Consider the following 230,686-nt stretch of genomic DNA (forward strand, 5'->3'; position numbering starts at 1 on the left):
TATTAAAAATAGATCAGCAGTAAAATTTCATAGTATTATGCCTGATAATGAACTTTTAGCTGATACAAAAAAATATAATAGCTTAATTCAAGCCATACACTATCTGCAAAAAAGTGGTGGAGTATTGATTTTTATGGATAATGGAACACAAGATATGTCTAAAATTCGTGAATACGGTATAGGTGCGCAAATAATTAAACATCTAGGTATAGAAAATATAGAACTTTTAAGTGATAGTAAGAATAAAGAGTTTGTTGGCATTAGTGGGTTTGGCCTTAGCGTCATTAAAAGTACGAATGTTAATGAAACTGTTGCTTAAAATAACAAGTATTTATTGTCAATGAAAATAAAGAGTAAAAAAGGTATCAGTGTAATGGGTTTCTATCTTGTAGCGTATGGTTTAAGTTGTGTTGTGTTGGGAATGATGATTGGCACATGCATTCAATTCTCTAAAATTAATAAATGAGTCTGCAATGGATTATATCAGTATATCCATTTTGTTAAAATGTATGATATGAAGGATAATAATGAATATTGTAGAAGGTAAATTGTCCCTAAATGGTGACGAAAAAGTTGCTATTATTAATGCACGCTTTAACCATATCATCACAGATCGTTTGGTAGAAGGAGCGCGGGATGCCTATTTGAGACATGGTGGCAAAGATGAAAATTTAGATCTTGTTTTGGTACCGGGTGCATTTGAAATTCCAATGGCACTTAATCGTCTTTTGGCTTGTAGTAAATACGATGCAGTATGTTGTTTAGGTGCAGTAATACGTGGTTCAACGCCACATTTTGACTATGTGTCTGCAGAAGTGACCAAAGGTGTGGCCAATGTAGCACTTCAATTTGCTAAACCAGTCGCTTTTGGTGTCCTGACAGTGGATAGCATTGAACAAGCAATTGAACGAGCAGGTAGTAAAGCAGGTAATAAAGGTTTTGAAGCAATGGTTACTGTCATTGAACTATTAAGTCTATACTCTGCATTAAAGAATTAAGAAAAAGTTATAGATGTAGATATTGATAGAATTGATGGTGTTTTTTTGAGCATCGAGATAGATAGAAATACTACTGAATATTATTTAATGATTAAAGAATTAGTAGAAAAATTATTATTATCTACAAACAACCTATAATTATTTTCTATACTTACATTTATAATAATTAAATATTTTAAAAATAAGGATAGAATATGGCACACATAGCACTTTGCGTCTATGAAAATATGAGTGATTCTGTTAAAAAACATGCGGATAAGAAATTGGAAAAAACGGGTAGCTTGGGTGAGATATTTCAGCTACTTGCATTAAATGAAGACGTTTATTTTGCTACAGATACTATGGTTTCCAAGTTTCTCTTGAAAGAAACATTACTCCCTTATGTCACCAAACAAAGAATTGCAATATTAGTATCATTGGATAATGGGTGTAAAATGTGTGCAGGTGTACACAAGCAACTTGCACGGGCTTTAGGTGTGAGTGAGGTTGAAATTGAAGAAATAGCATTAGGTATTGATGCCCTAAGTTGTAGTGAAGCTGAAAAAAGGTTACTTCATTTTTGTATTCGTGCCTCAAAAAAAGATAACTATAAAATCATGAAAGAAGATATAGAAGTTATCAAGGCGTTTGGATACAGTGAAAAAGAGATCTTTGAAGCGGTTTGTATTGTTGGATATTTTAATTATATCAATACCTTATCTAATACATTTGGTCTTGGAAGCGAATAAAACATAAAATATTAGGGACGACTTTTTATCTTACTTTTTTTTTAAAAGCGTTCCTTTAACACAAATTATTGTCTGATATATTGACAAAATCTTTATAAAATCTCCAAAAATATAAAAAAAGAAAAGTATTTACTTATTACTTCGTAAATATTATTAACTTTCATTATTTTAAAATTAAAATCTATATCTTTCCTATAACAAAGCTATAACTTTTGTATATCATTCTTAAAATGTGAAATTAATTCATAAACACATTAAAAAATAAATAACTGTACTTGGGGTTATTTATAAAAGGTTACAAGAAGGTTTGAATACCACTGTGTAAGTTGTTACTCTTGGTATTTTTTAAGGAGGAAGTATGGAAAAGAAAAAAAAGCCTGAACTCTCAAGAAGAGATTTTGGTAAGTTGATTATCGGAGGTGGAGCTGCAGTAACGATAGCTCCATTTGGTGTACCAGGTGCAAATGCAGCTGAAAAAGAGAAAAATGCAGCTGAAATTCGTCAACAATTTGCAATGACTGCAGGTTCTCCCATCATAGTTAACGACAAATTGGAAAGATATGCTGAAGTACGAACAGCGTTTACTCATCCAACCTCATTTTTTAAACCAAACTACAAAGGTGAAGTGAAACCTTGGTTTTTATCAGCATATGATGAGAAAGTACGTCAGATTGAAAATGGTGAAAATGGTCCTAAGATGAAAGCTAAAAATGTAGGAGAAGCTAGAGCAGGTCGTGCACTTGAAGCTGCTGGATGGACCTTAGATATTAACTATGGAAACATTTATCCAAATAGATTTTTTATGTTATGGTCTGGTGAGACTATGACTAACACCCAATTGTGGGCACCAGTAGGGTTAGATAGAAGACCTCCAGATACAACTGATCCTGTGGAACTTACAAATTATGTAAAATTTGCTGCACGTATGGCAGGTGCTGATTTGGTAGGTGTTGCAAGATTAAATCGTAACTGGGTTTATTCTGAGGCAGTAACTATACCAGCTGACGTACCTTATGAACAATCTTTGCATAAAGAGATTGAAAAGCCAATCGTTTTCAAAGATGTTCCACTACCAATAGAAACTGATGATGAATTAATTATCCCTAATACTTGTGAAAATGTTATCGTTGCAGGTATCGCTATGAACCGCGAAATGATGCAAACAGCTCCTAACAGTATGGCATGTGCAACAACAGCATTTTGTTATTCACGTATGTGTATGTTCGATATGTGGTTATGCCAGTTTATTCGTTATATGGGTTACTATGCAATACCAAGCTGTAATGGTGTTGGACAATCAGTTGCCTTTGCTGTTGAAGCAGGTTTAGGACAAGCTAGTCGTATGGGTGCTTGTATTACTCCTGAATTTGGACCAAACGTAAGACTTACAAAAGTCTTTACAAATATGCCTTTAGTTCCAGATAAGCCTATCGACTTTGGAGTAACAGAATTTTGTGAAACATGTAAAAAATGTGCACGTGAGTGTCCTTCAAAAGCAATTACTGAAGGTCCAAGAACTTTTGAAGGACGAAGTATTCATAATCAATCAGGTAAATTACAGTGGCAAAATGACTATAATAAATGCTTAGGTTATTGGCCGGAATCTGGTGGATATTGTGGCGTATGTGTAGCTGTTTGCCCCTTTACAAAAGGCAATATTTGGATTCATGATGGCGTTGAATGGCTTATTGATAACACAAGATTCTTAGACCCATTAATGCTTGGTATGGATGATGCATTGGGCTATGGTGCAAAACGAAATATTACAGAAGTTTGGGATGGAAAGATTAATACATATGGTCTAGACGCAGACCATTTTAGAGACACTGTAAGCTTTAGAAAGGATAGGGTTAAAAAATCATGAAATTATTAAATATTTTAAATTATAAAGCGCTTGGTTTGAGTTTACTTTATTTGGCATTGATTTTGGTTACTTTCCAAATTTCAATGGGAAGTTATGGAGAGGATGAGCCACAAGCTGGTAGTATATTAATGGTTGCTGGATTGATTTTTTCGATCATCGGCGTTTTTCTTTTAATGAAGTTCAAGCCAACATATATTTTATGGGAAAAGCTTAAGCGTTAATTTCTAAATCTATGCATAAAGTAGGGTTTACATCATTACATGTAAACCCTACTTTTCTCTTTTTCTAAGTCATAAATATGCTTAAATATACAGCACGTTTAGCTTGACATTCCCATTATTTTGGAGTGACTCCAAAGCGCTGATGAAGTGGCTGACTTGATTATGACATTTATGCAGGGATTACGAGTTCAATCACGAAATCAATACTCTGGTGATGCAATCAAGCGAGCCATAAAAACATTTTTGGCTTTGATAAAGTCAATGGAAAAGAAAAAAAGTATATTTTTAGGTTTGTAATTGCTATAAGAAAACGTTATAACTTTTTTTTCAGTTTTAAGAGAGATGACTTGGTAAATAACTCTCTTTTGAGCTAGATCGCCAATTATCTCTCTTGTTTTAAAAAGTTAGAGTCGTAATGCGCTCTTCTTTCTCTTTTTCATAATAAGCTTCTACGCACTCTTTATACGCTGTTAAAAATAACATGCTGCATCGTGATTCTTTAGAATCGTCATCTTTGATTTGTTTCAAAATATTACCAGCTAAAATGTAAGTCTCTGAAAGCGTAGCATTAAAAGCAGAATCTAAATAAAGCGAAGCTTGTGCAAGCAGTGATGGGCAACCTTTGATTTCAAAACCACATCTGACAGTCTTATCATCTTCAATTTGCATAGTAAGGACAACTTTACCTTTTCCATCGGGGTGAAGGCATGTCGCTTTGGCATTGTAATTATCTAATAGTCCATAAAAACGAGGGTTTTTCATATGGTCTTCTAATTGGCTTATGAGCCCTGTGTAGTCAAAATCATCACGCATAGTGTTTATTCCTTTAGTTATAATTTTAATTATGGCAAAAAAGTATAGGACGTTTATAGGTAAAATATAAGTTAATTAGACGAAAAAACCTATTATCTCATACTGCGCATTCCTAATGTCTAGAAGTATTTTCATACAAATATAGCATATTAATTAACATGGCTAAGATCAATGATAAATTTTGCGCCTTTTTTAGAATTCTTTACATGTAAAGAACCACCGATGTTTTTTTCTATGATAATTTTTGCCATATAAAGCCCCAAACCAGTGCCATTTTTTTCTTTTTTAGTGCTAAAGTATGGGTCAAATATCTTCTCAATGATCTCAAGATCAATTCCTTCTGCATTATCTTCTATGAATATTTCTTTGTTTTTGATAGTAATCCATATCTGTTTGTCTTCTTTGGTTTTCAAGGCATCTTTGGCGTTGCTCATGAGAATGGTTAAGACTTGAATGAGTTCATTTTTACATCCAATGATAGTACTTTCATCGCTCTTTACATGTAAAGAAATTTGTTCTTGTTTAAAAGGTGTTCGGAGTAATACCATGGCACTCTCAACGGCGCTTTTAAGGAGAAAAACACGCTCCTCTTTTTTTGTAGAAAAGAAATTTAAAAAATCATTGATAGTATTTGACATGTATTTTATCTGTGTATTGGCTTCATGGACCTTTGTTTTCAATTTTTCATGTGAAAGCATTTGAAGTTCACTGGTCATTTCAATGTTGGCCAAAGTTGTTGAGACATTGTTAAGAGGTTGTCGCCATTGGTGAGCGATACTTGCAATCATCTCGCCCATTGCAGCAAGGCGTGATTTGGCTAAAAGCTCTTTTTGAAAAGAGAGTTTTTCATAAAAGAGTTTACTCAACCTGATATAAATAGAAAAGCACAGTAAAATTGCAGCAATAGTATTGGTGACCTGCATATTGTTGATGTAGGTGCCCTTGTTTAAGTAGGTATCAAAGAATTTGATATCAAATGAAGAAAAATAGAAGATAAATGGGTAGTAGATAAAGGCTGAGCTGATGATGTATAAAACGGAGACTGTGAAATCTTTTTTGAGGTTGACAATACCAACCATGAAAAAAAAGGGTAGAATTAATGCTGCTATAATGTAGCTGTAGTGGTCAAAGATAAAATTGTAGATATTTAATATTAAAGAGAAGAGAAGGCTTATATTGATAAATTTATCAACCCAAAGATAATTATTTTCTGTTTCAAAAAAGTATTTAGTAAAGAGTAGAAAAGTGATAATGTGAAGGGCAGGGAAGAAGATATTAAAAAGGACAATGATATTTTTATTGGAAAAGTTTAACCACTCTAATAAGACGACAATATCAGGAGAACAGTAGAGTGTTGGGGGTAAAAGTACCAAGCAATAGTATCCCAAACTTTTTTCTTTGATAGAAAAAAATACGATTAAGTTAAAGAAAAATATACTAATTAAAATTCCGAAAAAGAATCCATTGTCAAAATAAGACTTATCTGTTGAAATAACACTAAAGGTTTTTTCTTGATTAACTATTTTTATGGATTTAAAGACATCATACCCTTTTTTTTCATTAGATTTTACATATAGGGTTAAAGTTTCATTGGGGCTAATGATAAAATTATCAAATACAAACCCAGTGCGATCTTGGTCATAAAGTGAAGAATGTTTTAGTATTTGATTATGTTTAACATAATAAAGATCCAATTTGGCGTTGTACCAAAAGAAGATAATGCTTTTTTCAAGTTGTTGAACATTATTATTGGACATAGGTATTTTTATCCAAAAATTTCTGTTATCTAAATTTCGCATATCAGAGTATTGTAGATTTACTTTCGAAAAACTAGGATTATTAATAGCTTCATCAATAGATATATCTTTTTTAAGGAGATACGTTGATGGATTTTCTAAATTAATATAAGGCAAAGCACAAGCAGGAGAAAGTATTAATAAATAAACAATCAAAAAAGAGCGTAGTAGTTTCATTTATAGAGTTTCAATTTATAACCAAGTCTTGCTACATTAATAATAGTCTCTGGAGGCAAATGTTTTCGGATATCTCGTACTAACGAACGAATAGCGGCACTACTCATACCTTCTTCCCAGATATTATTTTCAAACTCTTGATAACTAACAATTTCATTAACACGTTTTAGTAAATATTCTAAAAAAGTGATTTCACTTCTTCTCAAAATTACATCTTTCTCATTGACAAAAAGAGCACGTTTAATAGTGTCATAATAAACTATATCAGAAAAATAAATTTTTTCATTTTTATTGTTTTTAAGATTAGCAACACATTTTTTAAGAGCATTTTTGAGATCAATCGCGGTGACAGGTTTTAGGATATAAGCTGCTAGATTAAGTTCAACGGCTTTTAAAAAATACTCAGTGTCTGTATAAGCAGTAGCAATGACAAGAGGTATTTTTTGGTTAAATTCACGAATTTGTTCACACACTTCAAGTCCATTAAAGTAGGGCATTTCGATGTCAAAAATAGCAATATCAATAGTATTGTTTTGAAAGATTTGAAGAGCTTCTTTCCCATCTTTGGCTAAATATACTTTTTTGCAAAAAAGAGAAAGTATTTCTCCTATGTTTTCACGAGTTTGTTCTTCATCATCTGCATAGAGTATTGTATAAGAAGCGAGCATGTTAAATCCCTGAAATTTTATGAATAATGTACGTATCATAAAAAAAAGAAATATAGAACTTGTAGATAAAAAATATTTTCCTTCTATTTTAGTTATACAACGGTTGCATAAGTTTTAAATACAATTTTCATAATAAGTCAGATGTTAAATGGTTGTACTTGGGATCATTTAATTAAAGGTTACAAGAAGGTTTAAAATCATTATCATGATTGTATGGTAGATGATTTTTTAAGGAGTAAATATGGAAAAGAAAAAACCTGAACTTTCACGTAGAGATTTTGGAAAGATAGTTGCTGGCGTTGGTGTTGCGGTTACTATTGCACCATTTGGGGGCACAGATGCTCATGCAAAAGAAAAAGCATCGCAAGAGATTCGTCATCAATTCGCGATGCCAGATGGGGTATCTCCTATCAAAATCAATGAAAAGTATGAAAGATTTAATGAGGGGCATGTGGCATTTTATCATCCCTCTTCAGTGATGATTCCAAACTTCAAAGGAGAAACTAAGTTTTGGGTGTTTTCTATGATGGACCAAAAGCAAAATTTGATTAATACAGCACAACATGCACCTGGCGTTAAAGCTCCAAGTGTTGCTGAGGCAAGATCTGCTAGAGCATGGGAATCAGCTGCGTGGACACTGAATGAAATGCTAGGATATGGAAAGCCAAATAGAAAGATGCATTTATGGGATAATTTTAAAGCAGCAAAGGATTGGCCACATATCTATAACAAAGCACCAGATGAAAAAGATCCTGCCATATTAACAAATCAGATTAAATACGTTACAAGATTAGCAGGGGCTGACTTAGTGGGTATTGCAAGATTGAACCGAAATTGGATCTTTAAAGAGGCTTTTACTACAGTATCAGATAAGCCTGAGGATGATAATAACTTTATCACAAAGCCAATTAACTTTAAAGATATTGAAAAACCAACGGAAACAGAAGATGAATACATTATTCCAAATAGCTTTGCCAATGTTATCGTTTCTGCTTTTGCGATGAACCGTGATATGATGCAGTGTTTGGCTACTTCTATGGCACATGCAGCTGCGGCACTTTGTTACTCTCGTATGGTGGCGCATGATATGTGGATTTGTCAGTTTATTCGTAACCAAGGCTACTATGCAATACCAAGCTGTAATGGTGTTGGACAATCAGTTGCCTTTGCTGTTGAAGCAGGTTTAGGACAAGCTAGTCGTATGGGAACTATCATCACCCCTGAGTATGGACCAATGGTTCGTCTTTCTAAGATCTTTACCAATATGCCTCTTATTCCCGATAAACCAATTGATTTTGGTGTTACAGAGTTTTGTGAAACATGTAAAAAATGTGCAAGAGACTGTCCTTCCAAGGCAATCTCAGAAGGGCCACAATCCTATGAAGCACGAGATATTCATAATGCAAATGGCCGCTACCAATGGCACAATGACCATAAAAAATGTTTACAGTATTGGGTTGAATCGGGCGGAGACTGTGGCATATGTGTAGCTGTTTGCCCCTTTACAAAAGGCAATATTTGGATTCATGATGGCGTTGAATGGTTGATTGATAAAACAAGATTCCTTGATCCTGTAATGCTAGGTATGGATGATGCACTGGGTTATGGTAAAACACGAAATGTAGAAGAAGTATGGAAAGGTAAAATCAATACCTATGGTTTAGATACATCTCACTTTAAAGATACGGAGACAACAGGAAAGGATAGGGTAAAAAAATCATGAAATTATTAAATATTTTAAATTATAAAGCAATTGGTTTGAGTTTACTTTATTTGGCATTGATTTTGGTTACTTTCCAAATTTCAATGGGAAGTTATGGAGAAGATGAGCCACAAGCTGGTAGTATATTAATGGTTGCTGGATTGATTTTTTCGATCATCGGTGTTTTTCTTGCAATGAAGTTTAAGCCAAACTATATTTTATGGGATAAACTTGAGCGTTAATCTTTGAATTGATTATTAAATAAAAGGTACAAAGTCTACCATTTTTTGGAAGTAATGTACCTTTTTTGTTTTGTATTTCTGTTAAAGCGATATTTTTGGGAGTAATGGCGATAGTACTATTTTAAAAAACAAGAGACTATGGAAGTTTTAAGATAAACTCGGCTCCTCTTTTATTGTTTGCAACTTGAATACTCCCTTTTATATTATTTTCCATAATGATTTTTGCTGTGTAGAGTCCAAGTCCTGTTCCATTCTTTTCAAGTTTTGTTGAAAAATAAGGCTCAAAAATTCGATGAATAATTTTGCTATCAATTCCCCCTGCATTATCGCTAATGGATATCTCATTTTTACTTGTTTTAAAATAAATCTTTCGATCTTCTTCAGGATTATCTTTGAGTGCATCTTTTGCATTCGTTAAGATGGTGATAATGACTTGTATAAGTTCATTTTTATATGTATTGATTTCAAACATTGCATCGCACTGTGTGTAAATTTGAATATGATTGCTTTCAAAGGATGTGCGCATAAAAGAGAGTGAATCATCAATGATTTCTTTACATGAAAAAGTAGATTTTTGCTTTTTCTGAGAAAAAAAGTTCATGAAATCTTCTATGGTATTGGTCATATGACGAATCTGCAAATGCATCTCATTGAGTTTGTCTTGTAAGGTTTTTGGTGAGAGTTTATCAAGCTGGCTGTGCATGTCTATATTGACAACGATAGAGGAAAGATGACTCAGTGGTTGCCTCCATTGATGGGCAATATTGGCAATCATTTCTCCCATCGCACTAAAGCGTGAGCGTGCAAGTATCTCTTTTTCAAATTGCCTTTTTTCTTCTAAGATCGAGAGTAGCTTTATATAGGTTACAATGCTTAGGCATAAAGAGCATAGTGTGCTGGTGACTTGAAGGTAATTGTTCATATTTTGTACACCATCAAAATTGAATATTCTAATAAAGGACTCCATAAATAGAGGGTAGATTAATAAAATCATCGCGATAGAATAAAGGGAAGCTTGCAGTTTGTCTTGTTTTAACATAATGAGACCAATTAAAATAAAACCTGGTAATAATATACCTGGATAAAAAATAATCAAAGATCCATTTGAAAAGATGAACTGTATAATTACCATTAGTATACAAGAGAGCATGTAAAAATTTAAAATGCTATTAATCGTGGCATGCTTATATTTGAGATCAAAAAACTCTTTGGTGAAAAGGGTAAGTGTCATCAAAATACTAAAAGGATTAGCCACTTTCATAATGTTATAGAGTATTGACTTTTCAAGGTATGGACTCAGTGCTGAGTAAAAGCTCCAGTGTAAGTTTGAGGTAATGAAGATAATGGACATTACAAACAAGACATAATAAAAGTAGCTTTTTAAGGATGTCATAAAGTACATAAATAAACTTGCAAAAAGAATGGTAAGTAAAATACCAAATAAAAGACCATGTTTATAAACGCTCCCATAGTTACTAATTTCTGATATAAGTTGTTCAGTATTGATGATATAAGCAGCAGAAAAATCATCCACTAATGGGTGATCATTGACTTTGATATAGATGGTACTTTCTTCATTAGGTCCTATAATGAAAGAGTAGTAAGAAATACCATTGTTTATGCCATCACTTACAGACTTAGTTTCGATGATTTTATTGTCTTTGCTATAGTAAACTTGGAGGTTGATATTCTTCCAGTAAAAAAGAAGTGTTTTATCTAGCTCTTTATTGAGTGTGTTTTTGAGAGGTATTTTTAACCAATAGTTCTTTGTAAATTGCTTTCTTAAAAAAACGGAAAGGTTATTGTTTTTGATGAAATCGCTATGCTTGAGAGCATCTTCTATAAAGATATTTTCATTTAAAAGATACGTATTTCGATGTAATAAGAGTTTCTCTTCATTTAAAGTAATTACGCCACTAAATAAAGAGAGTGTCAAAAGAAAAAAAAGAAAGAAGAACTTCATTTTTGAAGAACCAGCTTGTATCCAATTTTTGGAATATTTTGAATGCTCTCTTTGGTTAGGTGCTTTCTTAGATCTTTGACAAGGGTTCGAATAGCTGGACCACTCATCCCTTCTTCCCAAATATTATACTCAAATTCACTATAGTTGATAACTCTATTAGGATTTTTCAACATATATTCAAGAAATTGCATTTCAATATTCGTTAATCTGACTTCACTATTATTGATATACAGTGTTCGTTCACCTACATTATAATATGCGCTCTGATTGATGTGAATTTCGCTATTTTTAGAATAACTTAATTGCTCTTCACATTTTTTAAGTGCTTTTTTCAAATCAGAAGTTTCTATTGGTTTTAAAATATAAGAGGTTAGATTTAATTCAACTGCTTTTAAAAAATATGCCGTGTCTGTATAAGCTGTAGCCATGACAATCGGGATATTTTTATTGCTTTTTCTGATTTTTTCGGCCACTTCTAAGCCATTAAGATAGGGCATCTCAATATCGAGTACCATGATATCTGGAGACTCATTTTGATACAATTCATATGCCTTTTCCCCATCTTGTGCTAGAAGTACATCATCAAAAAGAAGAGAAAGAATTTCTCCAATATTTTTACGAATTCCTGCATCATCTTCTGCATAAAGTACTTTATAGTTTTTAAACATGTGTGAACCTATCCTATAGTTTATAACTATGATTCTATCAGATATTTTGTTAAAAATTAACTTAAAAGAGTAAAAATTATCTATTTAATAGTTACCCTATATTTCACCTATAAGTTACCTATAAATATTCATAAAATTCAAGGTTCTCTCTTTATTGCACACAAAGTTACTACAAGTTTTATGTACTATGGAGTTTTAGTGTTGAATGTTGATTGTATTAATACAAAAATAAAGGAACGACATGTTTAGACAAGTAGTATCGTTGACGTTATTGGTTTCATTGCTGGCAGTTGGGAGCTCTGGTATTTTGATGATTATACTGAATAGTTTTGAGTTTCAGTTTCAGATGCATCCTGTTCATAAGATTTTTGGAGTCTTGATGGTTTTATCCGGTAGTCTACACCTGTATCTTAACTTCGGTTCAGTAAAAAAATACTTGAATATAAAAAAGATGGCACTTTTTACAGGAGTATTGAGCATAATAATGGTTTTACTTTATGGTGTAGGTATTAATAAACCATTAAACATAGAAAAAATAAAGCAGATGGAAAATATTGCAAAAACATTAGAAGAGTAAACAAAATTTCCTCAGAACTGGGTTAAAACTTCTCTGAATATCTACACATAATGAAGGACTTTATGATAAAAGTCCTTCTTCTATCTTATTTGATTTTATGACTACAAAGAGATAAAACTTTATGTTGTATTAAAAAAAAGGTAAAATTTTTTATTCATCTATTTTCTCCGCACAACTTATCTATTTTTTTTTCTTATCATTACATAGCAATAAAAATAAGTAATGATAAGAGAGTCTTAGTGCTAGGACAATCTTTAAGAGAGAAAAAGATGAATTTTAATCGAAGAAAATTTTTAATTTACAGCGCAGAAGCAGGAGCGATGTTCGGTCTTGTTGGAGCTGTTCCGTTAATGTCAGGAGAACATCACTACTTACGACCTCCAGGCGCCATTAAAGACGATACTTTTTATAAAGCATGTATTAAATGTGGTGCTTGTGTTTCAGCATGCCCCACTAAAGCGGTGACACTTATTGATCTTTGTTGGGATGTTAAAAATATCGGCACACCTATAATTGATATCAAAAATGGTGGCTGTATTGCTTGGGGAAAAGAGTGTCTTTTATGTGTTAAAGCTTGTCCAACAGATGTTTTGAGTGTAGTTAAAGATTTAAAAGAAGAAAAGCTTGGTCTTGCCATTATAAAAGAAGAAGAGTGTGTGAATTGTATGGTTTGTTTTTTACATTGCCCCATTGAGGGAGTAGTACTCTTTCCAAATCCAGAAGTTCCTGATAAACCTTATACTAAAGAACGTGATATACCTACAAAAATAAAACTCAAAGATTCCCCGTTAAAGCCTTATATTGTTAAAGATAAATGCATTGGGTGTGGATTGTGTGCTCATTATTGTCCTCCACGGTGCATTGATATGATTCCTATAGCAGACGTAAAAAAGGTAGCAAAAAATGAATCAAATTAATAAAGTTATTAATGTAAAAAAATTACAAATCATTAGAAAAAGTGTACATAACTTTTCTATGCTAAGCATTATACTAGGTGCATTTGGCATCATAACTGTTGCCGGAACATGTTATGTAAGTATTGGTTATTTTAGGCTTATTTGTCCAGTTGGTTTTATAGAGCTCTCTCTAGCAACACACACTATTAATACAAAACTTATCGTACCTTTTTTAACAATTTCAGTTCTTCTTTTTTTAGCGGGAAGATCGTTTTGTTCTTGGGGTTGTCCTACGTCTTATATGGGCGGAATTATACGTAAAATGACATCTAATGAGACCTATAAAAAATACACTAAAGTAAAAAATAAAGTGCAAAAGTATGTACCGCAACCTGGTATGGATGATATCTTTGTCATGATGATAGGTACATTAATAGGAATATTTGTATTTCAGTATCCACTACCTTGCACAATTTGTCCATTAGGAATCATTTCACGGGCTCTTATTGAAACAGTCAATCATTCTACAATTACGCATTTTCACATTGCACTACGTTATGACACTTTATTGTTAATAATTCCTATCGTATCTATGTTTTTATTTGTAAGAGGTTGGTCACAAGTTTGCCCTGTCGGTTCATTGAAAGGGCTTATGTCAACGTATAACAAGACAATCGTTCCTTCAACAACAGAAGCATGTGTCAACTGTAAGTTATGTGAACAAGTATGTCCTGTTAATATTGGACATCATAGAGGGCTTCCTGATATGAGTATTTGTATCAAATGTATGCTATGTGCAGAATATTGTCCGCAACATGCCATAGACATTGTTGCTTTATACGAGCATAAAAAAACAAAATTTAAAGAAGTAAAAGATGTGAATGTACTGAATACATCCATTGAAACAATGAATAAAACAGCTTAATTAACTTTACAAAAGGGATTATAAAATGGGCGTAACCAATGGTTACAAGAAAAAGTATATAAGTTTGGCGGCTATTCTCACTTGTGCCGTTAGAACAATATTTTTTTCTGAACACGTTGCATTAATACAATGTCTTAAATTGTTTAACTAAAGAGGTTATCTCTTTGATTAAACTCAAGAAAAAAGGATAAAGAATGAATACCGCATTAATAGCTTTTTTTGCGTATATCGTCGATAAATTTGTTGGTGAATTTACAGTTATAACGCATCCAGTCATTTTTATTGGGCGTTATATAAGTTGGTTTGAAAAAAAATTTTATAAAAATACTTTTCAACGAGGCTTAGTGCTTGCTGTGAGTACATTAGGACTTACATACGTAGCTATTTGGCTGTTAGAAACTCTTTTATCTTCTCTTCCACATGGTATTTCAATATTTATTTCAATCGTGATTGCTTCGATGTTTTTGGCGCATCATATGCTCTATCATTCTGTTTTGGACGTCATCAATTCTTCTGTTCCAAAAGAAAAAATAAAGTATTTAGTCAGTCGTGACACTGAAGATATGGATGACCACGAAATCTACAAGGCATGTATAGAAACGTATACTGAAAATATTAATGATGGGGTTATAGCACCTTTATTTTATCTTCTTCTTTTTGGACTAAAGGGGCTTATTATTTTTAAAGCGATTAGCACATTAGACTCCATGGTGGGTTATAAAAATGAACGTTACTCTCATTTTGGAACTGCAGGAGCAAGGTTGGATGATATTGTAGGATGGATTCCTGCTCGTATTAGTGCATTACTTATTTATTTAGCTGCTAAAGGATCGTACAGCTTTAATACGTTAAAAAAGTATGCTTCAGGGCATGAAAGTCCTAATTCAGGCTGGCCCATTGCAGCAGCTGGATTGGCATTTCATTTAAAACTTGGTGGTCCTACACGCTATTTTGGTGCAATCAAAAATAAGCCTTATCTTGGGGATGGTTCCCTTCCCTTAACACAGCAAGACGTATGTAATGTACTCACGCTGCATTCAAAGATTGACTATATTGTATTGGGAAGTATGGCAGCAATGATTACATTTCTATGGTTGATACAATGAATGCACGTAACACTCAATTTACGAAAGCGTTTCATGCGTTAAAACAGAATGCGGGAAGTCATAGTCCAAGTATGGAAGACTTGAAAAAAATGTTCCCAACATTGGAAATCAAGATCGATGCATGCTATTTGTCAAATCCTTATGCTTCTGAGCTAGTACTTGATTATATTGACCGTGAATTAATTCAAACCAATGCCTATAAAAAGGTACTGACACACTACCCATCACAGCAACGTTCTTTGCAAAAAGTTATGGCGGAGTCTTTACATGTAAAGCCTGAAAATATATTTATCGGGAATGGTGCCACTGAAATTATTCAGATGCTTCTACAACAAGAAGAGGTTCAAAAAGTTGCCTTAATGATTCCTACTTTTTCATCGTATTATGAGTTTGTGGGCAAAGGGTGTGAAGTTGTTTATTTTCCATTGAATGAACGTGATGATTATAGCTTTGATGCGGATAAATACTGCCAATTTATTGAAAATGAACAACCCGATACCGTTGTGTTGATTAATCCAAATAATCCAAATGGTGCCTATCTTTCTTTAGAAAAGATGCACATTTTATTGAAACGCTTAGCCTTTGTGCCGCGCATTATTATTGATGAAAGTTTTATTCATTTTGCCTATGAAGACGAGGCATTGACATGTCTTAGCTCAACTGTTTTATTTGATATGTATCCTAATGTCATCATTGTTAAAAGTCTCTCTAAAGATTTTGGCATAGCAGGGGTTCGCCTTGGGTATGCCTTGATGGATTCACGTAAGATTGATGCACTTTTAGAGCATGGATTTTTATGGAATATCAATGGTATTGGTGAGTATTGTCTTCGACTTTTTGTAAGGGAAGATTTTTTAAAGCGCTATGAAGAAGCTAGAAAGCAGTATATCAAAGAGATGTGCAGATTTAAAGAAGCGCTTTTAGGGATAGAAAATGTGTATGTCTATCCTTCGATGGCTAACTTTGTGATGCTCAAACTTCCGTCTAGAATAAAAGCAAGTTTTGTGATTAGTGCACTCCTTGTTGAGTATGGAATTTATGTTCGCACCATGGCAGATAAAATTGGTGTTGAGGGCGAATGTATTCGTATTGCAGGAAGAACGCGTGAAGAGAATAACTGCATCGTTATGGCGCTCAAAAGCATACTAAAGGATAGTAAGTGATTACATTTATCACCGGTGGTGGACGTAGCGGGAAAAGTCTGTTTGCAGAAGATAGGGCTAAACGCTATAAAAATAAATGCTACGTAGCAACCGCCATTGCTTTTGATGACGAAATGAAATACCGCGTTAAAAAACATTTAGAGCAGCGTGGAAGTGATTGGGTTACTATTGAACAATACGAAGGTATCGCAAAAGCTTTACATGTAAAGGCAAAAGATGCACAGGTTGTCTTGGTAGATTGTTTAACAAATTTGGTCAGCAATATGATGATTATGAACCGCGATGTGGATTGGGAAACGCTCAGTGATGAAGCAGTTTATGAAATTGAACAAGAGATATTAGAAGAAGTGAATGCATTGGTGCTGTTTGGGCATGAGTTTGCTGGTGAAATGATTATCGTGTCCAATGAAGTAGGTATGGGACTCATTCCTGAATATCCCTTAGGACGTCGCTTTAGAGATATTGCAGGACGAATGAATCAGCACGTAGCACGTGCAAGTGATGAAGCATACTTGGTAGTCGCAGGATTACCGATGAAATTAAAATAGAGACACTAATGAAACATAAAAATTTAATGGTTTACGGTACAGGTTCGGATGTTGGTAAGAGCGTTATTGTGGCAGGATTATGCCGTATTCTTAAGCAAGATGGTGTGCGAGTTTGCCCTTTTAAATCTCAAAATATGGCCTTAAATTCTTATATCACCAAAGATGGAAAAGAGATGGGACGTGCCCAAGTGGTGCAAGCAGAAGCCGCAGGGCTGGAGCCTGATGTGATGATGAATCCTATATTGCTGAAACCTTCAACAGACCGCAAGGCACAAGTCATCTTGCATGGAAAAGCTTTACGCAATATGGATGCTCGAGAGTATTTCACCAATCGTGGTGCTATGAAAATAGAGGTTATGAAGGCTTATAACAAGATACGCGAAAACTATGATGTATCTATTATCGAAGGAGCTGGAAGTCCTGCTGAGATTAATTTGAAAGTAGATGACTTGGTCAATACCGGTATGGCAGAAATGGCTGATGCGCCAGCTGTTTTGGTTGCAGACATTGATAAAGGAGGCGTTTTTGCCTCAATATATGGAACGATAAAACTTTTGGAAAAACATGAAAGTGCTCGTATCAAAGGGGTTATTATCAATAAGTTTCGTGGTGATGTAACCTTACTTGAACCAGGGCTTCGTATGATTGAAGAAAAAATCAATATTCCTGTTCTTGGCGTTATCCCTTATATACAACTGGGTATTGAAGAAGAAGATGGTTTTGGTGATAGGCATTTAGAAAAAAAAGCACGTGGGGCAATTGATATCGCCGTTATTGTACCTAAGCGCATTTCAAATTTTACCGACATGGATGCCCTTTTGAGACACAGTGATGTAACCGTGCGTTATGTTCGAAAAGTACATGAGATTGAAAATCCAGATGTTATTATCTTGCCAGGGTCAAAAAACACTATCGAGGATATGCTGGATCTTCAACAAAGAGGCATGGCCGAAGCGGTGATTAAACATGCAAAAAATGGGGTGATTATCTTTGGTATTTGTGGTGGATTTCAGATGTTAGGTCAAAAAATTCAAGATGAATTTGGAATTGAATCTTCCATTCAAGAAATAACCGGACTGGGTCTTTTAGATATCGAAACAACGATGTTAAAAGAAAAGACAACGACGCAATTTGAAGGCTTACTCAGTTGTAATACAGGTTTTCTTCAAGGAATGACTAAATGCCGTATCAAAGGATATGAAATCCATCAAGGCATCACGTATGGCAATGAAGCCAATTTATTTGAAGGTACTGAGGCATTACTCGGGGCAATACGGGACAATGTTATAGGAACCTATATCCATGGGGTGTTTGATAATTCTGACTTTACCACTGAATTTTTAAATCGTATTCGTGAGAAAAAAGGCATTACAAAAGTCGATGAAGTCTTTGACTATGACGCTTATAAACAAGGTGAGTACGACAAGTTGGCTTTATTGTTACGTGAAAATCTAGATATGAGAGCTATTTACAACATTATAGGAGTTGAATGATGCATCTATTAGAAGAGACTTTACTTGCTATAACCGGAGTAAATGAAGAAAACCAAAAAAACCAAAAAGAATATATTGCGACATTATTGAAGACGCCTGATGGGCTTGGTAAATTAGAAAAGATGAATATTCAACTGAGTGGAATAGAAAAAGAGTACCGCGTTAAGAAAAAAGCAGTCGTCGTGATGGCTGCAGATAATGGTGTTGAAGAAGAGGGCGTGAGTGCTTCTAAGCGTGTGATAACACAATATGTCGTTGAAGCGATGGTTGCGGGGGAAGCGTCTATTAGTTCACTGTGCAAATCATTGGGCAGTGAACTTTTTGTGATTGATCTTGGCATTGATTCGACACGTGTTTTCAAAGGGGCAATTACGCATAAAATTATGCCTACAGGGACATATAACATTCGAAAAGGCCCAGCAATGAGCCGTGAACAGGCCATTGAAGCTATTGAAGTTGGTATTGATATCGTTCGTGAACTCGTAGAAAAAGATTACAACCTTTTTGCTGTGGGTGAAATGGGTATTGGCAATACAACAACTAGTAGTGCCTGCTTAAAAGCCTTAACGAATCTTCCGTTAGTTGAACTTGTGGGATATGGCAGTGGTATTGATGAGCGAATATTAGGATTGAAAATAGCCGTTGTAGAGGATGCCGTTCGTATCAATAAGCCTGATGTGAATGACCCTATCGACATCATCCAAAAATTGGGTGGTCTTGATATCGCCGCCATGACGGGGGTCTATTTGGGTGCGGCTAGGTATAAAGTACCTATTGTTTTAGATGGCCTTATCTCAGGCGTTTCTGCCTTGCTTGCATACCGCATGAACGCGCATGCAAGAGATTACATGATTCCTTCTCACATCAGTGAAGAGCCTGGTGCAAAGTGGATAATGGAAGCACTTTGCTTTAATCCGATGCTTCATATGAACATGAAACTTGGTGAAGGTAGTGGTGCGGTACTCGTGTTTCCTTTGGTTGAAGCGGCTAGTAATCTAACACGCGATATTCGTGTCTACCCAGAGGTATAAGATGAGCTATAAATTTGTACAAAATAAAGCGTGTGAGTATTTTCCTTGTCATAAGATAGAAGAGGACACTACCTTTAATTGTCTTTTTTGCTATTGCCCTTTGTATGCTTTGGGTGAGCAGTGTGGCGGAAAATTTACCTATACAAAAAATGGAATCAAAAGTTGTGTGGAATGTGATGTTGTTCATCATAAAGATACGGGCTATGAATACGTCCAAGCGAAAATGCATTACATCATAAAACTGGCAGTACAGAAATGAACGGGATACTGTTATTAATTCAATTTATGACACGCCTTCCTGTATTTAGTAAAACAACCTATGACCCTATTGCGATTGGGCGTGCTATAAAGTTTTTTCCCTTCGTTGGTTTGCTTATCGGTTTAATTTTATGTGCGGTGTTTATGGTCATCAATCCTTTGATTGACAATAAATTAATTGTTGCCTTAATCATTGTTGTAGTTGAGATTTTACTCACGGGAGGGCTTCATCTTGATGGTTTATCGGACAGTTTTGATGGCTTGTTTAGTTACAGAGATAAAGAGCGCATCTTAGAGATTATGAAAGACTCTTGTATCGGGGTCAATGGGGCGTTAGCGCTTATTGTCTATGTGGTTGCCAAAATTTTATTTCTGAGTGAACTTGGCTGGGAATATATCGTTTTTATACCTGTCGTGGCACGTTTAAATACTGTTCTTCATGCAGGCTTAGGAAGGTATGCAAGAGAAGAAGGCATGGGAAAAAGTATTGTGGATGAAACGAGTATCCAAGGCGTATTTTTTGCCATTTTGAGTGTCTTAGTCATAGGCTTTATCCTCCTAGGTTTAGATGCGCTTTGGCTTGTTGTGGGTGCTTTGAGTTTTGGTTTTATGAGCCTTTATTATATTCAAAAGCGCATTGATGGCATCACAGGTGACACGATGGGAGCAGTATTAGAATTAACATCTTTAGTTGTGTTATTTATAGGAGTACTTTTATGAAAACAGAAATTTACCTTCTTCGCCATGGAGAGACAGGATTAAATAGGCAAAAAGTTTATTTTGGCCATTTAGATGCTGCTATGAATGAGTTAGGCAAAGAATGTATTGCGCATGTGGCAAATAACTTTTTTGGGCCATTAGATGTGATTATTTCTAGTGATTTGGAGCGTTGTGCCGAGTCAGCAAGAATATTTAGTCGCTCAAAAAAGATTAAGGTCACCTATGATCAGCGTTTACGTGAATTGGACTTTGGTGTCTTTGAAGGACGAACCTATGCGTCATTAATGGAAGAGTTTCCCAAAGAAGCTGAGCAGTTTTTTAGTGGCGATTATGATTTTGTGATACCCAAAGGTGAAAGTGTCAAAATGCTTTTTGAACGCACATATGAAGCGTTTGAAGAAATCATAGCAAACCATGCTGGTAAGCATATTCTTATCTCAACACATGGTGGCGCGATAAGGGCAATTCTTTCTCGCTACCTTGCAGGCAATAAAAAAGCTTACTGGAAGTTTGCCGTTGAACATGCTTCTTTGACAAAGCTCGTCCATGAAGATGGCTTTGTGTACCTGGAATACCTAGGAAGAGGAGAGAAAATTCAACAATTAGCCGTGAGTACAAAGATGAAAAAAGGAGCATGAAATGAAAAAAACTATAATGCTGATCTCTATGATGATGATAGTGTTTATATTTAATGGGTTTACGCTGTTTCAAAACAAAGACAAAAAAGCGATTCTTTTTGTTAATTTTGGAACGACATATAATGATACAAGAGTCGCTACAATTGATACGTTGCAGAAAAAAATAGCAGATACCTATAAAGACTATGATGTTAGATTGGCGTATACATCAAGACAAATCATTCGAAAACTCAGTGAGCGTGATGGTATTCGAATCGATACGCCCGAAGAGGCTCTTAAAAAGTTAAAAGCTGATGGATACGGTACGGTTATCGTTCAAGCAACGCATATCATTAATGGTGAGGAAGCGGATTATCTTAAACGCGAAGTTGCCTCCCTAAAAGATGATTTCTATGTCATTAAATTAGGTCATCCACTTTTGACGCATATTAAAGATTATGAGTTGACAATGAAGGCGCTTCAGTTGCAATATTCTGAATTAAAGGCAGATGAGGCTGTTGTGCTTATTGGACATGGTACACATCATCCTTCTACCTCTGCGTATGCCATGATTGATTATTTCTTCCAAGACGCATCTCAAAATGTCTATTTTGGAACCGTGGAAGGGTTTCCCTCTTATGACAATGTTCTCACAAGACTTAAGAAAAATGGTATTAGAACAGTAACTTTGATGCCGTTTCTATTTGTAGCAGGCGATCATGCAAACAATGATATTGCCGGTGACGAAGAAGATTCTTGGAAAAGTATGCTTTTAAAAGAGGGTTTTAACGTCAATGTTTATCTTCATGGCTTAGGTGAAAACGAAGCGATTCAACAGATTTTTATTGAGCATATTGAACATGCAATTACGAATAAAGAAATAGATATGAAACGAAAGAAAGCAGGTTATGCACTTGGCAAGTAAAACACATTTTCTATCATCCGACACCAAATTTTTAGTTTGGACGCTTGGTGGAATTTTATTAACGCTTAGTGGCGTGATTGCATTTGCCGGAATGGGATATATCGATATCCCCTTCTTTGATGTCTGTAAAATCATGATAGGCAGTAAAGAAAATGTAATAGGTTCTACGGAGTGGTTTGTCGTGCATGATATACGATTGCCACGTATTTTAACAGCGATTTTAACCGGCGTTGCATTAAGTTTAAGTGGGCTTGTCTTTCAAGGGGTTCTCCTTAACCCTTTGGCAGACCCTTATACTTTAGGTATCTCCTCAGGTGCATCATTTGGTGCCGCATTAGCGTTGTTATTAGGATTGAGTGGCGTGATGATTCAAGGAAGTGCTTTTTTCTTTGCGATAATCAGCCTTGGAATTGTGTTGCGTTTGGCAACGTTTGAAGGGCGCATCATTCCTGTATCGTTGATTCTATCCGGTGTTATCATTGGAGCTTTTTTCTCCGCAGGGCTTAGTTTTTCAAAATACCTAGCAGGGGATGAAATAGCGTCTATTTTCTTTTGGTTATTAGGTAGTTTTCAAGGTAAAACATGGATGGAAGTGATGATTCTTTTGGCTGTTGTTTCCTTTGGCTCTATGGTGATTTACTTTTATGCCGAGGAAATCAATATTTTGTCATTGGGAGAGAAAAATGCTAGCTCAATGGGCGTAGATACACACCGTGTACGTCTTATTTTACTCGTTGTTGCCTCATTGATGTCCTCAGTGACCGTATCTATTTGTGGGATTATCGGTTTTGTGGGATTGATAATCCCTCATATGATGCGATTTTTAGTGGGAACGGACAACAAAAAACTCATCATTGTTTGTTCTTTGTGGGGCGGAATTCTTCTCTCAATGGCTGATAATGTTTCTCGTGCGTTACTTCCACATGAAGTCCCTATTGGGATACTCACAGCGCTTTTAGGTGCACCATTCTTTGCCATAGTTTTTAGAAATAAGATGCGAGGGAAAAAGAGATGAGTGCTTTACATGTAAAGAATCTTGGCTATAAAAGTGGGTCTACTTCTATCTTAGAAAACATCAACTTGAGCCTTGAGGTGGGAAAATTCTATGGAATTTTGGGGCCTAATGGCAGTGGTAAAACAACACTATTGGATTGTTTGGCTGGTTTAGTACCAAAATCACATGGTGAGATTGAAATATTTAATGTGCCTTGTCATACCTATTCTCGTAAAGAGTTCGCCCAACAAATAGCACTTGTTCCTCAAAATTTTGATATTTCCTTTCCCTATAAGGTTCAGGAAATCTTAGAAATGGGACGTTATCCCTTTAAAAAAAGAATGCATGGGCTTTCAGCAAAAGAGTATGCCTTAATTGATCAGATTAAGGATGTTTTTGAATTGAACTTTTTGGTAGATAAAGAGGTTACAAACCTCAGTGGTGGAGAAAAGCAACGCGTGGCTTTCGCTAAAGCATTAATTCAAGATACGCCTATTTTATTTCTGGATGAATCAACATCAAACATGGATCCTTATTTTGCACATTTTGTTTTAAAAGAGGTGCAAAAACGAACGAAGAATGAACAAAAAACAGTTCTTGCGGTCTTTCACGATATGAATCTTGCCTCACGTTATTGTGACGAGATCATCATGCTTAAAGATGGAGGACTTTTAGAAATGGGTACTACAAAAAAAGTATTAACACCGATCAATATCAAAAGACTTTTTGGTATCGAAAGTATTGCCGTTCATGATAACGACAAGAGCTATATTATTCCAGTTTAAGGAGCGAAAATGAAAATATTATGGTTAGTGGCTTTGCTGATATCAAGCCATCTTTATGCGCTAGAAATTGAAGATCAGAATGGAAACAAAATTATTTTTGACAAACCTTTTAAACGTGTTATCTCTTTATATCCTGCACATACAGATCTTATCGATGATTTAGGAGCAGGAGCATTATTAATAGGTGTTTCTATTGATTTAGATAATCCTGATAAATTCAAAGATATACCTACGTACTCCTATTATGATAATGCAGAAAAGTTCATTAGTGCAAAGCCTGATCTTATCTTGATTCGACCAATGATTGCCAATAAATTCAAAGGTATGATAGACCTTTTAAAATCACGAGGAATTGAAGTTGTTTCACTCCAACCTTCAACCTACCAAGAGTTACCAACGTATTGGAATAAGATTGGAAAATTAGTAGGAAAAGAAGAAGCTTCCACTCGATATGTAGAATCTTTTGAGAATGAAGTTGCAAAGATTAAAGCTAAGGTAGCTTCCATTCCTAGTGAAAATAAAAAAGGACTTTTCTTTGAAACGCGTCATAAAGATTTTTTGACAACCAGTCCTGGAAGTATGCCTTATACAATCATTGAGATTTTAGGTGTAAAAAATATTGCGAAAGATGCTAAATCAATCAGAAATGGTTCCACTGTTGCGCCCTATGAGATTGAAAAAATTCTTTCTCATGCGCAGGATATTGATGTTTATATCGCACAGAATGGAGCGATGAACCGTGTTAGTGAAGAAGATATTTATAATACACCTGGTTTTAAAGCAATTAATGCCATCAAAAATAAACACGTCTATTTAATTCCTGAAGAGATCGTTTCAAGGCCCACAAAAAAATTGCTTGACGGAATGTGGGCACTCGGTCAGATTATCTATCCCAATTATTTTAAAGAAAGGATTTAACCATGTCGTATGAAAGACGGCCAATGAGTATTGAACAAAAGAGTTTTGAGATTATTACCCAAGAGATGGGAAGTGCTATTGATGCCTTTGATGCTACGTTGCAACCTGTTGTTAAACGTGTCATTCATACCACGGCTGATTTTGAGTATACCGATCTTTTAGATTTTTCTGATGATGCAGTCCAGAGTACGTTTGATGCCCTCAAAAGTGGATGTAAAATCTATTGTGATACCAATATGATTGTTAATGGCCTCAGTAAAGTTGCCTTAGGGAAATTTTCTTGCAAACCGTACTGCCTTGTGAGTGATGAAGATGTCAGTAAAGAAGCTAAAGAACGTGGTGTTACAAGATCAATTGTAGGCATGGAACATGCGGCAAAAGATCCAGAAACTAAAATATTTTTAATCGGCAATGCCCCAACAGCACTTTATACTCTATTGGAGATGATTAAATCAGGTGATTGTGCAAAACCTTCCCTTATCGTCGCTGTACCTGTTGGATTTGTGGGAGCGGCTGAATCTAAAGAAGAAGTTCTAAAATATGATGTTCCTTATATTCGAGTAAGAGGTAGAAAAGGTGGAAGTACGGTTGCCGTTGCTATTTTACACGGTCTTATCTACCAAATTTTTCAAAGAGAAGGCATCTAAAAAATGCAAAAGTATGTGATTCATGAGGGAAAGAAGCTTCGATACGGTTTTACGACTGGCTCATCCGCTGCAGCTGCTACAAAAGCGGCATGTATGTTATTAATGAATGCGCCTTTAAAAAAAACCGTTGCAATCACTTTACCAACAAATGAAATATTACACATACCTATTTATACGGCAAAGAAAGAAAAAGAGTTGGCAATTGTTACTGTTATTAAAGATGGTGGTGATGATGCAGATGTGACGAGTGGACTAGAAATAGGAGCACGCGTCTCTTTTTCTGAGGAGAGAGGCATTCATATCAAAGGAGGCGAGGGTGTTGGTGTGGCAACTAAAAAAGGCTTACCTATTGGTGTAGGCGAACCCGCTATCAATCCAGTCCCTCAAGTGATGATTAAACAAAGCGTGATTGAGGTGATAGATATTTTAAAGCAAGGGATTGAAGTAGAAATTTTTGTTCCAAAAGGTGAAGAGATTGCCAAGCGAACGCTTAATTATAAATTAGGAATTCACGGGGGTATTTCCATATTGGGATCAACTGGTATCGTTAAACCTATGTCTGAAGAAGCATATAAAGACTCTTTGTCTATTGAGTTAAAAGCAATGTACCAACAGCAAGATACCGATACCTTTGTCTTTACCTTTGGTAATTATGGACGCAAATTTGCCACAAACAATCTTGGATTAGTGGATGAAAATATCATCATTATCAGTAATTTTGTAGGATTTATGTTGGAGAAGGCCTGTGAGTTTGGTATCAAAAAAATACTGTTTGTTGGCAATATCGGAAAGATTGTCAAAGTAGCTGGAGGTATATTTCATACCCATAGTCGCGTATCGGATGCAAGGCTTGAAATTATGGCGGCAAATGCAATAAAAGCAGGAGAAAAACTTGATGTTATTCAAAAAATACTCAAAGCCAATACCACAGAAGAAGCAGTGGAAATGTTAAACAGAAAAGATACGTTTGACATAATGGCACAAGAAATACGAGAAAAGTGCGAAACTCATGTGAGACGTAGTGGATATGAGTTAGAGGTGGCTGCATTGATTTATTCAAGTGAACAGGGAGAATTAGCGCGAACGGATAATTTTTATGTTGGAAATCATACCAATGCTTAAGATTCATATACTTGGAATGGGTCCTGGAAGTATAGATTTTATTGCACCTTATGTGCTGACATGTATAAAGGACGCAGACATACTTATTGGTGGAAAAAGACATTTTCAAGAGATAGAAGTGGAAGCATCAGGAAAAGTCTGTCAATACATAAGTAGTGATTTATTAGGACTTGTGGATTACATCAAAACAAACAGAAATAAAAAAATTGCGGTATTGGTCTCTGGTGACCCAGGATTTTATAGTTTTTTAGTGTATTTAAAAAAGCATTTTAGCAATGAGGAGTTAGTGGTAATACCAGGACTTTCTTCTATGCAGTATATGTTTTGCAAGATTGGGTTACCTTGGCAAGACGCTGTGATTAAAAGTCTTCATGGTAAAACGTTTGATTTTATTGAAGCTTTAAATGATTCTGGACTTGTAGGGGTGCTAACGGATAGTGCTTTTACACCTCAATTGATCGCAAAAGAGTTAGTAACTCACGGACTAGGAAACGTATTAGTATATGTAGGAGAAGAACTTTCTTATGCGGAAGAAAAAATAACAACGATGATAGCAACGCAAATGGCTAATAATGAACGAAATTTTGGCATGAATGTTGTGGTTATTGAAAGGACTGAAAATGTTTCATATAAAAGATAGTGAATTTATTAGGGGCAATGTGCCTATGACAAAAGATGAAGCACGTGTTGTTTGTATATCAAAACTTGAACTTGATAGCAATAGTGTCTTGATTGATGTGGGTGCAGGAACAGGTAGTGTCGGTATAGAGGCTAGTAGGTATTTAAGCTCTGGTAAAGTCATTGGTATAGAAGTTAATGAAGAAGCCAATGCTTTGATAGAAGCAAATCTAAAAAAATTTGACATAACGAATTACGAGTTATACAAAGGTTATGCTCCACAAGAACTACCAACTATTGCCTTCGATGCCATGTTTATTGGTGGCTCTAAAGGGAAACTTGGTGATATATTTCAGTATTTTGATGATCATGCCAAAGTAGGCGCTAGGTTGGTTATTAATGCCATTGTCCTTGAAACTTTTACTAAAACACTTAGTTTGATGAAAGAGTATGGCTTTCATGACATTGAGGTTGTTTCATTAAATATCTCAAAAAATAGATTACTTGGTCAATATAACATGATGATGGCTGAGAATCCTATATTTATTTTAAGTGCGAAAAAAGGAGAAAAAAATGTCTAAATTAATAGGAATTGGTGTAGGAGTTGGCGATCCTGAAATGTTAACCATCAAAGCAGTGAATGCTTTAAGAGAAGCAGATGCGGTCATCTTACCAAGGGCTAATACGAAAACGTATAGTACGGCTTTTGAAATTGCAAAGCAGTATATGAAAGATGATATTGAAAAAATCTATGCAGATTTTACAACGGTTGATGATGATAAGCTTAGAGAAGAAGATAGATTACTGTATGCCAAGGTAGTCAATGATTGTATTAAAGCTGGAAAAACAGTAGCGTTTATCACCATTGGTGATCCTATGACGTTTAGTACTTTTGTTTATGTCATGGAACTTTTAGAAAAAGATGTAGAAGTCCAAACTATACCAGGGATAACATCATTTGCTTCCATTGCTGCACGTCTGAATACTCCACTTGTTATGGGTGATGAAACACTCAAAATAGTACCTATTTCAAAAGATACAGATATTGTAAAAGAGATTAATAGCTCTGATAACGTTGTTTTTATGAAAGTTACACGTAACCTTGAACGACTCAAAGATGCTTTTAAAAAAACAGGCAACATGGATAATGTCGTACTTGTTTCTAATTGTGGAAAAGCGGATGAAAAAGTAATTTATGATCTTGAAAATATAACGCGTGAGGATATCTCTTACTTCTCAACCATTCTCCTTAAAAAAGGAGGGCTGAGTTATGTCTAAAGTTTATTTTATAGGAGCAGGGCCGGGTGATCCTGAACTTATTACTATCAAAGGTCAGCGCCTTGTAAGGGAAGCAGATATCATCATATATGCGGGCTCGCTTGTTCCTATAGAAGTTATTGCATGTCATAAGGAGGGAGCAGAAATTTATAACAGTGCCAGTATGGATTTGGATGAAGTGATGGATATTACTATTGCAGGTGTTAAAGAAGGAAAAAGTGTTGCAAGAGTTCATACAGGAGATCCTTCTATCTATGGGGCTCATCGTGAACAAATGGACATTTTGGAGAGTCATGGTATAGATTTTGATGTCATACCAGGTGTTAGCTCATTTTTAGCATCAGCAGCAGCCCTTAAAAAAGAGTTCACGCTTCCAGATGTATCGCAAACGGTTATTTGCACACGATTAGAAGGTCGCACTCCCGTTCCAGAAGCAGAATCCTTAGATAAATTAGCCTCTCATCAAGCTTCTATGGCTATCTTTTTATCCGTTCAAATGATTGATAAAGTAGTGGAAAAACTTGTGCTTCATTACCCGCCTAATACTCCAGTAGCAATTATTCAGCGTGCTAGTTGGCCGGATCAAAAAATTGTTGAGGGAACGCTTGAGACTATTGAAGAAAAAGTCAAAGAAGCCAATATCACTAAAACAGCGCAAATTCTTGTGGGATGGTTTATGGGAAATGAGTACTCTAAATCTAGGCTATATGACAAGTATTTTACCCATGAATACCGAGAAGGTATGGCACGCTCATGAAAAAAGAACTTGCCATTATTAGCGTAAGTAAGCAAGGATTAGAGAAAGCAAATTCTTTACATGTAAAGAACGCAGACATTTATGCCTTGCCAAAATACAGTGATGGCAAGTGCATAGAGATGATAGAGGGTTTTACACTTACAGTAGAGCGAATTTTTTCTCAATACAAAACGCTTTTGTTTATCATGGCTAGCGGGATTGTGGTTCGTACCATTGCGCCACTTCTTAAAGGTAAAGATATAGACCCCGCTATTTTGGTGATGGACGAACAAGGTATCTTTGTAAACTCTTTGCTTAGTGGCCATTTAGGTGGAGCAAACGAGATGGCAGAAATCATTGCCAAAGCATGTGATGCAATTCCTGTGATATCAACAGCCTCTGATGTCAGTCATAAAATAGCCGTTGATACGATTGCTATGAAATTAAATGCAAAAATAGATTCTTTGAAAAAAGCAAAGAATGTGACTGCTTTGATACTTAATGGGCAGAGAGTAGCGCTATGTTTACCTGAGAATATAGTCGTTGAGAATAAAAATATATCAGGGGTTATTGTGGTGTCAAATAAGTTACATGTAGAGATGAGTCAAATTATTCCACAAAATATCATAGTGGGTATTGGGTGCAAAAAAGATATCCCAAAAGAGGCGATTATTGAAGCTGTCAAAAAAGAGTTTAAAAAATTAAACCTTAGAGAAGATTCGATTAAACATTTTGCGACAGGATGGGTAAAAGCAGAAGAAAAAGGTCTGCTTGAAGCCGTTAACTATTTTGAGCGAGAGCTAAAAATAATAGAAAAAGAAGAAATAAGAGCAGTACAAGATAAATTTTGTGGATCAGATTTTGTAGAAAAAACCATTGGTGTACGCTCCATCTCAGCACCTAGTGCCTATGTAAGTTCTAGTAAAAAAGGAGTGTTTTTGTTAGAAAAAAATAAAAATTGCGGAATTACCATTTCGATTTATGAAGAGGAAGTTGGAAATGAAAAATAATATTTATGTTGTAGGTATCGGGCCAGGCTCATTGGAACATTTGAGTTTTAGAGCATATCATGTTTTAAAAGAGGTAAATGTCATCATTGGGCATAAAACCTATGTCAATTTAGTAAAAGAGTATTTTCCTGAGAAAGTGTTCATTAAATCAGGAATGAAAAGAGAAGTGGAGCGTTGCCTCGAGACTTTGGAAATAGCCAAGAGTGGTAAAAGTGTCGCCCTTATCTCTAGTGGTGATGCCGGAGTTTACGGCATGGCGGGCATTATGCTAGAAATTGCTCTTGATAATGGCTTTAATGTAGAAATTATCCCAGGGATTACCTCTGCCAATGCCTCCGCTTCAGTCGTAGGTGCACCCATTATGCATGATCATGCGACGATTAGTTTGAGTGATTTATTGACGGATTGGGAGCTCATCAAAAAGCGTGTTGATTTGGCATCACAAGGAGATTTTGTGATCTCTTTTTACAATCCTAAAAGTAAAAGTCGTCTAACTCAAATTGCTGAAGCAAGAGAAATTATGCTGAAGCATAAAAATAAAGATACGGTTGTTGCCATTGTGCGAAACACGGGACGAGAGGGCGAAAATCACGTTCTTACATCATTGGAAAATATGTTAGAGCATGAAATTGACATGTTTACGACGGTAATCGTTGGAAACTCAAAGACGTTTATCAAAGAAAACAAAATGATCACTCCTCGTGGGTATCACTACTAAAACAGGAAAAAAGATGAAAACAGGAAAAGTATATATCGCAGGTGCAGGTTGTGGAGATTTTGAATTGATGACATTAAAACTCAAGATGTTGATTGAAGAAGCAGAGTGTATTATTTATGATCGTCTTGTTAATAAGGAAATTCTTGCGTTAGCACCCAAAAGTGCCGAACTTATTTATTATGGTAAAGATAATTGCGAAGGCGGCCTTATCCAAGAAAAAATTAATGCAACATTAATCGAAAAAGCCAAAGAGGGCAAGAATGTTTTACGCCTTAAAGGAGGACACCCTTTTGTCTTTGGACGAGGTGGGGAAGAGGCCTTGGACTTAGTAGATGCAGGCATAGAATTTGAAATTATTCCAGGTGTTACTTCTGCTATTTCAGTACCCGCTTATGCAGGCATTCCTATAAGCCATAGAGGTATCAATACATCATTTCATGTTTTTACAGGACATAGTAAAGATGATGGAGAAAAAATTGACTTTGAAACAGTATCCAAGCTGAGTGGCACTTTAGTTTTTTTAATGGGTATTAAAAATATAGAGATGATCACTTCAAATCTTGTAAATTTTGGAAAAATATCATCCACACCTGTTGCAGTAATTGAAAATGGATCGACATGTCATCAACGAACGGTTGTCGGAAACCTAGAAACTATTTCAAAGATTGTTGAAGAAAATCATATTCAGTCACCTTCTATCATTATTATAGGTGATGTAGTAAATTTACGCGAAAAACTTGCTTGGTTTGAGCATAAAGCATTGCACGGGCATAAGGTTCTGGTAACATCAGAAAAAACCCAAGCAAAAGTGACTTCACGGTTGGTCCGAAGTTTAGGTGGAGAGAGTGTAGAATGTCCTTTTTTTACATTAGATAAAAAATCGTTTACTATTCCAAGACTTATTAATTTTGATACTGTGCTCTTTACAAGCCCTCAAAGTTTACATGCTTTTTTTGAAAAAATAGAAGATATACGCCAGTTACTTCATTTGCGTATTGGTGTGGCCGGCGAAAAAACTAAAGAAGCATTAAACACGTATAAATTACAAGCCAATATTTATTCGAACAGCTATCGCACACAAGAGTTGCTTAATCTCTTAACTGAAAAAGAAGAGAAAGTACTTTTAGTCAGATCTACCTCAATTTCAGCAGAACTTGCTGTATATTCTCAATCTATTACTGAACTTGAGACCTATTATGTTGATAAAGTTTTGCGAAGTGATGAAGAAGTAATTGCTTATATCAATGATGTCGATATTATCGCTTTTCCTAATGCATGTACGGTTAAAACATTAATAGATAGTGTAGGGCGTGAAATATTAGCCACCAAATTAATTATTGCTTCAAATGAAAATACAGCATTAAAAATCAAGTCTTATGGTTTACATGTAAACGCTTTTGGCAATGGTGAAATCACAGAAGAAACATTTAAAACATGCATGGAAACAGAGCATTGTATCAAAGGGAAAAAAGATGGTGTGGTTAATCGGAGGAACAAAGGATTCACGCATTCTGCTCGAGCAGCTAGTTGAATATCACGACCAGTTTATCGTGAGCATTACTACGAGTTATGGAAAAAAACTTTTAGAAAATTATAACGTTAAAATTATTGATAAACGTCTCAGTAAAGAAGAAAAAAAAGTATTGATAGAAAATGAATGTATAACTTTAATTCTTGATACGAGCCATCCTTATGCGGAAGGAATTTCGCATAGTGCTATGGAAATAGCAAAAGAGTGTGGTGTTGAGTATTTACGCTTTGAGCGCAAAAATCTTGAATATGAGGGTGCTAAACATTTTGAGGATATTACGTCATTGGTAGACTATATTAATCTTACATGTAAAGGTGAAAAAGTGCTGAGTACGTTAGGCATAAAAAACTTGGAAGACCTTCAAAAAATCAAGGATCAAGAAAACCTTTTTATTCGTCTTTTACCCGTCGTTATATCAATACAAAAAGCAGAAACTTTGGGTTTTTTAGCCAAAAATATTATCGCGATACAAGGACCTTTTAGTAAAGAGTTTAATACTGCAATAATTAAAAACTATGGGATACAATATCTTATAACAAAAGAGAGTGGTGATGAAGGAGGAGAGATGGAAAAAGTTTTAGCGTGCAAGGAAGAGGGAGTTCAACTTTTAGTACTAAAACGTCCTTTTATCAATTATCTAAAGACATGGGACTCTCTTCAAGAGATTGTTGACGAATTAAAGTGTAGATTGAGTTTATGATGCGCTATATTTGGAGCTATTATCAAAATCACTTATCATTGTTTTATACAACGGTGGCCAGTACTTTTCTTTTAGCTTTTTTGGATATTTTATTTCCTTATATTGTACAATTAATGATATCTGAGGATTTCATTGCTTCCAATGGAATGAAGATGACATTGATGTTTTTACTTTTGGGTGGGATTATTATTTTACGCTCACTTGCCGTATGGGTACGGAACTATTGGGGAAGCTTGCTTGGGATAAATGTTGAATTCGATATGCGCAATGATTTGTTTAAGCATATCAATACGCTTTCCTTTTCGTATTTTGATAACACCAAGACGGGTTCATTAATGTCTCGAGTGGTGAGTGATATCGCTGAAGTTTCCAAAGTTGTTACGGAGATTCCTAGAGATTTATTGCTTATTCCTATTACGTTAATTGGGGCCATTGGTGTGATGCTTAGCCTTAATTTAAAACTGGGAATGGTTGTACTGTTATTGATGCCTGTTTTGATTTTCTTTACATACTATAAAAACACCAAGTTACGACATGCGTATATGTCCTCAAAGCGTAAAATTGCACATCTAAACGCTCAGTTAACAGATAGCTTTGAAGGCATTCGTGTCGTTCAAGCGTTTAGCAACGAAGCCCATGAGATGCATAAGTTTAAGCAGAGCAATCAAGCCTATAAAGAGATGACAGCCAAAGCGTTTAAGGCATTGGCAGACTTGCGAAGTATCAGTAACTTTTTCTCGGGAGCCTTGCAAGTTATCATTATCGCTTATGGTATTTACCTTGTGCAGTACGAACACATGTCTATAGGTGTACTATTTGCCTTTGTCCTTTATATCGATCGTTTTATGCGCCCCATTCGAAATTTTATCTCATTGACAGAGGTTTATCAAAAAGGTTTAGTTGGCATGGATAGGTTTCAAGAGTTGATGCAAATAAAGAGCACTGTGCGAGATGATGCAAAAGAAGAGATGGAATCCGTTAAAGGGCATATCGCCTTTAATAATGTAAATTTTACATATGAAGAACAAGGGGAAGGTATTTTAAAAGATATCAATTTTACTATCACTCCTCAAGAGCATATTGCATTAGTGGGAGGTACGGGTAGTGGTAAAAGCACCTTGTGTGCGTTGATTATGCGTTTTTATGAGCCTCAAATTGGCTCCATAAAGATTGATGGTAAGGATATCAAAGAGGTGTCTGTTAAGTCATTAAGAAGGCAAATCGGCATTGTACAACAAGATGTTTTTTTATTTAATGGAACTATCAAAGAAAATATTTTATACGGACGTTTAGAAGCAAGCGAAGAAGAGGTCATAGCAGCCGCTAAAAAAGCAAATATTCATGAATTTGTGATGGGATTAGCAGAGGGGTATGAGAGTGTTGTTGGGGAGCGTGGGATAAAACTTTCAGGTGGTCAAAAACAGCAACTTTCTATTGCCCGTATCTTTTTAAAAGATCCGGCTATTTTGATTTTAGATGAAGCAACCTCTGCCCTTGATAATATCACAGAACATTATGTGCAAAAATCACTTGATGCCTTGGCTCAAAATAGAACGGTTATTACCATCGCTCATCGATTAAGTTCAGTGAAAAATGCATCAAAGATTTTGGTCATGAAGAATGGAAGGATTGCAGAAGAGGGGACACATAAAGAATTACTTTCTTTTAATGGGGTATATCAAACACTGCATGACTTACAGTTTCGGGAAGGAAAAGAGCGTTAATGAAAAAAGCAATTTGTATTGGTGCAACGAAATCTAATGATGGTAAAACACTTCTAACAACGGCACTCTTGCACCATTTCAAGAAAGATGTATCAGCGTTTAAATGTGGACCAGATTATATCGATCCACAGTTTCATGATGCCATTACAGGAGGCCATAGCGTCAATCTTGATGGTTATTTGATGAATGAAGAACAACTTCGATGGACATTTGAGCATTATCATCACAACTCTTTCGCAGTTATCGAAGGTGTCATGGGTTTTTACGATGGCATGGATAAGGGTGCTAGTGCGTACGATGTGGCAAAATCTTTACACGTTCCAAGTGTCATTGTCGTGGATGCCAGTGGAAGCTATATCACTATTGCCGCGGTCATCAAAGGATTGTTAACCTTTAGAGACGATCATACCATCAAAGGAGTGATTTTAAATAAAGTTAGTTCATCCATGCATTTTTCACTTTTAGAAAAAGTAATAGAAGAAGAATTGCCTCACATCGCCGTTCTTGGTTGGATAAAAAAAGACCTCATTACTTTAGAATCAACGCATCTAGGGCTTGATCTCGAACATTTGGATAGGGAGCTTTTAGCACTCGTTTCAAAAGAAGTTTTAGAACATATCGATTTGGAGCTTCTGATGAGTTTAGCTACGTTTGAGCCTTTACATGTAAAGATTTATCCATTTGAAAAAATACCAAAAATACCACAAAAATTAGCCATCGTTCATGATGCAAATTTCTCTTTTTTATACCATGATAATGTAAATTTTTTAAAAGAGGTCTTTGATGAGGTTGTGATGGTATCTGCTGTGAATGACGAAAAATGTGAAGCAGATGTTTTATATATCCCTGGAGGGTATGTCGAAACCAAAGAAGCGTATAAACGCATCGAAAATTCTCACACCTTTAAACACAGTGTGCTAGAGCATGCAAAAAACAAGCCAATTTATGGTGAGTGTGCAGGACTTATTTTTCTTGGAAAAAAGATTGATGAAAAACCAATGCTTGGGCTTTTAGATGTTGAGTTTAGTTTGCAAAAACGTTTTAAACGCATGGGGTATTATGATGCTGATTTTGATGGCATAAACACCAAAGGTCATGCTTTTCATTATAGTAGCCCCCATGATTTAGCAAACGGATATTTTCCTCTAGTTAAAAGAGATAACGGAGAGAATGGCGTATGGAAAAAAGATAAAGTATTTGGAACTTATTTACATACTTTTTTTAGAACGAATCCCCATTTGATCAAACAATATTTTAGTTAATATTTTTTAAAGTAAAGTGGCATTATGAATAATAAAGATGAAAAAATTTGTCCATTGTGTGGAGAACGTAATGCTTGTCAGGTTGGAACTTCAAATCAATGCTGGTGCCATACTATTAAAGTGCCACAGGATTTATTAGACAAAATACCGCAAGAGAAAAAAGGTAAAGCTTGTATTTGTTATTTGTGTATTAAAGAATATTTACAACATCAAAAAATAAAATAGTAGACTAGGACTAAAAATGACATACATGCCTCTTTTATTTTCTCTGGAAGGAAAAAAAGTTTTGTTGATAGGTGCTGGTGCTATTGGACAACGAAAATTGGAAAAACTTTTGAATTATACTAGCTCAATTACTATTATGACAAAAGAGTGTTCTCACTCAATGAAAAAAATCATACATGAAAACAAGCTAATATTAATTACTAAAAGTTATGAACCAAATGATGTAAAAGACTATGATATTATCATAGCCACTATCGATAATCTTGATCTTCAAAAAAGCATCTATCAAGAGGCTAAGAAGTACTCAAAGCTCTATAACTGTGTTGATTTCCCAGAATATTGTGATTTCATGTTTCCTTCTATTGTACAAAAAGGAGATTTACAAATAGCGTTTTCAACAGGAGGGTATTCTCCTGGATTAGCAAAAGCGTTACGTGCGTTATTTGAGAGGATTATTCCTGATGCTGTAATTCCATTTTTAGAGGAAATGAAAGTGTTACGAAAAATGCATCCGAAAGGAGAAAATAGGCAAAAAATTTTTCATGATAAAGTTAATGTATTTGTAAAACAGCACTTTATAATGCCTACTAATGGAGAAGATTTAAATGGCAAGACCCGTTAAATACGATTTAATAAAAATACTTGATGATGCAATGGAACTTTTTTGGGAAAAAGGGTTTGAAAATGTATCAATTGTAGACTTGATTCTACATACAGGTATCAATCGAAGTACAATGTACTCTTTATTTTCAGATAAAGAGGCGTTATTTGTCAAGCGAAGCGCAGAACTGGTCAGTTTTTAGTGTAAAAAAGTTGCGAATTGAAACTTAAACCACCTCTTGATTTTGACCTTCTATGTTTGAAGATTTAGCTTCAAACTTATAGATTTCTGAGTGTAAAACTCCTGTTTGTTTCTTCTCTTTAAGTCGGTAGCTATCTCCTTGAATATTGATGATATGTGAGTGATGTAACACTCGATCTAATATAGCGGTTGTAACGATTTTATCTCCTGCAAAGACTTGAACCCATTTACTAAATACAAGATTTGAAGTAAAAATGGTAGAGCTTTTTTCATAGCGTTTAGAAATAATTTGAAAAAAGTGATTGGCTTCTTCTTTGCTCATATTGAAATATCCAATCTCATCAATGACAAGTACCGATGGAGAGGCGATAGATTTCAAGAAGCTATCATATTTTTTCTCTTTTTTGGCTCTATTTGCATTACTTAAAAGCTCACTTATGGTGGTAAATCTTACTTTATAGCGATGTTGCACCGCTTTGAGTGCTAGCGCAATAGCAAGATGTGTTTTACCCACACCACTTTCACCTAAGAGGATGATGTTCTCATACTTTTTAACAAATATTAGGCTTGAGAGTTCTTCAATCTGTTTACGGTTCACGCCAACGGAGAAAGTGTAATCAAACTGCTCTAATGTCTTAATAACTGGGAATCCTGCGAGTTTGGTCAACATATTTTTAGACCTTCCTAGTCTATTATCTACTTCCACTCGTAATACCTCCTCCAAGAACTGTGTATATTGCCAATTCTCTTTAGCTGCCATACTGGCAATATCATGATATTTTTCGCCTATGATAGAGAGCTTGAGTTCTTTACATAACTCATCGATAGAGGTATCTAACTCCATAATGCACCACCATAAAATCCAACAGGAAGGATGATGTTTGCAACCATGGGTATAAACTCATCGTAACATTGAATGTCTCTATTGGGGATATATAATTTTTCCAAGTCTTTGTGAGAATTGATTGGGGAATATTTTTTAGCTACACTTTCAATCAAAGCTTTAGGGTGGATTCCTTGATAGGCTTTAGGCACAGGAAGTAGCTGTAACTGCTCCTGTGCTAACAACTCAAATGGCATCTGTAATGTCGTTTGGTGGATGCGTTTATTGGCGGTATTGTCCAACCATTTTAGAACTTCCGCATTTGCATTATCAAGCGTTAATGTGTAATGTTTCATAGAGAGTCGCACCCGTAATCCATTGTGAAAGTTATACCGCAGATAATGGTTAAATCTCTCAACTTTTCCTTTGGTCTTAGCACGATAGGGTTTGCATACTTTGATACTGAATCCACAATGTTTAGCAAAGTCAGCAAACAAGGGATTGAATCTATGATCACCTTTGCTATAGTCATTGCGCGACAATATAACCGTTTTCATATTGTCATAGAGACAGTTCCTAGAAACACCGCCAAAGTAGGCAAAAGCGTTCATATGGCACCCTATTAAGGTCTCAATCTTCTCATTATTAACGTATTCCACATAAGATGCCCTAGAGTAACCCATCGTCGCCACAAAGGCGGATAAATTATCCTTGGGAAACTCTACCCAGTCGACCTGCATTTGCTGGGCTGGTTTGGTTTCAAAGCGTATAATAGGCTCATCTAATTTGGCTCGAGCTCTAAGCTCATATCTTAGTATGACTTGTTGAAGCCACCTCAGACTTCCATCGTATCCTAGCTTCTTAATCTCTTCGTAAATAACAGTTAATGGTATTTCACTTTTCTGCTGCTCTGCCGTCTCTAACATCTTGGCAATATGTGGCAAATAAGGATCAACACTGTTAATCACAGGAGGTCTATTGATATGGGGAATATAATCATCTGGAAGATTGGCATAGCGCCTTACAGTTTCTCTTGAAATACCTAACTTTCTAGCAATGGCACTTTTACTAAAACCTTCAGCTAAAAACTTCTTTATCATTTTAATTTCACCTTTTTTTAACACTCAACTCCTTTCCAAAAATTTGAAAATGGAGTTTAACCAATTTAACTTGGTTCTTTAAGGTTTTAAATAAAAATGCAACTCTCAAATTACATTTTCTACTGACCAGTTTAGCAGTTCGTTTGACAGTTATTTAAAGAAGCACTCCATCACTATTATGCAAAAAGAGCTTCAATGATGATAGGAATATTGCAAACGAATACCGGTAAAAAAGGTGTAGAACTATTTTTAGGTAAGTTCATTTTTCGTGAAGAATTTAGAGCTTGTCTTTTTAGCATCTGTATGGGAAAAGGCGACTTTATGCGAGAAGAAGTATTTGATGTTCCAAAGAAGTTTTTTTTAGATTTAAGACAGCAACTTGAAAAAAATTTAATGGATGCCTCTGCAAATGGTGAATTTAATGGTAATGCAAAAGCAATAGCACTTACCATCGTAACTATATAGTTCATGGCTTTAGCATTCATGGTAAATATAACCACCAAAAAGAAGATGGCGAATTAATTATACAAACCATACTAGCACTGCTCAAATAATCACACAACTCCTAACTAAGTTTAAATTATCTTAAATAGTATTTTGGAACAAATATTCCAGAATACGTGATTATCTACTTTTACTCCACAAGTTACCTATATATTTTCATTACAATCTTCAAATATAACAAAGAAGGAAGAACAAATGAAAGTTTTAGGAGTATCCGGCTCACCGATTAAAAATAGTAATAGTGATCGTGCTTTGCAAGCTGTGCTCGACGCAATTGGATTGGAATCAGAATTTATTAAATTATCAGACTATACCGTTGGACCATGCAACGCCTGTTTGGGATGCGTGACAACGAATCGTTGCGTTATAAAGGATGATGGAAATACATTGTGCGATAAAGTTAAAGAAGCGGATGTTCTAGTGGTATCAGGATTTACTCCCTATTCAACATTAGATTCAAGAACAAAAGCCTTTATGGAGCGGCTCTACCCTTTGCGCCACAACAATGGATATTTGGCCGGTAAACTCGGTGCTGCTGTTATTACTTCGTGCGTAACTGCACCAAGTGAAATGTTGCCTCCTGCTGCACAATTGGGTGCAAATGCTATTCATTATTTTATGATGGAAGAAGGAATGAACTTTGTAGGATCACTTCTAGTCCACGGTAATGTCCCTTGTGTTAAGTGTGGGAATGGCGATGTATGTCAAATGTCTGGATTTAAAATGCTCTATGGTGCTGAGGCTACGGTTGATTCTGTGGGTATTCATGCGTTTGAAAATCAACTAGAAATCATACAACAAGCAAAAGATTTGGGAAAAAAACTACGAGAATCATTAGTATTTTAAAGGATTATATATGGATAACATTACATTTTTAAAGAGAGGATTTTTTGAAAGAGTTTCAGGAAAACCTGCAACACATGAGCCTAAAGATAGTAGTTGTTGGGGATATTTAGATGGGAAAATTTGTATTGACCTAAATAAGGCTGATGAATTAAAAATACGTGGTGGTGCAGTTCGTCTTGAAGGGAAAAGCCTTCCTTTAAGAGTGTTGGTAATACAGAGTAAAAGTGGAGAATACAAAGCATATCAAAATAAATGTACACATATGGGAAGGCGGTTAGATTTAGTGCCTGGTACGGATACAGTGCAATGCTGTAGCTTGAATAAAGCGACCTTTGATCTTTATGGAAATAAACTTTATGGTCCTGTTTCAAAATCTATCAAGTGTTATACTGTGATAAAGGAGGATGACAATCTTATAATTTCAATTTAAAATCATTACTTTAGGCGTAGGTGGACGGTGTATAAAACTTGTCTCAAAATGATAAAAAAATTAAAAAAGGAAAATAGTATGATCACAATACCAGATAATGTAGCAACTTTGCTCAATGACGACGGAGCATCAAAAGTTTTAACAACAGTAGCTGAAGACGGTGTACCACACTCTATTGTTGTAGGCAGCATCATGGCGCCAGATAGTCAAACAATTTGTGCAGCTGAAATATTGATGAAAAAAACTGCTAAAAATCTAGAGACCAATAAAAACATCGCAGTTTTATGTCTTAAAGGAACAGAGTCTTATCTTGTAAACGCTACTGTCGTTGAAAGACAAACTGAGGGCGAGTTATTTGAGAGCGTAGCTGCGCAAATGAAAAAAGCAGGATTACCAATGAGTGCTTTATGGATATTTAAACCAACAGCTATATTTGATCAAAGTGCCGCAGAAAATGCTGGTACACAAATCGCATAATCAATACAATAAATTTTAGAGGATGTATACTATGAGTTCATTTCAAATTGATTTTTTAGGTATGTCAATTATGAATAATACACCTGGTCACTTTTTTCTTTCAGGGATAATGATAGGTTTATTCGTTTGGGCAACATTTTTTGCAAATGAAGAGCAAAAAGTAAAAGCAGTAAAAATAATGAAAGTTTGGTTTGCTTTGGTCTTGTTATCTGGATGTTACGTGTGGACGCTTGTTCCTTTTAGCATTCCATTACTCATCAAAAGCGTTGGTGGAATATTCTTGTTTTGGTTTATGCTACAAATTGTTAAAGATCCAACAAGTAAACCATTTTGGGGTCTTGCTGTGCTTACAACAATTGTCGGTCTAGGGTTAGCATTCACTGTTATTTAAAGCACAGAAAATTTATAATAAAAGAGTTTCCCTATAATTTTATATTGAAGCTATAAACCTTTCATCTTTTCATAAACGAAGAGTGAGACTATCGATTTAAAATAGATAGTCTCTTTAAATAATCTTAAGGTATTGTCTTTTGTCATACGAATAGCAATATTAAACGTATTATTAAAAACATATGCTTAATTTAGGATTTAGTGTAAATTTATCATTTATAAAATTGAACTTCGTCTGCTATTTGGTTCTTTTTTTACGTGTTTGTCGTGAGTTTTAGCCCTTTTTTCATTTAAAATTTTCATCATTTCCTCATGAAAAATAAAGTGATCTTTGTTGGCTTTATTTTTGAGGCGCTCTTCAATCAAAGGGGGCAAGCTCTTTAGCCTCTTCTTTGTCATAACACTCTTGTAATATCTTATACTCCGCATAAGGCAGTAAAACACATTGAGGAATTTCTTTTTCATCGGTGATAATCACACTTTGAATTTTATACGAAGCCACTTTGTCTAAGATTGTCCATAGATGTCGTTCAAACTTGACACGGGTGGTGGTGAGAAACATAACATAATCCAGTAATGCCTTTTCTTCCTGACGGCGTTGTGCACGCTGTTTGGATTCCTCTTTTTCAATCTTGTATAACCAGTAGGCTACAGCCATCATAAATAGGCATATAATCGCTTTCCCTAGTGTTGTTTCACCCATTATTTCTTCTCCTTTATTTGCCTTAAATAATAGACCCATAGAGCCAACGCGGTTACGAATATCATTGTTGGTGTTATTTCCATTATATTTCTCCTATTTTCTCCATGCCGAAAAAAGCCATCGAGTGCTTTTACGTATCGTTTGTATCAGCTGCATCTGTTGAAGGATGCGTTTTGCGGTGAAATAATCCCATAAGAGCCAAGCAAGTACCATGACCACCAAAGCAGCATAGATTGAAACAAAGCAGAGCATGTATAAGGCAACTGCATAGATTCCTGCTACAAGAGTGGCAAAAGGGTATTTAAACACCTTCACATCCCAAATCCTAACAGCCCAATACCATCCTAACCAATAAGCAGGTATCAGGATTATCATTACAAGTATGAGTCCTAGAATAAGTGCGATACCACCTCCTGCTTCTTCATTGTTAATACACCACTGTGGTCCATAATTATCGGACATAGCTTTTTCTCCTTCTTAAAATAAACGATCCAGCCATTTCTTCACCCAAGGATGATGACCAAATAGCACAAGCCCTAAAGCAACTATGCCTAAGAACACACAATAGAGTAAAAAGACAACCATCTCTGTTTTCATCCCTGGTTCATAGAGCACGTAAGAGCCCAAAAACAAGAACAGTGCTAGTGCACTGTTGTTAAACATTAAGACTCCTCTTTTAGTGCTTGAATGGGATGGCTATCAGCAGCCACTAAACGCCTAAACTCTTTAAGCGCACTCTGTAGCATTAAGTCCTCTTTAGCTTCTCTTTGTTCATGATAGTTAGAGGAGATAAAAAGTATCCAGAAAATAAAGAGAGCTGGCCACACTAGCGCAAGGGTAGGGAAATCAAAGCAGCTCATATCTTTTTCTCCTCTTTAAGACTTTCATAAAGTTTTCGGGCTATGGTTTTAGCCAATAGAACATCTTCAATATGTGCTTGCCTTCTCTCTAAGCGGTGTAATATCCCGTATACAATAGCGCCAATACTGATTCCCACGATAATGGTGATTAGAAACGGTGTGTTAACACAGATGAGATGGTTTAAATCCATCATGCTTTCTCCTTTTTTTAGGCATAGTTTTATCCTTGTTTTTTTTCTAAAAACCTGTTTTTTTAGACAGAACTAGGGTAGGGTGGTTTTTACATAATGCTCAAATGGTTAGGAAATATTCCCTTAAAGAATAAGGGCTAAGAAGGCAGTGATCCACGAGGGAGATGCGAAAAGAAAAAAGCTTGGTATCTAAAAAGCACCATGGTTTTACAAATGAACTTGATGGTTAAACACATGGTCTTTTACTCCTTTTTTCTTTTTTTACACATCATATTATAATCCTAAAATAATGCAAAGTCAAGCGGGTAAATGCCGATAGAATAGGGCTTAGATGCATTGTTGAGCGCTTTGATTTTTGAATAATTTTAGCTATAATGGCGCACGCACGCACTCCTGCTAAGAGAAATTTAAGCTCTTTTTTCATTTTTTCAAAAGGGTATCATTTAAATTCTCTTGTTTTTTATCACCTAAATCGTAAGAGGGTGTTATAACACTATGATAAAGCCCATGGCTTTTTACCCAATCGTATAAACACTTTTCACAAATATCCATGTTGAGTCTACTTATATCTTCCAATAAGGCACCGTCATACCCAAAGGTATGCTCACTGTGTATCAACTCTTTATGCAAGCTATTACTTTCATAATGTTCACCACAGACATCACACCGTATTTGGTTTAAGACATCCACTTCTTGTAACTCTTTTTTAAAATAATGCATGAGCTCTTCTTGCTACAGAGCATGCACAAGATGCACAATAAACTCAACACTAATGACAAACAGTGCATAATGATGCTCTCTAGTAATCAGTTTTCGCTCGTTTATTTTTTGTTTCATGTTCGTATTCTCCTTGTGTTTTAGTACAGTAATTATAAAATAAATTCGAAAAAAATACAAGAGCCTAAATATTTAAATAAATACAAAGAATAATTATAATATAATTATATAAGCATAAAAAGCACTAAAAGTCAAGCAAGGAAAACCATGGAGCGAGAAAAACTCAATACACTTTTTAAACACGCAGGCCTCAGTAAAAAAGAGTTTGCTCAAAAGCTATCAATGAATTACCAAAGTGTTAACCAATGGGAATCTACCCAAAACGCTCCTTTATGGGTATGGTCTTGGTTAGAGAACTATGCTAAAGCGAGAAAGTTTGATGAAATGATGGCATTAGGGAAAAGTATGGAGGAGGGTAAGCGATAGATTTCTTTATTGCTCGTCGTCTGTCAATAATACTATTAAAGCTTTTTATAGAACACAAAATCCCATATTAATGCAAAATGCTTTGATGCTTTAAAAGCTGAAGCGAATAGTTATAAAGAATATTCATTTATAGTAAAAACATTATTGAAAAACAAAGAAATTCTATAACAAAACCTAGCAGTGAACGCATGGCGTCACTGAAGTAAAACATTAAATGATAAAACTACTATCACATCATAAAAAATCATAACTCTCCTTATGTTGTATTAACTACACTCTGCGGTTGTAGTGACCGAAAACTCAGTTGAATATAGTCTGCACTTTTATAGCATTGCATCGTGCTTGATAGAAGCTTTCTATCCCCTTTGAGAGCGAAGGTTGGCGCGTTATGTAACGTAATGTACATAAATGATACGCGTGTAGGCTATGCGCGTAACACCTAATAGCTAATTTGTAGCTATATAACAAGAATAGTAAAATAATAAGATAGTGAAAGTATAGCATGTAAATAAGTCTCTCTTTGCCTTTTTACCGTTTTGGTATAGAAATAAAAATGCGTTTATAAAGATAATAAATGCTTATTGGCGGGCTTTAAAACAAAAAAAATACAATCACAATTTATAATTATTCAATACTAAAATTCAATTATTTTTTCAACGTTTTATATCGATTGAACATGCTATTACAAAAATATTATTAAATATATCAGTAAGAAGACTAAGTACTATATCTTAAAACAAACAATGCAAAAGTAAAATAAAAATTACAAAATTCAATTTGGAGTATTTTAAATTTGCAAGTAAAAAAAGTTTTTTGACTTTATAATAACTATCAATATGACATTGAGTATCTTAATAATACAATGTAAGTAAATATATTTATCAGGAATAGGTACAGTGAACTTTGTACGAGTGCCGATGAACTTCAAGGCAGAATGGATGCAAGTGAGTATAAAAATTATATATTTACTTTACTATTTTAAAATATTCACAGATAAAAAAAGATGATGCAAGCAGTTTAATAGAAGTGCCAGAAAGTGCAAGTTTTATGATATGGAAAAGCTTGTAGTTGACAAGATCAACAAAATCATCTCAGCTCTTGCAGAAGCAAATAACTTAAAATGTGTCATCGATAAAGCTGATTTTAATGACAAAACTAAGCTTGGCGATTGCAAGAACTCTATCAAAATATTTAACAATCTTGAGCTTGATGGCAACACCGCAGAAGGCAATGATATACTTGGTAATACGCTACTTTGCAACAGAATGTGGCAAAAGTAAAAGACAGTTTTATAGACCATCTGAAGTCTCCAATATTATATCGCAAATTATCGTCATAAAGAAAAATACCACTCAAAATCAAACGATTTATAAAACAAAACATGTGGAAGTGTGTCGCTCTTTTTAAAAGCCTTTTCTAATTCTTTTAAATTTAAGTTTATTTTAACATTCCTATGAGACATTGGTTAGTTCTTTTATCTAAAATACTATTGATAAAATTTATTTAAAGGAACTTACCATGAAAAAGACGCTTAGTCTGCTTGTTAGTAGTGTTGCGCTATTGGCTGTAACAGGAGGTGCATTAAACGCATCTGAACAAATTGCAAAATATGACAATTTAAATCATGTTGTCAACCCGGATGGCAAAAAGGCATATGTCTTAAACTATGTTGAAACAGCGGATGGAAAGCCTGATAAAAAACTAACAATTAATATTCCAGAACTTCCCTACAAAGCCAGCTTCAATTTATGTCCAAATGTTGAAGAAGCAGATAAATGCAAAGGGTCTGTCTTTGTTAGAAAAAATGACGCTGAATTTTTAGTAGACTACAATGTAGTATTTTTAGACAGCATGAAAGACAAAAAACCAGCTATAACACAAATTGAGAGTACAGAGGTCCCAATGGCTCTAAATGTCAAAAGCGATGAAGAGGAATTGTTTCTTTACCAAACATTGAGCGTTCACAACCGTTATTGGATGTTAAAAAACAAATAAAACCTTGTGAAGAAGTGGGTTTTAACAAGAAAGAGCCTGCTTCTTTTTAAAACATTGCTCTTACCTTTCTATTTTTCTATTTTAACATCGTTTTTAAGCCATAAAACTTAATCAAAAGTGCCGTCCCTCTTTTTGAAGACTTAATATATCAATACATTCAGATTATGATTGTGTACTTGAAGATGAAATACTCACGCTTGAGAGTTACAGATTTATTATGCGTTTAAACTTTAAAGCTTGAAATTTTGAATCAATGGATAAACAACTCATCAGAAACTATTTCATCATTAGCGGCAAAAGAGCGATTGATTAGCAAAAAGTGTATTAAAAAGAAAAAAATAACTCTTAAATTTTGAGCTTGCAAAACAGCCTATTGAGTGTATAAAATATATCATCGTTCATGAGATGATTCATCTACTTGAGCGATACCACAATGATAATTTTAAATCTTTGATGGATAAATATATGCCAAATTGGATTGAGAGAAAAAAACTCCTTGAATATTATCCTCTTTGTTGCTGTTGATTGAAATAATTATACTGGAGTTTTTACCCTAAATAATGCTCTGAGATATTAGCTCTTTCATGTTTCATGGCCCAAGAAACCTCCTGAAGAGCTTGTACGTAAGAAAGCCCACCAATAACTTGAATTTTAAAAAATCGCTCTTGTGCGTAATTCCATCGTAATCCATGAGTCGCATCATATTTTTGCCCTGTCTGATTTGCTGCTTTTTTAAGAGCTAATCGATACTTATTTTTATTAATAATGAATTTTGAGTGTTGTATAAGATAAGCTTTTAGCTCTTGATAAGTTTCAACTTTAACCGATAAGTTCCCTGGCTTTCCTCCTTTCTCAACATCAAATATTCTTCCTTTTTGCATAGCCTCATATGTGTCGTATTCGTAGCCTTGCAGTTGAGGCACGCTAGAGTATGTATCATCTACTCTTGCATACTCAATAGTGTCACTTAGCGTATTATCTTTTAACTTATGCGTTTGCACTCTCATATATTCATCAATACGTAAGACCCCTTCTAATCTAGCCCCTGATTCATATTGAATTTTTGCAGCAAGTTTGTACAAAGGATCTTCAATAGCATTAATAAGTGCTTTGGGGTTTTCATAAATGCGTGAAAAGTTAGGATCAGCACTGGTCTCTATCACGAGTTTGTGTTTTCTTGCATCATTAAGGATGGTTTGGCGAATGCTAAAATCGTATACATAGTGCGTATTCGTTGCATATCTTTGTTGTTCTTCAATAAATTTCTCATGAAGCATTGTTAATGCATGTTCAAGCTTACCAATTGCGCAACTAATGGTTTCAAGATATTGTTCACTTACTCCTTGAAATACCTTTTTCATCATAAAGCCCATGATATACTCTGGGGTAAGCTTTTGAAGATCTTTAATGCCATAGTTGTCTTTTACATAATTACCTAATTGATTCCATATCTCTCTATATGTTTGAATCGTCCTAGTATTGGCTAGCTCTCCAGTTTGTTTTTGAAGAGCCTTGGATAGTCCTGGATGAAAAATGACTTCTGAGAGTAGTCCTGTTTGGTATTCAATTTTACTTCTCATTCGTACACCTTAGGTGTTTTGAGTTTAAATGATTTTTCACTGTAAAAACATTCGACACTTTCATTGAGTGCTTCTTCAACGATTGTCCCACTATGTAAATAGTAATGCAATTGTCTTACCAAAATACGACATTCAACTTTACATAATAGACATCTTGCAAAACTCAAATAAAAGGCACTAAAAATGCTTGGCAAGAGGCATGAAAAAATATGAACAAATGCAAAAGCATAAACCCAAAGATTTTAAGCGCCATATTGGCGTTAATGAAGAGACATTTAACGCAATGATAGAGGTGTTTAGGCAATACGATGAGAATCGTAAAAAAGGATTAGGTGTAGGAGGGAGGAGATCTCTTTCACCAGAAAATAAAGTACTTTTGATGCTTGGCTATTATCGTGAGTATCGCACCCTTGAACATATTGGATTTGATTATGGTGTGAGTGAATCAACGGCTTCAAGGATTGTATGTGAAGTAGAAGAAGTGTTGATTAAGTCTGGTAGATTTTCATTGCCAAGCAAGAGAGAACTCTATAAAAGTGATGTTGCCCTCTCTTTTGTTGTCATTGATGCGACAGAAACGCCTTGTCAAAGACCCAAAAAAAGCAAAGAGAGTACTACTCAGGTAAGCAAAAGCGTCATACCCTTAAAGGACAGATTGTGATTGATAAAGAGGAGAGGATTATGTGTGTGCATACCGCTAAAGGTACGACACATGATTTTAGACTGTTTCAAGAATCTAATCTCCCCTTGATGCCCAAGACCTGTGTTTATGTTGATTTGGGATATCTGGGTATTGCCAAAGAACATAGCCATTGTCAAATTCCCCATAAAGCCTCCAAACTTCATCCTTTGAGTGAGGAGCAAAAAGAGGAAAACAGACAAAAAGCAAGTGCTAGAATATGTGTTGAACATGTGAATGCTAAAATCAAAACATTTCAGATACTCACCCAAAAATACAGAAACAGAAGAAAACGATTCAATCTACGCTTTAATTTGATATGTGGATTAATCAACTTTGACCGTGGTTTTGCTGTGGAATACAAATGAGTTTTGCAAGATGTCTAATGTTTCAGCTAAGATAAAATTCTTTGCTTTCCTATCAAACACTTCGATACAAATATTGGTTGGCTTTTTAGGGTGCAAATAGAGCTTGATTCCATTCGCTCTTTCATAATTAAATATGGCATAGTTCTTTTGACTCATAAGCTGGGAATGGATAAATGCCAGTAGAATCTCTTGAAAATGAATAATGAAGATACGATTCACCAAAGGTGTTGTTCTCCAATAAAGTGTATCTATTTCGTAATAGGGATGACTTTTTTGTAACACATACCCACTCTCAATTTTTCCATTTTTCCCAGCACTGGTTGGGATAATCTTATTTTCTGGGATTTCTATTCTATCTGTAGCAAGATAAAACTCTTGAATCAATGGTATTACATGTAAACTCATACGAACTCCTTATATAGTTTTTTTGTAAAGATAAAACCCTATAGATACTATTCGTTTTAAAAAGCATAATTTTTAAAAATCACTCTTTACTTGCCTTACAGCATATTTAAGATCTTCAACTTTTTGTTTTATGTTGGGATAAAGTCTGGCTATAAGAGTATGATCTACTTTGAAAGAATGGTGTTTTGCTAAAAAGGCCTTTACTTTTGGAAAACTAAAATGTTCTTCTTTAACTAAGCGATAGACCAAAGGGGCATAGTGTCCTAATAGCTTAGACGACTTGGTAACCTTTTTCTTTTTGTGGGCTGCTAATGTCACTTTTATTTGCATGTTAAATTTCTCCTCTAGGGTAGTTAATTCCTTTGAATGCTTTTTTGCAGAACCAAGGTGTAAGGTATGGTAATGTGCTTCAAGGGAGAATAGAAGCGCACTATGTAAAAGATGAGAGCGATTTAGCTTAGAATCATTTCGTGATTTAAGAGCGTAGTAACGCTCTAAACTATTTTCCAAAATTTCACATTGCGTTACATCTGGTATTTTTGAAAATTTCCGTAAAAGCTGCTCTTGGGTATATGTTTTCAAGAAATATTATTTAGATTTATTTTGTAGATTTATTTCATAAGCTATAGGATCTTTTAAATATTCCATTAATTCACTTTCCCTCCACCGTGGGCTCCTAGAGCCTAAATAGATGGGAGAAGGCGCTTTTTTTAATTTCATTAGATTGCGCCAGCTACCTTCTTTTTTATTAACTATTTGAAGTACATTTGCAAGACGATATAATTTATCCATTTTTTATTCCTAGTATGATATATTTTTTTACAAAATAAATCTGCATTTATTGCGGTATAATATTGTATATTTTATTAATATTAGCTTATAAATGCAGTTATTTGCATATTTTACGGTTTATTTATACTACTTTAACTATTTAATTATATGATATTGTCTAATACTTCACTTAGATGATAAAACTTTTTTATCATTCCTTGCCTTTTTTGTGATATAATGATGTAATTAAGAATTTAATGCGCTTTATTCGCGGTATATTATTGTATTTAAATTTAATAAGCTTTAAAAGGGGATATATGCAGTTTAATGCAAATTATTTTATCGACCGATTACTTGATTACTATAAAGTTGCAACCATTGTTGCACTATCTTCTAAAATGCAAATATCGCAACAAACTATAACGTCATGGCGGACACGTAATTCTGTTTCAGCAATTCGTAAAAAGTGCCGAGAATTAGGTATTTATCACGATATTTTTAATAATTTAATATCTTCAAACAATAATTTTCAAAATGCAAATTTAAGTGGCGGTGCTACTGGAGTTGAAATTGGCTCCATAAACAAATCAATTCATTCTATTGCGAATAATGATTTTGGTTGTGATGATCTTGTCAAATCTCTTGTTAAAGAGCTTTGCAAGAAATATAAAGACGATATGGACACTCTTAAAACTTTATTGTTTCAACTAACTCTCCAGAAGTAAAAAAATGGATAATTCAGATATTACTACTTCTATTGATACGATAAAGAATGATTTTAGAGATGCAAATTTCCAAGATGAATCAGCAGGGGTTAAATTAAATAATTGCAAAATCAACTTATTGACTAATCAATTTAATTTCCCAAAACTTCATTGCATCTTTGATAAACCAAAATTTGATTCTCAAAAATTTATACAAACTGGGGCACATACTCTTGTCTATTTTTTAATTATTATTGTTAGTGCTTTTTTGATTTTAGTAACTGTATTCGATTCGCAATTTAAAAATTTAAAAGATTTAGAACCTTATCTTGTAAAAATTCTAATTGATTTAATTATGTTGGTTTTGGTACTTGTGGCTTTTTTTGAGGTTTTCTATCGAAAATATAAAATAAATTTTTCAAATAAGCTATGCTCTATTATTAGAAAAAGTTTTCTTTTCTACATTTTACTTTTTACTTTTTTAACATTATTATATATTTATTTTGGTTTGTACAAGTTTGCATTGCTATTTTTTATGGCCGCCACATACACTTTAGTTATTTTATTTCTGGTAAAAAAATAACTATAGTAGTTTTAAATTAATTTGTTTAAATACTTAACTTCAACTGGTCTAAATAATCACTCCACCATTGCATTAATATCTTTCTTTCTTTTAAATATTCAGCATGATTGTATGCGGCTTTTACACCAGAGCGTTCAGCGTGAGCCAATTGCCTTTCTATAGCATCACTATGAATTCCATGCTCACTGATTTGTTCATGTAAGATTGTTGAAGCCATTGCGCGAAATCCATGATAGACAATTTCTTCTTTTGAATATCCTAACCGTCTCAGAGCATAGTTAAGCGTGTTTTCACTCATTATTTTTATATTAGAGATTGAAGAAGGGAAAACATATAGACTACAATGTGCATTAATTGAATATGCGTGTTTCAAAATTTCTATTGTTCGATCTGTAAGTGGAACAATATGAGGAGCTTTCATTTTCATTTTAGCTGCTGGAATTCTAATTTCTCTTTTTTCAAAATCTATTTCTTTCCACTCTAATGATCTTATATTAGAAGACCGTAAAAAAATATAAGGTGAAATCATCAAAGCTAGTTTAGTGTTAATATCACCTTTGTAGCCATCAATAGCGCGGAGGAGGGCACCAACTTCTTGTGAATCTGTTATTGTTGGGAAATGCCTACGCTCTTGCGCTTGAATAACCATACTTTTTTCAATATCGGCAATAATATTATGCTCAACAATTTGCATAGTAACAGCATAACGCCAAATATTATTGAGCATGTTTAAAACTCGATCAGCTACTTCAAAAGCACCTTTATTTTGGATTTCTTTTAATATAGCTATTACTTCTAAACGACTAATTGTTTTGATATCCTTTTGCCCAATACTAATATATACATGATTAACTAAAAAGCTTTTTTTCTTTTGAATAGTTGTTTGAGCAAGTTTTCCAGCTTTTATATTAAACCATTCTTCTGATATATTTTGTAGAGTTGTACAATGTGCCAATTCTTTTTTATTATCTTTACGCTCTTGAGACGGATCAATGCTCTTGAATATTTTTTCTTTTGATTCCTGTCTTAACTTTCTAGCTTGTGCAAGTGTTATTTCTGGATATGTTCCAAAAGAGATTGTTTTTCGTGTACCTTGAAATCTGTAATCAAAACCCCATCTTTTATTTCGTTCTTTTTTAGACCAAATAATAATATATAGTCCATCACCATCATAAAGTTTATAGTCTTTTTCTTTTCGCTTAGCATTTTTTATCTGCATCTCAGATAGCGGTATAATCGACTTAGCCATGATAAATGACAGTACCTCACTTTATTTTTTTTGTAATTGTAGCATGTACTGTCAAAAATACTGTCATATATTTTGAATGTCAGTAAATTTATCTGATGTTATTTGAAGGTAAATAGAGCACATAAAGCGCTATTTAAAAGGGTTTTATGAGGTTAAATGAACTTTTATGATTGTGTTTAAAAGAAGAGATGGTACCTGAGGCCGGACTCGAACCGGCATATGTCTCCATACTAGATTTTGAGTCTAGCGCGTCTACCAATTTCACCACTCAGGCACTGTAAATAAGAGTTTGGAAGTGTACAAAAAAAAAGCTTAAACATCAGTAAAACTGAATGTTTAAGCTTTAGAAGCGAGATATTAAGCTTTTGCTACAACGTCTTTAAGTTTTTTACCAACTTTAAATTTGACAGCTGTTGTTTGTGCAACATCAACGACTCTGTTTGTACCAGGAACTCTAGCTTTTCTAGCAGCTCTTGTAGCAGTACTAAATGTACCAAAACCGATAAAGCTTACATCTTTGCCAGAAACTAGTGCTTCGCTGATTGCTTCTAAAGCTGCATCGACAGCTTTTTGACTATCTTTCTTAGAAAGACCTGCTTTCTCAGAGACTGCTTGGATAAATTCCGCTTTTTTCATGCCCATTCCTTAATATAAAGTGTTGTAATGTGAGGATTGTACAATTTTTTTTAAAAAAAGACAATAATATTTTTTAAAAAGTTAAAGAATAGTCCCAAAAAGCCGATATTTTGCACAAGGAATTAAAATTGCTTGTATTTGATACAAAGAAAATGGATGGAGAATATCATGAGAATCACAAATAACCTTTTGTATAGTAATTCAATTCGTAATTATAGAACAGCCAGTGAAAAACTCTACAATGTCAACCAACAACTAGCCTCTGGTCTAAAGATACAGAACAGTTATGAAGATACAGGTATATATGTTGATACCATGCGTTTAAATTCTCAACTCAGCTCACTTTCTCAAACGACTGAAAGTAGTTCTAAGGCAAGTTCTTTCGCAACCAATACGGATACGACCTTAAGTGATGTTACCGAGCAACTTGAAAATTTTAAAACACTTCTGGCTCAAGCAGCCAATGCTTCTAACTCTACAACCAGTTTAGAAGCGATTGCTTTAGAGCTTGAAACGATTCGAAACCAGATACAAAATTTAGCGAATACGTCTATTAATGGACAGTATCTTTTTTCCGGCTCAGCACTTAATACAAAACCTATTGGTAGTGATGGTTCCTATAATGGTAATGGAGAAAGTTTAACAGCCGTTGTCGGCTCAGGATTGGAACTTGCTTACAATGTAGATGGCAAATCACTTTTCTTGGGCAGCGATAGTGACTATACAAAAACAATTTCTACGAATGTATCGATGTACAATCAGACATCTTTGCATCCTGATGTTATGTCGACCAGTGGAACGAATAGTACGTCCGCAGAAGAGTATTTGACCGAAGATGACACAATACGCGATATGGTTGGTGATACGGACAGTGATGCCACCAATGATCCCAATACTGTTTTTTACCTTTCAGGTCGTGACATTGGCGGTGAAACATTTGCGACTAAACTGACAATTAGCTCTTCTTCTACTGTTTCAGACCTTCTAGAGAGTATTGGTAATGCCTATGGTAATACATCTACCAATACGCTTGTTGATGTCAGTATGAATGCCCGTGGACAAATAGAAGTGACGGATTTGACGGGGGGCAATAATGTGATCGAGATGAATCTCTTCGCTGCTGTGGATCGTGATGCTGCTGCTGGAACCTCTGGAGATGCCGATCAAAGCAGCGTTGAAGCCCTTGTCGCTCAAGGGAACGTTGATATTATTGAGTTTAATGCAAGTAACTACACAACAACCAATTCAGCTTCTACGATAGCGTCACGTGCGGATATCTACGAATCAGATATTTATTATATTGGTTATCCTCTTGAAGACAGCAGTGGCAATACAGCAAAAGCATCAACGCTTTTAAGTGATATGATGCCCTCAGATGTTGATAGCATTTTAGTGGGTGCAACAACCTTATCTGTAACAGCTACCACAACGGTTCAAGATTTATTGGATGCCGTTTCAACAGAAACGGGTGGAACAGCACGCATCGAAAATGGACAAATGATTGTTGAGAGTGCAGCCGCAGTGAATCTTCAGCTTACGGCACAAGATGTTACCTCAACCGCTACGGCTGGTTTTAGTATTCCAGATGCTGCTAATTATACTGCTCGTGGTTTTGAAAAAGAAGGCAATGCTCTGACTGGAAATGTCTCTCAGGTGGTAATTGGAACCAATGAGTATGCAACGGCAACTACAAAACTAAGTGAAGTTGCAGGCGATGACTTAAATGGCAAAGCATTAACATTAGACTATACTGATAAAAACGGAGCAAGCTATACTGCAACTATTAATTTAAGTAATGCTGGAAGCACGGTTGCAGTAGATCTTAATGGCGATGGTGATACTACAGATACGGATGAAACCTTTACTATTTTTGATAGTCAAGGTAATACCACTGCAGCAAATGATGTGACGTATCAACAATTAACAGATGTTATGAGCATGCTTACATCTGGTACGCTTCCAACTGATGGTGTCCCTGCAGCAAGTACTGATTTTGAAGAGTACAATTATGCACTTAAAACAGCTGCCAGTAGTGTTGCCGCCAGTATCGATGATGAAGGAAAATTGTCTATAGTCGATCGCACTGCTTCAGAATCTAAAATTCAGTTTAGTATGTACGATAGCGACGCAGGCGACTACAGTGGAACAACCAGTACAGCGCTCTCTTTTATGGCAAATGACTCTGTAACAACTGCGAGTCCTTATATTGATCTTTTTGATCAACTCGATGAAATGATTGAGGCTGTTCGTACAGGAACGTATCGTATGGATTCAGAATCAGACGATCCTCGTAATATGGGTATGCAAAACTCCTTAGCTGTTATTGATCATATTTCAGATCACGTTGAAAAAGCACATACTAAAATTGGTGCTCTCTCCAATGCCCTTACCAGTGCAAAAGATACCGCTGCGACTCTTACGACGAGTATTACAACGATTCAAACCGATATTGTTGGCGTTGATTTAACCGAAGCTTACTTAGAATACACCTCTGTTTCGACCTCGTATCAAACGATGTTGTCGACAATTTCTAAGGTTATGTCAATGTCGCTAGCGGATTACATGTAATAATTTGTTATAATACCTACACTTATTACATGTAAAGGATCTGCTATCTTTAAAGAGACTCTTTTTATTATTTTCATTGCTATTGCACTTTTCTTGGGCGTAGCAACCATTTTGCCCGACGCTTCTGTTGTGGGAAAATTTGGTGCATTTCTTGGGCAATTCAATCAACATGCCTTTGGGTATGCGGCTTTTATCTATCCATTTGTATTGATATTTCCCGCGTTTACACTCTATAAAGAGAGTAGACTCACAGAGCGACGCATCGGGGTGTTTTTAGCTTCTACTATTCTGCTGTTTACTTTTTTAATGGCGCAGTCTATTATGGTCAAGAGTGAATTGCGCGGTTCTTTTGGACGTGCTATCGTCGATATGCTGATCGCTTCTATTGGTATTATGGGTGTGTGGCTTTTTATTGTTGCAATTTTTCTTCTCTCTATGACACTGTTGGTAGAATCGAGTATCAGCGATTTTCTCACGATTATGAAGCCGACTTTTACCAAAACGAAAATCAAAGAGTATCAAGCCGAAGAGGAACCAACGGTTGATACAAAAAAAAGTCGCGTTATCAAAAAAGAGGTTTCAGCTCCTAAAGAAAAAATCGTGCTTAACGATGATCTTCCCGATGAAAACCCTGTTATTATAGAACCACTGTATCCTGAAAATACAGAGCCAAAAAAATCGCTGGTTCATCTTAAAAGCGCTAAAAAAGTTGAGATCCTCAGTGAAGTAGCGGAAAATACTAAGTTACTTTCCGAGATTGATCAAGGCGAATGCGACAAACCCAAAGATTTTAAGCTGCCACCATTGTCTTTTTTGGCTAATCCTCCTGCCAAAGTTGTGCATGTCAATGAGAGTGAGATCGATCAAAAAATTCAAGACCTTTTAGAAAAACTCAGACGCTTTAAAATTGAAGGCGATGTTGTTCGCACCTACTCTGGACCTGTGGTAACGACATTTGAGTTTAAACCTGCACCTCACGTTAAAGTCTCACGTATCTTAACGCTTCAAGATGACCTTGCTATGGCATTAAAAGCCAAAACGATTCGTATCCAAGCTCCAATTCCTGGCAAAGATGTTGTGGGTATTGAAGTACCAAATCAAAAAATAGAGACCATTTACCTCAAAGAGATTTTAGAGAGTGATATTTTTAAAAAATCTTCTTCGCCATTGACGATTGCACTGGGTAAAGACATTGTTGGCAATGCATTTGTCACCGATCTTAAAAAACTTCCTCACTTACTCATAGCAGGAACAACGGGCAGTGGTAAAAGTGTGGGAATTAATGCGATGCTACTTTCCCTTTTATACCGCAATTCACCCGATACATTGCGCTTTTTGATGATTGATCCGAAGATGTTGGAGTTTTCGATTTATAACGATATTCCGCATCTGTTAACACCGGTGATTACCAAGCCAAAACAGGCGATTGTTGCACTGGCGAATATGGTCAGTGAGATGGAGCGACGTTATCAAATCATGAGTCGTTCGAAAACCAAAAACATTGAAAATTACAATGAAAAAGCAAAAGCAATTGGCGTTGAACCACTTCCGTACATTGTCATTATTATTGATGAGTTAGCGGATCTTATGATGACGAGCGGCAAAGATGTAGAATTTTATATCGCGCGTTTGGCACAAATGGCACGTGCCAGTGGAATTCACCTCGTAGTTGCGACGCAACGACCTTCGGTGGATGTTGTCACAGGTCTTATTAAGGCAAACTTACCTTCTCGTATTAGTTTTAAAGTAGGGCAAAAAATCGATTCAAAAGTCATTTTGGATGCCATGGGAGCTGATTCACTGCTTGGAAATGGTGATATGCTTTTCACGCCTCCAGGTACTTCGGGGCTCATTCGTTTGCATGCTCCCTACACCAGTGAAGATGAAATTGACCGCGTGGTTGAATACCTCAAGAAACAGCGCCCTGTCGTATACGACGAGAGTTTTCTTAAAGAGAGTGAAGAGGGTTTTTCGGCTTCTTCTAATAGCAAAGATAGTGGTGAGTTGGATGAGCTTTTTGATGATGCAAAAGCCATTGTCCTTAATGAAAGAAAGAGCTCAATTTCTTATATTCAAAGAAGATTGAATATTGGCTATAATAGGGCAGCGACGATTGTCGAGCAACTGGAGGCTATGGGAATACTCTCTTCTCAAAACGCTAAAGGGCAGCGTGAGATCATCGTAAACTAACCAAATCGTAAGGAGTCAGTCACAATGAGTTTTTTCCAAGCGTATGAAGCAGAAGTGAATGAAAGAGCAAAGTTAGGGGTTCCTCCTTTACCTCTTGATGCCAAAAAGACAGCCGAGGTAGTAGAGCTTTTGAAGAAAGAGGAGGGTGATCAAGCCTTTTTAAGAGATTTGTTGGCAAATCGTGTGCCACCCGGTGTGGATGAAGCCGCCTATGTTAAAGCAGCTTTTCTGAACGATGTCGCTCAAAAAAACGTTACATGTAAAGCAATTTCTCCTGTCTACGCGATAGAACTTTTAGGAACCATGTTTGGTGGTTACAATGTTCAACCCCTCGTTGATGCACTCAGTTCAAAAGATGAAGCCGTAGCACGTGCCGCCTGTAATGCACTCAAACATACGGTGCTCGTTTATAGCTCTTTTAACGACATTGAAGCTCTCTGCAAAACCAACGTTTATGCGAAAGAAGTGATGACCTCTTGGGCAAATGCGGAGTGGTTTACCAATAAACCTTCTCTTGCTGAAAAAATCACGGTAGCTGTTTTAAAAGTAGCCGGTGAAACCAATACCGATGATCTAAGCCCAGCGAGTGAAGCGTTTACCAGAAGTGACATCCCTCTTCATGCCAATGCGATGTTGGTTAAAAGACTTCCCGGTTCTATTGAAAAGATCAAAGAGCTTATTGCAAAAGGCTATGAAGTCGCTTATGTGGGCGATGTTGTAGGAACAGGAAGTAGTCGAAAGTCTGGTATTAACTCGATTCAATGGTTTATGGGACGTGAAATCCCGAATGTTCCCAACAAAAAAACAGGCGGCTTGATCTTAGGATCGACCATTGCGCCTATTTTCTTCAATACCGCCGAAGACAGCGGCGCGCTTCCGATCGAAGTCAATGTTGAAAGCTTGGAAACGGGCGATCTTATAGATGTCTATCCCCTTGCTGGTAAAATCGAAAAAAATGGCATAGTCGTTGGAACGTTTAAACTTTCCCCCAATACCTTAGCCGATGAGTACCGAGCCGGCGGTAGAATTCCTCTTATCATTGGTCGTGGACTCACCACAAAAGCACGAGCGAGCCTTGGTATGGGCGCAGAGAATATCTTTGCCAAACCAGAGCAACCTGAAGAGCAAAAAGGTGTTGGCTACACATTGGCTCAAAAAATGGTTGGACGTGCGTGTGGGGTTGAAGGTGTTCGTGCTGGCATGTATGTGGAACCGCATACGCTCACCGTTGGTAGTCAAGATACCACAGGACCGATGACGCGAGATGAGATCAAAGAGCTTGCAGCGCTTGGGTTTAGTGCCGATCTTGTGATGCAAAGCTTTTGCCACACCGCGGCGTATCCCAAACCAAGCGATGTTAAACTTCACCATACGCTTCCTGCATTTATCACATCACGCTCAGGTGTGAGTCTTAATGCAGGCGATGGTGTTATCCACTCATGGCTTAACCGTATGGTGCTTCCAGACACTGTAGGAACAGGTGGGGATAGCCATACACGTTTTCCTATTGGTATCTCATTTCCAGCAGGTTCAGGTCTTGTTGCCTTTGCCGCTGTAACAGGAAGTATGCCGCTTAATATGCCTGAATCGGTTTTGGTACGTTTTAAAGGTGAAATGCAACCGGGTATTACGCTTCGTGATCTTGTCAATGCTATTCCTTACTATGCGATCAAAAAAGGGCTTTTGACTGTTCCTAAAAAGAATAAAAAGAATATTTTTGCAGGAAAAATCCTCGAAATCGAAGGACTTCCAAAACTCAAAGTCGAGCAAGCATTTGAACTCAGTGACGCTTCAGCAGAGCGAAGTGCCGCTGCGTGTGCTGTAGCGCTCGATGTTGAGCCTATCGTTGAGTATCTCAAATCCAACATCACTCTCCTTGAAGCGATGGTCAAAGCAGGTTACGCGGATGCCAAAACATTGCAACGAAGAGCCGACAAAATGAAAGCGTGGATAGCGGATCCTAAGCTTTTAAAAGCAGACGCCAATGCGCAGTATGCAGAAGTGATTGAAATTGATCTTACAGAGATCAAAGAGCCAATTCTTGCATGCCCGAATGATCCTGATGATGTCGCAACACTGAGCGAAGTGCTTGCCGATGACAATCGTCCTAAGAAAATCGATGAAGTCTTTGTAGGAAGCTGTATGACGAACATTGGTCATTATCGTGCGCTTGGTGAAGTGTTACAAGGCGAGGGAAAAGTGCCAACGACACTGTGGATCGCACCTCCTACGAAAATGGATAAAGATCAACTTACCAACGAAGGGTATTATTCCATCTTTGGAACATCGGGTGCACGTATCGAAATCCCTGGGTGTTCCCTTTGTATGGGAAATCAAGCCAATGTTAAAGAGGGTGCGGTTGTCTTCTCCACATCAACCCGTAACTTTGATAACCGTATGGGGCCCAACTCCAAAGTCTATCTCGGTAGTGCTGAGTTAGCGGCACTTTGCGCGCTTTTGGGACGCCTTCCAAGTGTGGAAGAGTACATGAGCTTAGTGCCTAAAAAATTAGCAGGTAAGACGGACAAAGTCTATAAATACCTCAATTTTAACCTCATAGAAGATTACGAACTCGCGAACTAATAGAGTTCTTGAAAGAACTCTTGACACGTTTTTAAAGCAAAGCTCTAAAAACTACGTTAACACTGGGTTTACTTCGGCAGTAAGCCCACGCACCTTTGGTGCTTTGCTTCTTTTACAAGAAGCATAAGACCCACAAAAGCCACTCGTTTTGAGTGGCTTTTACTTTTACATGTAAGGATATTTTTGATTATCACTAAAAACTGCCTTGTAACCCTTGACTACACTGTTTTTGACACGGAAAACAACCTTTTGGACAGTGGCGTTACACCGCTTGTTTATCTGCATGGAGGGTACGGCGATGTTTTTGAAAAAATCGAAAAAACACTTGAGGGTAAAAGTGTGGGAGAAAGTATTCACATTCAACTTTCACCCAAAGAGGCATTTGGAGAGTACAAGCAAGAGTTTGTTTTAATCGAAGAGCGCACGATGTTTGAAGATGATTTGGAAGTCGGGCAAAATGTTGAAATGGTCTTTAGTGAAGATGATGAGAGCGAGATCATGTTAACATACGCGGTGGTTGAAATCCTAGAAGATCGCGTGATTTTAGATGCCAACCATCCTCTCTCAGGTCTTAGCATCATCTTTGATGGCACTGTCATCGGAGTTCGAGATGCAACCAGTGATGAAATTGAGAAAAGACTCCTCGGGAATGAAGAAGAGTCTTTAGTCGCATACCAAGACTAAGTCAGTTTCGCTTCCAACGCTTCCACCACTTGGTGCATTTTGTACAGTGAATCAGGATTGAGTGAGATCGAATCGATCCCATTTTTCACCAAAAACTCCGTAATTTCAGGGTAATCAGAAGGCGCTTGCCCGCAAATACCGATGTATTTACCGTGTGCTTTACATGCTTCGATTGCCATTTTCAGCATTTTTGTCACGGCAGGATTACGCTCATCGAAAATATGTGCGATCATCCCACTCTCTCTGTCTACCCCTAAAACAAGCTGTGTCAGATCATTCGATCCAATCGAATAGCCATCAAAGATTTTCAAAAACGCATCGGCAATGATCACATTGGCAGGTATCTCGCACATCGCGTAAATTTTAAGTCCATTTTCCCCTTGCACCAAACCTTGCGCGTTCATAATGCCAATGACTTTTGCCCCTTCTTCGGGTGTTCGCACAAACGGAAGCATGATGACAACATTGGTTAGTCCCATATCGTCTCGCACGCGCTTAAGCGCTTCACACTCCCATGCATATGCCTCTTTATAACTTTCATCGTAATAGCGACTTGCCCCACGAAACCCTATCATGGGGTTTTCTTCGACGGCCTCGTAAGCTAGACCTCCTAGCATATTGCGGTATTCATTGCTTTTAAAATCACTCGTGCGAATGATGACGGGTTTAGGGTAAAATGCCGCAGCAATCATGCCCACACCTTCGCTGATCTTTTGCAAGAAAAACTCTTTAGCATCACGATAAGGAGCCATAAAGGCTTTGATGGCTTCTTCATCTTTGACCTTATTGCCTTTGTGCATATTCACCAGTGCCATCGGATGGGCATTGATGGAATGCGTCATAATAAACTCCATACGAGCCAGTCCGACGCCATCATTGGGCATTTTGGCAAGATTGAACGCTTCGGCTGGATTGCCCACATTCATCATGAGTTTTGTCTTTGTCTCTTTAAGGGAGCTTATATCCATCGTTTTACATGTAAAGGCAATTTCACCTTCATAGATATAGCCTTCATCGCCCTGCGCACAGCTGACGGTGACTTTTTGAGTGTTACTGAGCACTTCGGTGGCATTGCCACATCCTACGACCGCAGGCACACCGATCTCACGTGCAACGATGGCGGCATGACAGGTTCGGCTGCCTCGGTTGGTAATGAGCGCGGAAGCTTTTTTCATGATAGGTTCCCAATCAGGGTTGGTCGTATCGGCAACCAAAACATCTCCCTCGTTAAAGCGAGCAAATTCGGAGGTCGTGTGGATGACGTTAACTTTTCCACTGCCTATTTTATCGCCCACAGCGCGACCTGAGGTGAGAAGCTTTGCCTCTTTAGTGCTATCAAGTGTATATTTTTCGATGGAAATATGGTTTTGAAGCTTGCTCTGCACCGTTTCAGGGCGCGCTTGGACGATGTAGAGTTTACCATCCAACCCATCTTTTGCCCACTCAATATCCATCGGGCGTTTGTAATACTCCTCAATAATGAGTGCATGACGCGCTAATTGTAGCACTTCGCTCTCAGTGATGCAGAAGCTATTTTGCTCGTGCGGTGTTGTTGGAACATTGATGGTATGGGTTGCTTCGCTGTAGAGCATTTTCTCTTTTTTACTGCCCAAAGAGCGTTTTAAAATCGTATTGAGCCCTTGTTTAAGGGTTGGTTTAAAAACAAAAAATTCATCGGCATTGACTTTACCACTGACCACATTTTCGCCCAATCCCCAGATAGCATTGATTAAGATGATATTTTCTGAGCCACTCTCGGTGTCAATGCTAAACATAACGCCACTGCTTGCTTTATCGCTTCGAACCATCTTTTGAATTCCCACAGAAAGCGCAACCTTAAAATGATCAAACCCTCGACTGCTACGGTAACTAATAGCACGATCCGTAAACAAAGAAGCATAGCACTGCTTCACACTTTGCAAAAGTTTTTCAGGTGTGTCAATGTTTAAAAAGGTCTCTTGTTGTCCTGCAAAACTGGCATCGGGAAGATCTTCAGCCGTGCCTGAGGAGCGCACAGCGACATCGATATGTTCTGAGCCATACTCTTGTGAGAGCATATGATAAGCACTTTGTAGCTCTTTACTCAGCTGTTCAGGAAGCGTAGCATTTAAGATGAGCTCGCGAATGGTATGACCACACGTTTGCAGAGCAAGCGTATCGGCACAATCGAGATTTTTGAGGGATGCTTGGATTTTTGCATCGATGCCATTTTCTTTAAGTAACAGACGATACGCATCACTCGTGGTTGCAAAACCATTGGGAACACGAATGCCTTTGGTTGATAATTTTTGGTACATTTCGCCAAGACTGGCATTTTTACCGCCCACAAGGGCGATATCACTGAGGTGAAGTTCATTGAAGAATCGAATGTAACGCATCATAACCTCCCGTACGAAAAGTTACTCCTATAGTAGCACAAAACAGAATTAAGGTCGCTATAAAAAGAAGATTACATGTAAGGTGAAAATGAGTTATTTTTGCTTCAACCAACGCTTAGCACAGACCAAAGTCGTACCCAATAAAATCAACGATGCGAACCAAAAAGAGGCATAAGGATGCACAAACTGGTTCATGACATACGCCAGCATTGGTCCAAGTGCTGCACCAAAGTCTATAAGCAATGAGTAGGTCGTCATAATTTTGATTTTGGCACCATTACTGGCCGTATCGGCTGCCAAAGCATCGGCAATGGTGGTAAGCGATGTAGCGGTAGCTTGTAACAAAAGAAGTACGCCGATCCATAACCAAAGGGGCAGATCAAACGAGACGAGTGCAAAGAGAATACTCGCTAAGAGCGTTGAAATCAAAAGCAAAGGGTACCGACCGGCTTTTCCATCGGTTAAGCTGCCAAACAGAGGGGCTAAAAAAGGCTCAAATCCCCAACGAATTGCTTGGAGAATACCTGCAAGTGATGAAGCACCAATGAGGCAGCCAAAGATCAATACCACCGAACCATTATGAATATTAATCAGATACGAGAGTGTTGATGTCACAATTCCTTGGTAAATGAGCGCAAAAAACATCCCAATGCCTAAAACCGATAAGACCGTACGATTGCTCCACAGTGAAAAGTGTCGTTCATCTTCGACGTGGTGCGCCACCATACCTTGGGATGTTGGTTTAATAACGATAAAAACAACGGGTAACGCGCAAAGGGTAACAAGACTAAAGATCACCGATGTGGTGGTTAAGCCATAAAAATCTGCTAAAAATCCTCCAATCAACATGCCCACTAAGCTTCCAAGGCGATACAAGCCATTGTAAAGCCCCATACTTTTACCTCTCGTCGCATCGGTTGCATATTCTAAAATCGTAAAATAAGCACCTAACCTTAAAAATCCCCACGCAACGCCCCAAAAACAACGCGCAATCAAAAGTCCAATAAATCCTTGAATTAAACCATACGAAAGAGTCGTTCCAAATGCCAACAAAACCGCGATCAAAACGCCTGTGCGCGCGCTAATTTTCGTGTAAAGCCAGCCGATAAGAGGATTGAGTGGGAGTCTGACTAAGCGGTTGATGGATAAAAGAATGCCTACTTGCCATAACGAAGTAAGCCCAGCTTCTTCAAAGTGCGTAGGTAAAACAACGTAGAGCATAGAATCGCCCACTAAGCAGACAGCGGTAATAAGTGCGATAATAATGATAGGATTTTTCTGAAAAGTGGGAAGCGTTTCGGGTTTCATAAAACCAGCTATGCTATTGGATTTCACATGTAAAAGGAAAAAAACGTATTAAATGGTCGGAGTGACGTGATTCGAACACGCGACCTCTACCACCCCAAGGTAGCGCGCTAGCCAGGCTGCGCTACACCCCGACACATTTAAGAGTTTGGATTTTAACAAAGATAACCAAAAAGTTTTATTATAATTAAGAAAAAATCATGAATGGAATGAATGAAAGAAATTCTCTTAACCACGTTTAACGCGCGCTATGCACACACCTCCATCGCACAACGCTATTTGTTTGCAAATCTTGAAGAGCTTCAAGAAAGAGCGAAAATAGTGGAGTTTGTCATCAACTCTCAAGTGGTCGATGCCGCCGAAGAAATTTTGAGGTACCAGCCCAAAATCGTAGGTATTGGTGCGTATATTTGGAATGCTTTGGAGGTGCAAGAGCTTATAAGCATTCTTAAAAAAGTTGCGCCTCAAATTCTCATCATTTTAGGAGGTCCCGAAGCGAGCCATTTTCCGCATCGTGTGGATTTTAGCAAAGCAGATTATATCATCCAAGGGGAGGGTGATATTGCTTTTTATCAGCTTTGTAAAACACTTTTAGAAGGAGCGCTACCGCCAGAGCGTGTTATTAAAGCGCCTATGGTTAATTTAAGCGCCATCAAACTTCCCTATGATTATTACACAGACCACGATATTAAAAACCGATACTGTTACGTGGAAGCGAGTCGTGGATGCCCGTTTACCTGCGAGTTTTGTCTCTCTTCAGCGGATAAAAAAGTGCGTGATCTAGAGATAACACGCTTTATTGCAGAACTTGAAAAACTCTGGCTTCGTGGGGTGCGCAATTTTAAGTTTATCGACCGAACATTTAACTTAAGCATTGAAAATGCAACGAAACTTTTGGACTTTTTTCTCTCAAAAACGGAAATATATTTTGTCCATTTTGAAGTCATACCCGACCATTTTCCCTCCGTTCTTCGTGAAAAAATAGCACAATTTCCTCCAGCAGCACTGCAACTGGAAGTGGGCATTCAAACGCTTGATCCTGAAATATCGAAAAATATCCACCGACGCCTCAACATACCAAAGATTGAAGAGAATCTTGCCTTCTTGCAAAATGAGACGCATGCCCATTTACATGTAGACTTGATTATCGGTCTGCCAGGGGAGAGTTTGGAGGGGTTTGGGCGCAATTTAGATAAGCTCTATTCGCTGACACAGTGTGAGATTCAAATTGGAATTCTTAAAAAGCTCTCAGGTACAACGATTTCAAGGCATGATGAGATTTACGGTATGGAATACTCTGACAAACCGCCGTATGATATTTTGCAAAATGATCTGATTCCTTTTGATCAGATGCAAAAGATGAAGCGTTTTGCGCGCTTTTGGGACATGATCTACAACAGTGGCAATTTCAAAAAAAGTGCCACCTATTTGTGGCGCGAAGGTAAGGTGTATGAAGGCTTTTACGCCTTTAGTGAATGGCTTTATACGCAAACAAAATCAACATGGCAAATTTCGCTGGATCGTTTAGCGGAGTTGATCTTTCGGTATCTTTGTGAGGTGATGAAACACGAAGAAGTGATCCTAAAAGCTAGTTTGATTGAAGATATTATGACGGTACGTGGACGTAAAATGCCCTCTTTCTTACGTGATAATTATCTTCCAGAAGAGGCTCAAAAAGAAGGTTCATTAAAACACAATAAGCGACAGTTAAAACATGTCACATCTTAAGGAGAAAGAATGAAAATTGATAAAAGTTGGTTAACCGATAGTTTAAGTGCGTCACTGGTTGTGATTTCATTTGTTCTACCAGAACCTTATGCCCATTGGGCGCTGCTTGCAGGTCTTTTTGCGCTCTCGGGTGCGATTACCAATCAAATTGCAATTCACATGTTGTTTGAAAAAGTGCCTTTTTTGTATGGAAGTGGCGTGATTCAACTGCAATTTGAGGCGTTTAAAACTTCGATTAAACAGTTGATGATGAATCAGTTCTTTACCAAAGAGCAGTTGGATGCTTTTTTTGAAAAAGAGAAGAAAACGCTTGATTTAGCGCCTATCATTGTAGATATTGATTTTTCACCTGCCTTTGATGCACTGACTAAAACCGTGATGGAGTCATCATTTGGTGGAATGCTCGGTATGTTTGGCGGGGAACGCGCATTAGAGGGGCTTCGAGCACCTTTTAGCGAAAAACTCAAAGATGCCATCATTGAAATCAGTGAAAGTGATGTATTTCAACAAAAAATAGCACAAAGTATACAAAATTCATCACTTAGTGATGATATGCTTATCACAATAGAGCAGATGATCGATGCAAGGCTGAGTGAGCTGACACCACAGATGGTCAAAGAGATCGTGCAGAATTTTATCAAAGATCATTTAGGCTGGCTCGTTGTTTGGGGTGGATTTTTCGGAGCATTGATCGGGCTTCTTTCGACTTTAATTCTATAATACATAAAATAATACATAGTAAAGAGGTTTCATGGAGTGTTCGTATTTTGGGAAATGTGGTAGTTGTACGCTGTATACATTGGACTATGAGGCGCAAGTTGAGCATAAAAAAGCACAGATGCAGACGTTATTTAAACCTTTACATGTAAACACATTTGAGTACTTCCAAACACCCTCAGAACACTACCGTGGACGCTCTGAATTCCGCATCTGGAAAGAGGGCGATACGATCAGTTATGCTATGGGTTCCTTCGATAAGAAAGGGGCTGTATGTATAGAAACATGCCCTAAAGTTGAGTTGAAAATCTATACATTGATGCCAGCGCTTCTCAAACAAATAGAAACTTCCACCATGCTTCGCGAGAAGCTTTTTGCGATTGAATTCTTAGCTTCCTCCGAGCATCTTTTGGTCACGCTCATCTACCACAAACCTTTACATGGTGAATGGGATGAAGCAGCCAAAGTGTTGGAAAAAGCGTTTGGTATTTTGATTATTGGGCGTAGTCGCGGCATGAAACGTCTCCTTACACAAGATTTTGTGGAAGATCGTTTTGAAATTGCTGGAAAAGCGTATCGCTACCATATCATCGAAGGAGGCTTTTCCCAACCCAATCGCTTGATGAATCAAAAAATGATCAGCTGGGTGCTCAGTCATCTTGAAAATTGTGAAGATTTATTGGAGCTTTACTGCGGTTATGGGAACTTCACGATTCCCATGGCGCAGAAATTTCAAAAGGTTTTAGCCACTGAGATTTCTAAAACGTCCATCAAATCAGCACTTCAAAACTGTGAACTCAATGACGTCCATAACATCGCATTTTTACGCATGAGCGCTGAAGAGTTAACGTCTGCTTTGAAAAAAGAGCGTGAATACAACCGCTTGGCGGGCATCAATTTAGAAGAGTACCATTTTAGTCATGTCTTTGTCGATCCTCCTCGTTCGGGGATGGATGAGGCGAGCTTAGCATTTATCTCTCAGTTTGAAAACATCATCTATATTTCATGCAATCCCGAGACACTTAAACGCGATTTGGAAGTGTTAACCAAGCAGTACGCCATCCTCCATTTTGCCTTGTTCGATCAATTCCCGAACACTGAGCATTTGGAGTCTGGCGTCATTTTAAAACGCCTTTAGCCCTTTTACATGTAAAGGGCTAAATCTTAAAGAGTGCTAGCTTTGAAGCAAGGGTGTTGGAGAGATTGAGAAGCTCATCGGATGAGGCATTGAGGTTTTTCACATCGCTGCTATTTTGCAAGGATGATTCGTAAATCTGACCAATATTTTTAATAATTGTCGCCGTATTGAGCGAAAGACGCTGAGATACCTCTGACGCGATCTGCGAAGCATCTGATGCCTCTTTGATAATGGCTTCCGTGGTGCTAATTTTAAGCTCAACCTCTTCAGAATTGTTCGCCATTTGTTCAATAAATTTATAATTTTCACTCATCTGACCACTCGCATCCATAATGTTTTGAACAATGACATTAATGGTCGCATTAATCTCCGTAAGACTGCGTTGGGTGCGCTCCGCCAAATTTCGCACTTCATCCGCCACAACGGCAAACCCACGACCATGCTCTCCCGCACGCGCAGCTTCAATAGCTGCGTTGAGCGCCAAAAGATTGGTCTGATCGGCAATATCGGAGATGACGGTGAGGACATTTTTCACTTGATTGGCATCTTGGCTGAGCTGTTGCAAGCGCTCAGATGTATGCGATTCAACCTCGGAAGCTTGTTGAATATTGGCAACCAAATGTTTGATCTCTTGGGCTGTAGTGTTGAGTGTTTTAGACGCATTTAAGATATTTTCACTCGTTTGTGTTGCATTGAGCGTATTTTGCTCCAGCGTTGTTTTCATCGCATCGCCCAAATCTTTGGTCTGTTTGACAAAATCGCGCTCTGCAACCATACGTTTATCGACTTCATGGGATATGCTTGAAAATTGATGTGCCATCGAAGCACTCTCGGTTGATGTTTTCGTTGAAGCTACCACCGTTTGGTGAATTTTTTCAATAAACTGATTGATATTTTCAGATAAAGCTGCGATTTCATCTTTTGAATTGATTTGAATGCGCTTGGTAAGATCACCGCTTCCTTTGGCGAGATCGAGCGTAATAGTAGAGAGCGCATCGATTGAATTGGTCATACTGATGACCATAACACGCGTAAAAATAAAGAAAAAGACCATCCCAAAAACAGACCCTGCAATTAATATCAGTCGTTCTGTTCCTGTGATCAGAAGTGAGACTAAGATAATATTTGCCATAAAACCACATAAGGTTCCGATTGCTAAAAACCAACCTTTTGTTTTAATCTTAATTTGATTAAGAAACATTACTCCTCCTTGAATGTAAACCATTGGATTATAACAAATTCATATGATAAAAGGAATGGATAATCGAGGCAAAAGATTGAGTGTGCTATACTTCCCACTTAAAATTTTTTTAAAGGAGCAATAATGGAATGCGACATTTCAAATATTAGCATGCCTGGTGATGCAGGCATAAAAGACATTTTTTCGATGTGTAAGAGTATTGCCATTATTGGTTTATCTCCTGATCCTACCAAAGATAGCCATAAAGTGGCACGCTACTTGCAAGAATGTGGGTTTAAAATCTATCCGATTTATCCTAAAGAGGAGATGATTTTAGGTGAAACCGTTTACCGAACTCTTTTAGAGATTCCCGAACGTGTGGATATGGTAAATATGTTTCGAAAGCCTGAAATCGCCGATAGTTTGATCGAAGAGGTTTTAAAAAAAGGTGATGTGAAAGTCTTTTGGTTGCAATTGGGCATCGTCAATAATCAAGCGTGTGCCAAAGCACATGAAAACGGCCTCATTGCCGTACAAAATCGATGCACCAAAGTAGAATATGAAAGGTTAATGAAATAAAATGATAGCTCTTAGTGAAATAGTCAAAGCAAAACGACAACTGGCCAATGTGGTCACAAAAACACCTTGCGCACTTGCTCCTCATTTGAGTGAAGAAGTAGGCGCACAGGTTTATCTCAAAAAAGAGAATCTCCAAATTACAGGAGCGTATAAACTCAGAGGTGCTTACAATAAAATCGCCTCTCTCACCAAAGAAGAGCGTGCTCAAGGCGTGATTGCGGCGAGTGCGGGAAACCATGCTCAAGGCGTTGCTTACTCGGCTCGAAGTTTTGGCATTTCTGCCACCATCGTTATGCCCGAAGCGACTCCTCTTTTAAAAGTAACAGGGACAAAAGCCTTAGGGGCTGAAGTGATTTTGAGTGGCGATAATTACGATGAAGCGTATGCGTATGCGCTCACCTACGCCAAAGAGCACGGATTGACGTTTATTCACCCGTTTGAAGATGACATCGTCATCGCAGGGCAAGGCACCGTTGCATTAGAGATGATCGATGAGATCAATGATCTTGACATTATCGTTGTTCCTATCGGTGGAGGAGGGCTCATCAGTGGTATGGCTTCTGCCATCAAGCAGATCGATCCTAAAATCAGAGTCATTGGTGTCAATGCTTCGGGGGCACCCGCGATGTGTGAATCGTTTTATGCCAAAAAAGCGATCAACTCTAAAAGTGTACGCACCATTGCTGATGGTATCGCCGTACGCGATGTGAGTGTGTCCAATTTGGAGCATATCTTAGAGTGTGTGGATGAAGTGGTTACGGTGGACGATGAAGAGATTGCAGCGGCTATTCTGTTTTTGCTTGAACGTCAAAAACTGGTTGTTGAAGGTGGCGGTGCGGCGAGTGTTGCAGCCATTATGCACCAAAAATTTAACTTTACCAAAAATATGAAAATAGGTGCTGTACTTAGCGGTGGAAACATTGATGTTCAGATGCTCTCGGTGATTATCGAAAAAGGTTTGATCAAATCGCATCGTAAGATGAAGTTGGTGATTACACTTATCGATAAACCGGGCTCACTGATGCGTCTGACAGACCTGTTTAAAAATGCTAATGCCAATATTATTCAGATTGATTACGACCGATTTTCAACCAATCTTTCGTACGGTGATGCGCAAATTACGATTATGCTAGAAACCAAAGGGATTGAACATCAAAAGATGATCGGTTCACTTTTAGAAGCCGCAGGGTATGCTTTTAAAGAAGAGGTCTAAACGAAGTCAGTGAGGGGTAACCCCTCACGTTTAGTCGAGTTGTTGGTAGGCTTCTAACAGTGTTTCACGAAGAGCGTCTGAGAGTGTCTCTCCATTTTCACAATACTCTTTTAAGAAACCATCCAAATGACTCAGAAGCTCAAAGAGATCGGCTTCGATCTCTTTAGCACTCTTCTTTTTTGCCATCATCGTCTCAAAAAAGACCAATTTACGAATAAAATCAGAAAGAATCTCTAAAGCCTCATCTTCATTTTTGCCTTCTATTAGTTTAAAAGGACGCTCATCGGGTGTTTTAGAACTATCAAGACTGAGCTTTATGTTGCGCACATGATCTTGGATGATGGCTGAAAACTGCGCATAACGCTCAAACGAACCCTCATCTGAAAAGGCATCCAGTTTGTTGGTTAGTTTTCCTATCTGTTTTATCAATACAAACGCCACCATCGCTACAATCATCACAACTGGAATCAATTGTTCCATCATCTCTTATCCTTACATGTAAACCAAAATTAGTGCGATAAGATTTGCTCCAAAAAGAGTTTTAGACGGTCTGACTCAGGGTTTTGGAAAAACTCCTCAGGTGTATTTTCCTCGACGATTTGACCTGCATCCATAAAGATAATCCTATCGGCTACCTTTTTTGCAAAACCCATTTCGTGCGTTACACAGACCATCGTTTTATCTTCGCGCGCTAATTCTATCATAACATCCAAAACTTCGGCTACCATTTCGGGGTCAAGTGCGGAAGTTGGTTCATCAAAGAGCATAATTTTAGGGTTTTTACACAAACTTCGAGCAATCGCAACACGTTGTTGTTGTCCACCTGAGAGCTGGTTAGGGTATTTGTGTGCTTGATTGGCAATACCTACACGCTCCAAATACTTCATCGCAGTCGCTTCTGCCTCTTTGCGTGGCGTCTTTTTAACCCAAATAGGCGCAAGCGTGAGGTTATCGAGGATGGTTAAATGCGGGAAAAGGTTGAAGTGTTGAAACACCATGGCAACCTCTTCACGAATCGCTTTAATTTTCTTAACATCATTCACAAGCTCAATACCATCCACAATGATACTACCTTCTTGAAACTGCTCAAGATAGTTGATACAACGAATGAGCGTTGATTTACCCGAACCTGAAGGTCCACAGACAACGATAATTTCACCTTTATTGATGGTTAAGTTGACATCTTTTAAGACGTGAAAATCACCGTACCACTTGTTTAAGTTTTTAATTTCTATAATTTCTTTTCTATCTTTCATCTTCTATTCCTATCTCAAATTAGTATTAAATCGTTTTTCAAGCTTTTGGCTAAAGTTAGACATTGAGTAACAAAAGAACCAAAAGATAAAGGTAACAAACACATAGCCTTCCGTCTCATAGCCCAGCCAGTATGAATCAGCAGCACTCAAACGTACCATAGCGAGTAAGTCAAAGAGACCAATAATAAGTACCAGTGTGGTATCTTGGAAAAGGGAAATCGCAACACTTAAAAGGTTAGGAATAGCCACTTTTAACGCTTGTGGAAGAATAACCAAAAACATCTTCTGCCAGTAGGAAAGCCCGATGGCATCAGCTGCTTCAAATTGACCTTTGGGGATGGACTGAAGTCCACCACGAATATTTTCAGCAATATACGCTGCTTCAAACATCGCAATACCAATGAGCGCACGTAATAATTTATCAAACGTCACTCCCTCAGGAAAGAAGAGTGGCAAAATGATGGATGACATAAAAAGAATCGTAATCAGTGGAACACCCCTGATAAACTCGATGTACGTCACACTGATACTTTTAATAATCGGCAAATGCGAAGCACGACCAAGAGCCAAAAGAACACCAATAGGGAAGGCACACACAATACCAACGGCTGCAACCATAATCGTGAGCATCAAACCGCCCCATTTATCGGTTGGAACCATTTCAATTCCAAAAAAGCCACCGTGCACCAATAAAAATCCAACAATAAAATAGACATGGGCTAAAATAACTTTGACCAAAGGACGTTTAAGATACTTAAACGCGGCAATCAGTACAAAGAAGAGTCCATAAACTGTGTTGATTCTCCACCTAAGCTCTGAAGGGTAAAAACCATACATAAACATATCAATTTTCATGCGTATGAAGACCCAACACGCACCACCACTGGTACAATCTTCACGCGTCGTTCCTGCAAAGTCGGCATTGATGTAAGCCCATTTGACAAAAGGAGGAATAATCCAAGAAAGCACCATAAGTCCTAGAAGCGTTAACGCAACATTAAGCGGAGTCGAGAAGAGATTTTCCCTGATCCAAACGGTGAGACCCTTTGTATTTGAAGGAGCTTTTCGTTCATTAATTTTGTTATAAATTGCCATATTAACGCTCCTGAATCTTCATTTTATGATTGAACCAGTTGAGTATCGCTGATACAATTAAACTGATAATAAGATAGACGAGCATTGTCATCGAAATAATTTCAATGGCTTGTCCTACTTGGTTGAGAGATGTACCTGCAAAAACAGTCACAATCTCAGGATAACCAACGGCTGTTGCCAATGAGGAGTTTTTAATAAGATTGAGATATTGATTAATAATCGGAGGGATAGAAATACGAATGGCTTGAGGTAAAACAACCAATTTTAAAGATTGGTAAGGACTAAAGCCGAGTGAAATAGCCGCCTCTTTTTGTCCATGACTCACTGCTTCAATGCCTGAACGTACCGCTTCAGCAATGAACGTAGCCGTATAAATGGTGAGCGCAAATGTCAGTGCTAAAAACTCAGGTGAAAGTGTCTTTCCCCCTTTGAAGTTAAAGCCCATCAGCTCTGGATAACTAAAATTAAGGTGTGACCCCCCAATGAAATACGCCAATACGGGAAAGAGAATCAACATGCCTATCGCAAAAGGGAAGACCATAAAATCTTTTCCTGTGGCTAATTTGCGTCTGTTCGCCCATGTATTAAGCACAATGGAAGCAATGAATGCACCAATGACGCTTGCAAGCATTGTAAAAAACGTTGCATTGTATTCGGGTAATGGAAAGTAAAGTCCGCGATTGTTAATGAAGAAAATGTCGAAAAAATTAAAACTCTGTTTGGGACTTGGCATAGAACGAAGTACGACGTTGTACCAAAAGAGTATTTGGAGTAAAAGAGGGATATTTCTAAAAAAATCAATATAAGCTTTCGCAAGTCTTGCAATGAGCCAGTTGTTTGAAAGTCGCAAAATACCGATTAGTAGACCTACAATCGTTGCACACAAAATGCCCACAAAAGCGATAATAAGGGTATTGAGAAGTCCTACAATAAAAACACGCCCATGGGTGTTTTCTTCCGTGTAGGCAATAGGGGATTGGTCGATACCAAATCCTGCGGTTCCATCCAAAAAGCCAAAGCCTGTTTGAATGCCTCTTTGTTCTATATTGGCTACGGTGTTGCTACCAATATACCACAAAAAAGCAACCAAGCCAATAACGGTTAAGAGTTGGAAAAAAATTCCTCGAATCTTTTGATTTCTCAAAAGTGCTAACATACGTGTCCTTTAATAGTTAAAATCAAAGGGCAGCGAACTGCCCTTTTTGCATCTTTGAATAGAGTGACGAACGACTATCTAAAAGGAGGCGCGTATTGTAATCCGCCTTTAGTCCAAAGGGCGTTATAACCGCGTGCAATTTTAAGAGGAGAACCAGCCCCTACGGTTTTATCAAATGATTCACCGTAGTTACCGACTTGTTTAACAATGTTATAGGCAAAATCTTTTTTAAGACCTAAGTTTTCACCCATTTGACCCTCAACACCTAAAAGACGTTTGATGTCTGGATTGTCAGATTTAAGCATTGCATCGACATTTGCAGTAGTGACACCTGATTCTTCAGCAGTTAACATGGCATAGAATGACCATTTAACAATGTCAAACCATTTATCATCACCTTGTCTAACAACCGGTCCTAAAGGCTCTTTAGAGATAACTTCTGGAAGAACGACAGACTCATCTGGTTTAGCCAATTTGATTCTCAAACCGTAAAGTTGAGATTGGTCAGAGGTTAAAACATCACATCTCCCTGATTCATACGCTTTAACAACTTGATCGTTGGTATCGTAAGAGACAAGTTTGTATTTCATTTTATTGCTTCTAAAATAATCAGCTACGTTAAGCTCTGTTGTGGTTCCTGTTTGAAGACAAATAGAAGCACCATCTAGCTCTTTAGCACTCTTAACACCAAGTTTTTTAGTAACCATAAAGCCTTGACCATCGTAATAGTTCACAACCATAAAGTTAAGACCAAGAGTTGTGTCTCTGGTTTGTGTCCATGTTGTATTACGTGAGAGCATATCGATCTCGCCTGATTGAAGCGCAGTTAAACGCTCTTTTGCATTGAGCGCAATGTATTTAACTTTTTTAGCATCGCCTAAAACTGCTGCTGCTACGGCACGACATAAATCAACATCGATACCTTTATAAACACCATCACCGCCTACTTCAGAAAAGCCTGGAAGCCCACCATCAACACCACATTTTACGAAACCTTGTTTTTGTACTTCGCTGAGTGTATCAGCACTGAGTGTTGTTGAGCCAAGACCCAAAACTGTAATTGTTGCTAAAGAGATTTTAGCGAGTTTAGAACGTAACATCATTATCTTCCTTTCAAAGTTGATGCAAGAATTCTAACACTAAATTTTATTTTTTGGCGAAAAAACTGCCTATTTATTAATCACCACAATCAGGTGAGTAAAATCTACATCCTATTGAAACTATGTTCATTTTTTGCACATTCTTTTATTAGTTTTAGTTTGAAACAACTTTGTAATTTTAAGTGCACAGCTTAAAACTTTATAACTCCATTTGGCTATTCAATTCTCTTTAAAGCCAATCTCATTATAATAAATAAAAATTCTAGTAAGGGTCATTTATGAGTTCTTGGACGCGCGCATCATGGAGAGAAAAACCAATCAAGCAACAACCAACCTATACCAACCAAGAGTTGTTAAAAAGTGTTGAGCAAGAACTGAGCAAATATCCGCCCCTTGTTTTTGCAGGAGAAGTAAGACAACTCAAAGCCTCATTAGCCGATGTGGTTGCAGGAAAAGCTTTCTTGCTTCAAGGTGGAGATTGTGCGGAGAGTTTCAGTGAGTTTAATGCGGTCAATATCCGTGATATGTTCAAAGTCATGCTTCAAATGGCGGTTGTTTTAACCTTTGCAGGAGGCTGTCCCATCGTTAAAGTAGGGCGACTAGCGGGTCAATTTGCCAAACCTAGATCATCTGATTATGAAGAGATGGACGGTGTTTCACTTCCAAGCTATCGTGGAGACATTATCAACGACATTGAATTTACAGAAGAGTCACGTGTTCCAAACCCAAAAAGAATGCTCAAAGCTTACAATCAGTCTGCTGCGACGATGAACCTTTTGCGTGCTTTTTCACGCGGTGGTTTGGCCGACCTTCACCAAGTTCACAAATGGACATTAGGCTTTGTCTCTGAGAGTCCTTTGGGGGAACGTTACCAACACCTTTGCGACCGCATTTCTGAGACATTAGCGTTTATGGAAGCGTGTGGCATCACCTCTGCCAATACCCCAAACATCAACGAAACCGTTGTCTACACATCGCATGAAGCGTTGCTTCTGAACTACGAAGAGGCGTTGACGCGCCAAGATAGCTTGACAGGTGACTGGTACGACTGTTCCGCACACATGCTCTGGATTGGGGATCGTACCCGTGATGTAGATGATGCGCATGTGGAATTTCTCACAGGCGTTAAAAATCCTATCGGCATTAAAGCGGGGCCTAGTATGACCGCTGAGGGCTTGATGAAGCTTGTCTACAAACTCAACCCTGAAAATGAGCCAGGACGTCTCAATATCATCGTGAGAATGGGCGCAGACAAGATCGAAAAAGAGTTCCCAAAATTGGTTCAAGCGGTTAAAGCAGCAGGAGCACATGTGCTTTGGAGCATCGATCCGATGCACGGCAACACCATTAAAGCATCGAACAATTACAAAACACGCTCGTTTGATGAAGTGCTTCGCGAAGTCAAAGGCTTCTTTAAAGTTCACGAAGAAGAGGGCACCTTCCCTGGTGGCGTTCACTTAGAAATGACCGGTCAAGATGTGACTGAGTGCATCGGAGGAGCGCAAGAGATCACCGAAGAGAAACTCGCATGTCGCTACCACACCCAATGTGACCCACGCCTCAACGCCAACCAAGCCCTAGAGCTTGCATTTCTGATCGCAGACTCCCTCAAAGCCGCACGTCAACGATTTTTAGCGCAGTAAAACTTCTTTACATGTAAAGGTGAAAATCTTTACATGTAAAGATTTTTTATACCATTTGATTATTTAATTTGCTAATTTGCAAAGCTATCTCTTCCTCAGACATATCAGGTAAGCTTAAAATATATAAAAGAAGCTCCTGTGTTAGAATGTCATTTTGAGCAATATTTCGTAACTCTTCACTATATCCTGCAGGCAATAAGGCTTCGATTGCTTCAATTTCAAAAGCTTCAAGTACGGGGAAAGGATTATCTATTCCAACTTTTTTATCCCAATCATATTTAATAATTGAAATTGGATACTTCAAAATATGTAAAGTTATCAGCAAAATTATAATGTCTTTATATACTTCAAGCCATTTTAAAACAATACTTTCTTCAAATGTCTGATAATTGGGTTTCATTAAACCTAAACGATTTGAGTATTTCCATCCTTTTGAATGAACATAGTTATGTAAAAAACTTAAAGCTTCGAATTTTTTTTGTAAATCATATTTCTCATTAAATCTTTTAATATTGCTATTTGAATTTAAAATTTTCCATATTTTTTCTGCTTTTGGTGTATTTGAATCCCAAGAATTCTGCGATTTTAGCCAATTTTTAACAGTTTCATGTCCCAAATCATTGATATTATAATATACAGATAATAGCCCTAGTTCAAGTCCTGAACGTAAAGAAACAAAAGATTGCTTATAAAACCCAAAAAAAAGAAGATTGAAAGATATTTGAAATTCGTCATATGATTGTATATGAGGAAAAGTGTGTCCAGACCAAAAATTTTCTATTGTTTGTGGAATGATTTGCCAAATACTATTATATGCCCAATTTAACTCTTTATATTTTTGTTTTAAATCAGGATTATGTTGTAAAAATATATTAGTTTTTTCTAAAACTTCATCGCTATGTTCAGGAGTATAAATAAGTCCAAATTCTCCAAAATAATTCTCCAAATGTTGCCTTTTTTTAATTTTATCTTCCACAGAGCCAATCGCTCTTCGAAAACGGATACTGCTTTTTAAACTCAGCTTCATCAAAATCAAACCGATAATTTTCCATATAGGCTTTGATTAACTGGTACGCATCGTTGATCTCTTGAAATTTGGCTGTATCGCCATTTTGGGCATCGGGGTGGAACTCTTTTGAAAGAGATAAATAGAGTTTATGAAGGGTTTTTCTGTCGGTTTTGGCGACAACGCCCAAGGTTGTGAGCGCTTTATCAAAATCGCTGTACTCTAAACCTTGGATCATTGTTGCTCCTATAAGATCTTTTTAGCTCTGCGTTTGCGCTCTTTTTTCTTATGCAACCAGATATAAATAGCGGCAAAAATGACGATAAAAATAATCACTGCAATGGTAATGGTATGCAAATGCTCATTGAGCAGTGCTTCATTTTGACCAAAGTAATAGCCTAAAAAGGTCAAGATGCTGACCCAAATGGCTGCACCAAAGCCTGTGTAAAAACAAAAAAGCCACACATTCATCCGCGCAAGCCCTGCAGGTAATGAAATGTAGTGACGAATGACAGGAATCAGTCTTCCTGTAAACGTTGAAAATGAGCCGTGCGTTTTGAAAAAAACTTCCACTTTTTCCAGTGTCTCAGGCTTGAAGAAAACGTAATGTCCGTACTTTAAAATAAGCTTTCGACCCAGTTTAACGGCTAAATAGTAATTCAAAAGTGCGCCTGCAATGCTTCCAAGTGTACCAAGCACAATGACAATCACCAAATTCATCTCGCCTTTGGCACACAAATACCCCGCAGGAATCATCACCACTTCACTCGGAAGCGGGAAAATACTGCTTTCAATGAGCATCATCACAAAAATACCAATGTACCCAAAAGCGCCAACTGTCTGAACAATCCAATCAATAATCGCGTGCATAAAACTCCTACTTTTTGTTAATTAACACTCACTTCGACCTCTTTGCCTTGCCATAAACCATGCTTCGTGCAGTAGCATTGAGCATTGAAATGGTAGACGTCTTTGCTCGGAACAATGGAAAAAGCCACTTCTGCATTACCTTTTCGCTCCTCCGCACTCACGATGCACGCGGCCAGTTCGACTTTAGCAAGCATATGATCGGCATCAAAGAGCGTAATGGTCGAGATGTAATGGTTAAAATCATCGATATGCGCATGTTCACTTCCGACACGAACGCGCACAAAGGCAGGAACACCTTTTTGCAGCGCTGTATCACAGTAGATGTACGGCGTATGTTTGTCGATAAAATCTTTGCGAGCTTCGCGCTCTTCAGGACTAAATGTTTCGGGTGTAAAAATTTTTGGCATGGTTAATCCTTTCTTTAAGGTTGTGCAATCCTACAATGAATATCTTTAAAAATTGAAATAATTAGGCTTTTAATTCAATCATACGGTCGCTACACCATGCGGCTAAATTTTTATCGTGGGTGATCAGCAAAATGCCCACTTGGTCTAAAAACTGCATCAGTAATTGCATTACATGTAAGCCGGTGATGTTATCGAGCGCTGAAGTGGGTTCATCGGCTAAAATGAGGGAAGGCTTCATCAAAAGTGCTCTTAAAATGGAACATCTTTGAAGCTGTCCACCGCTGAGTTGATGGGGTTTTTGCGCCAAGACATCGGGGTCAAGATCGAGTGCATGGCAGAGTTGGTGCAGGTCATGCAACGGCGCGACGTCGCTGATTTGGTTGATGATCGTATAGGTTGGATGAAAGGAGGTGTAGGGGTCTTGGAAAATTTGCGACAGTTTTGAGGTCGTGATCGTGCCACTTTTGGCTTTAAGATTTCCTGCAATGAGTTCAAAAAGCGTGCTCTTGCCACTGCCGCTCTCGCCCAAGATCGAGACAACTTCTCCAATGTTTACATGTAAAGAAAAATTGTCGTACAAAAGCTTGGAATGAGGGTAGGCAAAACTTAGGTTTTCAATGCGTAAAACCTCTTGGTTCATGCGCGAATCTGCCCTTTGCCATAGACTTTAAATTTATACGTCGTTAGGTCGTTAATGCCCATGGGACCTCGTGCATGCAGTTTATTGGTGCTGATGCCCACTTCCGCGCCAAAACCAAACTCGCCACCATCGGTAAAGCGCGTTGAAGCGTTGATGTACACGCACGCTGCGTCCACTTCGTTTAAGAAGCGTTCCGCCGTTGTATAGTTCTCACTCAAAATCGCTTCAGAGTGCGAAGAGCCAAACTCGGCGATATGCGCGATGGCTTCATCAACATTTTCAACAATCTTGATGTTAAGCGCGTTACTCAGGTGTTCGGTATGATAATCTTCCTCGTTCGCAAGCTTTACATGTAAAAGCGCGTGGGTCTTATCACATCCCTTAATCTGCGCACCTGTCGCATCAAGCGCTTCTTTCATGCGTGGTAAAAAAGCCTCCGCGATAGCTTCATGAACCAAAAGCGTTTCCAGTGAATTGCAGGCACTTGGGCGTTGGCATTTGGCGTTCAGGACTATCTCTATCGCTTGGTTTAAATTCGCCTCTTTATCGACATAGGTATGGCACACACCTTTGTCATGTTTGACCACAGGAACGGTCGCATTTTCACTCACATAACGAATCAGTGCTTCGCCGCCACGGGGGATAATGAGATCAACGTAGGCGTCCATTTTGATCAGTTTTGCAACTCCCTCACGACTGTAATCGGGTAAAAGCGAGATGATCTCTGTTGGAAGGTTGAATTTTTCAAGTACCTCTTGCAACAATGACGCGATGATAGCATTACTGTAAAACGCCTCTTTACCGCCTTTGAGCACGCACGCATTGCCACTTTTAAAGCACAGTGCCGCGGTATCACTCGTGACATTCGGACGACTCTCATAGATGATAGCAATCACACCAATCGGAATGCTTACTTTCTCAATGCGAAGGCCACTTGGCACAACCCAACCCTCTAAAATACGCCCGACGGGCTCTTTAAGGGCAGCGATTTCACGAATCGCGTTTGCCATCTCCGTAATGCGTTTTGGATTGAGTAAAAGGCGATCAACGAGGGCAGAACTGAGGTTGTTCTTTTTGGCTTCATCTAAATCTTTTTGGTTTTCTGTGATGATGCGCTCGCTGTGTGCTTCCAACGCATCTGCCATCTGCATTAAAACATCGATTTTTGTTTTAGGATCAAGTGTCGCAATGATACGACTAGCAGATTTGGCGTGTTCTAAAAAATTTTGCACGTTCTTGCTTCCTTAGAGTGGAATTTAACCGCGATTTTACCACGTTTGTATTTAATATGTCATAAGTATGATCGGGGTATAATAGTTACCATTAACAGATAATTAACGAAGGGATACAAAATGCAGCAGATTTACGATTTAGTCATTATCGGTGGAGGTCCTGGAGGCATTGGTGCAGCGGTTGAAGCAAAAGTCCTTGGGCTAGAACATATCATGATGATCGAAAAAGGTGACAACCATTCGCAAACCATTCGCAAATTTTACAAAGATAATAAACGCGTTGATAAAAATTATAAAGGTCAAGAGATTGAACTTCAAGGCTCGATCGATTTTCGCGATGGCACCAAAGAGAGCACGCTCAACTACTTTGATTCACTCTTAGATAAAGGGGAGATAGACTACGCTTTTAACGCTGAAGTGGAGAGCATCGTCAAAGAAGATAATGAATTTCGCATCGTAACCACCAAAGCGGGATATCGTGCAAAGCATGTCATTGTCGCTATTGGTACAATGGGAAAACCCAATAAACCTGATTACACACTGCCGCTTTCACTCAAAGAGCGCATCAACTTTAACCTCGACAAATGTTCTCAAAATGAAAAATTACTCATCGTGGGTGGCGGAAATTCCGCTGTTGAATACGCCATAGAGCTTTCCAAAACCAACAATGTCACCCTCAATTACCGTCGTGATACCTTTAGCCGTCTTAATGAGATCAATCTTGAGCTGATTCAAGAGTACAACGGACAAGAGAAACTTCGTCTGCGCCTTGGGATGGACATCGTTTCCATAGAGAATGAAAATGGTCTGGTCAAAGTCAATTTTAGCGATGGGTATTATACGATTTACGATCGTGTCATTTATGCCATTGGCGGTACAACGCCGGTTGATTTTCTGAGAAAATGTGGCATTACCCTTGATAATGATGGTAAGCCAGAATTTGATGAAAATTTTGAAACCAAAGCCAAAGGGCTTTACTTAGCTGGCGACATTGCGGTTAAAAGTGGTGGAAGTATTGCTATTGCGCTCAACCACGCCTATCATATTGTGTCACACATCTTAAAATCAAACTAACGAAGGCACCTACGAATGGCTCTTACTTCTTCTCAGGTTTTAAATATCGCACTGGGGCTCGCTCTTGTCGTTGGAGGCTTTGCCTCCGCTCAATACGGTAATTTTGGTGGAATTTCTTACAATGAACTTACCGAAAAATACATCAGTAAAAGTGATGTCAAATTTAGTGATCTTCCCCTTGAACTGCAAACGCAGTTCATCGATAAAGAGGCAATGATAGAGCAGAGTAAAGATGGTACGTTATTTGAAGATGCCTATTACGATGAACAAGGCAAGCCCATTCCTGAGTCCGAACTCTCCAAGCAAGATTTTAAACGCATGATCAATAAACTGCAAAAGACACTTCTTTTTGTCCAACATGACAATTTGTTAATGTCCAATGAGAAAAGTGAGCTCTCTAAAAAAATTGAAGAGCAACAAAACGAATTGGAAGAACAGCGCGATCAATGGACCAATAAAAGCACTGAACGCCTGAACGAAGCCGAACAGCAACATTATCGCAACATTAGCGATTTGACGATGAAGATCAATGAGCTTCAAAAAGAGAATGTCCTGATCTCCCAAAAAGCCAACATCGAAGCCAATGCATTGAACAGCCAAATCGAAGAACTAAAAGCAAAAGCACTCGATGATGAAGATAAAAAGCAGATAGCCATTACCAAAGCCAGAGAAGAAGAGCAGTCAAAATTGGGCGATTATAAAGAGAAAATCAAATTTTTAAATGATCAAATTACCCTTTTAAATGAGCAAATCAACACCACCAATGAAACGGCTAAAAGTGCTTTTGCACGCAAACAAGAGGAGATCACGAAACTCAAAGAAGAGATCGTACTCGCGGCGAAAGAGAAAAATGAGATCATGAGTAAGCAGACGCAAACGCTTGTGATCAATGAGCAAAAACATAAAGAAGAGATCGCACAATACACCAAAACGATTGAGCAACTCAAAGTCGATACGGAAAAATTGATTGCGCAAAATCGTCAAGATATGGTTTTTCAAGATACAGAGCATGCGAAAAAAATGGTACTGCAAGAAGAGAAAATCAAAAGTGTTACGACCGAACTTGCGAGTGCTAAAAAACACATTGACGCTTTGATGTTAGAGAACGAAAAAGACTTTAATAAATTTAGAACCTATCTTGAAGATGAGAAAAAGCTCAACAAAGAGCTTAGTAGCGCGAACAAAGCCCTCGAAGAGAGTGCTCAAAACAGCGAAAAAACGCTCAACGTTTCCATCTTAAAGCTCAAAGAAGAGATCGCTAAAAAAGAGAGTACCATCAAAGAGCTCAACGATAAAATGGCCCTTCTTAACAACGAAAAAGCCAACTTTGAAGTCGAAGTGAAAAAACGTCTTGATGAAAACGATAAAATTCACAATAAAAATTACAAAGTCTTTAATGAAAAAATAGCCAATTTTGACGCTTCTAAAAAAGAGCTTGTCGAAAAACTTGAGAAACAGATGAATGAGTATAAAGCTGCTTCCACAGAAAACAGCGAGCGTGTTCAGTTTCACATCAATGAACTTGCCACCTCCAACAACGAACTCAAAGCCAAAAATGACGAAAAAGAGAAAGAGCTTCAAAGTTTAAAAACGCAAATTATCTCCTTTAGAACTGAGACTCAAAAAGGCAAAGAGAGTGATGAGAGCAAGCTTAAAGAGCTTCGTTCAACATTGGAAGAGTTAAAAGCCAGCAGCAAAGCAAAAGAGAGCGATTTCATTGCTAAATTGCAGTTACTTCAAGCAGAGATCAAAGAAAAAGAGAGTGTGATCGCATCAGCGAAAAAAGAAGAAGCCCTGAAAATCGCTGCATTAGAAAAAGAGATCAAAATCAAAGCGATAGATCTTCAAAAAATTCAAACGGAAAATGCACGTCATGAAGGCACGATTCAAACCTTACATGTAAAGCTCAAAGATGCGGAAAATAATGCAACCAAAGCGACCACTAAAAATGTTGAGGAGCTCAAAGCGAAAGTGGCAACATTTGAGAAAAATCGTATCAGCGAAGATGCCAAGATGGTCGGACTTAAAGAGGAACTTCGTCGCAAAGAGATTGAGTATTTGGACATCATCAAAGAAAAAGAAAAAGAGCTCAAAATCAAAGAAGCGACGATAGTGGCAAACAAAGAGGGAACGAAAAAGATAGAAATGCTCAAAGCATCAACCGAAGAGAACCTCACAAAATTTAAAGAAGAGTTCAAACAAAAAGAGCTTCAACGCCTCGCGGAAATCAAAGCGCTTCAAAGTGATCTTAAAACCAAAGAGAGTCAATTAGCAGCGTTTAGCAAAGAAGATTCTCTTAAAAGCAGCGCGTTAGAAAAAGAGCTGAGAGCCAAAGAGGCAACCATTGTTGCCAACAAAGAAAACTATAAAAAAACAGAAACGCTCAAAGCTTCTTTGGAGGAGAATTTGGCCAAACTCAAAGAGGAGTTTAAACACAAAGAGCTTCAACATTTAGAAGCCACCAAAGCCTTGCAAACAGAACTAAGAGCCAAAGAGAGCCAACTGGGCTCTAGTAAAAAAGAGGAAACGCTGAAAATCATAGCGCTTGAAAAAGAGCTCAAAGCCAAAGAGAGTGCGCTTGCTCAAAGCCAAGAAGAGCTGAACAAACGCATGGCATCCAATGAGCAGACGATTAAAACGCTCAATGAAAAAATCAAGCTTTTAGAGACAGCCACACCAAAAGTTGCAACAGCTAAAACCGCGACACCTTCCCCTAAAGGTCAAAAGCTGAGCATGGTCGACAAAGTGACATGTGCGGATATGGGAACGGGTGTGAATGCTATCACCGAAGCATGTAAAAAAGAGGTGCAAACCGTTCTTTCCAAATACGACAGCAGTTACTTCTTTGAAGTTGCCCCGATTGTTGACAATGGTGGTTTTACATCGCTTAAACTGATCAAAAGCAAAAAAGTGGGCGTTGAAGATACGGAGATCGATCGTATCAGCGGACTTGCCAACATCGGACTTGGAAAAGCCAGAGCCAAAGCGGGTGGTGAACTGGTCGAATCTTTCGTGGGAGAAGGGGCAAAAATCAGTTACGCACTCTCCAACATTGAACAAGATAAAGCACGAGGCTTCCAAATCAGGGTGTACCACTAAATCATGAATCTTTTTCAACCAAAGCAAGGGTATCGTTACAACAGCGACACCCTTTTACTGTACGATTTTATCAGCTCGTTTGCGCCAAAAGGGGAACTCTTGGACGTGGGCTGTGGCTGTGGCATTTTAGGACTCTTGCTCAAACGCGATTTTCCTCATTTACATGTAAGCCTTTTGGACATTCAATTTCTGAGTTGTGAAATCGCCAAAGCCAACGCAGAAGCCAATCTTTTACTCCTAGAAAACATTACATGTAAAGATTTTTTAGAAGCAACCTTTGAGCATAAATGGGACATGATTGTCTCTAATCCTCCTTTTTACCACAAAGGTGGTGTTAAAAATGAAGACAATGCCCTTTTCCTAAGTCGCCACAGCAGCGCACTTCCTTTTGATGCTTTTGCTAAAAAAGTGAGTAAAACGCTCTCCAATCGGGGATATTTTTGTTTCTGCTATGATGCGAAACAGATAGACCACGTGATGGCGTCACTGCTTGGAAATGGACTCAATGTCGAAGACCTCTGTTTCGTGTATCCTAAAGAGGAGAAAGAGGCATCTTTGGTGTTGGTACGTGCGCGTAAAAACTCAAAAACACTCTGTAAAATTCATCCGCCACTTTTTATCTATACGGGTGAGCATATCAGTGTGCGTGTGAAAGCTATTTTTGAACAATCTGCTACGAAGAGTTGTGAATGGAGCGTTTAATGAAATGCGAAGGCTATCCGTATGCGTTTGATCCAAATGCCTGTCAAAACTGCTCGGGGAAGTGTTGTATTGGTGAGAGTGGGTACATTTGGGTGAGCCAAGAGGAGATAAGTGCGATTGCTTTGAAACTTTCGTTATCCAAAGAGGCATTTATCAATAACTATTTACTAAAAATTCGCTATCGTTTCACGATCAAAGAGATCGCATACGAAGGCGGCTATGGTTGCGTCTTTTTCGATATGGAAAAAAAGATGTGTCGTATCTATGACGTACGCCCACAACAGTGCCGTACATTCCCTTTTTGGGAATATTTTAAAGAAAATATTGACGAGGTAGTTACAGAATGTCCCGGTATTATTCGCTTATAGTCGTTCTTGTTTTATTGGTGGGATGTAGCACCAAAGAGGTTGTTATTACGAACGAAACAACTAAAAAAGTTTTTGAAGAAGAGGATAATCTTATTTTGCAAGCGTTAGATTATCAGCAAAATGGCGATTACGTCAACGCACGCAAAATTTATCATACCCTGTATGAACAGAGTCAGAAAAAAGTGTACCTCACCGAAGATGCAGGGCTTGCCTTTGTCTTGGGCGATCCTGATGCGCACGATCTCATTATGCAAGGTATTAAAAAATACCCCGATGAGAAAAACTTCAACCGTCTTTTGGTGGGACAATTGGTCAAAGAGAAGCGCTATGAAGAGGCTGAAAAAGAGATACTTAGGCTCATTGAATTCAATAAAAGTGTCCAACATCTGAGCATCGCAGGTAATCTTTATTTGCAGATGAAAGCCTATGATTTGGCACTCAAATATTTTGAAAGTGCTTACAAACAAGAGCAAAATGAAGATATTTTGATCAACATTGTCGAGCTGTTAAACCGCTTCTTAGGACGCAAAGACGATGCCATTGCCTACTTAGAGACCTATGCCAATATGGAAGGGTGTGGCAATACGGTCTGTTACAAACTCATCGAAATCTATGGGCGTGATCGCAATGTTCAAGGCTTAATTGCTACCTATAAAAAACTCTACAAAGAGGAACAAAGCGAAGAGATAGCCAAGAAAATTGTTGAACTGATGCTGTACATTAAAGATGTCAAAGGGGCGACAACCTTTTTGGAAAAAACAGGCTTTAACCAAGATATGTTGCTTCAAATTTATGCTACACAGAAAAAATTCAAAGAAGCCTATACATTGGCTGAAAAACTCTACGATGAGAGTAAAAATCTTGATTATCTAGGGAAAATGGCTATTTATGAGTATGAGCTCAATAAAACCAATCTGGCACCTGAAACCTTGCAATCAATTTCGCATAAATTTGATGAAGTGACCAGTTTGCTGAAAGACTCTGTCTATCTTAACTACTATGGGTATCTGCTCATTGACCATAATATCGACGTTTCAAAAGGTATTGCACTGGTGCAAGAAGCGCTTAGATTAGAGCCAAATTCTCCTTATTATCTTGACTCATTAGCGTGGGGACTTTACAAACAGGGTCAATGCGATGAGGCGTATAACATCATGAAATATTTTGGTGAGCATGTGATGGAAGAAGAGGTCATCGCGCATATTGAAGCGATTAAAAAATGTTTGAAAGAGAAAAAATGATTCTAGACGAAATTATCAAACGCACGCGTGAGGATTTAGAAAAGAAGAAAAAAGAGTATACGATTGATTGGTTGGGTAGAAGCCTTGCGTTTAACCCTTTTATGCCACGCGACGTCAAACCTTATCTGAAAGCAACACCCCAAAATCCGTATCGCATCATTGCTGAAGTGAAAAAAGCTAGCCCTAGTAAAGGGGTGATCAAAGCTGATTTTGACCCTCTGATGATTGCCAAAGCGTATGAATTAGGAGGTGCTGATGCTATTTCTGTGCTGACTGAGCCTCACTATTTTCAAGGAAACTTGGAGTACTTAACCCAAATTCGCCGTTATGTTCCCACACCCTTGTTGCGTAAAGATTTCATTGTTGATGAGTACCAAATCTTAGAAGCGCTGGTGTATGGGGCTGATTTTATTTTATTGATCGCAAAAGCGCTTTCCAAAGCAGAACTCAAACACCTTTTAGAGTACGCATTACGACTAGGGCTTGAAGTTTTAGTCGAAATTCATGACAAAGAAGACCTCGTTAAAGCCATCTTTGCAGGAGCAAATATCATCGGAATTAACCACCGAAACCTAGAGACCTTTGAGATGGATATGAGTTTAACTGAGAAACTGATGCCACTCATTCCGCAAGGAAAAATCATCGTTGCAGAGAGTGGATTGAATGACAAAGAGACGATTCAACACTTAAGCAAAATCGGTGCGGATGCCTTTTTAATTGGCGAGTATTTTATGCGTGAACCAGACATTCAAGCCTCACTTGAATCCATTAAAAAGGTCGATTGATGGATTACATGTACGCTCCTTGGCGGGATGTTTATTTTAGTGATAAACCAGAAGGGTGTGTTTTTTGCAACATAAGCGAGCATCCAGAGCTGGATGAGCAGCATCATGTCTTGTATCGCGATGCGCTCTGCTTTATCGTAATGAACCGTTATCCTTACACGCCTGGGCATTTTATGGTGATTCCTCATTATCATACCGATGCGGTTGAGGAACTGGAACCCGAAGTGTGGCTGCATCTCTCGTTTATCGTGCAACGCTGTGTAAAGATGCTTAAAGAGGGCATTGGAGCGCAAGGGGTGAATCTTGGTATGAACCTTGGCAAAAGTGGCGGAGCGGGCATTGCAGAGCACATTCACTACCATGTGATCCCACGCTGGATAGGCGATACCAATTTTATTACCACCATCGCTGATACCAGAGTTTATGGAACCGATTTTGAAAAAATCTATACGCATCTTAAAGGGCTTGTTCCTGAGTATCTGGCATGCTGATTGAGCTTGACATTGACGCCTTTATTTCCCAAAAATCAGAGTTTGATCTTTTAATCGACGCGCGTAGCCCCAAAGAATTTTGTGAATCTCACATTCCAAATGCTCAAAACTTTTATGCCCTAAATGATGCAGAACATCAAGAAATCGGCACGCTCTACAAACAAGTCTCACGCAATGACGCCAAAATACTCGGTGCTCGTTACATCTGCCAAAATGTAGCATCGCATCTTGAACGAATCGCAAAAGAGTACAAAATTGGCTCTAAAATCGGCATCTACTGCGCTAGAGGAGGGCTAAGATCTAGCTCCATTGCGATTATCCTCTCGCACATTGGCTATCAAGTCTACCGACTTCAAGGTGGCTATAAACAGTACCGTATGTATGTGCTCACCTATCTTGAAAATTTACCGCATCAGCGTTTCATTGTCCTTGGTGGCAATACGGGCTGTGGAAAAAGTGAACTCTTGCAATCGCTTCATCCTTCCATCGATCTTGAAAACCTTGCCAACCATCTGGGTTCGAGCTTTGGAAGTATCAAAGGCGCGCAACCCAGTCAAAAAGCGTTTGAAAATAGTTTATGCGAAATTTTACATAAAATTGATCCCAATGCCACAATCTTCATCGAGGCCGAAAGTAAAAGAATGGGAAAATGCACCATTCCAGCGCTTTTACATGTAAGGATCTTACAAGGCTATCGTATCGAAATTACAGCACCGCTTGTGCAACGTGTTGAGCGAATACTCAAAGACTATCAGATGATTACGCCTGCCTTTTTTGACCAATCGATGAAGATGATTGCGCCGTACATTAAAAAAACGGTGAAAGAAGATGTTTTACACGCATACGAAGAGGGCGACCTTGCGCAAGTGGCGAAGATACTATTAGTTGAGTATTATGATCTTGTGTATAAAAAACCGCATCATAGCGATACAACCCTTGATAATGCTGATGAAATGGCAACTTTGGAAGCTCTTAGATCTTTACATGTAAAACTCTCAACCGTTTAAACCACCTCCTCTTAAGTTTTTTTTTATCCACAAAATGTCACAATAATACCAGATATAGTTCAGTATTATTTAAGAGGAGTATTTGTATGAAAGTATTATTAGCATCACTTGTGTGTGCTTCATCGCTGTTTGCACATTTTCAAACCGTTATGACAGATAAAACCGTCATTGAGCAAGGTGGAAACACGAAAGTTTCTATTCAATACGAATTTACCCATCCCTTTGAGCAACACCTCATGAACATGCAAATGCCTAAAGAGGCGGGCGTTTTCATGGAAGGCAAAAAGACATCGCTTTTGGGCGCATTCCAAGCTGTCGAAAAGAACAAACTCACGACGTGGAAGAGTGAATACACGATTAAAGAGCCAGGGGTTTATCAGTTCTATGTCGATCCTGTGCCTTATTTTGAGCCTGCGGAAGAGAAATTTATCCGCCATCAAACCAAAACGATTGTGGATGCCTTTGGTTCAGGCGAGGGCTGGGATAAACCTATTGGTCTTAAAGCGGAGATCATTCCACTCTCACGTCCTTATACACTCTATGCAGGCAATCTATTTAGCGCCCAAGTGCTTTACAAAGGCAAACCCGTCCCAAATGCTGAAGTGGAAGTAGAGTTTTACAACACCAAAGGGCTCAAAGCACCCAATGAAATGTACGTCACACAAGTCTACAAAGCCGATAAAAATGGTGTCTTTCATGTCGCACTTCCGACTGATGGATGGTGGGGATTTGCCGCTTTAATGGATGATGATGAAAAAATTAAAAAAGATGGTAAAAGTTACCCTGTCGAATTGGGCGCTGTACTTTGGCTCAAAACAGAGGCAATGAAATAAAATGCACCTCAGTGAAGGCTTACTCAGACCTGAGATATTAATCGGTGGAGCAGTCGTTTCGGCTGCTTTTACTCTGTATGCGTTTAAAACACTCAAAGATGATGAGATTCCTAAAACGGCGGTACTTTCGGCGCTGTTCTTTTTGGCATCGTTCATTCACGTTCCCATTGGTCCCACATCAGTGCATCTTGTCTTAGGCGGCATTGTTGGAGCCATGCTGGGTTTTCGTGCTTTTATCGCTATCTTTGTCGCTCTTTTACTCCAAGGCGTTCTATTTGGCTTTGGCGGACTCACCACGCTTGGTATCAATCTTTTCAATCTTGCCACACCCACGCTGATTGGCTATTGGCTTTTTATGCTTCCTTCAAACAACCGTTGGCAAAAAGATCTGCTCTGGTTTTTAGTCGGTTTCGTTCCTTTAGCCCTTTCTGCCTTCTTGCTTTCACTCACCCTAGCTCTCAATGGCGACGCGTTTGTGGACGCCGCAAAACTAGCTCTTTTAGCGCACTTACCGATTATGTTTATCGAAGGGTTTATCACACTTTTTGCGCTTCGTTTCATTGAAAAAGTCTCCCCACATCTTTTACATGTAAAGGAGCAGTATGTTACGCATCGGGCTGCTTAGTTTACTCTTTCTGAGTAGTCTATGGGCGCATAAAATCAACCTTTTTGCTTACGATGAAGCGGGGAAGCTCTATATTCAGAGTTACTTCACCAAATCTTCACCGTGCAAACAGTGTGTCGTAAAGCTCTTAGATGCAAACCAAAAAGAGCTTTTAACGTTAAAGACCGATGATGAGGGCAAAGCTTCGGCTAAACTGCCCTTGGCTGAATTTGACATTATCGTTGAAGCGGGTATGGGGCATCAAACGCAAACACACTATGTTGCACAAAGTCATACCAAAGAAGAGGCAAAAACACTACCATCCGACATGCCTTTGGATAAAATGCTTTTAGGATTGGTTATAATTGTCTTTTTCTTTGGAGTACTGTATTGGATCAAACGCAAACCCAGCCACGCATAGCACCGACGACAGCGCTTCTTTTAGCACTGTTTTACAGCACTGTCGTGGCATTACAAGAATATCTTTATGCCCCCATGCTTCTGCCATTGTTGTTGCTTAGTTGGCTTCACAGAGCATCACTTTTGAGTATCTTCAAGCGACTCTTTTGGCTCAATACGCTGATTGCTATTGTTGTTGCAAGCATGTTGTGGCAAAAAAACTATGAGCTTGCACTGCTTGTTTTTTTACGATCCAATTTCATTTTGCTCTTTATGTTAATGCTCTTTCACGGTAAAGATGAATTTTCCATCGCCATTGCAATGCACCGTTTGCGTCTGCCTCATAAACTCACCTCTATCTTCTTTTTCACGGCAAAGTCCATTTTTCTCATCAAACGCGAGTTTACACTTTTCAAAAATACCTTACATGTAAGAGGCTTCACACCCAAAACCAATCTGTTGACCTATAAAACGATGGCGGGATTTGTGGGCATTTTGTTCATTAAAGCGTTGGAGCGTTCATTTTGGCTTGAAAAAGCGATGCAACTTCGTGGTTTTTGTGGTGAAGTCTATACGTTAGAGGCGCATCAAGACTTTAGCACATACGATCGTTTGCTTGCGTTTATCACGATTTTATCACGATTTTATCGCTACTTTGGCGACAAGGAGCCCTTTTATGAGCTGTTCGGTTAATATCAAAAACCTCTCCACCTCGCGCGATGGTGTGCGTTTGTATGAAAACGTGACACTCGATGTCTCGCACAAAGAGAAGATCGCCATTATTGGGCCTAATGGGTGTGGTAAAACAACGCTTTTAGAGATCATTGCGGGACTTCGACCTTTGGAAGAGGGCACATTAGAACTCTTTCACCAACCGATGCGCTCTTTGGATGAGTTTAAAAGCATGCGTCATCTCATCGGCTACCTGTTTCAAGACTCGGACAATCAGTTTTTAGCCCCCGTGGTGGAAGACGATGTCGCCTTTAGCCTATTAGCCAGTGGTGTTTCCAAAGAAGAGGCAAGGCTCAAAACGGCGATGATGCTCCAAGACTTGGGCATTTCGCATTTAGCGAAAAAGATCGTCTACCATCTCTCAGGCGGAGAGAAAAAATTGGTTGCACTGGCAGGCGTTTTGATTATGGAACCCAAACTGATGCTTTTGGATGAACCCACCAATGGGCTCGATCAAGCGATGCAACTGCGTTTGATTGATATTTTAGGGCGCATTGATAAGAGTATTATTATTGTTTCGCATCATAAAGAATTTATAGAATTGGTGGTTGAAAAGATTTATGAGATAACGCCCAATGGGCTAAGCTGTTCGGTCAATCTTAAAAATGAGAGTAACCACCACCACGACCATGGCGATCACCCTCATTCACATTAGAGTTAAAACGTTAAAAGAGGCTCTTTACCAGATGAGAGTTTAACCGCTTCTTTGATGGCATTGATGTAGCTTAAGCACGAAGGATTTCCCTCTTTGTAAGCGATGTCAAAGGCGGTTCCATGATCCACCGATGTTCGCACGACGCCTGCATTGAGGCTGACATTGATGCTTTCGTCAAAATAGAGCGTTTTTAAAGGAATCAGACCTTGATCGTGGTACATACAGACAAAATAGGTAAAATTCTCACGATTGTTTTTTGAAAAAGCAATGTCAGGCACGAGGGGTCCCACAAACACTTCACGCTCTAAAAAGTGATTGACTTTTAAGATCGCTTTTTCGATCTCCGCGTCTTCATCTCCAATCACACCATGATCGCCTGCGTGGGGATTAAGCCCTAAAACAGCGATACGCTCGGCGCCTAATTCTTCATAGACTTTGAGCAAAAAAGGTTTGAGTTTTTTGGCTTTAATCTCATGCGGTACATCGCGCAGTGGAATGTGGTGCGTGTACAAAATGGTAAACATCTCCTCACATCCGAGCATCATAATCGCTTCGCAGCCCAAAAGATCACTGAGGGCGTCTGTATGCCCTTTGTATTCCAGTCCTGCCATCGCCCATGATTCTTTGTTGATCGGAAGGGTCACGATACCACTCACTTCATTGCTTTTCGCGAGTGCGACTGCGGTGATAAACGAGTCATAGGAACTCTCACCGGCTTCTGCACTACACACACCTGGTTCTATCTCAAAAACTTTCCCACAGTCACGTATCTCAAAATCACTGGGGACATCCAACCCTAAAAGCGCGGCGCCCCAGCCTAGCATATTTTCATTGATGCAGTAGAGAGGATAGCAGTGTTTTTTCACCTCGTTGTGTGAGCGCAAGGCAATTTCTAAGCCAATACCGTTTAAATCACCAATACTGATGGCTATTTTTTTCATCTCATTAATCCTAACATCTCTTTGACTGCTTGCTCAAAGCCCACAAAAACAGCGCGCGCAATGATGCTTTGACCAATGTTGAGCTCGCTAATCTCGTTGATCTCTAAAATGCGTTTCACATTTTGATAATTAAGTCCATGACCTGCTGCTACTTTGAGCCCCAATTGGTGTGCTAGTTTAGAGGCGCGTTCCAGCTCATGCGTTGCTTCAAGCAGTTTTACATGTAAAGATTCGCGGTCTAATTCAAGCGCTTTAATACTGTGGCGTGAACGTGAAAGATTGGAGTAGAGCATCGCGTAAATATTGGCGTAAGAGCCTGTATGAAGCTCGATCCATTCGGCTTGGATCTCTTTTGCCGCTTCGATCATTGCGTTAGTGGGGTCAATAAAAAGTGAAAGCTCGATCTGCTCTTTTTTTAGCCTTTGCGCAATTGCTTTAATGACCTCTTTGTTTTTCACCACATCAAGGCCGCCCTCTGTCGTCACCTCTTCACGTTTTTCAGGCACTAAGGTCGCACGATGAGGACGCAGTTCTATCACTTTTTCGATGATTTCCGGGGTAATCGAACACTCCAAATTGATAGGTAGCTGGGAAGTTTCAATGATTTTTTTCGCATCATCATCGTTAATATGACGGCGATCTTCTCGTAAATGAATCGTGATTTGATCCGCACCTGCGCGTTTGACTAAAGAGATGGCGTCCAATGGATCAGGATCATTAATCTTTCGCGCTTCTCTTAGCACTGCAATATGATCGATATTTACGCCTAGAAGCATCATTGTATCCTTCGTTTTTTAGGGATTATTATAGCCAAAATATGATTTCTAAAAAATTTCAATGGCTATTAGGAATATGAATCCGTGTGTTATCTAAAATGCCGTACTCAAAATCAGGGTGACAGGCAAAACAGTTTGAAGCATCTTTTACATGTAAAGAGTGATAGATATTTTTATCGATGCTTTTGTGTGTTTCTCTCCAATAAGGAACCTTGCTCATCGAAATAGGGCGCATTTCGCCCAAAGATTCGAGTGTTTTAAAGGAAACTTTGTGCGATGAACTCTCCGCGCTGTGGCTTAAAAGGTACGCTTTGATGCTCATCTGCTCGCTTTTGGTGATGTTATTTTCTCTAATTTGCTCGCCAAAATGGTTATCCAGTCCTTCCATAAGACGCACCCATGAGTCGTGCGGTAACATAAAGGGAGGATAGAGTTTATGGCAGGTGCTACATTTTTCAAAAAAGGCAGGATTTTCTGCTTGAAAATCGCGCTTCTCAAACCTGCTTTGTGTCAAAAATGTCTCGTTAGAACATGCCACGTTATACAGCGTCACCATCGATAACCCAATCACCGCGTAGGCAAAAAGATGGCGCACCATCGAAACACGCGCATCGTTACCTTCTGCTTTTTTATAACCCGTGATCATCGCAAAAAGCATGTGCGTTTTATGGTAAAACTGTTCAATTAAAACACCCACAATGTGAATCAATGCCCAGATAAAAAGCAGGTACGAGAGCACTTCATGGAGACTCAAAAGGATGGATGAAAACTGAAAATAGTGCTCATTGAGCTCTTTAAAAATTCCACTACCTTCTTGGATTCCTTGCAAAAGTAGCCCACTGAGAACGATCCAACTTCCCAAGCCTAAAACAATCAACGTAAACCAACTCGAAGCGGCATTGTGCCCTGCATGAATTTTGCGCCATCTGTTTTGAACTTTCTGGACAAAATATTCTTGAAGCTCTTTGGGGCTTAATGTAAACGTTTTAAACGTGGCATAATTGGGTCCAACAAATCCCCAAATGAGTCGAAAAAGTAACACAATGCCAAAAATAAGACCGAAGGCTAAATGCCATCTAAAAAGATAATGGAAAAATGAGGTACCAAAGGAGAGGAGAAAGGATGTTGCCATAATCCAATGAATAATGCGTGTACACAAAGGCCATACAAAAACTTCATGAATTCTTTTGTTCATTCGTAACTTTCAGATGTTTTTTGATGCGTTGAAACACCAAAAAACATCATACTCAAATTTTTATTTGAGCCCATTAAAGCTATTGTGAATGTAATTCGCCATCATTTTAATGTCGTAGTCATACCCTTTTTCAGCCAATTTTTTCATGTTATGTTCCATAACATCGTGCTCGGTAGCAGTGGATTGCCCAAGACCGCCGTTTTTAATGTCAAAGAGTGACATCTCAAGTTCTTGAACACTCTGTTTGGTCAGAGCAGGTCCTTTTTTCTCAGCAACTCCTTCACCTTTTGGCCCATGACAGTGCAAACATGTCTCTTTATACACTTGATCTGGCGTGTATTTGTACTTCATAACATCCGATTTTGGTTTATCACCACATCCACTTAAAACAACCAAGGCAATGAGTGAGAGTGCTAAATTCATTTTTTTCATGCGTTTTTCCTTATTATGTATCATCATCAAAACTAGGCTCTACCAGAGAGCATGCCATAAATTGTCATAGGTTTGAGGGCATAAACTTTAAGCAGCCACCATATCCAGCGCTCTTGGGTTGGATCAAGAGGGAAAGAAGGAGCGGGTTTGGCTGTCCAGTTAAACTCAAGCAGTGCCACGGTTCCAATACTCGTGATCAACGGACACACGGTGTAGCCATCATACGCAGCAGGAAGTTTTTCTTGTTTTTCCATCACAGCAATCAAGTTTTCGGCCACGACATTGTATTGTTTACGCGCACTTCCGCCCGTTTTTCCCATAGGAACAGCGGCAACATCTCCCAATGCAAAAATATTTTTGTAGGTAACGTGTTGCAAAGTCTCTTTCACAACAGGAATCCAGCCTTTGCTAGAACCAACCGGTGATTTACCAACAAAATCAGGAGCTTTTTGAGGAGGCGTGATGTGGATAAAATCGTATTTTTTCTCGACCAATTTGCTCATAGAGACCATCGTGTACTCTTTAAGATCTTCGTCGTATTCACCTTTTTCAAGCCATTTTTTCTCAAAGGTTGCCATTTTTTTCTCAGTATCAATCGCGACTAAATTGGTTTTAAACTCCCATTTAAAATCTCTGACTTTAAACTGTTCAAAAATGGCAGCATTGTACTCAGGCACGCCAAACATCTTATCGCCTGATGGACAAAAGGTTAATTCTACTTTATCTCGCACACCCGCTTTTTTGAGTAAATCATGCGTAATGTACATAATTTTTTTAGGGGCTCCACCGCATTTAATTGCGGTATCTGGGTCTGTAAAAATTGCTTGAAGTTTCTCTGGACCCTTATGTGCTTTGGCTTTAGCGATCAGCTCTTCAATACCTTTTTTGGTATCCACGGCGCCATCGGCAAAATAGACAGAGTAAACGCCATCTTTTCCCACTTTTTTGCGCACAACATCATTCGCACCCATGGAGGTAATTTCGCCTTCTAACCCTTTAATAGCCCCAAAATTCAGTGTTAAACCCATCGCAACGACTAAATAATCGTAACTAATCTCTGTGCCATCAGCTGTTTTGACTTTATTGTTTTGTGGATCGAAACTCACAACCGAGTCTTTAATCCACTTGACACCTTTAGGGATAAAATTCGCCGTTTCATAGGTAATGTCACTTTTTTCCCACACACCAGCTGCGATCAACGTTTGCCCAGGTTGATACGAAACGGATTGTGGATTTGGCTCGATAAGCGTAATGTCAGGGTTTGCAAGTCTGTTTGTAAGCTTTGCAGCGGTCGCAACGCCCGCAAGACCACCGCCTACGATTACAATTTTGCCCGTTGCATTCGAACTCGAAGCCTCAGCTTCGGTAGCGATTGTTGCACTTGCTATAACACTTGCAGCAATTGGAGATGCTGCCAATAACTTCATCGCATGACGGCGAGACATCCCACCTTCATGCTTTTCAATCTCAAAGAGTATCTCCTCAATGATTTTGTCTGATTTCATCGTTTTCCCATCCTTTTTGGTTGTATATTTCCCCATTCTACTTCCAACAATCTGAGGCTTTCCTTGGTTAAAAATATTATACTTGATTATTTTAGTTGTTTATAATCTTCTGAAATTGTCCTCATAATGTAATGTTATCCAAACCAAACATTAAGTTTCTTTTTCCTAAAATCTTCTATTCACTTTAGCTCAAGTAGGCATTATGTTAAAACGAGAAGTTCTTATTTTTATCGTCATTTTTCTCTTCCTATCCTTAGGAATGCACATGAACCAGTGGCTGACACATCCTTTAGTGCATTTACAGCAACTCTCCATCCACAAAATGCCCTACCATCCGCTGCTTTACACCGTAATTGTCTACCTTCTTTTAGCATTAATTCGCGCGTTTATCAACACATTTATGAAACTTTTTAGACGGAAATAGGCTGAAAATGATTGGGTGTGATTTAGGCTCCAATACCCTGCGTATTGTGGAAATAGCGTGTGAGAGCAAAACCCGTGTGAAAGCGTTTGAGCGCATTGTGCGCACGGCAAAAGATTTACATGTAACGGGTATGATCAGTGAAATTTCAAAACAGAATATTTTGAATGCTTTAGAAGAAGCTTCAAAAGTTTTTGATTTTCAACAGGAAAAATGCTTCTGCGTGACGACTGAAGCGATGCGCGTGGCGTCCAATGCCAAAGCAATTTTAGACGAAATTGAGGCACGATTTGGACTGCATTTTGAAATTATTTCAGGTGAAAGAGAAGCGCACCTAACCTCATTGGCGATTGAGCATGCGCTTAAACGTGAGGGTTTTGAGCATCAAACCTACGCCTTATTCGATCTTGGTGGCGGCTCAACGGAACTCACGTTTTGTCTTAATGGTATCAAGCAGTCTCAAAGCTTTCCTTTTGGCATTATTAACACCGCGGAGCGTTACACGCAGGACCTGGAAGCGCATGTTGCACGCATTGTAGAGTCCATTAGCCCATTTGCGCAAACACAACCCGATATTTCTTCCACTTTTTTACAATTAGTAACAACTGCAGGAACACCAACCACGGTTGCCGCTTTTTTAGAAGGGCTGGATTATGCCCATTACGATGCGAACAAAGTCAATGGAAAAATCTTACATGTAAAGGATTTTGAAGAGGCGTATCAGCGTTTAAGTTGCATGAATGAGAGCGATGCAGAGCGCTTTACAGGTACGAACCGTAGGGATTTGGTGGTTGTAGGCATTTTAATTGTCAAAGCGATGATGCGTAAACTTGGCTTTGAAAAATGTATTGTCGTTGATGATGGACTCAGAGAAGGGGTTGTTCTAGAGCAGTGTTACAATTTAGCACGATCCTAAAATACGCCTTCCAAATGAACCCTTTTTAATCTTTCTTTGCTATAATAACCCACTTTTTTTACAGAGCTTTACGGTACTTTGTAAATAATGATTGAGTCTTAGCCGACCTGTTCGGCAAGCTTTAGCGCCCAAACATCGTATAAAAATTATGTAAAGGAGAGGTCATGGAGTTAAGCGGTTCCCAAATGGTCATAGAAGCACTACGTAAGGAGAATGTCAGCGTCGTCTTTGGCTATCCTGGTGGTGCTATCATGAATGTTTACGATGAAGTTTACAAACAAAACTATTTTAAACATATTCTCACACGACACGAGCAAGCAGCCCTTCACGCAGCCGATGGCTATGCACGTGCAAGCGGAGAAGTAGGCGTTGCCTTTGTGACCAGCGGCCCTGGTTTTACCAATGCGGTTACTGGACTTGCAACGGCGTATATGGACTCAATTCCGATGGTCGTCATCAGTGGTCAAGTACCTATTAGTATGATCGGAACCGATGCGTTTCAAGAGATTGACGCGGTGGGTATTAGTCGTCCTTGTGTTAAACACAACTATTTGGTTAAAGATGTCAAAGATTTGCCACGTATTTTAAAAGAGGCGTTTTACATTGCACGAAGCGGCCGTCCAGGTCCTGTTCATGTTGATATTCCTAAAGATGTCACTGCACAGATGGGTCACTTTGCATATCCAAGTGAAATTAAGATGCAAACCTATAAACCAACTTATAAAGGTAATCCGCGTCAGATTAAAAAGGCAATTGAAGCGATTCAAGCGGCTAAACGTCCTGTTTTATACATCGGTGGTGGTGCGATCAATTCCAATGCCAGCGCAGAAGTGAGGGAATTTGCCAAACTCTGTGGCATTCCTGCTGTTGAGACGTTAATGGCACGTGGTGTTATGGGCGATGAAAACCCACTGCTTCTTGGAATGCTTGGAATGCACGGCTGTTACAGTGCCAATATGGCAATGAGTGAGGCTGATCTTATGATCGCATTTGGCCCACGTTTTGATGATCGCGTTACAGGAAAACTGAGCGAATTTGCCAAACATGCCAAAATCATTCATGTCGATATTGATCCTAGTAGCATTGGAAAAATTGTTCCGATTGATTACCCCATAGTAGGTGATCTTAAAAACGTTGTTGAAGCGATGATTCCTCTGGCAAAAGAGCAAATCGATGAGAGTAAATACAAACCATGGCGCGATCTGTTAAAGCGCTACGATGAGATTCATCCTCTTAAATACGAAGACTCAAATGAGATTCTTAAACCGCAATGGGCGATTGAGCGCGTAGGGCAATTACTCGGCGATAAAGCCATTATCTGTACTGACGTTGGGCAACACCAAATGTGGGCAGCACAGTTTTATCCTTTTTCCTACCCTCGCCAATGGCTCAGCAGCGGCGGACTTGGAACAATGGGGTATGGACTTCCTGCCGCCATTGGTGCGAAAGTAGCCGTTCCTTCTAAAACCGTTATTAACTTTACGGGCGATGGCTCCATTTTGATGAACATTCAAGAGTTAATGACCGCGGTTGAAAACAAAGTTGCAGTGGTTAACATCATTTTAAACAACCAATTTTTAGGTATGGTTCGCCAATGGCAAACGTTCTTTTACAATAAACGCTACTCGTCAACCGACCTTTCCGTTCAACCTGATTTTGTCAAATTGGTGGAGAGTTTTGGCGGCCGTGGCTTTAGGGTTACCACCAAAGATGAGTTTGACAAAGCCCTTAAAGAAGCGATTGAGAGTAACACGGTCTGTATGATCGATGTTCAAGTCGACCGTTTTGAGAATGTTTTACCGATGGTTCCAGCAGGTGGAACGCTTTACAATATGATGCTTGAGTATAAGGAGTAAGCGATGGAACATATCAGAAGAGTTTTATCGGTTATCGTTTTAAACGAAGATGGCGTTTTATCGCGCATATCGGGTCTTTTTGCAGGTCGTGGGTACAACATTGATTCCCTCACCGTGGCTCCTATACCCAAAACAAATCTATCGAGGTTGACGATTGTCACCTCAGGCAGTACGCCTGTTTTGGAACAGATCGTTAAACAGTTGCATAAGCTGATTCCGACCTATAAAGTCATTGAATCAGGTCAGTTTGTTGAAAAAGAGATGGCGCTTGTTAAAATTCCCCTCAGTGAAGATTTTAACGGTCTTGATGCGATGCTTAAAGCGTACAATGGAACGATTGCGAGTAGTGGTGAGGATTTTATCGTTGTTATGGTTGCAGATGATTACGATCGCATCGACAACTTTTTAAAAGCGGTTAAAAAATACAATCCAACAGACATCGTTAGAAGCGGCTCAGTCGCGATGGATATTTAGATGAAACTGAGCCTTCTAGCCCAAGCGATTTCACTTGAATTTTCAGGAATGGATCAAGAGGTTACCTCCTTTGCAACACTCAAGGAGGCGACCTCTTCGCAGATCGCTTTTTTTGTCAATCCTAAACTTTTAAGTGATTTACAAAACACCAAAGCAGGGGTCGTCATTCTCCCTGCTACTTTTTTAGAACACCTTCCTTCAAACTCCCAAGCGCTTATCAGCGACAATCCTTATTTGAGTATGGCGTATGCGAGTGCCTTTTTTGCTAAAAAACCGTTTGATACCTCGTCTCCTGCTACGATTTGCGAAAAAAGCAGCATTGGCGCAAATGTGGTTATCGGCAGTGGCAGTGTTGTGGAAGAGGGTGTGCAGATTATGCCCAATGTCACGATAGGTGCGAATGTAAGCATTGGTAAAAATGTTGTGATTTACCCTAATGTTGTGATTTACGATGGTTGTGTCATTGGCGAGGGTTGCATTATTCAAGCAGGAACGGTGATTGGAAGTGACGGTTTTGGTTATGCTCATACAAAGTTAGGTGAGCATATTAAAATCTATCACACGGGGAATGTCATTCTTGAAGAGAATGTGGAAGTAGGGGCGAATACAACGATAGACAAAGCTGTTTTTGGATCGACGATCATTCGAAAAGGGACAAAAATAGACAACCTTGTTCAAATTGGACACAATTGTGAACTAGGACAATATTGTATTATTGTGGCACAATCTGGCTTAGCAGGTTCATCCAAACTCGGACGTAACGTTGTGATGGGTGGACAAAGTGCAACAGCTGGACATTTGGAAATTGGTGATTTTGCAACGATTGCTGCACGTGGTGGCGTTTCAAAATCAATACAGGGCGGTAAAACGTACGGCGGTTTCCCACTGACTTTGCAAAGTGAGTGGCTTAAAACGCACGCAAAAATAGCGAAATTTTTTACAAAGAATTAAAAGGATCAAGCCATGGGCGGAAAAAACACAATATTGACAAAATTTCCATTAGCAGGAACAAAAAACGGAATTATTTCGATCTCGCATTTAGAAGAACCGTATGGAAGTGGTTCATTTCCAGTGGTAAGTATCGGTATTGCTTTAAAGAAAAATGGTGAAGAACCCGATTGGAAAGCACATATCCCTTACGAAAATCTTGATGAACTCATTGCAGCCCTTCAAGATGCCAAAGTACGTTTTGGAACACCTTCAAAATAACAAGAGATGGTTTTACATGTAAAGATTCTTTACATGTAAAACTTTTTTACTTAAAGTGAATCAACATACTCTTCGATTGCAACTGCAGCACGTTTTGAAAAAGCGACCGCTTCGACCACGGTTCGAGCTCCCGTTACCACATCTCCTGAAGCAAAAACACCTTCCATCGTAGTTCTACCACTCTCATCGGTAATGACTAAACCTTTTCCATCCACTTCAATTTGGCGTGCCGATTGAACAATATTGTCATTAGGACTCTGGCTAATGGCGATCAAAATAGAATCCGCCTCCAATAATCCCTCTTCGCCACTCTCATCTGTACTAGCGTAGATAACACCTTGTTCGGTAATTTCAATAGGCTGTTTGTAAAGCTCAAACTTGACACCATCGATTTTGGCACACTCGACCTCATGATGCGATGCAGGAATGTCTTCCATCCCTTTTCGGTACATAATAATAACCTCACGTGCACCATGACGCACAGCGGTTCGTGCTACATCCATTGCAACATTTCCAGCCCCTAAAATAACCACTCTATGCCCCAAACGATACACAGCAGGATTTTTAAGATAGTCAATCGCAAAATGCACATGTCCTAAGCTCTCGCCTTTAATGCCCAATTTTTTTGGAGCCCAAACTCCCGTTCCGATAAAAATAGCTTTAAAATCATCACGGAAAAGATCGGCGATGGTGATGTTTTTACCAATGGTAATGTTCGGGCGAATTGTGACGTCTAACTGGCGAAGTTTCGTCTCAATCGTATCTAAGATCTCTTTATTGAGCCTAAAATCAGGAATACCATAGCGAAGCACGCCACCGATTTTATCGTGAGCATCGTACATCGTAATCTCATACCCTTTTGCTCCTAAAATAACGGCCAAAGAGATACCCGCAGGGCCACTTCCAATGATCGCAACTTTTTTGCCATTTTTGATGGGTTTTTCAAACTGAAGATCGTTCATGTAGAGATCGGAAATATAATTCTCAATGCTTCCAACACTCACCGCCGTTCCTTTTTTATTGAGAATACAGTGTCCCTCACAATGTTTTTCATGAGGACAGACCATGGAACAGATGACAGAAAGAGGGTTATTATCAAACAGCAATTTACCTGCTTCTTTAATTTCGCCTGCTAAAAAAAGACGGATCATTTCAGGAATGGGCGTGCCAACAGGACATCCCGTACGACAGGATGGCTTTTTACAGCCCAAACAGGTTTTTGCAAGTGTAATGACATATTTGTTCATCGCGTTAAGCCTTTATCTATGTGTGTAAAAATAGTGTCGGAATTGTATCAAAACTATAAGATTTTTTTGAGAAGTTTTAACTTAACGAAAGAGGGTACTTTTTTTGGAAGTACCCTTTACAAGCTTACTTGTAATTTTTAACAAAAGAGGCGATGCGTTCAATGCCATCCCTAATTGTGGCATCATCGGTTGCGAAAGAGAGTCTAAAATAGCCTTCACACCCAAACCCAATACCAGGAACAACCGCAACACCTTTTTCTTCAAGCAATTTTTGAGAAAATTTCATGGAGTCATTTTCAACCGCTTTGGTGTTTACGAAAAGATAGAAAGCGCCTTCTGGTTTTAACACAGAAATACCTTCAATTTGATTTAAAAGCTCATGAGCAAGATTGCGCCTTCGCTCAAACGCTGCGCGCATGATTTCAATATCGGCATCGGCTAAACCATTGAGTGCAGGAACCGCTGCTTTTTGCGTAATGGAGTTGACGTTTGAGGTACTTTGTCCTTGAAAATCAACAATAGCATCCGTAATCTCTTTAATAGGAGAGGCAAAATATCCAAAACGCCAGCCCGTCATAGAGACCGATTTACTCAAACCATTGACCGTAATAGTACGTTTAAACATATCTTCGCTGATCGATGCCACTGAAGTGAATACAAGACCATCAAAGAGAATTTTTTCATACATTTCATCAGAAACGACTAAAATATTTGTTCCTTTTAAGACTTCGGCTAAAGCAGTAAGCTCTTCTTTGGAATAAACAGAACCTGTTGGGTTAGAAGGCGTGTTAAGTAAAAGTACTTTTGTTTTAGGCGTAATCGCCGCTTTAAGCTGTGCAGGGGTGATTTTAAAACCACTGGTTTCATCGGTATCAATAAACACGGGTGTTCCATCACTGTACTTGACAATTTCAGGATACGTTACCCAGTAAGGGGCAGGAATAATGACTTCATCACCTTCGTCAATGATCGCTTGGAAAATGTTAAACAATGAATGTTTCGCACCCACATTGACCACAATATCGGAAGGTTTATAGTCAAGATTATTTTCACGCTTAAGTTTTCCAGCAATTGCTTTTAACACTTCTGGAGTACCGCCAACCGCGGTGTATTTTGAAAAACCATCGTTAATCGCCGCAATCGCCGCATCTTTGACAATTTGTGGCGTATCAAAATCAGGCTCACCCGCTGAAAAACTCAGAACATCTCGACCTTGTGCTTTAAGATCTCTCGCTAAGGATGTAATCGCCATAGTAAGAGACGGTGATAAAACTTGGATTCTTTTAGACAGCATGAAACTTTCCCCTATAAAAATATCGTGCAGATTATAGCGAAAAATTAGCCTATTTCTCTTATATTTTTTACAAAAAAAGCTATTCCCATGGTGCTTTTTGAAAAACAGTTGTAAAGAAAGGATCCTCTAGTGTTTGAATGAGTTCATGTGCAAAGCTAAGGACACCGGCATAGCCTATAAAAGAGGTTTGTAATACAGGTGAAACCTCCATAAAAGCGATTTTGGATGCAGCCGCAGCATGATAGTGATGAACATCACAGAGTAAAATATCCACCGCTTCTTCGTCAATTATCTCTTCAAGCTCTTCGTAAGAATCACGAATGACCATACCTTGACCTTTTAATAATTCAAAAACTTTTTCACTATCATCTTGCGTGCATTGGTAAATGGCAGTTGCTGCGATGCGAACATTCAGCTCCTTTAACATAGGAATAAACTGCCATGAGTACTTCCCTTTCAGATCGAGTAGTGCGACTTTATCCTTTAAAACCGTGCGACAAGATTCTAATGCTTGGTTGAGACTTTTCTCTTCACGCGCAATAAACTGCTCTGAAATGCGTGTGAGTTTTCCATCGGCAAAAGTCTCTACGATGGAGCGAATCGCATCGGAAGTTGCGTGCCTTCCATAAAAAGAGACCTCGACCCAAGGAATATCCCACGCCTCTTTCATCTTCCTTGCTAAACTGCCCATCGGTTTAGCGCCAATCAGGACATTGAGTTTTGCACAGTGCGCTTTTTGTGTCTGTTCCACATCTTCCCCACCTCCAAACATCCAATGAATGCGAAACCCAATGCTTTCAAGGAGTGTTTTATACGCATTCATTTCATTCAAGGAGGCGTTAAAACCTATGAGATTAATGTCGTATGCCAAAGCATCAAAAGGCTCTTTCTGCCCCATTAACTGCTGCATCAGTGTCACGCCTGCGATGCGCGCACCAAACGGAACGCCTCCCATAAACCCTGCTGCATTGATGAGGATAATCGGTATACCAAGGGTTTCTTGCTGGGTGTTAATAATGCGTTCAATATCCTCACCAATGAGAGAGCTTACACAGGTCAGATAGATAAAGATGACGTCTGGATGAATGTGCGTATAGATATACGTAATGCTGGATGAGAGTTTGTCTTCACCACCAAAAATAAGATCGTGTGCGTCCATTTGTGTGGTAAAAATAGAAGAGGGTGCATCCTGAAAAAGATACGTTACCTGAGGACAGGTACTCGGTGAATGAATAAGATGCGCCGCATTTTTAAAAGGCAATAAGGCTTGAATCGCTCCCTCAAACGAACACCCACCGATCATAGTGCCAGGACTAAGCCGCTCACAGGTCACTTTTTTCTCTGTATCGGCATTGTGACTACAGCTGGATTCGTTGAAAAGCTCTTTAATGCTCTGATAACGCGACATTTTTCTTCCTTATTGCTTAAAGATATTCTTCAACACCAATCTCAAATTTTTGGATTTTATACCCAATTTGACGGTTGCTAATGCCCAGTTTTTTTGCCGCATGAATCTTAATGCCACTGCACTCCTTCAATACTTTAATAATCGTCTGACGTTCCAACTCCTCCAAATCTGCCTTCGTTTCAAAGACTTTGATATCGACCTGTGTCTTTGCTGGAAGCACGGAGGATAGGACATGCGCGTTTACATGTAAAGAGGGAGCGAGCAGAACAATGCGTTCCATACAGTTTTCAAGCTCACGAATATTTCCCGGCCAATTGTACGCTTTAAGCAGTGTTTCCGCATCGTTCATTAACGAGCGCTCTTTGGCATGACGCCTGCAAAATCGTTCCAAAAAGTAGCGTGAAAGCAAAATGATATCATCGCCTCGATCACGAAGAGAAGGGGAGTGAATCGGAATCACATTGAGCCTGTAAAAAAGATCTTCCCTAAAACTTCCTTGACGCACCATCTCTTTGATATCACGGTTTGTTGCCGCCACAATGCGCACATCGACTTTAATGGTCTTGGTTCCACCCAGCCTTTCAAACTCTTGTTCTTGAAGCACGCGCAACAGTTTGGCTTGAAGGTTTAAACTCAAATCGCCCACTTCATCCAAAAAAAGCGTTCCCTCATCGGCAAGCTCAAAACGCCCTTTGCGCATCTCTTTCGCATCGGTAAAAGCGCCTCTCTCGTGCCCAAACAGCTCGGTCTCCAAAAGATTTTCAGGAATGGCAGCACAGTTGAGTTTGATGTAAGGTTTTTCTTTGCGCAGGCTATAGTTATGAATCGCTTTGGCGATAAGTTCTTTGCCCGTACCCGTTTCACCGCTGATCAAGATGGTGGAGCTCGTACACGCCACCTTGCCCACAATGTCCAAAACACTCTGAATCACCGCGCTATGACCGATGATCTCATTTTGTTTGAGTATCTCTTCTTTGTAGTAGAGTTTTTCCTCTTTGAGGCGCTTTTTTTCATCATTGATCGTCTGATAAATTTGCTGTGATTGCGCCATCAAAGAGGCGGTAATCGTTAAGATGGTAACCATTTCTTCAATATCTGAGAGCGATTTTTGTGTCAAACTCACGCCCAAAACACCAAAAAGTCTGTTTTGAGAGAGTGCGGGGATAGCAAGGTAGGAAATTTCACTCTCTTTAAGACTGCAACTTTTGTTGAGAAAAAGGATGTTTTGATGAACGTTTTCTATAACAACGGGCTCTAAAAATTGCGCACATAACCCCGTAGCGCCTTCACCCACTTTATAGGTCGCTAAGAGTTCTTGCCGTTTACTGAGCCCCACAGAACTTAAGACTTCAAGTTCATTGCTCTCATCATTGAGCGCATAATAGATGCTTTTATCCATGTAAAAGTGCCGTTTAAGCAGGCTGAGTGTTGTTTCAAACGCTTTTTCGATGCCAAGCTCACTGCCTTTGAGTGCGACGGAGATTTCGTATAAAACCCGAAGCTCTTGATAACGTGGGCAATCTTTGATGGGGCTGATGCAAATTGTATCCACAGGCGCTCTCCTCAGTTTTGATGAATGGCAATGTATCGTAGTATAATTTATTATACTACGATAGTATACTGCTTAGCTGGAGGAAGATGAATCACAAAAGTGCCTCTTTATTAAACAATTCACTCTCTTGCGCAATGTTTTCTTTTGCACTGAGCTCATAAGGTTCTATTTTAAAGACAGAGACCGCTTTGCCATCGTGCGTGGAGCGATACTTTTCGATCAAACTTCCCGAGAGTTGGTGCTTGTAGTAGTGTGGCGTGTATTTATCCAACAATTTTTGAAGTACTAAAGCGGACTCTTCGGCGTCCATTACTTTCTCAGCCACACCAAAAATGATCACACTGCGATACGCCGTATCGGCATGACAGGGAACGGGATCGACAACGGTGCCGTATTCATGGAAGAGGGTAAAGCAGACGGAGGGTTTTTGAAGCAAAATACTCTCTTTTTTACCGCTTCCCATACCATGGAAATAAACCGCGCCCTTGTACCACACGTAATTCACAGGCGTGGCGTAAGGCATGTTTTGCTCATCCACCATCGCTACAATGCCCACACGCGTCTCGTTTAAAAAGGCTTTAATAATCGCTTCATCGGTACAGATTCTTTTGGTATAACGAATTGTGTGCATATTTTCTCCTCATAATGAAGGGATTTTAGCTTTACATGTAAAGAAAAAACCCCTCAGTTTTTCTACCAAACGTTGAGTAACCACTCTTTGTTTCGTTTGTATTCCATATCACGAAAGAGCGTATTGGCGATCTCTTCCGCAAGCCAAATCGCCCCTGCATAGCCTACAACTGGGTGACGGTAAAGACCGGCTCGATCAAACGTTGGAAAGCCCACGCGCACCATCGGAATGTTATTGTCAATCGCGGTAAATCTGCCTTTGGAGTGCCCCATAATAAGATCAAGCTTTAAGCCCTTGTTTTTAATGCGATCTTCAAGCTCCCAAAGGTCGGCATTGGTGATGATCTCCATATCAAAGTCCACTTTGGATTGAAGATTTTTGATGCGCGCATCTTTTTTATAGCCCGAGTTGTCATCTCCCAAAAGAAGGAGTACGGGTTTCATCTCCATATCGATGCAAAACTCCGCCAAACCGATCACAAGATCAGCATTGCCGTAAATTGCCACACGTTTGTCCGCTAAGAACATATGTGCAAGATCGGTAATCGCATCTAAGGCAATACCGCGCTCTTTGACCAATGCCGCAGGAATAGGCTTGCCCGTCATCTCTTTAAGGTGTTGCAAAAAGGTATCGGTGTTGCGAATCCCAATAGGCGTTGGCCCTATGATTGAAGGTACTTGAAAATTTTTCTCCAAGTATTTCGCCGCTTTTCCCCCTTCATAACGATTGAGTGCAATTGTTCCAATGGCATCACCCGTGCTGATCATATCTTCAACCGTCGTATCACCATGAGAAACTTCGCATTGACCACTTGGCATAAGCGGTGAATCGAAGCTTTCAATTTCAAACAGAACCGTCGCATCAATCTCCATCATTTTCAAAAGATGTTTAAGGGCTGTTACATCGCCCGGATTGACCCAACCGGTGATCAGATTGATCTTGCCATTGGGCGTTCCACTTTTTTGTGCAAAGGCTTTGAGCATTGATTCGACTGCAACATCGTAACCACTGACCATACTGCCTTTGAAACTCGGTGTATGTACAGGAACGAGATGCACTTCGCGCCCTTCGTATTTATCTTTTAAAAGCCCATTGTTAAGCTTGGTGATAACACCTTCGATATCATCGCCAATAATTTCCGTTGAGCAAGTCGTAATGATCGGAATGACTTTGATGTCTGGGTAGCGCATTAAGAGGACATCGACTGCCGTTTCAACCCTTCCCGTTGCTCCAAAAACAGCGCTGTCTTCATGTAACGACGAAGAGGCGATGTCAAAGTTATCTTTAAAATGTTGTGCAAAAAGCATCCGCACAAACATAACGCACCCTTGTCCACCGTGAACAATGGCGATACAATCTTTGATGCCAATACTCACGTACTGTGCGCCACACGGCTGACATGTAAAGATCGGGTTAATAATACCCGTACGATCTTTTGCTCTGAGTTCACATGACATGGTTTATCCTTTTTTAGTATCGTGCAACTGTCAGCTCTTTATTGAGCGAACCGCTAATCGTGACGTAGTCAATACGTTCTTTAAGCTTCTCTATCAGCACCTTGATACTCTCTTTATCCATTTCCGCAAACCAAGAAAAACGCGCTCTAAAGGCTTCAGTCAACGAGAGGGCATCAACCCAATAACAACGATCTTCGGGTGTCTCTTTCGCCACTTCTTCATCGCATAAAAGTTGCTTTGTTTTACTCAAAACCCCTTCGTTTTGCCTCTCTCTATCCCACGATCTTGAGTGAAACTGCCAAAGGCAATGTTTCATAATATAATCTTCCATCTGCATGATTCGAGCACTTTGTGTCGATTGTATTTGCATATTTACTTTTTCATCGCTCATTGGTTTCTCCTTTAAACCGCTGCTTGCTCGTGATTACGAGACAATTCGGGGTCATACACTTTACCTCGAAGTTTCGTCACACAATCAAAATCACCCGTGTACGGTCTCTCTCCCTCCACATTCGCTTCTTCTGGTATCAATTTTACATCGGAGATCATTTTGCGTGTCATAAAGCCTTTATCCGTCGCAATCGGGTCTCTGCTGATGTCAATGCCTGAGAGCTGATGAATCGGAGAGAACGCAGCATTGTAAATATCACGCGCAAAGCGAACCCACCCCTCATACCCTTTGTACGGTCCATTATGATAGGCGTGGGCATTGAGGTATTGAACCCGACGTTTTTTAGCCACTTCTCCAGGGCGCATACCCGTGAAGATGACATCGGGTTTGAGCTTATCCATCGCTTCGATGCCTTCAAGCTCGTTCGGATCATCAATGGCAAGTGTGCCGGGTTGGGCTCGTGCTACGCCTTTTTCCATATCACCTTGGTGCCCAAATTTGGTGTACAAGGAGACAACTTCAACGCCCATCTCTTCATGAATCACATTCGCCCAATGCCACAGTTTTGACCCTCCAGGCCACAAACATACTTTGACACCCGTCAGACGTTTTTTGTACCAATCAAGCTCAGGCTTCCAACGTGCGGTCTCTTCATCAATAATCGCTTGTGCGCGATCTTCAAGTCCAAAGAAGCGTGCTACTTTCATCAATGAATCGGAAAGTGGCTCAAACCCAAATCCATCGATATCAAGTCGTGGAATACCATACTTTACGCGAAGTTCGTTGCAGATATACTCAGCCGAACGTGCGCACTCAAGGACATTTAAATGCGCTCCGTGCATGCTTCTAAGCTCATCATACGATCCATTGCCCGTAAAGCTTGAGAGCACTTGAATGCCCATGCGTTTGAAGTAGTCGCACATGATTTCACAATCGCCTTGAATGTTATAATCACCGACGTAGTTGATGACATAATCACTCGTAATTTTGGGCTCAACGGTTCCTACTTTTTCATGAATCCACGCAATGTTGATCTTATGATGCCCGCCTGATTGGCTAGGACCCGCAAAACCTGGCGAGTTACAGACAAAAATGTCTTTATCAGGCATCTCTTTGAGCACATCTCGTGCGATCGCTTCCATATCGTCCCCAATCAACGCTGACGCGCAGGTTTGATACACGGTCATACGGTTGATCGTCGGGTGCGCTTTGAAGGCTTCGATAATGTTCTTTTTGAGCAAATCGCCGCCACCAAAAACGACATGAGACTCTTTCATATCAGTGGCATAGGTGTATTTGAGCTGAAAGTTGTCGTTGTCGCTGATGTAACGTTTGGTGTGCCATGTATCATACGTACATCCCACAGGGCCATGACTCATATGAATCGCATCTTTCATAGGAGTGCCAATAACGTGTTTGGCGCCACAATAAGCACATCCTCGCTCCGAAATGGTTCCGGGGATGGTCAGAAGATGTCCTTCTGGAAGACATGAGGTCAAATCCTCGCCTTCACCTTTCACAACCGCATGTGACTTTCGCTCCGGAATGCAGGAACTGCATTCAAATTCATGATGTGGCATAGCTGGTTTCTCCTTTTTAATGTAGTCAATCATCCCCACACCAACTGCACGGAGTATTCCTGAGATTTAAAAAGGATAAAAGTGCCTATTGAAGGGCTTTTGAAAAACTTATGGAAAAAAGGAGGAGGGCTATTTTGACAAAATTGTAAGGGTAGGTATGTACAAAACAGTGAAAATGTAAAGCTTACATGTAAAAGAGTTTGGGAAGTAAAAAGGGGAGAGAAGAGTAAACGCGTTTAAAAAAGTTTACTCTTTAACGGATTCTAAATAGCATTTATAAATGGCTTCAAGTTCGTCATCTTTGATTTTGAGATCTTTGTTGGTGGTTAAGACCGCTTCTTCTAAAATCTTGATGCGTTTGAACATATAGATGAAAAGCTCTTTGTTGATGTCGGGGATTTTGTTGTGTGCCATAGGGTTTTTGTCGCGCCCTTTATCAATGATACGAGCAGGCAAACCCACCGCTGTTGAGTCATCGGGGATGCTTTTGACCACAACGGAATTAGAACCAATACGGCAGTTTTCACCGATGGTAATATCGCCTAAGATTTTAGCACCTGAGCCAATAACCGTATGATTGCCAATGGTTGGATGACGTTTAACGCCACGCTCTAGACTCACACCACCAAGTGTAACGCCTTGATAAATCAAAACATCATCACCCACAATCGCCGTCTCACCGATGACGACACCAAACGCATGATCGATAAAGACACGGCGACCAATGGTGCACGCAGGGTGAATGTCAGTGTTAGTGATAATCTGCGAAATGCCCATGAGTGCGCGCGCAAGCGTTTTAAAACCCTTTACATGTAACGCATGCGCAATGCGGTAATTAGCCAAAGCCCAAACCCCTGGGTAGTTAAAAAAAAGCTCTACTTTCGAGTTGATAGCGGGGTCATGCAGAATCGGTTGGGAAAAATCTTCTTTAATTTTTTCCCACAAGGAGACAGAGTTCATTGCGAATTATCCTCATTGTTAATCGTTTTAAGATAGCCGTTGTCATTTAAGAAGAGGTAAATCTCACCTAAAATGTGTTTTTTCTCTTTTTCACTGATGATGTCAGACGCCTCAATGCGATCATTAAGATTTTCTTGAACCTCTTTAATGTCGTAATCAAGATCTTCTAAAATATCACTAATGCTTTGCGATTCCAAGATATTTTCAATCGCATAGCCATCGTCGTCGATAATAATAGTAGCCTCAGTTGGATGAGTAAAGAGGTTGTGTTTCATACCCAATACTTCTTGATAAGCCCCCACTAAGAAAAAGCCTAAGAAATAGTCACGGTTTTTAATGTCAACATCGTGCAAGAAAAGTGGTGTTTCGGTGTTAAAACCTATCTCGCCATCGCTATCGCACGTGATGTCCCACAAAGAGGCTGAACGTGTTGGGACTTCATCCAAACGATCCAAAGGCATAACAGGAAACGTTTGACCAATACCCCAAAAATCAGGCAAACTCTGGAAGAGTGAGAAGTTAACCAAGTAGCGCTCTTGCACACGATCTTGAATGTCTAGTATCTCACTGAGTTTTTTATCGGCAACCAAACCGACCGCTTTTTTGATGATCAGATTAACCAAAATCTCCGTATTGGAGCGATCTTGAAGGTCAATATACCCCAAATCAAATAGGGTCAATAATGACTCCATGTGATCGATACTATCGTGTAAAAATTCAAGCGCATTTTTACGGTTCATCGTACCTAAAAGATCGTACAGTTCTTGCACAAGAGGAGGATTGATCTCTTTGGGTCTGAGTTTTTGATCGGTGTACTCTTGCGAGAAGAGCTCCAAAACAGGCGCAATAAGTACGGCATGGTGAGCGGCGACAAAACGTCCTGATTCGATGAAAATGTCAGGTTCATGAACCCCTTTTTGGGTTGCAATATCTTTGAGCAGATAGACAACATCGTTGGCATACTCGCTTAAGGTATAGTTTTTATGTAACGTTGTTTTATGTTGAGAGTATTCAACCGCCAAACCGCCGCCTAGATTGATCGCTCGAAGATGGGTTGCACCCATGCGACAGAGTTCGGCGTAAATATTCCCCGCTTCCCTAAGTGCTTTTTTCAAAGGAGCAATGTCGGTAATTTGCGATCCGATATGAAAATGAATCATCGTAAATTTTTCAAGCAAATTGGCATCACGAAGCATATTAACCGCTTCTAAAAGCTCGGTAGAAGTCAAACCAAACTTGGAGTTAATGCCGCCACTCTTCGCCCAAATACCAATGCCTGAGCTATGAAGACGAATGCGCAAACCAATATTAGGCACACATCCAAAACGATCTTTAGCAATAGAGATAATACTCTCAAGCTCATTCAGCCCTTCAATCGTAAGCGTGATGTTATGACCCATCTCTGCGGCAATAAACCCTAACGAGATCATTTCATTGTCTTTAAAACCATTCACGGTGATCGGAGCATCTGGATTGTTGTACGCCATTGCTAAAATCAGCTCTGCTTTACTACCAGCTTCTAGCCCATAATGATATTTTTGCCCTAAAGTGACAAGGTTTTTGACAAAATTGGGAAATTGATTGACCTTAAGAGGGTAGACCGCACTAAAATTGCCTTCGTATCCAAACTCTTTTTTTGCATCAGCAAAACTTTTGTAAATCATACGGATCTGTTTTTGAATCAGATGTGGAAATCGAAGTAAAATAGGACCACGGATACCATCTTTGCGTATCTCTTGAATGATCTCTATCAAAGAAGGCTCACAGCCTGTGTTCACTTTTACCTTACCGTCTTCGATAAAAAAGTTATCGTTTCCCCATGTTTTGATTCCGTAGTCCAATGTTTTGCTCCTTAAAAATGTGCCATATTGATAATTTTTTCTTCTTTACTCTCAAGATCTTTCACCCAAACACTCTGCTTCGCAAGCTCGTCTTCACCAATACATACACAAAATTTTACATATAATTTATCGGCGATTTTAAGATGATTTTTAAGTGATTTTGACTCATACGAGGTCAAAACTTTCTCCGTTTTGCGTTTTTCATCAACTAACTTAAAGACGATCTCTTTCGCCTCATCGCAAAGTGCAGCGATGTAGTAGCCCTCACGTCCAGTTTCAGGCATCTTGACCAGTTCCATCAAACGCTCGATGCCCATTGCAAAGCCAACAGCAGGCGTTGCCTTACCATCTAAAAACTCCACCAAACGATCGTATCTGCCACCGCCAGCGATAGCACTTTGCGCCCCAATTTCATTGCTTACAAATTCAAACGCCGTTTTGGAGTAATAATCAAGCCCACGAACCAGCTTTGGATTGACCATGTAAGCAACGCCAAATTGGTCTAAAATTGACTTTAATGTTGCAAAATCATCTTTACATGTAACGCATAAATGATCAATTATAAGTGGTGCATCCGCAAGCAAAACTTTACAGTGTTCGTTTTTACAATCCAGCACGCGAATCGGATTGGTCAGTTTTCGTCTTTCACAATCTTCGCATAAACCCTCACGCGTCTCTAAAAATTGAACCAGTGTTGTGCGGTACTGAGGCATACACGAAGGGCAGCCCAAAGAGTTGATTTCCAGTGTAAACCCAATGCCAAGCGCTTCAAACATCGCTTTAAGCATCAAGATAATCGTTGCATCTTCTCTGACATCGCTTTCGCCAAAACTCTCCGCACCAAATTGGTGAAATTGTCTCAAGCGACCTTTTTGAGGCCTTTCATAGCGAAACATCGGTCCATGGTAAAAGAAGCGTCGTTTTTCACCCGCTTTGTCGTATTTTTGCTGAATAAACGCTCGTACAACTCCTGCCGTACCTTCAGGGCGCAAGCAGACGTCGTTTTCACCTTTGTCGATGAACTGATACATCTCTTTACCGACAATATCACTGCTCTCACCCACACTGCGTTTAAAAAGTGCGGTCTCTTCTAAAATAGGCGTCTCGACAAACGAAAAGCCATACTGCTCCGCAATGCGTGAACAGGTTTTAATCATATAAAGATATATTTCACTGTGTGGCGAGAGGGTATCTTTCATTCCACGTAAAGCATTAATCATTTAAAAAATCCTCAATCTGTTTATAAATCATCTCAATTTCGTGTGAAGCATCGACTTCCAAGACCTGAATCGGCAAGGTTTTAACAACGCGACGCATTATATCTTGAATCCGTAACAAATAGCTTACACCGCGCTCTTCAATGGCATCGTGCTCTTTTGCGCCCATGCGTTCACTCATCAGTGTCTTATTTGTGAGAAAAAGTACGATTTTTTCAGGGTAAGACTCTTGTAGGGCTAAGCGGTTCATCGCAAGCAATAACTCGCCATCCACCTCTGCATGATTGGCACACGCATACGCAATCCCCGATAAAAAGCCACGATCGCTGATGACCAAGCGCTCATTGCGCGCAGGTTTGACAACACGGTCGTAATGCAAAGCCCGATCAGCTAAAAACAAAAAAAGCTCTGCGTTAAAAGAGCTTTTCAGCGCTCCACCCAATAACATTTCACGAAATTTCAAGCCTGTGGGCGTTCCACCGGGCTCTTTGGTCGCTAAGACTGTTTTATAACGCTCAGCAAACAGTGCCACTTGGGTACTTTTACCCGTTGTATCAATGCCTTCGAAAATCACATACATGTAAATCTACTTTGTAAATAAGGTAAAACCATAGGAGGGACTAAATGCGAAACATTCCCGCCGTGTTTTGCGATGGAGCGTACCACAGAGGAGCTAATAAACGCATTTTTAAGACTGGGCATTAAGTAAACTGTCTCAATTTCACTCCACAACGAGGCATTGGCATAACCCATTTGGAGCTCAAATTCAAAATCGCTTACAGCACGTAGTCCTCGTATCATCACGCGAATATCTTTCTCTTTTGAAAAACTGACCAAAAGGTTATCAAAAGGCTCCACTTCCACACCTTGCATATCTTTAATGGCGGCTTGCACCATCTCGACACGCGTGGTGATGTCAAAAACGGGGCGTTTTTCTTCCGAAAGTGCTACGGCAACCAAGACTTTGTCGAAAAGCTTTTGCGCACGTTTAATGACATCCATATGTCCATTGGTGATAGGATCAAAGGTTCCTGGGTAAATTGCGACTCTCATGCTCCCTCCCAACGTTGAAACAGGTTGTGTTCAATCCCTAAAAGATCAAACCATTTGCCAATCAAGAAATTTTCCATCGCTTCAAGGCTTGACGCCTTGGCGTAATAACCCAAGATTGGAGGTGCGATATGGATACCAAGCATGGAAAGTTTGAGCATATTTTCTAAAGCAATCGCTGAAAAAGGCATTTCGCGAGGAGCCAAAAGAAGAGGGCGCTTCTCTTTAATCATCACCGAAGCAGTACGCGTAAGAAGATTGTCGGCAATGCCATGCGTTATTTTAGCCAGCGTGTTCATACTACACGGGATAATCGCCATAGCGTCTGTTTGAAACGAACCCGAAGCTGTAATGGCTCCAATGTTTTCATCATCCAGCAAAAAAGTATTGGCCTCTTTTGCGAGAACGATTTTGGCATGATCGGAGATAATAACGTACTTTTCAATATCACTTGGAAGTGCCTTGATAAAGGCAAGCCCAAGCTCAACACCACTGGCACCGCTAATGCCGACAATGATACGTTTCATTCGAGGATAATCACTTCATAGGGTGATAGGATTTTTGCACTCAAAATTTTGCCTTGTTCTGTTCTGATTTTGACAACATCACCTATATTGCCGTCTTCTAAAAGGGTAGCTTGCACTTCTATGACCAACCCTTCCTCTTTTAGTAGCGCTTTGATACTCGCTTTTCTACTCAGCATTTTTTTAATATCCAGATGAAAATCCGTCAAAATCTGACCTTCTTTAACACCGTTTTTGATCACAGCATTTTGAGGTATTTCATTGGTAATCACACGGTTTGGAAGGGCATCTAAACTCTCCCAAACACTCTCGTAGTCATCGTTTGTGAGGATTTTACCGTTAAGCAAATTATGTTTTGCTTTAAACACCATCACTTTCGCATTCATCTCATAAGCAAAATAGAGCTTTTTCTCTCGATCACCTACTTTAAAAACAGCCACAAAGGAGCCACTGTTTTTCTTAAGCATAGCATCGGAGATTGAAATATCAACAAGCTCATAACGTTCAAAATCGGTAGGCAGGGAGGTTTTAATGGAGATACGCGGTTTTTCATCAATTCTTACGAAAGGAGAGGTTTCTTGAAATTTTTTCAAAAAGAGCTCAGTCATTGCATCTGCTTTACCCATAAGCGAACAGTGGCGCCTAAAAATCACAACACCATCGCTGCTATCAATAATGGTCGCATTGAGGTCGTTAAAGGCTGTGCGTAACGTATTGGTAGAAACGGTATAGTGCATACGCCCTGTTGGAATGGTAACAATAATGGGATCATCACTGCTTTGATAGCCAAAAAAAGAGGCTCTAAGCGTGTCTTGTTCAATGCAATAGGTCTTATCAATATAAAGAGGTTGTGAAAAAAGGGAGGTGATAAAAAGAAGTAGGATTAAAATGGAGCGGGAAACGAGGTTCGAACTCGCGACCCCGACCTTGGCAAGGTCGTGCTCTACCACTGAGCTATTCCCGCAAAACGGACGGAATTCTACCAAAAAAAACCCTTTGTGTCAATCTATTTTGAAATAATTGTAGCACAAATAGATTTTAAAGGGCTTAGAAGAGCTTTTTATACCTTGAAAATCGTAATTTCTTGCTCCAACTCTGCGGTTGAGAGATTTAAACTGCTGGAAACGCTCATCAATTCATCGGCAATCTTTTTATTTTCATGCGCAAGTCCTGTCGCTTCTTCAACCCCTTGCGTAAGATGGTCGATCTCTTTGGTGATGCTTAATGTTTTTTCATAGGCAATATTCGTGATTTCTAAACTTTTCGCTGTTTTTTCTTTGGTTTCATTTGCCAAAGTCGAAATTTTGATAGCATTTTCATTCAAATCAACCACTTTTTGGCTGTTCTCTTTGATATTATCGCTTGCACTTGAGACACTTTGAATGACCACACTGATGGTTACATCGATCTCTGAAAGTGATTTTTGGGTTCGCTCAGCCAGCTTTCGTACTTCATCAGCAACCACGGCAAACCCACGTCCATGCTCTCCCGCTCTGGCTGCTTCAATGGCGGCATTGAGGGCTAGTAAATTGGTCTGATCGGCGATATCTTTGATCATCTCTAACACTGAGCGAATTTGGCGTGTCTGCTCGGAGAGGTCGTGCATTTGGGTTGAGATATGCTGTTCATCTTGGCTAACTTGATTAATGCTCTCAACGATAGAATCAAGGGTCACAATCATTTGATCCAACATCGTATAATCTTCTTTCATATACGCAGCAGAGGTTTCAGAGATGTCGCGAGACTCTTGCAACTCTTGGTTGATTTGTGACGTCAATTTTTTAACATTATCCACAATACGATCTTGATTTTGGGCAACACTGGTGATGGTCTGTGCAAACGTTTGCATGCTTTTATTCGTTTGAGAGTTTGCCGCCATCGTCCTTTTTGCTTTGATCAATGCTTGCTGAAGCGTGAAGAGTAGGGTGTTGAGATTTTCGCTGATATGTCCTATTTCATCTTTGTTTGAAATCTCGATAGGGCGATTGAGTGCTAAATCTTTTGTGATGTCTGAAAGGTGATCACCAATACGAGCGATACGTTTGACAATATAGCGCGTAATAGCGAGTAAAAGTGTGGATGTAACCACTAAAACAAGCGAAGAGATCACGATGACCAAATAAAGATTGTTGTTTAGTTTGGCACCGATTTGCAGGCTAATATCCTTCACTCGCTGTGTTGTGAAGTGTGAAATGTTATCAAAACGTTGGGAGATATACTTACAATCTGTCTCGATTTCAACCGCCATATCACCGATGTCTTCACGATTGTCTTTGACATAAAGTTCATGGATACGTTTAAATTTGGGAGCGATTTTTTGGTTATAGCGTTCATACGCCTCATGAAGATTTTGTTTCAACGTTGGCTCAGCATAAAAATCACTCACAAGTGCTTTTTCAAAAAACTCTTTGAGCTCTTTTTCAATCACGGGAAGATGATCTTTCGCCTGTCCTGTGGGTAAAAACTCGCTGGTGACATGAATAAGATCGTTTAATATCATCTCAAAGGTATTATGAGCAAGCGTAATTTCACTATCGGGAATGACATTTTTTTGATAAATGGTTTCCAGCGAATTTTTACCAATAAGACTTGAATTGATACTGATATATGAGAGAATAATTAAACCAAGAACCGTTACAATCGAGATAAAAAGAAGCTTCGTCGAAATCTTTATTTCGTTAAACATTACACACCTTTACCAGAGCACTTTCAAATTTTGTGTAGCAATAGTATCCAAAAAAGATTCATAAGGTCAAGTTTTTTAAACTAACTAAAAATAAGTAATATTTAATCGTAACATATATTTCTAAAATACGAAAATAGCTATCGGTACATTTTCTGCAACACTTCCAATACTTTCGTCACTGATCCATAACGCATTGCTCTGAACAAGGGGTTTTACCATGCCTGATCCATATTTGTTAGCGCCAAATACGTGAAATTTTCCGTCCACGAAGGTTCCTAAAACAAGATTGACACGACCTGATTTGACTTTAAAAGGCTCAGCATTTTGTGCATAACTAGGTTCAAAGTTAAACTTTTTTTGACCTTGTAGCTTTTTCAGTAAAGGGATCAGAAACAAAAAGGCATTGACATACGCCGCCAGAGGATTTCCTGGCATGGAAGCGACGATGGTTTTACCCATTTTACCCATCATGGTGGGTTTTCCAGGTTTGATGTTGATGCCATGAAACGAAGCTTCAAAACCATTTTTCAAAAGAGCTCGTTCCACAAAGTCCGCCTCGCCTCTGCTCACACCGCCACTGGTGACAAGGACATCGTACTGTTTCATGCGCGCAAAGTAGTCCGTTGCCGCTTCTAAATGATCGGGAATAACGCCACAATAATGCGCCACAAAGCCATGTTCTGCCAAAAGCGCAATTAAAGAGAGTGCATTAATGTCATAAATTTCATCTTCAGTGGCATTTTCCCAAGGCGATTTGAGCTCATCGCCCGTTGAAAAAACGGCAATGGAAAGCTTTTTATAGACTTCAACCATGCTAATGCCTTGCGATGCAAGCAGAGCAATATCACGTGACGTTAAGCAGGTGCCTTCGCTGAGTAACGAAGCGCCCACACGCTCTTCTTCGCCTTTGAGACGAAGGGCATTACCTTTTTTAACATTGGGCGAGAGAACAATGTTGTGCTCATCGTACGAGAGGCAATCTTCAAAAGGGATAATCGTATCCGCATCGCTTGGAACTTTCGCACCCGTCATGATTTTATAGCACTCATTGTTACTCAAACATGGCTCAACCACACTGCCTGCTAAAATCGTTGTTTTAATAGCAAGTTCACTCAAACCTTCTTGGTATTTGAAAGCAAACCCATCCAAGGCAGCGTTGTTGTAAGAGGGGAGATTTTTCTTACATATAATCTCACACGCAAGAGTACGACCCAGTGCTTCAAAGACACTGACCCACTCGTGATGGGGCTTTGTGCGAGCAAGATCTTCACTTAAACGCATCGCCTCATCAAAACTAACTACATGCTCATTGCCCATGGTTTACTCCTCAAGCCTTTCGATGTGCGCACCGAGTTTGGAGAATTTACCTTCCAAATCTTCATACCCACGATCCAAGTGATAAATTCTGTGAATTTTTGTCGTTCCATCCGCCACGAGGGCTGCTAAAATAAGCGCCGAACTTGCGCGAAGATCGGTTGCCATGACATCAGCCGCATTCAGTTTTGCTTTGCCCTCAACGGTTGCACTGTGCCCTTTGAGTTTGATGTTCGCACCCATACGCGAAAGCTCACTGACGTGCATAAAGCGGTTTTCAAACAGACGCTCATCGATGATGCTCGTTCCTTTTGCTTGGGTACACAGTGCCATAAATTGTGCTTGAAGATCGGTTGGAAAGCCTGGGTATTCGGAAGTTTCAATATCAGAAGGGGTGATTTTCTCCGCAGGATGAAGGGTGAGCGTATCGTCTTTTTCATCGATCTTAAAGCCCATCTGTTCTAATTTTAAGATCACCGCATCGAGGTGTCGTGGATTGACGTTTTTAAGGGTAATTTTTGACTTTGTAATCGCTCCTGCGCACAAATACGTTCCCGCCTCAATACGATCAGGAATCACGCTAAAATCAGGAATATCCAAAAGTTTTCCACCACTACCTTGTATAATCAGCTTTGAAGAGCCAATGCCTTCGATGCTGACCCCAGCTTCGGCTAACACTTCGCACACTTGAACCACTTCGGGCTCTTTGGCGACGTTGACAAGTGTGGTCGTTCCATGCGCCAAGGCTGCTGCCATGATGATATTTTCACTGCCTGTTACGGTGACTTTATCAAAAATGATCGTAGCACCTTTGAGTCCTTTAGGCGCTTTGGCTAAAACATACCCTTGCTTGATCTCGATCTCCGCGCCCATTTGTTCCAACGCTTTTAAGTGAAGATCAATCGGTCGCTGACCAATGGCGCAACCACCTGGTAATGAAACTTCGCAGTGTCCAAAACGTGCTAAAAGAGGTCCAAGCGTTAAGATGGAAGCGCGCATTTTACGCACGATGTCATAGTTTGCACACGCAGAATTGACCGTTGTGGCATTGACTTCTACCACATTTTTATCTTTACATGTAAAGCTTGCACCTAGGTTTGTCAGCAGTTGTAAAAGTGTTTTGACATCGGCAACTTGAGGCATATTTGAAATCGTAATCGTTCGTTTTGAGAGGAGGGTTAACGCTAAAAGGGGCAGTGCGGCATTTTTTGCTCCTGAAATCAGAACCGTTCCGCTAAGTTTTTGTTTCCCTTTGATCGCTAAATAATACATCATTCGTCTGTTCCTTTTTAAATATTAAAGTATTGTAGTTAAAAAATGATTAAATTTTCTATGAATTTGGGTAGAATTTGGATTACTATGATTGTGAGGAATTTGGATGCTTTTAGAACAGTTTTTGCATGAAACGCGCTATCTTTCTATCGCTCACCTCTATTTTGACGAAGAAAAACTCACCATTTTGAGTCGCGCCAAAAAAGAACACACCTCATTTCAATCGTTTGATCTTGCAAAAGATCTTAAAACCATTCCGATGGCAGACATACTTTTTATCGAAATAGGCGAAAGCAGCAAAGACAAACTCAAACTTCTGGTCAGTCTTTTTGCCAAACATAAGCCAATTATTGCCTATATTTTCGCCGATGATGTGGAAAATAGACTTTTGCTTAAATTTGCACTGCACTTTGGCATTACCGATGTTTTGCCTCTGAAAAATGAAGAAAATCTCCTCTTTTCCATCTTCTCAAAAAATGCCAACAAACTTGATGACAAACTCTACACGTTCCAAAAAATTGAACTGGAAAAAAAGATAGAACACTTTTTCCCTTTTCTCGTCTTTCAAGGCGAAACGCTCACCTATGCTAACGCCAAAGCGAAAATGCTTTATGAGACCAATGATCTTACTGCCCTTCAAGCCAAACTAAACCGTGACGAAGAGCTCTGTGAAGCGCTCAAAGGAGATGAAGATGCGCAAGGAAGCATCGTCATCGAAACGGCTTCGGCTGACAAAGAGGTCTATCTGTGCATCATCAAATCGTTTCCGCAAAGTAGCGAAAAGATCGTGACACTCATCAATTACGATCCTGAGAGTGAGACCAAAAATTGCTCGTCCATTTTAAACCGTTTTGATTTTGTCGACAAGCTCAAAGACCGTTTAGCACAACAAAGTGTGACACAAGCGCCTATTTCATTGGTGTTTATTAACATCTCCAACCTTGACAAACTGAGCAAAACCTTCACGAGCACAACGCTTTATGACGCCTTTAAAAACTTGATGCTCAAACTGTTTCAACTCAAAGAAGAGAACCAAGATGTCATCCAATGGAGCCCCAATCTCTATATTTTAATGGGAGAAGAGCGAAGTTTTGAACATGCATGCGAGCAGACGAAACACCTACAGCAAGAGTTGATTCGAGCCACCATCAATGAAAAAATTACGCCAATTATTTTGACTTCTGCATTTCATGTGGAATCCGATGATCTTAATGTTGTCATCGACTATATCGAAAAGATCAATACCAAAACACTTCTGCCACACGACATTGAAAAGATCAAATATTTTGAGTTAGAGTACCTCGATAATGTCATCGAAGAGCAAGAGCAGATTGCGTACCTTATGCACAACTGTGTCAATAACAAAATTCCGATCAAACTGCTCAATATCTACAAAGGGCTTTGCATCAACACCATATCATTCATTCAGAAAATGGCGGAAGACAGCTATCAGATGAGTTGCGAAAACCTCCAAGGTTACGCGATGCAGATCGAAAAAGAGACGGTTTTACAAGCGCCAAACTTCCCCAAAGACATCAAAGCAGAGGTCTCGTTGGTTGACATTAAACGCTCGTTTGTGGTTATTCGAAATCTCTCGTTTATGCCAAGCAGTGCTAACAGTAGGCAACACACACGCGTTCAAACCAGCATCCGAACACCCGTGCTCATCAAATACGCCCAACGCTCATCCGCCCAAGGAGACATTCTCGACATTTCGGTCACTTCGATTGCGATGAAAGTCGGCAAATCGTTCCGCGAAGAGGAGATGCTCAACCAAAAAGTCCGCCTCAATTTTTCCCTGCCCAACGAAGAGGGCGAAAATGGCTACGTCATTATGGACATTGAGGCAAAAGTTACCTACATTTCGCAAAAAGATGACGCCACAAAAATCGTCGTCTTGCTCGGGAACCTTCCAAAACCGTATGATGACTATTTGCTTCGTTACATGTATAACCGCCAAAAAGAGCTGATTTTTGAGATCAAAAAGGCAACTAAAGCATATAATTGAGCTTTACATGTAAACGTTAGTCGGTTTTTTTCTCGATGTATTTAGCCCCATCATTGACCTTTTCCTTGCTCCACTGAGCACCATCAGACGTGTCTTGTTTGACACCACGCCACGTCTCACAACCACTCGCCAGAAATGCCACAAACAGAAGCATTAGAAATAGTAAACTTTTTTTCATTGTAAATCCTTTTTACTTTTTAAGGAAAAGATAGATGCCAACCACAAAACTGATAGCACCAAAAATATAATAGGTCATGACTTTATCGGTATCGGCACCTGTCACAGCTTGGGTTACTTGCGAACCAACAGAACCCGACATCTGAAATCCCCATACGGCAAAACCAATCCCTAGAACGACCAGAATAAGACCAATGATTTTGCTAGAAGAGCCAAAATTTGCTTGCATAGTAAACTCCTGTATTTAAAGAAACTGAAATGATGTACATTGCAGTTAACTACACTATACATCAATATTTCTTGTTTGATGTCGTAAGATTTAGATTTTAAAATAGCTTTATTTATCCTTTGTTTTATTTCCTGTTGAACCATTAAAATGAGTTAATTTTTTGAGGTAGAAGTTGAGTTTTTTACAGTATAGAAGTTTCTAAAAGCGTTAGAATCAGGTGTATTACCTTTTCTAACGCTAAATCTTCCAAAAGAGCAGGGTGATTTTTAATGTTTATGGTTACAGCTGTGGTTAGGGTCTATTTTGGCCGTTTTACCTGCTAAAAAATCATGAAGAGAATCTTCAAGGTTTTCATTTTTGTCATCAAAAAAGACATCAATATTGGCAGCCAAAAACTTTTTCAAAGGCTCGCCACCTATGCCTGAAACAACCAGTTTATCGGCACCTAAAGATTGTATGTTTGCAACTGCATCCGCACATCCTCCTGTAACATGTCCTGGATTTTTGTGAACACTTACCTCTTTAACCATGCCATCTTCTACATTCACAAGGGTGTAAAAATTGGCTCTACCAAAGTGAGCACCGCGTTTTGCTTTCAGTCCGTCTTCTTTCATGGTTGGAAATACTATCATCATAACGTATCCTTTATATCTATTATTTGAGTTTTTGCAAAACTCTGAACACGCCTTTAAAGCTTTGCTTTAAAGGCTACACTAACGCTGTGTTTTCCTCGGCGGAAAGCCCACGCACCTTTGGTACTTTTACATTTTGCCACACTCTTTTTAGTGTGAACTCAATTTCTCAAGCCTATTTTCTTGATAAGCTTTATACGCATTACTAACCGTTAACTCACCAGCACCTACAAATATCGTTGTTCCCATCTTCTCAAGTACGGCAAGTGCATTAGCACCAGGTCCATTACCCGTGATAATTACATCTGCTTTCAAATCAGCCATTGCTTGAGCCATTTTGGGACCTGCTCCGTGCTCTTGATTTGCAATGTCCGCGTTATTATGAATAGTGATACCACCACTTTGCTCATCGTACATGACAACATATTCAGCACGCCCAAATCGTGCTTCCATCATAGAATCCCATGAGGGCTCTTTGGTTGTAAAGGCTAGTGTCATTTAAACTCCTAATGTTTGTTTAATGGTTTCAAAACTCTCTTCAAGTAATCTTTTTAGTTCAGGATCGCTGTATTCACTCACCGTTTGACCCTGAATCATAGCGTGAGAAAACGCTTTCGTATAAGGAATATTCTTTACATGTAAAATAGCCTCTTCCTCTAAAAACTCCTCTATTTGGGCGCAAACCGTTGCATTAAGGTCGGATTTATTGATGATGCAACCCGCTTTTATGCGAAATCGTTTGACCACTTCATAGACTCTTTTTAAATCATGAAGCCCTGAGAGTGTTGGCTCGGTTACCAGCAAAACAAAGTTCGCACCACTCAAAGAAGAGACCACAGGACAGCCTATACCAGGGGAGCCATCTACAATCATGAGTGATTTATGCTGAGCAAGCGCCATCGCTTTTCCCTCTTTTTTCACTTTGGCAACCAACTTGCCAGAATTTTCAGCCCCAATGCTGAGTTTTGCATGCACCATGTCACTGCCGTATTTTGTCTTTGACGTGTACCACGCTCCCACAAGGCGCTCACGCATCTCAATGGCACTGGGTCGGCAAACCCTGGCACAGTAACCGCATCCCTCGCATAAAAGCTCATCAATAACATAATGTCCCTCTTTAAAGCCAATCGCATCAAAACGACACACATCCGCACATCGTCCGCAATTTCGGCATAACATTTCATCAATCTTCGCAACTTGCCCACTGTAAAAATCTTCTTTGTGTGCAAAATCAGGTTGCAATAAAAGGTGCATATCCGCCGCATCCACATCACAATCCACAACAACACATGACTGCTGTGCTAAGCTCGCAAGTGCTGCGGTAATAGACGTTTTGCCTGTTCCGCCTTTTCCTGAGATAACCACAATCTCTTTCATTGCACCACCTCTTCTTGTGAAAGTGTTTTGATAAAAGTGGCAATTTCTTCCAAAGCTTGTTTAAAAGAATCAACCTCTGGATAAATCAATTTTCCCGCAGAATAACATTGCGCAATTTCAAGCAAATGCGGAATTTTAGCAAGGATAGCAATATTTTCGTTTTGACAATACGTCTCCACAGCATCATCACCCATGCCATAACGGTTGATAACCACGCCAAATTTTTTACCCAACGCTCGTGTTGTTTCAACCGCAAGGGTTAAATCGTGCAAACCAAAAGGGGTAGGTTCGGTCACTAAAATCACAAAATCCGCATCTTTAATGGACTCAATGACAGGGCACGATGTACCTGGAGGCGAATCATACAATGTAATAGTCTCATCATAAAAATGCTTTTCAACATATTTTTTTGTCTGTGCGATTAACGATACAGCTTGTTCTTCGCCTATGTTTAAACGACCTTCCACAAACTCTATGGGGTGTGCTAAAAAGTGGCTTAATTCTCCCATCTTTTGAGCTTCCATAGGAAGTGAGTGGGTCGGGCATAACTCAGAACACGCATAACAGCTATGGCATAAATTGGGAAAAATCAAAATTTCATTGCCAAGGCAAATGAGCGCATGAAAATTACACAGCTCAACACACTCGTTGCACAGCGTACACGAACCGCTTTCCCAACGAGGAATCATCTTCATTTTATCTTCCTTCCTCAAGAGTTCGCTCTTGAGAAAAAGATGGGAATTGGGCTCTTCGACATCTAAATCAACCAGTACAACCGATTCGCTTTCGCCTAAAAACATGGCAAGATTGGTGGAAAGGGTTGTTTTACCCGTTCCACCTTTGCCACTTGCAATGGCTATTTTCATGCTTGAATGACACTTTCTTTAGCGTGTAAAAGTTCTTCTCTTACCAGTGTGTGCCCACATGATGGGCATTTTTGCGTGGTGCATTTAACCCCTCGTTCATGAGCAATTTTTGCGCCGCATTTGGAGCAGACACAAAAACCTCCCTCTCCAAATGCACCACCATGGTTACGTCCACCATGATTGCCATTGCCATTCATACCTCTTCTATTTCCATTACCGTTACCGCATTGGTTACGATTTGTTTTTCCGAACATTGTAAACTCCTATTTTTTTTAAACGTTAGCATTCATTTTTACGTGCTTTTTTATGACAACATCTTCCATGCCCAAAGCCTTTTGCAAAATCAACTAAGTGCTCAGAATGACACAGAGGACACTTCTCTTTCTCTTCGTGAATTGTTGATTTAAAAAAATGGTGACAATCAAGACATTGATACATATTTTCTTTAAAATGAATACTTCCACCATCAATCATGAGTTTTAACCCATCGATTAACATTGAAGCCAATTTTTTACGCGCACGCTCTACCAGTCGTGTAAACGTAGAGCGTGAAATTCCCATCGCCTCAGCCGCTTGCTCATGCTCAAGACCTTCATAATCAGCCAATCGAATAGCCTCATATTCGTCAAGCTCCAATATCACCGTTTCTAACTTCATACCACCAATGCCTGCAGGTTTAAAGGTGGTAAACAAAGGAGGGTGACTCACTAAACGCTCTTTTGGATTTCTAGCCATTGAACATCCTGTTTTCTTATAAGATGCAAACATTATAATACACTTATGTGCATAATGTCAAGACATTGCTCAAAATATTTTAGGGAATAAAAGAGAGAAAAATTGTTTTACATGTAAAGATTATTATTGACATATGTTCATATTAAAAGATGGTACAATGTGATAGAATAAACAAAAGAAGAAAGGGAAAATCCCTTTTAGAGATGGTTGATAATACTCGCGTTATACGCTGCGCCAAAGCCGTTGTCGATGTTGACGACACTGACACCACTCGCACAGCTGTTGAGCATGGACAGAAGCGCTGCGATGCCTCCGAAACTAGCACCGTAGCCGACACTGGTGGGAACAGCGATGACGGGTTTATCGACCAAGCCTCCGATGACACTTGCAAGAGCTCCTTCCATGCCAGCGATGACGATGACCACTTTGGCGTTTTGGATGACCTCTAAGTGTGCAAACAGACGGTGAATTCCCGCCACGCCCACATCGACTATTTTTTTGACGTGATTGCCCAAGATGCGAGCTGTCTCATAGGCTTCTTCGACCACGTACAGATCGGACGTTCCTGCCGCGACAATGGCGATGTAACTGGGAGGTGGTGTCGTGATCTCGCGCTCGATGGTGATGGTTCGTCCCATCACATTGTACTTGGCTTCAGGTGCGATGCTTTGAACGGCTTGATACGCCGCTTCATTGGCGCGAGTGATGAGAATGTTATTGTCACGATCGAGCAATTTTTGGGTAATTTGAGCGATCTGATCGGGTGTTTTGCGCTCACCGTAAATCACTTCGGGATAGCCCAAACGAACTCCCCGATGATGGTCGATTTTGGCAAAGTCTAACTCTTCAAAGGGTTGTGCTTTGATCTTTTGGAGTGCGTCAGCAACGCTGACTTCGCCGTTTTGAACGGCTTCTAAAAGTTTTTCAATGCTTTGTCCACACATGGTTAGGCTCTCAAACTAAGTGATTCTGCAACAGAATTGTGTCGATAGCCTTCAAGATCAAGCGTTACATGTAAAAAGCCTAGCGACTTGAAATAAGCACACATTTCGCTCAATCGTTGGTCTTTTAAAAGATGAATTGCATGCGATTGTGGCATTTCAATCCTTGCCAAACCCTCTTCATAGCGCACGCGTATGTTGCCATAGCCTTGTTCTATCATGTAGCCCTCAGCCATTCCTACCATGCCCAGTGCTGTTTCATCGATCGTTTTACCGTAAGGAAACCGCGTCAACAAGCACGCATAGGAAGGTTTATCCCATGTGGAGAGCTCCATATCTTTGGAAAGGGCGCGTATCTCATCTTTGGTTAGACCTGCATCGAGAAGGGGTGTTTTGATGCCAAGCTCTCCTAGTGCCACACGACCAGGTCGGTACTCTTTGGTGTCATCGACATTGCTTCCCTCAGCGACAGCGCTGAAACCTTTTTGGTGTGCTACTTCAAGTAAAGAGGAGAAGAGGGCGTGTTTGCAGAGGTAACATCGGTTTTTTGGGTTCTCACGAATTGCTTCGATCCAAGGTTTTTCAACGACTTCATGACGTGCACCGATCTCATCGGCGATGCAAATCGCATCTTTAACTTCCCAATCCGCAATATACGGCGTTGAAGCCGTAATACCGATGGCTTTTTCACCCAAAACATCATGCGCCGCTTTGAGCAAAAAACTGCTGTCAACACCACCCGAAAAAGCGACCACAAGGCTGTCGTAAGAGCCGATAATTTCCACTAAACGTTCGTATTTTTTATACATTTTCTTTTCCCATCGCTAAAGTGACACTCTCATAGACCAATGCTATGGAGACATTATACTCACGTGCGGCTTTTTTGCACTCTTCGTATTCGGCTTTGTATTTCACGCGTTTTCCCTCAAAATAGGCACATTTAACGCTGATTTCACCGTAAGGCGTTTTTACATGTAAAACGTTACGCTCCAACGCAATTTTTTGAACCAACGAACGTCTAAGACCGATGGAGGTTGTCTCCGAAAAGATAATGCGCTTCGCCTCAGCCTCTTTGTCCAGACCGACTAAGACGCTGAGCTTCACGCCCATTCGGTTTTTCTTGGTCGTAATGGCGGTCGTATAGACATCTTTCACACCCAATTCAAACAGTCGCTCTTGCACATAAGAGAGTATTTCAGGGCTCATATCGTCTATATTTGTCTCTAAAATAACCTCTTCGTCCACGCTTTCATCTTCCTCACCTAAATAGACACGCAAAACATTGGGGATACTAAAATCCTTATGCCCGATGCCATACCCGATTTTCTCAATCACCAAAGAGGGTTTGGCTTCATACGCATTGACATTGGCTTTGAGAATGGCCGCACCGGTGGGTGTTGTTGTCTCAAAAGGAACGCGATTTAAGGTAACAGGTACGTTTTGAAGAATTTCCACTGTCGCAGGAGCAGGCACAGGAAGTGTGCCATGCGCGCAGGTGACAAACCCACCGCCTAGCTCAATTTTGGAAGCGATAATTTTCTTTACATGTAAAGCTTCTAAACAGATGGAAGCGCCCACAATATCGACGATAGAGTCAATCGCACCGACTTCGTGAAAACCAACGTCATAAGGCTCTTTACCGTGGATTTTCCCCTCCGCTAAAGCGACTGTCCAAAACATCTTTAAACTTCGCTCTTTGATGCTTTGAGCCAGCGTACTGGCATTGATGATCGCTTCGATACTTTTGAAAGTTCGATGTTCATGAGTATGCGGATGTGCGTGCCATTGAGGGGTGAGTTTGACCGTCACTTTGGTGCCGCTAATGCCCATTTTACTGGCTTTTTCAACCACCAATTCAAAGGCAGCATCCAAAGAGAGCTTGAAGAGTTCTTGCCTTAAATGCGCTTCATCGACACCCAAATCCAAGAGAGCTCCTAGATTCATATCGCCGCTGATACCGCTAAAGCAGTCGTAGTAGAGAACTCTCATATTTATCCTTGAACTTAATTACTCACAACTTTAGGAACGGTGATCGAACCAAAAGGAAGCACGATGATGCTTGCATTTTCACCTTTTTCTTTGATGGCATCCGCCAAAGCTACATGTAAATCATGATACGGTTTTAGATGCACCGCTTTCATCTCTTCATCGCTCAGTTCGCTGACCGCCCAACTTTGCGCCCAAAGGTTGATCTCTGCCATTTTAGCTGCTTTATGGTAGCCTAGTTTGTAACCACATTTGATTTTATTGAGCACTTCTTGTGGACAGTGGGCTGAACTCATCAGATTAAAGAATCCCTCTTCACCAATTCCTGTACGACACTTCGCAACCATAATGAGAATGCCTTTGTCTTTAAGCGCAAGTTTACCATTATCAAGTGCTTTTTGAGACTGATAGAGGTCAATGTCCATAGGATAGGGCGCGACAGAGATGACGATGTCTGCTTTTTGAGGGATATTCACACAAAAAACTTCATCGGCTTTATCAATCGCAGCGTAAAAGGAGTCACTCAAGTCACCTGCTGTTACGGCACAAATGTCATGATCGCTGTCCAAAACGGTCATAATCGCAAAGACATCAATGTGCGTTAACACTTTCATCGCGTCCATCATATCTTCATGCACAGGATTCCCTTTTAAAGAGAGTGCTTGAGCATTGGGATGAAGCGCTAAAAGGTGATTTTGCTCAATCGTCTCAAATGCTGCGACACCGGGTAAAAAGGCTTTGCGACCACCCGTATAGCCAGCAAAATAGTGCGGTTCTACAGAGCCGATCGCGCAGACTTTTTTCGCTTCGGCGACGATTTTATTGAGGTACATCTCTGTGCCATTGGTGGATTTTCCAAGATAAACCATCGCATCCTTGCGTGAGTCGTGGCTCCAGAGACGATTCTTTACATGTAAATCTTCATAGATCTCTTTGCCCAAGATAAAATGCCACTCTTCTTCGCTTGGCGCTCTATGACAGCCCGTTGCCACGATAAAATAAATATCTTTTTCTTTAATTTTCGGATAAATTCGTGCGAGCACTTTACGCGTTGGAGTAGGGCGCGTGCCATCATTGACAATGAAGACGATGCGCTCATCGGTATCGATAAAATGATCAAAACTCTCTTTGCCAAGAGGCTGAACAAGTGCTTCATCAAGTGCTTGATTGTAGTCAATTTTAGAAACACTATTGGGGTTATAAACACCCACCAGTTGTTTCTCGCTAATCTCTAATTCAAATGTTTCATCCCTGCCATAACCAACACTGACCTTCATTGGGCATCCTTCTTTTTTACTTAATTTTATTTATGCGTTTTCGCAAACAGATATATGTGATATTTTATCACCGTTTAGAACTCTGGAAAAATATTTATCGAAACGAGTGAATCCAAAAAAATCAAACACGTTTTAATAAAAATTTTCGATCAAAAAAAGATGCGAGAGCTAATGAGCCCTCACATCGTAACGCAAACTGTAACCTAAAATACTTCGTATTGTGCGCGACCAATTTTATAAAGATCGGCACCATACGTATCGTTGATAACGGTCAAAGGGAAGTCAACGACTTCGAGTCTACGAATCGCTTCAGGGCCTAGTTCTGGGTAGGCAATCACTTCAGCACTTTTGATTTGACGCGCAAGAAGTGCACCCGCACCACCCGTTGCACCAAAGTAAATGGCTTTAGAGTTAACACATGCATCAAGAACTTCTTGACTTCGTTTACCTTTACCAATCATACCTTTAAGACCTTGCTCATTGATAAGTTTTGGAGAGTAGGAATCCATTCTGTAAGAAGTTGTTGGACCCGCACTTCCGATTGGATCGCCCGGTTTTGGCGGCGTTGGTCCAACGAAATAAATCACCGCACCTTTCATGTCAAAAGGAAGGGCTTGACCTGCATCTAAAAGATCAACCAATTTTTTGTGTGCTGCGTCACGTGCTGTATAAACAACACCGGTTAAATAGACAATGTCGCCCGCTTTTAATGGTGTAATATCTGCGTCACTGAGTGGTGCTGTTAAATGATATGTTTTGCTCATGATAGTCTCCTTATAGCTTGATATGCATGTGACGTGAACTGTGGCATTGAACGTTAACGCTCACTGGCAAGCTCGCAATATGGCAAGGGTTTTTCTCGATGTGAACACCAAGAACCGTATTCGTTCCACCCATACCCATAGCACCGATACCTAAGTTGTTAAGAAGTACCATTAACTCTTCTTCCATTGATTCTAAAACAGGATCTGCATTTTTGCTTCCAAGCTCTCTGAAAAGTGCATGTTTAGAAGAAATTACCGCTTTTTCAAAGGTTCCACCAATACCAACACCCACAGTGAGTGGAGGACAAGGATTTGGACCAGCGTCTGAAATCACTTGTTTAACGTATTCGATAATACCTTTTCTTCCTTTTGCAGGAGGAAATACGGTTGCACGAGAGACGTTCTCAGAACCGCCACCTTTTGCAGCATACTCAATGTCTAAGCTATCGCCTTCAACAAGGTCGAAATGGATGATCGCAGGAAGGTTGTAACCGACTTCGTCTTTAAGGTTAGCACGTGTGTCCCAATGACAGGTAGACGCTCTTAAATAGCCCTCTTTATACCCTTGTTCTGTTCCCTCGTTGATCGCTTTTTTCAAGCTACCGCCAACCACTTTAACATCTTCGCCGACTTTGACAAAGAAGACGGCTAAGCCTGTATCTTGACACAAAGGTCTCTCTTCATTTTTGGCGATGTCTGCATTTTCCAAAATCTGCTTCAACACTTGTTTACAGACTTCACTTTTCTCATTTTTATAGGCATCTTCCAATGCTTTGTAAGCATCTTTTGGCAAGTTGGTTGCGCTGAAAAGGATCATATCCTTTACACTCTTGACGATCTCTTCGTACTTGATTTCTCTCATTTTACCTCTCCGAAAAAGTTGGTTTTTGGTTAAAACTGATTTTAAGCACTTAAAAAGTACCTGAAATCAATTTTATCATCTTCTACCCAAAATGATGGGGTAGAGGTGCTTAGTTGAGTTTACATTAAAAGGGGAGCACCTCTAGAGATCTTTACATGTAAAGATCTCCAAAAGCTTCTGCCCCAAATATCGGGGCAGAAAAGGGATTATGTTAGATCAAACCGTAAAGTTTTGCAAACAAGAAACCACAACAACATGCAGTCGTTACACCCACAAAGCCTGGTAAGATAAAGCTGTGATTGATAACGAATTTACCGATTTTAGTTGTACCGGCACGATCAAATGCAAGGGCTGCAATGTCGCTTGGGTAGGTTGGAAGAATCCAGTAACCATAAGCTGCCGCAGCAAACGCAGCGATCATACCTGGTGCTACACCCACTGCAAGAGCGATAGGAACCATAGCTGAAACAGCCGCTGCTTGTGAGTTGATGAGTTTAGAGATAAGGATCAAAACAATCGCATATGCCCATGGATAGACTTTTACAAGATCACCCATGCTTGCTTTAATATCTGCTGTGTGCGCACCAAACATTGTTGAAGTCATCCAAGCGATACCAAAAACAGCGATAACCGCAGTCATACCAGCTTTGAAAACGTCACTCTCAACAAGTGTTTTTGATTTAAGATCAGCGACGATATAGATAAGAGCTGCTGCTGCTAACATAAACATTTGGATAGCATCAACCATTGAAAGAGGTGTTAATTTACCTTTAATGGTAAAGGTTGGAACCAATGAAGGGAACATACCAAGGATGGCAATCAGTGCAATGGTACCAAGGAATAACCATACAGAAGCGTATTGTTTACCTGTAAATTCTTTACCGATTAAAGTAGCCGTTGAACCATAAACATATTTTTTAGCTTCAGGATCTTTGATAAGCTCTTGGAATTCAGGATCTTTATCCAAGTCTTTACCTCTGAACATACTGACAAAACCAACCACTAGAACACCGATCAATGCTGAAGGCATCGTAATTTGAAGGAGTTGAATCAAACCAAGATCTTGACCATTAACTAAAGGGTGTCCTTTCATAAGTGCGATCATAGAAACAACCGCAACCGATGCTGGAGAAATCATAATACCCATTTGAGCGGCAATTGTACTTGCTGCCATGGCACGTTCTGGTCTATTACCTGTTTTGATAGAGATATCATAGATAATAGGAAGCAATGTATAAACAACGTGACCTGTACCACAAAGGAAGGTTAAAACGATGGTTGTAAGCGGTGCCAAAATCGTAACATAACGAGGATGTTTTCTGAGTAATTTTTCCGCTTGTTGTAACATAACATCCAAACCACCAGACGCTTGAAGAGCCGCACCTGCACAGACGACAGAAAGCATAACGAGCATAACAGCAATCGGTGGCTTACCTGGTGCCAAACCAAAACCAAATACGAAAATAATAACACCAATACCGCCAATAAGACCGAGTGCTATACCACTTTTTCTTGCTGCAAAGAACAAGATAGCTAGTACTACAAGCAACTGTATCCAAAACATGCTTGACATGAAAACCCCTTTGAGATAATTTTTTATATTTTAACTTTAACTTAGAGCTAAAATATAATTTTCAGGTAGCATTATATTCTCCAATTTAGGATATAAATGAGACCTTTTTGCTAATATAACAAAAAAATAAGTCTGGAAACCCATGTTAAACTTAAAAATAATTATTATTTTATTTATTTACAGCTCTTTTTTATTTTCGAATGAAATTTTGCTGCTTCATTCCTATAACAAAGGACTCAAATGGAGTGATGGCATTTCGCGTGGTGTGGAAAACATTATGCAAAAGCATCCACAATATGAACTTACGACGGAGTATATGGATAGTAAAAAAATAGAATCAGACCATTACTTTGAAGAGCTCCTTGATCTTTATAAAAAGAAATTTAGAAATCGACGCTACAAAGCCGTCATCGTAGCCGATAACTATGCTTATGAATTTGCCCTTAAATATCAGCAAGAACTTTTTCCTAAAACGCCGATCATCTTTTGTGGTGTTGAGAACTTTAATCCCAAAGATATTAATGATACGATGAAGCCATATGTAACGGGTGTGGTAGAGTACAAAGATATACGTAAAAACCTCGAATTGATCTATCAACTCTTTCCTGCCATTAAAATGGTATACATTATAAGCGATGATGCGTACTCTTCTTTGGTGATCAAAGATCAGATTATTGATGAGTCCAATAATTTCCAAGATAAATTCCGTGTCGTGTTTGACAATCAGATCAATTTTGATGCAATTGACGATAAAATTGAAAAACTCCCGAAACACAGCGCCATTTTGTTTACCAGCTTTTATCGAGACATGAATGATAAGTATGTTCCGTATTACAAGCTCCAAGCCTTTTTCCAACGCTCGCCTTATCCTATCTTTGCACTCAATCATATCCATGTTGGCGAAGGTGTCATTGGCGGCTATATGGTCAATCCTTATGAACAAGGCATGCTTGCTGCTAAAAAAGCGTTTGAGCTGATTAATGGTAAAAAAACCAGTTCACTGCCTGTCGAAATACCAAAAGGTACCTACTTTTTTGATAATAATATTTTGCGAAAATTTGGTATTTCTCTTAACGATATTCCAACCCCCGCAGAAGTGCTTAATGGCGTTGAAAGCTTTTACGAAAAACACCGTAAATTTGTAGAGAATGCGTTTGCCCTGATGCCACTACTCCTTTTGCTTACAACGATTTTGGTTTTAAACATTATCAAACGTATTTCACTGGAAAAAGAGCTTCTGCGCCAGAATAAACTGGACTATGTTCTGCTTAACAACATCCAAAGTGCCATTTTTTGGAAAGCAAACGATGGTATTATCTTAGGATGTAATGATCTTTTATGCCATATTTTGGAGCATGAGAAGATTGATATTATTGGAAAACATGTACGTGACGTGATGCCAACCATTTGCGATGCGGTTCAAGAGGTGCCGCTTGATTGTCCTACGAGTGCTGAAATTGAGATGCACATTCCCTATAAAGATAAGATCATTTTCTCTGTTCGCAGAACCTATTATACGGATGAAAACAACCAAGAAGCAGGCGTTGTCACCATTCTTACGGATATTACCGAGAAAAAACGCATCGATACCGAACACAAGCGCCACGAGCAGTTTGTCATTCAACGCTCCAAACAATCCGAAGTAGGGGAGATGATCGCCAGCATTGCACACCAGTGGAAAACACCGTTGGTTGAGATCTCTGCGATTGCGCAAGAACTCATCTACAAACGGCGTAAAAAAGCATTGGATGAAGAAGATACCCAAAAATTTGTCGATGACATTATGACCCAAGTCAAATACATGTCCAATACCATCGATGATTTTAGACAATTCATCAAACCTTCATCGATGCAAACCGCCTTTGATGTCAGAGACGCGATCGATTCGCTTCTTGCCGTTGTCAACCATAATGTCAAATATAACTATATTACGATCCACATCGTCCAAAAACAGCAAGGAATACTCTTAGCTTTTGGTTACCCTAATGAATTTAAACAGTGCGTTTTAAACATCATTAATAATGCAAAAGATAGTATTGTGAAAAGAAGAGAGACACAAAGCATTGATGGTATTATTGACATTGAGCTTGATAGTGATGAAAACAACATCTATCTCTCCATCAGTGATGATGGTTGTGGAATTGAAAAAAGTAAACTCGAATCCATTTTTGATCCGTTTATGAGCACTAAAGCCAATGGCGATGGCTTTGGACTCTATATGGCACGTTTGATTATTGAAGATAAAATGGGCGGTAAAATTATCGCTAAACAAAAAAAGAGTGGCGCACAAATCTTTATCACCATTCAAAAAGCTAAAGGAGATGCATGAAGCTATTGGTCTTAGAGGACAATGAACGCTTAGCCAATCTGATTGTCGAAGCATTGGAGCAAAAAAAATACCATGTCGATCTTTTTAGTGATGGTAAACTAGCGCTTGAAGCCATTGACAATGGTTATGACTGCTTTATCCTAGACATCAACGTTCCAGGCATGGATGGGCTCAGCCTTCTCAAAGAGATTCGCAGTATGGATGATGCCACTCCAGCCATTATCATCAGCGCCAATGTTGAACTAGACACGATCCAAGAAGCATACAGCAAAGGATGCGATGAGTACCTCAAAAAACCGTTTTACATGTACGAATTAGAGACGAAGATAGAGCGGCTCTGTAAACCCAAAATTTGCCTTATTGCTTTGCCGGATGGTTTTACCTACTCCATGGAGCACGAACAGTTAGTCGATGGCAGTGGTGAAGAGGTTAAGCTTGCTAAAAAAGAGATTCTTCTGCTCAATCTTTTTACCAAGAACCTCAATAAAAACATCTCGTTTGAACGTATTGAGCAGTATGTTTGGGGTGGAGAACTTACCACCACAGAGAACATTCGAGCGTTAGTGAAGCGTTTACGCAAAAAACTCCCTGAAGACACCATCGAAAATCAAGGTGGCATCGGATACAGACTCAATTATGAACATTAAAGCCTTCTTTTCCACACGTGAACAACTGCTCTACTTGTTTGCAGCAGCCGTTCCGATCGCGTTTACCGCATGGAATTCACTTCTCAATAACTTTGCGATTGAATCCGCACAATTTGATGGTGAAAAGATCGGTCTGCTTCAAAGTATTCGTGAGGTTCCTGGACTTTTAGCCTTTAGTATCGTCTTTGTTTTGCTCATCTTTCGTCAGCAAAATGCAGCGTACCTTTCACTCTTTCTTTTAGGACTTGGTACGCTTTTAACGGGATTTTTTCCCACGACACTGGGGCTTTACACCACAACGCTGATTATGTCCGTTGGCTTTCACTACTTAGAAACGCTCAATAACTCGCTCAGTCTGCAATGGATCGACAGAAAAAATGCTCCCTCTTTTTTGGGTAAACTCTCAGCCATTCGCTCCTTTATTGGGCTTGCAACATTAGGCACTCTGTATGTGCTGATGAAATTTTTTGATGTCGGCTATATTGGTATTTACCTGCTCAGCGGTGGTATGACGATGTTTTTAGCCCTTGTCGCATGGCTCGGGTTTGAACATTTTAAAGACGATGTATTGCAAGAAACTAAACTCTTTATGCGCAAAAAATATTGGCTTTTTTACGTATTGACATTTTTAGCAGGGGCGCGTCGTCAAATTGTCGTTGTCTTTGCAGGCTTTTTACTCGTTGAAAAATTTCACTTTACGGTCGAAAACATGGTACTTTTGCTGATCACCAACACCGTGTTAAATATGATTTTTGCCCCTTATGCAGGTAAGCTGATTGAACGTTTTGGTGAAAAACTCTCCTTGCGCATCGAATATCTAAGCATTGTTCTCATTTTTATCCTGTATGGTTTGGTACAATCACAAACAATGGCGGTGTCACTTTACATTCTAGACAACCTCTTTTTTACGATTGCCATCGCCCTGAAGACCTATTTTCAAAAAATAGCCGATCCCAAAGATATTGCGATCACTTCAGGAGTGGGGTTTACGATTAACCATATTGCGGCGGTTTTTCTACCGTTTACCTTGGGTATTGTTTGGATTTATTCGCACAGCGCTGTCTTTTTTATAGGGGCTGCCATTGCAGTGGTTTCGTTTGTTTTGACATTTTTTATTGCAAAAAAGGAGCAGGGTTGCGTTTACATGTAAGCGAAGATTTTTTACAATTAGAGTACACTAAAGAGCTTAAAAACTACGATGAAGAACGCTATTTTGAAGAAGAGGGCAATGAAGCATTTGATGCACACTCTTTAAAACAGATGCAGATCATGATGACACGCATCGGCGAAGCAATGGAACTTGATGAGTACTCTTTGAAAAAACTTGAGGTTTTTTTGCGCACAGAGCTTCCATTTTTTGCGGTGACACGACGACTCGTTTTTCAATGGGTCACAAAGAATTTTTTATATTAATCTCATATAATCTCATTATAATGCTTCAAGCGTAAAGGATAGTAATGAAAAAAATTTATTTAATCAGACATGCAAAATCAAGCTGGAAAGATACAATCCTCAATGATTTTGAAAGACCCCTCAATAGTCGTGGTAAACGTGATGTTGTCTTTATGGGGAGACGTTTAAAGATGTTTAATGTACTGCCAGATATTATCTATGCCAGTCCTGCGAAAAGAGCGGAGAGAACGGCGAAAGAGCTCGCACGTGAGGTTGATTATGATAAGAAAAAAATTAAAAGTGTGGATTCCCTTTATGAAAGCTCATATGAGAAGTATCTTGAACTGATTCATGCGACCGATGACAAACATGAGTCCATTTTCATCATCGCACACAATCCTACCATTACAGAAGTAGGTGAACGCCTTAGCGGAGCCATTTTGAGCAATATCCCCACATGTGCGATTGTCTGCATCAGTTTTGATGTGCACAGCTTCAAAGAGATCTGCGAAGAGAGCGGTCACATCCTCTTTTTTGACTACCCCCAAAAACACCTCAAAGATTAAGCGGCTAGAGTCTCTTTTTCAAAAAGAGAATCAACCCAGCCATCGCTATGGCACAACTTGCCATAATCAGCGTTACCAAACTTGTACCATACGCAATATCACTAAAAGGCAGTCCTTGGCTGTTCATGCCAAAGTAGCCTGCCACAAAATGCAGGGGTAAAAAAATGCCTGAGAGAATCGTCAAAAGGTAGATCGTGCGGTTCATCTTTTCATTGCTACGACTGGTGTAGAAGTTGTATAAGTTGTTCAGTTTATCGGTTGCAAGAAGGGCAGAGCGATTGGTTCGTCCGATATGTTCGTGAATATCTTGAAAATGAATCGCTAGAAAATCCTCTGCTTTAAGATACGTCTCAATAAATTGACTCAGCACCTCATCGCCCAAGGTGAGTACTCTTTGAATGCGGCTTAGATCTTTTTTATTGGAAAGCTAATAGTGCATAAAGTTTGAAAAATTGGCATTATCGTACAGCGCCTCTTCCATCAAATCAATACTTTCGTGCATCGAAGCAACCAATTTCATGACATGATTGGTCTTTTCATTCAAAAATTCATACACGCGTTGCATCGTCTCAAAATTGACAAATTCAGCTTTTTGTTTATCGAAATAGTAGTACGATTCATGGTCAAACACAAACGCATGCGACTCCATTTTCAGGTGTTTTCCCTCTTTATAAGGAAGCACTAAAATCAAAATATCATACGCAGATTCTTCAATAAAAATAGAAGGATGCGTAGGATTTTTTATATCCGATAAGTGGAAACTGTCGACTTTTTCAAAAAGATTTTTCATTCCATACCATCCATTGTGTCAGCTGCAATTTTAAGACGTTCTTTATCGAAATGGGTATAAATACGCGACGTGTTCAAGTCTGCATGTCCAAGGGCTTCTTGCACCAAAATCAGGTCGTGATTTTTTTGGTAGAGCAAGGTTGCAAAGGTGTGGCGAAGCATGTGCGCACCGTTTTTCTCTTTGCGAATGCCCGCATGAAGCAGCATCTTCTCCATAATATAACTCACATACGCCTGCGTCAGAGGCTTACCCGTACGACTTTGGAACAACAGCATACTCTCAGAGCTTCGATACCCCATCCACTCTTCCAAATCATGCGCGATGTGTTCCACTTTGATCATCGCCGTTCGAGGCTTATTGCCTTTTCCACGAATCTGAAAGACAAAATACTCTCCATCTTTGACCATATCTTTGAGCCGCATCCCAAGCGCCTCGCTCACACGCATCCCCGTATAGATAATGAGTTTGATCAAAAGCCTGTTTTTGGCTTGAGCGTAAGGTTTGAACTCGGTCTCTTCGATCGCTTTGAAAAAACGGGAAAGCTCTTCTTTGAACATGTGCGCAGGCAATTTCTCACCTTTGCGCCCACCAAGCCCGCCCCAGTTTTTAAGCTCAATGCGAAATTGATACGAACTGCCAGTGTCATCTTCATTCTGTTTATCGATAAATTTAAAAAGCCCCAGCAATGCAATCCGGTAGTTCTTTTTCGTCGCATCGGAGAGGGAGCCTGTTTGAGAGGCTAAAAATTCGCTTAATAGCTCCTCATCGATCTCTTTTAAAGAGCCTAGCTTCATAGGAGTGAGGTAATGGTAAAACTTCTCCAAGGGATTGATAAAAAGGTTGATCCCAATCAACCCAATATTGCGTGCTTCCTTGGCAAGATTTTTAAGATCATCCATGCTTTCGCTTCCATGGTTGAGCGAACCGATAATAGCAGAGAGTTTAGCATTTTCTTCGACATGGCGGTTGGAAAGAGAGGTGAGTTTTGACTTGATAAAACGATCGAGCCAAAAAAGCAGGCTTTGCTCAACATTCTCTTTCACATCCACCTTGTAGCGCATCTTAGTTGGCTCGCTTGGCGTAAAATTCTGCTTTAAAAGCTTTAAAACGACCTTCAAGAATCGCTTGGCGCATCTGTTTCATCAATGTAAGGTAGTAATGCAAGTTGTGAATCGAAGCCAGTCTAAAGTAAGTGAGCTCTTTAGCGCGGAAAAGATGGTGCAGATAACCCCTTGAATAATGTTTACATGTAAAGCATTCACACTCAGGATCAAGCGGTGCCTCATCTCGTTGAAACTTGGCATTTTTGATGCTGATTTTTCCAAAGGAAGTGAAGAGTGAACCGTTGCGCGCGTTGCGTGTAGGCATCACACAATCAAACATATCCACCCCTCGCTCAACATTCTCTACCAAATCCTCAGGTGTTCCAACACCCATCAAATAACGAGGCTTGTCGGTTGGCATCAAAGGCGTTACAAACTCAACCGTTTCATACATCAGAGCATTGCTTTCACCCACACTCAGACCGCCAATGGCAAAACCATCAAAGGGTAGGGCACAAAGCTCATTTGCACTGATACGTCGAAACTCTTTATCGGTTCCTCCTTGAATGATCGCAAAGATATTTTGATGCAGACCAATCCCCTCAGACTGTTTTTGTTTATGATACGTTATGGCACGCTGTGCCCAATCGGTCGTGCGTTTGATGGAAAGCGCGATGCGCTCTTTGGTCGCAGGCAAAGCGACAAGATCGTCCAAGATCATCATAATGTCAGAGTTAAAGTTATACTGAATATCGAGCACCTTCTCAGGCGTAAAGTAGTGCGATGAGCCATCAATGTGGCTTTTAAACATAATGCCATTCACATCGGCTTTGGAGATGTCACTTAAGCTAAACGCTTGAAATCCACCGCTATCGGTTAAAAAACTATTCGGAAACTTGGTAAAGCCATGAAGCCCACCAAAATGTTTGATCACTTCATCATTCGGGCGCAGGTAAAGATGGTACGTATTGCCTAAAATAATTTGAGCTCCAAGCATTTCGCTCATATCAACAGCGTCTAAGCTTTTCACACTGCCCACCGTTCCAACGGGCATAAATACAGGGGTTTGGATGGTGCTGTGTGCCGTTTTTATCGTACAAGCACGAGCACTTCCATCGGTTTTATCTATCTGAAATTCCATTTTAGTTACAATATCCTCTCATATTTTAGGGAGTCGCTTACAATGAAAAAAATTTTGATCATCGCTGATGGCATTCTAGCAAAACAATTTTTAGAAAAGGTTATGGAAACCGAGGCTGGAGAGAATAGCTATACCATTGTGACCTATAAAGAAGAGACTTTACCTAAAAAGCGCCCTGAAAACTTTAAATTTTTTGAATTTGACCCAACCAGTTACGAAAAACTCGCCATCGTCCTCAATGAACAATTTTTCCAAGTGATGATTATGATGTCCAATGAACTCGATGTCAAAGCCACCTACACGAATATCAGACGCGTGGATGGCAAAGTGCGTATCGTGATTATGGACAGATGGGATTTAAAGATCGAAGATAAACGCCTTTTGATGCTCAACTCTCGCGAGATCCTCGCCTCTCGTTTTACTGACCACCTTCCAAACACGCCGATTGTCGCGCAAAACATCGGTCTGGGCATTGGCGAAATCATGGAAGTTTCCGTACCTGTGGGAAGCTCTTACGCGTACCGCCATCTTGCCTCCATCGAGCAGAGCAGGTGGAAAATCGCAGCGGTGTATCGCTCCAACACGCTCATTTTACCTCGTCCTGCGCTCATGCTTTTACCCAACGACCTTTTGTTGCTTGTGGGCGATCCTAAGGTGCTGCAGAGTGTCTTTAAAAGCATCAAGCGTGAGCTCGGTCAGTTTCCTTCACCGTTTGGTAGCAGTATCTACTGTTTGATCGACATGTTGCGCATGAGTGACAAAGAGATCGATGTACTTCTGAATGACGCACTGTTACTGCACTCAAAACTGAACAGCAATAAGTTACATGTAAAGATTATTAACCCGACCTATTCTAAAGCACTCGATAAGGTCAAAAGCTATAGCAACCACCACATCAACGTCATGATCGACTACTTTGAGACCAATCCACGTAAAGCACTCAGAGAGGATACCGAGAGCATGGATATTGGGTTGATTGTTGTGATGAACCGCTTTTTCCAAAAAAATAAACGCACTCTGTATAAAACCAAACTACCTATCTTCAAAATGGGAAAACAGGGCTTTGCAAGCCTCAACCAAGGCGTTGTGTTAAGCAATGACGCGCATGAAATCGAACAAGAGTCTTCCGTCATTTTTGACGTCGCAACCCAACTCTCACTCGATCTCAAACTCTACTCCTACAATCCTGACCATGAGAGTGAGAAAAACAGCCTTATTGAGCACTTTGATAACCTCTCTAAGATCTTTGGTCGCGAAGTCGATGTCATCCAAAGCGACAAAAACCCACTGGTAAAACTGCGTCACAAAGATAATATTTTGCAATTTTTACCGTTCAGTCCCAAAATTTTGGAAACCAATATCCTCTCGATTTTCTCAACCGATATGGAAAAATTACACTTTAAACTTGCCGACAATTACCAGCTATTCATCCCAATCAATGCATAATTAAGTGCTTTTTGAGTAAGATAGAAATAAAAAACGGAAAGAACATGCACGTCAATGTTGTCTTAAACAAAACCACTTCAAAAGATTACAGTGTCATTATTGGCCCATTAGAAAAACTCGTCTTTGAGACCAAAGTGATGATAATCACCAACTCCACAGTAGCAGCACTTCACCTCTCAAACCTTCAAGCACGCATCGAGGCGAAAGAGCTTCATACGCTCATTCTTCCTGATGGCGAAATGTATAAAAATTTTGAGAGCTTAAACCTCATTTTAAACGCCTGCTTTGAGCACCGATTGGATCGCAAATCCATTTTGATCGCTTTTGGCGGTGGCGTCATTGGCGATATGACAGGTTTTGCCGCTTCAATCTATCAGCGAGGCATTGATTTTATTCAGATTCCTACCACGCTTTTAGCCCAAGTCGATGCCAGTGTAGGTGGCAAAACGGGCATTAACAACGACTATGGCAAAAACCTTATTGGCTCATTTTGGCAACCACGCGCCGTGTATTGTGATAGCGCATTTCTTAAAACTTTGCCCAAACGTGAATTTGCAGCGGGTGTGGCGGAGATCATCAAAATGGCAGTCACGTTTGATAAAGCCTTTTTTGAGTGGTTGGAAAGCCATGATCTGTTTGATGAAGATAATATCAAGATGGCGATTCATAAAAGTATCTCCATTAAAGCTGACGTCGTTTCACAAGACGAGACAGAGCAGGGCATACGCGCGGTGTTAAACTACGGACACACGTTTGCGCATGTCATCGAGAACCAAACCCATTACACGACTTACTTGCACGGTGAAGCTGTTGCAATTGGAATCATGATGGCAAATGCCCTCGCCCAAAAACTAGGGCTTTTAAGCCACGAAGAGGTGTTGCGCATTCAAGCACTTCTTGAGCGTTATGCGCTTCCAACTCACTATGCCATCGATGATTTAGAGACATTTTACGATGCCTTTTTCTTAGACAAAAAAAGTGCCAACGATAAAATCACCTTTATTTTAGCCAAGGGAATTGGCGGTCATGTGATGCGAAACAATATCCCAAAAGAGACCGTTCTTGAAGCGCTAAAGGATCTTAATGCCTAAAAAAATCCTGTGGCTTATTTTTCTTACATGTAACCTTCTTTTAGCCGAAACCAACACGACATCCAAGCTTGAAGATAGCATCAAAACCGAAGCACTGCGCCAAAAAATCACGGCAATTGATGAAGCGATTAAAGACAACTTGTGGTTTAAGCGCTATGGCAACTACTTAAGTTACCAAAAGCTCATCGAAGAGCTCTCTACCGTTGATGCTGAAGTCAAAAAAATCAAAAATGCGAAAGATAAAGCCTCGATTGAAAAACGCGAACGATTGGTGAGTAAACAAGAGTCGCTTGAAAAACAGATCGAGCTGTTGCAGGAGTTTAAAAACTCACCGTTTAGCAAGATGGTTGAATCCATTGAGCTGGAGAGTTACCCTAAAATCACCAACCCTTTTGCGATTATTTCAGCGCTTTCATACATTAAAAAAATCAAACAAGAGAGTGCTGACTACCATGCGCGCATCGATCGTTTGGACTTTTTGGTTGGAAAACTTAGAGAAAAACTCGCGTTAATTGAAGAGATCAACCAGATCGAGCCGATCATCACGAACGAAGATATGGCGTATGAAGCGCAAAAAGAGCTTAACGCGTTTATCGCCGCGCAAGAGATTGCGAGTACGAGTTACTCTTTACATGTAAAGAAAGTGGACGAGGCAAGCATTCGCATTACCCAAGACATTACGTTGCAAATGAAACGGGCGTTCAACATCGGTATTTTCATTATCGTGGTCATTGTCATCACGCTTTTACTCAAATTTGTTGCCAAACGTTACATCAAAGACAATGAGCGTTTTTACACCGCCAATAAGATCATCAATTTTCTTAACGTCACGCTGATTTTGCTGATTTTGCTCTTTTCGTACATCGAGAATGTCTCCTACCTTGTCACCGTTGTAGGATTTGCCTCTGCGGGTATCGCGATTGCGATGAAAGACTGGTTTATGAGCATCTTAGGATGGATGGTCATTATTTTTGGTGGTAGTTTTCATGTGGGAGATCGCATCAAAGTCAAAAAAGATGGGCTCTCGTATGTGGGCGACATCATCGATATTTCACTGCTTCGTATGACGTTACTTGAAGATATTACGCTCACATCGTACATGGAAAACACACGTTCAGGAAGGGTTTTTTTTATTCCCAATAACCTTATATTTTCCTCCGTCATTTCCAACTACACCCATGGCACGATGCGTACGGTTTGGAATGGCATTAACATCTACATCACGTTTGATTCCAACCACAAAAAAGCGGTGCATTTAGCGCGCGAAATCACGAAAAAATACGCCAAAGGCTACACCGACATTGCGCGAAAACAGCTCAACTTACTGCGCAATCAGTACAGCCTTAAAAACACCAATGTCGAGCCTCGCATCTTCTCATTTGTCGAGGCACAAGGATTTTGTATCAACTGCTGGTACATGACCAATTCGTATGCCGCGCTTTCCCTTCGTGGTACCATTGGTTGCGAAATCATCGATGCGTTTAATCAAGAAGAGGACATCACGATCGCTTACCAAACACAAAATATCAATATAGCTCAGCAACAACGCCCCTCATCTCCACCAGATGAGCCAAAGAGTCCTGATGAAAAAAGTCTTTTTTAAAACCTTCGGGTGTCGCACCAACATCTACGACACCCAAGTCATGATGGCAAATCTGAGCGATTTTGAAGTAACCGAAGTTGAAAGCGAAGCGCAGATCATCGTGGTTAACTCCTGTACGGTGACCAATGGTGCGGACACGGGTGTGCGAAGCTACATCAACCACGCGACGAAAGAGGGCAAAAAAGTCATCATTGCAGGGTGTGGCGCGATCAGCAAAGGGGAGAGTCTCTTTAGCCAAAACAAGGTGTTTGGCGTTATGGGACACTCCGAAAAAGCGCAGATCAACACACTTCTAAAACAAGAGAGCCCATTTTACGAAATCGGCGATCTAACCTCTTTAGATGAGACGATCGTTCACGAATACACGGGCAAAACCAAAGCGTTTATCAAGATTCAAGAGGGGTGCAATTTTAGATGTTCTTACTGCATCATTCCCTACGTCAGAGGCAATGCCAGAAGTCAAGATGAAGCCAAGATCATCGAACAAGTGCAAAAACTCGCCCTCAATGGCTACGGTGAATTTGTGCTCACGGGTACGAACATCGGCAGCTACGGCAAAGACAAAAGCAGTTCCCTTGGAAAACTCGTCCAACGTTTAGGCGCCATTCGAGGAGTTCGTCGTATTCGTTTGGGAAGCATAGAGCCTGTGCAGATCGATGAGAGTTTTCGTGAGATTTTAAGCGAGCCGTGGTTAGAGCGCCATTTACATGTAGCGCTTCAACATACTTCTGAGCGTATGCTAGAACTGATGCGAAGGCGCAATAACGTCAAACGTGACTTGGAGCTTTTCCACGAACTCAGTGAGCGTGGCTTTGCACTTGGAACCGATTTTATTACAGGGCATCCAGGCGAAAGTGACGAGATTTGGCAAGAAGCCTACACAACGTTGGAGCAGTTTCCACTGACTCATCTGCACGCATTTACCTACTCCAAACGCGATGGAACGCCCTCAAGTACGATGAAACCAGAGGTCAAAGGCGATGTGGCGAAAGAGCGCCTCAAGAGCATCGAAACGCTTGTAGAGTCGAAAAACATTACTTTTAGGCAAAAAAAGAGTGAAATACCTTTAAATATCCTCGTCGAAGAGCACAAAGACGACCACTACATCGGTTACGACCAGTTTTTCAATAAAGTCATCATCCAAAGCAATCGCGACTTGCTTAAAGAGTGGGTTACGATCGAAAACTACGAGATTCAACAGGAGGCGAACTATGCGCACTTTTAAGTCCCCAAAACTGATGCTCTCCCTTATGGCGCTGAGCATTTTTGCGGTACTGCTCGCTTTTGGGTATTTACGCATTACGCCAAAGATCATTGATCTACCGACGTATCACGCACTTTTGGACAGCGGAAGCATCAAAAAAGCCAAAGTCGAAGAGAACGAAGTGTTTCTTTATGGGATTAATGACGAGTTTGTCATCATCAAAGACGGCATCGACATCGAAGCACTTCTTAAAAAAGTGCCCATCGAAGTGCAACGCTCCCATCCATTTTTTGAAGATCTGATCATTTTAGGTATGCTTGGAAGTCTGCTTTTTGCACTTGTTTTTTATGCACGCAAAAAACGCGCAGAAGATCTCAAAAAAGAGCAAGAGACCAGCCAAAAAGCCTATGCTTCGTACGATCCATTTATGAGTAGCATCATCCGACCCGTAAGAGCAAACGTGAGCTTCAAGGACGTTGCGGGCATTCAAGATGTCAAAGAAGAACTCGAAGAGATCGTGGATTTTCTCAAAAATCCTGCACGCTACAAACGCTATGGCATCACGCTTCCTAAAGGTGTGCTTTTAGTAGGCCCTCCAGGTGTGGGTAAAACGATGATCGCCAAAGCCGTCGCAGGCGAGGCGAGTGTGCCTTTTTTCTACCAAAGTGGCGCAACCTTTGTACAGATTTACGTGGGAATGGGCGCAAAGAGAGTCAAAGAGCTCTTTTCACAAGCCAAAGCCAACGCTCCTTCCATCATCTTCATCGACGAGATCGACGCTGTAGGACGCGCGCGTGGTGGCATGCGAAACGACGAGCGTGAATCCACACTCAATCAACTACTGACTGAAATGGATGGCTTTGAAGACAGCAGTGGCGTCATCGTCATCGCCGCGACCAATAAAATCGACATCATCGATGAAGCACTGCTTCGCTCAGGCAGATTTGATCGACGTATCTTCATCTCGCTTCCCGATAAAAGCGATCGCTTAGAAATATTAAAAGCCTACATGCGCAACAAACCGACCGAAGTGGACTTAGAAGCGCTCGCCAATATGAGCGTTGGTTTTAGTGGTGCAGCACTGGCAACCTTTGTCAACGAAGCCGCTATCAACGCGCTTCGACGAGGTTCCACCATCTTAGAACTGGGCGACTTCGTGGCAGTGCGTCAAAAAGTGCTCATGGGAAAGAAAAAAGTACTCAGTTTCTCCGACGAAGAGAAGAAAATCCAAGCGCTCTACCAAGCCGCAAAAGCGCTGTGTGCGTACTGGTTTGAGATAGACTTTGACAAAATCACCATCGTCAATGACCGCCTCAAAGACATCGACCGTGAGATCGAGTCTAAAACGCAAATGCTCTCCAAAATCAAGGTCTATCTAGCAGGTATGGTTGCAACCAAACTGGCGTACAATGAAAAATTTACCAACGCCACCGAAGATTTAGAGCGTGCTACCACCATAGCCAAAGAGATGGTCGAAGTCTATGGCATGGGCGAAAAGCTTATACCGTATGACAATGATGTTTTGATCATCCTAGAAAACGCCCAAAAAGAGCTCGAACACTTTCTAGAAGGGATGAATGCCATTTTAGAGAAAATATCGCATGAACTCTATACGGTGGAGAGCATCTCCAAAGTGCGTCTTAAAGCCATCATCGATGAAGTTCTTTAGTGGATTTTGCCTTGCAAACGAGCAAGAACTCTTTACTCCGTATCTAAACCAAAGCGATTTCACCGTCGCTGGGTTTAGTTACGGAGCCATCAAAGCATTCGAATACGCCCTTACATGTAAAGAGCGCATCGACACCCTCCAACTCTTCTCACCCGCCTTTTTCGGGGACAAAAACGCAAAATTTAAAAAACTTCAAACGCTCTCCTTTTCCAAAAACAGTGACCTTTATACACAAAATTTTATGCGAAATTGTGTGTATCCATCCACGTTTGATATACAATCATTTTTTCAAAAAGGAAATCTTGAAGAGCTGAATGAGCTTTTGAACTACACATGGGAAAAGGAGCGTTTACGCACTTTGCAAGAGCGAGGCATGAACATCGAAGTCTATGTTGGCGAATGTGACACCATCATTGATGCTTTACATGTAAAAGATTTTTTCGTACCTTACGCAAGCGTTTACTACCTCAAACGAGTAGGGCACATCTTAAAATGATGCAACCTTTAGATGAAGCCGCCGTTTTAAAACGCTTACACGAGCCTTCTCCTCGTGCTTTTTTCCTTCTGTTCTACACCAACCAATGCAGTCAATGCAAAATCGCCCGCGCAAGAGTAGAACGAGTGATGCAAAAAAGTAAGTTTGAAGTGGATTTTTTCAGATGTAATCTCGATGAAGCTCCCGCAGTAGCCGAATATTTTAACATGCGCTCTGTACCCGTTTGTATGACATACAACCAAAAAGGCGAGCAGCAAAGGGTTGAATACGGTCTAAAATCTGAGGCCGTTTATGAGAGTATGGTATTGGGAGTTAATACGCAAAAAGGCGACCCGAAGTCTCGGTTGTTGGGGTTTTAGGGGTATGATGATGTTTTTACATGTAAAAAAATTCTGACCCTATTTTTCTATTTTTATTTCTTTAATGCAACAAAATATTTGATAAATTACCCTACAGCTAATTTGTTTCTCAATCTCAATGTTAGGATAGTAAAAAATGGTTATTAATTCAGAAAGAAAATATTCATCAATTGAATCACAAATTGATGAAGAATTTATGCATATTTCAGATTTCATATGGAAAAGTAACTACTTAATATTAGAAGAGAAAAAACGTGAAAAAGAAATATATAGTATGTATGAAGAAGCTGCCATTGATATGATAACTGCAAACCTTAGATGGGAATATGAATCATTCAAGATAAATAAAATTTTTCCTTATCTTACTAATGTTAGTAATTTATTCACACTAATCTCAATTCTTGAACATAACTTATTAAAGCTTGCAAAAGAACTAGAAAGTAGAGATAGTTCCTTACTAATAAGTGATATCAGAGGAGTAGGAATTAATAAACTTTTTGAATACTTTAAAAAGAAAAATATTAATCTAGAAAAAGTAACTTTGTTTAAACAAATACAAGCATCAATAAAAATTAGAAATTGTTTTTTTCATGCAAGTGGTGTTATTTCATGGTCAAAAGATGATATCGAATTAAAAAATATTGTAAAGAATAAACTTTATTTTGATCAAGAGTTTAGAGAAAAGCCAAATATAAAGAATAATAAAGAGTGGATAATTTCAATAGTTAAATCAGACTATGGTCAACAATTACAATTAACTCATAAATACACATTTATTTTATCAAGTTATATTAAAGATTTTTTAAAGGAGTTATGCCGTGTTTTGTCTGAAAAATATGTAGTATAACAGGAACAGATTACTTTAAATCTTTAACTAAAGAAAATAATATAAAAAGTAGCCTCTCATCACTCAAACCAAACCCCCGAAATCAACTCATAAGATTTTATTCTATCCTCTGGGTTATAGATCATAGAGTTTATCATCACTTCATTCGCACCCGTTCGCTTAATAAGGCTTTCAAGTTTTTCTTTCACAAATTCGGGCGTTCCCCAGATGGACTCACGTGTTTTATGTCGTATGCTCTTCTCTTCCCACGGTTCCCATAAACGACTCATATCGTGTGTTGGCTTACTTAACGGACTATTATCACCACGTTGGAGATGAAGAAACTTTTGAAGTTCTGTTGTCGCTAAGTAGTGTGCTTGTTCCGTTGTTTCGGCACAGACGACATTAATGCAGATGATGATATAAGGCTCTTTTAACGAGGAAGAGGGTTTAAAGTTTGCACGATAGAGTTTTATGGCATCTTCCATGGCATCAGGTGCAAAGTGTGATGCAAATGCAAAAGGCAATCCCTTTTCTGCCGCTAATTGCGCGCTAAACGTGCTCGAGCCAAGCAACCAGATGGGGATGTCGAGTCCGTATCCAGGGACTGCTTTGATCCCTTTTGTGCCTGCACGATCTGATAAAAAGTATTGCAACTGTTCAAGCATCAGAGGAAAGTCTGAGCCGTCATTGTTTATGTCACGTCTAAGGGCAAGCATGGTTTGTCTATCGGTTCCTGGAGCTCTTCCTAAACCCAAATCTATTCTATGTGTATATAAAGACTCTAACGTTCCAAATTGCTCAGCAATAACGAGTGGTGCATGGTTTGGTAGCATGATTCCACCTGAGCCTATTCTGATCGTTTGAGTTTTTGCTCCAATGTAACTTAATACGACCGATGTTGCGGCACTAGCAATTCCGCTAAAATTGTGATGTTCTGCTACCCAATACCGTCTATATCCAAACGCTTCAACCCCTTGGGCTAGTTTTGTGCTGTTTTCGATGGCTTGAGCTATGGTGAAGCCTTCTCCTACGGGAATTAAATCTAAAACCGATAATGGTATTTTTGGACTATTCATGTTTTTCTCCATTTAAAAGCATCGCGTCTAAACATTTCTCTCACTATAGTCAAATAAGATTAAGAATAACATTACCTAAAGATAGAACGTTTGCGCCTTCAGGAAGAGAAGAGGGCTAAACTTTTGACCTTTACATGTAAAGAAAAAATAGCTCATCTTCACTCACTACAGATTAGGCTGTGGGAACAGTCCCACCATCAATCACATATTCCATGCCCGTTATGGATGCGGCACGAGGGGAGACCAGAAACGTGATGAGATCAGCCACTTCTTGCGTCCGAGCGGGGCGACCAAGTGGAATGCCACCTAAGGCGTCCATGATAATCTTTTTTCCACCTTCGTAATCAGTCTTGGCTTGATCCGCGAGCCGTTCGGCAAGTTGAATAGCCGCCTCGGTCTCAACCCACCCTGGAGAGACACGCACCACGCGGATACCTTTTGGCGTAATCTCTTTAGAGAGACTTTTACTGTAAGTGGATAACGCCGCCTTTGCCGCCGCATAAGCGGTTGTTGATTCGGGTAATGGCAGTTCGTGTTGTATGGATGTCACATGAATGATAACACCTGAGCCTTGCGCAATCATAGAGGGAATTAAACCTCTGTCAATGCGCACAGCAGGCATCAGATTTTGATTGATCGCGGCATCCCATTCACCGTCATTGAGAGCTAAAAATCCGCCGCCTGGGGCGTTCGAACCACCGAGGACATTGACAATGACGTCAACGCCTCCGAGGCGGTCAAGAACAGCTTTTGTAACGGTTTGACATCCCTCTGCGCTCGTAAGATCTGCCGCTATGTAGATGATGTCAGAAGGTGCCGTGTCAGGGATCGAACGTGCCGTTGCAACGACCGTCATACCAGCATCATGCAATGACTCAACGACGGCCGCACCAATCCCTTTTGTGCCACCTGTCACAAGAGCCCTGAGTCCCGTGAGTTCAAGGTCGAAGCTCATAGGATGACTTCTAGGGACGCTATTTTAGTGCCCTCTAAGGTAAAGAAATAGCGAAGGTCAACGGGGCTACCAGGAAAGTTACCTTCAACGCGACTCGTGACCATTGTTATACCATCTTTTTCTTCGCATGCGAAGGGCACACACGTGTAGGTATATTTCGCTGAAGAATCTATTTTCCATTGTTTGATGGCGGCTAAACCATTGTAGGTGTTGCCTTCATCTTTTACTACGGCGTTGTCAGTGAAACATTTGCCAACAGTCTCACTATCACCTCTGTCTGCGGTGAAATAGTCGTCGATGGGTTGTGGAAGATTGAGAGACTTATTCATAATTTTAGTTCCTTTCTCGTTCGTAGATGTGCCAAATGGCTGTATCCATTATACAAACGATAACTGGACTACATTATGTCATGTTATAAATTTTCTCTGATATTTTTTAAAAATTTTCTCTGATTGCCTATACATTTCATCACGAATGTGTTGCGGTTCAACCACTTCTAAATCATCTCCAAAAGAGAGCAGATAGCGCATCAGCCACTTATTATCTGGTAAAACTGTCTCTATCCTTAACGAACCGTCTTCATTTTTGCTGATACTTTCCTCATTGAACTCTTCATACGCCTTATATGCACCATCGTGAGAAATTTTCAATTTGATAGTGATCCATTGTTCATGCCCGTTATCTTGAGGCTCTTCATTCTGTTCAGCACGTTTGGTAAAACATTCTTGTGTGACACCAATACTTGATATGCGTGAAATCTTAAATGTTCTATAGCTATTTTTAGATAAGCAAAACCCATAAAGATACCACGCATTGACCTTATACACAAGCTTTATAGGTTCAATCTTTCGTCTGCTTTTTTCTCCAAAGCCGTTTATATAGTCAAATTCGATGATCAAACTGCCAAGAATGGCATCTTTAAGAGTGGTAAATTGAGATATTTGATTTTGATTGCTCCCCCAAGGAGAAAAGTCAACCTCAATCCAATTTACCCCATTTTTTTTAAATAAACCACTTAACCTTGAAAGTACCTTATCGTCTTCTAAATGATGCGTTATGCTCAAGCTCTGCAAGGCATACAGTATTTCGTTTTGTTCCTTGTCTGAAAGAACAGATTTGTTCAGTACATAACCATCTGTTATTCCTATACCGCCACCTTTTCCACGACTCGCATAGATAGGTATCCCCGCGGAAGAGAGCGTGTTGACGTCACGATAGATTGTTCTGATGGAAACCTCAAAATGCTCAGATAGTTCGCTCGCCGTTATTGTTTTTTTATCCAGAAGGATATAGACAATTTCAAATAATCGATTGATTTGCATTCTTTTCCTTCAATTTCTTTACATGTAAAGATAGAAACACGATAAAATATAAAAATAGTCTATCCTCATTATTTTATCGAAAACGCCAAGGAATCCTCCTCATGAATGCAACACCAAGCGATTCCAGAGAGCTGTTTGCCCTCAACAAACCAAAGGGCTATCTAGTCACACGCTCTGACGATCTTGGGCGAAAAACCGTTTATGATCTTTTGCCTGAGTGGGCTTTTAAGGAGGGATGGATGCCCATCGGACGGCTTGATCTTGAATCAAAAGGGCTTTTACTCTTTACGACCAACAGCAAAATAAACCACGCATTGACCACGCCTAAAAATTGCATCAAGGTCTATGAGATTTGGGTGAGAGGTCATGTGAGCGATGAGCATATCGCAGAAGCATTAAAAGGGGTGGAAAGCCCGCAAGGGTTACTGAAAGCGCTTGAAGTCGTAAAAATGGGCATGGGAGGTGCTAAAACAAAACTCAGGATTATCATTGACGAGGGGAAAAATCGGCATATCCGCAGACTGTTTGGAGCACTGAAAGACCCAAAATTTGGCACGCCTTTAAAGGTCTTAGAATTGTGTAGAATCAGCATTGGCAGCTTTAAACTCGATATTAAAAGTGCTCAGTGGCGTTTTCTCTCCGTTGAAGAAGAAAAACTGCTCATTAAAAATCTTGATTAATACAAAGCGTTACATGTAAACATTTTATGACTCAAAAGTCTTTACATGTAAAGACAAAAATAGCTTTTTTCACCAACCCTTATTTTCCAAAATCAGACTCAATATTTTATCTCCATCAAGCATAAAAGGATTACAATGGCGTCATGTCAACGAGATAGAAAGGATTTTTCATGAATGACAACATTGCGATGTACTTTGCTAAGCTTTTAGCCGAAGTAGGGATTAAGAGAATATGGGGAATTACAGGTGATTCTTTAAATGGATTGAGTGATAGTTTGAAAAAATTGGGACAAATTGAGTGGATGGGAACGCGTCATGAAGAAACAGCAGCTTTTGCGGCGGGTGCTGATGCGAAAGTGAGTGGTAAAATCGCCGTTTGTGCAGGCTCTTCAGGGCCTGGAAATTTGCATCTGATTAACGGTCTTTTTGATTGTCACCGAAATGGCGTGCCTATTTTGGCGATCGCTTCGCATATACCTTCGAGTGAAATCGGAAGTGGGTATTTTCAAGAGACGCATCCTGAAAATTTATTTAAAGAGTGCAGTGTTTATTGTGAGTTGGTCTCGACTCCTGAGCAGATGCCTTATATTTTAGAAACAGCTATCAGACAAGCCATCTTAAAAAAAGGGGTTAGTGTCATCGTCATACCAGGGGATATTTTGCTTCGCCCTATGCCAAAAGATGCCAAATATTTGTGGAGCGAACCGCGTTTTCCAAAGGTGATACCAAGCAGTGAGGACATCAACGAACTTGCAAAAATTTTAAATGACAATCAAAAAGTAACATTCCTGTGTGGGGCAGGGTGCAGTGATGCCCATAATGAAGTGATGCAGCTTGCAAAACTTCTGGGCGCTCCCGTTGTCCATGCACTCGGAGGCAAAGACTCCATGGAAGGAAACAACCCAAATAGCGTCGGCATGACAGGACTCATCGGGTATGAATCGGGTTATTATGCGATGGAAAGCTCCGATGTTTTGCTCATTTTAGGCTCAGCATTTCCATATAAAGCGTTTTACCCACAAAAGGCAAAAATCGTTCAAATCGACATCAAACCTGAAGCGCTAGGAAGACACACCCAAATCAATCTAGGAATGGTGGGCGATATAAAATCGAGCTTGGAACTTTTAGTGCCCAAAATCAAACAAAAAGAGAATGACACCTTTTTAAAAAGTGCCTTGGAACACTATAAAACAACGGTTGAAAAGTTTGATAAATTAGCCAGTGGAGACAGCAAAGAGGGGTTGATTCACCCACAATATTTGACAAAACTGCTTAACACCTATGCGAGTGATGACGCGATATTTACATGCGATGTCGGCACACCTACGGTTTGGGCGGCGCGGTATATAAGCATGAATGGAAAGCGAAAACTGATCGGTTCGTTCAGTCACGGTTCCATGGCAAATGCCCTTCCACAAGCCATCGGCGCAAAAGTGAGCAGTCCTGAGAAACAAGTCATTGCCTTGTGTGGCGATGGCGGTTTTGCGATGCTCATGGGCGATATATTGACACTGACTCAGCATAACATCAAAGCAAAAATCGTGATTTACGATAACAGTTCATTAGGATTTGTCGCCATGGAGATGAAAGCAGGTGGCTACTGGTATGACAACACAGAATTAACCAATCCAGACTTTGCCGCAATCGCCAATGCCGCTGGCATTAAAGGCATGAGAGTCGAAAAACCTGAAGATTTGGAAGAGCGCGTCAAAGAGTTCCTTGCCTATGATGGCGCCGCTTTGCTTGATGTAACCATAGCAAAACAAGAATTGGCAATGCCTCCAAAAATCTCTTTTGAAAATGCAAAAGGGTTCGGCATCTACATGTTAAGAGCGATTATTAATGGCAAAGGCGATGAATTGATCGAAGTGGCAAGAGAGAATTTGATACGATAAAATTGATTAAAGGTGACAGGTTCTTATATCTTGTCACCTTTTTTACGCTTAGAATTTTACGACACTCAATGACCTTTTTTTTCTCTTCATTTCAATTTGCATTAACCTAAGTCAAGATAAAATTTCGCTCGAAATATGTTCAGGTGATTCATTTTCACTAAGAAATTTAACGTGATTTTGGGGTGTCGCCAAGCGGTAAGGCTCTGGTTTCTGGTACCAGCATTCAGGGGTTCGAATCCCTTCACCCCATCCACTTTTTTACTTCAAACAAACCTTATTAAACGCTCACAATATTTTACATGTAAAGCGATTCTCACTTGCTATAATAGTGTATCTTAAAAAATAGGGCGATGTGATGTTAGAGTATCAAGCGATTCTTGACGAAATTTTGCATGAGATCACGCCATATTTAGGTGAGGGAAGGGTGGCTTCGTACATTCCTGAGCTTGCGCGCGTTGAGCCTAGTTCCTTTGCGATGTCGCTTATGTGCGTTGATGGAAGAGAGTTTCATGTGGGAGCGTATGAAAAACGCTTTTCGATTCAGAGTATTTCCAAGCTTTTTACGCTCACTTTGGCGATGCAATTAGCGAATGATTCGCTTTGGGAGCGCATCGGTAAAGAGCCTTCGGGCACGCCTTTTAATTCACTCGTCCAGCTCGAATACGAACATGGCATCCCCCGCAATCCTTTTATCAATGCAGGCGCCCTTGTCGTCACCGATGTCATTTTAAGCCACCTTCAAGACGCGCACCAGAGTGTTTTGGAGTTTATTCGCACACTGTGCGCAAAAGATGACATCAATTTTGATTTTAGCGTGGCAAAGTCCGAGGCACAAACAGGTTTTCGCAACCACGCCATGGCAAACTTTCTCAAAAGCTTTAACAACCTAGAACATGAACCCTCACGTGTGCTGAATGCCTACTTTCATCACTGCTCCATCGCCATGAATACCCAAGAATTAGCCAAATCGGCACTCTTTTTAGCCAACGGCGGCATTCAACATTGGAGCAATACACCCATCTTAAACGCACGCCAAACCAAGCGCATCAACGCGCTTATGCTAACCTGTGGCACGTACGACTCAGTCGGAGATTTCCGTGTGGGATTGCCCGCCAAAAGTGGCGTCGGAGGAGGCATCTTAGCCACACTCCCTGGCAAATTCAGCCTCTGCGTCTGGTCGCCACGGCTCAATGAAAAAGGCAACTCGTTTGCAGGCACGAAAGCGTTAGAGCTTTTTACCACTAAAACGAAGCTTTCGATCTTTTAGTGGTTTGATTTTTGATACAATAATTTGGTGAAAGTAAGAAAAAAATCTTTACATGTAAATAAAATTAAAATTCAGCCTTAACTCTTCTGGAGACTTATACTATGCACAGCTTTACCGAACTTGTAAATAGATGCGCAATCTTTACCCTTAAAACCTTAAGTGATACGAACGAACGAACCATTGAAGCGTTACAAACGAATGGCGCTACTTCTTTAGTAAAAACTCTTCAGATGATACAGCTACAAAAAGTGATTTTGGCAGTCGGTATGTTCTCTATTTTTGAAGCTAACTTGCAAGAAGGGTTAGATTGTACCGATGGATTTGGAGAGGCTAAAAAAATCTTAGACAATGAAGGGAAAACAGATCTGAAAGAGTGCTTTGATAATCTTATTCTAGCTATCAACGTACTCAAACATGGACGCGGTCGCAGTTATGATACGCTCATAGCAAAGGCTAATACGTTACCTTTCAGAATAAAACTACCTGACGAATTTTTCTTTTCCGAAGGTGACGTATCGGAGGTATCGACATTGATTGAAGTTAACGATATGTTCGTCCAGCATTGTGGCAAAGTAATTAATGATGTGTCCAGAGCAATTCGTCAAATACGTCCAGAGTTCATATAAGATCAACCAAAGTAAAAAAGAACTAAACTTTTAATTTTGCCTCTTATAACTCTCTCTTTACATATAACCCCAACCAAACCTTCGGGCTTACCCCATACCACTTCTTAAACGCCCGTAAAAAGGGGCTGGGTTCGGCGTAGCCTAGGTAGGACGCGATGGTGGGGGTGTCCAGTCCTTTTTGGAGGTAGTGTGTTGCTAGCTTTTGACGTACTTCACCTAAAAGCGCTACAAAACTGACTCCTTCTTCTTTGAGCTTTTTTTGAAGGGTTCGTGGGTGCATGCCGATTTTGCGTGCTACGCTCTCTAATGAGACGTCGAGCTCTCCTGTGGCGATGAGAATGTAACCTAAGACTTGATCTTTGAGGCTTCCGTGTACGCTCATTCCCAAACTTTGTTCCGCCTCTTTTTCAAAGACGCTGAGCAGATACGGATTGTCATAACTGGTTTGCATCGCCAATTGTGTTTTATCAAAAAAGAGGGCGTTTTCGACCTCATCAAAGAGAATTGTCTCACCAAATATGCTCTGATAGGCTTTTACATGTAAAGGTTTTGCATGCCGAAAAGTTGTCTGTTTTGGGAAAATAGGATTGGGGATGATTTTGTTAATGAGATGGAGCAGGGCACTTAAATGAATCTCGGCACTGTACTTTTCAAGATGCGTCATCTCTCCCTCTTTGTGAATGAAAAGCGTGAGTTTTGCCCCTTCTTTTTCAGCCACAAAAAGAGGTTTGAGCGTTTTTCCGATGAGCGGATAGTAACGACACAACTTAATGATCGCCTCTTCAACCGTGCGCGAATGCAGCATCAAATAGCCCAAAACACCCAGATTACTAGGCGTAACGGACTCGGCAAATTTAAAGAGTAATCCCGCATCGCCTGAGCGTGCGATCGCTTCTTCGATCAGTTCATGAAGATACGACGCTCTGATCTTACCACCTTTTACATGTAAGGATTGCAGAGTGATGTCGCGCGCCTTCATAAACGCTGTTGCATCATACGCATAGTTCTTGGTTAAAAAAGAGAGAATCACCAAAAACGCTTCCGCAGGAGCCTGCTTAAAGTCATCGAGTCGCAAAATGTCATCCCTTGAGTCGTAAAATGTCACTGGAAATTTCTGGGCAGATTATATACTAACGAGCATTAACCCTGCTTAATAAGGAACCAAAATGGATACCTACAGCGTTGTACTCGCATTTCACGTTATCTCCATCGCGACATGGATGATCATGCTTGTGTATCTTCCCAAACTCTTTGTCTACCACATCACGGCAACCCATGATGCACAGGCACAAATTGCCGTACAAGAGAGCAGTCTTTACAAAGTGGGAACCATTGCGATGATCTTATCGATCAAGTTTGGGCTTATCTTACTCTACCTCAATCCTTATCTGCTCAAAAGTGGAGGGTGGTTGCATCTAAAGCTTACGTTGGCGGCATGTATGGTCGTTTATCACTTTACATGTAAGAAATTCATCACGCAATTTACCAAAGAGGGCGTCTCTCAAAACCTGCTCTTTTTCAGGGTTTTTCGAGTGATTCCTGAGATTACGACAGCACTCATTATACTTCTTACGATCATCAAGCCATTTTAAAAAATGGCTTGAAATTCCATTGACAATCTTCTTTAAAAAATGTAGTATTTCAAAAATGAATGACCGTCAGTCATTATTGAAAGGGAGTAGATGGCACGTATTATAGACAAAGAAGAAAAACGACTCGATATTGCCAGCGCATCGATTGAATTATTTGCACGAAAAGGCATTGCACAGACCAGCATCGAAGAGATTGCCAAAAGTGCGGGTGTTGCCAAAGGAACGATCTATCTCTACTTTAAAAATAAAGAGGAGATTATTTTTGCTATTTGGGACATGTTAGCCTCACGTCACCAAGAGACATTTCAAGCACGTATTACCGAAACAATGAGCGCTAAAGAGAAAATCTTGGAGCTTTTTAATTTCAGTGAATGCAAAGAAGAACACGACAAAGAAGACCTCTTGACCCTTTACCAACACTTCCTAAGTACCATGCTCATTGATAAAACAGGGCTTTACACCAATTATTTTGCAACGATTTGTCAAAGAGATTACGACATTATCTTTCAGTGTATTCAAGAGGGTATTGCCAAAGGAGAGCTTGAAGTACACGATGTGGACAAACTCACCAATACCATTATTATTTTCATGGAAGGTGTTGTCATTCGATCCAAAATGAACAATTTTAATTTTGAACAAACACAATTACATTTAACCCAACATATTGCCTTTTTACTCGATCAATACCTAAGGAAAGAACCATGCAAAAACTAACCCTTTTATGCCTCTTTCCACTGTTTGTTTTTGCGGGAAATTTACCTGAACTCGTAAGCCTTGCAGAACAAAACAAACACGTGGAAGCTTCACGTTATAGCTTAGAAGCGGCAAAAGAAAAAGAGTATGCCACGAAAAGTGGTTATATGCCCAGCCTCAGTTTAGGGGCAAATCAAACCTACAACCAAGAAGAGAGCATACTTTATCCAGAGCGTAGCAGGACAGGTTCTGCCACACTCTCCTTTACCATTTACGATGGTGGGAAGCGTGAAGCACTGTTTGACCAACAACAAGCCCTTGTTAAATCCGCTACGTTTTCACTCTCATCGGTGCAAAATGATGTCTCTTTGAACGTCATCTATTATTATTACAACTACATCAGCACACTGGCTAGCAGAGAATCAACCTTGCAAAAGATGGAACAGCTTGAAGCGGAGCGTTACCGACTTGACAAATACCTCTCTGTTGGCAGTGCAACCGCCGATGAGCTTCAAAAGATCATCTCAACCATCGAGCAAACCAAGGTCGATCTTTTAACCCTAGACAACACGCTCAATAACATCTCAAACACCCTTGAATACCTCACAGGTAAAGAGGTAAGTGTAGAATCAGGCTCTATCATAGCCTTTCAAGAAGGAAAAGTGGAAGATGCCACACGTTTTGATATTTTGGCATTAGAACAGAGTGCGCAAAGTGCCAAAGCCGAAGCCAACGTCGCCAAAGCGCCACATCTTCCAACCATCAAAATAGAAGACACCTACTCACGTTTTAAATACGACTACGCCAACCCTGCATGGGACTCAAACGCCGATCGTCAAAACACCGTGCAACTTTCCATGCAATGGAAGATTTTTGACTTTGGTTCCACTTCCGCGAGTTATCAAGCGGCACAAAAGACGTACCTTTCCAAAAACAGTGATTTGGCGTATGAAAAAGCCAAAGCCAAAGCGAGTTTTAAAAGTGCTCAAAACAGCTATAAAACAGCGCTTGCAAAAATTGAAGCAGCTCATGCAAAACTCACCGCATCTGAAATGACCTACGAACTCGTCAAAAAGAAATTTCAACAAGGTATCGTCAACAACGTCACGTATCTTGACGCCCTTAGCGATAAATTCAATGCCAAATCCCAGCTTCAAACAGCCTTGAATGAAGTGGAATACCAAAAAGCCGTCTTACTCTACGAAATGGGTAAAGAGATAAAAGGAGCCATCCAATGAAAAAAATTTTAATCACTACTCTGTTTATGTTTCAAGCCCTCATTGCAGGGGAAGTTTATGCAACGTTTGATGTTGTCAGCGAGAAAAGTTCCGAGCTTGGTCTTTCCATTTCAGGCGTTGTAGGTGCTTTACATGTAAACGTTGGCGACCGTGTCAAAAAAGGTGATTTGCTCCTTGCTTTAAATAATGCACAAGAGAAAAATGAGTATGAAAGTGCTCGTAAAAATGCAGAACATTCGGTTAAAACATACGAACGCTACGCCAAGATAGCAGATGTCATCGACAAAGAGAAGATGGAAAATTACCTCTATGATAGAGACATTCAGCTCTTGAACGCCCAAAACAAAGAGATTATCTTCAAAAAAACAGAACTTCGCGCTCCGTATGATTTGGTGGTGAGTAAGAAAAACACGGAACTTGGCAACATCGTCCTAGGTTCACAAACCAAACTTTTGAGCGTTGAAAGTACCCACGATGTCAAGCTTGTGCTTAAATTCGATGAAAAGTACTGGACCCAAATCAAAGTAGGGCAAAAATTTACCTATAAAGTTGATGGTAGCGATAAAAAACATGAAGGGGTCATCAGTAAAATCTACCCAACCATTATAGCCAGTACGCGTGAAATGCAAGCCGAAGTCAAAGCGGTCGATCTGATGCCAGGTCTATTTGGCAACGGCACGATCAGTGTGGAATAAGCAATGTATAAATTAGCGATCAACCGTCCCATTACGACCCTAATGGGGGTTTTAACCTTCATCGTCTTTGGTTTGATGTCCTACAACACGATGCCCATCAACCTTTACCCTAATGTTGACTTTCCAATTGTCACGGTTCAGACTATTTACAATGGCGCTGATCCTTCCACGGTCGAGACCAAAGTCACCGACAAGATCGAAGAAGCAGTTTCTGGCGTGGATGGCATCGACAAGCTTATGTCGACCAGTTATGAAGGCTTTAGTGTTGTTACGATTCAGTTTAAGCTGACCAAAAATATCGATATCGCAACCAACGATGTCCGCGATAAAATCGGCGCACTCAATCTTCCCAGTGAAGTTGAAAAACCTGTGGTTAAAAAACTCGGTGCAACGGGTGGTGTTATAAACCTTTTTGTGGCGAGTGATGGTAAAAATGACATCGCTTTGATGCGGCTTGCCGATGAAAAGCTCAAACCAAAACTCCAGAGGGTTAAAGGTGTCGGTGAAGTCAACATCATCGGTTTTCAAGAGCGCGAAATTCGCATCTTTCTTGATCCTTTTTTGCTGAACAAATACAACCTCAGTGCCTCCGATCTTAGTGGCATTGTTTCGGTGCAAAATGTGAAGCAAGGTGCTGGAAAGATGATCAACAAAGATCAAGAGATCATCATCAAAGCTGAAGGCGACGCGGAAAATATTCAAGAGATTGAGAATCTTTTGGTCAAACCAGGCGTTCGTCTCAAAGATATAGCAACTATCGTCGATGGGCTCAGCGATGCGAAAAGTTTTTCTTCCTACAACGGACAAAGAGGGGTTACGCTCGAAGTTAAAAAAATCGCAGGTGAAAATGTGCTCAACATCATCACAGGCGTTAAAAAAATCATGCCTGATTTGCAGCTTCTTGCAGGGAAAAGCAACGAAATTAAGATATTGCAAGATCAGTCTGAAAAAATTATGGTCAACATCGACAATGTACGCTTTGACCTTATTTTTGGTGCTTTTTTATCGATTATCATCGTTTTTGCCTTTTTACGCAATGTAACGGCTACAATTGTCTCCGCACTTGCCATTCCTACGTCGGTCATTGGTACGTTTGCGATTATGAACGCGTTAGGATACGATCTTAACCGTCTGACACTCATTGGTCTCACCCTTGCCATTGGTATCTTCATCGATGACGCGATCGTTGTGATTGAAAATATTATGAAAAAGATGGAAGAGGGCATGAAACCTTTTGAAGCCTCGTTTGAGGGTATTAAAGAGGTGGCATTTTCCATTTTGGCGATCTCTTCCGTACTTTTAGCGGTATTTATTCCTGTCGCGTTTATGGATGGCATCGTGGGTATGTTCTTTAACTCCTTTGCGATGACCGTGGCTTCGGGTATTGTCATCTCGTATCTGGTGGCGGTTATGTTTGTTCCCTCTATTGCAGCGCGTCTTTTAAATGCCAAAGAGAGTAAATTTTACCATGCCACAGAGCCCATCTTAAAAGCAGTCGATAAAGGGTATGTGGCACTTTTAAAACCACTGCTTCGCTTTAAAACGCTGACGGTTTTGGTAACATTTGGATTTTTGATTGCCTCGATGACACTCAAAGTGGGCATGGACTTTCTTCCGATGCAAGACAACAGCGAATTTCAGATCACCATTAAAGGTCCTGTAGGTATCAATCTTGAGACAATGAAACAAAAAGTGATTCCGATTGATGAGATGCTTAAAGGAGATGCTTCTATCGAATATTCTATTGTCTCTATTGGGTATGATTCTGCGCAAAGTATCCATAAGGCACGTATTTACGTGAAGCTAAAACCGGTTAAAGAGCGCACGATTTCACAACTTACGCTGATCGAGCAGTACCGCAACAAGATGAAAAATGCCAAAGATTTGGTTATTGCAGTTGAAAAAGTCGATGATTTCAACACAGGTGGCACCACCGCACCGCTGCAAATCGTTCTCACGGGTGATCGTTTTGAAGTCTTGGATGAAACGTCTACGAAACTGATGGAGTTTTTAAAATCCAATCCGGGCATTGTCGATGTCGATCAAGACTACGAGAGTGGCAAGCCTGAGATGAAAATAAGCATACTTAGGGAAAATGCCCAAAGAGTCGGCGTGAGTGTCAAAGAGATCGCCGCTGTTTTAGGCTCAGCGTACTCAAGCGATAGCGCCATCTCGTACTATGAGGACAATGGCAAGCAATTTGACATTACGATTCGTTTTAGGGATGATTTTAGAATGTCGTTGGAAGATATGAAAAAACTTCAAGTCAAAAATGCGAATGGCGATTTTGTGGCACTTGAAGGGTTGATCGCCTTTGAAGAGAGTTTAGGCACAGCGTCCATTAACCGTTTTGATCGTGAACGAAAAATCTTAATTACCGCCAATATCGTAGGAACATCTCTCGATAAAGTCGTTGCGCTTGTCGAAGAGAAGATGAAAGAGATCTTACCAGAGGGCTATCACTACCGTTTTACGGGCGATGTTGAAAACATGAATGACACAGCAACAGCCTTTGGTGCCGCGGTTCTTTTGGCGGTTATTTTGATCTATTTGATCTTAGCCGCACTCTATGAGTCACTGATTCAGCCTTTTATCATTATGATCTCTATGCCACTTTCGTTAACGGGTATTATGGTGGCGCTTTATTTAAGCGGGTATACGTTCAGTCTTTTTGTTATGATTGGTATTATCTTGCTTTTGGGAATGGTGGGGAAAAATGCCATTTTGGTGGTTGACTTTGCAAACCGTGCGATCAAAGAGGGCAAAGCGATCGATGAAGCACTGTTAGAAGCGGGCGAAAAACGTCTTCGACCGATTTTGATGACCACCTTTGCGATGATCGGCGCGATGATGCCACTCGCTTTTGGCAGTGGAGCAGGGCATGAAGCCAACGCACCAATGGCACTTGCCATTATCGGTGGACTTTTAAGTTCGACTGTTTTAACCTTACTGGTCGTTCCTGCCATCTATAAGTTTATGTATCCAATGGATGCGTGGCTTCGTAAATGGTACGAAAAAGGTACGATTTAAACGTTACATGTAAAGGGGTGAAATTCCCCTTTACGCCTTATTTATTGCGTTTGCGATCTTTCTTGACTTGCTTCGCTTTGGCTTTTGCTTTGGCTTTTTGAGCATCGCTCGGTTTTGCTTTATCCGAGTTTACCGCTCCAACATTGGTCTGTTTTCCCTCGTAAGGAACGGTATGCTTTTGGAGTGTTGCTAGACCTGCAAGTTTGTAACCATTTTCCATTTTAACGCTATTGTTGAGTAATCCACCCATACTATGTCCTTCATGATAATTAAATGTGATTGGAGAAAAATCGTTGAGAGTTTCGTAACGATAAGCGCTATTATACTTTATCCTTGCTTTAAGCCATGTAAAAGCGTTTACATGTAAAGAAGAGGGCTCTTTTTTCAGCCTAATTGATTACAATATCGACGACTATTTTTTTACATGTAAAAGGGAACGTATGTTAGAGCAAAACCTCATAACGATGCAACAGTACGCCGTAAAATACAAAATGAGCACCTTTGGCGTTGTGAAATTGGTCAATGCCAAAAAACTTAAAACGATTAAAAAAAACGTGGAGGGCGAAGAGCGTGAGTTTATCATTGATGAGACAGTTCCAAGTTTAAAACCTCTCAAAAGTGAAACACCCACAGAGTCAAACGATGAGACAACAATGAACTACGAGGTCGAATTTCACAAACTTTTAGCCAAATACATCGAACTTCAAGACAAATACACGAAGCTGATTGAGTCTAACTAAGAAACATTACATGTAAACAGAAGAGGGCACGCAAAATGCCCTTTTGAACCTGTTTAATGGCTGTTGAGAATGCTCAGAGTTTTTTCATATACACTGAGTTTGCCAAGTTCCGCTTTGAGTCCATTGGTCAATTGAGATTGCGATCGTAGCTCTTTGGATATGATCTGACTTTTTTCTGCCAAATTTTCCATATCGGAAGAGAGCGCGTTGCTTTTGGAGGAGACTTCTAAAAGTCCGCCACTCACACTACTCATCGTTTTGCTGATATTCTCAACTGCTTGGATGATGGTACTCACCGACACATTGGTCTCAGAGAGGCTTTTTTGCGTGCGTTCTGCAAGTTTGCGCACTTCATCGGCAACGACGGCAAAACCACGTCCATGCTCACCCGCACGCGCCGCTTCTATCGCCGCATTGAGTGCTAGTAAATTGGTTTGATCGGCAATGTCAGAGATGACACTTAAAACAACGCGAATATCGCGGACATTGTTGGTAAGATTTTCCACTTCATGGAGAAGATTGGCATTGTCAACACTCCCTTTTTCCATGCTCGAAGCAAACACAACAAACTCTTTTTCCACCGATGAGAGTTGCGTTTCAATCGCATCGATGGCACTCACAGCATTTTGAAGCGTTGATCCCATCGTCTCAATAACAGGCATGCTCTCTTTCATTTGAGCCAACATCGCTTTGTTGATGGTATCGACCATATTTTGGCGATTGATCTTTCGTAAAAGAAAATAGCTCTTAAATCCAGCGTATTTCTGCACAAAATTATCAACATAGTCATCTTCAAAATTAGCACCTTCTACCTGATAGAAAAAGATCGCGGTCAAGGTTTGGTTGACATTGACCCCTAAAAGCTCGCCAAAGGTCGAAAAACCAGCCACAGGAATCTCATTAAAGACAGAAAGCTGATTGATCTCACGCGTATTGCACAAACGTCTTAAAATACAGTCATTGAAAATTGCGCCAATAGCTTTGGGCTTGTTATGGCAAAACTGCGCAAAGTCATGGTTCGTGGTCTGAACAAAGTCCGTTTTTTCAAGCAAAAGAAGCTCTTCACCCGCTTCGATGTCACAGTAAAAATGAATCGTCTCATTGGGCACATCAAGCGATGCAATGGAGCGAATATAGATCTCACCATCAATTTCAATCCCAAACGTATAATTGGCAAGCTTAGCATTGAGCTCACTCGCAGAGCATCTAAAATGGGTTGTTAACGCAGAGATGCCGCCAACACTCATATTCGTACTTCGATCGAGAAAGGCACGCACGGTACGCGTAATCGGATTGGCATCCAAAACGGTAAACGACGTAGACGTTTTTCTAAAATTTTGACTCTTAAAAACACCAAAACGGTACTGCGGCGTGAGTTTGATAAACGTCACCACCGCATGGTGCCTTAAGGTACGCGTTCCATCGTAAATGTAGGTATTTTGGAAATCCAGTTTACCACCCGCACTTCCACCGATAAGCAAACAAGGGAATTTCGCCACATGGTACACCGCTTCCATAAAAAAACTCTCACTCGCACTGAGTCCATCAATGAGCGTATAGCCTAGCGTATCATCCGAGCGCATTTTAAAAGGCACACGTACCTTTTTAACCTCTTCTGCAATCAAAGCAGAACGTTGCGCCGCTGTTTTGCCACTCGTTGCCATATCTTCACTTTTGAGAGGTATTGAAGCAACATACACATCACTGATCATTTCGGGAGAAAAAAGCATTAAAACAATGTTATCGCCTTCACCAGCGCCTGCCGAGGAATAGAGTGAGGGAAGGGGGTTTGTGCCACTGAGGCTACACAGTTCGCCCGCTGTTGTTGAGAGAATCAATGTTGTCTCAGGAGGAAGCGCTTGTTTGAGCTTTGAAGCAATCGCGTTAAAATCCAAAGAAGGAGAGACAAAACCTAAAACAACTTTTGGTTTAAACGAAATGGTTTTAAAAGCGGTGGAAATGGATTGTTCTTGAAGACTTAAAGTTACAATAACATGACCCGTAGATGAGGCGTTAAAGGCTGTTTGTTCGGATGGACGAAAAAAACTAAACATGGCACTTCCTTATTAGAATAACTTATGTTTTTCATAGTAAATTCATACTAACTCACCAACCATAAAGATGTACTTAAACATCTTTTGCACACACACATTGACAAATAGACCATCTCAATTCAGTAACGATCGTTTTTATTAATTATTGAAAACTGTAATTTTCAAAGTTAAAGCAATGTCGTCATTAATAGAAAAATCTTTAAAAAATAGCTTCAAAAACAAAATAAACACTTATTTTACCTCAAAAAATATTCATAACCTTAAACAGACTAAAACTATCTTAAAAGGAGTTTCCCATGCATAATGGTGAGCTTAATCTTGGTGATTACAGTTCAATTGGCTTTAAAAGATTACGAAACGTTCTACCGTTTGATTTAACACAGATTCAGCAGTGCTTTATTAAAGGTGACGTATTTGAAACGATAAACAAAAATGGTGAGTTATTAACCTACCCGGCACGCTTTATTGTTTTAAAGAAAAAAGCATCATAACCATGCTAGTAAAAAACAGCCTACCTGAATTTTACGTGAAACTTGCTGCAACAGTTGAAATTTTCAGAACGATTAATAAGACAAATGAAAGTCTTGAGAAATCCATTGTGGACGCAATCCCCGTAATCCAAGAAAAAGACTTAGATCCAATTAGAAAAAATGGATTAGACGATTATCAAGATTACATTCTGTCTCGAATTAAAACAGAGGAGTTCTCAAATCTTGCAAAATATCTAATGCTCTGTATGCATGAGTTCAATTTTAAAGGAGTTTCAAGTGTTCCAAATAATACGACTCTTATTTCTGAATTCTCCGCTCTCTCTGATTATGAGATTCTTTCTAAGACTAATTTACATAATCATACGTTGAATTGCGCATTATGCTCTTTTGAGATATGCAAAGATCAACCGCAAGTCATTAAGGACATCGTTGTCAATATCTGCTTACTGCACGATTTTGGTAAATCTCCAATTGTGCAAAAACGATTTAAAGACAAAAATGAAAGACACGATCAAACCAGTGCTAGATTTGCGATTGATGTCTTAGAAAAATTTGGACTCTCAGAAGAACTCAAAAAAATAATCTACACAACACTTTTTAATCATCACAGTGAAGAGAAAAACAAAGAACAAACTATTTATTCACCATTCCTAATTCAATCTGATATTGCAGCTAGAACTATTGAAAAAAGATTTTCAAAGGCTAAGCGATGACAGCAAAAGGGCACATGTTATTAGCTTCAACCATAACGTTTGGCGCATTAACTTATGTTAAACAGCACTACCCTATTTACTCGCCCTCCTCACTTGTATCTGTTGTGATAATCCTAAGCGGAATAATTGTTGGCTCAATCTTTCCAGATATTGACGAAGATGAAAGCTATATTGGGAATAAGTTGAAGCTATTCAGTGTTGTTATATCGTCTCTTTTCAAGCATAGAACGTTTACGCACTATCTCATAACCCCGATACTTTGCCTAACTTTAACATATTTTTTTGTGGAACCCCATAGTTATACCCAACTTTTCTTTTACTCTTTTAGCATCGGTATTTTGATGCATGATTTAGGTGATATGTTAACCAACGGAGGAATTAGAGGATTTTTCTTCCCCCTCTTCCCAAATACGCGTATTGCATTGCTTCCTTCATTTTTGCGATTCGGAACATTCAGTTTAACGGAATATGTATTTATTGGGCTTATTCTGTTTCCATCACACACATATTTAGTACTCCATTATTTCAACATAATCCGATGAAACATCTTGCCAATCCTGAATCAAACCTACTTTTTACGGCAGTTATTCTAGTGGAGTCTGCCATGAATAAATTGCAAAAAAAGTTCGAGGACAGCGAAATAAGTCCAGAAAATTACATTGCAACTAGAAAAAAGATTCTTAGTTTGGTTCAAGAGTGTTCTGAATCAATAGAACATGAATGCATGAAAAACGTATCTAAAAAACCTCATTTAAACAGAGTAAAGGCTAATAATGAATAGTTCTGGCGGACATACAAACGACAATAGCACACATCAATATTCCGGTGGTCACAATATTGCTCAATCACAACAAAATATTTTTTCAGGATCAGACCAAAGAAATGTACCGAAAGACCCACATCATTACTGGAAAGAAACACTTGGTGATAAAAGCAGTCAACGAGAGAACTCATGGTTTAAAGATTTCATGTTGCATTGGTCAATTCAAATGCTTGAGCAACAACTACAGCAGGTTGCATCATCAAAAGTTGATTTTGTAGCAAACACAAGTGCTTTGATAACTGATGTTGATTTTAGATGGCTCGGTATTAGGAATTTACGAACAATATACATTTCAGTCCTATCTCTAATAGTTGGTATCGCCCTCTTCCTTGGTATCTCGCTTTTTACGAAAAGTATCTTAAGTGCCTACTGTGCTTTATTGTTTGTGCTCTCACATAGTTTCTTTCCAGGGTATATCACATTCAGGATGAGAAAGTTTATTTTGGGTCCTGCGAAAACCAAAAGATACGCTGACATTTTGAGAAAAAGTTGGATGGTTTTTGAATTAGTCTACATTGCCACTACGGTATTAGTTTATTGGTCAATAAGCGCAATAAATTGGATAATCGTAAAACAACAAACACTTCAATTGCTTGAATCACACAAAGTACTCAAAAGGCTTCTTTATCGTTTTATTGAACCCTTGCCTATTGACAAATTAGATTTCATTTTAAGTCATCTTCTTAACGGGTTATTGCTTGCAGGAATTTTTTATATTTTGATGGTCTTTTTGGTCAATAAAAGAGCCAAACAAGAACAAAAAAGAATTCATCGTGCTGTAGATAAAGAGCATTTGAGACCTGCTGAAATCGTGCGAAAAATGGCAAGTGAAGACCAAGGTGCGACACTATGATTACGCTAAGAAACGTTCTTAAACCTCCATAAAAAAGCACTAGCAAAAAAAATTCAATATAAAAAAAGGAGCACTCATGGTTAAAGTCGTTACCAATACGGATGGATACCAAGTAATTGGACATGTTGCCGTCAACAAATTAGCGCAACCAAATCTGGTCAAGCTAAGTGTAAAAATAAAAGAGTTGTTTGGTCGTTTAAACGGTACCACGAGAGAAATGTACCAAGGTCATATTGACGATGCAAACCAAAAGGCAGATGAAGCGTTTGACAAACAATTGAAAGATATGGGTGCTGATGCAGTCACACAGATTCGCACAAATACACAAATGTTTGAAATCAGAAGTGATGTTTACATTCTTTCTACGATTGAAGCTGTCGCTTTAAAAGAAACCAAAGTGGAGTAGCTAATGAGCACATCATGTATTTACAGACCAAATTCTTTAACACCGGCAGAAGAGTATAAAAAAATTTTAAATGTGACAGTTTTGGTTTTTGGAATCGTCGCATTGATTCTTTTTGCACCCATTGATCTTGTTGCGGCTGACCCATTAGAAAGTCTCAAAAGTATTTTCAAACAAGAGGCTTCTGATCATGCCTTCCCAGTAATCATCATGTGGCTACTCATTGCGGGTATTGTTGCTTCCGTGATTATGTCACGTTGGCTTCCATTTATTTTTGCGATTATTGGATGTGTTGTTATCGGTGTTGCCCCAGAGGTATCCGATGCCTTCACTTCAACAAACATCAAACCAGCAGCAGGTTGGTAAAACAAGGGTGGTTAACACCCTTGTTTATTATCTAGGAGGATCAAATGCGACATAAACGAGTACAGTTTTTAAGGCATTTTAACGACTTTAGAATGCTCTCAATGTTTACTATTGATGTGGTAGGTATAACACTCTTCGTATTTGTTGCATTTTACTCTGTATTAACATTTGGTGGAATACCTATTTTGCTTCTAATGCCTTCCTCTATGGCTGTGACTTGGGTTGTTGTTTATGTTTACGTAAAAGCAAAAAAGAATTCATCTAAAGGTTATTTAAGACATTGGTTATTCAATAAAGGGCTATACCAACTTCATCATGATGAAGAAAAATGGCCTGAATTAAAACACGCAGATACTAAAAATTATCTTCCTCATGGAAGTGATAAATTTTTTGCTGATTAGAGAGGAGGAGAAATGAAAAATTGGTTTATCATAAAAGCTGGAACTGATTACGAAGACATCAATTCAGCATTAATTGAAGTCAACGAAATACTATGGAAAACATGTATCTTTTTTATCATCGTAATTATCGCACTTGTCATTGGATACTTAAATTTAAAAGATACCGTCACTGTAAATGTTGAAATGCCGTCAACTATTTATCAATCCAAAGATCTCACAATTAGACGTGGGCTTAACTGGGCAGACGCTTCATACTATGATGTTTGGGGTAGATACTTAGCAGATGAAATGACCAACTTTGAGGCAGGAGATATAGCACACAAATACGCAATTTTACAAAAAATGATGCGCCCCTCTCTTGCAATTAAAAAAGATGCCCAAATCCAAGAATTTGTAAAAAATATCGTTACCAACAAGATCAAACAAACGTTCACAATTATGCAAGCATCTGAACCACAGGAACTTGAGAAAAATAAATTCAGACTAATCTATAACGGCATTTCTCAGATATCAATCGGTACTAAGACTATGCCCAAAAAAGAATGTCATTTTGCGGTTGATTTAAAAATATACGATGATGGAGTTTTATATGTTGAAGATTTCGGCACTAACTGCTTACAGTAGCATTATCGCTCTTGCTTTGATAACAAGTCAAGCTCAGGCTAAGGACATCCCTATTGTGCGTAAAATCACTTTTTTGCTCCCTCTAAAAGAGTTTAGCACTATTGAGTTTCCTTTTGAAATAAAAAGCCATGATTTTACGCCATTTGTATCTTTATCATCTGCTAGTGCGAATAAAGATGGTTTGACTGACAATCATTCTTCAAGCGAATCTCAGGATTACGCATTACCAAGCCTTGATGATAAAAAAAATCCTATGCAGGCAACACCAAATGGGCTAAAGCAAACTTCTTCCACGCCACCATTGCCACCTATGAATGGCAATAAAAAACCGATCGAATGGCAAAAAGGAGGAAATTTTTTCAAATTCTATCCTCGCAAAGTCGGTGAAACGCAACTGATTGTTTTTGGATACGAAAAATACCCCATTATTATCAACTTAAGTGTTGTAGAAAATAAAGATGATGTGCAGGATAGTGTTTACAAATTTGTAGATTATGAAGCAAAAAAAGATGTTGCTCAAAAATTTGAGTCAACCAATCATGATAAAGTCGTTGTAGGTATCACGAAATCACTTTACAACAATGAGCCCCCAAAGGGATACGAGGTTATATCAAAGCAAGGCGAATTTACGAGTCAAGGGTTGCATTTTCGTTTAATAAAAGAATTCCAAGGCAAGAATTATTCAGGTGTCGAATACATTATGCAAAATACAACAAAAGACACGATCAATACTGATGCAGGAATCTTTAAAGGACAAAAAGGAATCTATGGTATTACCTTTGTCCACGACATCTTAGAACCAGGAAGAAGCACGCGCTTATTCATCGTGAAACAAAGGGGAGCAGATGATTAATCCCTTCAAAAAAGGTTCTATCTATGATCGAGATGTAGATGAAAATACTTTACCTAATGCAGATCCCGATCAAACAAAAAATTCTTTAATGAACTTCACAGATAAGGCATTAGAATTATTAAAAAAACTGAATAAATTCTCTGTTCCAAATGACCAAAATAAAAATTCTGAAATGGATGCTTTAGCTGAATTATCTACGCTTGATCAAAAAGTGAGTGACATTAGAAAAAAAACATTACAAAGAATTTTTGGTGTCATGATGTTTCTTTCCTTTGGCCTTTTCCTTATTTTTGTATTTGCCAAATGGGGCTTATTCATGTGGCGTGATTCTAAACGACCAGAGGTAGAAACCAAAGTTCAAGAACTCAAACTTGAAGTCAATCCATTAAATAAATGGCAAGAGATCAAAGATCAGCAAATTAATCAATTAGGTGAAGATATTAAAAAAGTCGAAGCTAACGTTGATAAAAAAATGAATGAAGTGCAAAACACCATTTCTTCAGAACTTAATGATACAAAAGCCAGTGTGACACAAAGTCTTGTGGTTTTACAAGAGGCAAATAAGCAAACCATAACTGATGCCCTCTCTGATATTAAAAATGAGATTAAGAGCATCGGTGATGATGCAAAACAATATACCGATCAAAAAAACTTAACAATTTCAGAAAAAATTGCTCAAATTGAATCAAGAAAAAAAGACACTAATACCTCTTCTTTAGACTACAGCAAACTATCTCTCCCTCCACTTCCACAAATGGAGGGGAAACAAGGAGATATGTCACCAAGTCAAATACAACAAAAATTAGCTCAAATCAATCAGAAGCCTCAATATGTCGAGGATGATATCAACGACAATTCTGCACCTCTTAATTTTTCTACAATGACAATAGAAGACAATAATACCACTATTGTTATGCCAAAAATGACCATGATGGCTGGTGTACAAAGAGCGACACTTGTCGCTGGTGCAGATGTTCCAACACTTCAAAAAGGAAATGATCTAACCCGTGTTGTGTGGCTTTCAACTTCTGGTGAAATGCTTATATCAAATGGTCACACTGCAAATATCAGAGAGTGTATTCTTCAAGCCGCTGCAACGGGAAATTTTGCTACGTCTAGTGCAGATATTAGACTTACTAAAATTTCTTGTTCTGCATTAGATAATGATGGAAAATATTACAAACTTGTCGGCAATGTAAAAGGTTGGGTCAATGGAGAAACAGGCAAACAAGGATTAAAAGGTCGCCTTGTAACGAAAGAAGGTGAACTTATTGAAAAAGCAGTACCTTTAGCAATACTAGAAGGCGCGATTAAAGCATTAGAAAACTCAACGAAAAGCAGTAGCACTGTTTACACTTATCCTGGTGCAACATCCACTACTACAGCAGATAATTTAAAAGATTCATTCACAGAAGGAACCACTAAAACTGCATCAACAACGCTTGATAAATTTAGTGATTATTATTTAATGATCTTGGAACAACTCAACCCAACAATTGAATTAAAAGCAGGTAGAGAAGTCTCAATATGGTTTGAAGGTGGTGAACAATTAACCATGGAAGAATACACACCACTTGATGTTGATTATTTTGAACACAAAGGATTTGAGCAATGAAAAAAATCTATTTAACTCTGTTATTTATCCCTTTACTTTTTACAGGCTGTATCGGAAAGATAATCAACATTGGTGAAGAAAAAGGCTACTGCGAAGAGAACGGATGCGATTACTCCGACGCAGGTATTTGTGGTGACGCATATTTACTCTTTAAAAATAAGAAAAAGGTTGCATCGACAGCTTACCAAAATATTCAATGTGATTGTGCAGGAGAATTTGATGTCAAAAAATAATATAAGAACAACCATCTTGATATGCCTAATTCCTCTTTTAATCTCAGGTTGCTCCAGAAAAAATGATGCACCTAAAAAAACTGAGCCAACAATTGAATACAAAGTTGTTATGCAAGAAAGGGAGGAGAAAAAGGTTTATGATCCAGTCATGAGAGATAATTCGCCCACACAGCGTGCGGTGATTGACATGGGAGTCGTTTTAAAAACACGTATTACCTCTTACAAAGACAACAATCATGTTTTAAATGAGGAACATAATGTCTTTTTCTTTGCCGTGCAACCTGATTTTGTTGTGACGAATTCATTGCCAAAAGAAAAATCAAAATACAGTTATCAAGGGCCTATCGTTGATTTTAGTGAATCAAAATTCATTGATCCAGAACAAAAAGTTAACACTGAGAGTCGTGTCTTAGAGCGCGAAGCGGAGTTTGATAAAAAAATTGACTCCTTTTTAAACACTCAAAATGGCAAATAAGAGGCGGACATGGAAGAACTAATGACTAAACTTGATCTCGCTAAAGCCATTGGTGTACACAGGACAACAATCACGCATTGGGTTAAAAGCGACAAAATTCATCCTGAACCGAAGCAACAAGGTAAACCACAACTTTTTTCTTATCGTAAAGTCATGATGGAATTAGGCAGAGAACCTAAAGAGTTTTATACCTTGATCTACTTAAGTGATGTTACATGTAACGAATTCACACCAGAGGAAGAGTTGCGTTTATTAAAAAACTTCTGTGTGGGTAATGGTTGGAGATTTAAAATCATCATAGACTCCATACTAAGTGCAAATTCAAATGAGCTCTTTAAAGCATTGCTGAGTGGTTGCGTAGAGCGAATGATTATCTCATCAATGAGTTCAATTGGATTTGTTGAGTTCAAATATCTCAAATCGCTTTGTGATGAAAAGCTAATACCCATTATTCCCTTACAACAAATCACAAATGAAACACTTGACTTTTGTAAGCATGCAATTTTGGTAGTAAAAAAACTTGCTGGTACCAATGAAGAAATCCTAGAGGACATAAGAAATGAATTCTGTAAATAGAGCGTTCAAATTCCTAATTACCGCCCTTCTCTTTTGGTTGTTAATAAATTTATTTATTGCGGCACACTCACCATTGATCCCGAGTATTACAAAATTACTTGCACATGTACCAATGGAGCTCCTCATGTTTGTCACATTAGGTATTAGCGCAATTCATTATATTAATGAAGATACCTTTCAAACACTCATTAGTGCTATAAATTTGAAGAATCGTAAATCGATGAAACAATCGCTACCTATTCTAAAAAATCTTCCCAAAAAAGACAAAGTATTAATGGTCGCATTGATCACCTATATTGTGGCTCTTTTACTGACAACAGGGGCGTTGCTTTCAGTTTTTTTCTCACTTAGAAATACTTTTTTTATGTGGGTTTTTTATGTGTTATCACTTGCAGTTATTTCACTGGTCATCAAAAAAATAATCGCTTCTTGGGCAGACCACTATCTCAATTTTCCAGAGACAATGAGGAGTAAATAATGTTGATGAAATTTGCCATTTTGGTTTCACTTTTTATTGTAAATGCAAGTGCTTACACCATTGATACTTCAAGCACTTCGGTGTACCGAAAAGATTTTGGTATTTTTGTCTATGGGGATATTGAAAGTATAGAAAACGCATTTATTTTAATTCAAGCTGTTTCAACCAGTAGCAAGCTACAAACGATTATTGCCCTTTTTATGCTTTTTTTCTTGCCTTACACTGCCTATAAAATGAGTTCCTCTGGAACATTTAAACCATTGTTCACAAATTTAACCTATGTAACAGCAAGCATCCTTACTATGTCAACGGCTACAGTTCCATCTGCTTCCATGCACATAGAAGATTTACGGACAGAAACGATCTACGCTGGATTACCTGCGCAAACATACGCGAAGATTGATAATATCCCCTATCCTATTGCATTAGTGACCAGTACGGTCTCAACAATAACTGATAGCTTAATGATACTCTATGAAGATGCAACAGCATTATTAAAACCTGATTTGGCTAGTGCTTCATCTACAGCTATTGGATCAGGCAATGCAATTAATGACCTTATAAAAATTTTACAATTTAGCTCATTTGATAGATCGAATGATGAAGCCACAAATCTCTTTGTACGCTCCTTCACTGCCTATGTGGAACAATGTGGTTTAAAGCAAGCATTGAATGTTAACCCAGATCTTGTCATCAATTTTAAAAACCCATCAAAGGATCTTTTTAAATCAATTGATCCATCAAGTTTAGGTATTACAGGAAGTTCTTATACACTCAGTTTCATCGACTCAATAAATGGTGAAAAAAGCTATCAATGCGATGTTTTTTGGAATAATAATGTCATTTCTCATTACTCGACCATTGCCGCAAAATTAAAAGAAAGGCTAAGTAAAGTTCTAACTGGGAACCTTAATTCACCTGATGTTGTACACTCCTATTTAACGCTTGGTGGAACAATCAACGATACTGTTATCTCCAGTGAGATTGGCAAGATGGATGCCTTCATCATCAATGCCGCATCAAGAGCACCTTTAAGTAAAGCATTTGCCAATACTGCAATCGATATGTCTTCAGGTCAAGATTTAGCGAATAGAATCACAGCAGGAGCATCGTTGGCTGAAATGCAAATGCAAGGTGCAGGACAGATGAAATGGGTATCTGAAGTCTTGCCTTTTGGGTACCACTACATGTTAGGAATCATTTACTCAATATCCATGTTAGTGATGATAGTGGCTACAGCATTTGGATATGAAAAAGGTTTTGTCATTTGGAAAAACTTCACAAAAGGTCTTACAACCTATGAATTCATCAAAATATCGCTCGTACTTGTAAATTCAAGTGTCAATCAATATACCTCAAAACATGCCGCGGATTTTATAGCTTCACTCGGATCAAACCCTGCGACAGTAGATTCAATTCCTTATTACTACAACTATATGGCAACGATGTCAGGTGTAGCAGGTACACTTGGAGTAATTGCCATTTTATCAATCCCTGCAATGGTATTTAGCGGTGAAGTATCTATGGCAATGAGCGCATTAGGTTCAATCGCGGGTAAATACAAAGGTAATGATACAAGAACAGCACAGGAAGTCACTGCTGAACAAAAATCAAAACAAGAAGCTTATGAGCGAGAACTCCAAGATCAAGCGATGCTTGATCATTTAGGCATATCGGCACCCGCAGGTATGGGAGCCTCTGAGTTTTACAGCATGTACAAAAAAGGTGCAGAAGTCGCAAATTCAAGTTGGGGTGCTCAGCGAATGGGTACTAATGCCTTAGCTGATGCGGGTTTAGCTATTAAAGGTCAAACCATGCAAGGCATCAGTGCAGGGGCAACATTAGGAACACACACCGCGATGGGTGAGTTTGTATCATCGGGTGTATCAGGCGGTTTACGTCACTCAGGTGGCATTAAAGGAGAGGGAAACGCTCTAGCAGACTTTGGAGAAGATTCGATAATGCTTTCAGCAGAGTTGGGAGCATATACGCAAAGTGCAGAGGGTGTCAAAATGACAGAGGGGCGAGTTAATGCAGGTCTTGCGAATGGCTCGGATGGAAGATTAACCTCAAAAGCTCTCAAAAGCATGGGTAGACGAGCAGGGTTTGACTCCGCAAATTTAGCGGCTATGGCAGATGCAAAATATACTGATAAAAATGGTAATGCGCTAACGGATGAAGATGCCTTTGCACTCAGAGGTAAAGCCGCCGCAGGACAATCCGCAGAAATGCCGATAAAAGATGCCGCTTACATCAAAACTGCCATGGATTCGAGTGGAGGATTGAATCACAAATACGCTTCAGGTCTCGGAACATCAGAAGAAGCAAAATTTGCTTCGGTCAAAGGGGTCGGTGCGCTTTCAAGTGCGAATCAAGATAGGTATGTCAAAGCTTCAGAGAATGCATCTACTATTAAAGCAGCTCAAACCATTGGTGATACTGAAGGACAGATGAAGCAGTATGGTGATGAAGCCAAAAAAGCAGGAAAAGAGCTCGCTGATGTTATTCGTGATGTTGCTAATACCGTTGCACAAGGTAAAACAGCATCAACATTTGGGTCAATTGAAGGTGCTGGTGGAGCACAAGGTTATATTGATACATCAAGACGAAAAGCATCTGCTGATATGAGTGCGCTTACCACGACAATGAGTACTGCGGATAAGGAATATGTAGGTGGATATGAAGCTTTTGTAAAAGACAGCGCAATGGTAAGCGCTGAACAAAGTGTTGGTAATGTTGGTGGTCTATTAAATACTCCAAAAGAGCATAGAGCAAGTTTCATTCAAAAAGCATTAGAAAAAGCAGAAAAAGATGGCAGGTATGACGAGGTTAGATCAGATTTCGAGAGAGCTGGATTAGTGGACAAAAATGGTGTTGCAAATCCTGATAACTGGATTAGTGGCACTTCATTTCTCAAAGCAAACAATATGAACGCTCATAATGCACTTGTTGCTGGCGGCATGGTGTTTTCAGGGGCATTAGGCGAAAACGCAAGTGTTCAAGCTTCTTCATTGAGTAGCTTGACGTCAGGGGATAAAACTACCGTAGATAATCAGAGTATTGAAAAAGGTGGTGCAATCTATGACATAAGCAGTGATAAGTTGCAAAAAGTCATAGCATTTAATATGCACCAACAAGCTCACAGTGGAAAACAAATATCTTACGATAAAGCAACTGGTAAATTTAATATGCCAGATAAAGAAACTGCGCAAGAATTTGCAGATTTCACAGGAGATGCAAATTTAATTAAAAATACTAGACAAAATGCGTTAGATGAAACGTTAGCGGAAGTAGCTGATTTCTTAGGTGTAAGTCCAACTGGGATTGTTGCAGGAGTGGGTGGAACAGCTGTTGGATTAGGGGGAATAGCCCTAGGAAGGCAATTAGGGCTATCTGGCAAAAAATCTGAAATAAATAAAGCTGGAGATAAAACAAAACAATCCAAAACCAATGATGTAGATTCCCAACATGGTGGCTCCTTTCACGATGATATAAAAAATTATACCGAAGAATATGGTGCAAGTAAAGAGCTTTTTGACAAAGAATCACGAAATTTGGATGATTTAAAAGGACAAAGAGGACGCATTGATGATGACCATCCAAGAGCGCATAAATTAGATGAGCAAATTGCTGAGAGTGAAAAACGTATGGGTGAGCATAAAAATGACATGGAAATTGCAGATAGGAATGTAAAGGCAACTAAACATCTTGCAACCCAAGATATTCATGCAAAAGCATCTCACTCTAAATTCGGGTTTTTAGGTCAGGCGTTAACCTCTATTGCTGCTTCAGTTGGTATTGCAAATGCAGGTGAATTTGGAGAAACACTCGAAAACACAATGAATGCCATAGATCCTATGAGCAATTTATTAATTGGTCAGCCTCTTGGTGCAGGGAGTGACACTTTTAAACCTATGAGCGCTCAAAGACAAGATATAAAAAATATTCCAGTTATGACCTTAAATGCCGCACAAAATGATTCAGGACTTGCTCCAGCAATTGATGAATATAACAGTCAACAAAACGTATCAGCATTGCAAAAAATGCAACCAAACACTATCGCAACCATGCAAACAAGAGGCGGAGAAATGAGTTTAATGAAAAACTCTAAATCAGGCAATTTAGATATCCATTTACCAGGGCAGTCTTTTGCTGAAAACACAGGTATCCCCTACTCTAACTTTCAAGATTTTATGAGTAATCCTGCACAAGCTCAACAATTTGCACAAATGGCCGCAAAAAGCAACTTTGATGGACAAAGTGGTGGTGGTGTAGCAAGTGCTACGGATATGGAACAACTTAAAAATGAAATGAACACAAATTTTCAACGTAGCACCGTGCAAACAATGAATTTACGTTCTAGCACTTCAACGTCTGCTATGGAAATTGAAAATACACGCGAAATTATTGAAGACCAATTAACTTCGTCCATTGATTCAATTGAAGAGACATTGGAAGACGTTCAAAAACGCTTAGAAAGGCGGTAAAAATTCACAATCTAAGGGTAGAACATACTTCTACCCTACTTTGACGGAAAACGCTTTATTTTAAGCGAATTTAATTTAATGAAATTCAATAGAGCAGACACCTTGTGTACTCTCTATTGAGTTTCCTTGTGTAACTCAAAAAAAACAATATGCCTTTATATGAGGACAAACCGCATTAATGCCCTTTTTTGGGTTTGTCCTTGTCCTCATATGAAGCAAAAAGGGCAAAAATGAAATCAAATATGTGTATTCCTTGGTTCAAATTAAACCAAGATTTTTTTAAAGATCGTTTATCCCAAAAAATGCTTTTACAAGATAACGGGCATGAAATGATGTGTTCATATCTACAAATGCTCATTCTTTCAGGTAAAAATGATGGAGAAATTCATGTTGACATTGAAGAATTATCAATATCTGAACATCTTACTATTGCACTTGATACACAAAGTGAAGTAATTGACAAGTTGCTTTTATTCTTAAATAACAATCATGCTATCAAATATGTAAATGATGTATGTATTGAAATGACACTATATAAAGATTGTTTAAAATCTGGCTCTGAATCCCTTCATCGAGTGCGTAAACACAGGACAATAAAACAAAAAAAACATAGTAACGTTACTGAAACGTTACGTAACGTTACGTCAACAGATTGTAACGTTACAGATGAAGCAAATGCCCTAAATACCGAACTTGATGTCAATAGTCCAATTAGTGAAGATAATCAGTACTCTACTCCTGAATGTAACGTTACTGAAACGTTACATAGCCCAATATTACCAATCATTGAAGTTATTTATGAAACCCCTAATGAGGAGAAAGGCAAATGAAAGAAGGTTATTATTTCCCACATTTTCAAGATGCAAGAAGAGACATTAAAATTTTACGCTTAAGGCGTGACCTTGGTATTGAAGGATATGGAATTTATTTCATGTTGCTTGAGATACTTCGTGAACAACCTGATTTTAAATTTCCGATCTCTGATATAGGGATTCTTGTGAGCGAACTACAAACTACGCAAGCAAAAATAGAAGTGGTCATTAATGCATATGACTTATTTCAAAAAGAAGCAAGACAAGATGGTAGTGTATTCTTTTCCCCTAAACAAATTACTTACCTTTTACCCTATATTCAAAAAAAGGAACATGCTAAATTAGCTAATACAAAATCTCAATTGGCTAGAAAAGAAAAGCTTGCAAGGCAAGTTAAACAGTTGAGTCTATATGACTCAGCTTCACAAAACAACAATTTATTGGAATTTAGTCGCTCAGACTCAACTTCACAAAAGAAAGAAGAAGAAAACAAAGAAAAAGAAATAAGAGATATTAAAGAAAGTAGAACAACGGGATCTCCTGATACTACTACTTCTGATGAAAAATTTCTTCTTTGGATTCAAGAAAAAAGCAAAGGGAAAGATAACCCATCAACTTATGGAGCATACCTTGGACGCAAATACCTAGAAGGAGATAAAAGTATTTGTAATGAATATGAACTCTGGTTAAAAATGCAAGCTGAGAATCTTAAAAAAGAAGAATCTCTATCTCTAAAAGGCAAACTTCTCCAAACATCCCAAGGTCTTAAAATCATAATTGGTGTTGAGCAAGTCGATCAAAATTTTAAAATCTTCTTTGAAGATGGTGGTTTTGCAAATGTTAATAGTCTAAATAATCTCCCAATATCAGCAAGGTGTTAATATGTCAAAGATGTCAAATGCAACGCTACAACATTTATCACAAATTGGAAAAGGTTTAAAAGATTATTTTTTACCGCGAGGTATGGAACATGATCCTAAAGCATTCACAAAGATGCAATTACATGCACTTGCGGATAAGAGAACTATCTCAAAACTATTATTTTATCGCTCCTACTTAGAAGATACTGAAAGCGATCTAGCCTTTTTTGCTATGCATGATGGGCGCATGGGAATTGCATTCAAAGTCACAAACCCAATTTTTTTAACGGATAAAACTGAGAATGTCATTCTAAATGTCTTAGCCGCCATTGTAAATGATGACACCATTGCTCATATTGATACATTGGCAGGAAGAGACATTAAAGACACTATGGATCGATTTAATGCAACCGAGCAAATCCAAAAAGTCAAAATTAAATACCCTGAAAAATTAAAAGAAATTTCCGCTCAAAAAACACAGTCTTTTTATGATTGGACTGAACAAAGTATGATGGGCAAAGACGCGGATTTTAGAATGCGTAATTTTACGCATATCGTTAGCGTTTTATTCCCTCGAAACCTTGATAAAGAGAGCATTGTTAAACAAAGCAATGAAATATACGGCATTTTAAAAGAAAATTTTAATGCTGTTGTTGCAAATGATGATGATATGGTTGCATTTGTTCAAGAAGTCTTAGATCCATCGAAAAAAACATATGATAAAACCGGTGATCCAATTACGACAATTCATAAGCGTATGGCTAAAGGAGCATCGGTTAATGCTGAGGACGAATTAAATGGCGTAATTCAACTTAACAACGGTTGGATGGCGAAAGTTTTAACAACTGAAAAATACCCGAAAGAAGTTGATGCATTTGGCTATCAAAGTATTTTCTTTGATCCACTAGGTAATGACTTTCAAATTAAGCTCCCATGCCCTTTCTTGCTATCTTTAACAATTCGTTTTACCAACGTTGAAAAGCAGCGAAAAAAGGTACTTGCAAAAGCAGAATGGAACATCGGTCAGCTTAGTGGCTTGCCTCTTATCATTGAAAAGAAAAAGCCAGAAATTAAAGAAAGAAGGAAAGAAGCTGAGGCCGTTATCAGCTACATTACCGAATTAGGTGAAATTGTTTTAGATGCATCATGGTCTCTTACCGTTTATGAAAATAATAGAAATCGTCTCGAACAATACATTGCACTTATGAAAGGTTCATTTTCAACATATCCTGGAAGATGGATTGTTTCTGAAGAGCGCTTTGCAAATATTGGTTTTTATATCATGCTTATGGGTCTTCCTCTTAACTACAGTGAAGCACTGCATTCATCCATTGATAAGTTTGATAAAAACTTCAAATCCAATAACGCACAAATTGCACCATTAATTGGTGGATACAAAGGGAATGGTTCTTATCCAACGCACGTATATGCGGATCGAACAGGGCAAACTGTGGCGATTGACTACTTTGAAAGCAAAGAAAACTACAACGTCACAATTGTTGGTCCTATGGGAACAGGTAAGTCATTTTTCACGAATCACTTCGTAGTCAATGGGCTTCGTGCTGGTTGGGAAATACGAATGGTTGACTTTGGACGCTCTTACCAAAAATCATGTGCATCGCTTGGTGGACAGTTTGTAGAATTTGATCGAAAATCAAAACTGTGTCTAAACTTCTTTACGCATCTTCAAACTGTTCAAGAAATTGACGAAAATGGGAGAATGAGGACACTCATTGATCCAGATGAGATTGAGGCGATCATTCCTATTATTGGGCTAATGATGGGAGTCTCTCTTAAAGAAATTTATAAAAATACTGACAGCTCTAGTTCTGAGAAATTAGAACTTAGCGTAATGTCCACGTATGTAGCAGAGGCAGTAAAAGAAGCTTTTGTAAGACATGGGCATGAAGCGGGAATGAAAGAGGTCTCTCAGGTTTTAGATGAATATTACAAAAAAATCCTTGAAGACTATAATAACTCTCCTTCAAAAATTAGTGATTTGCTATCTTTTATGGTGACCAGTTTGCGCCCTTATTCTAGTCCAACAGGACAATACTACAAATATTTTAATGGTACAAACAATATCAACCTAGACTCAAGCTTCTTTATCTTGGAATTAGACGATATCGCAACATCACCACTAATGCCCGTTGTAGCTATGTCGTTTTTACAGCGTACTGCACAAGAAGCATTTATAGGCTATTTAAAAGATAAAAACACGGCAAGGGTGATCGGGGTTGATGAAGCGCATAAGGTCATTCCAAATGAAATTTTTGCAAAGTATTTTGATGATTTTGGACGTCGTATCCGTAAATATAGAGGTATTCCTGTATTGATTACGCAATCACTTGAGGATTACTTTGTTAATCGTTCAATAAGCGTTTTCTTCGAGCTTGCAAGTTATAAAATTTTCTTGCGCCAAAAAGCTGAATCAATCGCTAACGCAATTAAAAAAGACTATTTGATTCTAAATCCATTTAAACAAAAACTGATCGAATCTGTTGCTCTAAAAACCCCATATTACAATGAGTTTTATATGCGCCATGGCGATTTAGATTTTGTGGGGATTTTGAAGGTAAATGCTGATGAGTATTGGACCTATACATCAAATCCAAAAGACAGAGCCATTACCGATGACGTCATGGCAAAATACAATCTCAATCTCAATGAAGCTCTTTGGGTACTTGCAAGGGTTACTGAGGGCATGTCTTATGATAAAGCTATCTATGAGCTCAATAAGAAAGAGAGTAAAAGCGGTACAAAAGATTGGGATTCATTTTTTCAATGGATTACTGAGAACGAATCGGTATATCTTGCTAAACAAGATGTTCTTAAAAACAACGATAAAGAAAAACCAATCTACCAAGAGTTATTTATGCGTCTAAAAGACAAGAATGAGGTTATTTACAACCCAGGAATCTTTATGATTGCTGCACAGGAAAAAGGTTACTACCAAAAGCTTAGAAAGGTATTCTATGATAAAGCTATGCGGTATATTGTTAATCAAAAAAATGATGCAATAACATACACAATTAACATAGATTACATTGATATGAATGATGAAGATTTCTTACATAGTTTGTACATTATGTCTCAAAAACTTGGAGATAAAGTTTCTAATGTTCTACTGGAATTAAAACTTGATTATGAAACAAGAGAAAACTTTGATGTTGTAATGCATTTCGCGGATATTGTGCATAAACATGGATTTACGATTGGATTTGATAATGTAATTTTGGATCAAATAGATTTCAAATCTTTCATCAGTATTTCACCAAAGCTCTTTAAAATTGATGCAAAAGCAATTACGGAGATCGTTGATGGAAACAAACTGATGTTCAAGAATTTCATAGCTTCTCTTACCGACGCGGTTGGAATCAGCGTTGTTGCAACTAAAGTTGAAAGTCAAATTGATATTGATGATGCCATAGAGCTTGGAATAGACTTATTTCAAGGTTGGTTTGTCAAAAAAACTGAAAATTTACTGGTATAAATGTCATGTCTAAAGTATTGAGTAAACTTTACAAATACGCACTTAAAGTTGCAGGCGACAAAAAGCTAATTGACAAATACAAGGTATTAAATAGCGATATTATGTCCATTGTTAATGATATTGAGGGGCTCAAACTAAATAACGATCAACCTCACATACAAACTCAAATCTTAGCACTAGAACGAACAAAAGCAAAACTCGAAAAATACCTTGTGGAAATAGAAGAGGAATTTTATGATGTTTCAAAAGGCTTATGGCTCGGATTAGCCTATGACTTAGCTGATGTTGATAAACCAGCGTTTTTGCTCTATTTACCTTGGAATAACCTCAAAAATCATATTGAAGTCTTTGGGACATCAGGGTTTGGGAAAAGTCGTTTAATGGCGCTCATTACACGACAGTTTATCCATTTTGGATGGAGTATTTTTGAAATTGACCCAAAAGGTGGTGAAAAACAACAAATTGCACAATGGATATATGACTTTGCCGCAGAAGCAGGATTAGAGCATCTTGTGACTCGAATTATGCCAGCATACCCTGAATTAAGTGATAAGGGAAATCCTATATTTGGAATGTCGGATGTAGAAATTGCGTCCATGGGATCTTCGTTAACGATCAGCGGTTCAGGTACTCAAACTTCTGAGGAGCAGTTTTTTGGTGGACAAGTATATCAAATTTTATTTGCAATTTTATCTTCAATGACATACCTTGAAAATGCGATTGATCCATACAAAATTGAGGTCAATAAAAAAATCGTTGACGAAGTTAAAAAATACATAGCATTTAAAGAACATAAAAATATGCCAGAAGTTTACAATGATGGCCAAATCCAATACCCCGATATCTCAAAGATCGCAATTTCAGATCCAGCAAAATTTCAATTATCTACATCGATTTCAGCATACACAAGAACACTGGTCACGTTTAGGGAATTAGCGTACTTCTCAATTTATGAGCACCTAATGGAACTTCGCAAAAAAGTTGAAGACGTTCCGGTTCCAAAGCTAGAGGATAAAAGCAGAGAAAGAGAAATTTTCGGGATGAAAGATCTCGCCATTAAAGCGCTTGATGATGTTACTAAGGTAGGCAAAGAGTTCTATGACAAAATTGGTAAATCGCTCTCTGTACTGCTTTCTCAGCTATCCTATGGACCAGTAGGAAGCGTGCTCTGTGATATTAGAATCAATCCACTCGTTAAACGCGCAAGAAGCAAAGAGGGTATGATCGTTTTGTTTCAGCCCTGCCCTATGAAATTTGAAAAAGTATCTGAAATTTTAATCAAAGTATACACAAGAATGTGGTTGTCTCTATTTGGTACCGTTGGGGCAACTGGTCGTGGAATTCACAAGCGTGTTGCGATGGTAATCGATGAAGCAAAGCCTATGATGTTCCCAGGAGTTGAAGAGATTTACAATAAAGCCCGTGAACTGGGTATGACCATTGTTGCACTATATCAATCTACCTCAGATGCAAAGTTTAAGCTCGGCGATATCTTAGCTGATATTACCCAAGATAACACGGCTACTTCAATCACAATGAAGCAGATGTCAGAGAAGTCTCGTGAACAAGTTGCAAAAGCATTCGGAACAATTAAAGTTGCCCAAAATGTTCAAATGTCAGAAGCAAGCGGCATTGGAGGTCGAAGTACTATGGTCTGGAATGAAGTTGATGTGGTTAGCGCTGACGATATCGATGCCTTACAAATTGGAGAAGCATACATCAGGCATTATGGGAAAAAATACTTCGTTAAATTCCCATATCAAAGAGATCCAATGCCAATCAACGTAACCATGCCAATATTAGAGTCTGAAAGTGTATACGAATTTATTGATCAAGTTGAAACCATGTTAAAAATGCAAGAAAAAGAGATCATCGATATAAACAACAATCATTTACAAATTGGAGCATAAAATGGAAATGAATAAAGAAAAGCAAAATGATTTACATGTAAAAATCCCTTTACTCATAAATGAATTAAATGAAAGACTCATTGAGCGTGACGAACTGTCTCGCCTTGTTGTATTAGCAATGCTCAGTAAAAGCCATATGTTTCTCATTGGTGAACGGGGTGTTGCAAAATCAATGACTGTAGAGCTTATTAATGGCGTTATTGAAGGTTCTAAATTTTGGCAATTGCAAGTCAATAAAAACACCAAGCAAGAAGAGCTTTTTGGCGAGAAAAGAAGTGATGAAGATGGAACGATAAGCTATACTTCAAAAAAAAATATTCTAAACACGCACTTTGCTGTATTGGACGAAATGTTTAAAGCTGATGAATCATTGTTAAATTGCTTACTCGAATTACTTGTTGATGGGTGCTATACCTCTGGAGATGGAATAAAAAAACCAACACCATTATTAGCTTGTTTTGGTACAAGTAATGAATATCCTACTGAAACACATATGCTACCATATGTTGATCGTTTTCCAGTTTGGTATGAAGTTAAACGTATTCAAGACCCTGATAATAGAAAAAAATATTATGCCGGTGATTATGTAAAAGTGCCTATTGAAAATCAATATTTTTCTCTTTCTGACATCGATTTTATTGCTCTCGAAAAAGATAAAATCGTAATTCCTGATTTCATCATTGAGTATTTTGATAGTATCGTAACCACTCTCATTACTCAAAAAGTTAAAACATCAGATAGAAAGTATGAACGTGTACTTCATGGGATGATCAAAGTTTCTGCCTATCTTAATAATAGAGAATTTATTGATATTTCAGATCTGTTTTTATTGCTTCATACATCATGGCACGACGATGTTGAAAAAGAAAAAGTTCATAGAGTTGTATTTGAAGAAATCTTTGGCAATAAAGAGGAAATAAATTCCTTGATTGTCAAAGCATCTCAAGATATGGAAGATGCTGATACCTATAAAAACGGAAGTATTTACGTGTTTCTAAACTATCAAGAAAAAAATGATGGCACGGATAATGACACAATTTACCGCAATGTATTGACGATTGCCAATAATGCACTTGTAAAATATAAGAAGATCCGCAATGAAGTAATCGATATGATTAAAAAATATCAAGATAACATATTGATTGAACGTCTTCTCCACGAAAATCTATTCGTATTTGATTATAAACAAAATGCTTTTACTGATGAAATGCTAGTCAGAATTGATACTTTAAAAGGCTCCATTGAAAAGAGAATTTATGAACTATCAGAATGGATAGAAGAGAACCCAACACTATTTGAATATCAAAACAACCTTTCTCAAAAGCCACGAGGAGGAAAAGATGCAGCCTAATGAAAAAAAATATCTCGTAATTGTTGAAAATCAGAAAAAACTGATGCTCTATCGAGACTTACTAGCGCCTGTATCAAATGTCACATGTGATAGTACCTATGGTTATATTGTTCGTATTGCCGACAATGCCAAATCTGGATTAGGCTGGACCGTCAATGAAAAGATGAAAACCACCCTTGACGCGCTAAAGCTAAAGAGTACTCAATACGATGAAGTTTTTTTGGCAATGGATGATATTAGCAATGGTGAGCGTTTAGCATGGGACATATCTGAGTACATTTCTCACCCAAAAGTCTTTAGAATTACTCCAAGAGAGCTCACAAAAGAGTCCATTCTCCAAAGTATCAAAAATGGAGCGCGTAAAATTGACCAAAATCTCATCGATAGCTACATTACAAGAAGAATCATTGAGGGAATTGTCAGTAAGAACATATCTGAAATGATGCGCTGGTGGTTTAAAAAGGAGGGATTGATTACCAATGAAAATGATCTAAAAGATGTGGGGATAGGACGAGTTTCAGCATTGGCTCTTGGACTAATTGTCCAAGCCGAAGAAAAAATTGACACGTTTATTCCCGAATACTACAAGCGTGTTGCTGTCGATTATTTTCACAATAACACACAATTTTCGGTCAAAAATAAGCTCAAATTTACAAAAGATAAAAAAGAAGAACTTATGGCGTTCATGGATAAGGTAAAAAAAGAGAGGCATGTTGTTCATAAGTTTGAAAAACAAACGAAAGATATTGTTCCCCCACCTCCTCTTAACGCAGCGCAACTTCAAAAATCTGCGATTAACCAATTTCAATATTCATCTAAAGAGACCATGAAAATCGCTAAAGAGTTGTATGAAGGCATCGAAGTCGATGGGCGCATTATTAGTCTCATTACGCTTCCTAAAACGAATAGTTTATTTTTTTCGGATGAGACGATTCTTCAGATCATTCAATTACTCCAAAGTACTTATGGAGAGCCTTATACTTTTAGTACGAAAAGGGTTTATAAAGGCGCGGACAAGAATACTACGCAAGAAGCAATACGCCCGGTAAGTTTTGAAAAGGAATTTTTTCCTAAACATGTAAGACAATTTTTGACAGAAGAACAGTTTAAAATTTACGAATTAATATACCAAAGGACGATTGCAACGCAAATGACGAGTGCCATCTATGATCAAAGTGAACTTGTAATTTTTACGGAAGACGGCGCCGCTCAATTCAAAGAGACTGCAAATAAGATGATATTTGATGGATGGAAGTTCATTGGTAAGCATTGGTGTCTTGATGAATTTGAAGAGCGTGAAGAGGTAATTTTGCCCGATAAACTTTTACCCGAGGAAATACTCAATCCGCTTGAGATAAGGGCGTATGAGATCAAAGAGCGCTCACCATGGAGGTATGGCGAGGGAAGGTTCATCACTACCTTGGAAAAATACAATATTGCCGATGCCTCTTTTATCTCTGAGATACAAAACTTCTTAGAAGAAAAAGGAACTATCAAACCAATCAATGGAATGCTCTACCCTCTTGAGCTTGGCAAAAAAATGTACTATTTTTTACAGTCGTTTGCACCTTGGTTAGTAGATGTGGATTTTGGATCAAAATTCGAGCAAGATCTTAAATTAATTCAAGCAGGAGAAAAATCAAAATCTGAAGTTATCGATGAATATGAAAATCTAAAAAATGAAACGATCGTTAAACTCGGATACAAGGTTAACGACGCTGAAACAGAAAAGTGGATGCTTGATAAAGCTAAACGCATAGCAAGTCAAAAAAGGATCGCTTTGCCAGTAGGGATTGAAAGTAACAGTGAAAAATTAGCCGAATTCATCAATCAACACAAAGAGACTATCCCAACATTAGGAAAATGTCCTCTTTGTAAAGAGGGTGAAATTTACAGCATGGAGCATGGCTATAAATGCAATGTTTCAACATGTTCATTTATGCTCTGGAACACTAACGTGAACCGATTTTTTAACAATTTCAAGAAAAAGATTTCTGACGAAACTATGCATAAATACATTGAGATTATTTTAGAAAAAGGTAAATGCTTCATCGACAACCTCTATAATCCAAAAAAAGAAAAATTCTTTGAAGCCTTTATCACTTTAAAGTTTAATGAGCAATACCAAAATTGGGATATATCGTTTGAATCAAAATCTGAAAATCAAAACGATCAAAGTAAAGAGTTTGAGCCAAGGCTAACAGATGGCGAAAGAGAATATGCACAAGAAGTCAATATGCATGAAGAAAACATGATATTAAAAGCTAAATTGAATGATTCTGAGAGAGAACGTCGGATGATCACCGATGAGGCAAAAAAAGACCCTTTAACGCGTGCATACAACCGAAGATGTTTTGATGCAGATATTGAATCCTTTTACCGTGCTAAGCCTAGAAGTAAAATGTCATTAGCATTCATCGATGGAGATAAATTCAAAAACGTTAACGATACCTACGGGCACCAAGCCGGCGATACTGTTTTGCAATCGATAGTGAACTTATTACATGACGGAATTAGAGATCTGCGTAGGACACGAGTTTATCGATATGGTGGCGAAGAATTCTTAATACTCTTTCTCGACGAAGAGAGAAAAACCATTCTTGAAAAACTCAATAACATTCGTCAAAATATAGAAAAAACTCCTATTATTCATGAACAGCACACTATAAATATTACCATCAGTATCGGTGTCTCTTTCCTTGTATTTAATGACACAATTAAAGCATTCATTGAAAGAGCAGATAAAGCCGTTTATAGCGCTAAAGAGCACGGAAGAAACCGTATCGAAATTGAACATGCGAATGTAACGGTTGTAGAGTATAAAGAAGAGATACCTGAAGAAAAAATTGTGCAAACGACAGCAACAGAAGTATTTGCAAGTGCAGAGGATATTGAGATATCTAAAATATCAATGCCTGTGCTTTAGAAAATATTTTATGAGAAGGATATAGTTTTTGCTCTGTGTAGTTGCATCAAAAATTGTATGCACGCATTGTCAATTTTATTGGTTTGTTCATTGGGGTATGGGGTTAGTTGGACCAAAGTAAAATTTTCATCAGTAATATTCATTTTCAGTGACGAAAAAGTTTCTCGTAGTTGTGATGGAAAAGGATATTGTTTCATTTCTTCTAAAATAGACAACATCTGACTTATTTTCTTAAAAGAGAAATTAATTCTAGTTAAATCATTTTGAACAGGCGAATCGGTCTGGCTATTTTTTTTATCAATAAAACTTTTAGTGTATGAATATAGTAATTCATATTCTGATTCAATTTTTCCAAGCAAAGAATCTAAAACACCTACATCATGGTTATTCTTTTCTATTGAATGGCTAATAAAATATGCAGCTCCACCGCCTACACAAACAATAAAAACCAAGCTAAAATAATCAGTTATTTTTGCATCCCAAAATGCTTTTTCAATGAATGGGAAAACTAAGGCAAGTCCACCAGCGAGAAAGCCGATTGAAAAAAATATAACACATAACAAGAAAATCAGAATGAACTGTTTGATAGTCACTTGCTATATCTTGCTTCTAAAATATATTGTTTTATTTCATCTATGCAAGCAGGCTCTTCGTCAGATATAAAAATAAATCGATTGAAAATCTCTTCATTAGTATATTTGTCACCAAATTTTCTAACCAATCCACCAAAAGATTCTTCTAAAAAGGATGTGGCGTATCCCATTGTACCATCAAGGACAATAGTGATCTTAGATTTGTCACCAGTAACAAATAATGGCTCTAAATATTTTTCACGAAAATCTTCACCTGAAAACGCACCATCTTTTTTATATCGAGCACCAGGTGTTATAGTATATTCTTCTGCAATGTTAATTTGTTTCATTTTTTTCTCCACCCTGTATAAAGTCCCATGAAATAAGGGTTCCATCAAAAGAATGTTTTAACTTAATTCTTTGGTTATTTTTTGCATCTAAGAATGCTTTATTGGATATTATAACTAAATTGTCTGTATATCCACTTTTAAATGATGCATAAATTGATGGCAGACCTTTACCGCGTTGAATTAGTTCTGTTTGACTTCTATTGTTGTGTGTTTCCGCATTTAATACAGACTCTAATATACTAATATGAGAAATTAAACCAAGCTTTTCAAAATTCTTTTTCTTTACTGTTGAAATAATACCATGACCACTATCCAAAAATGAAAAAGACACTTTATTACTTTCTTCATCGTATAGAGCCATTAAATACCATTTTTTAACTTTTTCATTTTTTTCGTAAGCATGATTATTTGTGTTTGACATAGCCTCAATAATATTTCTATATGAACGCCTAGAACTATATGAAGGAGCCTCATTTAAGCTATTTAATGCAAATGTGATAATATCTCCTGCAAGTGTGGCATTAGTATCTGTCCCTGTTTCTATTTTCAAAATGGCTTTATGTTTGATTTGGTCATAAGGATTTTTGGTTTTAAATACCTTTTCTAAGAAACCTGAGTGGAATAAAAGAATTTTTGATTTTTCATCTTTTGGAAAATTACCATTAAGTTTAAAGTTGGGGTATATTTCTTTTAGATTATCAAAAAATAGAAGCATATAAATGATTGCATCTGTCGTAACTAGCGTAACTCTTTCCATATCAATAAAGAGGTTACAATTTTCATTCATATTACGCTTTATGTCTTTAAAGAAATTTAGCATCTCTATTTGGTTATTTATTATGCTAAAAATAGTTGGCGCATCAATAGAAAAAGGAGTATCACCTGGTTGTATTGCACCATTGTACTGCGTATGTTTATGAGACATAAAATAACGCGGATATTGTTTGCGCTTTAATTGATACTCATGTCTTTTTTTAAGAAAATGTTTGTATTTTGCTGAAGAATGAATTTTTTTCATTAATAGCGTTTCAAGTTTAGATCAATTTGTTGCAATATGTCCTCATTAATATTATATTGACTTATTATCCTACATTGTTTATGAAAAGTAAGTAAAATAAAGGAAGAAAGCCATTGCTACTGTATTCATACTTTATTTAGAACTACAATTTTAACTTAGCCTAATTTAATTACATTTCGATTTGAAATATAACCTTTACCAGATAAAAAATTCTTCTACAATGCCATTTTAACATACCACAAAAACTTTATATAACAGGGCACCACAGTGATTATTCATTTAGATTTAGATTGTTTTTTTGTCTCGGCTGAGCGCACAAGAATCCCTGAACTGAGAGGCAAACCCGTGGTCGTTTGCAAAAGTGGCGATACTAAAATCTTTTCCGCGCAAGACACCGAAAGCGTTATAACTGAATCAGTTGGTGGATTTAACGGTCTCATGCAACATAAAAAGGACTTCAAAAAATTTGATAAAGACGAATGGAAAAAAGAGTTTGTAGATGATCGTGGCCGCGTACACGGCATTGTAATTGCTAAAAGCTATGAAGCAAAGAACTTTGGCATCAAAACAGGTACCCTCCTTCGAGACGCGTTACATCTGTGTCATGGAGTTTTAGTCATACCAAGTGACCATCTTTTTTATCAACTTCTTTCTGCCAAACTCAAGCATTTTCTTCAAACAAAAATCCCTCTACTAGAGCAATACAGTATTGATGAATTTTGGGGAGATCTTAAAGGTTGGATACCAGAGGAAGAGACTTATGCTTTTATGGAAATGCTCCAAAGGGAGATTTTAGAAAAATTTGGTCTTCCAATATCTATTGGGGCATCAAGCTCTAAGTGGATTGCAAAGCTTGCAACTGATTTTAATAAGCCTTTTGGATTGACGTTTGTCCCAAAAGATGAAATCATCGCATTCGTATCTCCTTTGCCAATTTCGGACTTTCCTGGCATTGGAAAAAGCCTTCAGCAACGTTGTGAGAGCTATAAAATAAGAACACTTGGCGATTTGATAGTCTTTAGGAGAATAATTGAAAATTGGGGTACTATTGGGAAGGACTTGATTGCTAAAGTTACAGGAGAAGATAAAGAACCGGTCATCGCATATCATGATCGCAAATCAATCGGAATTTCACGAAATTTTGAGCTAATATATGACAGAGATGAGATCAAAAGACGCGCTGTCATTCTTGCGAGGCATCTATCGCATACAATCTCCAAACTTAATCTACACCCAACAACCTATTATTTCAAAATTCGTTATGAAGGCGGTGTAAAATCGCAAGCGTCTAAAACGATTGATCGCTTGTTCACGGAAAGCTTCTATCGAGAGTTAACCCTACAGTCATTCAAAGAGTTGGATGTTCACCCTCACTATGGTATTCATCATCTTGCTTTACATGTAAGCAATTTTATAACAAAATCTCAAAATAAGACATTTTCTCTTTTACATGTAGAAGAGGATAAAAGAGCACAGCAGCTGAACGAAAAACTTACAAAACTAAGAGACAAATATGGTGTTGATATTGTGCGAAGCGGGATTGAAAAAAATATAATGATTTAAGAACAATTAGCACTCCTCTTTCGAGGAGTACCTAGAAAATTATTCAAAGGAGATTAAAACAGCAGTACCAGGTTTAACGCTCAGATACCCTAATTTTGCATTTTCATACTCTTCTTGGACTTTTTTCGTAATAAGCTCAGGCTTACTCTTAAGTGATTCAAAAAACTTCAAAGCATCTTCACTCACATGGTGTTCTGCCCTAATCCCTTCTTTGCAGTCTAAATCGTAAACTCTTGCTTTTTGAGACAGTTCGACGTTATTGCATTTGGTTTTAAAAACGTCTGCTATAACTCTTGAATGTGCAAAATCTGCTGAAGATTTTGCTAAAGCTATGCAATCTTGACCTTCTTTGTCGAAAGCAAAGAGCAGCGGCTGATCATCACTGTTTGTATTAGTCGCATTCAAGCCTGTCACGGATACTGCTTGAATGGCTGAATCGTTACAGCTAGTTTTTGCGTTAATATGCAACGCGCCGATAAGAAGACACATAAAAATAAAACAAAGTTTGAACATAGTTGATCCTTTCAATAGTGCAAAATCATTTAATGAAGAATAAAAACAAAATGAATACTAAAAAAGCTGAAAATGAGACCAATATACGCGTTTTTTTCTGTTTCTTTGCATACTGGTCCTTGGCTTGGTTTAGTCCAATAAGATTGAACGTATTTAAACGATTTCCTCGATCTAGCATAGCTTACCTCTTTTATGCGGCTAACATAAAATTCTTTTTATACTCAAACGAACGCTTTTGACCATTTGAGTAGTAATTGAGTTTTTGTTGCACATTTGTTTTAACGGTGACGAACACCAAATTGTTACGATTATCTTTTTTGAAAATATACAGAGTATCAACATAATTTACAAGTTTTTGGTTTAAATCATCAACCATAATCATTCCACGTTCAAGAACTTTTTTCAAAAAATCAGTCGCTTTGTCAATGGTTTTAACTTGAGCTTTTGTCTGGACACGTTTATATAATCGTTGATATCCGTGTTTTGTTAATATTAGCATGAATCACCGCCAAAAATAAGATTTATTTCATTATGAAATTTTTGGTGAAAATTTCGCATCACCAAATCCAAGATCTAAAAGATCATACTCATCACCAGCAACCTCTGCCATACCCAAAAGTGTCAAGAATTCACCGCCCGTTTCTGGAACATAAAATGGCTTTGTTGTTTCAACGATTTCTTTTTTGATGTAATATGACAAACCGCCAACGAAAGTAAACTGATCGAAGCTCACGTTCTTTTTGCGAAGATCATTTGTAATGCGCGTAATAAGCTTGGTAACAAAAGCCTCAACAGCTCGTTTTTTTTCGTTAGTAATGTCAAAACTTGTAAATCCTGCATCAAATCGCTCTTCAAGAAAAGCTTTTTTTAACATTTGAGGGTTGGAGGTTGTTTCTGCGTACTTCACCATTAGTTCTTTTCTAAAGAAATCGGTGAGAAGGTTGTTAACTCCAATCTCATTGTAATAAGTCTCAGTGTACAGACCTGTTCCATCTGGTTGAACGACAGATGAGTTTACAGTGTTAAAGCCACCATCAATGATTAACATATTCCCATTGCTTACATCAACTTTTTTTGCATTCACAAGGTAATTTAAAGCAACAACCCCTTGAGGAAAAACCTTTACGTCTGCAAGGTCCGTAATTTCTGTTTTAATTGAATTAATCATCTGTCCAACCAATCCACCATCATCTCTCATTTGTGAAGTGTAATAGGTTTCGGCAGGAATTGAGATTGCAATTTTTCTGTTTTTTGTATCAGGGAAAATGTGTCTAATGTACAATGGAGCATAGTTGATCAAGTCTTTCATATCAAATAAGAACTCAATATTTGTTCCAGTTGTTTTTCCAATTGCCCATGACACCCCTTGATATACAATCCCTGTTTTTGCTTCGTCACCTAGTAACCTAGAACGTGTACTGGCAATTTTTGAACATTCTCTTCGCATAAAAAACTCCTTTTATAATTTGACTTTAAAATCATTTTTAGATTCATCTTTGGAATCAACAATTGGTTCATTGGCAGCTACTTCAGGTTTTAACGATTCTGTAATCGATTCATGGTTGGGATTCCACGCAATCATGAAGTCATCAATATCGTCTTTAGTAAATAAAGGCGATAAAACTTCTCTAGCAATTCCAGATGAAATTGTTTTGGCAACAAGTACACTGACAACAATCCCCTTTTTTTTTAACGGAATCTTTTCAAGAAATTCGCCGGCTATACCAGTTAAATCAATATTAACTCTAGCCATTTTTACTCCTTAGTGATTAGATAATAAAATATTACATTTATATTATAATTATGTCAATATGTAAATTTGTAATTTAGATATTTTTTATATTACTAACGTCGCAATGAGTTACATAAGTGTTTATTCAAACGTTTTACAGTGCAAAAGTAGCATGTACGTTATTATAGGGTTTATAGCAACAATACAAAGTCATCTTATAACGTTTACACAGAATAATTAGCAACTCATAATATAAAATAGAAACAAATTAGTTTTTTCATAAATATTGATTTTAATCCCCTATTGTAGTATTATAATAAACGTGATTTTTTAATAAATCGATAAAGGTTTAAAATATGAATAAAAATATTATAAATTCGCTACTTGCATTGAGCATCGCAAGCATCTTCCCACTTTCTGTTCTAGCAGATGATCAAAACAAAACAGATGATGGGTACCACGATTATAAAAAAGGTTGGAATCTATACTTCGATACAAAGAAGATAACATCCGAAGAATCGCAAGAAGAGCTAAAGAAGGAACCACTTTCTAAAAAAATTGAACTAGATATCTTGCAAAAAATTCTTGATGAGAACCGAAAGCAAACCAAAATTCAAGAGAAGATACTTTCTCTTCTTGAAGATGAACTCGATCCAAAACCAAAAGAAGTTGTCGTAAATGGCAAAAAGTGTATTGCAAACTCTAGTGCTGATTGCTTTGTGTATCCAATGATCGCTGAGGCTAAAGGAGTACCGGTCATGGCAGAATTTCTAAAAGACCCTTATGATCTAAAAAAAGCGGGTGAGTATTTACGATGGCAAGCTAGTCTATTTACCCATGCTATAAATATTGGTAATGGCTTAGAATTCGCATACGCACAATGGGGCGAAAAGGTTTACCCAATAGGTGCACAAACTCCAGCATATAGCTCACTCGATGGTGCATATGAAGCAAAAATCTTACCTCAAGCTGAAAAAGAACTCATCTTAAGCAAAAAAGATACCCTCTCCTTTTCTATCTTCATTGGGAAAAACTTCAATATGGATATTTTTAGCGCAAAAAGCATTATGGATGTCATCGCTGAATATGGTCAGATGGATATAGAAATAATCTATTTTGATCAAAAAAGTAAAGATGTTTTCGAGGGTGCAATATCCAGTGTTTATGACATCAAAAAACTCAAATATTGGAATCTTGTAAAAAAGCAAGTTGATCCAAAAAAATTTGATGCATTCAATATCTTCACGTCTCCCTCATTCGTTGCAAAGATCAAAGGTAAAGATAAGAATGAAGCTCAAACTATATTGAATGGGAAAATCGACACAACTTCTTTTAGAAGCAGGACCATCTCATTTATGGAACTCAAGAAATTGATTGATTATTCAACATTTAGTGAGAGCAAAGCATGGCAAAACGATACCGCAAAACAATATGTTAATGACTACTATAAAAGCACTCAAAACGCCGATATTAAAGGAATTCGCAAATGAAAAAAATTATTGCACTATCACTTATTTGTTCAATTAGTTTGTTCGCAACTGCTCAAGCTTTTGGTCAAAAATCTTCATCTCAAATACTTGCTCCAACAATTCAAAGTGAAGCAGATGTTGAGCAGAAAAAAATTTCAACCAAGCAAGAGTTTTCAGCATTCATTTCTACACTAGAAACAGCCTATAAACTTGGTGACAAGTCAAAAGGCTACCTTCTAGGTGGCATTTATTCACAAGAGCATCGCATGGAAGACGGAGTGATTCCCACTAATCTTCCTTTAGCGCTGAAATATTTTCAAGAAACACTTGACGCTGGATATGGTCTTGCCGCGTGGCATATTGTTATACTTGAGCTCCTACCTCAGAAAGAATATTTTAAAGCACTAGAGTTGTTAGAAAAAGGATTGAATGCGAAATTTACAGACAAAAATGCCAAAGTATCGTTGATTCTAACCTTTGGCACAATTGTCTTAGAAAACCTCAATGAAAATCAAAATTTAATACGAAAAGCTAGAGACCTTATTTATCCATACGCAGTGCAAAACAACCTTGCTTCACTAGATTATGTTCTTGCAAACCTTCTTAACCTTAACGATGAAGTTGAAGAAGCTAATAAATTCTTGAACTCCGCATGCAACAATCCCAATGCACCAAGAGATATTCAAAATGCTTGCTTAGGAGGAGATCAGATCGTAACGAGTGATAACTCAGGGCAAATTATACAAAGAGAGTTATCACAATGTGGGCAGTAGATAAAATTTTATTGTCAATGCTATTACTTAGTTCCACTAGCTTTGCATATCAGGACATTATTGAAGAAACGACTAATTCTCTTTGTTCTGTCCCCGTTGAGATTATCGAAGTCATTGCAAAAGTGGAACGGCATGCAAAAAGACCCGTTGGGTATCAATATATCATCGCATTTAATAAGCAAGAAGAAGCGAATACTGTCAAAACAGCAATCGGGAAAGACCTATTCTTAGATTGGCGCACCATTGATTGTAAAAACACAAGATTATGCACAAAACTTCTCTCCTATATAGTCAAAGATTTTAACATCGACAACATGGATCTAGGGGCCTTCCAGATTAATTATCACCATCACAAAATGCCATTAGATGACTATTTCTCATTTGAAAAAAGCTATCTCAAAGCTTGTAATTATCTTGAAACGCTTATAGCCAATTACGGCTATTCATGGCAATCAATAGCCAAATACAATCATAAAGATCCAAAAGTTAATTACGCGTATCTACAAAAAATATCAACCATTCTAGGGAGCAACCAATGAAAAAAAGATTTACGAAATTATCTGTGTTTGTATTAACAGGCTTGGCATTATTCACAAATGGTTGTGCCATCGCAGACTCAGCACCTACTCCATCTAATAATGCAAGCGTAGTCTATACATCAACTTCTCAGAGCAAAGATGACGGGTACATGTATAACAGAACGAACAATCTTGAATACATGGATGTAAAGAGTATTGAAAAATACAAAAAAGCAGTGGCAATCCTAATCGATAAAGTTGATGCGTTAGAGTCAAAAATGAATGCCAAATACGATTCAAAACAGTTTGACCATGAGATTACCAATCTCAAAAATGAAATTGGCGCCATGAAAAATAATACAAGCCAAAACACAGTAAATGAACCGCTGACGGATGATGATAAAAAAATCCTTCACTTTATCGAGAATGGCGAGGGTGGACCAAGATGAAAAGAAAACTCTTTTCCTTCATTATGAGTACCCTGTTAGCGTTTCCATATCCTATTTTAGCAGTTGATTTGGACAAAATGTTTAATGGACAATCCGTAACGACTGATTTTGGAACTTGGGACTCGCCAAGAACCGGTAATAAATACTTTTATGGTGGCTCGTATCGCTTTGCATTTAAAGGCGCTGGTAGAATGCAGCCACTTTTCCAAGGTGAACCACCTTCAATGAAAGTTGGTTGTAATGGATTTTCCCTAAGAGGTGGCTTTCTAGCTCTTCTTGGAATTTCAGAAATCAAACAATTACTTTCTTCATCGGGCGCAACGTTAGCTTGGGGAATAATGATGGGATTAGAGTACTCAATGCCAGGACTTGCAAAAGTATTTAATACGCTAAGGCAATATGCTAGAGAAATACAACAGCTCCTTGGAAACATGTGTAATCTTGGGCAAATGCTTGGTAAAAGTAGCGGAATAAACTCACAGATAAACTCTCTGACAAATAATTTAACGGGAGATTTAAACAGCGTATTTGAAAATCTTAACAATGGCCTGACTGGTATACACGATAACATCGTCAAAGGATTTGATTTATCATCATCAAAGGACTGTAGTCATAAAACAGGAACAGCAAAAGAGCAGTGCTTAAATCAAGTGGGCATGTCTTCCGCAACTGCTGTTGCAAAGATAAGCAACACAAACTCTTTAAGCCTCACATCTATGGCAATTGGGGCATCATCAAAAAAACTAGATAAGCCAACCAATACAATTTATATTTCAAAACTATCTTCATTCTTAGAAGATGGAAAAATTGGCACCCAATCCATCGTATCTAATGCTACTGAACTCGACAATATTAAAGCGACTGTATTGTTGGGAAGATTATTCTTTGGAGATATGGCTACTCCAGTTTCTACGTTAGAGTATGTTATGAAACTCACAAATGATTCGGCGAATGGCGACTCAACCATTAAAACAGGTAGTTTTCCTCTTGATCCTGAAAAAGCCATCAAGCAGTTAACTGCAAAAGTTTCAGAGCAAGTTCAAGAAGAAAAATTTGATGGAATGTCCAGGATTCAGCCTGTTATAAACAGTGCTGAGCAAGTTGCAAAAGCTCTTATAGATGGCATTACCGCTGAAACTCAAATTGATTATTGCTCCGCAGGAGCTTGCCAAGTGCCTGATTCGTTTATCTATCTCATGGATGTAGCATTAAAAGCAGATGCCAACACATCAAATGAATCGGCACAAGTTATTGGAAATATTTGGGATAGCTCAAAAAGTTCAAGCCTTGAGGTGAAATGGGAAGGAGGCTACTTAGAAAGTTTAAAAGTCATTCGCTATAAAGTTCAACAACTATCGGGTTTTGCCCCAACAATTTTAACCACATCCGAATCTTCTGCTACCACAAAATCATCGGGTGCAACGGATATTAAAATCCCTCTTTTATTGCCAAATATCCAAAAATATATGCAAAGCATTGCAATACTCGAAAAACGCTCAAGAGCGGAAACTCCCTATACCGCACAGTTAAAAAGTATTCTTGCAAGATACAACGCATATTTCTTTGCAACATCAATGACAGATCTTATTACAGGTCGTGTTCTTGATGCTCTTGGCACAAAAGGTGATCCCGTAGGTAATCCTGACTATAAAAACATCAAGCCTTATGTTGATGAGATGTTAGAGAAAAAGAAAAAAATTGATGAAAAAATCAAGGAAGATATGAAAAATCAAATGTCATATCAAGAGCTTGCTGAAACATTTAGAAATGTTGAAAAGCAAAACACTGAAGATCAAGTTAAAGAATTTTAAGGAACAAAAATGTCAACAAATTTTTATCAAAAATGGTTTTTATTTTTTTCAATTTGCTTTGTTAGTGCGGTTCAAGCAGAAACCGCACTAACTGCGTCAGATATTCAAAAAAAAGCCATTATTAAACTGTTCCAAGAAAATCAAGAAATGAAGCTCAAAATGACTGATCTTGAAAAGAGAGTTCGCATGCTTGAAGTTAACAAGATACCACCCTCTTCCACATCAGTACAACCTCGGCCTATTGAAAAGACTGAGAAGAGCCTAACTCCATCAAAGTATCCATTTAATTTCACTCCTCATATTCTTTCATCCGTTAGGGAAAAACCAACAGCAAGTGCTAAATATGTTCAATCATACAAGAGCACTGATAAAATTGAAATTTACGAGGTAAGTTGTAAGGGAAAAGATGTTGGTTATTGGGGGAAAACAACTAAAGGTTGGATTTTTATATCAAACCCTAATTATGGAGTTTTGAGTGACTTAAATGGGAAACCATTGCCTTATGATTATTCTTTTTGGTGCACAAAATAATGAATCAATCTTTAGAAAGTGTGAAAGCATATGTGACTTATTATGATTTTTTTCTTTCGCAATTTCTTTTTGACTTTATTACTCAAAAAACATTTGGTTTTACATGTATTGTTATCATGGTCTATGCACTGGTTCAAAAAGCAAACCATCATTCATTATTAGGTGCATGGTTTGCAAATATTTTTGGTGTTTTTTTCCATGAGTTGGCCCATGCTCTCGTAGGTAGCTTTTTGTATGCAAAACCTAATAAATTTATCATTATTCCACGCGTAATTTCAATTCAAAATAGATCTTTCTACAATCTTGGAAGAGTTGAGTTTGATAATTTAAGATGGTTTAATGCTTTTCCAACTTCATTAGCGCCTCTTCTCCTTTTACCATTTGCCTACTATCTCGAAATGTACTATTGGAATCTTGCATTCGTAAAACACAGCCTTGGTTGGCTTTTTCTTTATACATATCTTCAAATCGTACTTATTATAAATTCTATTCCATCAATTATTGATTTTAATGAAGCATTTAAAAACCCTATTTCTGCGATCTTTTGGGTCGTTTTAGCGTCTTTTTCATTAAAATATTATAATATAATTATTGCTATTTTTACGTAAATATTATAAAATAAATAAATACATATTTAATATTATAAAGGATCCTCATGCTAACAGTAAAGAAAGGAATTATTCTATTTTCACTTGCAGTTTCAACTGTACTTTATGGTGCCGAAGCACCAAATATAAAAGAGAAAATACAAAATATTGATTTCATAAAAAACGTAGGTTTTGTTGTGAAAGAGGTTAAAGAAGTTGGTGACATATATGCTATAAACGCAACTCATCCACGTTCAGCAAAAGTGACGTTATTCGTTTCAAAAGACTTAAAAGCAGTCGTCATCGGTCAAGGTTTTAAAGCCAATGGTGAGCCAATAGATTTCCCAATTAACATGGAACAGTATAAAAAAGATGCAATTTACACTATTGGTCAAGGGAAAATTGAATATTACCTGTTTACAGATCCCGAATGCCCATATTGTCAAAAATTTGAACAAATGGCGACTCAATTAAAAGAAGATGTAAAAATACATGTTCTATTTTTCCCATTAGACTTTCACAAAAATGCACAACAAATGTGCAAATTTATTCTAAATCAAAAAGGTAACGAGGCGCGCGCTAAAGCAATGCACGATATCGCGGAGGGGAAAGAAGATTATAAAAACCTCAAACTCTCAGATAAAGATAGCTCGAAATATCAAGAGATTATTGACAAACATTTAAAAATAGGTCGAGAAATTGGTGTTAACGGCACACCGGCAGTTTATGATGCGACAGGGAAACCTATTCAATGGCCTGAGCTATTGAAAAAATAAAGAACTCACCCATGAAAACACAAATTCATATTTGTATGAGTATTATCACTTTGCTTTCAGTTGGGGCTTTTGCCTCAACTGTTGAAGTTCTTCGCGATGATTTTTTTCAAAAAATTGGCACCGAAAGACAAAAAGCATTAACGCCAATTGTAAATGCAGATGATGATTATAAGAAAGCGATGGACTACTTAAATGATTCCGCTTACATGTTGAAGATGCCTGAGCTAAATTTTCATGGTCAAAAAATCGCAGGTAGGTACATGCCCGATTGTGAAAAAGCTTTACCATATTTCATCAATAGCTTTTCTAAAAAAAACAATACGCTTAGTGCATATCTTGGATTACATTGCATTAACAATGATGCATTTATGAAAAAAAATGCTGACACTTTGAAACAAAAACGGATTTTTGCAGAAGGACTTTACAAAGTTGAGAAGCAATTGTGCATGAGCTATATCACTTTTGGTGATGTGCTAATAAATGGAGTTGCAGGAGCTCCAGAGCCTGCAAAAGCCATTAAAGTATTTGATGAAGCAAAATTACGTTGTTATCGTTTTGCAAGCGATTGGGAAAAAAGGGTTATTGATACCAAACTTGAGCAAGCAAAATATAAAAATCGCTTGCCTTCAAAATAGAGGCGATACCTATGCATCTTTCACGACCACTGTTAGCCTTAACAACTCTGTCAATCTTAAATATTTATGCTTTCTCTTACACTGACCTTGGTGTGTGGGGTACGCAGTATGATATTGAAGAAAGCTTTGAGTTTAAAGAACCCACAACACCTATTCTTTCCGATGAAAAAATTGAGCAAGCATATAGCAATGCTTTAAAGAGCTCTCAAAAGCTACCTGATTGCTCCAAAACGGCTGATAGGATCATGAATCCAACCGTTATATTGGATCACGATATTAACATGCCAAAATATAATGTTTTTGTCAAAAAAGGCACCGCATTCAATTACTTAGAACATCGCAAAATGCAAAGATACATGATCATGGTGAATGGAAGTGACCCTTATCAAATTGAATTTGCGAAACATTACTTGCCGGTCTCAGACATTGTCATTTACAACGGTAGTACAGAAGCAATTGACAACTGGTCTGATGGTCACGTTTATATCGCAGAAGAAAGCTTCCAAAAAGCTTTCAAAGTTGAGTGTTTACCATCAGTGTACGTTCAAAACGACAATCGCTTTAATATTCGTGAATACAACATCAAAGAATTGATTTCAGGTGACTCGAATGACAATAAATAAAAAATTCTTACATGTAACCTTTGCTGTATTACTCTTCTCAAGCAGTCTAATTGCACGTACTGGTGGCGAAGTGTACAAGTTCTATAAAAACATTGACTATGACTTTTTCTTTGACAAATTGGAAGTTAGTTTTGATATTTGTAAATGTGAGATCGAAACCTCTGATCAATGGCTTGCAGGATTCAAATACACTCTCGTTGAGCCGATCGGTTTTATTGAATCTAGTATCACACCAATGCACTTCGTCGGTCTTGATATTAAAACTGCTGATGCGAAAAAATTAATGAGGAAACAAGGCACATCGCGTAAAGGCGATGACTCGACTACATTCAGACACGCTCACTTTATCATCTTTCCTGTTTTAGGATACACATTGGGGCTAGTTCAAGATTTTTTTTGCTTTGAAAGAGCATCCGTTTTCAATATGGCATATATTAGCGAAGTAATCCCATCTCACAATAACGATCTTGTAGCTTTAGCAGAAGAGACTGTCAAACCAGTTTCTAAAATCTGGTTCGCAAATCCAGTCGCTGAAGCTGCTTGCGGAGCAGACTGCGCCTCGTCAACCGCTGGTTACCCTATTAACTCTCTTTATTGGTGTGATGGGTGTCGTGGAAGTGTCACAGGAAGCGATACGGGATGGTCAAGAGCCTCTGAACCGCTCGAAGATACTGAATCGGTTGCATTTCGTGTAATAAACAGGATGCACGCCTACAGTGGAATGCTTAAAACCAAAGAATCAACTTTTGCTTACAACCCAGTAGGTTCGCATATGAAATCAAGTATGTGTGAAGCGAGGTATTTCCCAGTCATTGTTAAAGATCAATATTATCTTCAACTGGCAAAAGAAGACAAGTCTTGGGATGCTAAAAACTTCGGAAAAATTCGCTTTCAATATGACTTTAAGACTGATCCGACCGATGAGGATTCTGTCTTCTTTTGGTTATGGAGAGAAAGAAATATGTGTGGAGGAGCTGCAAAATGCAGAAGTACATTCAACGATCAATAATAAGAGCAAGTGTAATGATTTTTATCAATCTTGCCTGCTTCGCGGCTCCACAACCTATTAATCGTGATGATTTTAAAATTCCATCACAATCAGATGTTGCAATGGATAAAGATTTCTTGAAAAATCTTGACTCAATGTCCAAACAATCGGCACTAAAATATGGTCAATTTAATGAGCACAATATGTCTACAGTTTTTTCAAATGTTATGAAGCAAGAAGAGGCAAAAAAAGAAGAGGTATTTTTTTACATGTACAGCAGATCAGTACCCTTGGTCTCCCTTACAAATTTATTCCCACAAATGCACCGGCTAAAAGAGATAAAACCAAATGCCAAGATTATTGTGGTGCTCAATGGTTTCCCAAATTTAGAGTTTTGGAAATTGCTAAGAGATATTTACAAAGATGAGCATAGAGATCTATTCAAGGTCAGAATGGATCCGCGTATTTTTAAAGCATATCAATTAAAACAAGTTCCTGCATGGATTAAAACTGCGTGCCCTACCAATTTTGAGTTTAAAAAATGCGATACAGAGAAGTCATTCCTTGCTAAAGGGGATATGTCTCTTGTTGACTTTTATGATTTGCTATCAAAGCAAGACAATCAATATCTCGATACCTATCATCAACTCATCAAGGCGAAATAATGAAGTTAAATTCAATACTAATGCCATTGACAATTCTTGCTTTAACAGCAACAATCGCTTATTCTGATAACAACAGCACACAATCAAAACTTACTAATCCATATGCTTCACCAACCTTAGTTGAAAAGAATATGGATACTGAAACAAACTCTAGTGATGCCGCGAATTGGAACATTGCGGACTTCAAAAATCATTTTACAAACAATGGAATGGATGATAGTGTAATTGGCAATACAAATACGCTTATGATGCAAGGAACAGCAGGAAGCCTCTCTGCTTCTCAAAATCCCAATGTAATGACAACCGATAGTTTACAAAGCAACAAAGATCTCAATAATTCTGATTGGTTGTCTGGTTGGAACAACTCTATTCAGGATGTAATCGTCACCAATTCAATACAAAATTCAAACGTATCGCTTTTACAAATTGATGACACTCGAATCAACTGCTTTTTAACAAGAGATATTTCGTTTCAATGGCAGTGCACCAAAAGTGGTGTTATATACGGTGGAGAAATGACATCAAATGGCAGAGTCGCGCGGCTGAAGTGTGAACATGAATGTTATGAACAAGAAACATGCGTTTCAGTGCAAGATTCCTTTAACTCCACAAATACCTATAAACAAGCTGATGTCTCTTGGAAAGGTACTGTTAACAAAGATAATAATTTGACGTTTTCAATAACCAATACTCAAACAAGAATTCTTACAAGTCTAAATGTGGAACTCCCAAAACAGTACAAGAATGTTGGCTTGAGTATCCAGTATACGCAGAATGGAAAAACTCTATACGCGATAAAAGACCTAAATCTTGAAACATATGATTCAAATGGTTCAATACCAGTAAATGCGCAAGTTTCAAATTTAAAATTCATTCTAAAAGCATTGAAAAAAGACATAAATGCTACCGAAGTCATGATCTCAGGTGTAAGCCTCAATTATGTATCGGATAGAAAATTTATTTGCCCTGCTCTTCAAGATGTTAAAGACCTAGTACAAGACAGTTTAGGTAATAAATGCCTTAACGGTTCAATTACGACTTTCACTATGTCAAATGGAAAAACTTATGAGTTATGCTCAACAGGCAGCCTTAAGGGTAATAACCAAGATGGAACCTTTTCAAATGAGTCCAGTTGTAATGCCGTTTGCAAAACTTCATATTCATGCACACCAAACTACACGACAATGTCTACGGATACCTTAGAACAGTTTAGGGAAGCGTGCATGGTCAATGATGAAAATAGCATGTGTAGCGATACATCTGATGATTGCAAAGTTGCACGCCTTACAAAATCACCTATTTTAAACGAAGTTGTCTTTAATGCGACATCGAAAACAACAAATACTATAGTTGATGGTGTCCAAATGCAGGGAGTTACACGCCCACGAGTGGAACCTAACGACATTTTAAACTACGAAAGAAAAAAGCAAGAAGAGTGGAAAGATGGAGCCTTCAAGAATATGGCTCAATATTCAAAATACAATAAAACAACTTCGGCTGTGGGTAGTGAATCCCCATCAGAAAATGCTTATAGGATTAGCATTGGACTAGGTACAAATGTAGGCTTACCTGGAACAAGTAATGTTGCAACACGAGGTTTATTGTGGCTTCTAAAGCCTAATTCACTTGACGTCAACACTGAAACATCAAAATATTTCTACGCGATAATAAAAGCGCGTTTAGCCTATATGGATTATGATATTTATGGGCAAAAGCAAAAGAAATTCAAAGACATTTGGTACTTAAAAACATCCAAAGACAATGATGATTTACTTGCAATAAAATATGGAAAAGACGTTGGTTACATTGGTTCAGCCGATGGAAATTTCACATTTATTACGAATCAATATGCGACACTCCAAGACGTGACATTTAATCAATCTGCAAAAACATGGGTTTCTTTTAATCCTTCGCAAACAGCACAATATTTTATGTCAAGCAAACTTGATGCGAATGATACAGGAGGCTACCCTTATTGGGAAATACCAATTATTAACAACTCTGGATTGATTGTAAAGCAACTGGACGGCTTTGTAACAAGCAGAGACCCACTCCCTAGTAGATCTGAACATTATGATACAAACATGGACGGCACAGGTGATGGCATGTTGTACTATGAAATTCTTGTTTACTATAGCTCCTCCCAAAAAACATTTTCTCAGCTTTACTCATTAATTGATTCAGGGGCAATGAAAAGCATCTATAAGAGCACAGAAGCACATTTATATCCAACTTCCATTAACGGAGATGGTTCTTCAAGCAATAAAGACATAAAAATTTTCAGATATGGTCCTGCTACAAATACATCCGTATATACTCAAATTTATCCAAAGGAAGAAGATGTTGGCAAAAAAGGGTTCATCTTTATTTTCATGCAGTAGTGCTATGAAACCAATAACAAAAGCACTTTTAGCGCTGATATTACTCAATCAAAGTATATTCGGAGCTAGTAATTCAACACCAAGTGATATTCTAACACCAAATAGTACTGCCTACGATATTACTTTTACTGATGACGCAACTAACCAAATTTATATTAACAAAACGTATATCGAGGTAGCCCAAGTTGTAAAAGAAATTGAAAAAATTGCAAATGCTTTAGTTCCTAGAGATATAACCGTTGCCTCTTGTTCATCATCAACTGGATGCCCACTCGATTCTGTTCAATGTGATGCCGTAACAGAAACGCCTTATTGTCCTGATGGCTCAACTCTTAACACCACGCGAGACATGTGCCAAAAAGCACCCGATGTCTTTTCTTGCCCAGATGGATTTACCTACGATGCGGATGTAAAACAATGTGTTAAGCCACTTGATTGTCCAAGTGGGGGAACTTATTCGGTCGAACGAAATCGATGTGAATATCCAAGAATTTATGAATGTCCTACTGGATACACACTAAGCGGTGATACATGTATTGCCCCTCCTGTTTGCCCAAGCGGAGCTACGTTTGATGCTACCATTTTAAAATGTACGGTTGATCCCACGTTTGCATGTGTTGATGCGGGATGGACATTTAACTCAACCACGCAAATGTGTGAAAAAGATCCTGCCTGTATAGTTGGAACTTACAGTAAAACCTATGACAAATGCCTTTTAGCCTATACACCAACATGCGCGACAGGATATACCTATAATTCAACGCGATTGAGATGTGAGAAGACGCCACCCGATTGTCCAAGTGGTACCGCTTACAATGCTACAACTAATCGATGTGAACAAGGAAATGGCAGTGCATGTACTATCAGTGGCGGTACTTGGAATGGTACGAATTGTACGGTTGGGAGTAATTATACGGCCACTGAAACGCATGCAGGTACAAATATTGGTTTTGTAACATCATATAACTATAGATTTAAAGGCAGTACAAAGGCTACAACATATAAAAACAATAATAGTTATACTACGTATCTCTTAATTGTTGGCGACAACAATGAACAAGGGATGACTTATGTTGGTCCAATATATACTGTCCTTCCAAATCAAACGATTACGCTTCCATTAAATAAAAAGACAATGCATTATTATGTTTCAGTAAATATCATAGAGCTTGTAAATAACCCTAGTGATATGCAAATTACTATTAATGGTGAGGAAGAGAATTCATACATAAAAAACTTGACCTCTTATGACATTATCCCATACTTTAATGGATCTTATTTTTGGACAACTTATTCTGGCATCATTTCTCCTAGTGCGACAAGAACATATATAACTTCATATACTCCAACTTCGTATTTTCGTTCACTATCTGCTACGGCCACTTACATTTGCCCCAACGGTGGCACACTATCAGGCACTACATGTAACAACACCACAACCGTAGCTCCATCATGCCCAACAGGCTATACCCATGACGGCTTAGGCAAATGTTACGCCAATCCTACATGCCCTTCAAGCGGTTCTTTTGATGGCAATCTTGACATGTGTTGGCTCTCTTTTAATAAATCATGCACAATGGGTACTTATGATGCAACTTCCAATTCTTGCCTCAATGAACCAATCTGTGATGGCGGTGCACTCAATACTACACTCGACAAATGCCAAATGTCTCGCGAAATTGTTTGCGCGCAGGGTACCAAAGATACTACAACAGGGAAATGTACGTTCACCGCTACTTGCCAAAGCGGAGCAACCCTACTTATATCAGGATGTAACACTGAAGCAATCCCATTGACATGCCCAAGTGGTACAGACACTACACTTGATGTATGTTATAGCGATGTGAACGCATGTAAAGTTGATAGCACTTACCCAAAAGTTTCAACGCTCACCTATAGTGATGCGCTGAATATCTGCATCGTTGATGAAAATGTTGTATGCGCCTCATCGCTCACATGGTCGGAACTCTATCAAAAATGTGAAGCCGTGCCTATCTGTTATAACGGTATGTACAACCCCGAAAACGATTTCTGCTACATATCCACTAAAGAATGTCCTATTAATGCAGCCTATCCGTGCAATGGACCTATTGGCAATCAATGGTGCAGTCCGTATACATGTAACGCTACCACAAATCAATGCGGATATGCAGAATGTCCTGGAGGAATTCAGCCAAGCTTAACTGCGGAGATGAGCCCAAGTTACAATGCAGATTTAGTTTATAGCGCGGCTGATGTCTTATGTACAGATTCTTATTGTAATTTGGCAAACAGTTCCCGTTTTACTTATTGTGGCTTAGAAGCAGCATGCCCTTCAGGATTTGGTGTGTTTGAGCAAAATGGACAATGTTTTGTCAGGGAATGTCCTCAAGATAGCTTTCAAGAAAACAATAAATGTTACTCACTAGGGTGCCCAAAAGGAACAACAGAACAAGGAAACAGTAAATGCCTAGTCAATTAAAGAACAATCAAAAAAAGGTCATTTCTGCATCATTAATGGCTATATTTTGTTTCAATATGCTGATTGCAGATGAAGCATCAATTATTTCAAGGGATAGTTGGACATTCAATGAGGTAAATGCTACGGCCTCTGGTGTACCATCAAATCTTAAATTTTTTAAATATTACGACATGTTGCCAGACCAAATTGTTCTACCTATAGTCAGTAATCGAGATTTAGCTGAACATGAAGGGAAAAATATTTTTATTGGCTATGGCGTTGCAGATCCAAAAGGCGAAGATTGTCGTGTATTTGAAGCAAGTATTACTGGCTTAGCCAATGATATCAAGGTTTGTTTGCCATGGTGGCGCATTGAAAGAGAATATGAGAAACAAGTTCTCCCAGTCAGTGATGTATTAGGCTTATTATGTTCGCTACCTACTCCAAAGCCTCCTATCACGGTTAATGTTTGCAAGCAATGGTCATCTGATCTCACTATTAGTACGGGCGGTGGGAAAGTTACATGTACAAGCTATTACGATAAATTAGCAGGAGGAGGATGTTGGAGCAACCCTTCTTCCGCTGAATGTTTTGTGAATAATTGCTCACAATACACGCAAGAGCATTGTGCTCAAGAAGGTGCAAATATGGGTGATGTAACAGAGCTAATTGGTGCCCGTATTGAAAGTACAAATACCTACCAATCAATCGCCACAAAAGTTAATCTTGTTACCTATCAGTATAAATGTCCAGCAGGAATATTTATACCAAATACAAATTGTGTAGAAGAAGAATCTGTTTTAATGTACCCATACGAGTGTAAAGCAGATGATCCCAATACAACCACAAATGAAGAGGAATACACATACTGTGATGAATCCAAGGCGCAATACGACGCAAATGGCAAAGTAATTGGTTTCCTTGGTACATGTAGTGATGGTAAAGCAATTCTTTGTGAAGTAAACAAATTCGCAGCAACTGAGCGACAATGTACGCAAGATATTACACAAAATTATACAAACTTAAATTACACACAAGAAGTGAATTATAGAAATTTTGAGGAGTATGAAGTTGCTGTATTATCAGGAGAACCTGACATATATTCTGAAAAAGAGAACTGCCTTAGAATTAACACTATTGAAGATGCTAGAGACCAACTAATCTATGCAACCATTCAAGGCAACGGTGGCATAGATGATGATATCTATGTTTTAAAACATAACCAAGATGGAACTCATTACAAAATATATTGCAACATGCAACACTCATGGAATAATGGGTCAAAAAAAAGTTATAACAACAATATTTTGCAATGTATTGGAAATAATGGAAATTACTCTTTTAAAGAAAATATCTCGATCGAACCTACAACAATCGTTTCTATTCAGCAAAATACTGAAGCTGAGGACTCATCTCCTTCCCATTTTTATGCTCGAATGCACTATGGAGCCACTGAAGTCAAAATAGATGGTACCGTAGCCGCTCCTTCAACTTTTCATGGTCCGATCGGATTTAATGGCTATCCTGGAGGCGCAGGAAACACAGGGTATCCACATTGGAATGGAAAAGGACTTCTGAATCTTTGGGATAATTCCACAGCTACTCTTTCTATCATGTTTCCATATGCAGGTGCTTACCAATTATTTTTCTATGATAAGAATGGAAATGAAGTTGTTACCCATACCGTTGATACAAGCGACTTTTTAGAGATGGACGGCTCCTTTATTCAACTAACCAACTTGGGAAGCAAAATGAAATACCGCTCTGATTTTAAATCTGATAGCGATGATGCTTGTCTCAAAGATGATTTTTTAGAAATTGGAGGAGGTGTTTGGGGTGGAAGAGATTCCAAAACTGGAACAAAAACATGCCAGAATGCCCCTACATCGAACGATTATATTAAAGAGCATGCTATCTATAGCATCCTTGTTGTTGACTTGTTGACGGGCAATACAACGCCTATAGAGATGGTTTATCCTTTGGCATATATCAACCGTGTTTTTGTTTCAAAATTAAAAATTTACGAAAAAAGAAAATATCGATGTTATAAACCATTCGCGGAGGTTAAAGTTGCTCAATAAAATTCTCTTTATCTCATTCTTCTTATGTTTGCAATTTCTCAATGCGGACAGTGGTTATTATGTTTGTTCAAATGATCAAGAATATTTGGACTATAAAAATGGACTTGTCTCTAACCTCGATGGTGCAACCAAATTTTCAACAGAGCTATTATGTTCCTACGATTGTAACCAATACGAAGTTTGCAAACCTGAAAAGGTTTATAATACGGAAGTATCACCTATTTTCAATTGTATCGATGCAACAAAAGCACAAGAATTGCAAAATTATTTTGCAAATAAAAAATTCCAAACCATCAACTTTAAATCAATGGGCATCCCTTCATGGAGTGTTGATTTTAATGAAGCTAAAGATGGCTCACAATTCATATTTCCATATGCCTTTGATCTATCGACCAATATGAGCGCATGGGATAACAATGGAACAAGCGTAAAAATTTCCAAAGATGCAAGCAATTATATCGAGATAATAATGACGATTGAGGGAACTGCCGAACACAATGTTTCAGGAAAAATCTATAAAGGAGATAAAGCCTACTCCATTAAAGGTGTGATCGGAGGAGAAGCCAGTACAGTTAAATGTGGGCTATTCAATAATACAGGTGAAATGGTATCTTACGAAAATCAATTTGAGCTCGTAACCAATGCAAACACGTATTATTGCCCATTGCGAAAATCTGAAAATATCGGTGGGGAGTACAATAGCGGAAGTAATTTTCAAACCCAATCTACATGTAATAGCGCTTGTACAGTTAAAAATGAATGTGTGCAGGTTGCCGATACTCCATGCAAGCCTATAAATATTGATTATTCACAATATGTGACTGACTATACTGGCAAATCGGTTGCAACAAAAAGAGCAATTTCTTATGAATGCAATAGCACCGTCACAAAAACGGTAGGTTGTGCAAATTGGAAAGTCATCACAAATCAAGGCACCGTTGACGTAAACATGTCAAAAGTTGGTACTTCATTCAAAGAGCGTGCGAATAGCTCAACGGATGCAAGTGTATTATCAAATATGCTTGAAGATCAGTTTCACCTTTTTACAGGATGGAAAGGTCAGTGTGATCATGGAAAATTGTTCAACAACCCTTTTTCTGATCCTTTTAAATTACTCAGTTACGCAATGATGGTGTATAGTGCTTCAGCAAAAGTTGAAACATCAACCACAAACGCAGATGGATCTACGACGGTTACGACTGAATATCCAATGGGCGAAACGATGTCGAATGTGCATGATTCTTTTGATAATGCAACAACAAATTTTCAAAATGGATGGAATGATATTACAAGTAAATTATTAAACTCTGGTTCAACTGCAACGGATTCAGAAATTAATGATTATGTAACGCGTGCTGTTTCGACAACAGATTCTTCGAGTGTTGCAGATGCCGCAAGTTCAGGTGTTGTGTCATCTGTAGAAGACATGACAAAAACAATTAAAGATTATGTCACGTCACCAATTAATACCATTGATGTAGGGTATGGAACAGTAAAAATTTATATTTCAGACTATATCCAACTTGGTATGGCCATGATTCCAACAAAAGAAGAACTTAAAACTTCATATGACTTTAATCAGGCATGGCTAGGCGATGAAAATGCTGATAGCCAAAGCGTTGCATATGCTACATGTATGGCATCTATTGGGCTAAGCTATCCTAACCTCATTAGCTACGTAGCTTCAGATTTGAATGCAACATCAAAAGAATTGAGTTATCCTTATGATAATCCATTAAGATTGTCCTACTCACAAATACAATATTTAGCAGGAGCAACGAGTCAAAAATTTGTTGAAAACATGTATGCGTACATCGCCAATAATGCTTCCTCAAGATACGTAACCGTCATTGCCAAGAATGGTCAAGCATACTATCAAGCAGGTCAAGTGATTTGTGGTGGAAAGATCGCAGTAGCTTCAAATGCAAATAGTGTCTCAATAACTACTTCTGATAGCTCTAGCTCTGGAAGTAATATTGGTGAAGCAGTGGCAATGATGGCGGTAAAAAAACTGCTTGCAGCACTCCCTCCTCCATACAATATTATAGCTACTGTTTTACTTGATTTGGTAATGGCATTTGATAGCGTAAATGCGTGCACAAACCTTGAAGATGCAACAAAATTAGGAACTCTACAAATGAAGACAAATAGGTTTATAAATTACAACCAATGTTATGCAACTGAATCTAAATGCCAAGATAAGTTCCTTGGTAAGTGTATTCTAAATCGCGATTACCATTGTTGCTATGATCAGATTACAACCAGGATCTTTGCTGAGGGGATTAAAGAACAATTGGGATTAGATTTTAAAGTTTGTAACAATATCACATTAGAGCACTTAAAGCTAATCAGTTTTAGAAAATGTACAAGCGGTGAGAATGCAAGCACTGATAAATGCTTCCCTGCTGATAAATGGGATGAATATCAAGCGGCAATTACAGCTCAAGGGGTGACTGGTTTTGATGCAAGTGCATTGGTTCAAACGGGGATTAACTCTTTAGGCGTTACAACTACTTTGCAATGCAAATAATTTTAAGAATAAAATAGTGTAAAATATGAAAAATTTATGGAGTGAAAAATGGTAAATCACAAAAATACAATATTTTTTCTGTTGATGGCATTAACATGTTTTATAACAGGATGCACCACAAAATCAAAGGTTGTGGATGGACAGAGGTATACGCAAACATTTGGTTCTAATGAATGGCAGTATGCAGGCGAAGCGAAACCTGTGGAGAATAATTCTTCTAAACCTGAAGAATCAGTTGGATATGTAGCAGGGCAAATTGCCGGTGCCCTCGTTACTACAGGTGCTCATATTATCACTTCACCGATTAGGGCAGTCGAAACCGTCTCAAAAACTGACTCAAATTCATCAAAAACTACTACAGAAAAAAGTGAGAATTACAAATGAATCTAAAGAAAATTGCCCTACTCTCGTCAGCGCTCTTAGCCTCTCTTTCCTTTGCAGAAACAAAAGTTGATTACGTTCTAATTAACCCAGATGATTTGCCAAAAAATCAATACGCATTCACATTCCAGCTCGAAAGAAATGGAGAGATAATTGCAGGTTCAAGCGTAATTTTTTCTTCAAAAAAACCTTCTTCAATAAAAGGCGGAGGAACTGGCGCAGCAACAAAGATGTACTATTACAATTGCACTAATGGGGATAGAGATTCAAAACCCTACAGTCAGACAGTTTTAATTAATGACTACCCAACATTAGAATGTCTTGCTAAAGATAATGGTGATGCTACATGTACTGTAAAACTTTATAATGCGAAAGATCAAAATGCCCTTGCTTTTGAGGAGTCAAAAAAGAAAAGTTGCAAAGAAGTTGAACCAATTATTCATATTCAAGAATTTACACTGAATTTGAAAGAAACGGATAAAAATGGTGTAAAAGATTTTGGTAATGGCTACAAATTACAATATGCTTATGGAGGGGAGCGTTAGAAAATCTGTGTCAATCTGGTAGTATTTCAAATACACAAGGATTGAAAGATGGAAATACAGATAGACACAGAGACAATATTACAGCACATACGTGAGGGTAAAGCCCTTGGTGGGAAAGATGGAGCACTTGCTCCTCTTATTAAACAACTGACAGAAGCAGCACTCCAAGCAGAGATAGAATCGCACCTTACCCAAGATTTGCAAAAGAATCGTAAAAATGGGTTTAGCTCTAAAACAATGAAGAGTGAAGTAGGTAACTTCGAACTCGATGTTCCAAGAGATCGAACCGGTACATTCGAGCCTCAAATCGTGAAGAAAAATCAGACCCATATGTCGGATCAAATAGAACAAAAGATACTTTCACTGTATGCTCTTGGGAACAGTTATAGCCAAATAGCAGATCATATAGAAGAGATTTATGGAGTGGGCTTCTCTAAAGCCACGATAAGTGCTGTAACGGATAAAATCCTACCGATGTTGCACGAGTGGCGCATTCGTCCCTTGGATGCACTTTATCCCTTTATTTTCATGGATGCTATTCACTATAAAGTGAAAGAGGAAGGCAAATATATTTCCAAAGCATTTTATACGGTGCTTGGTGTGAAAACCGATGGTAGAAAAGAGGTTCTAGGACTTTATTTGGGTGAAAATGAGGGAGCGAAGTTTTGGCTACATGTTTTAACTGACCTTCAAAACCGTGGGGTTAACGATATTCTTATTGCCTCCGTTGATGGACTTAAAGGCTTTCCTGAGGCTATAAACTCAGTATTTCCTCATACGGAGGTTCAGTTGTGCATCGTCCATCAAATACGCAATTCCATACGATTTGTAGGTTCACTCCATCAAAAACAATTTGCCAGTGAGCTAAAAGCCGTGTATCAGGCATTTTCCAAAGAAGAGGCTGAAAATGAACTGGATAAACTTGAAGAAAAATGGGGTAAAAAATACCCTATCGTCTTTACTTCTTGGCGTAATAAATGGGAAAACCTCTCACTCTATTTTCAGTATCCTGAAGATATTAGAAGAGTCATTTATACCACTAATATCATCGAATCAGTGCATCGCCAATTTAGAACCCTCACAAAGACTAAAGGCGCTTTCCCAAATGATGATAGCTTACTCAAATTATTGTTTATGGGAATCAAAAATGCAGAAAAAAAATGGACAATGCCGATACGAAATTGGAGTCTAACCCTCTCACAACTCTCGATTCATTTCGAGGGCAGACTCAACAACGCTTTAAATTTATGATACAATTTTAGGAGCTACTGGATGCTGACACAGATTTCTGAACACTCCCTTATGGAGAGTTCAAATAACGTCACCCCAAGAGTCTTAGCCCCTCTTGCGAGGGGAAGCTTTAATAAGCTCTTGTAATCAAGCAAATTAATGCTATAATCACAACTAAGAGTTTTAGAAGCAAACTTAATCACCTCGTTCCGAGGTCTCAAATTTGCCCTAAGAGGTTGCTGCCTCTTGGGGCATAACCTCTTTATTATTCTACCTTTTGTGTCTTTAAACTTTCATCATTTTTTACTAGCAGATCGGAATGGATGCTCAACGCCGCCATGAGTTCAATGAAATCACTTCGTTTTGTACATCTTTACTTTGTCACCGACATTAAGCGATGAAAACGTTGTATTATCTCCAAGTGGCCACACGGAACCTTCAGCTTCTTTTTCCGCGCCCATCCCACATTTTTGCTTTTTCACACGTATGAAAAACTTTCCATTGTCAATCTTATAAGTTTCACCAAATACATGGCACTCTATTCCTTTTATATTTTGAAAGGAAAATTCCATGATCTGCGAAGCTAATTTTTGAGTGTCATAGTTTGTTAGTACAGTTGCCTCCACTGTTTCGGAATCAAAATAATCTCTAAAGGCATTTTGATCGCCACAGTTAAAGGCTCTTACGGCTTGAACAAATTTGGTATATGTATCTTCTGAACTCTTAAAAGAAGAATATTTCATAGAAATCAAGTACCCCCATTCTTGTGTCGTACTAGCTTCTCTGGACTCTTCCACTGTCATCTTTGAAAGGTCATTTGTACAATGCTTCATCATATACAAATCAACCATTGCTGAAGCCGCGCTAGGTATTGATGCATAAAAAATCACAAGTGTATGGTAAATTGGATCGTCAATATCTACACGAAACGGATAAATCGTGCTCTCTTGAAGCATTTTGATAAATGGCTCATCTGAATTTTTAATAAGCTCTTTATCCGCTTCAGATGCTTTACCTTTAGCTAGTCTTTCAACCGCCTCATTGAGGTTTTTCATTTCTTGTGTTGGTTTTGATACCTTTTCATCAAGGCCTTTTGCTACTTCTTTAACAAGTGGATTATCCGTTTTGCTTGCCTCAACCGTTGTCTCGCTCGCATACAATCCCATAGCCGTAAAAACGGCTACGAGTGTTAAGATTAGTGTTTTCATGGTTTACTCCTAATTTTTGGTATTTTTTTGCACTTGTGTCGATGAGCTAAGTGCTTTTTTTAGTTGGTCACCGTCTTTTGCTTCGCGTTCAGGTTTAAAAACGATTTTAACTTTTGTGCCTACAGTAAGGTTTTTTGCACCAATATTTCCAAATTCATCATAGAGCCACCCTTCAGTTTCTTTAACGGTGTTATCGCAAGAAAGATTTCTTACTCTCGCTTTAACTCTTATGGAATTTTGATCTTGTGGTTCAGTCTCCCCATTTAATAATCTTGCTGCTTTTTCATATTTTTGATTGTATGATAAACCATCATCATCTACATTTGTTGCTTCCAGCCCAACGATACATTGCTTATTGTTGATTTGAGCTTCAACAAAAATAGGTACTGTATTAGTTTTGCCGAGTTCTTTAAAATCAGCACCATATTTGACTGTACCGTCTACGAACATTTCGCTTGCGAGGGCAAGAGTACTGGTTAGGACTAAAATTGAGAGTAAAATGACTTTTTTCATAGTTTTTCCTTCATAAATTTAATTTTGATTGACCACTAATTGGCAACACCTTTTCTGTTAGAAAATTAACTTTCTTATTACATGCTCATTTTTGCGATATACCCTATACCAAAAACAAATAGAGGCTTGGCTGTAATCTCTAAAATGGTATCAAGAATAGTGTTGTTGATAAAACCATCTTCTCCTAAAGAAGAGCATTTATTGACAGTAACTTTTTCTTCAAAAAAGAATAAAGAGATCATATACAGACCAAGCACCTGAAAAAATGATAGGTTTGGTCCAAGAACACCAGCACCAAACCAACCCCATAAAAGCCAAATAACCAAACCATTACACAATGCCTTCAGAATAAATTTAATTGTTTCCACTCGATTACCCTACTTGATTAACTCGATAAAATTCCCACGTACATCATCTTCCGAACCACAGTTGGCAATTCTCTCAGCAACGATGATTGCTCTGTATGCTAATTTAGCATCAGCATTCGTATCAGCTTGCGCTCTTAGACGTGTTAAGATTGTTGACTTGTAACTATTCGCTCTCGTGTTATTATAATTATGATGCCATTCGTTCACATTGTTATACTCATTTGAGCATGTTGTAGCCCAATATAAGTCGCTGAATACTGGGAAAATACCGGCTAGACTATCATTGTTACCACTACTGTAGGCAAGTCCTGTTAAGATTCCAGCATCAAATTCAGTTGCTTTATCCAAACTCATCGGTGACATCGTTTTAAATGTCTTGATTTTTTCAAGAGTCTCAGGTGCAAAATTTTGGGTACCGAGTTTCTCTGTCGCGAACGATAGGGTTGATACAAGAGCTAATACTCCAACGATTAGTGCTTTTTTCATAAAATACCCTTATTTTCATTTTCAAGATAGCGTTCTAGATCATCTATGCTTTGACATGTAATGATCACCCCTTGGTGATCTTTTTTTAGTGTTGTATGGAAGATTGTTCTAATAGCCTCATTTTCAAGAACGTAAGATGTTTCATCAATCATCAGAACGGCTCCTTTATCCAGTATTACTTCGATTTGCTCAAGCACTTTTTCTGATACTTCCTCGCAATAGGACTGTACAATTAAAGCATCATCACATTTATTTTCGATGAACATAGCCTCAAAATCTCGTGAAGACTGTAAAGGTCTTCTCATCGGATTCTCAAGAAAAGTTCCTGCATCATGAAATGTAGTAATCAAGACAAATGCTGTACCCTCAGCATGAAGCTTTAAAGCTATTTTTTCCAACTGTACGGTTTTGCCACTACCCATATGCCCTTCTAAAACAGTTTTATCATGTAGTTGAAATTTAACATCGTGATCATGAGTTACCATTTTTATAATCATTTTCTATCCTTTTATTTGATTTTGTTTTCTTATCTATTGGTTTAATATCTGGCGCTTTTTTATCAAATGTAAATTTTGATAACTTAAAAGCAGTAACATCTTTTTTAAGATTCATACTTTTAGCCTCTAGCTCAAGACAAATCACATGATCAGCACCTTTGAAAAAGTTATATGCCTCTTCACATGAAGCAAAATCTTTTACATTGCGTGCAATTTGAAGACGAATGCTCTTACCTGGAATAGGAAAGCTAATAAACCAACCTGCTATTGTCAGGCTATATGCCTCTGCAATTTCCAAGCTTTTTCCAACAAAAAGTTCATTTTCTACCTTTGCTAAATTACCATGTGATTCTTTCGCAATCGCACGAAGTAAATTTTTCGCAAAAATAGTGATCCCCGTGCCAACATTACCTATAATTACGATATCGCTCTTTTGCCCCATTGTTGCGTCTGGTGCTTTCGCGTAGGCACATATTCGTTTTGAAAGTTCATTACATATCTCATTTGCAAATGAATCTTTATTTTCAACAATTGGGCACAATTTAGTATTATGATCAGACCAAATGGCAACAAGTTGGTTCACATCAATTCTTTCCATGCTTTTTCCTTTATTTGAATGTATAAATTGAATTATTGTCAGGCTTAAACGCCACCTTAACTTTTGTACCGGAGAGCATTTGCAGTACACCTAAATTCCCATTTTCATCAAAGACCCAACCAGTCTCAATTTTTGGCTTTTCTCCTTCACATATAATAGAATCAACTTTTGCTAAATCACGAGACATACTAATAAGCCCATAACGTTCAACTTGTGCAAGCACTAAACAAGATTTACCATCACGAACAACATCGATCATAACTGGCACAGATTCAGGATGTTTTGTGTCAAGTTGAAGCCCTATCATTGCAGTGTTTACTCCAAGTCGAACTGTACCGTTGACAACAATCTCTTCACCGGCAAACAAAGCATTTATCATTAGAAAGGTGATAAAGAAAAGGCTTTTCATTTCGGCTCCTCAATTTTTTTACACTCAGGCCAACTGATTGAAAAAGCTACATCATCAGTTACGATCAATTCATCCTTGATGGTATACCCTTGAATAATCTTTCCTTGGCACATAAGAGGTTTGCTGAGTGCTATTTCTTTTTTTAACTTAAGTGTTTCTTCGCTAACAACACCGATATAAAGCGCAACTACACAACATAAAGTTACAAATAATGCTTTAGGGAATGTTGCCTCCCACCCATTTTTTGCAATTAACATCATGAATACTGGAAATAAAAGAAAAAGAGGATAATAAAAGTGACTATGCGTTAAGATGTCTATAAGCATGTACTCTCCTTTGTAAGTTTAACCACGCAACTACAATCAACGATACGAGGATCTAGGATTTCAAATTCGGCTTCAGTGCATATTTCAAATGGCTTCATCCCAAAGGCACGAGATTTTTGAAAAAGCTCTACTTTATCCACCAATGCAAACGTATCCAAGATAGTTGCATATTCTTTTCTTAAAGCAACAATGACATCCTGTTCGGCAACAATAATCAGAGGCATGGAAGCTTTTTTATCTTCGTGATAGTTCTGAAGTAATGTCGTTGCTTCTTTTAATGATGTGTCATGGTTGTTTTCTTCAGGAACCTCATTACTCATATTCTCAACTTCTTTTCTAAGTATTTCCATAAGCGGAAATGCATCGTTCATGATTTTCAATTTCTTTTCATCGATGCTGATCGTATCTTCAATACAATTTGGCGAAAGAAATTCGCCGATTTCATTAAAATCTTCTTTGGTAAATTGCGATAGATCAACACCTCTTAAGGACAATGCCGCTTTTAAATAACTGGTTGTACGTTCAATTTTAGATAACGGAGAGTTTAGATCTACAACCATAAAAAATCCGAATTTTTTCATCGTTCGTAAAAAGTTGACGCTCTCATCAGCATTAAATCTTCTTTTATCGTTTAATGCCCATAAAAGTTCGCATGTAAGTTTTTTACCCAAAACTTTACTTGTACCTAACACCATAGTATCTAACTCCTCACAACGGTCTACAAAAAAAAGAAAGGATATGGCAAAAGATAAAATAAGGATAATGCCAAATAATGGCGATGTAAGAAATGCTTCAGTAGTCATATTAATAACTACTTCACCTTCATAAAGAGACACATACAATAGAATGCCTGGTATCATAATAAGCATCTTAATAAAGATTTTCATGTAATTTACGGCACCTTGTACCACGTACCAAAGCCCTTTAAGAGCTAATTTCATATAACGCTTAAACATCACTTTCCTTTATTTTGTTTTTTAACATTTCTTGCGCTTCCGTCATCATTGTTTTGCTCCAGTAAATTTTTTGTATTTATGCGTAAAATCTGTAATTTACTCGTTTGTTGTCAAACTTTGAAGCTCTGGCACAGTTACTTCTTTGTAATAGTGATTAATTGCCAAAGAAATGATTTTTGAGACAATTTCAGGTTTTTTCCCATCGAAACCTTTTAAAGGTGCGATTACATTAATTTTTTTCATAATGTCATCGCTTAGTGCAATTCTTATCGAAGTAGATTTATCTTCATCAACTCCATCTTGTCTTATAGTATTTTCTTCAGCCATTTTAAATTTCTCCTTTTTTGTAAAATTATTCTAAAATTATAGCATTTAATGTGAATAAATCAATAGTTCTAATATAAACGATATTTTATTCATTTTTATAATATAAACTATTGCTATACTTCATTATATTTGTTATAATTTTGGCGTTTTAAGAAAATGATTTGTATCTAAATACAAGTTATTTGAAATTTGCAATACGACATTATGTAATATAATGAAGTATTGCCAAGGCTTCAGAAGAATAAATGCAACGAGGGCTAGAAAATGAATCAAGAATTATCTGAAAAACTATTATCTTTTTTAAATAACTATGAAAAAAAGCTAAAACATGAAAATAAATCAATTAATACTATAAATAGCTATAAAAACACATTAAATCAATTTATTTCATATATATCGTTTATTAGAGACGAAATAAAGCTCGAAACACTAAAACCATCACTAATTTATGGTTTTTTTGATTACAAAGAAAATTTACTAAAAAAGCAAGGTTCTTTAAAAACTGGAACAAAAAAAGTAGTAACAGCACATTTAAAAACATTTTTCACATTTATTGAGGTCGAGGATGATAATTTGTTGGATTTTTCAAAATTATTCAAAGGACTTAAATTCAAGACGGAAAAGAGGGTTCCCCCTAGTCTTGATAAAAATACAAAACAACTCTTATTAAATGAGATAGAGAAGAAAATCCTTGAGAAAAATGATTATGTTGCATTCAGGGATTCA

243 protein-coding genes, 4 tRNA genes and 2 pseudogenes (2 of these 249 only partly in view) are annotated in these 230,686 nt (G+C 38.7%); 146 read left to right on the forward strand and 103 right to left on the reverse strand.

What is annotated here, in order from left to right; all coding sequences use genetic code 11:
• The 5 genes from SMUL_RS07590 to SMUL_RS07610 form a co-directional block, all read left to right on the forward strand.
• Nucleotides 1-319 carry the final stretch of a bifunctional 3,4-dihydroxy-2-butanone 4-phosphate synthase/GTP cyclohydrolase II gene (locus SMUL_RS07590; protein WP_025344662.1) on the forward strand. It extends 752 nt beyond the left edge of the window, so the window shows 319 of its 1,071 coding nt (coding positions 753-1,071); the start codon falls outside the window, past its left edge; the stop codon is at nt 317-319.
• Between the two features lie 208 nt (nt 320-527).
• On the forward strand, nt 528-998 hold the full coding sequence (ribH, locus tag SMUL_RS07595; protein WP_025344663.1) for a 6,7-dimethyl-8-ribityllumazine synthase: 471 nt from the start codon (nt 528-530) through the stop codon (nt 996-998).
• 194 nt (nt 999-1,192) lie between these two features.
• Complete coding sequence (locus tag SMUL_RS07600) at nt 1,193-1,726, forward strand: carboxymuconolactone decarboxylase family protein (protein WP_025344664.1); 534 nt, start codon at nt 1,193-1,195, stop codon at nt 1,724-1,726.
• A gap of 358 nt (nt 1,727-2,084) precedes the next feature.
• Complete coding sequence (locus SMUL_RS16610) at nt 2,085-3,590, forward strand: reductive dehalogenase (RefSeq protein WP_025344665.1); 1,506 nt, start codon at nt 2,085-2,087, stop codon at nt 3,588-3,590.
• Nucleotides 3,587-3,811 (forward strand): hypothetical protein, encoded by a 225-nt coding sequence (locus tag SMUL_RS07610; protein ID WP_025344666.1) that lies wholly within the window; start codon nt 3,587-3,589, stop codon nt 3,809-3,811. The genes SMUL_RS16610 and SMUL_RS07610 overlap by 4 nt, the downstream gene beginning before the upstream one ends.
• Before the next feature lie 396 nt (nt 3,812-4,207).
• Here the strand turns inward: SMUL_RS07610 and SMUL_RS07615 are convergent, their stop codons facing one another.
• The 3 genes from SMUL_RS07615 to SMUL_RS07625 form a co-directional block, all read right to left on the reverse strand.
• Complete coding sequence (locus tag SMUL_RS07615) at nt 4,208-4,624, reverse strand: iron-sulfur cluster assembly scaffold protein (protein WP_025344667.1); 417 nt, start codon at nt 4,622-4,624, stop codon at nt 4,208-4,210.
• A gap of 149 nt (nt 4,625-4,773) precedes the next feature.
• Entirely contained in the window at nt 4,774-6,597 is a 1,824-nt protein-coding gene (locus tag SMUL_RS07620) for a sensor histidine kinase (protein ID WP_025344668.1), read from the reverse strand.
• The gene (locus SMUL_RS07625; RefSeq protein WP_025344669.1) at nt 6,594-7,265 is read right to left on the reverse strand and encodes a response regulator transcription factor; all 672 of its coding nucleotides are present in this window, start codon (nt 7,263-7,265) and stop codon (nt 6,594-6,596) included. The genes SMUL_RS07620 and SMUL_RS07625 overlap by 4 nt, the downstream gene beginning before the upstream one ends.
• Before the next feature lie 241 nt (nt 7,266-7,506).
• Between SMUL_RS07625 and SMUL_RS16615 the strand changes: the two genes are divergently transcribed.
• Together SMUL_RS16615 and SMUL_RS07635 are read left to right on the forward strand one after the other, a co-directional pair.
• The gene (locus SMUL_RS16615) at nt 7,507-8,988 is read left to right on the forward strand and encodes a reductive dehalogenase (protein ID WP_025344670.1); all 1,482 of its coding nucleotides are present in this window, start codon (nt 7,507-7,509) and stop codon (nt 8,986-8,988) included.
• On the forward strand, nt 8,985-9,209 hold the full coding sequence (locus tag SMUL_RS07635; RefSeq protein ID WP_025344671.1) for a hypothetical protein: 225 nt from the start codon (nt 8,985-8,987) through the stop codon (nt 9,207-9,209). The genes SMUL_RS16615 and SMUL_RS07635 overlap by 4 nt, the downstream gene beginning before the upstream one ends.
• Before the next feature lie 136 nt (nt 9,210-9,345).
• On the opposite strand, the gene SMUL_RS16620 is transcribed toward SMUL_RS07635, so the two are convergent.
• Both SMUL_RS16620 and SMUL_RS17415 read right to left on the reverse strand, forming a co-directional pair.
• Complete coding sequence (locus SMUL_RS16620) at nt 9,346-11,172, reverse strand: sensor histidine kinase (protein ID WP_025344672.1); 1,827 nt, start codon at nt 11,170-11,172, stop codon at nt 9,346-9,348.
• Nucleotides 11,169-11,840, reverse strand: coding sequence for a response regulator transcription factor (locus tag SMUL_RS17415; RefSeq protein ID WP_025344673.1), 672 nt, complete (start codon nt 11,838-11,840; stop codon nt 11,169-11,171). The genes SMUL_RS16620 and SMUL_RS17415 overlap by 4 nt, the downstream gene beginning before the upstream one ends.
• 241 nt (nt 11,841-12,081) lie before the next feature.
• On the opposite strand from SMUL_RS17415, the gene SMUL_RS07650 reads away from it, so the two are divergent.
• From SMUL_RS07650 to SMUL_RS07795, 30 genes are all read left to right on the forward strand, one after another.
• Nucleotides 12,082-12,417, forward strand: a complete 336-nt coding sequence (locus SMUL_RS07650; RefSeq protein WP_025344674.1) for a DUF4405 domain-containing protein — start codon at nt 12,082-12,084, stop codon at nt 12,415-12,417.
• A gap of 269 nt (nt 12,418-12,686) precedes the next feature.
• Nucleotides 12,687-13,334 (forward strand): 4Fe-4S dicluster domain-containing protein, encoded by a 648-nt coding sequence (locus tag SMUL_RS16625; RefSeq protein ID WP_025344675.1) that lies wholly within the window; start codon nt 12,687-12,689, stop codon nt 13,332-13,334.
• On the forward strand, nt 13,321-14,238 hold the full coding sequence (locus SMUL_RS07660) for a 4Fe-4S binding protein (RefSeq protein WP_025344676.1): 918 nt from the start codon (nt 13,321-13,323) through the stop codon (nt 14,236-14,238). Before SMUL_RS16625 ends, SMUL_RS07660 begins: the two co-directional genes overlap by 14 nt.
• Before the next feature lie 194 nt (nt 14,239-14,432).
• Nucleotides 14,433-15,344 (forward strand): adenosylcobinamide-phosphate synthase CbiB, encoded by a 912-nt coding sequence (cbiB, locus tag SMUL_RS07665; RefSeq protein ID WP_025344677.1) that lies wholly within the window; start codon nt 14,433-14,435, stop codon nt 15,342-15,344.
• Nucleotides 15,329-16,507, forward strand: a complete 1,179-nt coding sequence (locus tag SMUL_RS07670; protein ID WP_025344678.1) for a norcobamide biosynthesis serine-O-phosphate decarboxylase — start codon at nt 15,329-15,331, stop codon at nt 16,505-16,507. Before cbiB ends, SMUL_RS07670 begins: the two co-directional genes overlap by 16 nt.
• Entirely contained in the window at nt 16,504-17,055 is a 552-nt protein-coding gene (gene cobU / locus SMUL_RS07675; protein WP_038533193.1) for a bifunctional adenosylcobinamide kinase/adenosylcobinamide-phosphate guanylyltransferase, read from the forward strand. Before SMUL_RS07670 ends, cobU begins: the two co-directional genes overlap by 4 nt.
• A gap of 8 nt (nt 17,056-17,063) precedes the next feature.
• On the forward strand, nt 17,064-18,548 hold the full coding sequence (locus SMUL_RS07680) for a cobyric acid synthase (RefSeq protein WP_025344680.1): 1,485 nt from the start codon (nt 17,064-17,066) through the stop codon (nt 18,546-18,548).
• Nucleotides 18,545-19,579 carry a nicotinate-nucleotide--dimethylbenzimidazole phosphoribosyltransferase gene (gene cobT, locus SMUL_RS07685; RefSeq protein WP_169730523.1) on the forward strand — a complete coding sequence of 345 codons (1,035 nt, stop codon included), beginning with the start codon at nt 18,545-18,547 and terminating at the stop codon, nt 19,577-19,579. The genes SMUL_RS07680 and cobT overlap by 4 nt, the downstream gene beginning before the upstream one ends.
• Before the next feature lies 1 nt (nt 19,580).
• Nucleotides 19,581-19,838 (forward strand): cysteine-rich small domain-containing protein, encoded by a 258-nt coding sequence (locus tag SMUL_RS07690; RefSeq protein ID WP_025344682.1) that lies wholly within the window; start codon nt 19,581-19,583, stop codon nt 19,836-19,838.
• Nucleotides 19,835-20,557 carry an adenosylcobinamide-GDP ribazoletransferase gene (cobS, locus tag SMUL_RS07695; RefSeq protein WP_025344683.1) on the forward strand — a complete coding sequence of 241 codons (723 nt, stop codon included), beginning with the start codon at nt 19,835-19,837 and terminating at the stop codon, nt 20,555-20,557. Before SMUL_RS07690 ends, cobS begins: the two co-directional genes overlap by 4 nt.
• Nucleotides 20,554-21,195: a histidine phosphatase family protein gene (locus SMUL_RS07700; RefSeq protein ID WP_025344684.1), complete on the forward strand. Its 642-nt coding sequence runs from the start codon at nt 20,554-20,556 to the stop codon at nt 21,193-21,195. The genes cobS and SMUL_RS07700 overlap by 4 nt, the downstream gene beginning before the upstream one ends.
• A 1-nt stretch (nt 21,196) precedes the next feature.
• Nucleotides 21,197-22,099 carry a sirohydrochlorin cobaltochelatase gene (locus SMUL_RS07705; protein ID WP_025344685.1) on the forward strand — a complete coding sequence of 301 codons (903 nt, stop codon included), beginning with the start codon at nt 21,197-21,199 and terminating at the stop codon, nt 22,097-22,099.
• Nucleotides 22,089-23,114 (forward strand): FecCD family ABC transporter permease, encoded by a 1,026-nt coding sequence (locus SMUL_RS07710; RefSeq protein ID WP_202819543.1) that lies wholly within the window; start codon nt 22,089-22,091, stop codon nt 23,112-23,114. Before SMUL_RS07705 ends, SMUL_RS07710 begins: the two co-directional genes overlap by 11 nt.
• Nucleotides 23,111-23,878, forward strand: a complete 768-nt coding sequence (locus SMUL_RS07715; RefSeq protein WP_025344687.1) for an ABC transporter ATP-binding protein — start codon at nt 23,111-23,113, stop codon at nt 23,876-23,878. The genes SMUL_RS07710 and SMUL_RS07715 overlap by 4 nt, the downstream gene beginning before the upstream one ends.
• A gap of 9 nt (nt 23,879-23,887) precedes the next feature.
• Nucleotides 23,888-24,796, forward strand: a complete 909-nt coding sequence (locus tag SMUL_RS07720) for an ABC transporter substrate-binding protein (protein WP_025344688.1) — start codon at nt 23,888-23,890, stop codon at nt 24,794-24,796.
• Between the two features lie 2 nt (nt 24,797-24,798).
• Nucleotides 24,799-25,443, forward strand: a complete 645-nt coding sequence (locus tag SMUL_RS07725; protein WP_025344689.1) for a precorrin-8X methylmutase — start codon at nt 24,799-24,801, stop codon at nt 25,441-25,443.
• A gap of 3 nt (nt 25,444-25,446) precedes the next feature.
• Nucleotides 25,447-26,565 (forward strand): cobalt-precorrin-5B (C(1))-methyltransferase CbiD, encoded by a 1,119-nt coding sequence (gene cbiD, locus SMUL_RS07730; protein ID WP_025344690.1) that lies wholly within the window; start codon nt 25,447-25,449, stop codon nt 26,563-26,565.
• The gene (gene cbiE, locus SMUL_RS07735) at nt 26,540-27,205 is read left to right on the forward strand and encodes a precorrin-6y C5,15-methyltransferase (decarboxylating) subunit CbiE (RefSeq protein ID WP_202819544.1); all 666 of its coding nucleotides are present in this window, start codon (nt 26,540-26,542) and stop codon (nt 27,203-27,205) included. The genes cbiD and cbiE overlap by 26 nt, the downstream gene beginning before the upstream one ends.
• Nucleotides 27,186-27,764 (forward strand): precorrin-6Y C5,15-methyltransferase (decarboxylating) subunit CbiT, encoded by a 579-nt coding sequence (cbiT, locus tag SMUL_RS07740; RefSeq protein ID WP_025344692.1) that lies wholly within the window; start codon nt 27,186-27,188, stop codon nt 27,762-27,764. The genes cbiE and cbiT overlap by 20 nt, the downstream gene beginning before the upstream one ends.
• Entirely contained in the window at nt 27,757-28,461 is a 705-nt protein-coding gene (gene cobI / locus SMUL_RS07745; protein ID WP_025344693.1) for a precorrin-2 C(20)-methyltransferase, read from the forward strand. The genes cbiT and cobI overlap by 8 nt, the downstream gene beginning before the upstream one ends.
• Nucleotides 28,454-29,218: a precorrin-4 C(11)-methyltransferase gene (gene cobM, locus SMUL_RS07750; protein WP_025344694.1), complete on the forward strand. Its 765-nt coding sequence runs from the start codon at nt 28,454-28,456 to the stop codon at nt 29,216-29,218. The genes cobI and cobM overlap by 8 nt, the downstream gene beginning before the upstream one ends.
• Nucleotides 29,215-30,207: a cobalt-precorrin 5A hydrolase gene (cbiG, locus tag SMUL_RS07755; RefSeq protein ID WP_025344695.1), complete on the forward strand. Its 993-nt coding sequence runs from the start codon at nt 29,215-29,217 to the stop codon at nt 30,205-30,207. Before cobM ends, cbiG begins: the two co-directional genes overlap by 4 nt.
• The gene (gene cobJ, locus SMUL_RS07760; protein WP_025344696.1) at nt 30,197-30,925 is read left to right on the forward strand and encodes a precorrin-3B C(17)-methyltransferase; all 729 of its coding nucleotides are present in this window, start codon (nt 30,197-30,199) and stop codon (nt 30,923-30,925) included. The genes cbiG and cobJ overlap by 11 nt, the downstream gene beginning before the upstream one ends.
• Nucleotides 30,926-30,938: 13 nt before the next feature.
• On the forward strand, nt 30,939-32,456 hold the full coding sequence (gene cobA / locus SMUL_RS17760; RefSeq protein WP_025344697.1) for a uroporphyrinogen-III C-methyltransferase: 1,518 nt from the start codon (nt 30,939-30,941) through the stop codon (nt 32,454-32,456).
• Entirely contained in the window at nt 32,401-33,156 is a 756-nt protein-coding gene (gene cobK / locus SMUL_RS07770; RefSeq protein ID WP_158506023.1) for a precorrin-6A reductase, read from the forward strand. The genes cobA and cobK overlap by 56 nt, the downstream gene beginning before the upstream one ends.
• Entirely contained in the window at nt 33,153-34,880 is a 1,728-nt protein-coding gene (locus SMUL_RS07775; protein WP_025344699.1) for an ABC transporter ATP-binding protein, read from the forward strand. Before cobK ends, SMUL_RS07775 begins: the two co-directional genes overlap by 4 nt.
• Nucleotides 34,880-36,142, forward strand: coding sequence for a cobyrinate a,c-diamide synthase (locus tag SMUL_RS07780; protein ID WP_025344700.1), 1,263 nt, complete (start codon nt 34,880-34,882; stop codon nt 36,140-36,142). Before SMUL_RS07775 ends, SMUL_RS07780 begins: the two co-directional genes overlap by 1 nt.
• A gap of 24 nt (nt 36,143-36,166) precedes the next feature.
• Nucleotides 36,167-36,367 carry a cysteine-rich CWC family protein gene (locus tag SMUL_RS07785; protein ID WP_025344701.1) on the forward strand — a complete coding sequence of 67 codons (201 nt, stop codon included), beginning with the start codon at nt 36,167-36,169 and terminating at the stop codon, nt 36,365-36,367.
• Between the two features lie 16 nt (nt 36,368-36,383).
• The gene (locus tag SMUL_RS07790; protein WP_025344702.1) at nt 36,384-36,989 is read left to right on the forward strand and encodes a precorrin-2 dehydrogenase/sirohydrochlorin ferrochelatase family protein; all 606 of its coding nucleotides are present in this window, start codon (nt 36,384-36,386) and stop codon (nt 36,987-36,989) included.
• Nucleotides 36,973-37,170, forward strand: coding sequence for a TetR/AcrR family transcriptional regulator (locus SMUL_RS07795; RefSeq protein WP_025344703.1), 198 nt, complete (start codon nt 36,973-36,975; stop codon nt 37,168-37,170). Before SMUL_RS07790 ends, SMUL_RS07795 begins: the two co-directional genes overlap by 17 nt.
• A 24-nt stretch (nt 37,171-37,194) precedes the next feature.
• Here the strand turns inward: SMUL_RS07795 and istB are convergent, their stop codons facing one another.
• Both istB and istA read right to left on the reverse strand, forming a co-directional pair.
• Complete coding sequence (gene istB / locus SMUL_RS07800; protein WP_025344704.1) at nt 37,195-38,013, reverse strand: IS21-like element helper ATPase IstB; 819 nt, start codon at nt 38,011-38,013, stop codon at nt 37,195-37,197.
• Nucleotides 38,004-39,116, reverse strand: coding sequence for an IS21 family transposase (gene istA, locus SMUL_RS07805; RefSeq protein ID WP_025344705.1), 1,113 nt, complete (start codon nt 39,114-39,116; stop codon nt 38,004-38,006). Before istA ends, istB begins: the two co-directional genes overlap by 10 nt.
• Before the next feature lie 171 nt (nt 39,117-39,287).
• Here istA and SMUL_RS07810 point away from each other — a divergent pair, with 171 nt between their 5' ends.
• The 5 genes from SMUL_RS07810 (at nt 39,288) to SMUL_RS07830 (ending at nt 41,740) form a co-directional block, all read left to right on the forward strand.
• Nucleotides 39,288-39,557, forward strand: a complete 270-nt coding sequence (locus tag SMUL_RS07810) for a hypothetical protein (RefSeq protein WP_025344706.1) — start codon at nt 39,288-39,290, stop codon at nt 39,555-39,557.
• A 234-nt stretch (nt 39,558-39,791) separates the two neighbouring features.
• Nucleotides 39,792-40,442, forward strand: a complete 651-nt coding sequence (locus SMUL_RS07815) for a flavodoxin family protein (RefSeq protein ID WP_025344707.1) — start codon at nt 39,792-39,794, stop codon at nt 40,440-40,442.
• Between the two features lie 10 nt (nt 40,443-40,452).
• On the forward strand, nt 40,453-40,872 hold the full coding sequence (locus SMUL_RS07820) for a Rieske (2Fe-2S) protein (protein WP_025344708.1): 420 nt from the start codon (nt 40,453-40,455) through the stop codon (nt 40,870-40,872).
• Nucleotides 40,873-40,950: 78 nt separating this feature from the next.
• On the forward strand, nt 40,951-41,349 hold the full coding sequence (locus tag SMUL_RS07825; RefSeq protein ID WP_025344709.1) for a pyridoxamine 5'-phosphate oxidase family protein: 399 nt from the start codon (nt 40,951-40,953) through the stop codon (nt 41,347-41,349).
• A 31-nt stretch (nt 41,350-41,380) separates the two neighbouring features.
• Nucleotides 41,381-41,740, forward strand: coding sequence for a hypothetical protein (locus SMUL_RS07830; RefSeq protein WP_025344710.1), 360 nt, complete (start codon nt 41,381-41,383; stop codon nt 41,738-41,740).
• A gap of 357 nt (nt 41,741-42,097) precedes the next feature.
• On the opposite strand, the gene SMUL_RS07835 is transcribed toward SMUL_RS07830, so the two are convergent.
• The 6 genes from SMUL_RS07835 to SMUL_RS07860 form a co-directional block, all read right to left on the reverse strand.
• Nucleotides 42,098-42,442 (reverse strand): hypothetical protein, encoded by a 345-nt coding sequence (locus SMUL_RS07835; protein ID WP_025344711.1) that lies wholly within the window; start codon nt 42,440-42,442, stop codon nt 42,098-42,100.
• 93 nt (nt 42,443-42,535) lie between these two features.
• Entirely contained in the window at nt 42,536-42,904 is a 369-nt protein-coding gene (locus SMUL_RS07840) for a hypothetical protein (RefSeq protein ID WP_025344712.1), read from the reverse strand.
• 15 nt (nt 42,905-42,919) lie between these two features.
• On the reverse strand, nt 42,920-43,105 hold the full coding sequence (locus SMUL_RS07845) for a hypothetical protein (protein WP_025344713.1): 186 nt from the start codon (nt 43,103-43,105) through the stop codon (nt 42,920-42,922).
• Complete coding sequence (locus SMUL_RS07850) at nt 43,105-43,302, reverse strand: hypothetical protein (protein ID WP_025344714.1); 198 nt, start codon at nt 43,300-43,302, stop codon at nt 43,105-43,107. The genes SMUL_RS07845 and SMUL_RS07850 overlap by 1 nt, the downstream gene beginning before the upstream one ends.
• The gene (locus SMUL_RS07855) at nt 43,299-43,496 is read right to left on the reverse strand and encodes a hypothetical protein (protein ID WP_025344715.1); all 198 of its coding nucleotides are present in this window, start codon (nt 43,494-43,496) and stop codon (nt 43,299-43,301) included. Before SMUL_RS07855 ends, SMUL_RS07850 begins: the two co-directional genes overlap by 4 nt.
• Nucleotides 43,497-43,913: 417 nt before the next feature.
• A complete protein-coding gene (locus SMUL_RS07860; RefSeq protein WP_025344716.1) occupies nt 43,914-44,213 on the reverse strand; it encodes a hypothetical protein in 300 nt (99 codons plus the stop codon).
• Nucleotides 44,214-44,477: 264 nt separating this feature from the next.
• On the opposite strand from SMUL_RS07860, the gene SMUL_RS07865 reads away from it, so the two are divergent.
• From SMUL_RS07865 to SMUL_RS17805, 4 genes are all read left to right on the forward strand, one after another.
• On the forward strand, nt 44,478-44,696 hold the full coding sequence (locus tag SMUL_RS07865) for a helix-turn-helix domain-containing protein (protein WP_025344717.1): 219 nt from the start codon (nt 44,478-44,480) through the stop codon (nt 44,694-44,696).
• A gap of 1,052 nt (nt 44,697-45,748) precedes the next feature.
• Nucleotides 45,749-45,976 (forward strand): hypothetical protein, encoded by a 228-nt coding sequence (locus SMUL_RS17170; protein WP_025344718.1) that lies wholly within the window; start codon nt 45,749-45,751, stop codon nt 45,974-45,976.
• Nucleotides 45,977-46,214: 238 nt separating this feature from the next.
• Entirely contained in the window at nt 46,215-46,691 is a 477-nt protein-coding gene (locus SMUL_RS07875; RefSeq protein WP_025344719.1) for a hypothetical protein, read from the forward strand.
• A 405-nt stretch (nt 46,692-47,096) separates the two neighbouring features.
• On the forward strand, nt 47,097-47,216 hold the full coding sequence (locus SMUL_RS17805; RefSeq protein WP_407701808.1) for a YgjP-like metallopeptidase domain-containing protein: 120 nt from the start codon (nt 47,097-47,099) through the stop codon (nt 47,214-47,216).
• Between the two features lie 23 nt (nt 47,217-47,239).
• Here SMUL_RS17805 and SMUL_RS07880 read toward each other — a convergent pair whose 3' ends face one another.
• Nucleotides 47,240-48,271 (reverse strand): hypothetical protein, encoded by a 1,032-nt coding sequence (locus SMUL_RS07880; RefSeq protein WP_025344720.1) that lies wholly within the window; start codon nt 48,269-48,271, stop codon nt 47,240-47,242.
• A 199-nt stretch (nt 48,272-48,470) separates the two neighbouring features.
• Here SMUL_RS07880 and SMUL_RS07885 point away from each other — a divergent pair, with 199 nt between their 5' ends.
• Entirely contained in the window at nt 48,471-48,932 is a 462-nt protein-coding gene (locus SMUL_RS07885; protein ID WP_025343414.1) for a transposase family protein, read from the forward strand.
• On the forward strand, nt 48,854-49,318 hold the full coding sequence (locus tag SMUL_RS07890) for a transposase family protein (protein WP_084613060.1): 465 nt from the start codon (nt 48,854-48,856) through the stop codon (nt 49,316-49,318). The genes SMUL_RS07885 and SMUL_RS07890 overlap by 79 nt, the downstream gene beginning before the upstream one ends.
• Here SMUL_RS07890 and SMUL_RS07895 read toward each other — a convergent pair.
• The 3 genes from SMUL_RS07895 to SMUL_RS07905 form a co-directional block, all read right to left on the reverse strand.
• Nucleotides 49,277-49,723 carry a hypothetical protein gene (locus SMUL_RS07895; RefSeq protein ID WP_025344721.1) on the reverse strand — a complete coding sequence of 149 codons (447 nt, stop codon included), beginning with the start codon at nt 49,721-49,723 and terminating at the stop codon, nt 49,277-49,279. The two genes, SMUL_RS07890 and SMUL_RS07895, sit on opposite strands and share 42 nt — an antisense overlap.
• A 72-nt stretch (nt 49,724-49,795) precedes the next feature.
• Entirely contained in the window at nt 49,796-50,233 is a 438-nt protein-coding gene (locus tag SMUL_RS17065) for a hypothetical protein (protein WP_145923246.1), read from the reverse strand.
• Nucleotides 50,234-50,311: 78 nt separating this feature from the next.
• On the reverse strand, nt 50,312-50,515 hold the full coding sequence (locus tag SMUL_RS07905) for a helix-turn-helix transcriptional regulator (protein WP_025344723.1): 204 nt from the start codon (nt 50,513-50,515) through the stop codon (nt 50,312-50,314).
• Nucleotides 50,516-50,811: 296 nt separating this feature from the next.
• Here SMUL_RS07905 and SMUL_RS07910 point away from each other — a divergent pair, with 296 nt between their 5' ends.
• Nucleotides 50,812-51,219, forward strand: a complete 408-nt coding sequence (locus tag SMUL_RS07910) for a helix-turn-helix domain-containing protein (RefSeq protein ID WP_025344724.1) — start codon at nt 50,812-50,814, stop codon at nt 51,217-51,219.
• Nucleotides 51,220-51,223: 4 nt separating this feature from the next.
• On the forward strand, nt 51,224-51,781 hold the full coding sequence (locus SMUL_RS07915) for a hypothetical protein (RefSeq protein ID WP_025344725.1): 558 nt from the start codon (nt 51,224-51,226) through the stop codon (nt 51,779-51,781).
• Nucleotides 51,782-51,806: 25 nt separating this feature from the next.
• Here SMUL_RS07915 and SMUL_RS07920 read toward each other — a convergent pair whose 3' ends face one another.
• From SMUL_RS07920 to SMUL_RS07930, 3 genes are all read right to left on the reverse strand, one after another.
• A complete protein-coding gene (locus SMUL_RS07920; protein ID WP_025344726.1) occupies nt 51,807-53,030 on the reverse strand; it encodes a tyrosine-type recombinase/integrase in 1,224 nt (407 codons plus the stop codon).
• Between the two features lie 189 nt (nt 53,031-53,219).
• Nucleotides 53,220-53,304, reverse strand: a tRNA-Leu gene (locus tag SMUL_RS07925).
• An 83-nt stretch (nt 53,305-53,387) separates the two neighbouring features.
• Nucleotides 53,388-53,666 (reverse strand): HU family DNA-binding protein, encoded by a 279-nt coding sequence (locus SMUL_RS07930; protein WP_025344727.1) that lies wholly within the window; start codon nt 53,664-53,666, stop codon nt 53,388-53,390.
• Between the two features lie 168 nt (nt 53,667-53,834).
• Here SMUL_RS07930 and flgL point away from each other — a divergent pair, with 168 nt between their 5' ends.
• The 4 genes from flgL to SMUL_RS07950 all read left to right on the forward strand — a co-directional run bounded on the left by flgL (nt 53,835) and on the right by SMUL_RS07950 (nt 61,691).
• A complete protein-coding gene (gene flgL, locus SMUL_RS07935; protein WP_025344728.1) occupies nt 53,835-56,234 on the forward strand; it encodes a flagellar hook-associated protein FlgL in 2,400 nt (799 codons plus the stop codon).
• 93 nt (nt 56,235-56,327) lie between these two features.
• Nucleotides 56,328-58,424 carry an FtsK/SpoIIIE family DNA translocase gene (locus tag SMUL_RS07940; RefSeq protein ID WP_025344729.1) on the forward strand — a complete coding sequence of 699 codons (2,097 nt, stop codon included), beginning with the start codon at nt 56,328-56,330 and terminating at the stop codon, nt 58,422-58,424.
• A gap of 24 nt (nt 58,425-58,448) precedes the next feature.
• On the forward strand, nt 58,449-61,007 hold the full coding sequence (acnB, locus tag SMUL_RS07945) for a bifunctional aconitate hydratase 2/2-methylisocitrate dehydratase (RefSeq protein WP_025344730.1): 2,559 nt from the start codon (nt 58,449-58,451) through the stop codon (nt 61,005-61,007).
• Nucleotides 61,008-61,190: 183 nt separating this feature from the next.
• Entirely contained in the window at nt 61,191-61,691 is a 501-nt protein-coding gene (locus SMUL_RS07950; RefSeq protein ID WP_025344731.1) for an FKBP-type peptidyl-prolyl cis-trans isomerase, read from the forward strand.
• Here the strand turns inward: SMUL_RS07950 and ppsA are convergent.
• The 3 genes from ppsA to SMUL_RS07965 form a co-directional block, all read right to left on the reverse strand.
• A complete protein-coding gene (ppsA, locus tag SMUL_RS07955; protein ID WP_025344732.1) occupies nt 61,688-64,069 on the reverse strand; it encodes a phosphoenolpyruvate synthase in 2,382 nt (793 codons plus the stop codon). The two genes, SMUL_RS07950 and ppsA, sit on opposite strands and share 4 nt — an antisense overlap.
• 93 nt (nt 64,070-64,162) lie before the next feature.
• Nucleotides 64,163-65,377 (reverse strand): MFS transporter, encoded by a 1,215-nt coding sequence (locus SMUL_RS07960; RefSeq protein WP_025344733.1) that lies wholly within the window; start codon nt 65,375-65,377, stop codon nt 64,163-64,165.
• Nucleotides 65,378-65,430: 53 nt separating this feature from the next.
• A tRNA-Pro gene (locus tag SMUL_RS07965) sits at nt 65,431-65,508 on the reverse strand.
• Between the two features lie 79 nt (nt 65,509-65,587).
• Here SMUL_RS07965 and SMUL_RS07970 point away from each other — a divergent pair.
• The 3 genes from SMUL_RS07970 to trmA are packed head-to-tail and all read left to right on the forward strand — an operon-like array spanning nt 65,588 to nt 68,957.
• Entirely contained in the window at nt 65,588-67,102 is a 1,515-nt protein-coding gene (locus SMUL_RS07970; protein WP_025344734.1) for a B12-binding domain-containing radical SAM protein, read from the forward strand.
• Between the two features lie 9 nt (nt 67,103-67,111).
• The gene (locus SMUL_RS07975) at nt 67,112-67,822 is read left to right on the forward strand and encodes a hypothetical protein (RefSeq protein WP_025344735.1); all 711 of its coding nucleotides are present in this window, start codon (nt 67,112-67,114) and stop codon (nt 67,820-67,822) included.
• 31 nt (nt 67,823-67,853) lie between these two features.
• Nucleotides 67,854-68,957 (forward strand): tRNA (uridine(54)-C5)-methyltransferase TrmA, encoded by a 1,104-nt coding sequence (trmA, locus tag SMUL_RS07980; RefSeq protein ID WP_025344736.1) that lies wholly within the window; start codon nt 67,854-67,856, stop codon nt 68,955-68,957.
• A gap of 19 nt (nt 68,958-68,976) precedes the next feature.
• Here the strand turns inward: trmA and SMUL_RS07985 are convergent, their stop codons facing one another.
• On the reverse strand, nt 68,977-70,158 hold the full coding sequence (locus tag SMUL_RS07985; RefSeq protein ID WP_025344737.1) for a methyl-accepting chemotaxis protein: 1,182 nt from the start codon (nt 70,156-70,158) through the stop codon (nt 68,977-68,979).
• A 123-nt stretch (nt 70,159-70,281) separates the two neighbouring features.
• Here SMUL_RS07985 and SMUL_RS07990 point away from each other — a divergent pair, with 123 nt between their 5' ends.
• A complete protein-coding gene (locus tag SMUL_RS07990; protein WP_025344738.1) occupies nt 70,282-70,716 on the forward strand; it encodes a CoA-binding protein in 435 nt (144 codons plus the stop codon).
• A gap of 1 nt (nt 70,717) precedes the next feature.
• Nucleotides 70,718-71,929: a threonine ammonia-lyase gene (ilvA, locus tag SMUL_RS07995; protein ID WP_025344739.1), complete on the forward strand. Its 1,212-nt coding sequence runs from the start codon at nt 70,718-70,720 to the stop codon at nt 71,927-71,929.
• Nucleotides 71,930-71,959: 30 nt separating this feature from the next.
• Here the strand turns inward: ilvA and SMUL_RS08000 are convergent, their stop codons facing one another.
• From SMUL_RS08000 to SMUL_RS08020, 5 genes are all read right to left on the reverse strand, one after another.
• Nucleotides 71,960-72,412 carry a hypothetical protein gene (locus tag SMUL_RS08000; protein ID WP_223809795.1) on the reverse strand — a complete coding sequence of 151 codons (453 nt, stop codon included), beginning with the start codon at nt 72,410-72,412 and terminating at the stop codon, nt 71,960-71,962.
• A gap of 26 nt (nt 72,413-72,438) precedes the next feature.
• Entirely contained in the window at nt 72,439-73,185 is a 747-nt protein-coding gene (locus SMUL_RS08005; RefSeq protein WP_025344741.1) for an amino acid ABC transporter ATP-binding protein, read from the reverse strand.
• 9 nt (nt 73,186-73,194) lie between these two features.
• Nucleotides 73,195-74,280: an amino acid ABC transporter permease gene (locus SMUL_RS08010; RefSeq protein ID WP_025344742.1), complete on the reverse strand. Its 1,086-nt coding sequence runs from the start codon at nt 74,278-74,280 to the stop codon at nt 73,195-73,197.
• A 1-nt stretch (nt 74,281) separates the two neighbouring features.
• Nucleotides 74,282-75,436, reverse strand: a complete 1,155-nt coding sequence (locus SMUL_RS08015) for an amino acid ABC transporter permease (protein ID WP_025344743.1) — start codon at nt 75,434-75,436, stop codon at nt 74,282-74,284.
• 74 nt (nt 75,437-75,510) lie between these two features.
• Nucleotides 75,511-76,539 carry an amino acid ABC transporter substrate-binding protein gene (locus SMUL_RS08020; protein ID WP_223809796.1) on the reverse strand — a complete coding sequence of 343 codons (1,029 nt, stop codon included), beginning with the start codon at nt 76,537-76,539 and terminating at the stop codon, nt 75,511-75,513.
• A gap of 275 nt (nt 76,540-76,814) precedes the next feature.
• Here SMUL_RS08020 and SMUL_RS08025 point away from each other — a divergent pair, with 275 nt between their 5' ends.
• Complete coding sequence (locus SMUL_RS08025) at nt 76,815-78,179, forward strand: class II 3-deoxy-7-phosphoheptulonate synthase (protein ID WP_025344745.1); 1,365 nt, start codon at nt 76,815-76,817, stop codon at nt 78,177-78,179.
• A gap of 46 nt (nt 78,180-78,225) precedes the next feature.
• Here the strand turns inward: SMUL_RS08025 and SMUL_RS08030 are convergent, their stop codons facing one another.
• From SMUL_RS08030 to SMUL_RS08055, 6 genes are all read right to left on the reverse strand, one after another.
• Nucleotides 78,226-79,155 carry a hypothetical protein gene (locus tag SMUL_RS08030; RefSeq protein WP_025344746.1) on the reverse strand — a complete coding sequence of 310 codons (930 nt, stop codon included), beginning with the start codon at nt 79,153-79,155 and terminating at the stop codon, nt 78,226-78,228.
• Nucleotides 79,145-79,423, reverse strand: a complete 279-nt coding sequence (locus tag SMUL_RS08035; RefSeq protein WP_025344747.1) for a DnaJ domain-containing protein — start codon at nt 79,421-79,423, stop codon at nt 79,145-79,147. Before SMUL_RS08035 ends, SMUL_RS08030 begins: the two co-directional genes overlap by 11 nt.
• Nucleotides 79,424-79,431: 8 nt before the next feature.
• Nucleotides 79,432-80,055, reverse strand: a complete 624-nt coding sequence (locus tag SMUL_RS08040) for a DedA family protein (RefSeq protein ID WP_025344748.1) — start codon at nt 80,053-80,055, stop codon at nt 79,432-79,434.
• A 17-nt stretch (nt 80,056-80,072) separates the two neighbouring features.
• Nucleotides 80,073-80,462, reverse strand: coding sequence for a desulfoferrodoxin family protein (locus tag SMUL_RS08045; RefSeq protein WP_025344749.1), 390 nt, complete (start codon nt 80,460-80,462; stop codon nt 80,073-80,075).
• A 61-nt stretch (nt 80,463-80,523) separates the two neighbouring features.
• On the reverse strand, nt 80,524-81,102 hold the full coding sequence (locus SMUL_RS08050) for an ATP-binding cassette domain-containing protein (RefSeq protein WP_025344750.1): 579 nt from the start codon (nt 81,100-81,102) through the stop codon (nt 80,524-80,526).
• Nucleotides 81,099-82,334, reverse strand: a complete 1,236-nt coding sequence (locus SMUL_RS08055; protein WP_025344751.1) for a glutamate-5-semialdehyde dehydrogenase — start codon at nt 82,332-82,334, stop codon at nt 81,099-81,101. Before SMUL_RS08055 ends, SMUL_RS08050 begins: the two co-directional genes overlap by 4 nt.
• A gap of 120 nt (nt 82,335-82,454) precedes the next feature.
• Between SMUL_RS08055 and SMUL_RS08060 the strand changes: the two genes are divergently transcribed.
• The 13 genes from SMUL_RS08060 (at nt 82,455) to SMUL_RS08120 (ending at nt 94,324) form a co-directional block, all read left to right on the forward strand.
• Nucleotides 82,455-83,408: an NAD(P)-binding domain-containing protein gene (locus tag SMUL_RS08060; protein WP_025344752.1), complete on the forward strand. Its 954-nt coding sequence runs from the start codon at nt 82,455-82,457 to the stop codon at nt 83,406-83,408.
• Between the two features lie 15 nt (nt 83,409-83,423).
• Nucleotides 83,424-86,507, forward strand: coding sequence for a hypothetical protein (locus SMUL_RS08065; protein ID WP_025344753.1), 3,084 nt, complete (start codon nt 83,424-83,426; stop codon nt 86,505-86,507).
• A 3-nt stretch (nt 86,508-86,510) separates the two neighbouring features.
• Entirely contained in the window at nt 86,511-87,209 is a 699-nt protein-coding gene (locus SMUL_RS08070) for a tRNA1(Val) (adenine(37)-N6)-methyltransferase (protein WP_025344754.1), read from the forward strand.
• Complete coding sequence (locus SMUL_RS08075; RefSeq protein WP_025344755.1) at nt 87,197-87,577, forward strand: YkgJ family cysteine cluster protein; 381 nt, start codon at nt 87,197-87,199, stop codon at nt 87,575-87,577. The genes SMUL_RS08070 and SMUL_RS08075 overlap by 13 nt, the downstream gene beginning before the upstream one ends.
• Nucleotides 87,553-88,818 (forward strand): tetratricopeptide repeat protein, encoded by a 1,266-nt coding sequence (locus SMUL_RS08080; protein WP_025344756.1) that lies wholly within the window; start codon nt 87,553-87,555, stop codon nt 88,816-88,818. Before SMUL_RS08075 ends, SMUL_RS08080 begins: the two co-directional genes overlap by 25 nt.
• Nucleotides 88,815-89,603, forward strand: a complete 789-nt coding sequence (gene trpC / locus SMUL_RS08085) for an indole-3-glycerol phosphate synthase TrpC (RefSeq protein ID WP_025344757.1) — start codon at nt 88,815-88,817, stop codon at nt 89,601-89,603. The genes SMUL_RS08080 and trpC overlap by 4 nt, the downstream gene beginning before the upstream one ends.
• Nucleotides 89,603-90,094, forward strand: a complete 492-nt coding sequence (locus SMUL_RS08090; RefSeq protein ID WP_025344758.1) for an HIT family protein — start codon at nt 89,603-89,605, stop codon at nt 90,092-90,094. Before trpC ends, SMUL_RS08090 begins: the two co-directional genes overlap by 1 nt.
• Nucleotides 90,088-91,101 carry a tRNA 2-selenouridine(34) synthase MnmH gene (gene mnmH / locus SMUL_RS08095; RefSeq protein ID WP_025344759.1) on the forward strand — a complete coding sequence of 338 codons (1,014 nt, stop codon included), beginning with the start codon at nt 90,088-90,090 and terminating at the stop codon, nt 91,099-91,101. The genes SMUL_RS08090 and mnmH overlap by 7 nt, the downstream gene beginning before the upstream one ends.
• Before the next feature lie 86 nt (nt 91,102-91,187).
• Entirely contained in the window at nt 91,188-91,934 is a 747-nt protein-coding gene (locus tag SMUL_RS08100; RefSeq protein WP_025344760.1) for a DUF4198 domain-containing protein, read from the forward strand.
• Between the two features lies 1 nt (nt 91,935).
• Complete coding sequence (cbiM, locus tag SMUL_RS08105; RefSeq protein ID WP_025344761.1) at nt 91,936-92,559, forward strand: cobalt transporter CbiM; 624 nt, start codon at nt 91,936-91,938, stop codon at nt 92,557-92,559.
• Nucleotides 92,537-92,959: a hypothetical protein gene (locus SMUL_RS08110; RefSeq protein ID WP_025344762.1), complete on the forward strand. Its 423-nt coding sequence runs from the start codon at nt 92,537-92,539 to the stop codon at nt 92,957-92,959. The genes cbiM and SMUL_RS08110 overlap by 23 nt, the downstream gene beginning before the upstream one ends.
• Nucleotides 92,929-93,630 carry an energy-coupling factor transporter transmembrane component T family protein gene (locus tag SMUL_RS08115; protein ID WP_025344763.1) on the forward strand — a complete coding sequence of 234 codons (702 nt, stop codon included), beginning with the start codon at nt 92,929-92,931 and terminating at the stop codon, nt 93,628-93,630. The genes SMUL_RS08110 and SMUL_RS08115 overlap by 31 nt, the downstream gene beginning before the upstream one ends.
• Complete coding sequence (locus SMUL_RS08120; protein WP_025344764.1) at nt 93,614-94,324, forward strand: energy-coupling factor ABC transporter ATP-binding protein; 711 nt, start codon at nt 93,614-93,616, stop codon at nt 94,322-94,324. The genes SMUL_RS08115 and SMUL_RS08120 overlap by 17 nt, the downstream gene beginning before the upstream one ends.
• Before the next feature lie 2 nt (nt 94,325-94,326).
• Here SMUL_RS08120 and pdxA read toward each other — a convergent pair whose 3' ends face one another.
• From pdxA to SMUL_RS08145, 5 genes are read right to left on the reverse strand one after another with little or no spacing between them, the layout of a single operon-like run.
• Nucleotides 94,327-95,265: a 4-hydroxythreonine-4-phosphate dehydrogenase gene (pdxA, locus tag SMUL_RS08125; protein ID WP_025344765.1), complete on the reverse strand. Its 939-nt coding sequence runs from the start codon at nt 95,263-95,265 to the stop codon at nt 94,327-94,329.
• Nucleotides 95,262-96,041 carry a pyridoxine 5'-phosphate synthase gene (locus tag SMUL_RS08130; protein WP_025344766.1) on the reverse strand — a complete coding sequence of 260 codons (780 nt, stop codon included), beginning with the start codon at nt 96,039-96,041 and terminating at the stop codon, nt 95,262-95,264. The genes pdxA and SMUL_RS08130 overlap by 4 nt, the downstream gene beginning before the upstream one ends.
• 58 nt (nt 96,042-96,099) lie before the next feature.
• Nucleotides 96,100-97,236, reverse strand: a complete 1,137-nt coding sequence (locus SMUL_RS08135) for a cytochrome b/b6 domain-containing protein (protein ID WP_025344767.1) — start codon at nt 97,234-97,236, stop codon at nt 96,100-96,102.
• 60 nt (nt 97,237-97,296) lie between these two features.
• Nucleotides 97,297-97,668, reverse strand: a complete 372-nt coding sequence (locus SMUL_RS08140) for a c-type cytochrome (protein ID WP_025344768.1) — start codon at nt 97,666-97,668, stop codon at nt 97,297-97,299.
• 32 nt (nt 97,669-97,700) lie between these two features.
• Nucleotides 97,701-99,173, reverse strand: coding sequence for an NAD(P)/FAD-dependent oxidoreductase (locus SMUL_RS08145; RefSeq protein ID WP_025344769.1), 1,473 nt, complete (start codon nt 99,171-99,173; stop codon nt 97,701-97,703).
• Nucleotides 99,174-99,375: 202 nt separating this feature from the next.
• On the opposite strand from SMUL_RS08145, the gene SMUL_RS17070 reads away from it, so the two are divergent.
• From SMUL_RS17070 to SMUL_RS08175, 6 genes are all read left to right on the forward strand, one after another.
• Complete coding sequence (locus tag SMUL_RS17070) at nt 99,376-99,597, forward strand: hypothetical protein (RefSeq protein ID WP_025344770.1); 222 nt, start codon at nt 99,376-99,378, stop codon at nt 99,595-99,597.
• Between the two features lie 7 nt (nt 99,598-99,604).
• The gene (locus SMUL_RS08155) at nt 99,605-100,510 is read left to right on the forward strand and encodes a Ppx/GppA phosphatase family protein (RefSeq protein WP_025344771.1); all 906 of its coding nucleotides are present in this window, start codon (nt 99,605-99,607) and stop codon (nt 100,508-100,510) included.
• A gap of 164 nt (nt 100,511-100,674) precedes the next feature.
• Nucleotides 100,675-102,366 carry an acetolactate synthase large subunit gene (locus SMUL_RS08160; protein WP_025344772.1) on the forward strand — a complete coding sequence of 564 codons (1,692 nt, stop codon included), beginning with the start codon at nt 100,675-100,677 and terminating at the stop codon, nt 102,364-102,366.
• Between the two features lie 12 nt (nt 102,367-102,378).
• Nucleotides 102,379-102,840 (forward strand): acetolactate synthase small subunit, encoded by a 462-nt coding sequence (gene ilvN / locus SMUL_RS08165; protein ID WP_025344773.1) that lies wholly within the window; start codon nt 102,379-102,381, stop codon nt 102,838-102,840.
• Nucleotides 102,841-103,791 carry a UDP-3-O-(3-hydroxymyristoyl)glucosamine N-acyltransferase gene (lpxD, locus tag SMUL_RS08170; protein ID WP_025344774.1) on the forward strand — a complete coding sequence of 317 codons (951 nt, stop codon included), beginning with the start codon at nt 102,841-102,843 and terminating at the stop codon, nt 103,789-103,791.
• 12 nt (nt 103,792-103,803) lie between these two features.
• Nucleotides 103,804-104,049, forward strand: a complete 246-nt coding sequence (locus tag SMUL_RS08175) for a hypothetical protein (RefSeq protein ID WP_025344775.1) — start codon at nt 103,804-103,806, stop codon at nt 104,047-104,049.
• A gap of 50 nt (nt 104,050-104,099) precedes the next feature.
• Here SMUL_RS08175 and SMUL_RS08180 read toward each other — a convergent pair whose 3' ends face one another.
• The 19 genes and pseudogenes from SMUL_RS08180 to murA all read right to left on the reverse strand — a co-directional run bounded on the left by SMUL_RS08180 (nt 104,100) and on the right by murA (nt 124,476).
• A complete protein-coding gene (locus SMUL_RS08180; RefSeq protein ID WP_025344776.1) occupies nt 104,100-105,296 on the reverse strand; it encodes an NAD(P)-dependent oxidoreductase in 1,197 nt (398 codons plus the stop codon).
• A 124-nt stretch (nt 105,297-105,420) separates the two neighbouring features.
• Nucleotides 105,421-106,590 carry a pyridoxal phosphate-dependent aminotransferase gene (locus SMUL_RS08185; RefSeq protein ID WP_025344777.1) on the reverse strand — a complete coding sequence of 390 codons (1,170 nt, stop codon included), beginning with the start codon at nt 106,588-106,590 and terminating at the stop codon, nt 105,421-105,423.
• A 79-nt stretch (nt 106,591-106,669) separates the two neighbouring features.
• Entirely contained in the window at nt 106,670-107,998 is a 1,329-nt protein-coding gene (locus SMUL_RS08190; protein WP_025344778.1) for a nitrogenase component 1, read from the reverse strand.
• A gap of 16 nt (nt 107,999-108,014) precedes the next feature.
• Nucleotides 108,015-109,550 carry a sigma-54-dependent Fis family transcriptional regulator gene (locus tag SMUL_RS08195; RefSeq protein ID WP_025344779.1) on the reverse strand — a complete coding sequence of 512 codons (1,536 nt, stop codon included), beginning with the start codon at nt 109,548-109,550 and terminating at the stop codon, nt 108,015-108,017.
• Nucleotides 109,551-109,641: 91 nt separating this feature from the next.
• Nucleotides 109,642-110,181, reverse strand: coding sequence for a pyridoxamine 5'-phosphate oxidase family protein (locus tag SMUL_RS08200; protein ID WP_025344780.1), 540 nt, complete (start codon nt 110,179-110,181; stop codon nt 109,642-109,644).
• Between the two features lie 62 nt (nt 110,182-110,243).
• Nucleotides 110,244-111,638 (reverse strand): Fe-only nitrogenase subunit beta, encoded by a 1,395-nt coding sequence (anfK, locus tag SMUL_RS08205; protein ID WP_025344781.1) that lies wholly within the window; start codon nt 111,636-111,638, stop codon nt 110,244-110,246.
• 13 nt (nt 111,639-111,651) lie between these two features.
• On the reverse strand, nt 111,652-112,029 hold the full coding sequence (anfG, locus tag SMUL_RS08210) for a Fe-only nitrogenase subunit delta (protein ID WP_223809686.1): 378 nt from the start codon (nt 112,027-112,029) through the stop codon (nt 111,652-111,654).
• Between the two features lie 11 nt (nt 112,030-112,040).
• On the reverse strand, nt 112,041-113,609 hold the full coding sequence (gene anfD / locus SMUL_RS08215) for a nitrogenase iron-iron protein, alpha chain (RefSeq protein WP_025344783.1): 1,569 nt from the start codon (nt 113,607-113,609) through the stop codon (nt 112,041-112,043).
• 246 nt (nt 113,610-113,855) lie between these two features.
• The gene (cysE, locus tag SMUL_RS08220; protein ID WP_025344784.1) at nt 113,856-114,569 is read right to left on the reverse strand and encodes a serine O-acetyltransferase; all 714 of its coding nucleotides are present in this window, start codon (nt 114,567-114,569) and stop codon (nt 113,856-113,858) included.
• Nucleotides 114,566-116,410, reverse strand: coding sequence for a biosynthetic arginine decarboxylase (speA, locus tag SMUL_RS08225; protein WP_025344785.1), 1,845 nt, complete (start codon nt 116,408-116,410; stop codon nt 114,566-114,568). The genes cysE and speA overlap by 4 nt, the downstream gene beginning before the upstream one ends.
• 11 nt (nt 116,411-116,421) lie before the next feature.
• Nucleotides 116,422-117,630 (reverse strand): histidine--tRNA ligase, encoded by a 1,209-nt coding sequence (gene hisS, locus SMUL_RS08230; protein WP_025344786.1) that lies wholly within the window; start codon nt 117,628-117,630, stop codon nt 116,422-116,424.
• Nucleotides 117,623-118,207, reverse strand: a complete 585-nt coding sequence (gene tmk / locus SMUL_RS08235; RefSeq protein ID WP_025344787.1) for a dTMP kinase — start codon at nt 118,205-118,207, stop codon at nt 117,623-117,625. Before tmk ends, hisS begins: the two co-directional genes overlap by 8 nt.
• Nucleotides 118,198-118,680 (reverse strand): pantetheine-phosphate adenylyltransferase, encoded by a 483-nt coding sequence (gene coaD, locus SMUL_RS08240; protein ID WP_025344788.1) that lies wholly within the window; start codon nt 118,678-118,680, stop codon nt 118,198-118,200. The genes tmk and coaD overlap by 10 nt, the downstream gene beginning before the upstream one ends.
• On the reverse strand, nt 118,677-119,204 hold the full coding sequence (locus tag SMUL_RS08245; protein ID WP_025344789.1) for a UbiX family flavin prenyltransferase: 528 nt from the start codon (nt 119,202-119,204) through the stop codon (nt 118,677-118,679). Before SMUL_RS08245 ends, coaD begins: the two co-directional genes overlap by 4 nt.
• Nucleotides 119,201-119,938, reverse strand: coding sequence for a flagellar basal body P-ring formation chaperone FlgA (gene flgA, locus SMUL_RS16970; RefSeq protein ID WP_025344790.1), 738 nt, complete (start codon nt 119,936-119,938; stop codon nt 119,201-119,203). The genes SMUL_RS08245 and flgA overlap by 4 nt, the downstream gene beginning before the upstream one ends.
• 152 nt (nt 119,939-120,090) lie before the next feature.
• Nucleotides 120,091-120,165 (reverse strand) — tRNA-Gly (locus SMUL_RS08255).
• A gap of 327 nt (nt 120,166-120,492) precedes the next feature.
• Nucleotides 120,493-121,203 (reverse strand): annotated as a pseudogene (locus SMUL_RS17810) (methyl-accepting chemotaxis protein); the annotation flags it as partial.
• A gap of 804 nt (nt 121,204-122,007) precedes the next feature.
• Entirely contained in the window at nt 122,008-123,204 is a 1,197-nt protein-coding gene (locus SMUL_RS08265; protein WP_025344792.1) for a molybdopterin molybdotransferase MoeA, read from the reverse strand.
• Nucleotides 123,205-123,207: 3 nt separating this feature from the next.
• A complete protein-coding gene (gene murA / locus SMUL_RS08270; RefSeq protein ID WP_025344793.1) occupies nt 123,208-124,476 on the reverse strand; it encodes a UDP-N-acetylglucosamine 1-carboxyvinyltransferase in 1,269 nt (422 codons plus the stop codon).
• Between the two features lie 103 nt (nt 124,477-124,579).
• Here murA and SMUL_RS08275 point away from each other — a divergent pair, with 103 nt between their 5' ends.
• Nucleotides 124,580-126,481, forward strand: a complete 1,902-nt coding sequence (locus tag SMUL_RS08275; protein ID WP_025344794.1) for a PilZ domain-containing protein — start codon at nt 124,580-124,582, stop codon at nt 126,479-126,481.
• Between the two features lie 16 nt (nt 126,482-126,497).
• Here the strand turns inward: SMUL_RS08275 and SMUL_RS17250 are convergent, their stop codons facing one another.
• From SMUL_RS17250 to SMUL_RS08345, 15 genes are all read right to left on the reverse strand, one after another.
• Entirely contained in the window at nt 126,498-126,659 is a 162-nt protein-coding gene (locus SMUL_RS17250; RefSeq protein ID WP_169730524.1) for a hypothetical protein, read from the reverse strand.
• Nucleotides 126,660-126,671: 12 nt separating this feature from the next.
• Nucleotides 126,672-126,887, reverse strand: coding sequence for a DUF3185 family protein (locus SMUL_RS08280; protein ID WP_025344795.1), 216 nt, complete (start codon nt 126,885-126,887; stop codon nt 126,672-126,674).
• 266 nt (nt 126,888-127,153) lie between these two features.
• Nucleotides 127,154-127,522: a NifB/NifX family molybdenum-iron cluster-binding protein gene (locus tag SMUL_RS08285; protein WP_025344796.1), complete on the reverse strand. Its 369-nt coding sequence runs from the start codon at nt 127,520-127,522 to the stop codon at nt 127,154-127,156.
• Between the two features lie 147 nt (nt 127,523-127,669).
• The gene (locus SMUL_RS08290) at nt 127,670-128,017 is read right to left on the reverse strand and encodes a NifB/NifX family molybdenum-iron cluster-binding protein (protein ID WP_025344797.1); all 348 of its coding nucleotides are present in this window, start codon (nt 128,015-128,017) and stop codon (nt 127,670-127,672) included.
• On the reverse strand, nt 128,018-128,896 hold the full coding sequence (locus SMUL_RS08295; RefSeq protein WP_025344798.1) for an ATP-binding protein: 879 nt from the start codon (nt 128,894-128,896) through the stop codon (nt 128,018-128,020).
• Nucleotides 128,893-129,762, reverse strand: a complete 870-nt coding sequence (locus SMUL_RS08300; RefSeq protein ID WP_025344799.1) for a nucleotide-binding protein — start codon at nt 129,760-129,762, stop codon at nt 128,893-128,895. The genes SMUL_RS08295 and SMUL_RS08300 overlap by 4 nt, the downstream gene beginning before the upstream one ends.
• Nucleotides 129,759-130,016 (reverse strand): hypothetical protein, encoded by a 258-nt coding sequence (locus SMUL_RS08305; RefSeq protein ID WP_025344800.1) that lies wholly within the window; start codon nt 130,014-130,016, stop codon nt 129,759-129,761. The genes SMUL_RS08300 and SMUL_RS08305 overlap by 4 nt, the downstream gene beginning before the upstream one ends.
• A 25-nt stretch (nt 130,017-130,041) precedes the next feature.
• Entirely contained in the window at nt 130,042-130,497 is a 456-nt protein-coding gene (locus SMUL_RS08310) for a DUF134 domain-containing protein (protein ID WP_025344801.1), read from the reverse strand.
• A gap of 197 nt (nt 130,498-130,694) precedes the next feature.
• Nucleotides 130,695-131,441, reverse strand: a complete 747-nt coding sequence (larB, locus tag SMUL_RS08315; protein ID WP_025344802.1) for a nickel pincer cofactor biosynthesis protein LarB — start codon at nt 131,439-131,441, stop codon at nt 130,695-130,697.
• Nucleotides 131,442-131,443: 2 nt separating this feature from the next.
• Entirely contained in the window at nt 131,444-132,247 is an 804-nt protein-coding gene (larE, locus tag SMUL_RS08320; protein WP_025344803.1) for an ATP-dependent sacrificial sulfur transferase LarE, read from the reverse strand.
• The gene (gene larC / locus SMUL_RS08325) at nt 132,240-133,427 is read right to left on the reverse strand and encodes a nickel pincer cofactor biosynthesis protein LarC (protein ID WP_025344804.1); all 1,188 of its coding nucleotides are present in this window, start codon (nt 133,425-133,427) and stop codon (nt 132,240-132,242) included. The genes larE and larC overlap by 8 nt, the downstream gene beginning before the upstream one ends.
• Before the next feature lie 14 nt (nt 133,428-133,441).
• Nucleotides 133,442-134,701 (reverse strand): lactate racemase domain-containing protein, encoded by a 1,260-nt coding sequence (locus SMUL_RS08330; RefSeq protein ID WP_025344805.1) that lies wholly within the window; start codon nt 134,699-134,701, stop codon nt 133,442-133,444.
• Between the two features lie 203 nt (nt 134,702-134,904).
• On the reverse strand, nt 134,905-135,465 hold the full coding sequence (locus SMUL_RS08335; RefSeq protein ID WP_025344806.1) for a Fe-S-containing hydro-lyase: 561 nt from the start codon (nt 135,463-135,465) through the stop codon (nt 134,905-134,907).
• Between the two features lie 10 nt (nt 135,466-135,475).
• On the reverse strand, nt 135,476-136,327 hold the full coding sequence (locus SMUL_RS08340) for a fumarate hydratase (protein ID WP_025344807.1): 852 nt from the start codon (nt 136,325-136,327) through the stop codon (nt 135,476-135,478).
• A gap of 211 nt (nt 136,328-136,538) precedes the next feature.
• Entirely contained in the window at nt 136,539-137,900 is a 1,362-nt protein-coding gene (locus SMUL_RS08345; RefSeq protein WP_025344808.1) for an anaerobic C4-dicarboxylate transporter, read from the reverse strand.
• Nucleotides 137,901-138,042: 142 nt separating this feature from the next.
• On the opposite strand from SMUL_RS08345, the gene SMUL_RS08350 reads away from it, so the two are divergent.
• Genes SMUL_RS08350 through SMUL_RS08370 form a run of 5 tightly spaced genes read left to right on the forward strand, consistent with a single transcriptional unit; the run spans nt 138,043 to nt 142,834 of the window.
• Nucleotides 138,043-140,229, forward strand: coding sequence for a sensor histidine kinase (locus SMUL_RS08350; RefSeq protein ID WP_025344809.1), 2,187 nt, complete (start codon nt 138,043-138,045; stop codon nt 140,227-140,229).
• Nucleotides 140,226-140,876 (forward strand): response regulator transcription factor, encoded by a 651-nt coding sequence (locus SMUL_RS08355; protein ID WP_025344810.1) that lies wholly within the window; start codon nt 140,226-140,228, stop codon nt 140,874-140,876. Before SMUL_RS08350 ends, SMUL_RS08355 begins: the two co-directional genes overlap by 4 nt.
• Nucleotides 140,866-142,026 carry an MFS transporter gene (locus SMUL_RS08360; RefSeq protein WP_038533222.1) on the forward strand — a complete coding sequence of 387 codons (1,161 nt, stop codon included), beginning with the start codon at nt 140,866-140,868 and terminating at the stop codon, nt 142,024-142,026. The genes SMUL_RS08355 and SMUL_RS08360 overlap by 11 nt, the downstream gene beginning before the upstream one ends.
• Nucleotides 142,011-142,289 carry a hypothetical protein gene (locus SMUL_RS08365; RefSeq protein ID WP_025344812.1) on the forward strand — a complete coding sequence of 93 codons (279 nt, stop codon included), beginning with the start codon at nt 142,011-142,013 and terminating at the stop codon, nt 142,287-142,289. Before SMUL_RS08360 ends, SMUL_RS08365 begins: the two co-directional genes overlap by 16 nt.
• A gap of 44 nt (nt 142,290-142,333) precedes the next feature.
• Entirely contained in the window at nt 142,334-142,834 is a 501-nt protein-coding gene (locus tag SMUL_RS08370; protein WP_025344813.1) for a SixA phosphatase family protein, read from the forward strand.
• 4 nt (nt 142,835-142,838) lie between these two features.
• Here SMUL_RS08370 and SMUL_RS17440 read toward each other — a convergent pair whose 3' ends face one another.
• Genes SMUL_RS17440 through tgt form a run of 4 tightly spaced genes read right to left on the reverse strand, consistent with a single transcriptional unit; the run spans nt 142,839 to nt 145,808 of the window.
• Nucleotides 142,839-143,216, reverse strand: a complete 378-nt coding sequence (locus SMUL_RS17440; RefSeq protein WP_235674097.1) for a CorA family divalent cation transporter — start codon at nt 143,214-143,216, stop codon at nt 142,839-142,841.
• 45 nt (nt 143,217-143,261) lie between these two features.
• Nucleotides 143,262-143,624, reverse strand: a complete 363-nt coding sequence (locus SMUL_RS17445) for a hypothetical protein (RefSeq protein WP_223809687.1) — start codon at nt 143,622-143,624, stop codon at nt 143,262-143,264.
• Nucleotides 143,621-144,685: a tyrosine-type recombinase/integrase gene (locus tag SMUL_RS08380; protein WP_025344814.1), complete on the reverse strand. Its 1,065-nt coding sequence runs from the start codon at nt 144,683-144,685 to the stop codon at nt 143,621-143,623. The genes SMUL_RS17445 and SMUL_RS08380 overlap by 4 nt, the downstream gene beginning before the upstream one ends.
• A gap of 1 nt (nt 144,686) precedes the next feature.
• Nucleotides 144,687-145,808 (reverse strand): tRNA guanosine(34) transglycosylase Tgt, encoded by a 1,122-nt coding sequence (tgt, locus tag SMUL_RS08385; RefSeq protein WP_025344815.1) that lies wholly within the window; start codon nt 145,806-145,808, stop codon nt 144,687-144,689.
• A 42-nt stretch (nt 145,809-145,850) separates the two neighbouring features.
• Between tgt and SMUL_RS08390 the strand changes: the two genes are divergently transcribed.
• From SMUL_RS08390 to SMUL_RS08425, 8 genes are all read left to right on the forward strand, one after another.
• The gene (locus SMUL_RS08390) at nt 145,851-147,254 is read left to right on the forward strand and encodes a COG3400 family protein (RefSeq protein ID WP_025344816.1); all 1,404 of its coding nucleotides are present in this window, start codon (nt 145,851-145,853) and stop codon (nt 147,252-147,254) included.
• Nucleotides 147,255-147,298: 44 nt separating this feature from the next.
• Complete coding sequence (aroB, locus tag SMUL_RS08395) at nt 147,299-148,345, forward strand: 3-dehydroquinate synthase (RefSeq protein ID WP_025344817.1); 1,047 nt, start codon at nt 147,299-147,301, stop codon at nt 148,343-148,345.
• Nucleotides 148,338-149,948: a mechanosensitive ion channel domain-containing protein gene (locus SMUL_RS08400; RefSeq protein WP_025344818.1), complete on the forward strand. Its 1,611-nt coding sequence runs from the start codon at nt 148,338-148,340 to the stop codon at nt 149,946-149,948. The genes aroB and SMUL_RS08400 overlap by 8 nt, the downstream gene beginning before the upstream one ends.
• Nucleotides 149,929-151,173, forward strand: coding sequence for a tRNA (N(6)-L-threonylcarbamoyladenosine(37)-C(2))-methylthiotransferase MtaB (mtaB, locus tag SMUL_RS08405; RefSeq protein ID WP_025344819.1), 1,245 nt, complete (start codon nt 149,929-149,931; stop codon nt 151,171-151,173). Before SMUL_RS08400 ends, mtaB begins: the two co-directional genes overlap by 20 nt.
• On the forward strand, nt 151,160-152,821 hold the full coding sequence (locus SMUL_RS08410) for an AAA family ATPase (RefSeq protein ID WP_025344820.1): 1,662 nt from the start codon (nt 151,160-151,162) through the stop codon (nt 152,819-152,821). The genes mtaB and SMUL_RS08410 overlap by 14 nt, the downstream gene beginning before the upstream one ends.
• Nucleotides 152,808-153,317 (forward strand): pimelyl-ACP methyl ester esterase BioV, encoded by a 510-nt coding sequence (gene bioV, locus SMUL_RS08415; protein ID WP_025344821.1) that lies wholly within the window; start codon nt 152,808-152,810, stop codon nt 153,315-153,317. The genes SMUL_RS08410 and bioV overlap by 14 nt, the downstream gene beginning before the upstream one ends.
• Complete coding sequence (locus SMUL_RS08420; RefSeq protein ID WP_025344822.1) at nt 153,314-153,676, forward strand: thioredoxin domain-containing protein; 363 nt, start codon at nt 153,314-153,316, stop codon at nt 153,674-153,676. Before bioV ends, SMUL_RS08420 begins: the two co-directional genes overlap by 4 nt.
• Nucleotides 153,677-153,812: 136 nt before the next feature.
• Nucleotides 153,813-154,523 carry a hypothetical protein gene (locus tag SMUL_RS08425; RefSeq protein ID WP_025344823.1) on the forward strand — a complete coding sequence of 237 codons (711 nt, stop codon included), beginning with the start codon at nt 153,813-153,815 and terminating at the stop codon, nt 154,521-154,523.
• A gap of 59 nt (nt 154,524-154,582) precedes the next feature.
• Here the strand turns inward: SMUL_RS08425 and SMUL_RS08430 are convergent, their stop codons facing one another.
• From SMUL_RS08430 to SMUL_RS08445, 4 genes are all read right to left on the reverse strand, one after another.
• On the reverse strand, nt 154,583-155,581 hold the full coding sequence (locus SMUL_RS08430) for an LLM class flavin-dependent oxidoreductase (RefSeq protein ID WP_025344824.1): 999 nt from the start codon (nt 155,579-155,581) through the stop codon (nt 154,583-154,585).
• Between the two features lie 172 nt (nt 155,582-155,753).
• Nucleotides 155,754-156,536 carry an SDR family oxidoreductase gene (locus SMUL_RS08435; RefSeq protein ID WP_025344825.1) on the reverse strand — a complete coding sequence of 261 codons (783 nt, stop codon included), beginning with the start codon at nt 156,534-156,536 and terminating at the stop codon, nt 155,754-155,756.
• Complete coding sequence (locus tag SMUL_RS08440; protein WP_025344826.1) at nt 156,533-156,865, reverse strand: nuclear transport factor 2 family protein; 333 nt, start codon at nt 156,863-156,865, stop codon at nt 156,533-156,535. The genes SMUL_RS08435 and SMUL_RS08440 overlap by 4 nt, the downstream gene beginning before the upstream one ends.
• 78 nt (nt 156,866-156,943) lie before the next feature.
• Nucleotides 156,944-157,858, reverse strand: coding sequence for a helix-turn-helix transcriptional regulator (locus SMUL_RS08445; RefSeq protein ID WP_025344827.1), 915 nt, complete (start codon nt 157,856-157,858; stop codon nt 156,944-156,946).
• Between the two features lie 101 nt (nt 157,859-157,959).
• Between SMUL_RS08445 and SMUL_RS08450 the strand changes: the two genes are divergently transcribed.
• From SMUL_RS08450 to SMUL_RS08470, 5 genes are all read left to right on the forward strand, one after another.
• The gene (locus SMUL_RS08450) at nt 157,960-158,538 is read left to right on the forward strand and encodes a pseudouridine synthase (RefSeq protein ID WP_025344828.1); all 579 of its coding nucleotides are present in this window, start codon (nt 157,960-157,962) and stop codon (nt 158,536-158,538) included.
• 170 nt (nt 158,539-158,708) lie between these two features.
• Nucleotides 158,709-160,433 carry a ubiquinone-dependent pyruvate dehydrogenase gene (gene poxB, locus SMUL_RS08455; RefSeq protein ID WP_025344829.1) on the forward strand — a complete coding sequence of 575 codons (1,725 nt, stop codon included), beginning with the start codon at nt 158,709-158,711 and terminating at the stop codon, nt 160,431-160,433.
• A gap of 178 nt (nt 160,434-160,611) precedes the next feature.
• Nucleotides 160,612-160,686, forward strand: a tRNA-Gln gene (locus tag SMUL_RS08460).
• A gap of 102 nt (nt 160,687-160,788) precedes the next feature.
• Complete coding sequence (locus SMUL_RS08465; protein ID WP_025344830.1) at nt 160,789-161,700, forward strand: glutaminase; 912 nt, start codon at nt 160,789-160,791, stop codon at nt 161,698-161,700.
• A gap of 101 nt (nt 161,701-161,801) precedes the next feature.
• Entirely contained in the window at nt 161,802-162,326 is a 525-nt protein-coding gene (locus SMUL_RS08470) for a hypothetical protein (RefSeq protein ID WP_025344831.1), read from the forward strand.
• 43 nt (nt 162,327-162,369) lie between these two features.
• Here the strand turns inward: SMUL_RS08470 and SMUL_RS08475 are convergent, their stop codons facing one another.
• Nucleotides 162,370-163,401 carry an AraC family transcriptional regulator gene (locus SMUL_RS08475; protein WP_025344832.1) on the reverse strand — a complete coding sequence of 344 codons (1,032 nt, stop codon included), beginning with the start codon at nt 163,399-163,401 and terminating at the stop codon, nt 162,370-162,372.
• A 91-nt stretch (nt 163,402-163,492) separates the two neighbouring features.
• On the opposite strand from SMUL_RS08475, the gene SMUL_RS08480 reads away from it, so the two are divergent.
• From SMUL_RS08480 to SMUL_RS08500, 5 genes are all read left to right on the forward strand, one after another.
• Nucleotides 163,493-163,918 (forward strand): CopD family protein, encoded by a 426-nt coding sequence (locus tag SMUL_RS08480; RefSeq protein WP_025344833.1) that lies wholly within the window; start codon nt 163,493-163,495, stop codon nt 163,916-163,918.
• A gap of 90 nt (nt 163,919-164,008) precedes the next feature.
• Nucleotides 164,009-164,632 (forward strand): TetR/AcrR family transcriptional regulator, encoded by a 624-nt coding sequence (locus tag SMUL_RS08485; protein ID WP_025344834.1) that lies wholly within the window; start codon nt 164,009-164,011, stop codon nt 164,630-164,632.
• A complete protein-coding gene (locus SMUL_RS08490) occupies nt 164,620-165,849 on the forward strand; it encodes a TolC family protein (RefSeq protein ID WP_025344835.1) in 1,230 nt (409 codons plus the stop codon). Before SMUL_RS08485 ends, SMUL_RS08490 begins: the two co-directional genes overlap by 13 nt.
• Nucleotides 165,846-166,544 carry an efflux RND transporter periplasmic adaptor subunit gene (locus SMUL_RS08495; protein WP_025344836.1) on the forward strand — a complete coding sequence of 233 codons (699 nt, stop codon included), beginning with the start codon at nt 165,846-165,848 and terminating at the stop codon, nt 166,542-166,544. The genes SMUL_RS08490 and SMUL_RS08495 overlap by 4 nt, the downstream gene beginning before the upstream one ends.
• Before the next feature lie 3 nt (nt 166,545-166,547).
• The gene (locus SMUL_RS08500) at nt 166,548-169,574 is read left to right on the forward strand and encodes an efflux RND transporter permease subunit (protein WP_025344837.1); all 3,027 of its coding nucleotides are present in this window, start codon (nt 166,548-166,550) and stop codon (nt 169,572-169,574) included.
• A 37-nt stretch (nt 169,575-169,611) separates the two neighbouring features.
• Here the strand turns inward: SMUL_RS08500 and SMUL_RS08505 are convergent, their stop codons facing one another.
• On the reverse strand, nt 169,612-169,824 hold the full coding sequence (locus tag SMUL_RS08505; protein WP_025344838.1) for a hypothetical protein: 213 nt from the start codon (nt 169,822-169,824) through the stop codon (nt 169,612-169,614).
• Between the two features lie 190 nt (nt 169,825-170,014).
• Between SMUL_RS08505 and SMUL_RS08510 the strand changes: the two genes are divergently transcribed.
• Nucleotides 170,015-170,314 (forward strand): hypothetical protein, encoded by a 300-nt coding sequence (locus tag SMUL_RS08510; protein WP_025344839.1) that lies wholly within the window; start codon nt 170,015-170,017, stop codon nt 170,312-170,314.
• Between the two features lie 53 nt (nt 170,315-170,367).
• On the opposite strand, the gene SMUL_RS17450 is transcribed toward SMUL_RS08510, so the two are convergent.
• Nucleotides 170,368-171,024: a methyl-accepting chemotaxis protein gene (locus SMUL_RS17450; protein ID WP_322785713.1), complete on the reverse strand. Its 657-nt coding sequence runs from the start codon at nt 171,022-171,024 to the stop codon at nt 170,368-170,370.
• Between the two features lie 210 nt (nt 171,025-171,234).
• A pseudogene (locus tag SMUL_RS17455) lies at nt 171,235-172,368 on the reverse strand (FIST signal transduction protein); the annotation flags it as partial.
• 296 nt (nt 172,369-172,664) lie between these two features.
• Between SMUL_RS17455 and SMUL_RS08520 the strand changes: the two are divergent.
• The 21 genes from SMUL_RS08520 (at nt 172,665) to SMUL_RS08620 (ending at nt 197,111) form a co-directional block, all read left to right on the forward strand.
• Complete coding sequence (locus SMUL_RS08520) at nt 172,665-172,859, forward strand: hypothetical protein (RefSeq protein WP_025344841.1); 195 nt, start codon at nt 172,665-172,667, stop codon at nt 172,857-172,859.
• Nucleotides 172,860-172,861: 2 nt separating this feature from the next.
• Nucleotides 172,862-173,572, forward strand: a complete 711-nt coding sequence (locus SMUL_RS08525; protein ID WP_025344842.1) for an HD domain-containing protein — start codon at nt 172,862-172,864, stop codon at nt 173,570-173,572.
• 14 nt (nt 173,573-173,586) lie between these two features.
• Nucleotides 173,587-174,114 (forward strand): metal-dependent hydrolase, encoded by a 528-nt coding sequence (locus tag SMUL_RS17815; RefSeq protein WP_407701814.1) that lies wholly within the window; start codon nt 173,587-173,589, stop codon nt 174,112-174,114.
• A 231-nt stretch (nt 174,115-174,345) separates the two neighbouring features.
• Entirely contained in the window at nt 174,346-175,248 is a 903-nt protein-coding gene (locus tag SMUL_RS08535) for a hypothetical protein (protein ID WP_025344844.1), read from the forward strand.
• Nucleotides 175,249-175,324: 76 nt separating this feature from the next.
• On the forward strand, nt 175,325-175,654 hold the full coding sequence (locus tag SMUL_RS08540) for a heavy metal-binding domain-containing protein (RefSeq protein ID WP_025344845.1): 330 nt from the start codon (nt 175,325-175,327) through the stop codon (nt 175,652-175,654).
• Nucleotides 175,655-175,657: 3 nt separating this feature from the next.
• Complete coding sequence (locus SMUL_RS08545) at nt 175,658-176,017, forward strand: hypothetical protein (RefSeq protein ID WP_025344846.1); 360 nt, start codon at nt 175,658-175,660, stop codon at nt 176,015-176,017.
• A gap of 44 nt (nt 176,018-176,061) precedes the next feature.
• Nucleotides 176,062-176,418, forward strand: a complete 357-nt coding sequence (locus tag SMUL_RS08550) for a hypothetical protein (protein ID WP_025344847.1) — start codon at nt 176,062-176,064, stop codon at nt 176,416-176,418.
• A gap of 12 nt (nt 176,419-176,430) precedes the next feature.
• Entirely contained in the window at nt 176,431-177,042 is a 612-nt protein-coding gene (locus SMUL_RS08555) for a TraE/TraK family type IV conjugative transfer system protein (RefSeq protein ID WP_025344848.1), read from the forward strand.
• Complete coding sequence (locus tag SMUL_RS08560) at nt 177,008-177,895, forward strand: TraK domain-containing protein (protein WP_025344849.1); 888 nt, start codon at nt 177,008-177,010, stop codon at nt 177,893-177,895. The genes SMUL_RS08555 and SMUL_RS08560 overlap by 35 nt, the downstream gene beginning before the upstream one ends.
• Nucleotides 177,888-179,510: a TraB/VirB10 family protein gene (locus SMUL_RS08565; protein WP_025344850.1), complete on the forward strand. Its 1,623-nt coding sequence runs from the start codon at nt 177,888-177,890 to the stop codon at nt 179,508-179,510. The genes SMUL_RS08560 and SMUL_RS08565 overlap by 8 nt, the downstream gene beginning before the upstream one ends.
• Nucleotides 179,507-179,743, forward strand: a complete 237-nt coding sequence (locus tag SMUL_RS08570; protein ID WP_025344851.1) for a hypothetical protein — start codon at nt 179,507-179,509, stop codon at nt 179,741-179,743. The genes SMUL_RS08565 and SMUL_RS08570 overlap by 4 nt, the downstream gene beginning before the upstream one ends.
• On the forward strand, nt 179,730-180,218 hold the full coding sequence (locus SMUL_RS08575; RefSeq protein WP_025344852.1) for a hypothetical protein: 489 nt from the start codon (nt 179,730-179,732) through the stop codon (nt 180,216-180,218). Before SMUL_RS08570 ends, SMUL_RS08575 begins: the two co-directional genes overlap by 14 nt.
• Nucleotides 180,219-180,239: 21 nt before the next feature.
• Nucleotides 180,240-180,794, forward strand: a complete 555-nt coding sequence (locus tag SMUL_RS08580; protein WP_025344853.1) for a recombinase family protein — start codon at nt 180,240-180,242, stop codon at nt 180,792-180,794.
• A 124-nt stretch (nt 180,795-180,918) separates the two neighbouring features.
• On the forward strand, nt 180,919-181,272 hold the full coding sequence (locus tag SMUL_RS08585; RefSeq protein ID WP_148295280.1) for a hypothetical protein: 354 nt from the start codon (nt 180,919-180,921) through the stop codon (nt 181,270-181,272).
• The gene (locus SMUL_RS08590) at nt 181,272-185,759 is read left to right on the forward strand and encodes a conjugal transfer protein TraG N-terminal domain-containing protein (protein WP_025344855.1); all 4,488 of its coding nucleotides are present in this window, start codon (nt 181,272-181,274) and stop codon (nt 185,757-185,759) included. The genes SMUL_RS08585 and SMUL_RS08590 overlap by 1 nt, the downstream gene beginning before the upstream one ends.
• 230 nt (nt 185,760-185,989) lie before the next feature.
• On the forward strand, nt 185,990-186,589 hold the full coding sequence (locus SMUL_RS08595; protein ID WP_025344856.1) for a phage replisome organizer N-terminal domain-containing protein: 600 nt from the start codon (nt 185,990-185,992) through the stop codon (nt 186,587-186,589).
• The gene (locus SMUL_RS08600; protein ID WP_025344857.1) at nt 186,586-187,452 is read left to right on the forward strand and encodes a Lin1244/Lin1753 domain-containing protein; all 867 of its coding nucleotides are present in this window, start codon (nt 186,586-186,588) and stop codon (nt 187,450-187,452) included. The genes SMUL_RS08595 and SMUL_RS08600 overlap by 4 nt, the downstream gene beginning before the upstream one ends.
• A gap of 1 nt (nt 187,453) precedes the next feature.
• Nucleotides 187,454-190,924, forward strand: coding sequence for a TraG/VirB4 family ATPase (locus SMUL_RS08605; protein WP_025344858.1), 3,471 nt, complete (start codon nt 187,454-187,456; stop codon nt 190,922-190,924).
• A gap of 5 nt (nt 190,925-190,929) precedes the next feature.
• On the forward strand, nt 190,930-192,834 hold the full coding sequence (locus tag SMUL_RS08610) for a TraM recognition domain-containing protein (protein ID WP_025344859.1): 1,905 nt from the start codon (nt 190,930-190,932) through the stop codon (nt 192,832-192,834).
• A 1-nt stretch (nt 192,835) separates the two neighbouring features.
• Nucleotides 192,836-194,185: an AAA family ATPase gene (locus SMUL_RS08615; RefSeq protein ID WP_025344860.1), complete on the forward strand. Its 1,350-nt coding sequence runs from the start codon at nt 192,836-192,838 to the stop codon at nt 194,183-194,185.
• On the forward strand, nt 194,175-197,111 hold the full coding sequence (locus tag SMUL_RS08620; RefSeq protein WP_025344861.1) for a DNA topoisomerase: 2,937 nt from the start codon (nt 194,175-194,177) through the stop codon (nt 197,109-197,111). Before SMUL_RS08615 ends, SMUL_RS08620 begins: the two co-directional genes overlap by 11 nt.
• 8 nt (nt 197,112-197,119) lie before the next feature.
• On the opposite strand, the gene SMUL_RS08625 is transcribed toward SMUL_RS08620, so the two are convergent.
• The 3 genes from SMUL_RS08625 to SMUL_RS08635 are packed head-to-tail and all read right to left on the reverse strand — an operon-like array spanning nt 197,120 to nt 199,051.
• A complete protein-coding gene (locus SMUL_RS08625) occupies nt 197,120-197,704 on the reverse strand; it encodes a hypothetical protein (protein WP_025344862.1) in 585 nt (194 codons plus the stop codon).
• Nucleotides 197,701-198,033, reverse strand: a complete 333-nt coding sequence (locus tag SMUL_RS08630; protein ID WP_025344863.1) for an STAS-like domain-containing protein — start codon at nt 198,031-198,033, stop codon at nt 197,701-197,703. Before SMUL_RS08630 ends, SMUL_RS08625 begins: the two co-directional genes overlap by 4 nt.
• The gene (locus tag SMUL_RS08635; protein WP_025344864.1) at nt 198,020-199,051 is read right to left on the reverse strand and encodes a hypothetical protein; all 1,032 of its coding nucleotides are present in this window, start codon (nt 199,049-199,051) and stop codon (nt 198,020-198,022) included. Before SMUL_RS08635 ends, SMUL_RS08630 begins: the two co-directional genes overlap by 14 nt.
• Nucleotides 199,052-199,318: 267 nt before the next feature.
• On the opposite strand from SMUL_RS08635, the gene SMUL_RS08640 reads away from it, so the two are divergent.
• Complete coding sequence (locus tag SMUL_RS08640; protein ID WP_025344865.1) at nt 199,319-200,614, forward strand: DNA polymerase Y family protein; 1,296 nt, start codon at nt 199,319-199,321, stop codon at nt 200,612-200,614.
• Nucleotides 200,615-200,653: 39 nt separating this feature from the next.
• Here the strand turns inward: SMUL_RS08640 and SMUL_RS08645 are convergent, their stop codons facing one another.
• The 4 genes from SMUL_RS08645 to SMUL_RS08660 all read right to left on the reverse strand — a co-directional run bounded on the left by SMUL_RS08645 (nt 200,654) and on the right by SMUL_RS08660 (nt 202,880).
• Nucleotides 200,654-201,127, reverse strand: coding sequence for a hypothetical protein (locus tag SMUL_RS08645; RefSeq protein WP_025344866.1), 474 nt, complete (start codon nt 201,125-201,127; stop codon nt 200,654-200,656).
• A 190-nt stretch (nt 201,128-201,317) separates the two neighbouring features.
• A complete protein-coding gene (locus SMUL_RS08650) occupies nt 201,318-201,626 on the reverse strand; it encodes a hypothetical protein (RefSeq protein WP_025344867.1) in 309 nt (102 codons plus the stop codon).
• A gap of 30 nt (nt 201,627-201,656) precedes the next feature.
• Nucleotides 201,657-202,574, reverse strand: coding sequence for an acetate and sugar kinases/Hsc70/actin family protein (locus tag SMUL_RS08655; protein ID WP_025344868.1), 918 nt, complete (start codon nt 202,572-202,574; stop codon nt 201,657-201,659).
• Nucleotides 202,575-202,586: 12 nt separating this feature from the next.
• The gene (locus tag SMUL_RS08660; protein ID WP_025344869.1) at nt 202,587-202,880 is read right to left on the reverse strand and encodes a hypothetical protein; all 294 of its coding nucleotides are present in this window, start codon (nt 202,878-202,880) and stop codon (nt 202,587-202,589) included.
• A 335-nt stretch (nt 202,881-203,215) separates the two neighbouring features.
• On the opposite strand from SMUL_RS08660, the gene SMUL_RS08665 reads away from it, so the two are divergent.
• From SMUL_RS08665 to SMUL_RS08755, 19 genes are all read left to right on the forward strand, one after another.
• The gene (locus SMUL_RS08665) at nt 203,216-204,349 is read left to right on the forward strand and encodes a hypothetical protein (RefSeq protein WP_025344870.1); all 1,134 of its coding nucleotides are present in this window, start codon (nt 203,216-203,218) and stop codon (nt 204,347-204,349) included.
• Nucleotides 204,346-205,101 carry a hypothetical protein gene (locus tag SMUL_RS08670; protein ID WP_025344871.1) on the forward strand — a complete coding sequence of 252 codons (756 nt, stop codon included), beginning with the start codon at nt 204,346-204,348 and terminating at the stop codon, nt 205,099-205,101. The genes SMUL_RS08665 and SMUL_RS08670 overlap by 4 nt, the downstream gene beginning before the upstream one ends.
• Nucleotides 205,089-205,640: a lysozyme family protein gene (locus SMUL_RS08675; protein WP_025344872.1), complete on the forward strand. Its 552-nt coding sequence runs from the start codon at nt 205,089-205,091 to the stop codon at nt 205,638-205,640. Before SMUL_RS08670 ends, SMUL_RS08675 begins: the two co-directional genes overlap by 13 nt.
• Nucleotides 205,637-206,068: a hypothetical protein gene (locus SMUL_RS08680; protein ID WP_025344873.1), complete on the forward strand. Its 432-nt coding sequence runs from the start codon at nt 205,637-205,639 to the stop codon at nt 206,066-206,068. The genes SMUL_RS08675 and SMUL_RS08680 overlap by 4 nt, the downstream gene beginning before the upstream one ends.
• Nucleotides 206,065-207,879, forward strand: a complete 1,815-nt coding sequence (locus tag SMUL_RS08685; protein ID WP_025344874.1) for a conjugal transfer protein TraH — start codon at nt 206,065-206,067, stop codon at nt 207,877-207,879. The genes SMUL_RS08680 and SMUL_RS08685 overlap by 4 nt, the downstream gene beginning before the upstream one ends.
• A 9-nt stretch (nt 207,880-207,888) precedes the next feature.
• Nucleotides 207,889-208,410 (forward strand): hypothetical protein, encoded by a 522-nt coding sequence (locus SMUL_RS08690; protein WP_025344875.1) that lies wholly within the window; start codon nt 207,889-207,891, stop codon nt 208,408-208,410.
• Nucleotides 208,410-209,018 (forward strand): hypothetical protein, encoded by a 609-nt coding sequence (locus SMUL_RS16630; RefSeq protein WP_025344876.1) that lies wholly within the window; start codon nt 208,410-208,412, stop codon nt 209,016-209,018. The genes SMUL_RS08690 and SMUL_RS16630 overlap by 1 nt, the downstream gene beginning before the upstream one ends.
• 47 nt (nt 209,019-209,065) lie before the next feature.
• Nucleotides 209,066-209,773 (forward strand): thioredoxin fold domain-containing protein, encoded by a 708-nt coding sequence (locus SMUL_RS08700; RefSeq protein WP_025344877.1) that lies wholly within the window; start codon nt 209,066-209,068, stop codon nt 209,771-209,773.
• Nucleotides 209,774-209,784: 11 nt separating this feature from the next.
• Nucleotides 209,785-210,408, forward strand: a complete 624-nt coding sequence (locus tag SMUL_RS08705; protein ID WP_025344878.1) for a PCRF domain-containing protein — start codon at nt 209,785-209,787, stop codon at nt 210,406-210,408.
• A gap of 11 nt (nt 210,409-210,419) precedes the next feature.
• Nucleotides 210,420-211,031, forward strand: a complete 612-nt coding sequence (locus SMUL_RS08710; protein WP_025344879.1) for a hypothetical protein — start codon at nt 210,420-210,422, stop codon at nt 211,029-211,031.
• Complete coding sequence (locus SMUL_RS08715; RefSeq protein WP_025344880.1) at nt 211,018-212,040, forward strand: TraU family protein; 1,023 nt, start codon at nt 211,018-211,020, stop codon at nt 212,038-212,040. The genes SMUL_RS08710 and SMUL_RS08715 overlap by 14 nt, the downstream gene beginning before the upstream one ends.
• Nucleotides 212,013-212,684, forward strand: a complete 672-nt coding sequence (locus SMUL_RS08720) for a TrbC family F-type conjugative pilus assembly protein (RefSeq protein ID WP_025344881.1) — start codon at nt 212,013-212,015, stop codon at nt 212,682-212,684. The genes SMUL_RS08715 and SMUL_RS08720 overlap by 28 nt, the downstream gene beginning before the upstream one ends.
• Complete coding sequence (locus tag SMUL_RS08725) at nt 212,684-215,065, forward strand: hypothetical protein (protein WP_025344882.1); 2,382 nt, start codon at nt 212,684-212,686, stop codon at nt 215,063-215,065. Before SMUL_RS08720 ends, SMUL_RS08725 begins: the two co-directional genes overlap by 1 nt.
• A 349-nt stretch (nt 215,066-215,414) precedes the next feature.
• Nucleotides 215,415-217,526, forward strand: a complete 2,112-nt coding sequence (locus SMUL_RS08730) for a hypothetical protein (protein WP_148295282.1) — start codon at nt 215,415-215,417, stop codon at nt 217,524-217,526.
• On the forward strand, nt 217,511-219,586 hold the full coding sequence (locus SMUL_RS08735; protein ID WP_025344884.1) for a hypothetical protein: 2,076 nt from the start codon (nt 217,511-217,513) through the stop codon (nt 219,584-219,586). Before SMUL_RS08730 ends, SMUL_RS08735 begins: the two co-directional genes overlap by 16 nt.
• Nucleotides 219,576-222,116 carry a conjugal transfer protein TraN gene (locus SMUL_RS16635; RefSeq protein WP_025344885.1) on the forward strand — a complete coding sequence of 847 codons (2,541 nt, stop codon included), beginning with the start codon at nt 219,576-219,578 and terminating at the stop codon, nt 222,114-222,116. Before SMUL_RS08735 ends, SMUL_RS16635 begins: the two co-directional genes overlap by 11 nt.
• A gap of 48 nt (nt 222,117-222,164) precedes the next feature.
• Complete coding sequence (locus tag SMUL_RS08745) at nt 222,165-222,500, forward strand: hypothetical protein (RefSeq protein WP_025344886.1); 336 nt, start codon at nt 222,165-222,167, stop codon at nt 222,498-222,500.
• Nucleotides 222,497-223,042, forward strand: coding sequence for a hypothetical protein (locus SMUL_RS08750; RefSeq protein WP_025344887.1), 546 nt, complete (start codon nt 222,497-222,499; stop codon nt 223,040-223,042). Before SMUL_RS08745 ends, SMUL_RS08750 begins: the two co-directional genes overlap by 4 nt.
• Before the next feature lie 48 nt (nt 223,043-223,090).
• The gene (locus SMUL_RS08755) at nt 223,091-224,293 is read left to right on the forward strand and encodes an IS256 family transposase (protein WP_025344888.1); all 1,203 of its coding nucleotides are present in this window, start codon (nt 223,091-223,093) and stop codon (nt 224,291-224,293) included.
• 332 nt (nt 224,294-224,625) lie between these two features.
• Here SMUL_RS08755 and SMUL_RS08760 read toward each other — a convergent pair whose 3' ends face one another.
• From SMUL_RS08760 to SMUL_RS08805, 10 genes are all read right to left on the reverse strand, one after another.
• Entirely contained in the window at nt 224,626-225,480 is an 855-nt protein-coding gene (locus SMUL_RS08760) for a hypothetical protein (RefSeq protein ID WP_025344889.1), read from the reverse strand.
• A 9-nt stretch (nt 225,481-225,489) separates the two neighbouring features.
• On the reverse strand, nt 225,490-225,993 hold the full coding sequence (locus SMUL_RS08765; RefSeq protein WP_025344890.1) for a hypothetical protein: 504 nt from the start codon (nt 225,991-225,993) through the stop codon (nt 225,490-225,492).
• 77 nt (nt 225,994-226,070) lie between these two features.
• The gene (locus SMUL_RS08770) at nt 226,071-226,361 is read right to left on the reverse strand and encodes a hypothetical protein (RefSeq protein ID WP_025344891.1); all 291 of its coding nucleotides are present in this window, start codon (nt 226,359-226,361) and stop codon (nt 226,071-226,073) included.
• A gap of 9 nt (nt 226,362-226,370) precedes the next feature.
• The gene (locus tag SMUL_RS08775; RefSeq protein ID WP_025344892.1) at nt 226,371-226,847 is read right to left on the reverse strand and encodes a hypothetical protein; all 477 of its coding nucleotides are present in this window, start codon (nt 226,845-226,847) and stop codon (nt 226,371-226,373) included.
• A complete protein-coding gene (locus SMUL_RS08780) occupies nt 226,844-227,344 on the reverse strand; it encodes a hypothetical protein (RefSeq protein WP_025344893.1) in 501 nt (166 codons plus the stop codon). Before SMUL_RS08780 ends, SMUL_RS08775 begins: the two co-directional genes overlap by 4 nt.
• The gene (locus tag SMUL_RS08785; RefSeq protein WP_025344894.1) at nt 227,319-227,942 is read right to left on the reverse strand and encodes a hypothetical protein; all 624 of its coding nucleotides are present in this window, start codon (nt 227,940-227,942) and stop codon (nt 227,319-227,321) included. Before SMUL_RS08785 ends, SMUL_RS08780 begins: the two co-directional genes overlap by 26 nt.
• Before the next feature lie 10 nt (nt 227,943-227,952).
• On the reverse strand, nt 227,953-228,351 hold the full coding sequence (locus SMUL_RS08790) for a hypothetical protein (RefSeq protein ID WP_025344895.1): 399 nt from the start codon (nt 228,349-228,351) through the stop codon (nt 227,953-227,955).
• Nucleotides 228,348-228,677 carry a hypothetical protein gene (locus SMUL_RS08795; protein WP_025344896.1) on the reverse strand — a complete coding sequence of 110 codons (330 nt, stop codon included), beginning with the start codon at nt 228,675-228,677 and terminating at the stop codon, nt 228,348-228,350. Before SMUL_RS08795 ends, SMUL_RS08790 begins: the two co-directional genes overlap by 4 nt.
• Nucleotides 228,668-229,633, reverse strand: a complete 966-nt coding sequence (locus tag SMUL_RS08800) for a hypothetical protein (RefSeq protein WP_025344897.1) — start codon at nt 229,631-229,633, stop codon at nt 228,668-228,670. The genes SMUL_RS08795 and SMUL_RS08800 overlap by 10 nt, the downstream gene beginning before the upstream one ends.
• A 96-nt stretch (nt 229,634-229,729) precedes the next feature.
• The gene (locus tag SMUL_RS08805; RefSeq protein ID WP_025344898.1) at nt 229,730-229,960 is read right to left on the reverse strand and encodes a hypothetical protein; all 231 of its coding nucleotides are present in this window, start codon (nt 229,958-229,960) and stop codon (nt 229,730-229,732) included.
• Between the two features lie 264 nt (nt 229,961-230,224).
• Here SMUL_RS08805 and SMUL_RS08810 point away from each other — a divergent pair, with 264 nt between their 5' ends.
• A protein-coding gene (locus tag SMUL_RS08810; RefSeq protein WP_025344899.1) for a tyrosine-type recombinase/integrase crosses the window boundary here: on the forward strand, nt 230,225-230,686 show its 5' end (the start). Its footprint extends 486 nt past the window's final position; 462 of the gene's 948 nt are visible here — the first part of the coding sequence; it begins with the start codon at nt 230,225-230,227; its stop codon lies beyond the right edge, outside the window.

Source organism: Sulfurospirillum multivorans DSM 12446, assembly GCF_000568815.1.
GTDB lineage: Bacteria > Campylobacterota > Campylobacteria > Campylobacterales > Sulfurospirillaceae > Sulfurospirillum > Sulfurospirillum multivorans.

What these genes read in the sequence shown, in the direction of transcription:
- ribH (WP_025344663.1), top strand. Translation starts at nt 528, where the DNA reads ATGAATATTGTAGAAGGTAAATTGTCCCTAAATGGTGACGAAAAAGTT.
- SMUL_RS07600 (WP_025344664.1), top strand. Translation starts at nt 1,193, where the DNA reads ATGGCACACATAGCACTTTGCGTCTATGAAAATATGAGTGATTCTGTT.
- SMUL_RS16610 (WP_025344665.1), top strand. Translation starts at nt 2,085, where the DNA reads ATGGAAAAGAAAAAAAAGCCTGAACTCTCAAGAAGAGATTTTGGTAAG.
- SMUL_RS07610 (WP_025344666.1), top strand. Translation starts at nt 3,587, where the DNA reads ATGAAATTATTAAATATTTTAAATTATAAAGCGCTTGGTTTGAGTTTA.
- SMUL_RS07615 (WP_025344667.1), bottom strand. Translation starts at nt 4,624, where the DNA reads ATGCGTGATGATTTTGACTACACAGGGCTCATAAGCCAATTAGAAGAC.
- SMUL_RS07620 (WP_025344668.1), bottom strand. Translation starts at nt 6,597, where the DNA reads ATGAAACTACTACGCTCTTTTTTGATTGTTTATTTATTAATACTTTCT.
- SMUL_RS07625 (WP_025344669.1), bottom strand. Translation starts at nt 7,265, where the DNA reads ATGCTCGCTTCTTATACAATACTCTATGCAGATGATGAAGAACAAACT.
- SMUL_RS16615 (WP_025344670.1), top strand. Translation starts at nt 7,507, where the DNA reads ATGGAAAAGAAAAAACCTGAACTTTCACGTAGAGATTTTGGAAAGATA.
- SMUL_RS07635 (WP_025344671.1), top strand. Translation starts at nt 8,985, where the DNA reads ATGAAATTATTAAATATTTTAAATTATAAAGCAATTGGTTTGAGTTTA.
- SMUL_RS16620 (WP_025344672.1), bottom strand. Translation starts at nt 11,172, where the DNA reads ATGAAGTTCTTCTTTCTTTTTTTTCTTTTGACACTCTCTTTATTTAGT.
- SMUL_RS17415 (WP_025344673.1), bottom strand. Translation starts at nt 11,840, where the DNA reads ATGTTTAAAAACTATAAAGTACTTTATGCAGAAGATGATGCAGGAATT.
- SMUL_RS07650 (WP_025344674.1), top strand. Translation starts at nt 12,082, where the DNA reads ATGTTTAGACAAGTAGTATCGTTGACGTTATTGGTTTCATTGCTGGCA.
- SMUL_RS16625 (WP_025344675.1), top strand. Translation starts at nt 12,687, where the DNA reads ATGAATTTTAATCGAAGAAAATTTTTAATTTACAGCGCAGAAGCAGGA.
- SMUL_RS07660 (WP_025344676.1), top strand. Translation starts at nt 13,321, where the DNA reads ATGAATCAAATTAATAAAGTTATTAATGTAAAAAAATTACAAATCATT.
- cbiB (WP_025344677.1), top strand. Translation starts at nt 14,433, where the DNA reads ATGAATACCGCATTAATAGCTTTTTTTGCGTATATCGTCGATAAATTT.
- SMUL_RS07670 (WP_025344678.1), top strand. Translation starts at nt 15,329, where the DNA reads ATGGTTGATACAATGAATGCACGTAACACTCAATTTACGAAAGCGTTT.
- SMUL_RS07680 (WP_025344680.1), top strand. Translation starts at nt 17,064, where the DNA reads ATGAAACATAAAAATTTAATGGTTTACGGTACAGGTTCGGATGTTGGT.
- cobT (WP_169730523.1), top strand. Translation starts at nt 18,545, where the DNA reads ATGATGCATCTATTAGAAGAGACTTTACTTGCTATAACCGGAGTAAAT.
- SMUL_RS07690 (WP_025344682.1), top strand. Translation starts at nt 19,581, where the DNA reads ATGAGCTATAAATTTGTACAAAATAAAGCGTGTGAGTATTTTCCTTGT.
- cobS (WP_025344683.1), top strand. Translation starts at nt 19,835, where the DNA reads ATGAACGGGATACTGTTATTAATTCAATTTATGACACGCCTTCCTGTA.
- SMUL_RS07700 (WP_025344684.1), top strand. Translation starts at nt 20,554, where the DNA reads ATGAAAACAGAAATTTACCTTCTTCGCCATGGAGAGACAGGATTAAAT.
- SMUL_RS07705 (WP_025344685.1), top strand. Translation starts at nt 21,197, where the DNA reads ATGAAAAAAACTATAATGCTGATCTCTATGATGATGATAGTGTTTATA.
- SMUL_RS07715 (WP_025344687.1), top strand. Translation starts at nt 23,111, where the DNA reads ATGAGTGCTTTACATGTAAAGAATCTTGGCTATAAAAGTGGGTCTACT.
- SMUL_RS07720 (WP_025344688.1), top strand. Translation starts at nt 23,888, where the DNA reads ATGAAAATATTATGGTTAGTGGCTTTGCTGATATCAAGCCATCTTTAT.
- SMUL_RS07725 (WP_025344689.1), top strand. Translation starts at nt 24,799, where the DNA reads ATGTCGTATGAAAGACGGCCAATGAGTATTGAACAAAAGAGTTTTGAG.
- cbiD (WP_025344690.1), top strand. Translation starts at nt 25,447, where the DNA reads ATGCAAAAGTATGTGATTCATGAGGGAAAGAAGCTTCGATACGGTTTT.
- cbiE (WP_202819544.1), top strand. Translation starts at nt 26,540, where the DNA reads ATGTTGGAAATCATACCAATGCTTAAGATTCATATACTTGGAATGGGT.
- cbiT (WP_025344692.1), top strand. Translation starts at nt 27,186, where the DNA reads ATGTTTCATATAAAAGATAGTGAATTTATTAGGGGCAATGTGCCTATG.
- cobI (WP_025344693.1), top strand. Translation starts at nt 27,757, where the DNA reads ATGTCTAAATTAATAGGAATTGGTGTAGGAGTTGGCGATCCTGAAATG.
- cobM (WP_025344694.1), top strand. Translation starts at nt 28,454, where the DNA reads ATGTCTAAAGTTTATTTTATAGGAGCAGGGCCGGGTGATCCTGAACTT.
- cbiG (WP_025344695.1), top strand. Translation starts at nt 29,215, where the DNA reads ATGAAAAAAGAACTTGCCATTATTAGCGTAAGTAAGCAAGGATTAGAG.
- cobJ (WP_025344696.1), top strand. Translation starts at nt 30,197, where the DNA reads ATGAAAAATAATATTTATGTTGTAGGTATCGGGCCAGGCTCATTGGAA.
- cobA (WP_025344697.1), top strand. Translation starts at nt 30,939, where the DNA reads ATGAAAACAGGAAAAGTATATATCGCAGGTGCAGGTTGTGGAGATTTT.
- SMUL_RS07775 (WP_025344699.1), top strand. Translation starts at nt 33,153, where the DNA reads ATGATGCGCTATATTTGGAGCTATTATCAAAATCACTTATCATTGTTT.
- SMUL_RS07780 (WP_025344700.1), top strand. Translation starts at nt 34,880, where the DNA reads ATGAAAAAAGCAATTTGTATTGGTGCAACGAAATCTAATGATGGTAAA.
- SMUL_RS07785 (WP_025344701.1), top strand. Translation starts at nt 36,167, where the DNA reads ATGAATAATAAAGATGAAAAAATTTGTCCATTGTGTGGAGAACGTAAT.
- SMUL_RS07790 (WP_025344702.1), top strand. Translation starts at nt 36,384, where the DNA reads ATGACATACATGCCTCTTTTATTTTCTCTGGAAGGAAAAAAAGTTTTG.
- SMUL_RS07795 (WP_025344703.1), top strand. Translation starts at nt 36,973, where the DNA reads ATGGCAAGACCCGTTAAATACGATTTAATAAAAATACTTGATGATGCA.
- istB (WP_025344704.1), bottom strand. Translation starts at nt 38,013, where the DNA reads ATGGAGTTAGATACCTCTATCGATGAGTTATGTAAAGAACTCAAGCTC.
- SMUL_RS07810 (WP_025344706.1), top strand. Translation starts at nt 39,288, where the DNA reads ATGATGATAGGAATATTGCAAACGAATACCGGTAAAAAAGGTGTAGAA.
- SMUL_RS07815 (WP_025344707.1), top strand. Translation starts at nt 39,792, where the DNA reads ATGAAAGTTTTAGGAGTATCCGGCTCACCGATTAAAAATAGTAATAGT.
- SMUL_RS07820 (WP_025344708.1), top strand. Translation starts at nt 40,453, where the DNA reads ATGGATAACATTACATTTTTAAAGAGAGGATTTTTTGAAAGAGTTTCA.
- SMUL_RS07825 (WP_025344709.1), top strand. Translation starts at nt 40,951, where the DNA reads ATGATCACAATACCAGATAATGTAGCAACTTTGCTCAATGACGACGGA.
- SMUL_RS07830 (WP_025344710.1), top strand. Translation starts at nt 41,381, where the DNA reads ATGAGTTCATTTCAAATTGATTTTTTAGGTATGTCAATTATGAATAAT.
- SMUL_RS07835 (WP_025344711.1), bottom strand. Translation starts at nt 42,442, where the DNA reads ATGGGTGAAACAACACTAGGGAAAGCGATTATATGCCTATTTATGATG.
- SMUL_RS07840 (WP_025344712.1), bottom strand. Translation starts at nt 42,904, where the DNA reads ATGTCCGATAATTATGGACCACAGTGGTGTATTAACAATGAAGAAGCA.
- SMUL_RS07845 (WP_025344713.1), bottom strand. Translation starts at nt 43,105, where the DNA reads ATGTTTAACAACAGTGCACTAGCACTGTTCTTGTTTTTGGGCTCTTAC.
- SMUL_RS07850 (WP_025344714.1), bottom strand. Translation starts at nt 43,302, where the DNA reads ATGAGCTGCTTTGATTTCCCTACCCTTGCGCTAGTGTGGCCAGCTCTC.
- SMUL_RS07855 (WP_025344715.1), bottom strand. Translation starts at nt 43,496, where the DNA reads ATGATGGATTTAAACCATCTCATCTGTGTTAACACACCGTTTCTAATC.
- SMUL_RS07860 (WP_025344716.1), bottom strand. Translation starts at nt 44,213, where the DNA reads ATGCATTATTTTAAAAAAGAGTTACAAGAAGTGGATGTCTTAAACCAA.
- SMUL_RS07865 (WP_025344717.1), top strand. Translation starts at nt 44,478, where the DNA reads ATGGAGCGAGAAAAACTCAATACACTTTTTAAACACGCAGGCCTCAGT.
- SMUL_RS17170 (WP_025344718.1), top strand. Translation starts at nt 45,749, where the DNA reads ATGGAAAAGCTTGTAGTTGACAAGATCAACAAAATCATCTCAGCTCTT.
- SMUL_RS07875 (WP_025344719.1), top strand. Translation starts at nt 46,215, where the DNA reads ATGAAAAAGACGCTTAGTCTGCTTGTTAGTAGTGTTGCGCTATTGGCT.
- SMUL_RS17805 (WP_407701808.1), top strand. Translation starts at nt 47,097, where the DNA reads ATGATTCATCTACTTGAGCGATACCACAATGATAATTTTAAATCTTTG.
- SMUL_RS07880 (WP_025344720.1), bottom strand. Translation starts at nt 48,271, where the DNA reads ATGAGAAGTAAAATTGAATACCAAACAGGACTACTCTCAGAAGTCATT.
- SMUL_RS07885 (WP_025343414.1), top strand. Translation starts at nt 48,471, where the DNA reads ATGAAAAAATATGAACAAATGCAAAAGCATAAACCCAAAGATTTTAAG.
- SMUL_RS07895 (WP_025344721.1), bottom strand. Translation starts at nt 49,723, where the DNA reads ATGAGTTTACATGTAATACCATTGATTCAAGAGTTTTATCTTGCTACA.
- SMUL_RS07905 (WP_025344723.1), bottom strand. Translation starts at nt 50,515, where the DNA reads ATGGATAAATTATATCGTCTTGCAAATGTACTTCAAATAGTTAATAAA.
- SMUL_RS07910 (WP_025344724.1), top strand. Translation starts at nt 50,812, where the DNA reads ATGCAGTTTAATGCAAATTATTTTATCGACCGATTACTTGATTACTAT.
- SMUL_RS07915 (WP_025344725.1), top strand. Translation starts at nt 51,224, where the DNA reads ATGGATAATTCAGATATTACTACTTCTATTGATACGATAAAGAATGAT.
- SMUL_RS07920 (WP_025344726.1), bottom strand. Translation starts at nt 53,030, where the DNA reads ATGGCTAAGTCGATTATACCGCTATCTGAGATGCAGATAAAAAATGCT.
- SMUL_RS07930 (WP_025344727.1), bottom strand. Translation starts at nt 53,666, where the DNA reads ATGAAAAAAGCGGAATTTATCCAAGCAGTCTCTGAGAAAGCAGGTCTT.
- flgL (WP_025344728.1), top strand. Translation starts at nt 53,835, where the DNA reads ATGAGAATCACAAATAACCTTTTGTATAGTAATTCAATTCGTAATTAT.
- acnB (WP_025344730.1), top strand. Translation starts at nt 58,449, where the DNA reads ATGAGTTTTTTCCAAGCGTATGAAGCAGAAGTGAATGAAAGAGCAAAG.
- ppsA (WP_025344732.1), bottom strand. Translation starts at nt 64,069, where the DNA reads ATGCGTTACATTCGATTCTTCAATGAACTTCACCTCAGTGATATCGCC.
- SMUL_RS07960 (WP_025344733.1), bottom strand. Translation starts at nt 65,377, where the DNA reads ATGAAACCCGAAACGCTTCCCACTTTTCAGAAAAATCCTATCATTATT.
- SMUL_RS07970 (WP_025344734.1), top strand. Translation starts at nt 65,588, where the DNA reads ATGAAAGAAATTCTCTTAACCACGTTTAACGCGCGCTATGCACACACC.
- SMUL_RS07975 (WP_025344735.1), top strand. Translation starts at nt 67,112, where the DNA reads ATGAAAATTGATAAAAGTTGGTTAACCGATAGTTTAAGTGCGTCACTG.
- trmA (WP_025344736.1), top strand. Translation starts at nt 67,854, where the DNA reads ATGGAGTGTTCGTATTTTGGGAAATGTGGTAGTTGTACGCTGTATACA.
- SMUL_RS07985 (WP_025344737.1), bottom strand. Translation starts at nt 70,158, where the DNA reads ATGTTTCTTAATCAAATTAAGATTAAAACAAAAGGTTGGTTTTTAGCA.
- SMUL_RS07990 (WP_025344738.1), top strand. Translation starts at nt 70,282, where the DNA reads ATGGAATGCGACATTTCAAATATTAGCATGCCTGGTGATGCAGGCATA.
- ilvA (WP_025344739.1), top strand. Translation starts at nt 70,718, where the DNA reads ATGATAGCTCTTAGTGAAATAGTCAAAGCAAAACGACAACTGGCCAAT.
- SMUL_RS08000 (WP_223809795.1), bottom strand. Translation starts at nt 72,412, where the DNA reads ATGATGGAACAATTGATTCCAGTTGTGATGATTGTAGCGATGGTGGCG.
- SMUL_RS08005 (WP_025344741.1), bottom strand. Translation starts at nt 73,185, where the DNA reads ATGAAAGATAGAAAAGAAATTATAGAAATTAAAAACTTAAACAAGTGG.
- SMUL_RS08010 (WP_025344742.1), bottom strand. Translation starts at nt 74,280, where the DNA reads ATGGCAATTTATAACAAAATTAATGAACGAAAAGCTCCTTCAAATACA.
- SMUL_RS08015 (WP_025344743.1), bottom strand. Translation starts at nt 75,436, where the DNA reads ATGTTAGCACTTTTGAGAAATCAAAAGATTCGAGGAATTTTTTTCCAA.
- SMUL_RS08020 (WP_223809796.1), bottom strand. Translation starts at nt 76,539, where the DNA reads ATGATGTTACGTTCTAAACTCGCTAAAATCTCTTTAGCAACAATTACA.
- SMUL_RS08025 (WP_025344745.1), top strand. Translation starts at nt 76,815, where the DNA reads ATGAGTTCTTGGACGCGCGCATCATGGAGAGAAAAACCAATCAAGCAA.
- SMUL_RS08035 (WP_025344747.1), bottom strand. Translation starts at nt 79,423, where the DNA reads ATGATCCAAGGTTTAGAGTACAGCGATTTTGATAAAGCGCTCACAACC.
- SMUL_RS08040 (WP_025344748.1), bottom strand. Translation starts at nt 80,055, where the DNA reads ATGCACGCGATTATTGATTGGATTGTTCAGACAGTTGGCGCTTTTGGG.
- SMUL_RS08045 (WP_025344749.1), bottom strand. Translation starts at nt 80,462, where the DNA reads ATGCCAAAAATTTTTACACCCGAAACATTTAGTCCTGAAGAGCGCGAA.
- SMUL_RS08050 (WP_025344750.1), bottom strand. Translation starts at nt 81,102, where the DNA reads ATGAACCAAGAGGTTTTACGCATTGAAAACCTAAGTTTTGCCTACCCT.
- SMUL_RS08060 (WP_025344752.1), top strand. Translation starts at nt 82,455, where the DNA reads ATGCAGCAGATTTACGATTTAGTCATTATCGGTGGAGGTCCTGGAGGC.
- SMUL_RS08065 (WP_025344753.1), top strand. Translation starts at nt 83,424, where the DNA reads ATGGCTCTTACTTCTTCTCAGGTTTTAAATATCGCACTGGGGCTCGCT.
- SMUL_RS08070 (WP_025344754.1), top strand. Translation starts at nt 86,511, where the DNA reads ATGAATCTTTTTCAACCAAAGCAAGGGTATCGTTACAACAGCGACACC.
- SMUL_RS08075 (WP_025344755.1), top strand. Translation starts at nt 87,197, where the DNA reads ATGGAGCGTTTAATGAAATGCGAAGGCTATCCGTATGCGTTTGATCCA.
- SMUL_RS08080 (WP_025344756.1), top strand. Translation starts at nt 87,553, where the DNA reads ATGTCCCGGTATTATTCGCTTATAGTCGTTCTTGTTTTATTGGTGGGA.
- trpC (WP_025344757.1), top strand. Translation starts at nt 88,815, where the DNA reads ATGATTCTAGACGAAATTATCAAACGCACGCGTGAGGATTTAGAAAAG.
- SMUL_RS08090 (WP_025344758.1), top strand. Translation starts at nt 89,603, where the DNA reads ATGGATTACATGTACGCTCCTTGGCGGGATGTTTATTTTAGTGATAAA.
- mnmH (WP_025344759.1), top strand. Translation starts at nt 90,088, where the DNA reads ATGCTGATTGAGCTTGACATTGACGCCTTTATTTCCCAAAAATCAGAG.
- SMUL_RS08100 (WP_025344760.1), top strand. Translation starts at nt 91,188, where the DNA reads ATGAAAGTATTATTAGCATCACTTGTGTGTGCTTCATCGCTGTTTGCA.
- cbiM (WP_025344761.1), top strand. Translation starts at nt 91,936, where the DNA reads ATGCACCTCAGTGAAGGCTTACTCAGACCTGAGATATTAATCGGTGGA.
- SMUL_RS08110 (WP_025344762.1), top strand. Translation starts at nt 92,537, where the DNA reads ATGTTACGCATCGGGCTGCTTAGTTTACTCTTTCTGAGTAGTCTATGG.
- SMUL_RS08120 (WP_025344764.1), top strand. Translation starts at nt 93,614, where the DNA reads ATGAGCTGTTCGGTTAATATCAAAAACCTCTCCACCTCGCGCGATGGT.
- pdxA (WP_025344765.1), bottom strand. Translation starts at nt 95,265, where the DNA reads ATGAAAAAAATAGCCATCAGTATTGGTGATTTAAACGGTATTGGCTTA.
- SMUL_RS08130 (WP_025344766.1), bottom strand. Translation starts at nt 96,041, where the DNA reads ATGCTTCTAGGCGTAAATATCGATCATATTGCAGTGCTAAGAGAAGCG.
- SMUL_RS08135 (WP_025344767.1), bottom strand. Translation starts at nt 97,236, where the DNA reads ATGAACAAAAGAATTCATGAAGTTTTTGTATGGCCTTTGTGTACACGC.
- SMUL_RS08140 (WP_025344768.1), bottom strand. Translation starts at nt 97,668, where the DNA reads ATGAAAAAAATGAATTTAGCACTCTCACTCATTGCCTTGGTTGTTTTA.
- SMUL_RS08145 (WP_025344769.1), bottom strand. Translation starts at nt 99,173, where the DNA reads ATGAAATCAGACAAAATCATTGAGGAGATACTCTTTGAGATTGAAAAG.
- SMUL_RS17070 (WP_025344770.1), top strand. Translation starts at nt 99,376, where the DNA reads ATGTTAAAACGAGAAGTTCTTATTTTTATCGTCATTTTTCTCTTCCTA.
- SMUL_RS08155 (WP_025344771.1), top strand. Translation starts at nt 99,605, where the DNA reads ATGATTGGGTGTGATTTAGGCTCCAATACCCTGCGTATTGTGGAAATA.
- SMUL_RS08160 (WP_025344772.1), top strand. Translation starts at nt 100,675, where the DNA reads ATGGAGTTAAGCGGTTCCCAAATGGTCATAGAAGCACTACGTAAGGAG.
- lpxD (WP_025344774.1), top strand. Translation starts at nt 102,841, where the DNA reads ATGAAACTGAGCCTTCTAGCCCAAGCGATTTCACTTGAATTTTCAGGA.
- SMUL_RS08175 (WP_025344775.1), top strand. Translation starts at nt 103,804, where the DNA reads ATGGGCGGAAAAAACACAATATTGACAAAATTTCCATTAGCAGGAACA.
- SMUL_RS08180 (WP_025344776.1), bottom strand. Translation starts at nt 105,296, where the DNA reads ATGAACAAATATGTCATTACACTTGCAAAAACCTGTTTGGGCTGTAAA.
- SMUL_RS08185 (WP_025344777.1), bottom strand. Translation starts at nt 106,590, where the DNA reads ATGCTGTCTAAAAGAATCCAAGTTTTATCACCGTCTCTTACTATGGCG.
- SMUL_RS08190 (WP_025344778.1), bottom strand. Translation starts at nt 107,998, where the DNA reads ATGTCGCGTTATCAGAGCATTAAAGAGCTTTTCAACGAATCCAGCTGT.
- SMUL_RS08200 (WP_025344780.1), bottom strand. Translation starts at nt 110,181, where the DNA reads ATGCACACAATTCGTTATACCAAAAGAATCTGTACCGATGAAGCGATT.
- anfK (WP_025344781.1), bottom strand. Translation starts at nt 111,638, where the DNA reads ATGTCATGTGAACTCAGAGCAAAAGATCGTACGGGTATTATTAACCCG.
- anfG (WP_223809686.1), bottom strand. Translation starts at nt 112,029, where the DNA reads ATGAGCGATGAAAAAGTAAATATGCAAATACAATCGACACAAAGTGCT.
- anfD (WP_025344783.1), bottom strand. Translation starts at nt 113,609, where the DNA reads ATGCCACATCATGAATTTGAATGCAGTTCCTGCATTCCGGAGCGAAAG.
- cysE (WP_025344784.1), bottom strand. Translation starts at nt 114,569, where the DNA reads ATGAACTCTGTCTCCTTGTGGGAAAAAATTAAAGAAGATTTTTCCCAA.
- hisS (WP_025344786.1), bottom strand. Translation starts at nt 117,630, where the DNA reads ATGATTAATGCTTTACGTGGAATGAAAGATACCCTCTCGCCACACAGT.
- tmk (WP_025344787.1), bottom strand. Translation starts at nt 118,207, where the DNA reads ATGTATGTGATTTTCGAAGGCATTGATACAACGGGTAAAAGTACCCAA.
- coaD (WP_025344788.1), bottom strand. Translation starts at nt 118,680, where the DNA reads ATGAGAGTCGCAATTTACCCAGGAACCTTTGATCCTATCACCAATGGA.
- SMUL_RS08245 (WP_025344789.1), bottom strand. Translation starts at nt 119,204, where the DNA reads ATGAAACGTATCATTGTCGGCATTAGCGGTGCCAGTGGTGTTGAGCTT.
- flgA (WP_025344790.1), bottom strand. Translation starts at nt 119,938, where the DNA reads ATGCACTATACCGTTTCTACCAATACGTTACGCACAGCCTTTAACGAC.
- SMUL_RS08265 (WP_025344792.1), bottom strand. Translation starts at nt 123,204, where the DNA reads ATGGGCAATGAGCATGTAGTTAGTTTTGATGAGGCGATGCGTTTAAGT.
- murA (WP_025344793.1), bottom strand. Translation starts at nt 124,476, where the DNA reads ATGATGTATTATTTAGCGATCAAAGGGAAACAAAAACTTAGCGGAACG.
- SMUL_RS08275 (WP_025344794.1), top strand. Translation starts at nt 124,580, where the DNA reads ATGCTTTTAGAACAGTTTTTGCATGAAACGCGCTATCTTTCTATCGCT.
- SMUL_RS17250 (WP_169730524.1), bottom strand. Translation starts at nt 126,659, where the DNA reads ATGAAAAAAAGTTTACTATTTCTAATGCTTCTGTTTGTGGCATTTCTG.
- SMUL_RS08280 (WP_025344795.1), bottom strand. Translation starts at nt 126,887, where the DNA reads ATGCAAGCAAATTTTGGCTCTTCTAGCAAAATCATTGGTCTTATTCTG.
- SMUL_RS08285 (WP_025344796.1), bottom strand. Translation starts at nt 127,522, where the DNA reads ATGATGATAGTATTTCCAACCATGAAAGAAGACGGACTGAAAGCAAAA.
- SMUL_RS08290 (WP_025344797.1), bottom strand. Translation starts at nt 128,017, where the DNA reads ATGACACTAGCCTTTACAACCAAAGAGCCCTCATGGGATTCTATGATG.
- SMUL_RS08295 (WP_025344798.1), bottom strand. Translation starts at nt 128,896, where the DNA reads ATGAAAGAGATTGTGGTTATCTCAGGAAAAGGCGGAACAGGCAAAACG.
- SMUL_RS08300 (WP_025344799.1), bottom strand. Translation starts at nt 129,762, where the DNA reads ATGAAAATAGCCATTGCAAGTGGCAAAGGTGGAACGGGTAAAACAACC.
- SMUL_RS08305 (WP_025344800.1), bottom strand. Translation starts at nt 130,016, where the DNA reads ATGTTCGGAAAAACAAATCGTAACCAATGCGGTAACGGTAATGGAAAT.
- SMUL_RS08310 (WP_025344801.1), bottom strand. Translation starts at nt 130,497, where the DNA reads ATGGCTAGAAATCCAAAAGAGCGTTTAGTGAGTCACCCTCCTTTGTTT.
- larB (WP_025344802.1), bottom strand. Translation starts at nt 131,441, where the DNA reads ATGTGTGGACAAAGCATTGAAAAACTTTTAGAAGCCGTTCAAAACGGC.
- larE (WP_025344803.1), bottom strand. Translation starts at nt 132,247, where the DNA reads ATGTATAAAAAATACGAACGTTTAGTGGAAATTATCGGCTCTTACGAC.
- larC (WP_025344804.1), bottom strand. Translation starts at nt 133,427, where the DNA reads ATGAGAGTTCTCTACTACGACTGCTTTAGCGGTATCAGCGGCGATATG.
- SMUL_RS08330 (WP_025344805.1), bottom strand. Translation starts at nt 134,701, where the DNA reads ATGAAGGTCAGTGTTGGTTATGGCAGGGATGAAACATTTGAATTAGAG.
- SMUL_RS08335 (WP_025344806.1), bottom strand. Translation starts at nt 135,465, where the DNA reads ATGAGCAAAACATATCATTTAACAGCACCACTCAGTGACGCAGATATT.
- SMUL_RS08340 (WP_025344807.1), bottom strand. Translation starts at nt 136,327, where the DNA reads ATGAGAGAAATCAAGTACGAAGAGATCGTCAAGAGTGTAAAGGATATG.
- SMUL_RS08345 (WP_025344808.1), bottom strand. Translation starts at nt 137,900, where the DNA reads ATGTCAAGCATGTTTTGGATACAGTTGCTTGTAGTACTAGCTATCTTG.
- SMUL_RS08350 (WP_025344809.1), top strand. Translation starts at nt 138,043, where the DNA reads ATGTTAAACTTAAAAATAATTATTATTTTATTTATTTACAGCTCTTTT.
- SMUL_RS08355 (WP_025344810.1), top strand. Translation starts at nt 140,226, where the DNA reads ATGAAGCTATTGGTCTTAGAGGACAATGAACGCTTAGCCAATCTGATT.
- SMUL_RS08360 (WP_038533222.1), top strand. Translation starts at nt 140,866, where the DNA reads ATGAACATTAAAGCCTTCTTTTCCACACGTGAACAACTGCTCTACTTG.
- SMUL_RS08370 (WP_025344813.1), top strand. Translation starts at nt 142,334, where the DNA reads ATGAAAAAAATTTATTTAATCAGACATGCAAAATCAAGCTGGAAAGAT.
- SMUL_RS17445 (WP_223809687.1), bottom strand. Translation starts at nt 143,624, where the DNA reads ATGAAAAATCTTTTTGAAAAAGTCGACAGTTTCCACTTATCGGATATA.
- SMUL_RS08380 (WP_025344814.1), bottom strand. Translation starts at nt 144,685, where the DNA reads ATGCGCTACAAGGTGGATGTGAAAGAGAATGTTGAGCAAAGCCTGCTT.
- tgt (WP_025344815.1), bottom strand. Translation starts at nt 145,808, where the DNA reads ATGGAATTTCAGATAGATAAAACCGATGGAAGTGCTCGTGCTTGTACG.
- SMUL_RS08390 (WP_025344816.1), top strand. Translation starts at nt 145,851, where the DNA reads ATGAAAAAAATTTTGATCATCGCTGATGGCATTCTAGCAAAACAATTT.
- aroB (WP_025344817.1), top strand. Translation starts at nt 147,299, where the DNA reads ATGCACGTCAATGTTGTCTTAAACAAAACCACTTCAAAAGATTACAGT.
- SMUL_RS08400 (WP_025344818.1), top strand. Translation starts at nt 148,338, where the DNA reads ATGCCTAAAAAAATCCTGTGGCTTATTTTTCTTACATGTAACCTTCTT.
- mtaB (WP_025344819.1), top strand. Translation starts at nt 149,929, where the DNA reads ATGAAAAAAGTCTTTTTTAAAACCTTCGGGTGTCGCACCAACATCTAC.
- SMUL_RS08410 (WP_025344820.1), top strand. Translation starts at nt 151,160, where the DNA reads ATGCGCACTTTTAAGTCCCCAAAACTGATGCTCTCCCTTATGGCGCTG.
- bioV (WP_025344821.1), top strand. Translation starts at nt 152,808, where the DNA reads ATGAAGTTCTTTAGTGGATTTTGCCTTGCAAACGAGCAAGAACTCTTT.
- SMUL_RS08420 (WP_025344822.1), top strand. Translation starts at nt 153,314, where the DNA reads ATGATGCAACCTTTAGATGAAGCCGCCGTTTTAAAACGCTTACACGAG.
- SMUL_RS08425 (WP_025344823.1), top strand. Translation starts at nt 153,813, where the DNA reads ATGGTTATTAATTCAGAAAGAAAATATTCATCAATTGAATCACAAATT.
- SMUL_RS08430 (WP_025344824.1), bottom strand. Translation starts at nt 155,581, where the DNA reads ATGAATAGTCCAAAAATACCATTATCGGTTTTAGATTTAATTCCCGTA.
- SMUL_RS08435 (WP_025344825.1), bottom strand. Translation starts at nt 156,536, where the DNA reads ATGAGCTTCGACCTTGAACTCACGGGACTCAGGGCTCTTGTGACAGGT.
- SMUL_RS08440 (WP_025344826.1), bottom strand. Translation starts at nt 156,865, where the DNA reads ATGAATAAGTCTCTCAATCTTCCACAACCCATCGACGACTATTTCACC.
- SMUL_RS08445 (WP_025344827.1), bottom strand. Translation starts at nt 157,858, where the DNA reads ATGCAAATCAATCGATTATTTGAAATTGTCTATATCCTTCTGGATAAA.
- SMUL_RS08450 (WP_025344828.1), top strand. Translation starts at nt 157,960, where the DNA reads ATGAATGCAACACCAAGCGATTCCAGAGAGCTGTTTGCCCTCAACAAA.
- poxB (WP_025344829.1), top strand. Translation starts at nt 158,709, where the DNA reads ATGAATGACAACATTGCGATGTACTTTGCTAAGCTTTTAGCCGAAGTA.
- SMUL_RS08465 (WP_025344830.1), top strand. Translation starts at nt 160,789, where the DNA reads ATGTTAGAGTATCAAGCGATTCTTGACGAAATTTTGCATGAGATCACG.
- SMUL_RS08470 (WP_025344831.1), top strand. Translation starts at nt 161,802, where the DNA reads ATGCACAGCTTTACCGAACTTGTAAATAGATGCGCAATCTTTACCCTT.
- SMUL_RS08480 (WP_025344833.1), top strand. Translation starts at nt 163,493, where the DNA reads ATGGATACCTACAGCGTTGTACTCGCATTTCACGTTATCTCCATCGCG.
- SMUL_RS08485 (WP_025344834.1), top strand. Translation starts at nt 164,009, where the DNA reads ATGGCACGTATTATAGACAAAGAAGAAAAACGACTCGATATTGCCAGC.
- SMUL_RS08490 (WP_025344835.1), top strand. Translation starts at nt 164,620, where the DNA reads ATGCAAAAACTAACCCTTTTATGCCTCTTTCCACTGTTTGTTTTTGCG.
- SMUL_RS08495 (WP_025344836.1), top strand. Translation starts at nt 165,846, where the DNA reads ATGAAAAAAATTTTAATCACTACTCTGTTTATGTTTCAAGCCCTCATT.
- SMUL_RS08500 (WP_025344837.1), top strand. Translation starts at nt 166,548, where the DNA reads ATGTATAAATTAGCGATCAACCGTCCCATTACGACCCTAATGGGGGTT.
- SMUL_RS08505 (WP_025344838.1), bottom strand. Translation starts at nt 169,824, where the DNA reads ATGGGTGGATTACTCAACAATAGCGTTAAAATGGAAAATGGTTACAAA.
- SMUL_RS08510 (WP_025344839.1), top strand. Translation starts at nt 170,015, where the DNA reads ATGTTAGAGCAAAACCTCATAACGATGCAACAGTACGCCGTAAAATAC.
- SMUL_RS17450 (WP_322785713.1), bottom strand. Translation starts at nt 171,024, where the DNA reads ATGGTCGATACCATCAACAAAGCGATGTTGGCTCAAATGAAAGAGAGC.
- SMUL_RS08520 (WP_025344841.1), top strand. Translation starts at nt 172,665, where the DNA reads ATGCATAATGGTGAGCTTAATCTTGGTGATTACAGTTCAATTGGCTTT.
- SMUL_RS08525 (WP_025344842.1), top strand. Translation starts at nt 172,862, where the DNA reads ATGCTAGTAAAAAACAGCCTACCTGAATTTTACGTGAAACTTGCTGCA.
- SMUL_RS17815 (WP_407701814.1), top strand. Translation starts at nt 173,587, where the DNA reads ATGTTATTAGCTTCAACCATAACGTTTGGCGCATTAACTTATGTTAAA.
- SMUL_RS08535 (WP_025344844.1), top strand. Translation starts at nt 174,346, where the DNA reads ATGAATAGTTCTGGCGGACATACAAACGACAATAGCACACATCAATAT.
- SMUL_RS08540 (WP_025344845.1), top strand. Translation starts at nt 175,325, where the DNA reads ATGGTTAAAGTCGTTACCAATACGGATGGATACCAAGTAATTGGACAT.
- SMUL_RS08545 (WP_025344846.1), top strand. Translation starts at nt 175,658, where the DNA reads ATGAGCACATCATGTATTTACAGACCAAATTCTTTAACACCGGCAGAA.
- SMUL_RS08550 (WP_025344847.1), top strand. Translation starts at nt 176,062, where the DNA reads ATGCGACATAAACGAGTACAGTTTTTAAGGCATTTTAACGACTTTAGA.
- SMUL_RS08555 (WP_025344848.1), top strand. Translation starts at nt 176,431, where the DNA reads ATGAAAAATTGGTTTATCATAAAAGCTGGAACTGATTACGAAGACATC.
- SMUL_RS08560 (WP_025344849.1), top strand. Translation starts at nt 177,008, where the DNA reads ATGTTGAAGATTTCGGCACTAACTGCTTACAGTAGCATTATCGCTCTT.
- SMUL_RS08565 (WP_025344850.1), top strand. Translation starts at nt 177,888, where the DNA reads ATGATTAATCCCTTCAAAAAAGGTTCTATCTATGATCGAGATGTAGAT.
- SMUL_RS08570 (WP_025344851.1), top strand. Translation starts at nt 179,507, where the DNA reads ATGAAAAAAATCTATTTAACTCTGTTATTTATCCCTTTACTTTTTACA.
- SMUL_RS08575 (WP_025344852.1), top strand. Translation starts at nt 179,730, where the DNA reads ATGTCAAAAAATAATATAAGAACAACCATCTTGATATGCCTAATTCCT.
- SMUL_RS08580 (WP_025344853.1), top strand. Translation starts at nt 180,240, where the DNA reads ATGACTAAACTTGATCTCGCTAAAGCCATTGGTGTACACAGGACAACA.
- SMUL_RS08585 (WP_148295280.1), top strand. Translation starts at nt 180,919, where the DNA reads ATGTTTGTCACATTAGGTATTAGCGCAATTCATTATATTAATGAAGAT.
- SMUL_RS08590 (WP_025344855.1), top strand. Translation starts at nt 181,272, where the DNA reads ATGTTGATGAAATTTGCCATTTTGGTTTCACTTTTTATTGTAAATGCA.
- SMUL_RS08595 (WP_025344856.1), top strand. Translation starts at nt 185,990, where the DNA reads ATGAAATCAAATATGTGTATTCCTTGGTTCAAATTAAACCAAGATTTT.
- SMUL_RS08600 (WP_025344857.1), top strand. Translation starts at nt 186,586, where the DNA reads ATGAAAGAAGGTTATTATTTCCCACATTTTCAAGATGCAAGAAGAGAC.
- SMUL_RS08605 (WP_025344858.1), top strand. Translation starts at nt 187,454, where the DNA reads ATGTCAAAGATGTCAAATGCAACGCTACAACATTTATCACAAATTGGA.
- SMUL_RS08610 (WP_025344859.1), top strand. Translation starts at nt 190,930, where the DNA reads ATGTCTAAAGTATTGAGTAAACTTTACAAATACGCACTTAAAGTTGCA.
- SMUL_RS08615 (WP_025344860.1), top strand. Translation starts at nt 192,836, where the DNA reads ATGGAAATGAATAAAGAAAAGCAAAATGATTTACATGTAAAAATCCCT.
- SMUL_RS08620 (WP_025344861.1), top strand. Translation starts at nt 194,175, where the DNA reads ATGCAGCCTAATGAAAAAAAATATCTCGTAATTGTTGAAAATCAGAAA.
- SMUL_RS08630 (WP_025344863.1), bottom strand. Translation starts at nt 198,033, where the DNA reads ATGAAACAAATTAACATTGCAGAAGAATATACTATAACACCTGGTGCT.
- SMUL_RS08635 (WP_025344864.1), bottom strand. Translation starts at nt 199,051, where the DNA reads ATGAAAAAAATTCATTCTTCAGCAAAATACAAACATTTTCTTAAAAAA.
- SMUL_RS08645 (WP_025344866.1), bottom strand. Translation starts at nt 201,127, where the DNA reads ATGTTCAAACTTTGTTTTATTTTTATGTGTCTTCTTATCGGCGCGTTG.
- SMUL_RS08650 (WP_025344867.1), bottom strand. Translation starts at nt 201,626, where the DNA reads ATGCTAATATTAACAAAACACGGATATCAACGATTATATAAACGTGTC.
- SMUL_RS08655 (WP_025344868.1), bottom strand. Translation starts at nt 202,574, where the DNA reads ATGCGAAGAGAATGTTCAAAAATTGCCAGTACACGTTCTAGGTTACTA.
- SMUL_RS08660 (WP_025344869.1), bottom strand. Translation starts at nt 202,880, where the DNA reads ATGGCTAGAGTTAATATTGATTTAACTGGTATAGCCGGCGAATTTCTT.
- SMUL_RS08665 (WP_025344870.1), top strand. Translation starts at nt 203,216, where the DNA reads ATGAATAAAAATATTATAAATTCGCTACTTGCATTGAGCATCGCAAGC.
- SMUL_RS08670 (WP_025344871.1), top strand. Translation starts at nt 204,346, where the DNA reads ATGAAAAAAATTATTGCACTATCACTTATTTGTTCAATTAGTTTGTTC.
- SMUL_RS08675 (WP_025344872.1), top strand. Translation starts at nt 205,089, where the DNA reads ATGTGGGCAGTAGATAAAATTTTATTGTCAATGCTATTACTTAGTTCC.
- SMUL_RS08680 (WP_025344873.1), top strand. Translation starts at nt 205,637, where the DNA reads ATGAAAAAAAGATTTACGAAATTATCTGTGTTTGTATTAACAGGCTTG.
- SMUL_RS08685 (WP_025344874.1), top strand. Translation starts at nt 206,065, where the DNA reads ATGAAAAGAAAACTCTTTTCCTTCATTATGAGTACCCTGTTAGCGTTT.
- SMUL_RS08690 (WP_025344875.1), top strand. Translation starts at nt 207,889, where the DNA reads ATGTCAACAAATTTTTATCAAAAATGGTTTTTATTTTTTTCAATTTGC.
- SMUL_RS16630 (WP_025344876.1), top strand. Translation starts at nt 208,410, where the DNA reads ATGAATCAATCTTTAGAAAGTGTGAAAGCATATGTGACTTATTATGAT.
- SMUL_RS08700 (WP_025344877.1), top strand. Translation starts at nt 209,066, where the DNA reads ATGCTAACAGTAAAGAAAGGAATTATTCTATTTTCACTTGCAGTTTCA.
- SMUL_RS08705 (WP_025344878.1), top strand. Translation starts at nt 209,785, where the DNA reads ATGAAAACACAAATTCATATTTGTATGAGTATTATCACTTTGCTTTCA.
- SMUL_RS08710 (WP_025344879.1), top strand. Translation starts at nt 210,420, where the DNA reads ATGCATCTTTCACGACCACTGTTAGCCTTAACAACTCTGTCAATCTTA.
- SMUL_RS08715 (WP_025344880.1), top strand. Translation starts at nt 211,018, where the DNA reads ATGACAATAAATAAAAAATTCTTACATGTAACCTTTGCTGTATTACTC.
- SMUL_RS08720 (WP_025344881.1), top strand. Translation starts at nt 212,013, where the DNA reads ATGCAGAAGTACATTCAACGATCAATAATAAGAGCAAGTGTAATGATT.
- SMUL_RS08725 (WP_025344882.1), top strand. Translation starts at nt 212,684, where the DNA reads ATGAAGTTAAATTCAATACTAATGCCATTGACAATTCTTGCTTTAACA.
- SMUL_RS08730 (WP_148295282.1), top strand. Translation starts at nt 215,415, where the DNA reads ATGTGCCAAAAAGCACCCGATGTCTTTTCTTGCCCAGATGGATTTACC.
- SMUL_RS08735 (WP_025344884.1), top strand. Translation starts at nt 217,511, where the DNA reads ATGCCTAGTCAATTAAAGAACAATCAAAAAAAGGTCATTTCTGCATCA.
- SMUL_RS08745 (WP_025344886.1), top strand. Translation starts at nt 222,165, where the DNA reads ATGGTAAATCACAAAAATACAATATTTTTTCTGTTGATGGCATTAACA.
- SMUL_RS08750 (WP_025344887.1), top strand. Translation starts at nt 222,497, where the DNA reads ATGAATCTAAAGAAAATTGCCCTACTCTCGTCAGCGCTCTTAGCCTCT.
- SMUL_RS08755 (WP_025344888.1), top strand. Translation starts at nt 223,091, where the DNA reads ATGGAAATACAGATAGACACAGAGACAATATTACAGCACATACGTGAG.
- SMUL_RS08760 (WP_025344889.1), bottom strand. Translation starts at nt 225,480, where the DNA reads ATGAAAACACTAATCTTAACACTCGTAGCCGTTTTTACGGCTATGGGA.
- SMUL_RS08765 (WP_025344890.1), bottom strand. Translation starts at nt 225,993, where the DNA reads ATGAAAAAAGTCATTTTACTCTCAATTTTAGTCCTAACCAGTACTCTT.
- SMUL_RS08775 (WP_025344892.1), bottom strand. Translation starts at nt 226,847, where the DNA reads ATGAAAAAAGCACTAATCGTTGGAGTATTAGCTCTTGTATCAACCCTA.
- SMUL_RS08780 (WP_025344893.1), bottom strand. Translation starts at nt 227,344, where the DNA reads ATGATTATAAAAATGGTAACTCATGATCACGATGTTAAATTTCAACTA.
- SMUL_RS08785 (WP_025344894.1), bottom strand. Translation starts at nt 227,942, where the DNA reads ATGGAAAGAATTGATGTGAACCAACTTGTTGCCATTTGGTCTGATCAT.
- SMUL_RS08790 (WP_025344895.1), bottom strand. Translation starts at nt 228,351, where the DNA reads ATGAAAAGCCTTTTCTTTATCACCTTTCTAATGATAAATGCTTTGTTT.
- SMUL_RS08795 (WP_025344896.1), bottom strand. Translation starts at nt 228,677, where the DNA reads ATGCTTATAGACATCTTAACGCATAGTCACTTTTATTATCCTCTTTTT.
- SMUL_RS08800 (WP_025344897.1), bottom strand. Translation starts at nt 229,633, where the DNA reads ATGTTTAAGCGTTATATGAAATTAGCTCTTAAAGGGCTTTGGTACGTG.
- SMUL_RS08805 (WP_025344898.1), bottom strand. Translation starts at nt 229,960, where the DNA reads ATGGCTGAAGAAAATACTATAAGACAAGATGGAGTTGATGAAGATAAA.